The following is a 230,119-nucleotide window of genomic DNA, read 5'->3' as shown; positions in this document are numbered from 1 at the left end:
GTTTGCAAGAATAACGGGGGCGCAATCGGATGATTCTTTATCACGGAACGAATTGCGATTTCACTATAATTGACCTAGAGAAAACCAAACTGTACAAAGATTTCGGCAAAGGTTTTTATGCTACCGACATTCGACAGCAGGCTTGTGAACTCGCCAAAACTCGGAGCCGCATTTGGGGAGGCGCACCCGTTGTCCAAGAATATGAATTCGATGAAACAGTCCTTCAATCAAATGGTTTACGAGTTTTGCGCTTTGATAAGGTTTGTGTAGAATGGGCCGAGTTTATTTATAAAAACCGTAGCAGGTACACAAACTTCACTCATGATTACGATATTGTTATCGGACCAATTGCAGATGACGGCGTGGCCTATTTACTAAACTTGTATGAGGAGGGTTTGAGAACTTTAGAAGAGCTGGCTAAGGAACTTGAGTATAAGAATTTGAATAGCCAGTACTGTTTCTTGACGAAAAGGGCGATTTCCTTTTTGCGGAGAGTAAAGAAATGACGACAGCTCAATCAGAATCGTTGGTCTCTAGAATTGTAGAAAAAAATGTTCAATTGTTAATGAACGATTTTTCCATGGATATGGAATCCGCGTTTGGATTTGTCTATAAATCTAGAGTATTTGAAGCTCTGAACGATCCTGAAACTGGCCTACGGGCGCGAAGCCCCGATTATATTTACGAACTCATTAGAGAAGAATTTTTAAAGAAATAATCATTTGTCCCTACGTTGCCACAGTTGTGCAAAAAGGGCCTCCAAATGGAGACCCTTTGAAATGTTGTATGTCTAGACCTTACTTGCCGATTTTGTCGAATGTCGGGGTGAGAGCTACCCCACAAGTAGGTGTAGTTGCTGTATAATTTACGCTATTTCCATTGGCAGCACCTACAACATCCAACTGCCACTTTGCGCCTATTGCGCAGTCATTCAACGCAACATTTGATGTCGCGTTCCATGCATCTGTTTTTCCGACGGTGACAGCAACAGTTCCGTTCTCAGTATCACCCGCATATGTAAAGTTGGTTGTTGCATTCATGACATATTCAATTTTTTTCCAACCACCAATCATATTGGATTCCGATACATACGCGTCCTGCAACTTCACGTAGGATGTGGCTGTTTTGGGAGTACTTTATGGCAAATTTACAAAAAAGCCTTTTCCATCAATCATTATTTATGTATATTAATACATAGAGTTGGGTAATACTGCCTTTTTGTGGTATGATGGACTTTGTTCCGCCCGACTTTTTTTATGGAGAGAGAATGTATCTGCTATATGTTGATGATTCGGGACTTGCTACTGACAAAAATTGCAAACATTGTGTACTTGCCGGACTCGCCATAAGGGATACCAAGACTTTTTATGTTCAACAGGACATTGAAAGAATTCTCGCCAAACACCCAGATTGTAAGAATCTTGAACTTCATGGAACGCGTATGCGTTCAGGTAAAGGAGAGTGGCGCTCCATTCCGAAAGAAACTCGAGAAGGGTTGTTGAAAGAGATTCTAGGCTATATAGCAGCTCATTATCCAAATTACTTTATTTTATTTGGCGCAGTATTAGACAAGACTTGTCAAATTGATGTTGCTCATGATGAAGAGCTTTTTACGCAAATTACAAGCAGATTTGATATGTTCTTGAAGCGTAGGTTTGCTAAGAAACAGGTCCCCGAGCGGGGGATTGCCATTTTTGACAAGTCAACTTCAGAGCAAAAATTCCAGCAATGGTCCCAAGCATTCCAAATCGAGGGGAATCATTGGGGCAACACTCTTGTAAATTTTGCTGAAGTTCCGTTATTTTTAGATTCCAAAATGTCACGACTTATTCAATTGGCTGATTTGGTGGCCTATGCACTTTTTCGCAAATATGAATTTGGGGACGATTCTTACAGTTCCATTATTCAGGGATGTTTTGATAAGGATAAAGGACAAGAGTATGGTCTTTATATCCGATGATCCTTTTTATTAAAAACAGCCTGATAGGATTAACTTAACAGGACGTTTTTGTATTTTTTTTACAAATCATTTGTTCGTTGTTTTAGTTATACATAAAAGGGCCTCCAAATGGAGACCCTTTGAAATGTTATGCGTACTAGACCTTACTTGCCGATTTTGTCGAATGTCGGGGTGAGAGCTACCCCACAAGTAGGTGTAGTTGCTGTATAATTTACGCTATTTCCATTGGTAGCACCTACAACATCCAACTGCCACTTTGCGCCTATTGCGCAGTCATTCAACGCAACATTTGATGTCGCGTTCCATGCATCTGTTTTTCCGACGGTGACAGCAACAGTTCCGTCCTCAGTATCACCCGCATATGTAAAGTTGGTTGTTGCATTCATGACATATCCAATTTTTTTCCAACCACCAATCATATTGGATTCCGATACATATGCATCCTGCAACTTCACGTAGGATGTGGTAAATTTATGCTGTTTTAGTTCAAAATTGCGAAGGGGACCCATCTTCTATAGAATTTTTCTTGGAATTCTATTGGTGATATAATCGGGTTGTGATCCCCTTGAATGATGAAGCGCGTCCTTGGATATTTTTGCGCTAATCTGGCTATTTGGCGGAGCGATTCGTTAAGGAGTAGCGTATAAACCGAGTCTACATCGGCTGCTTTACTGTGATACATGTCGGAAAATGCGTCTAGAGGAAATTTGGTATCTGAAGTTGTCCATGCTATAAAATTCTTCTGTGTTGAGTCTGCAAGAATACTGTCAATTTTTGAGGCGATGTCGGCATCACTAAATCCTTTTAGGTAAAGAACATTATCAAATCCCATTTTAGAAAGGTACTTGTTGCGCAGGTGTTTTAAGCTGTCGTTTCCAACTAGGAAAGATGTTCTGAAACCACGCCTAGAGAAAAACTGTGGTAGGAATGTTGAGTCTTTTTTTTTCGTTGAATCGCTGTGAATCTCATCGAGCAAATCTTCTCTTTCGGCTGTTCTAGTGCGACTATACATGCGATTATGAATGCCTGCGATATAGTGAACGCCTTCAAAAATTTTCAATTGCTTTTTAAACCGTTTTATATCTAGGGGGGCACCCCAGCTTTCGATAAGAATGATTACGTTATTACGGGTTGTATCAATGTAATCGCGGGTAATGGTCACGGAGTCTGTGATAACATATTTATTGCGGTATTCATTGGATATTTCTTTCCGTTGAATGGATTTGGGGGCTATGCGGTCTAGATAATCAATGGTAGGGAATTGAGCTAGGGGCTGATTAGCGTATTGATTATAACTGGCTAGATGAAGAATCAGCGCTACAAATAATACAAAGCATATACCATTAAAACTAAAAGGTCTTGTCTTCCAGGTCATGGCGATGGCTAGACTGCAAGTGATAAAGGGCAAAACGCCATGCCAACCGGTTTTCCAACCCTTGATAGCGAGAAGATTTTGTACGTCCATCCATGCGATGGAAATGAGGGCGATGAATAATAGAGCGAGGCAAATTGTGCACAGAAATTGTTTCCTCCATGCCACGCTCAAGGCGAACCTCAGTTTACTCTTGACAAAGATAATGAGTAATAATATGGCAAAATATTCGTACCCGAATAGTCCGCGAACGATATCTTGCCCCTTTTCGAAAGTCAAAAGAAAGGGGACGATGGTTATCAGAGCACTTGCCATCAGGGGGTAGAGAATTCTCATTATTCCTTATCCTCCTGCTTTGTGACTAACCTGTATTTAAAAAAAGTCATTTCGCCAATTGATTTTAACGTGTCAACGGCAACGCTGTCGTAATAATGCCTTTGTAAAAAATCCGCTAAATGTGGCTCGTTCAAGACGATGACATTGTCGTGAACCACATCTTTGATAGGATTGGTTATTCCGTAATCCGCCAAGGCTTCTGTGACTTCTGGCAGGTAGGGGGTCCAATATCCGAAGGAAACCGTGTTGCGATAAATACCTATTGGTTCTGCCAAGTAGGGCGGATTGCGGTGATGGCTAAAACGCATAAAGGCGTTCATACTTAGCAAGAACATCTTGTGTGGCTGACTATCGATGTAATCGAAAACTTGCTTATAATTCGTGGAGTCTTCAATAGCAAGGGTTCGTTCTTGCCCGCTGTTTGGATCTCGAACCATTTTCCCTGATGTTGCGTAAGAATATAGATTTATAGCTACAATCGCAAATAGTGTGATATAAACTAATTGATGAGGGATTTCTCGTTTAAATTTCCCAAACAGGGGAACGGCGAGGACAGCTGCGTACAACCAAAATCCGCTTTCTACGCGATAAACGAGACGACCCATGTCAAGCAAATAGGCCATTAACCCTAGAATTAGGACTAAGGATGCCCAAAGGTATAGGAACTTTTTTGGCCGGGTCGCGTAAACAAGTAGGCATAAGATGAACCAAGTCCAAAAAACGGGTGTGTTTAGGGAGTGGCCGAGGGAATTGAGCAGATTTCGTGGAATTTGTTCCGGAATATTCTTGTCGCGATAAGCTGAAACGATGTCGCTATATCGCTTGAGGCTATCTGCGGAGAATATTTTGGTATCATAAAATGTCCACTGAGTGAGTATATGGTAGTCTTTTCCCGATAGTCCCAATTCTTCGGCATCCTCATACACTGCGTTTTGGTTGTAGTTGCCGTTGTCGCCGAATGTGACGCGTGGCCCTTGAAACTTGATAAATTCTGCGAATTCTGGAGCCTTGTATAGATTTCGATCCCAATGGTGCATGGCAAACGCCGCGCTGAATAGAACGGCTAATCCCACGATGACTTGACACTTGCGCCTCCAACATTCTTTAAGGATGAAGAACATGCCGAGACAAAAGAAAGGCATTCCCATCAAGAAGGCTTGCCAGCGCATTACCGAACCCCACAGCATTAGAAAAACGCCAAGAATAAAGGGGAGGTAAGGCCTCATTTTTGACAACGTTAGGAAGAATTGCTTTAATGTGTCATTGCAGGCCCGCCTTTGGCTAGCGCAACAATCTTCTGCTTTGTTTTTCGACACCACTCCGTATGCAAAAAGCAGCATTCCGGCGGCGCTCAAAATAGAAGCGCATTGCGTAAATTGTACAACCAAGTAAAAATCGCTGGCGAACATGGCTGTAAAAAGGGTCGCGAGGATGATTCCCCAACGTTCGCCACACCGCTGCAATAGTACGTAACCGATGACAGTAAAGGAGAGGAATACGGAAAACATCTCGCCAATGTAATACCACCCGATAGTGGGGAAAAGATGATAAAGAGGCAACAGCGCGTAACCGTAAACAGCGTTCACAAAAATCAAGTGCGGGTTGTATTCGGTACCGAATGCGCCTGTAAGCCTGGCTGCCATAAAATAGTCGTCGATGGCTCCGAACTTGAGGTCCCCAAAAATAAGGCAAAGAGCTAGGAAGAAGAGGTTGATGACGGCAGAAAATGCCAAAGCTTTTTTAATAGGCATGGGAGAAATATATATTTTTATCGATATGTCTATCCCTAAGATTATACACTACTGTTGGCTAAGCAATGATCCGTATCCGGAATTGGTTCAGCGTTGTATTCAGAGCTGGAAAGAAAAACTTCCGGATTATGAATTAATGCTGTGGGATATGAATCATTTTGATGTGCATTCTGTGCCTTGGGTGGAGCAGGCTTGTTCTGTAAAGAAATGGGCTTTTGCGGCAGACTACATCCGTCTTTATGCACTTTATAATCATGGCGGAATTTATTTAGACAGCGATGTGGAAGTTTTGAAATCGTTTAATGACTTACTGGATAGAGAATATTTCTTTGGGCGAGAACATACGCCGGATAGGATTGACGCAAGCCATATAATTGAAGCAGCCACATTCGGTGCAGAACGCCATCACCCATTGATTAAGCGATGCCTAGATTATTATGAGAATAGATATTTCATAGCCGATGACGGAACATTTGATACCACGGTATTGCCGCATATCATGTCGGAGGTCTTGAACGAGGCCGGAGTGTTGCAGGAACTTCTGCCAATGGAGTGCTTTAGTCCCAAAAACACCCGTACATTGGCTGTGGAAGCGACCGATAGGACATATTCAATCCATCATTTTAATGGCTCATGGTATTCTAAAGCGCAAAGAAAACATGTGAACGCCAGAATAAAACTATGCAGACTATTTGGTGAACGGATAGGGACATTCATTTCGACAATCTACGCGATTTTTGTTAATTTAAGATATAATAGTTTCAAAGAAACCGTTGCTCGTTGTAAACAAAAGGGAAAATCTTTATTCCAGGCAAAAAAATGGCAATCCCGAAGGTGATACATTATTGCTGGCTAAGTGGTGAGCCGTATTCGGACCTTGTGCAAAAATGCATGAAGTCCTGGCAAAGATATTTACCCGACTACCAGTTCGTTCTTTGGGATAGAGAAAAAATAAAGGAAATTAATTGTTCCTGGGTTAACAGCGCAATCGACGCGAGGAAATGGGCATTTGCAGCAGACTACATTCGCCTTTATGCTTTGTATAATTACGGCGGAATATACTTAGATTGCGATGTCGAAGTAACCAAACCGTTTGATGATTTGCTGGAACGCTCTTATTTTGTGGGAAGGGAAACCCACAAAAACGTGATTGAGGCCGCCGTTATAGGAGCAGAACCAAGCTTAAATTGGTTGAAAGATGCTTTGGATTGGTATGAATTAAAGGAATTCAATGTTACCCAATTAAATAATCCTGCGATTGCGATTCCCGTTATTTTGAAAAATGTTTTATCAAAAAAGTCGAATGTTGCCATTCTTCCTGCTGAATTCTTTTCGCCGAAAGACAACAGGACTGAAAACGTCAAAATAACTCCACATACATATACGATACATCATTTTGATGGAAACTGGTTCAATGATTATCAGCGAGAATATTTTAGGATAAGGGTGAAATATTCAAAAAAATATGGTGCTTTAGTGGGACTTTTTGTGGCATCATTTTTTTCGATAAAAAAGAAAATAAGAAAAAATACTTAATTCCGAGTTTATTCAATGAAAAAGAGATTGAATATTTTATATGATGCAACGATTCTCGTTGATGGCGAGGTTGATTCCGGGTGTCGAGGCGGAATTTATTTTGTTGCATTGAATCTTTTAAAGGAATTGTTGAGCAGGGATGACATTGATATTACGCTTTTTTCTAGTCCGTCCAAAGGAATTGGCTTAGACGATTTGATAAAGTTAAAATATCCATGTGTAAAATCCGTTTATAAGACGGGTTTGGGGGCTAGATTAATTTTTTCAATATTATCCTATGTAAGAAATAAAAGAAAAAAATACTTTCATCTATCTTTAATCCGAAAATTTTTTTCTTGTATAGATTTGATTGTTGTTTCTATTTATGATTTTTGTTTTGGAATAAAAAACGCCCTAATTAAAAAGAATGATTTTAACATTTATTTTTCCCCCTTAACAGCAGCTCCATGGTTTATACGTTTACAGAAAAATGTAACGAAATTTGTTGTTTTGCATGATATAATACCATTGAAAATGGAAGAGTATTCTAGTCAGAAGAAAAATAGCTGGTTTGGACACTTGATTAAACATTTAAATTCTCGAGATAATTACTTTGCGATTTCGTGTGCTACAAAAAAAGATTTTTGTTCTGTTAGTCCTCGTTTGAATCCTGACAAAATTCATGTTGTTTATTGGGCCGCAAACAATAATTTTCGTCCAATGAAGTCTGCAAAAGATGTAGAACATGTGAAACGCAAATACAATTTGCCACAAGACAAACGTTATATTTTTAGCTTATGCACTTTGGAACCTAGAAAAAACTTAATCCGAGCCGTTAGGATGTTTGTATATTTCGTAGAAAAGAATAAAATAGACGACTTAATCTTCGTGCTTGGGGGCGGCGCTTGGAATGCTTTTGCTGAAAAAATAAAAGCAGGATTAGAGAATCCCAGTATTTTTGATAAGTATATAATAAAGGCTGGATATGTCGATGATGATGATTTGCCTGTTTTGTATAGCAACGCGGAATGGTTTGTCTATACCAGTCAATATGAAGGTTTCGGATTGCCTCCACTTGAAGCGATGCAGTGTGGTTGCCCAGTCATTACAAGTAATAATTCCTCATTACCTGAAGTCGTTGGCGATGCTGGAATAATGATCGACTGGGATAGCGACGAACAACATGTTGAAGCTTATGAAAAATATTATTATGACGAAAATTTGCGTAAAGAATATGCTGAGCGTGGGAAAAAGAGGGCAGGTCTATTTTCGTGGAAAAAAGCTTCGGATGAAATTATTCGTGTAATGAGAGAGGATATGTAATATGAAATTTGTTTATGTATTAGTTAGTGATTCCTCTGATGTTTATTACGAGCAATTTCTTGTTTCGCTGATTTCTCTTAGGCACTGGAATCCTGAAGCCAAGATTTCTCTTGTGTGCGATGACATAACCAACGAATCTTTGGTTGGCCTACGCGCTCGCCATACAGAACTGATTGATGAAACAAAGGTCATTCCTTTTGATTCTTCATTCAAAAAGCATTATCGATCTCGTTTTTTAAAGACTACGTTGAGAGAAATTTTTGAGGGAGACTTTCTTTATTTGGATTGCGATACAATTGTCTGCGAAAAAATTGAAGAATCGGATTTCAAAGACGATATAATGGGGGTCGACGATTGTCATCAGAAGCCTCAAGAGAATTCAAATTGGCCGGTCTTTTTAACTCAAATAAATCAATCGGGATTTTTAGAAGCGGGTCTTATTCATTATATAAATGGCGGTGTTTTATGGATGCGAGATAGTGACATCGCTCATAAATTCTCTTCTCTATGGCATACGCTGTGGCTGCAAAGCGTCGAAAAAAACATTCCTGTTGACATGCCAGCTTTAAATGAGACGAATAAACGGATGAATGGAATTGTTGGCATACTCCCTGGTGTTTATAATTGCCAAGTGTCCGCATCATTAAAATATTTACATACCGCAAAAATAATTCATTGTTTTGCTACAGCAGTTTCTAATTCTGAAATGCCGGAATCCGCTTTTTATTTCTTGAACTCGAACTTCTATTATAAAATAAAGACACAACATCTGACTTCTGATGACAAAGAATTGATTTTTGATGCGAAGTCTGCTTTTGATGGACGCGAAACAATTCTGTTAGGAAAGAACGATTCTGATGTTTACAGGAATCTCTCTAGAACGAATCTGTATGGATTTATTCGTTGCCTTTTCCTTTCAAAGCGAGGTCATTGGTTGTTTACCTTGATGGACAGAATCACTAAAGTCACGACTTCTATATTTTGGGGTAAATGAAATCATTTGCTTGAGGAAATAACGTGTACAACAAACTTTTTATTCTGGGTAATGGCTTTGATTTGTGCCATGGGCTACCAACAAGGTACTATGATAAAGATTTAAGAAAATCCGTCTGTTGTAAGCTAAGCCCGTATCCAGATTTTGCAAATTTCTTGGAAGATAAATATCTAGAGGTGTATGAGAACTTTTATCTATTCGCTTGTGACAAGAACGATTCCCCCCTTGAAATGTGGGCGCGTTTTGAAGAAAAACTGGCAAATGTCACTAATAAAGAAATTATAAAACACCATGTTGTTGAGGATAGTGAATTAGATGGTAATGATGAAAATGATGAAATCAGTAATCATTTTGGTTCGATTGAAGCTCGCATCTCCGCACTAAAGCAAAATGTAGATGATTCTTTCACCCGTTTGATGGCAAACGCTTTGTGCGATTGGATTCTGTCGCTTGATTACGATGATGTGAATAAAAAAACGGTAAGAAGGTTTTCTCACCAACTAAATCACGCCGATTGTGTATCCTTTAATTACTCTCATACATTAGAAAATTTTTATGATGATAACTATTTGAAAATTCTTCACATTCACGGCCTTGCTGAACCATATGATGCGCAAAAAGGAGCCGATTTGATTTTTGGACATGGTGATGATGAATTGTCGGAAGAATCAATAGCAGACGGCTCTTTGGGGCTCATGCGTGAGATTGTCGCGCAAAACGTTCTTAACGAAGCAAACACAGACTCGAAAAAATTATTACGTAAAGACATAGAAGAATGTTTAACCTCGCTTACTTCGTTTTTATCAGATGCCGTTAATTACAATAAAGTTTATATAATCGGGCATTCATTTGGAGCCGTTGACATGCCCTATTTTGAGGAGATAGCTCATAGATTGAGTAAAAAAGCCAAGATTATCGTCTCATATTATGGAGAGGACGAATTGGCTTCTGTTAAGAAAAAAGTTCGGCATGTGTTTAATGGTTTTGACGTTGCTTTTGGCGATATTTCAATCGCGAATTTTCACCGTCAATGCGACTGATATAGGTTGAATCGGGAAGAAAAAAAGTTCCCTAGGGCTAGCCCCTGGGGAACCTGGCCGAAACTTTTCTACCTTGCCGATTCTACCAAAAAAGGACATGGCGGTGAGTCTCAACCAAGCACAAAGATACGAAATACGAGCGCTCAATGCGGCAAAGATCCCCCCGAAAAACATAGCCTTGCAGCTGAAGGTCCACAAATCCACAATCTACAGGGAACTAAACAGGGGCGGCGGCCGCCAGCATTACGACCCGGTCAAGTCGCAGGAACGGGCAGACCTCCTTGCCGCGACAAGTCACCTGCATTACGACTACGACGAGGACGACTGGAAAATCGTGGACGGGAAAATCAAGGAAGACTACTCTCCCGAACAGGTGAACGGACGCGCGAAACTCGATGGGATGGGTGTCCCTAGCGTCGCCACGATATACAGGCATGTGAACAAGGACGAGGACCTGAAGAAGCACTTGCGGCACGGCAAGAAACCATACCGTAAGCGCGGGGAGAAGAAGGACAAGAGAGGCCAGATTGTAGGCCGCGTGCCCATCGAGGAACGTCCGGCAATCGTGGACGAGAAATCACGCGTAGGCGACATCGAGATAGACCTGATAAACAGCGCGGACCATGACGCGAACCTGCTCACGATCAACGACAGGATGACGAATTACAGCCTGATAAGGTATCTTCCGACGAAGAACGCGAAAGACCTGAAGAGAACGCTTGTGAGGGCGCTGAAGGACTTTGAGAAAACGTTCGAAGTCAAGATTCTCACAATCACTTCGGACAACGGGAAGGAGTTCGCCTGTCACGCAGAAATAGCGAAAGCTATGAAGGCGGATTACTACTTTGCGAACCCGTACCACTCCTGGGAGCGCGGTGCCAACGAGAACATGAACGGTCTAATACGCCAATATCTTCCCAAGAAGGAGTCGTTCAAGGGAATCTCTCCCCGGAAAGTTCGCTGGATACAGGATAAACTGAACAACAGGCCTCGAAAAAGGCTTGACTTTATGACCCCTTTAGAGTATATTTATACGCAAGTTAAACTACAAACCTAAGTCGCGTTAGCGACGAAAATCCGCCAATAAATGATAAGAATGATAAACAATCTTTTTGGAGCCTATATCTGAAATAAAAGGCCGAGTAAATCAAACTATGTCATAGCTTATTGTTGGTGGTATTTTTCGTTTTTTTTACTTGTGGCAGACGAAAATTTTTTCTTTGCCATTTAATCCATACTTGGAATATCTTGTTGCCAGATCAGAAACAACTTCAATTTCAAAGCCGATTTTTTTCAGCCTATCAAAATAGTCTAGTCCGTAAATTCTCACATGATCGCGTTGCCCGAACACTTTTTCGCGTTCTGCAGGATCAGAGATGCTTGGATCTTCATAAGTTTTATCCGTTACATAAGAAATGGGCACTTGCAGAATCGCGAATCCCCCTTTTCGCAAAACTCGATATATTTCAGACATTCCTTTGAGATCATCTTCGACATGTTCTAACACATGATTGCAAATAACGACATCAAAATATTCATTGCTGTAAGGAATATTTAAAATGTTAATGTTTTGAACATAACTAGGGTAAGCGTTTTCGTAGCCAGGAGCGAAATAGTCTCCGCAAATATATTCCTTGAATTTATGTGCTAGAAATTGTTTGCTTAAATTAGGCTCTGGGGCCATATGTAGAATGGTCTTGTTGGTGTTTGAAAAAAAATCAATGTTGTTTTTCAAATATGTGAATACTAAACGCTCCTTGTCTGTTGAACCACACTTTATACATCCAGCAAAACGGCGCCCGCACCCTATAATTTCTTTTTCATAAATGACCTTAAAATCACATCCAATGGGTTTTAATTTTCGTGCATGATATCTGCAAAAAGGGCATTTATACTTAAAACCAAAATTTTTTATTAGTGTTAATCGTTCATGCCATTTTAGGTATGAATAAATCTTGATGCAGATGGGATTATGTCGAAGTTTTTCTAAAATCATATGTGTATTTCTATTTTTAAATACATTTTTTGGGTTCTGTCAAATAAACTGTGTCATTTAGTTTTTGTTAGCTAAAAAAAGAGCTTTGAAATTTCAAAATTGAAGAAGCGAAAAGCAAAATCAAAGCGATGTTTTTTCAACTCGATTTTGTCTTTGCGACAACTTCAAATTTCTCCTTTTGAAGCAATTCAAATATAACAAGAAATGATAAAATTATCATTCCTTGTTTGAAAAAAAATCATCCAATTAAAGTTTTTGTGTTTCCGTTTGGGGGCGGAGAAAATTCATTTTGGAATTTGATTTAAGTTGAGTGGATTAAATCTTTGACCAAAAAGAATCGATAATTTTTGTACGCAAGTTGTCCAGTTTTGCAATGGCTTTTTCCACTTCTTTTTGATATTTCGATACGCCAAGTACACGAGTTTTACAAGCGAGTCATCATTTGGAAACAGACCTTTTGTTTTTGTCACTTTTCGAATTTGGCGATGATAACCTTCGACAGTATTTGTCGTATAAATAATGCGACGAATTTCACTTGGATAATCAAAATAACACGAAAGTTTATCCCATTTTTCTTTCCAAGATTGAATGACGATTGGATATTTTTTTGCCCAATTTTCTTCTAATTTTTTTAGTGCAATTTCGGCTTCCGTTTTGGTCGATGCCGCATAAACTAACTTCAGTTCTTTCAAAAATTCTTTTTGTGATTTTGCGTTAATGTACTTGAGTGAATTTCGAATTTGATGCACTACACACAACTGAACATTGGTCTTTGGAAACACGGATTCTATTGCGTCCGGAAAGCCTGAAAGTCCGTCTACACAAGCGATGAGAATGTCTTCCACTCCGCGATTTTTCAAATCGGAAAGGACTTGCATCCAGAATTTTGCACCCTCGCTTTGCGACACATACATGCCTAGCAAATCTTTGTAACCATTTGAATCAACACCGATGACATTGTAAATTGCTCGCGTTGTTACGATGCCTGATTCATCTTTTACTTTGTAATGAATTGCGTCCATCCAAACGATGGGATAAACCGTTTCTAAACGTCTCGTTCTCCATTCGTTAATCTCTGGCCACACGCGTTCTGTGATGTTGCTAATGGTATCGGCTGAAATGTATTCGCCAAAATCATCTTCCAAATATTTTTGAATATCGCGCATACTTTGTCCGAGTCCGTAAAGGCCGATAATTCGGTCTGCAAGACCTTCGGCAAGCACGGTTTGACGTTTCTTCACAATCTCAGGATTAAAGCTTCCTTCGCGGTCTCTAGGCGTGTTTATTTGGACTGCTCCGTATGCCGTTTTTATCTCTTTCGGCATTTTCCCATTGCGCCGATTTTCTCGATTTTCGGGCTTTGTTTTTTCCAAATGAACATCCATTTCCGCTTCTAATGCAGCATTCAAAAAATCTTCCAATACTTGGTGAAATGCTCCGTCTTTGCCAAAAATTGGCTTTCCTGTTTTGAACTGAGATGCTGCTTTTTTGATCATCTCTTTATATTCTTCGTGTGTCATCATAGTTCCTCAATTTACATCATTTTTCAAATGATGCTTGGTGGTGAATGACACAGTTTTATGGATAGAGTCTTTTTTTGCTGCAATCAGCATTGTGAATTATAATAAATATTTATATATTACATTATAAGCACAATGCTTATAGCATTGTGTAGGCGCTCTTTTTTTAGAAGATTTATCGAAATAATGCCATTAAAATGTGTTGATTTCCTGAAATTTTTCTTCTGCTTATGCATTGTCGTTATACATTGCGACTCGTTATCGGAAATTAATCCGGATGTAAAGTATTTTATAACACAAGGCCTACTTCGGCTCGCAGTTCCATTCTTTTTTGTTACGTCTGGGTATTTCTTGGGGAAGAAAATCAAAGAACATCCCCCAAAAATAGACGAAGTATTCAAAAAATACGTAAAAAGATTGCTTGTGCCTTTAGTTGTATTTTCTTTGATAAACATCATATTGGAAATAATAAAAATGATTCCATATATGAGTGGACCTGTGATTTTTAGGGAAATTATTAGGCATGTGGTTTTTTATCCGTGGGGGGCTCTTTGGTTTGTGCAGGCTTGTATTGTGGGAGCATTATTGTTGTATCCTTTTGTTAAAAGGAATAATTTTATGGGAGCATTGCTTGTTGCTTCGTTATTGTATTCGTGGGCCTTAGTATGCAACAATTACTTCTTTGTTGTACAAGGAACTTTTTTTGAACCTTATATACGTGTATTTATGAATTTATGTGTTTCTGCAAGAAATGGTTTTTTTGTTGGTTTTGTTTACCTGGCTATTGGATTTTTTGTTGTTCGTAGAAATGCGAATGTTTCTGTTTTTTTTACAATTTTGGCATTTTCTATTTATGTACTTGAAATTGTAATGCTGAAAAATAAGGCTTCTTTGGATGATTCTGCATTGTATATTTCGCAATTACTAGTTGTTCCAATCATTTTTATAAAGGCTTTAAATTTTCCAGTAAATATATCTAATGAGACTAGTTTGATGTTTCGCAATTTTAGTGTTGGAACATACTTACTGCATCGACCTGTAATATCGATTCTTGATATCATTGGTGCTGATCATGTTCCTAAAACTATTGTAGTGTATTTAGTTTGCAGTGGGATATGCTATTTAGTGCATAGAAAAGGTGGACGATTAAAGCGAATTCTATTCTGACTAGTTTATTTTGAACGAACAATCGGATAAGAGATGGTTTCCCCAATTTGGAAGCCATAATGAATAAGCGCTTTTATCCGTTTTTTTCAAATATTCTATTGAGAAAGATAAAACGTTTCTTAAAACATCAAAATTGCGAGCTCCTAAGGAAATATCTTTAATTCCGATATTAAATCGAATTTGATAGTCGCCTTTGACAAGGTTGTGGTTCTTTATCGAACAGAACAAAGAAAAAAAATTTTTTTGCGGAACATCTAGCATATTTGAAACGATTGTTCCGACGCAAATGTCGCTGGAATTTGTAATGTGCAATCCAAAATTGAACGATTTAATTGATGGATTGTTTCTTTTGATTTTTAACTTGAGAAGTAAAGGCTCATCTGTTGCTAAATGCTCAATGTCTGGATTTAGCATTTCTGCTTCAACAAATTCAAGGTCTTTAAGTAGACTTTCTTCGCGGTGATCTCGGTTGTTGATAATGACTTTCCGCTCGTAATTTTTGACATTTGAGTCAGTATAGTAATTAATAGCTTCTTCCACGCTGCCGTCAAATGCCACTTGTCCCTGATTCAGGACAATCCCCCTCCTGCATAGGTTCTTCACCGCGCCCATATTGTGGCTCACGAACAGTACGGTGCGGCCTTCTCCGCGGCTCACGTCCTGCATTTTGCCGATAGCCTTCTTTTGGAATTCGGCATCACCCACGGCGAGCACTTCGTCCACCACGAGGATTTCGGGTTCCAGGTGCGCGGCGATGGCGAACCCGAGGCGGACTGTCATGCCGCTGCTGTAGCGTTTCACGGGGGTGTCCAGGTAACGTTCGCAGCCGCTGAAGTCCACGATTTCGTCGAGCTTGCGGGTGATTTCGGCGCGGGTCATGCCCATGATGGCGCCGTTCATGTAGATGTTCTCGCGGCCGGTCATTTCGGGGTGGAATCCGGTGCCCACTTCGAGGAGGCTCGCGATGCGGCCTCTTGCGCGGATGATTCCTGTGGTGGGGGCGGTTACGCGGCTGAGCAGCTTGAGGAGCGTACTCTTGCCGGCGCCGTTCCTGCCGATGATGCCGACAACATCGCCTTCTTCGACCTTGAAGTTTATGTTCTTGAGTGCCCAAACGTATTCGCTCGAGCCTTTATGTGCGCGGTCGTTTGTTTCGCCGACTTTCAGGTAGGGGTCTTCGCGGCGCAGCACTTTGGTCTGCCAGAATCTGTTCAGGTCGTGGCTCAGCGTCCCGGTGCTCACTAGCCCCAGACGGTATTGCTTGCTGATGTTCTCGAACTCAATGGCGGTCGACATACTACTAGATCTGTTCTAAATGCGTAATCCAATCATTGAAGTGTCTGCATTTGTCTCTGATTTTATTTAACCCAATTCTGCGTAATACTTCAATTCCTGCTACAGTTTTGTCGTAGGCGGGGATGGCTTTTAAAATTCTTTTTGACGGGGCCCGTTTCAAAACTATTGTTTATCAGTTCTGGATTCGGTTGTGCACTGATTGCCTGTCGTAATTCGTCAATTTGGCAGTCGAAGTATTCTGTAGAAAGTTGTTCTATGTCTGCAAATAATAAAGCTTCAAATTCGTGCAACTGTATATACGGCTTAAAATGACGTTCGTGACCCACCTTTTGTAAAATAGAATTCTCTAATTGACGGACTTTATCGTAGGCATCAGAATATTTCATCGCATTGGCGTAACCGGGAGTGTCTGTTGGAAGCGCATAGAAATCAACCATTGTTGAAACATAAGAGTCTTCGCTTTTCGAGGCGCGCTTTAATACAGGTTCTAGAGAGTTCTGCATTTTGCTATACGAACTCATTCCGCCTTTATACATAATTCCATGTCTATTATCCCTTTTGGTCAATATTGTTATTGGAATTATAATTTTTTCATAATCCCAAAAATGAGGCGCAAGTATGGCTTTTGCAAAATGTTCTTCGGACGGACCTTCGGTGACTATAAATATTTTTTTCATTTATGGTTGTCCTCCGATGATATTTTTTTCCCATATTTCGGAAAGACTGTAATTTTCCAACCACTCATCCAAATCTTGTTCATTCAATCTTTTGAAAATCGAGGATCCTGAGGCAGAGTTTGTTTCGGCCACAATTACTTGATCGGGCGTAAAGCTATCCAAAAGCCGGGGAGACTGTGTTGCTATCACAATTTGGGCGTATTGAGAGCACTCTTTTATCATAGAGGCAAGTAAATCAATAACTTGTGGGTGCAAACCTAGCTCGGGTTCGTCAATAAGGATGATGTTAGGCAAGAGTTCCGGCGGTTGCAAAAAAAGTGTTGCGAGGGCTATAAAACGAATGGAGCCGTCCGATAGGTGATCTGGTCCAAACAAATAATCGTTGTCGATTTCAGATTTCCAATTGAGCTTTATGGATGACATATTTAACGGATCTGGAAATAAATCGAATTTTCCAAATTGAGGGACAGCGTATCGGATTCTACTTGTAATACGTTCAAAGTACTTAGGGTATTTTTGTTGGAGTCTGTATAAAAATGCAGGTAGGTTTCCGCCATCAGCAAATAAATATCGATTATTGGCTATGCTTGCCGAATTTCTGATATGAGATTGGTCCGATGTGTCGTGAAATTGATATGCCCGGCATTGTGACAGAATTGCCTTTAGAGCGTTGGCGCCTGCGTATTTTTGGTCGTCTGCATATAGAAGGCTTTCTTTCTGACCTCCATCCAGCTCAAATTCTTTGTCATTGACTTTGATTTTTTCTTCTAAAAAAATCAAAGCATCTTTTACGGATTTTGCTAATTTAAATTGATATACATCTTTAAAATTAGGATTTTCAAATGTCAAGGATGATTGGATAATTGGCGTTTTTTTTGATCCAAAATGAAGAATGTTGTCTGCCCCGCCATTTTTCCCAATATATAATTGCAGTGCTTCGGTTGACATATGGTTCAACATTTCAAAAAAGGATATGAAACTGCTCTTACCAGCTCCATTTGTACCAATAATGATGTTAACATCCTTTAGGTCCAAATTCAACGAAAGCTCATCCGAACCAAACGACTTGAATCCAGAAATTGCTATTTGTGTTAACTTAGATTTATTGTTCATTTTGACCTCAACTACAAAATAGTAGTTTTGCGCTAGGAATATAGCCCATTCAATGCTGTTTTCCCTTCATTTAAGAATTTTCCGATGACGGTATTGTTTTTGAGAACTTCTGCTAAGTTGCTGTAGCGTTTTACGGGAGTGTCCAGGTAGCGTTCGTATCCGTTGAAGTCCACGATCTCGTCGGGTTTGCAGGTAATCTCGGCGCGGGTCATTCCCATGATGGCTCCGTTCATGTAGATGTTCTCGCGACCGGTCATTTCCGGGTGGAAACCTGTTCCGACTTCCAAAAGGCTCGCGATGCGGCCTCGGGCGCGGATGGTGTCCCCTTCGAGGACCATGCGCACTAAGGCAACGAAGTTGCCAAGTGCTGTCCGCCCGGTGGTCGGTGCGGTCACTCGGCTTAAAAGTTTAAGGAGTGTACTTTTCCCTGCACCGTTTCTGCCGATGATGCCGACAACGTCGCCTTCTTCGACCTTGAAGTTGATATCCTTGAGTGCCCAAACATAATCGCTTTTACCCTTGTGCGCGCGGTCGTTCACTTCGCCCACTTTCAAGTACGGGTCTTCCTTGTGCAAAATCTTGGTTTGCCAAAAACGGTTCAGGTCGTGGCTCAGCGTTCCTGTGCTCACGAGCCCCAAACGATATTGCTTGCTAATGTTTTCAAATTCTATGGCGGTCATGTATGGGTAATATAACTAGAAAAATGGGCGTATTTCGCAAATTAACACGCGAATTTTCACCGTCAATGCGACTGATATAGGTTGAATCGGGAAGAAAAAAGTTCCCTAGGGCTAGCCCCTGGGGAACCTGGCCGAAACTTTTCTACCTTGCCGATTCTACCAAAAAAGGACATGGCGGTGAGTCTCAACCAAGCACAAAGATACGAAATACGAGCGCTCAATGCGGCAAAGATCCCCCGAAAAACATAGCCTTGCAGCTGAAGGTCCACAAATCCACAATCTACAGGGAACTAAACAGGGGCGGCGGCCGCCAGCATTACGACCCGGTCAAGTCGCAGGAACGGGCAGACCTCCTTGCCGCGACAAGTCACCTGCATTACGACTACGACGAGGACGACTGGAAAATCGTGGACGGGAAAATCAAGGAAGACTACTCTCCCGAACAGGTGAACGGACGCGCGAAACTCGATGGGATGGGTGTCCCTAGCGTCGCCACGATATACAGGCATGTGAACAAGGACGAGGACCTGAAGAAGCACTTGCGGCACGGCAAGAAACCATACCGTAAGCGCGGGGAGAAGAAGGACAAGAGAGGCCAGATTGTAGGCCGCGTGCCCATCGAGGAACGTCCGGCAATCGTGGACGAGAAATCACGCGTAGGCGACATCGAGATAGACCTGATAAACAGCGCGGACCATGACGCGAACCTGCTCACGATCAACGACAGGATGACGAATTACAGCCTGATAAGGTATCTTCCGACGAAGAACGCGAAAGACCTGAAGAGAACGCTTGTGAGGGCGCTGAAGGACTTTGAGAAAACGTTCGAAGTCAAGATTCTCACAATCACTTCGGACAACGGGAAGGAGTTCGCCTGTCACGCAGAAATAGCGAAAGCTATGAAGGCGGATTACTACTTTGCGAACCCGTACCACTCCTGGGAGCGCGGTGCCAACGAGAACATGAACGGTCTAATACGCCAATATCTTCCCAAGAAGGAGTCGTTCAAGGGAATCTCTCCCCGGAAAGTTCGCTGGATACAGGATAAACTGAACAACAGGCCTCGAAAAAGGCTTGACTTTATGACCCCTTTAGAGTATATTTATACGCAAGTTAAACTACAAACCTAAGTCGCGTTAGCGACGAAAATCCGCCACACAAAAATCCTCATGTTAAAGGCTTTGAAAAATGAGTTGCCTCTCGCTTTGGTTAAAATTTTGCATTAAATTATAGGTGTATTAAAATTCTAGGAATGCCGTGCAGATTTTATTTTCAGATAAAGATTCGGAGATGTGCGCTGGGCAAATGAAAAGGTTGCGAATATCTTAGAAGTGGTGAATTACCACGGGTAGGTTTTTATGGGTGACGGGAAAAAGGTTCTTTGGCAGGTTTCCCCTCCAGGAAGCGACTTGGCGGAAAAGCTGAAAGAAATGGGGTTGGACGCAAATGATCTTGCGGCGCGCATGGGCTATACGCCTAAGGCTGTGAACGACATTTTGCAAGGCAATTGTCGAATTACGCCAGAAGTCGCGATTGCGCTCGAAATGATTACTGAAATTTCGGCGAATTACTGGTTGCGTCGCCAAATTTCTTACGATGAATTTCTTTCTCGCCAAAAGTTGGAGGCTTCGCTGAATGATCAGCGCCTTTGGGAGAAGTCTTTCCCGAGCGAGATGACGGATCGCTGCTGGGTAGGTGGCAATAAAAGATGTATGCTTAAAAGTTGCGTTCCGTATTTCTTTGGCTGAAGTTGAGGATCCTTATGCCGCTTCGGCTTGGATTCGCCGTGGAGAAATTCTTGCGGACCGTGATCCTATGGAAAGACAGGAACAGATTCCTGTGCGCAAAAGACTCAAGGCTGCTTTGCCAGAAATCATCGCTTTTGCGGCGGCGAATAAGGAGCTTCCGAAACGCGCGAAAAAAAATCACTTATACGACTCCCGAAGCGGATGTTGTGGATGATTGCATGATGGATTTGCAGGAACTATGCCGTAAAATTGGCATTCGTGTGTTGTTCGTGCAAAACTTCAAGAGCGCACCGATTCATGGCATGTATCGTTGGTACAAGGATGTTCCTGTCGTTCAACTGCACGATCGTTTTGAAAAACGTTTCGCGATGTGGTTTACATTCTTTCATGAATTGGCATATGTGCTGTATCACGGCAAAAAAGGCATTTGTTTGCAGAACATTGGCGTCACGCACAACTACCCAGAAAAAGAAGACGAAGCAAATTGCTTCGCCCAAAAGTGCATGACAGATGCGGGTTTTTAAAAAGAAAGTCGGGTGAATGATTTGTAATGATCGCTTGTGTAGTAGATGTTGCAGTTGCTGCTATAAACAAGTCTTTTTGTCCCTCGATTTTCTCCAAAATAATCGACATCAGCTTCTTGGTAATAATCTTGGGGGAGTAATCCTTCGCGATTGCTAAAAGAGTCTCCTCCAATCATAACGCCGAGAGTTGTCAATGGATTGAAATTCCATTTCCTAAAGCTTTTACCAGTTTTGGATTCGTAAAGTTGTTTGCCTTCTTCTTTGCTTACGTAGTTGGGGGGCAAGTATCCATGATCGCAGATGAATTTGGCGACTTCATCTTTAGAGGTGTATTGCTGTGCTTTGGATGTGTTTGCCGTATATTTGGAAAACCCGCTGCTAAATGAAACGCCTATGTTGTCGATGATGTTCTTGATCCCGAAGATTACGGCGAGAATCATGCACAGGGTGAACATGAAATTTCGAAACGACTTTTTGGGGCGATAGCTGTGGATATTGACTGACTTCTGTGATTGTAAATTCTTTTTTTGTGGAATCAAAGGGACGCCTTCAAGAAGGCCTTTCTCTACGCGAAAGCCTTTTTCTGTTTTCTTTACTGAATAAATAATAACGGAATCGCCTGTATGAGGTGAACGAGAAATGGGCCCTAATGCAGAAACGTGAAGAAAGTATCTGATACCATCTGCCGAAACAAAGCCATAGGCTTTTTCGGAATTCCATTGGATTACTGAGGCTTTTGTGGTCATTATGGCTTTTACACCGTGTCCATAAAAGTTCTTTGGATTTTGTTGAACACGACAACGCCGAGCGCGAGAAGCAAAGCCGCAAAGCCTGCGCTGTAGCCGAGTGCGGCCCAGCTGAATTCGCCGACGCCAAGCATGCCGAACTTAAATGTTTCCATAATGCTTGTGAGCGGATTCGCCTGCATCAGCAATTTGAGCTTTGGATTTTCGATGGTGCTGAGCGGGTAAATTACCGGCGTTGCGTACATCCAAAGTTGCACAATAAAAGTCAGCAAAAAAGTAAGGTCGCGGTATTTGGTCGTGAGGCTGCTGAACAGCACGCCGAATCCGAGTGCAAGCCCGGCAAGGATCAAAATTAGCACCGGTGTCAAAAGCAAATACAGGTTCGGGTGCACGGGCGCGTCCGTAAAAATCATGTAATACGCGAACACCAAAAAGAAGAGCCCCATCTGAATCGCAAGGCGCACCAGGTTGCTTGTCACGGTCGCCATGGGAACGACCAAACGCGGAAAATAAACCTTTCCAAAAACATTTGCATTGTCGATGAACGTTTTGCTGGTCTGGTTCAGGCTTTCGGCAAAATACTGCCAAAGGCAAATTCCCGCCAAATAGAACAGCGGTTGCGGAAGTCCGTCGGTACTGATCTTTGCAATTCCGCCGAAAACGACCATAAACATGATCGTCGTCATAATCGGCTGGATAAAGAACCAAAGCGGTCCAAGGATTGTCTGCTTGTACCACGTCACAATGTCGCGCTTGACGAACATGCGGTACAAATCGCGGTACTGCCAGAGTTCGTGAAAGTCGACGCTCAGCAGACTTGTCTTCGGCTTGATGACGGTTGTCCAGTTGTTCTGCCCTTCTGTCATGTTAAACCTTTTCCCGGATCACGTACTGCGGAGCCTGATTGATGCAAATATAAACGCGCCCCACGTATTCGCCGATGAGACCGAGCAGGAACATGATCATGCCGCCGACAAACAAAAGCGTCGAGAGAAGGCTTGCGTAACCGATCGGCGCCGATGCAACGGTCAGCTTTTCATAAATCACAAAAAGGCCTGCAGCAAATCCAATGATAGCGCAAAGGATGCCGATGAATGTAGCGGCGCGCAAAGGTTTGACGGAAAAGGCGGTAAAGCCGTTCACCCAAAGCCCAATCAATCCGGCGATTGTGTAACCCGATTCGCCTTGCAAACGGTGGCGATGGCTTACGGCGACGTTTCCCAAATTTTTGGTCGATCTAAAAATCAAGCCGCTGATGTATGGAAACGGATTCGGATATTGCACAATTTCTTTTGCGATGAACTGCTTCATAATAAAGAAGCTCGTCGTCTTTAAAGTCGTCGGTTGCCCGATAATCGCTTCCGCCATTTTTTTGTTGACCCAGCTTCCGAATCGGCGAAAGAGATGTTGTGCGGAATGTTCGTAATAGCCGTAAACAACGTCAAAGCCTTCTTCGAGTTTGTTGACGAGCTTAAAACTTTCGCTTGCCGGGGTCTGTCCGTCATCGTCAAGGCTTATCACGTAATCGCCGGAGGCTTCTGCGTAGCCTGCCATCAGTGCGTTGTGCTGTCCAAAATTTTTTGCAAGGCAAATGCCCTTGATTTTTTTGTCTGCGCATGCGAGCTGCTTGATTTTACCCCAAACGCCGTCCGGGCTGCAGTCGTTTACCAGAACGATTTCGTAGTCGAAAATGCGGCCATCTTTGGATTTTGCGTTTTGATTTTGCACGGTGGCGCAAATTTCATTTACCACGGTTTCGATGGTCTTTTCGCTGCGGTAGCAGGGAATTACGAAAGAAATTTTCATTTAGGATTTCCTTATTGTACCAGTTCCCATTTGCTGCTCTGGGCGGACTTGGCGGCGGCCTGCATCATGGAGAGTCCCTCGAGCGAGGTGCGGATGCCGCAGACATACTGGCTTGTAAAGCTACCGGTGGCGAAATATTGTCCTAGGCAATCGGCGATGTCCTTGTAGTAATTGGCGAATGCCTCGATAAAGCCTGCGGGGTGGCCCGCCTTGAAACGATTGTAACGCTGCTGGTTGGCGATTTTCACGTCGCCTGTGCGGTCCCGCAGACATACGTTGCCCCGGATATCGCAGGTTTTTAGGGTTTCCGGTTCTAGCTGAAACCATTCGGCACTGCCTTCGCTGCCATACACCCGAATGCGAAGGCCGTTGCGGTTGCCGAGAGCCGTTTTGCTGAACCACATCTGAGCCCGAACGCCGTTGGTGTATTGGGCCAGAACTCCTACGTTATCCACAATCTGGCGGAACAAGCCGAAGGTGGTCTGGTCGGCCACGATGCGCTCCGGCTTTTCTCCGGTTAAGAAATAAATCATGTTATGGAGGTGACTCCCCAAATCCAGGGAAATTTTTGGAATCACGGTGTCTTTTAGACGCCAGCTCTGGGGCTTAGGCGGTTCGTTGTTGGATCCTAGCCGCATAAAGCCTTCTTGGGGCATTTCCACCTGCACCTGCTGGATTTTGCCCAATTTGCCGTCGGCTATGAACTGTTTCAGTTCCCGAATCATGGGATAACCGGTGTAGTTGTAGGTAGTGCAGAAGAACCCTTTGGTTTCGGCCACGACTTTTGCGATGGCTTCGCCTTCAGCCACGCTGGTGGCTAGGGACTTTTCGCAAATTACGGGGAACCCGGCACGGAGCGCACCGATGACGATGTCTTTATGCAGGTCGGTAGGGGCTAATACCACGACGGCATCCAACTTACCTTTTTCGGATTGGAACAGATCGCAATAGCTGCCATAAGTGCGTTCCGGAGAAACTCCCCAGACGGTTGCCGTTTCGACATTGGTTTTAAAGTGAGTACTGAAAGCCCCTGCCACCAGTTCAAAATGGCCATCCATCTGGCTTGCTGCCTTGTGAACTTCTCCGATGGCCGAGTTGATACCGCCCCCGATAAACGCAATCTGGTATGGTTCCTTGTTCATCATTTGAAATTATTGGTGTCTGATAAAACTTTTTGAATCAGTTTGAAATCTAACAAAAAAGGAGACCGGCGATTTGGGGAAATATCGCTTTTGACTATCGTTACGTTTGCAATTCAAAATAAGCTCCAAAGTTCCAAGGAAAGTAGAGGTTTTGTCGGATAGCCGCGACTATGTTTCCAAGATGAAGAAAAACTGACTAGCGAAGTGGCGCAGACGGTGTTTATTCCACAATGACCTTGGCGAGTTCTGTCATGCGGGCGGTTTTGTCCTGCATTTCTTCCAAGGTCTCGAACTTGAAGAAGACGATTCCCGCCTTGTAGATGAGTTTGTCTGCAACTATTTCGCCGGGTTTGTACCAAAGGAATTTTTCTACGATGTTTTGTTCAATTTCCGGAGCGAAAAGTACATTTCGAACAATTCCCTTGCATCCGTTTTCGCCGGCCTGCCTGTCTGCCATAAGACAATGACGCAACCAGAATCCATTGCTAGGCACGTCGGCAATGCTGGAAATATCCATGCCGGTTTCGGCCATAATGATAAATTTCGGGTAGTCCACGCCGGTGGCGTATTTGACAAACTTTATGTACAAATCTCCAGGAGGGCGTCGGCAAATTTCAATAATGATGGGAGTGCCGTCGGCTTTCTCGATGTACTGGATGTGCAGAATGCCATCGACTAGATGAAGTTCTTTGGCAATGTGTTCGCTATAGTCCCGAAGTTTCGCGAGGCCCGCGACAGATGTGGAGCTAGGCGAGTTCGCTCCCGAGACCATGTACTTGTTGATATAATATTGTTCGTTGTCGGCGAAGGCAAAGGCTACTTTGCCTTTGACCAGCATGGCTGAAAACCCGTGGTTGGTCCCTTGTACGAATTCTTCTACAACAATGTGGTCTTGCCGGGTGCGGCTGGCGGCATCTTTGTAGGCGGTCCTGGCTTCTTCGATGGTCGCGACTCGATGAATACCTTTGCCGCCCGTAAGGTCTACGGGCTTAACTATCAGAGGGAAGGTAAGAGCCGTTCCGTTTAATGCAGTGTTGCTGCCCGCGACGGCAGCTTCAAAATCGGCAAAGTTATTGTCAGCGTCGGTTGTGGTAACTGTAATGGCCCGAGGCGTAGGAATGTCGAGACGTGTGGCCAAGGCTCGGTACTTATCTTTGTGGTGGAGTTTTAGCGATGTTGCGTAAGAATCGTGGCCGGGAAATCCCAATTTTTCGCAAACGTAAACCGTAGAAAGCAGGGCAAAATCGTTACAGCCGGAGCACACCGCTTGTACGTTTTCTCGGCGGGCCAGTTCCAGCATCTTTTCCTTGTCGCTAAAGTCGGCGAAAACGTTCTTGTCGGCGTAGGGGTGGCCCAGGCCCTCTCTGGCGTTCCCGGTGGTAATCACGTACCATCCCAGAGCCTTTGCAGCCTGAATCAGCGGGATTTCGGCATGCCCGCCACCGAGAAGAAGCATTTTCTTTTGAGTTTTACTGTTCATTTTCAAATGGTGCAATCCCTATTTCCAGAAAAATTCCTTTACCTTGTCGCACACGAATTCCAGGTCGCTTTGCTTGAGCCCGTAGAACATGGGCAATCTGAGCAATCTATCGCTTTCTTGAGTAGTGTAGCGGTCTTCGCCTGAGAATCGTCCGAATCGCTTGCCCGCAGGCGCGGAATGCAACGGCACGTAGTGGAACACCGCCAAGATTCCATTTTTCATCAAATGAGCGATGAGGGCTGTACGGGTCTTTAAATCCGCAACCTTCAGGTAGAACATATGAGCGTTGTGCTGGCATTCCTCAGGAATGTAGGGTAGCTGCAGATCCCCTGCGTTGGCTAGACATTGCAGGCGTTCTCGGTAGCTATTCCAGCTGGCCATGCGGTTGTCGAAAATCCTCTGGGCATTTTCCAGTTCGGCGTAAAGATAGGCTGCGTTCAATTCGCTGGGCAGGTAGCTGGAACCCAGTTCCACCCAAGTATATTTGTCAACTTCGCCTCGGTGGAACTGCACCCGGTTGGTTCCCTTCTCCCGGATGATTTCTGCATGGTCGGCGTATTTTTTGTCGGATATAAGGATCGCGCCGCCTTCTCCCATGCTGTAGTTTTTAGTCTCGTGAAAACTGTAACAGCCGAAATCACCGAGGGTCCCCAGGCTTTTGTTCTTGTAAGAGGCCATCATTCCTTGGGCTGCGTCCTCTATAACAAATAGGTTGTGTTTTTTTGCAATGGCGTTGATTGTATCCATTTCGCAAGCCACACCCGCGTAATGTACTGGAACAATTGCCTTTGTCTTATCAGTGATAGCCTCTTCCAGTAACTTTTCGTCTAGGTTCATGGTGTCGGGGCGTATGTCCACAAATACGCATTTGGCGCCCCGCATGGCGAATGCGTCGGCGGTGCTTACGAAGGTGAAAGATGGCATAACGACTTCGTCGCCGGGCTGTATATTGCACAGCAGGGCGGACATTTCCAATGCGTGTGTGCAACTAGTAGTGAGAAGAACCCTGGCTGCTCCGGTCTTTGCTTCTAGCCAAGCATGGCATTTTTGGTTGAAAAGCCCGTCTCCGCATATACGGCCACTTTCTACAGCTTGTTTTACGTAATCGATCTCGGGTCCCACAAAGGGGGGCTGGTTAAAGGGAACATTCATAGCCACTATATAGGTTTAAAATTTTCAATGTGCAAATTTTCATCTCCTTCCCGACCTTGAATTGCGTATAATCCTTCCTGGTGTTTAGGGGCTGCGCAGTGGCCAATGGATAGGGTGGTTTTAAGGGACGCTTCTTTTGCGGGTGTCGGCATAATAGGTCAATATAGATTAAAGGCAAACTTAAAAAATAGCATAGAACGCCCTCATTTCGGTTTTTCGTACCGTTTTTCCCATCATTTTGCCTGCGCTTCCCCGATAGTCCGTAAGGAAATACCCTCGCTGTCGAACCTGTTCCTGTTTATGATCGCGTTAATTTTGTCTAAAGGGGCTACCTCTTGGAAAACCGGGCATAATTGTTCGAAAGGTCGAGGAACCGGAGCGGATTGTACATATCAGTATACTCTTGATGATTCCTTCAAGACAACATGTTAGTTTATTTGCAGATTGGTATGTTTGAAAAATTTTAGGCTAATCTAGCCTCTAGCACACGTCTTTACATGAAGTTGCAGTAAAACTTTCCAGTGAGAACAAAACTTGCCAAAACTTAAGGAAAAGATAGAAAGTTGAATTTTTAAAATTGCAGAATAAAAATGGAAATCCGCTCTTGCAAATTCCCTAAAGTAAAGAGGATGAACAAAATGATGCCAGGGTTATTAACAGGATGATGCCGGACAGCTTTTGTCCGCCTTGTTCAAAGGCTTTTTTGAAAAATATCCGGTCAAGGCTGTTGGCGAAGACGGGAATCACGAAGAATAGTAAAATTCCCCACCAGTAAATTTGGCGATGCCGAATGAAGCGTTTAGCGTCATGGAGAATGCTGCGTCGAAGAATACTCCCCAGCCCGCTACAAAAATTGCCAAAAGAGATAGGAAAAAATACCTGTTCTAATGAGGTGTTTCCGGATGATGTAAAAAAATCCAAATCCAGCAAAAGTAAATTTTCGCGCCGGCAAACGCTTCTAAAAAATTGGATAGATAGGCGTATAAAAACAGAGGACGAAAAAAAGGATTACCCTCAGAATTTTTTTGTGCGTTCGAATAGAAACGCTAAAATTAAGACATTGCACAAAATGATACCTTATAGAAGAGGGGCGTTAAAAAAATCGAAACGAGAAAAGGAAAAGACGGTGATGAACAAGATTCTTGGCAAAGGGGAAGTCATGGCTGTAAAATAGAAATCTTCGTTTTTAGTATTCAGACGGTTTTGGGGAAGGATGAGAGTCTTTTGAAACGGAATTTCTTTTGCAATAATTTTTGCAAAACCGGATGGAAAATACCTTTTTTTTGCTTTATTTCCGGACTGTTTACTTTTGCATCCAAAAAAGAATCGCTACAGTTGCTAGGGCTTCTTTATTTTTATTTATTTCAGAACAGACGTGTTTCTTTTTTTTCGTTATTTTAAAAAGAGACAAAATCCCACTATCGGAGGCTTTATGCGTTTTCGTCAATTGGCAATCCTTCCTGCGGCGGCAGCTTTGGTCTTTTGGGCCAGTGCCTGTTCTGATGACAGTTCCAGTTCTTCGGAACCGGAAATCGAATCCTCTTCTTCGGAAGAACTTCCCGAGCTCAGCTCTTCGTCGGATTCTACTGGGGAACAGCTCTCTTCCTCTTCGGCGGCTTCTTCTGCTTCGGTTGAAGCTCCTAAAGACGGGCTTCTTCTAGATGACATGGAAGACGGCAACGGAGAAACAGCAATAGGTACGTTCTGGTACACTTACGACGACGCGGGAAATGGCGGTGCTTCGACGATTACGACGGCAGTTGATGCGGATAGCGCCATTGCGGCTTCGCCGACAGACAACGGTTCCAAGTATGCTTTCAAGGCGGAATTTTCGCTCGTCAAAGCGGATTATGAATTCGATCCTTTTGTCGGCTGGGGTTTTAAAATCCCCTCTTCAGTAGATGCCAGCAAATATGCGGGTATCCGCTATTCTTACAAGGGTGCCGCCCACTATCTTCATATGGAAACCACCGATGTTACGGATTATGATGTCCATCTCTCTTCTCAGAAAAAATCGACGACTTGGACGACGGTAACGGTCGCATTTAGCGATTTGATGCAGGGCGGTTGGGGAATTCCCGTGGAGTTTGATCCGAAGCATCTTGATGCGGTCAGTTTTCAGGTAAAAGGTAACGGTAAAACGGACTCGCTGATCGTGGACGATATTTACTTTGTCAAGGAGGGCGATTTGCCGCCGAAAGTGGCTGATATGACTATCCGGGATCCGATAGTGTACAATTTGACCATTGGGGATGTTGCTGTCACGACTCCGCTTCAGGAAAAAGTCATGAAATATTTAAACAAGGGCGTGAATTTTACCAACTGGCTCGAAGAGGCGAAGGGCAAATTCGATGGCACTTTTAAGCATGACGAATCCGATGTGAAACTCCTTTCCGAAAGCGGATTTAAGGCGTTGCGCTTGCCGATAGACTTGGATCTTTATGTGACGAATCGTTCGGAATTTTTGAATGATATCACTGGAACGGTGGGACTTGTCATGAGTGACAGCATCTTTATCGTTCTCGATTCCTTTGTGGAATGGACAAAGCGTTATAATATGTCTTTGGCGATTGATTATCACGAATACGACAACAGCTACAATAAGGAATCTTCTGTAGATGCACAGTATATTAAGATGATGTCCGAAGTTTGGAAAGCTGTTGCCGCGCATTATGCGGACAACGAACGCGAAGACCTGTTCTTTGAATTGCTGAACGAACCGGATATGACGAACGGCAAGGTGACGGCGGCGAATTGGACCATTGCCGCCCAGAGCATGATTGACTCCATCCGTTCCGTGGATGTCAAGCACACGATTATTTTTGGCGACGCCCAATGGTATTCTATTGATCTTCTGGTAAAGCGCGAACCGTTCGCCGATGACAATATTGTTTATGCAATCCACTCCTATGATCCGTTCCTCTTTACCCACCAAGGAGCTTCTTGGACGGATTATTCTTCGATTCGCGGAGTGAAGTTCCCCTACAATCCAGAGGAATGGTCGGAATATACGGCGGATTTTGGTGTTACCGCTTCGACGCCTAGTTCGGCAAAATCGGCTCTGAAAAATTACTATAAGACTGGCAGCAAGGGCTATATTTTGAGCCGTGCGTTGAAGGCAAAAGAATGGGCGGTGAAAAATCAGGTTCCGCTGGTGTGGAATGAGTTTGGCGCTTACAGTCTTAAATCGGATCCGCAAAGTGTGCTGAATTATCTGACTGCCGTTCGTGAAATCTGCGATACGCTTCAGATTGCCTGGCAGCATTGGGGCTATACGGGAGGATTCGCTGTCGTAGAAAATGGCGCTTTGATTGAAGGTATCGACAAGGCGTTGAATCTAAAAAAATAGCAGGCTTGTTTTTGTCGAAGCGCTTTCAAGTTTTTGAAGGCGCTTTTTTTGTAGAATTTCGAGAATGGTGAAACTTGGGAAAGCGAGAAAGGGATTGAATACGCTATTTGGTATGAAACAGAAAATTTAGTTTGAACGATTGTAAAAAAAATATTTTTTTACATTTTGCCGGTTATTAAAAATGAATTATATTGTAAAGTGTTTTGCAAGGAGATGTGCTTTGAAAATCATTTTGGAGAAATGTTTGTCCGAGGACTTTTACAGTTGGAACCGGGCGCGGTAATTGAGTTTTCAAATCCTGGGGTGAAAACGATATTAAATGTCGATGGAAAGTTAAATTGGAAAACCTCTTCAAATAGGCCGCTTGAAGATATGAATTATTGGAATTCCGTGGCTAGCGGCTTCATGCTTGTTCTGCATAAATCGGGGACAATATATATTGAAGGGGATTTGTGTGGAACATTGTATGCGCCTTTAGCCAAAATTATCATCGGGCAGACAAAAAAGATTTATTACGGAAGGATCCTTGCAAAAGATATCGTTGTTCATCAACGCACTAAAATTTTCCGGGTAGATTTTAATCCTAAAGAAAATTTTATTTATGTTTGGAGGAACTAGGGGTATGGTCATCAAAAGTTTATGGGGAGTTTTGATTGCGGCGGTCGCTGTTTTTTCCGCCGATAGAACGTTTTTTTTTCTTTCTCCTTACACCAAAAATTGGTTTGATTCGACGCCGGTCATTGTGGAAAATTCGAATAGGAGTTCGGCATGGTCGATGACCGCAGACACGCTTGGCTGGTATCACTACTCGTGGGATGAAAATTCCTTGCCCGATTCCATTCTCGTTTACAGCGGGCGGGACTCGTTATTTTCGGAGCCAGTAGGCTTTGGCGGATTTCCGGCTTCGTCCTCCATGCAGATTCCGATTAAAATGTTGTTTGAAGTCTCATTCCGTGGACAGGGTTCGATTTTTTACGTTCCAGAAGAAAGTAAGTGGCCCGATGAGAATTCCGAATTCGGATTTTATGTATGGGATGTTCGCTCGGAGACCGGCTATCTTGCGAGTTCAAAAGCTTTTACTCTATATTTTCTGGTGCCCGATTACAAGGACTGGATCGAAGAAATTCCAGTCATCGTTGATGCGAAGGATGCGTCCGCTCGCTGGAAGATGACTGCAGACGGCGAAAACCCCGGATGGTTTCGCTTTCAATGGAATGCCGGAGAATATCAGCCCAAGGGTTTTTACATCTATCGGGAAAGCGATAGCCTGTTGACATCGCCTATTGGAAGGAACGGCTATGCGCTGGGCAGAACTGCGTTGATTGCATTCGAACAGAATGGAGCTGATTCGCTTTTTCTTGTTACGGATTTGAATTATAATTGTAGCGAGCACCATGAAGAGGGAATCGTCTATCAAACGGATATTCGGAAAAATTGTCCGCTGAAAAAACATTGCCTTGAAGAAAATTTTGAACCTCGATGCTATACGTTCAACGCCGAGATTTTTCCGACATACTATTCTTTCTATTCAACGGATTCCGTCCTTGTTCGGGAGGAGCAACTTCTAGAAATAACGGGATTGTGCGTTCTGGGCGAGATAAACTGGGGTTGTAAACCGCAGATTGTTGTGCATGGGAAGTCTTGCGATTTACCGTCGGGCGATTACTTCATCTACTTCCGCGACTCCGTGAGCGATAGCGCATTCTATTTGCCGTATGCGCTGGAAGCTTCAGCGATAGCGAAAAAGATTTTGCAAAATGGTGTTGGCGTCCACGCGGAAAATTCCTTTGTGTGGATTCATTCGGATGTGCGCAAAAATTTCGCCGTAGTCAATTCTCTAGGTCAGATTGTTCAGCGTGGAAGCGTTTGGGGTGACTTAAAAATAAAGCTTCCTTCGTCGGGAAGCTTCTGGGTGAAAGTCGAATCGGAATTGTTCCGCGTGCAAATCAAGTGATCGTATTCAGCGCTTGTTGGTCGGCGCTTGCCGAGCAGCAATTTCGCCGTGCTTGCGGAACAGGTGCTTCACTAGAGTCCCGAATCCGCGAAATACGCGGTAGCGTTCTTTGGGGTTCTTGATGGCCATAATGCCCTGACGGAAAATGTAACTCGGGCGCAGGTAAAATTCCCGGCGCGCCTTGTCACAGAAATCGACCAGATCCTGGCTGGAAAGGTTGCCACGGTGAATGGTAGTGCGGTGAAAACCGTCTTTGTCGAGCCACTGGCTGTAATCTCGGCTTTCGAGTGCTCCGCTTTGCAGTGCTTCTTTGTAGGCTTCCGTTCCCGGATAAGCCATGATAGGATAAAATTGGGCGGTATTCGGGTTCAACTTTTTGGCGTAGTCCAGCGTCATCCGGAGCGTTTCTGGCGTGTCGCCGGGGTTCCCGACCATAAAGCAGCCGTGCACCAGAAATCCGGCTTTGCGGGAATCCTTCATAAATTGAACGGCCTTGTCGGTGTTCTTGATGCCCTTGTGAATATTCTGCAAAACTTCGGGACTTGCGCTTTCAAAGCCCACGCACATTTCGCGTCCGCCTGCTTTGTGCATCAGTTTCAAAAGTTCCAGAGGCACGTCGGCTCGGGCGTTGCAGCTCCAAGTGATTTTCAGTTTCCTTCGCAGAATTTCTTCGCAGATTTCCTTGACGTGGTTATGGTTGGCTGTAAAAGTGTCGTCTTCAAAAAAGACTTCGCCCAAATCTTCAAAATGCGATTTGATGTATTCCAGTTCGTCCACAACGTCTTTTGGCGAGCGCATCCGGAATACGTGACCATTCAGCGTTTGCGGAATCACGCAATAGCTGCAACGGTTTGGGCAGCCGCGCCCCGAAAGAATCACGATTATCGGGTTGAGGTTCGCTCCGTAAAAATAACGCTTGTAGCAGGAAAAAAGATACTTGTAATAAGTCTTGCTCACCCACGGGATTTCGTCGAGGTTGGCGATTTTCGGACCTTCGGGTTGAAAGTCGATGCCGCCGTCCGGCGTGCGATAAGCAAGTCCGGCAATGTCCGAGGGCTTGGCGATTTCACCGCGGAGAAGCCGAACCAGATTCCGTGCGGTATAATCCGCTTCGCCGATAATCACATAGTCGAGATTCGGTTCCATTTGCAGGCTTTCGAGCGGTTCTGCTGTCGCGTGCGTTCCCATAATGGCGGTGGGGACGTTGAACATGACTTTTAACGTTTTGATGACGGACAAATCATTGATGATGCTCGGCGTGCTTGTCGTTGCGATAATCAGTTCCGGTTGAAAATCCCGGATTTTGGCGACCGTTTTTTCCAAATCGAGATCCATCGCTGGACTATCTACGAGCTGAATCTGGTTGCCATCGGCTTCGACGGTTCCTGCGGCGTAGCTCAAAAACATGGGCCAATAGAGAGTGCTGGATTTGGTGACGCACGGGCTGCGCGATTCCCGGCTGAACATAGGGAAATAAGGCGGATTTAAAAAGGTGACTCGCATAAGCCCCCACAAAATACATTCTATTTTATAAAAAAGACGAGGAGATGCTCATGAAATGGCAAAAGTTCTGCGTAATCCTATTGCTTCCGGTGGCTCTGGTTGCCGGAACACCGGCTTTGGATACTGTGCGGATTTTGGGCGCAAGTGGAGCTCCGCAGGAAATCTACACGGTTCAAAAAGGCACGACGGTGAAAGAGGGGCGTTTTATTTCGTATTATCCGGACGGGAAAGTCGGCGTAGAATCGACCTACCGGAATGGAAAACTCGACGGAACGTTCAAAAGCTATTACGCCAGCGGCTCTCTTTGGCAAGAGGTTTCCTATGCGGCGGGAGTGGAACAGGGTGAATCTCGGTTGTATTACGAAAACGGCAACTTGAAAAATCGGGAAGTTTACGAATCCGGAGTGCCGAACGGGCTTTTCAAAGAGTGGGACGAAAACGGAACTTTGCGTTCAGAGTTCCCCTACGTGAATGGGCGAGTCAATGGCATTGCGCGAATGTATGACGCCGACGGTCTGCTTTCCGAAGATTTGGAACTGGTGAACGGCATCCGGGAAGGCGTGTATCACAAATACAAAAAGGGAATAGTCGTGCACACGGCAAAATTTCACCGGAACCGCTGCGTCGAAAACTGCGAGTTCTAGCGGGAGTCCGTTTTCTTTCTGCCCCGGATTCCCTTGTAAAGGACGTAGCATATAAAGAGCCCGGCGACGCCGACGATAATCATGGAAAGCTCGGTATTGTATTTTTGAATAACGTCGCTTTGCCCGTGCGCCAGAACTCCCAACAGGGCGAGCACCACATTCCACAGAAACGCGCCCAGCGCAGTAAATAAAATGAAAGGGCGAAGCTTCATACCGGCAATGCCCGCGGGAATGGAAATCAATTGCCGGATAACAGGAATGAATCGACCGATGAAAGTGGAAATGGCTCCGTGCTTACGAAAATAAGCTTCGGCTTGAACGACCTTTTGCGAATCCAGCAGGCACATGCGCCCCAAGCGGGAATCGGCGAATTTGTAAATAATCGGGCGACCGAGAAACTTGGCCAGGTAAAAATTGATGAGTGCCCCGAGAACGGCACCAAGTGTCGCGAACAGGACGACGAGGATGATGTTCAATCCGGCATCGGCTTGCAAGGCCTTGTAAGCGGCGGGCGGCACAATCACTTCAGAAGGGAAGGGAATGAACGTACTCTCGATGGTCATCAGCAGAGTCACCGTCCCGTAATTCAGATTGTCGCTGTACCAATCCGTAATCCGCGTGTAAATGGAAGCGTCCCCCGCAAAAGCCGAAGAGGAAAGGGCAAAAATAAAAATCAGAATGGAAAATAATTTCATCGTCATCAAAGATACTTAAAGCGGACTTTCTAAAAAGGCGAACAAAAAATCATGCCGTCTTTTTCAAGGGGGAAAGCCTTCCCCTCGGCAAAGCCGCGTCTTTGCCTACCCCTTCGCCTAGGGGACACCCCTAAAACCCCGAACGCCAGCAAGAAAAAAGCACTGCTGTTGTGTCGCATTCGTTCCGCTTCCGTCGTAAACATTTTATATTTGTAAAGTAAATCAGATATTTGGTTTGTAAATGGCGCAAATTTTATTTCAAAATCGGTTAAAATCGGAAAACGGGGAGCGCAATCTTCCGCTTGGTAACGAAATGCTAACGCAAATTTTCAAAGTGAAGTCCGCTTTTTGCTTCCGCAGCCGCTTGGCCGCCCTTGATTTATTTTCACCAAAGCAATTTTGGAACGCGGTTTGATGCAGAAAATATTTTTATTCCTTTTCCTGTTTTTCCTGGGCATGGCCTTTGCCCAGACGGAAATTTCGATAACTTCCATCTCTTCTGAAAATTTGCAACGCCAACTGGCAGAACTCCGCAAATTGAAAAGCGCGCCATCTTTAGACGCCGCCAGCAAAGAACAGCTTCAGTCTTTGTGGGAAGAGGCGAACGCGCTCAACGAACTGAATAATCGCTGCGCAGAAATATCCTTAAATTCTTCGATAGACGAATCCTGCTCGGATCTTTACGAAGTGACCCTTCCAAAATTTGAAGACGACTACCTGCGCTTGACAGGCGAAATCCGCATCAATTCGGTGCGCATCCGCAGCTATTTGCAAGATAAAAGAAAACTTGTCGATGCCTGTGTGGAGGCGTTTCCGTTAAAACACCTTTCCGTCTTCGACATCGTTTCTGTATCCAACTCCAAAAATTACATCGAGCCTTTGCCGGGAGACAACGTGGAACTCTCCTATGATTTTTGGGTGGACGTCTTTGATAAACGTAAAATTTCCATTATCCAGAAGCAATTCGACATTTGGTATTCTTCTTGCCGTAATGCCATTTTCCGTCAGGAGGACTTGGAAAAATCACAATGGTATCATGTTGATTTTGCGCCGCTTTTTGATTCCAAACTCTCGGAGCTGCTCGACGGATCTTCGGTTTTTTCCATCGAAAAAGAGTTTGGAAACTACTACAATTCAGCAAGACTTTTACTCAAGTTCAAAAAATTAAGGAAAGGAACCTATACCATCAATAACCGAAAAATTTTTGACGTACAATTTGCTAAAGGCGAAGAAGTTTTGGAGATCTCTTTTAATCAGGAAAAAATATTCCTTTATGCTAAGAAGCCAAAGCATTTTGAAGGCAAAATAGTCCTCTCCGAAAATTTGGAAAAAGGATTGGTCGGAAATCTCAATTGGTATCAAAATTCTCCTTTTGTAGGCGGCGAATCCGGTTCTTTTAATGCCGTTGAAGCGAAAACCGAAGATGTTTTCCCGTTCAATAGGCTTCAGCTGCAACTGGGTTTTGGAATCGCTCTTGGCGGAGCGGACGACAACCTTCGCGAAGAGTACGCAGACATCTGGGAAAAAAATCCAGAAGTGGCTGACGATTCGGTTTATTCTTTATTCTTTTCAGGAATTCTGCTTTTTAAACATTACGGAAGGCGATTTTCTTTGGGATTTGGCGGCGGCATCGGCGTCCATAGTATCCATACTTCCGTTCAAAAGAATTCATACGAATTCGAAGATGTCGCTATGAGAACGGCGGTGGCTCCCGTTATACAAGGCGAACTGGGGTGCTTGCCTCTTGATACAAGCTCTATTGAAATCGGTTTTCGGGAAAAAATTGTATTTGACTCGAAATGGACCATTTTCCTTTCGACTATTTATCTTCAGGGGTTTGATTTGATCAGTATTGAACTCGGGTGGTTCTATGCAAAAAATTGCCAAAATTCGGTTTATTTGGGATTTACTGTATCTCTGCCGCCTTGGCGCATGATGTTGGGTAAAGATGACTAATTTTTTTTTGACAAAAAACGTCTCAAATTTGAATTTATATTATAGTATATGAGTAGAAAACGACTTTTAAAAATACATCTCTTGCCCAAAACTTCAATTTCGCAGAATCGTCGAGATCGTTTTTGGAAATTCGGTCGTTTTTTTGCTTGTTCAAACGAAATTTCCAACAAAAACTTAACATTTTTCACAAAAAAATCTATCCTTTGTAGGATTTCTTTTAAGGAGGCCTTATGAAAAAAATCTACACTCTTGCTATTTTCACGGCGATTTTGCTCGGCTGTGCGGGAACGTCGCAGGAACAAGCCGCAAACAAAATGCTGGAAATGCAGCAGCAAAAGAACGAATTGATTGAAAAAGGGGTTGTCGCAGGATTGGGTGTCGGCGAATCATCGTCCGAGCAGCTAGCTTATGACGAGGCGGATTTAAATGCCCGCACGGACGTCGCTCGCGAGCTTGAATCGAAAATTAACGGCCTGGTCCGCAATTATGAAGAAGATGTCGGTGCGGAATTGACGAAACACAAAGAGGCCGTTCGCAAAAATGTCGTATCGACTTTGCTGAATGGGGTCACGATTGTCAAAATAGACATGGAAACGACAGCGGACGGCAAGTTCAAGGTTTACGCGATTGCGGCGATGAACGCCAAGCTGATTCGGGACGCTTTTGAACAGCAGATGCAAGCGCAGCAAGCGGATATGAATCGGGTGAAAGCGATGAGCGGCTACAAAAAACTCGATGAAGAGGCGGCAGCTCTTGATGCTTACAAGGCGGCGCAAGGAAAGTAATTCGGAGTTGTTTGTTTTTGCGGATGGTGTGAGCTTTTCCGCTTTTCCAATAGGAATATGAAATGAAAAAAATCGGGGTGACGTTATTTTTGGCATCGCTGTTTGTTTTCGGTTGCGCTTCTTCGGGCCGGATTTCTTCGGACATGGTTTCCCATGAAGCGGAAAGGGAGCGCGCTCGTCAAGGCTATGATGCTTTGGAAGCGGAAACGCATCCGACGCCGAAAGGGGAAGTCCGTGCGCAAGCGGCTTCTTATAATCGACCGATGAACAGCGTGCAAAAAGTGCCTCGCCCTGCTGTTCTTCCCGTTCTCATGGTTCTTCCTGCGGTTTCTAATCTGAACGAAACCCCGCAAAAGGTTATTGCTCAAAATCCTTTCAGCAAAGCGGCGATGGAAGGAATTAACGAATATCTTTCGCAAAACGGCTACGAGGTGAAATCTCTCGAAGGCAACGCGGAATTGGACGAATTGGTTGCGATGCAGTCCGAAATTTCCGGCGAAGAGGATATTTCCTATGCAGCGAGTCTAATACTGGGAGCCGATGTCTATATCAAGTATTCTGGAGCAGTTCGCAACAATATGGTGACGGTGGAACTCAGCGCTTACGAAACTTCTACAGCCAGATTGTTAGGTTCGAAAACCGGCATGGTTCAAAATCACGGATCCAAGACAGAAAATTTGCGCTATTTGGTTCACTCTGCGGTAAAAAAAGCAATGGTCGGACTTGAAAAAACGATTCTTGGTTATTGGCAGGCCGATTTGCAGGATGGCGTGCAATATAAAGTGATTTTGCGAATTAACGGGGAAGCAGGGACGGCTCTTGAAGATTTGCATGAAAGCGTTATTTCCGCTTTGCGTTCCCGTTTTTCAAAAGTGCGCATCAATAAAGCTACGGATAAAACCATTGATTTGATTCTTTACGCCAATGCCCAGGAATTTTCGGACGCATTCAGTGTTTATGGAGCCATTCGGGAACTGCTTTCGCCGCTGGCTTCAGTTCAAAAAAATAATATCGCGCAAAAATTGATAATGATGGAATTGAATTAGGGTCTTATGCGCATCCTTTATTTACTGCTTCTGGTTTCGTTCTCGTTTGCGGAAATTCTTCGCTATACCGGTTATTCCGAAGTTTCGCAAGCAGCCGCCGAACAGGAAGCCGTTGCTGGGGTTGCGCGTCAGATTTCGTCGCGGGTGGAGTCTTCCATTACTATTTCTCGGAGTGAAGTTTCTCAAGGGAATTCTTCGGTATTGGGAAAATCGGCTAAGGCTCAAAACGCTGTTTATTCCAACGTTTTATTGAAATGGGTAAGAATAAATCCCGAAGGGAAAAAAGGGAATCTTTTTGCGGCGACCGCTTCTGTCGATTTAGATGAAATGGTTTCTTTTGCCCGGCTGAAAATGGAACGGATTCAAAGCGATGTACGGGAAAAGGAAACGCTGGCTCAAAAAATGATTGCCGAGCGAAAGTACGCTGCTGCTGTGGAAGCGCTTTCTCGGATTTCCGTTTTGATGGAGCCTTATCCCGATTTGCAAAAAGAATACGCCGTTTATAAACCGCTGGATAACGGCTTGTTCTTTTCCTCTGCCGAAGAAAATATCTCTGCGGAGTTGGTTCAGGCGTTGAAATCCGTACGCATTTCTCTTTCTGAAAAAAATCGGAAACTTGCCTCAGGAGTTCCGTTGGAAATGGAAATTTTCGTTCAGGATAAAAACGGCGCATTGCCGGATTTTCCGATTTATGTGGAACATCGCGGAAAGCGAATTGCAGAAGCGTTTTCGGATTCGACGGGGAAAATACTTTTTCGTCTTTCCGAAAAATCTTTGTTTGAATCTCCTTACACGTTGCGATTTTTGGCGGGGATTCCGTTGAAATATCGGCAAAAAGCGGGAATTTCTGTACAAAATGGGGATTATGAATGGGAACGCCCTTCTTGCCATTTGAAATGGCTTTGCTCATTGGACGGTTCTATTTGCTCGACTATTTTGGATAAGCTGGAAAAATCGTGGGGACGTTTTATGCCGTCTGAAAATTCGGGGATTTTGTCCGTGAAAATGGATTCTCGTTTTCGGAAAAAAACGCAACGTCTTTCTTCTTACCTTGTCTCTGTAACGCTGGAAAAAGAAAATTTTCATTGCCATTTAGAAAAGATTGGCGCGGGAAGAGACGAGTCATCGGCTGTCCATAATGCCATTTTAAAAATGGATTTTTTTTCCTGTGAAAATTTTTCAAAGATTTGTGCCGAATAATGGAAAACGCCTTAAAGGCATCCTCTAAAAGTTCATTTTCAAAAATCGTACATTTGAGTGGCTAGGCATCAGTGATTCGTTGTTAGTGGGTCTGGCGTCCTTCGATTAGTTCGAGAAACGGTTGTAGGCTCAGGGACCGCCGGTTAGTGAGCTTGTCGAACTAGTCGAAGCATTTACCAAAGCCGTTTTGAGAGCAGCCCAAAAGCAAAAAGTATTTTTGAAAAATGTCAATTTGTCATCTTTTGTCAAATAGCAAATCTATTTTATTTCATGAACACTTCAATATTCAAACTATAGAGGCTTTTATGGATAAAATTCTCGTTTGCACAAAAAATAAAGAAACTACCGTTTGCTATGCGTTTACGTATAGTCCTTCAGGCACTTTGGATTACGACCAAAAAGTCGATGTCCCTGAAAATCTTTCGGAATATCAGAAATTTTCGGCCAGTCAGTATTTTAAACCTTCGGATTATGATTATCTTTCTCCGGAGCTTCAGCCTGAAATCCATATTTATCTGAGTAAAAATCGGCGAATTTCTGGCGATGTTTTCGCCTATTTGACGCATATCGGTATGGTGTTAGTGGCTGTAGAAAAGAAAGATTCTTTGTTGGTCGCGGAGCTTTTGAATAAACGGGAAAATATATTTGCCAAATTTAGTCAACTAACTTGTTTCTTGATTCGGTCGATTGCGCCTTTTGCTTTGTTCTCATGGATTTATGGCAGGTTTTCTGATGAAACGGGCTTTTTGACTATTTATGAAGACGCTTCGGATTGTATTGCCAAAAATATGACAGGAATTCTTTTCGCAGCGGCAAAAGATGCTTTGGAACCCGATCCGATCAAGGAAAGTCCCGAAGAAATGTTTATTCGTTACTTTCAGAAGGTCGGTCATGGAGATTTTACGCTGTCGAATGTAGGAGCTTCACATCATATATGGAAAAGCGATGATGGAAAAATCAATTCTTTTTTGAAACGGGTTATTGCTGATGATATTTTGCAAGGAACGTGTTGCGCTCGTCAGAAAAAAATGGAATTTTATGCAAATTTGAAAGTCTCTGTGCAAGCAGAACCTTATAATCCGTATGATTCGAATGCCATTGGCGTGGCGATTGAAAATGTTTTGGGTAAACTTTGTGGCAATGGTGGAATGTCAAAAGCGGGATATATTCGTCGAACAGCGGCAAAAATTTTGCGGCGTGCTTTTCCTGATAAGTATGCGTATGACTCAAAACTGGAAAGAATCTGGTCGGTGGAAAAAGGATATGCCCAAGAATCCGTCGTCCTTCGCGTTTATTTTTAGTGAAATCCTTTCTTTCAAAAGGTTTACCATTTCGCGAACCTTTTGAAGAGGCTTTTGTTCTGTATTTGCACGGAAGACCGATAAATTCTAGTACCGGCCATCGCTAAAAATTCATTTTTAAAAATCAGTTGCATGAGAGTGGTCAGTTCTTAGCGATTAGTGATTGGCGGCGAGAGCCCTTCGACAGGCTCAGGGGCCGGTTATCGAACTATGGTTAGAGAGCTTGTCGAAGCATTCATCAAAGCCATTTTAAGATACGGCCTACTGAAAAATATTCGCAATGCAATTTTGGAGAAAATCCTGAATTTGAAGATGTCACTTTTAACTGCTGATTCGCAAGGGTTCGAATATGTTTATATTTGGAATGGATTTTGAACTTTTGCTAAAGGAATTTGTCGTGAAAAGGTATTTGCGAATTGTCAATTTTTCGGCGGTTGTGGCTTTTGTGTTGATTTTACTTTCGGGATTGCAGATGGAAATTTCGGGCGGAGCCGATTTTTATGGGATTTCTTTTGCCAATTATATGATTTGGCATTGTATCATTGGAATTGTTTTTTGCGGTCTTGTCGGGTTTCATTTGTATTTAAATAGGAAGGCTTTTCAAATTTCTAAAAAGAAAGGAGCCATGAAATGGCTGATGAATATTTTTATCGTGTCGGCATTGACAGGCGTAATCGTCATTTTTGTTGTGCTGCGGCATAATATGCAGCATTCTTCATTGGGCGGTCTCCATGGGAAAATCGGATTTTTGTTTTTGATTTTTACATTTGTGCATATTATTCGGCATAAAAATTTTTCCCTAAAAAACGTGTTCGGGAACGAAAAATATAGAAGTTGAGTTTGCTGTCGAATTTTCTCGGCGGGATTGCTATATTGCCAAAGATGAAAACGTATCATGCCATTTTAATCGGAAATGGAACGATGGGGACGCGACATTGTTCCCGTTTTGAAAGTCGTGGCGTTCATTTTTTACAGATTTTGGATTTGGCGGATTTGCCGTCTTTTGATATTGCAGAAGATGTTTTTCGAAATGTTTTAGATCGAAATTCCATTGATTTTGTGGTTATTGCATCGCCGGCCGTTACGCACTATCGTTATGCGGCATTCTTTTTGAAAAATCGGATTTCTGTTTTTGTGGAAAAACCTTTAGCGTTGAATGCGGATGAAGCAGAAACGCTTTTGGAATTGTCTTGCCGTTACAAGTGCTTGCTTTTTGTAGCGCACTCCGAATGTTATAATCCGATTTTTTTGCGCTTTCGTCATCGATTCCTTCGACATCTTCAAACAAATGATATTCAAAGCGTCCGATTGTCATTTCGTCGGGAACATCCGTATTCAAAGCGTTGTCGGGATGTTGGAGTCGCTCTCGATTTGCTGGTACACGATTTAAGCTTGTTCTTGACTTTATTTTCATTTGGCAACACGCAAATTCAGCATTTTGAATTTTCCGAGGATGCGGCAAAACTTTCGTTGGTATGGAAAAAGGATTCTCTCCCTCGAATTGTTGCGGACTTTTGGGTCGATCGCGATAGTCAAGTTGATGTGCGGGCGATTACTGTGCAAATGGAATCCGGCGAGAAAATAGAAACGCAAGAAGTAAGCCTTGCGCAATACCTATCAAATGGCGAAATTTTGCATATACCCGATTCTTTGGATAATGAACAAAAATTCTTTTTAAAATTGCTTGGCGGTTCTTTTTCGACTTGGGCTTTAAAAGCTGCGCAAATCGCTCGGAATGTTGTTTTTCTTGCGACTCTGCCACGAAAATAAATGCAGACTCCTAAAAATTTATTTTCAAGAAATCGGTTGCTGAGCTTCTCGAAGCACTAATCGCTCTTTTTTACCAAAATAATCTTTAAAAGTCTCGCTCGGCAAAATGCTAAAAAACTCGTTCTTGTGGTTCTTTACTTGGAAAAAATTTTTGATTTTTACAAAGATATTTAGATTTGCTCTATAGAAAAGGACGTTAAATGATTTCTATCCGACAAATGCAAAAAAACGATGAATCTCAGATTGTAGCCTTGATGCAAAAGTTCTACGCATCTTCTGCCGTATGGTCCAATGGATCGGAAGAAATTTTCCGGGCGGATGTGCGGGAGTGCGTTGGCGATTCGTCGTATGCTCGTGGCTATGTTTTTGAATGCGATGGGAAAATGGCTGGATATGGAATGCTCGCTTTTGGGTTCTCGACAGAATTTGGCAAAAAATGCGTTTGGATAGAAGACATCTATGTGAAAGAAGAATTCCGGGGAATGAAGTTGGGGAGCCGCTTTTTGGATCTGGTGCAACGAGAGTTTCCTCAATTCTTGCATCGCCTTGAATTGGAGAAAGAAAATGCGGCGGCTTTGCACGTCTATCATCGCGCGGGATTTCGTGAATTGCCGTATATATCAATGTTTCGAAATGGGGACGTTTAATGCAAAAAAAATGGATTGAAAAACGATTTTTGAATTGTCTCGCGATATTGTCTTTTGTCGTTTGTGCAGCGGTTAGTGCTTTGGCTTCGCAAGGGACTTCTTTTTTTATCGGAGCAAAAATTTCTGGCGGATTTTTTGGTGCTCCTAAATCCAGCGTTTTTGCAACGGACACTGCCGACCGTTATGGTTTGAACTGGCGAGGGCTGCAAATTCCATTGGAACTCGCGCGGGTGTATGAACAGACGATAGATCCTTTTTTTGAAGCATTTGTCGGTGGTTCGTATCGGGATTTTTCCATGTATTTTTATTTGCCGCTTCGCAAAGATTTGGAAGCCTGGTATGAAGACGATCTTTCTTTGAATACGACTTTTTCGCCGAACAATGTGGACATCAATGTGCCGACAAAGGTTTATGCAAAATGGGAATACGGAGCGGGATTTGTACAAATCGGACGTTTTAAGCCGGATTTGGGACCTTCCCCCAACTCGCTGACTTTGGGCGGCGCGCCCTATCACGACGCGATTCTATGGGATTTTAAGGCTGGATTTTTTCGCTATGATTTTTTTCTGAGTTCACTGGACGCTCATTTGCATGGAACGCCGGATGTTCCCGGGGGCGAAGTGGACTCCACGACGGAAGTGTGGAAACAGGCGCATTTGCAAATCGACAACCAGAGGAAGAGGCAGTACACGGATCCGTATAAAACATTGGCGTACCATCGCTTTGGCGTGGACTTCAACTTCTTATGGTTCTTTTTTACGGAACAGTCTGTCATCGGGGGCAAGCAAATCGAATTTCGGACAATCAATCCGTTTATGTTTTGGCATGACAATTATGCGACCGGTTATACGAAGGCGAACGCCATGTTTGAATTCGGATTCCGCCCGATTCGCGGATCGAGTTTCTATTATCAGTTCAATATCGATGATGTGAAAAGTCCGGTTGGAGAGACGGGGAAAAATTCCACGCGAGGGATTCTTAGCCACATGGTCGGGTATAATCAAAAACTGAAAACAAAACGGTTCGGCGACTTCGATTTTCGTTTGGATGCCGTTCTTACGGACCCTGCGGCGGGCAATGAGCGTTTGCCCCTTCTCAAATACACGAGCCGCCACATTTACCATTCCAATTATCGGGATCAGTCCAGCCCGAATTATGCCGATAAATTTATCGTGGATTATCCGTTGGGCTATCGTCGGGGGCCAGATGCAAAAGACCTCTGGTTTACCGTAGATTGGAAGTATAAACGCCACCTGCTTTCGTTGGAATTGGCTTGGCTTCGTCAGGGGGACAAGGAGTTGACCGTGGACTATGACGAAGCTTTGGCGTGTAGGCGAACGCTATCGGGAATTGTGGAACGGCAATATGTTGCCGATTTGTCGTATGGGATTTCGCTGGGCTTGGGCTTTTCGGCAAAATTGGGGGCAGGTGCCCGCAGGTACAAGAATTTGGACCATGTTCGTGGGGAAAACGGCGTGGATTTTTGGGGAGGAGCCAGTTTAAGCTGGGATTTCTCTTATAAAAAGGTGTTTTAAGTTACAGCCGTTGATTTGAAGAATTAAAAAAATTTAACTTTGATGCGTTATGCCTACTCATTTTCAAACCCATGTTTTGTGTATCGGCGCCGGATATGTCGGCGGTCCGACAATGACTGTAATTGCCGATAAATGCCCCGACGTTAAAGTGACGGTTGTGGACATCAATCAAAAGCGAATCGATGCTTGGAATAGTGAAAATCTTCCCATCTTTGAACCCGGCTTGGATGAAGTTGTCAAACGGGCTCGTGGTCGGAATTTATTTTTCAGCACGGATATTCCGAATGCGGTGCGGGAAGCCGACATTATTTTTGTGAGTGTGAATACGCCGACAAAGACTTTTGGTCGGGGTGCAGGAAAAGCGAGTGATTTGCAGTATTGGGAAAAAACTGCACGGGAAATTTTGGAAGTCGCTTCCAACGACAAGATTATCGTTGAAAAATCCACACTGCCGGTACGAACGGCTGCCGCTATGGAACGCATTTTGAATTCCAATGACAAGGGACTTCATTTTGAAGTGCTTTCCAATCCGGAATTTTTGGCGGAAGGAACTGCCATTAAAGATTTGTTTGAACCGGATCGCGTACTCATCGGCAGCCACCAAACCAAGTCAGGCCTTGCAGCTCTTCAGAAAGTTGTCGATATTTATGCGCATTGGGTTCCGCGGGAACGCATTTTGACGACAACTCTTTGGAGTTCGGAACTGACGAAGCTTACGGCAAATGCCTTCCTCGCCCAGCGGATCAGTTCCATCAACTCGATTAGCGCGCTTTGCGAAAAGACCGGAGCCGACGTGGACGAAGTCGCTTATGTGATGGGGAAGGATCACCGCATAGGAAGCAAATTCCTCAAAGCTTCGATCGGTTTTGGCGGAAGCTGTTTTAAGAAAGACATTCTGAATCTTGTCTATCTGTGTTCTTATTACGGGCTTCCGGAAGTTGCCGCCTATTGGGAAAGCGTTGTAAAAATCAACGAATGGCAAACGCATCGGGTTCTCGGCTGTATGCTCGAACGGATGTTCAATACGATTGCTGGCAAAAAAATTGCCGTATTCGGATTTGCGTTCAAGGCGAATACGGGAGACACTCGAGAGAGCCCTGCGAATCTGGTCGTGCGAGATTTGCTCGCCGAACATGCCTTACCGATTGTAACCGATCCTAAGGCAATTCCCGATGCCAAACGGGATTTGGCGGATGTCTTGGACAAAGTGGAATTTGAAGAGGATCCGTATAAAGCGGCTGAGGGCGCACACGCTGTTGTGGTTTGCACCGAATGGAAATGCTTTGCGGAACTTGACTGGAAGCGTATCTATAAAGGTATGGCAAAACCGGCTTTTGTTTATGACGGACGCAATATCTTGGATGCGGCTGCACTTCGCGATATTGGGTTTGATGTTGCCAATGTTGGAAAAGGTCTGGTGGATTAGATGAAGAAGGTTCATTTTCTCAATGTGTCCATAGATAACCTTACTATGGATGAGGCCTTGTTAGCTGCAGATGGGCTGATTCGCCAAGGGAAAATGTCTTTTATAACAACGCCAAATGTGGATCATCTTGTGATTCTTGAAAAAAATCGCGAATTACAAGAAGCCTATGCTCAAGCCGATCTCGTGTTGGCTGATGGGATGCCTCTTGTTTGGTTTTCCAGATTTTATGGCACTCCGATTAAAGAAAAAATTTCAGGTTCGGATTTTTTGCCAAAACTTTGCGAACTAGCGGCTCAAAAAGGATATAGAATATTCTTTTTGGGCGGGGAAGATGGTGTCGCTCGGAAAGCGTCTCAAAATTTGAAAGTGATGTTTCCTGAATTGCAAATTGTTGGACACTATTCCCCGGAGATTGGTTTTGAGAATGATTTGCAGCAGATGGAAAACATTGATCAACGCTTGAAGGATGCTCGCCCAGATATTTTGGCTGTTGCGCTCGGCTGCCCAAAACAAGAAATTTTTATCGTAAAGAATAAAGATCGTTGGAAAATCCCGTTGAGCATAGGGGTTGGTGCCAGTTTGGATTTTTTGGCGGGAAAACAGAAACGAGCTCCACGGTGGATGTCAAATCATGGTTTGGAATGGCTGTTTCGTTTAAAGCAGGAACCGATACGGATGTTTAAAAGATATTTCCTGCGTGATTGGCGATTTTTAAAATTATTGTGGAAATACAGAAATCAACATTGACTTTTAAGGGGTTTGTCTTTTGGGAAAATTTTTAATTGGTGCTATTTCCCATTATTACTGGTTTCTTGTTGTAATAGCAGCGAGTTTGATGTTTGGATTTCGAGATACATCATCAGGGTTGATTGTTATAACTGTTTTAGCTTTTCTTTTTTGTTTTAATAAAATCCAGTTTAATTTTTTGGATGGCATTGTTATTATCTATGTTTTTTATTGCTTGATGACAGGATTACTAAATGCGTATCCGTTTCGATTATTTTATTTGGGTTTTCGAGCTGAAATAATTCCGATCTGTTTTTACTTTTTTGCGCGCAGCGAAGAATTTCAAAATGATGATTTTTTTTTCAATATCAGAAAACCGTTATTATTTGCCATGGCTTGCGGGATTTTGTTTTACTTTACGATGCCGTCCTTTTATCTGTCCTACAAGTCCAGCGTATTGTGGAATTCAATGAATATAGATACGATCAGTGCTTCTGGGCATCTGCTGTATGAAATATCCCGTCTTTCTTCTTTTTGGCCGCATTCTTATTTTATTGGGTATTCTTCCCTTTTTTTGTTAGTTCTTTGCTCTAAAAAAATTATTGTAGACGGAATTTCGTCTCATTTAGATGTAGCATGTCTGTTGGTCAGTTTTTTTTGCTTGTTCTTTGCTCAACAGCGGGTGTCCATTGCTTTTGCGGTTTTGTATTTGATAGTTTTAACGATTTATGCGTCGATAAATAAATTGGAAAATCGGCGGATCTTATACCTTTTGTGGATGACGTCTATTGTTCTAGGAATTGCGATGGGGATTATTGCTGTTATTATCTTGGGCCCGGATTTTGTAGAGTATGTGTTGAATCGTTCTGTAAATTATGATGGCAATATGGTTGGGGATCGTTTTAAACTTTTTGAGGATTTTTTTAATCATCTTTCTTTATTTGGAAAAGGTTTGGGGCGTTATGGGCACGGTGCCTTTGCAGAAGGATTTCCCACTATTCCCGATTGTGATTATGTTCGGGTTCCTGCTGAACTTGGCTTTTTGGGGTTGGCTTTGCTGATGTTTATTTGTCTTAATTCTTTGCAAAAGGGTATTGCTCTGTTTAAGTATTGTCTTTTTGAAGTTGTTTGCATTTTGTTTGCGCTTGTTTCGATGCTTGGAGCGGCAACGTGGGAATTGGGAACTTTGCAGCCGTTTATGTATTGGTTTTGTTTGGGCCATATCCAAAGTAAATTTAATCGTCAAGACGAATTGGAAGAAGAATATGCGGAATATATCCGATTGCAGACGCAAGGCGAATGGGAAGAAGATGATGATGAGGAAAGTCTGCAATGAACCGTATTCCAGTATCTATTATCATAGTCAGTTTTAACACAAAAGCTCTTTTACGGAATTGCCTGCAATCCATTTACGAGCAAACGCAAAATTTAGAATTTGAAGTAATTGTCTCTGATAACGGCTCTAAAGACGGTTCTGTTGAAATGGTGCGGAATGAATTTCCGCAAGTATATCTTGTGGAGAATAAAGAGAACTTGGGCTTTGGAAAAGGCAATAATCGAGGTCTTGACGTGGCAAAGGGGAAGTGCGTTTTTTACTTGAACAGCGATACACTGCTTTTGAATAACGCAGTTAAGATTTTTTTTGACTGTTGGACAAAACTTCCCGAAAATGTTGGTGCCATAGGTTGTAATTTGGTGGATGCTGATGGCAAGCCGACAGAATCTTACGGATCGTTTCCTCAATCAAAAAAAATGGTGAAAGCCATGTTTCGTCATATGATAGCGTTTTATGTAAAAAACGTGATGAAATTTTTTCACAAAGACATTAGCAAGCTACGTCCGGTTCCTGTTTACAAACAACGTTTTGGTGAAGTTGATTATGTGACAGGCGCGGATTTGTTTATGACCAATGATGAAAATGCTCGTTACGATGAAAGTTTTTTTCTGTATTTTGAAGAAACAGATATGCAATGGCGTTTACGTAAGAAAGGAAAAGTGAGTATGATTGTGGAGGGTCCCAAAATTCAACACCTAATTCGTGGTGGAGGCAAGCGGGTCGATGATGTTATTAGATATGGTTCTTTTTCGATTATCCAATCCGAAATATCTCGGGTGCGTTACGCTAAAAAAAATCTTTCCCCCATGGCGGCTTTTTTGTTAAAGATTATGATTAGTGTTCAATGGCTGTCTCCTTATATTTTCAAAAATACCCGAAAGTTCTATAAAGTATTGTGGGGTATTTAGATGTCTATTCCTAAGAAAATTCATTATCTTTGGATATCGGAAACCAAAACTCCTGCGGTGGAACGCTGTCTGGCTTCTTGGAAGAAGCACCTGAACGATTATGAAATTATGGAATGGAATTCGACGAATTTCCCATACAGTGAATTTCTTTTTGCTAAGGAAGCCTTCTCCAAAAAAAAGTGGGCTTTTGTAACAGATTACTTTAGGCTTTGGGTGCTTGAAAAATTTGGCGGCATTTATTTGGACGCCGATGTTACCGTTAATGATAATTTTGATAAGTTCCTCGAAAAAAAACTTTTTATCGGTACGGAGTTCACGGATCAAATTGCTGCTCACGTCATTGGGGCCGAGACTGGCCACCCTTTTTTAAGGCGATGCTTGGAATACTATAAAGATAGGCACTTTATTTTGCCGGATGGATCTTGTGATATGAATGCAATGCCTTGCATTATCACCAAAGTGTTTATGAATAACTACAAGTATGATGGCCCGCTAGTTAACTTTGATGGTAAACCGTTGGAATTTTCAGATATGACGATTTATCCGGACTCCTATTTTACCATCAATGTTTTTGATGGCCATAACGTGTGCGTCCATAATGGCCTTGGCAGTTGGCGTGATACCAGTTCAGAAAATCCGGTACTTGAAAACGTTGTTGGATCTTATTTTTGGAAGAAGTTTTGTCGAAAGGATATTGGAAACATTCGTCTTATAAAAAAGATAGTGTATCTCATGATTCCGATGTGGATGCTCGTCTTGTTTTCTAAACGTAGTGCCCGTATAGGCCATAATAAACGTGTTGCGAAGATTCGTTGGGACCGGTGAACTTTGTTTTTCTTAGATTTGAAATTATGAAGTTTTCTAAAATGCTGGAGTGGCGAAAATTTTCGTTGCCCTTTGTTTGTGTCGTATTTCATCTTTTAAGGCTGCATCCATTCCGCACTAAACGGGTGTGGCTCTTTGCTTGCTGGATTGGAAAAAAGTATGATGATAATTCCAAGTTCCTTTTTGAACATGTCTGTAAAAATCATCCGGAAATTCGTTGCGTCTGGATTACCCGAAATCCAGAGGTGTGTGGCCATGTAAAATCTCTTGGATATGAATGTTATACTTCAACTTCTTTAAAGGGTGTTTTCTGGATGTTACGGGGTGGTGTTGCCATCATGACCAACGGCATTGATGACTTTAGCCCTATTCCACTGATTGGTGGAGCGAAAATCATTGCTCTTTGGCATGGTGTAGGCGGTTTCAAAAAAATTTATAATGAAAATTATTTAGGACGTTCCCTCGTTATTAAGAAGCTTGTGGATTGGTTCTATAGTTGGGTCTATCGAGATTTCTCTTTGGCAACATCCGAATATACGGCTCAAAGGACGATGGAACAGTTTAATGTAAAGCGAAGTTCCATTATGATTACTGGGCAACCTCGAAATGATTTATTTCGTATTGGTATGAACCCAAAAGAGGTTTTTAAAGGGGTGTTGGATAAATCCTTCAAGAAGATAGTTCTTTATATGCCGACCTATCGGGTGAATCCCCAAAACGGTCAGGATGTGGTGAGGAAAATCTTAGAGGATTTAACCGTTAACGAAACTTTTCTGAATTACTTGAAGCAAAATGGGGTTTTGTTTCTTGTGAAGCTTCATCCTTTGACGAAGTTTAAAATGGATACAGCCATTCTAAATTTAAAAATTCTTGGAGATAAGGATGTATTGTCGGTTCAGCATTTGTTGATGGCTGCTGATTGCTTGGTTACGGATTATTCGAGCTGTTGCGTTGATTATGCTTTGTTAAAACGCCCTATTGTATTTTTTGTCCCTGATGAAGAAAAGTATCTTTCCTATTCATCGTTAAATGATGCCTATTCGAAAGTTGTGCAGGAAAAGGCTCAGAATGTGGAGGAACTTGTAGCGTTATTATTGACAGGGAATATTTCTCAGGCAAATTTGTTGAATGAAATTTTTGAAGATCCTTCTATTGCAGGAACTTGCTATAGCGAAAATACTTATCAAAAAATCTGCGAAAAATGCAAGGTGGTTATCGGATGAAAAATGTCGCTCTTATTTTTGCCGGCGGAACCGGCACTAGAATGAATAACTCCGCTCGTCCAAAACAGTTTTTGGAATTGGATGGACGCGCCGTTATTATCCATACATTGGGACATTTTGAAAAACATCCCGGAATTGAATCCATCTGTGTCGTTTGCTTGGAATCCTGGATTTCCTATTTGAAAAGCCTTCTGGCAAGATTTTCTATTTCAAAGGTTCGCTGGGTTGTACCCGGTGGATCTACAGGTCAGGAATCCATATACAACGGCCTGAAGGCTATTCACGATGAAGTTCAGTTTCCAGACGAATATTCAATTTTGATTCACGATGGCGTCCGTCCTCTTATTTCGGAAAAAGTCATTACGGATAATATTGATTGTGTTGAACAATTTGGCTCTGCTATTACGGTTGCTCCCGCTATTGAAACCGTAATAACGTCGAATGAGAATTTTGAGGTTCAGAGCATCTATAACAGAAATTGCTGTCATTTGGCTAGGGCTCCCCAAAGTTTTTGGATGAAGAATATTTGGAACGCCCATGAAAGGGCTCGTGCAGAAGGTGTTGTGAATATGATTGATTCCGCATGTCTTATGAAACATTACGGCTATTCTCTTCACATGGTGGATGGCCCTGCGGAAAATATCAAGATTACTACGCCCATGGACTTTTTCCTGTTCAAGGCGATTTACGAAGTGAAACTCAATTCTCAAGTATTTGGAATTTAGGCTTTTGGTATGCCGGAATCCTTTGATACATTACTTCAGGAAGATTTGGAATTTATAGCCAGTTCCAAAATGGTTCCTTGGGATTTATTTCGGAATAAGTCCATTCTGGTAACGGGCGCTACAGGCCTTATAGGCTCCCAGATTGTAAAATCCTTGGCGTGGCGAAACCGTCTTTATGGAACGAACATAAAAATTTATGCAATGGTCCGTAACTTGCAGAAAGCTCGTACTATTTTTAACGGCTTTGAATCAAGAGAAAATTTTCAATTGATTTGTGGAGATGTTAATAGTAATTACGAATTTCCAGAAAATTTGAATTATATCATCCATGCTGCCAGCGTTACCAGCTCCAAGGACTTTGTTACCAAACCTGTGGAAACAATCCGTACTGCAATTATGGGGACGAATCGAATTTTAGAAAAATCTTCCACAATGAATTTGGATGGATTTCTTTATCTGTCCTCTTTGGAAGTGTATGGCACTCCTGAAAAAGGCATCGTAGATATTTCTGAAACTTATAGCGGCTATATAGATTTCCTTCAGGTTCGAAGCAGCTATTCTGAAGGCAAACGTATGGTAGAATGCCTTTGCTGTTCCTACGCTTCGGAATATAATGTTCCTGTAAAGATCGCTCGCTTAACTCAAACTTTTGGTACCGGCGTTGCGTACGATGATGGACGTGTTTTTGCGCAGTTTGCACGAAGTGCCATTGAAAGCAAAGACATTGTTCTAAAGACGAAGGGAGAAACCTTGCGTAACTATTGCTATGTGGCCGATGCCGTAATTGCCTTGTTGCTGATTCTTGCAAAGGGAGAAATAGGTGAAGCCTACAATGTTGCAAACGAAGATACCGCTATTAGTATTGCTGACATGGCGGAATTTGTCTGTAAAAATTTTTCTGATGGCAAAAGTCATGTAGTTTTTGATATTGCTGATGACGCTACAAAACTTGGCTATAATCCGTGTATGAAAATATGCTTGAATACGACAAAGCTTAAAGCCTTGGGCTGGAGTGCAAATTTTGGTTTGTATGATATGTTTGGCAGAATGATTGAAAGTATGAAAATCAAAAAATAGCTTTTCTTGGTTTAATTAGCCAAAAAGCGAAGTCGTTGATCCAACAACGGAATTTAAATTTTAGGTAACTATAGTGGCTAAAAATGTCTGCTGAATTAGAAAACCAAATGATAGGCTTTTCTATAATCGGTTTATGATACGCCTCAATCCATACATTTAAAAGTCGTTCTGCGAGATAACCGTAAATTCGTTTTTGAACCGGATTATAATGTTCTATGTCTGTTTGGGCTTCTACTTTTTGAAGGATGTCAAAAAGCCAAGTGCTATAGTCGTTAAATTCTTTCCAATTCATTAAAAACATATTGTAATGCCGCAAAGAATGGCTTTGATACATGATTTTAAAATAAGCGTCTTTTATTTCTTGGGGTTGAGAAGTTTTTAAAATGGATTCTAAAACTCGCAAATCATCGCTAACGTGATTAAAGCAGTATTCATCAACAAGAAATCTCCAATGAGGGTATGGCTTTGCCGTAACGACAAAACCTTTTTGTACTTTTTCTATGATGTCTTGAGGGATTGAAAGATTGATTTTGTCAAAATTTTCCGAAGAAACAATGGTTTGAGGAAAACTCTTCCTACATTGATTGTGAAAATCAAAATATCGACGATAGTGACAGAGACCAATAATATCAACGTTTTTGAGATTTTTCCAGGCCCAATACATTCCGGTCAATTCGCAATAACTTGGGTTTTTGTGGCTGATGTTGTCTCCTTCGTTGTCTGCTTGAATGCATAGTTCTTGATTCGAAAGAGCTTTACCTACATGTATGGGCAAATATGGTTCTTGAGAGGCTTTAATGTCTGCTTTATGGCAACAGACTAGGATTTTTATATTTGTACTCGTCATATTGAATAAATTTAAATATTTTGCAAATTCATTACTTGATCAATAATTGGAGCCATATCATAATACTTGTATTCTGCAAGCCTACCTCCAAAAATGACATTTTCTTCTTTTTTCGCTAATGTTCGATATTCTTCCGCCAGTTTATTGTTGTATTCATCATTAACAGGATAATATGGCTCCATTTCTCCATCGTTTTTGTACTCTAAGGAATATTCTTCAGAAATTATAGTTTTGGGGATGTCATAAATGGTTTGCCCAAACATTTCAAAATGCTTGTGCTCAATAATTCGAGTAAACGGTTTGTCATGAGATGTATAATTTACTACGGCATTTCCTTGGAAATTCGGAACATTTTCTATACGACATTTTAATTTAATTGAACGCCAATTAAGTCTTCCTAATTTGTATGCAAAATATTCATCTAGCGGACCTGTATAAACGAGTTTTTCTGCCAAATTTTTCCAATTGTCTTTATAGCTGTCAAAAAAATTCACGCTTGTTTGACATTCTATGCCAGATAACAAACCTGTTATTAATTTGTTGTATCCTCCGATAGGAATCCCTTGGTAGTTATCGTTGAAATAATTATTATCAAATGTAAAACGAAGCGGTAATCGCTTGATAATGAACGCCGGTAAATTTTTGCAATTTCTTCCCCATTGTTTTTCTGTATATTCTTTAATGAGCTTTTCAAAAATATCTTTACCAACGAGTAAGAGTGCTTGTTCTTCTAAATTTTTTGGACTACGATTACCGATAAATTTAAGAGCTTCCGCTTTTTGCGCTTCTATTTTGGCAAAAGCTTCTGCAGGGGTTTGTACTCCCCACATTTGATAAAATGTATTCATATTAAATGGCAAATTATAAAGTTTATTCTTATAATTTGCAATCGGTGAATTTGTGTAGCGGTTAAATTTGACAAAGGAATTGACAAAATCCCAAACTTGCTTGTTGGATGTGTGAAAAATATGGGCACCATATTTGTGCACATTGATTCCTTCCATATTTTCGCAGTAGATATTTCCGCCTAAATGCGGACGTTTATCAATTACTAGGCATTTTTTACCTAATTTCGTAGCTCGGTAAGCGAAAGTTGCACCAAAAAGTCCTGAACCTACAATAAGATAATTCCATTTTTTCATAAAGACAGAGCTGATTCTCCTTTAAGGGATGATTCGTTTTAGCAAGGGAATTTTTTTGCCGAAATAAATAAAGAAAGCACAAGAACCGTAAACAAGAGGTATTCCTAAGATGCGATAAGAAATAGAAGATTTTTCAAAAGGAAGTAAAGTTAAAACAACTCCATGGATTAAATAAATGCCAAAACTAAGCGAAGATAATTGTTTGATCTTTTCTGCTAATTGAGGATGTTTGTCTAAATGAGGATTTAATCTTTTAAATGTTAAAAAGAAAAATATCGCGGGGATCACGGCATAAAATCCGAAGTAGCTGAACCACAATGTATCTCGATGATCAAGGGATAAAATACCTAAATAGCGGATTATAAAAACACATAAAGTAATAATTCCAAGCCAAAGTAGGTTTGTCCATCTTTTTTCAAGATTGGTTTTATTTAGAACAAATCCTAGAATGGCATAAATACAATATCCGCTAATAGGCGTTGCTTTTGTAATATTAAAGTCGCCGAATAAATTGATTAGGGGGACGCATGATTGAAAGAAGAAAACGAAAATGCACAGCCAAGTAAGAGCGTTTAATGATGAATGATTGACGATTTTTTCTAGAAAGGGAAGAAATAAATAGAAAAGAAATAACGGGATGAAAAACCAGTAGTTTGAAAACGGAATTTGCCCTGTTGATATCGTAGAAAAGAAATGATGTAGGTCTAAATAAAACGACCCCGTGTCGTGGAAATTTTTATAAAGAAATAGAATGTAAAGAATGATACTGAAAATAAGATAGGGGAAAAAAGTTCGCCGAATCCTTTTTTTATAGAAATCTTTTGTGGTATATCGTTCTTTAAAAGAAAAGAGCGTTGCTCCAGAAAGCATAAAGAATATGGGGACTGCGGCAAAAAAGACAACTTCAAAAATAATTGCTTGATGCCAAGCACTGTTGTGGGCAAATGAATGTGAATAGGCGTTGCAATGTAATGCGATTACACTGATGCAGGCGAATATGTTTAATAAATTAAAGTAGTGGATGCGTGGCATTATGAATGAACGATTTTTCGTAATTTTTTTAGAAAAGAGAGGCAAAATTCTTTAGGAGAATAGTACAAGGATTGAATTGCGTAAGATATTTTTTGAGGAAAATTCTCATATTTTAGTGCGCATATTAGCGAGCGGCTGATTGCCGCATTGACTATGTTTTTTTCTATTAATGGAAAATTTTCTTTTATTGCTTTGAAATGGGCGGGATATTTGCGCAAACGCTGTATTTTCTGCGAGTCGTCCCATGTGACGCCTTTGGGTTGAATACGATATACGCTCATTTGTTCATTGATGCAGCGGACTTTCCCTAAATGAGCGCACTTTTCAACTAAAAAAATATCTCCATTTAAAATGTTTTTGGAATTTTTGATGGCATACGTTAAAGCCTCTCGTCGGTATAGCATAGAGGCTGTAGGAACTGTCCATTTTTTAAACAATTCGGTTGCAGAATAGTCCTGATTTTTCATAACAGGATAAACCGAATTTATTAAACGAGTTTCTAATTCGTTTTTTATGGCGGCATCATGGAAAATCATAGAGTAATCTGAATTGCTTTCTAAAAAATCTACTTGACGCTGCAATTTATTCGGGTCTGTCCAATAATCATCTCCTTCACACATAGCGATATATTTTCCCGTCAGGTGAGCGTTGATGATCCGCGTAAAGGAGCCGTCCTGTTTGGAGTACTGATTTTCCGTTTCATAGATAGGCTTGATGATTTTTGGATACCGCTTCTCGTATTCCCGAATAATTGATGCTGTCTTGTCCGTCGAAGCGTCTTCGTGTACAATAACTTCAAATGGAAAATTCGTTTCTTGGATCAGGAATCCTTCAAGGCATTCGGCGATGTATTTTTCATGATTGAATGCCGTGCAACGGACAGAGACCAATGGGCAATCAAAATGGTTTGGCCAATTTTTGATAATATCTTCTTCTGTTCTGTCGAGCATAAGGCGTTAACGTTCTCTTTCTAAAAATGGATTCGGTATAGTCCTAAATAATAGTTTTTTTGTACTTACTCTATGTCTTGAGGTTGGAAATCCAAGTAAGATTTGTCTGGGTCAAAAAGATAATGAGGATGTGCTTGCCGCTCTTCTAAAGGCGGAAATTTCATATAGTCGCCGTAGTTCATTGTCAGAATTTCTTTATAGCCTACAGGTGCCGAAAACTTAAAACCGTCGATTTCAAATGGTATCGTTTTTGAAAACCATTCAGCGTTCCATCTTTTGGTTCGTAGTGGCGAAAGAGTACAAACAAGATTGGAAATGTATTCCATAGGTTTGGCGTTTTGCAAAGTCGCCAAGAGGTGAATTTCCTCTAGCGTTTTTTCGGGATCTTTATTTTGTCTTTTGTAGTCTTTTGACAAAAGCAGATCTCTTCCGGAAAGATTGGGGTTGGACATTTTCATGAATGTTCCGTTGTCAATATTGAGAGCGTTTATTTTTTCGTAGCGTTCGGAAGATTCATTTTGAAGTAAATTGTCCAATGGGAAAATATCGAGGAAAATACCGTGATTCATTTTTTGAAATCTTAGCTTTTTAGAAATCGCGGTCGTATTGGAGTTTCTCAAGCGCGAATAGGACATAAAACATTCCGGATCCGTTTTGTGGTTCTGCAAAAAAATCGGAGCAGGAAATTCGTCTTTTAAAAGGAGAAGTTTTTCGTAGTCGTCTCGGAACATTCCGACATCGACATCGTCATCCCAAGGGATAAATCCATGGTGACGCACGGCCCCTAGAAGCGTTCCGAAGAGCAAGAAATATTTCAGATGATGTTTGCGGCAGACTTTGTCCAGGGTAAGGAGCATTTCTAATTCGATTGCCCAGATTTTTTTTGTTTTTGACGAAATTTTAAAATCATTTCGAGTTTCTTCTTTAAAATAATCGTCTGAAAATAATCCATCTTGGATAAGGCGTTCTGCTTCTGTCATGTATTTTTCTCCAGATCTTTTTTGATTTGTGTTGTACTGATCTCTGGAGTGCGTCCCAGATAGACGACCTCGCATTGATCTTTTAAAAAATCAAATTTGCCATTCCAATCATCACCCATTACAAAGGTGTCAATGTGGTATTCTTTGACGTCTGTTTTTTTTTGCTCCCAGTTCTCTTCGGGGATGACTAAATCCACATAGCGAATCGCTTCTAGAAGCTGTTTGCGTTTTTCATAACAGAAATAACATTTTTTCTGCTTTTGGTTCCAATTGAATTCATCTGTAGATAGAGCTACGATTAGATAATCGCCAAGGGCTTTCGCTCTACGGAGAAGATTGATGTGCCCGTAATGAAGTAAATCGAATGTTCCATAAGTGATAATCCGTTTCATTCTTTCTCCTTAAATATTACCTGGCTGTAATGCGGGTGCCGTTCGCTTTCTGGTGGCAGTTTTCTGTAGTCGCCGTATCGCATTGCCAGAATGTTGTCTGCATTTTGGGGTCCGAAAAATGTGGTGTCTTCAAACTTGTATTTTTTGAGCGGAAAAACATCTTCGGGATATTGTTTGCCAATGTCGAAAGGATAGGCGAGAATTTCTTTGGTAGAATTGGTCTTGTCTTTTTCGAAGCACTCTTCAAACTTTTTTTGCCGTGTTATAAATTCTTCGTCTGAAATAAGACCTAACTTTTTTCGACGTTTAATGTAATTCATTGCTTCGTTGAAACGAAAGTCGGCAAAATCCTTTCCATGCATTTTTTTGATTCTGAATAAATCTACGCAGAGCCCGTGATGTAAATACGATTTGTCTTGAGGATAGAGGTCGTATTGGCAATCGCTTTGGGTGTCTTTTATGCGGGCCCATCCATGAAAAAAATGCGCTTCTGTCTTTTCATTTTCTAGGAACATATTTTGCGAGATGTTTTTTTGAAGAACCTCCATAGCTTTTTCATAGGAGTCGTCGAAAAGGAAAAAATCAAAATCGTCGTCCCATGGAATGAATCCTTTGTGACGTACAGCTCCGAGAAGCGTACCGAATGCTATTTGATAAGGAATATCGTGGTCTTCAAGAATACTGGCGATTTCTTTTGCCATTTTAAGAAGTCTTTCTTGAACGCGTTTAATGTCAAAAGAAATCATATTAAACCTCTTCCGTTTTTTTTCTGTCCTAATAATTTATTTTTTAGGCTCTTCATCAACATGTGTGGGTGGCTTCGCCACCCTTTTTTGTTGACTTTCGCCTAAATTAAACAAAAAATGGGCTATTTTCTAAAATTTAATCGCCAAAAAAAACAGAAGAAAAAGCCCATGTCAAAATTATACAAATCCATCTTCAATGTCAACGGCTGTTCAGTCGTCAAGCAGGAGCAAACCGATACCACGGTCACCATCACGGTAAGACTCACCAAGGGCAACGCCAGCAGGTGCGGCTGTTGCGGGCGAAAAGGGAAACTCTACGACAACGGCCGGGAACAGAGGGTATGGCGGACGCTCGATCTCGGCACGAAAATGGGCTTCATCAAGATGGACACCTACAGGGTGAAGTGCAGGAAGTGCGGCGTAAAAACCGTGAAGGTGCCGTGGGCAAGCCACAGGTCAGGCTTCACCGACGCCTTCGAGCAGCAAGTCGCATGGGCCGTATGCAGCATGTCGAAAAAGGCTGTCGCAAAGCAGCTACGCATCGCCTGGAATACCGTGGGAGAAATCGCCGACCGCGTATGGGAACGCCTGGACACAAGGCCTATCAAGGCAGGCTGCATCTTCAGGCGCATAGGCATCGACGAGACCAGCTACAAGAAAGGGCACAAGTACATAACGGTGGTAGTGGATCACGATAGGCGCTGCGTGATCTGGGTGCACGAGGGCTACGGGAAGGAGGTGCTGGACATCTTCATGAGGGAACTCAGCGAAGAGCAGCGCAAGGGCGTGGAGCTTGTGACTTGTGATGGCGCCAAGTGGATAAGGTCAAGCATCGAGGAGTTCCTGCCCAATGCCGAACGGTGCGTGGACAGCTTCCATGTCGTGCAGTGGGCGACGGATGCCCTGGACAAGGTCCGTGTGGAAGCCTGGAGGGAGGCCCGCAAGGAACGCTGCAATCCAAAACGGGGACGAGGCAGGCCCACGAAGGATAGCGTCCCGAAGGACCGCACCGCGGAGGGGATAAAGAACTCCAGGTATGCTCTGGGCAAGGCTCCGGAGAACCTAAACGAAAGCCAGCAGAGAAAAATAGAACTCATAGCCAGCCGCTATCCGCGGCTCTACAGGGCATACCAGCTCAAGGAGGAGCTGCGCATCATCCTGAAGATGGGCTATGCCGATGCCAGGGAAAATCTGGACAGGTGGCTGTGGCGTGCAAGCCACTCACGCATCGGCTCAGTAAAGGATCTGTACGCAAAGATCAAGCGCAACTACGACGGAATCCTCAACACAATCAGGCTGGGCGTGTCAAACGCAAGGATCGAGGCGACGAACAACAAGATAAAGCTACTGATACGGACTGCCTATGGCTTCAGGAACATGAACAACATGCTGTCGCTGATAATGTTGAGCTGTTCCTATGTCGATGTAAAGATAGCCTACGAATGGGAATCGGTATCGAGAGAATCATCTAGCAAGGCTGCCTAAATGCTACCACACATATTGATGATGCCTCATTTTTTATTTGTGTCGTCGAAATGCCTTTTGTGTAAGGGAGATACTCAATGCTCACTCCCAACTTGGCAAATTGTTCTTCTGTTTTTTGATAACGAGGACTTCTCTTCCAATCATCCCCTGAAAACAAACAGTCGAAAGGATGCTTTTTTAATAGAAGTAATTTGTTTTCTATTTCTTCAATGGTTACGGGGACGACTTTGTCGACAACTTTTAACGCCGAAAGAAGACGAATCCGATCCTGTTCATTATAAACGGGCTGCTTGTGCTTTATTTTTGTCACATAATCGTCGCAACAAACGGCAACAATTAAATAATCGCACATGGCTTTGCAGCTTTCTAATAAATTTAAATGACCCACATGAAATAAATCAAAAACGCCAACGGTAATTCCTGTTTTATACATCATCATAGTATCTCCACCATATCCATACTAAATACCGGGATGTGGAATTTTTCTGCAATAGCTTTGCGCTCGGCAAAAGAATCGTCAATAAAAATGGCTTCCATATTGTCTATAAAATCTACTTTTTTTTGATCGGGTCTTATGTGCAGGATTCGGTCAAAGATTGGACGAATCCGAAGGTTATCCAACAAATCGTCTAGAGGACCTAATTTTTCGTCGTCGTGCTTAGAAAGCAGAGTTATCCGAATACCTGCGTTGATGCAGCGAAAAAGGAAAGCCATCAACGTATCGTTTACATAAGCTGTTTCTAGGTAAATGCAGTCGTCGAAATCTACAAAGACTTCGCTGTATTTTAAATCTATTTGATAACTATTGTCCAAAGCTCTATCGAGTTCAACAGCGTAATTGTTGCGAAGAACAGATACCGGGATGTCAAAGGCGTCAAATAATGACATCATGGCAAAATTGACTCCTTGCGCACGGAACAGTGAAGAAGATCCGCCGAAACGGCTGGCAACTTCTAGTAAGGCGAGCTTCCCGTTTGAGTCCCGTTTGACTTGGAAAAACCAGGCTCCGCGGAATTTTATTTGCGCATTAATTTTTTTTGCAAACGCTTGAAATTCCGAATCATCTTTTTCCGCTTTTGTGTTTACGCTGATGCCGTTCATGATACGGCCACGTTTTCTTGGAGCAGCAAAAAGAAGATTTCCGGATTTGTCGGAAAAGCAATCTACGGTAAATTCATCGCCGGGCAAAAATTCCAGCAAAATACAAGAAGGATATTGGGCAAGGTGTGTTTCCATTTCGAGAACGGAACAGATTTTTTTTGCTCCGCGACTGCCGTAACCGATATCAGGTTTTGCAAAAATGGGAAATACGTCGGGCGATTCTCGGAGTTTTTCTGTGGAATAAATTTCTGGAACTCGAACGAAAGATTTTAGAACTCGATAGGTTTTTGTTTTGGAAAGACAAATTTGCGTTGTTTCCGAATTAGAAGAAATCACTTTGCATCCGAGGCTTTCTTCATTTTTTTTCAAGATTTCGATAACGGCGTCCATCGCTGGGTAAATGGCATCGATGTGTTTTTCTTTGACAATCTTTTTGATGGCGTTAATAAAATTCTTGTCTGTGATGAATGGGATATTTCCTATGTAGTTTTCAAATACGAATTTCCCGTGATCATCGACTGAACTGGCTCCGATCAAATTAAAATGCGCTGAATTCTTAACGCTGCGATAGATTTCAAGAGCGATTTCTGAACCGCAAGGAAATACGAGGATGTTTTTTTTGTGTGCCATGGGTTAAGATTTCCTGTTCTGGATGATTTCCCAAAAACCGTTCTTGTCCGATCCGGTTCGCATGATAAGTTTGTGCTCTATGAGTTTTGCGATTGTCCGAGTTATTGTAGAACGTGATTTTTGAATCAGTTTAGCGAAATCTTCTTTGGTTGCTTTGGGATTGTTTCTTATAGCTTTCAATAGTTCTTTTGCTGTATGAGTTAGAGGCTCATTTAGAGGCTCATTTAGAGGCTCATTTAGAGGCTCATCCCATTTGTCGGCAAAATTTTTAGACACTTGATAGTATATAATGGTTGAAAGGACAAAATCACTTTTAAATTTGACTTTTTTGTGGGTCAATTTTTCCCAAGAGAGCATCTTGTCAATTCCGTATCCGGCGTTTTCAGACAGTTTGGCGTAGCGGAATAATTTGATGAGAATTGGATTGCGTGGTATGGAATGGTTTTGCGAGCGCAGATCTTTCAGATTGAATGGAAATCGCCCCGGATTTTGAAATTCTATGCGATCTGTGAATATGCGAATAGTTGAATGCATTGGAGTGAAATAGTCTGCATGGGCGAGCATATTGATGAGGCCTTCTCGTAAAGCGTATAATTGGGAATTGTCGTCAGGAGAAAATCCATTTGGTCCCGTAGAAAAAGGGGCATCTATATGTGTTCTTAGACGTTGGATAAGGACATTATAGTATTCCCAAATATTTTCTTGTTCTGGCATCCGGAAAGTATATCGGGGTTCAGCTTCCCCCATATTTTTCCCTGGAATTTCCAGCATATCTATCCAAAAATTGTTGACATGGTATTGAATGGGGTCTCGCTTGCCGAACATGAGAAGGCCTCCATAAGTCAGTTTTCCTTTTTTGCTTATTCCCGTCTTTTCACAAAATTTTTCGGTAGGCAATCTGCTATATGGAAATTCCGGATTAAAAGCTTTAACATGTTCTAAATAGGATTCCAGAGAATCAAGATTGAGCATTTTTAGTGAAGATTCTTCGATAATCTGTTCGCTTTTTGTTCCAAACGCTTGATCCCGTAACATGGCCGTAATTTCAAAGTCGGAAGCTCGCCGGTCGCCGCTACCTGTTCGAATGAACGTGTTGTACTCCGAAGAAAAATAAATCGGCTTAAATGGAGACGAGGGAATATAGAATGCAAGGATTAGTTTGTTGCCAATTCTGTATTTTTTTAATTTTACGGCAATCAGTTGATTTAATTTCTGTCGGCTACGAATAATGTTCAAAAAATCCGATTCAATTTTTTCGCCATTTTGAACGCCGCTGATGCTAAATTTTTTCCCCATTTGCTTTACGCCTAAGACAATCCATCCGCCGGAAGTATTGGCGAAAGCACTGACGGTTTCCCAAATGTTTTTGGGAAGAGCCGTTGCTGCTTCTTTTACTTCAAAGTCATCCCATTCGATGTCTTTGATTTTTTTGATGAGTTCGTCTTGGGTCATATTGTTATTTTGCGACAATATTTATAATGCGGTCGATGTTTTTGTTATCGAGACCGGCGAACATTGGTAAACAAAGGACCTGATTTGCGAGTTTGTTTGCTATTGGTAGATTTTTGGGGTCTGCAGATGCCAATCCCTTGTATGCGCTGAATGTACTTATCAGTGGATAAAAATAACGTCGTCCAAAAATATGATGCGCCTTGAGCAACTCGTAAAGGGAGTCTCTGCTCATTCCATATTCTTTTTCATCCACGAAAATCGGGAAATAGGAATAGTTGTGCCGAACCCCTTCCAGATCTTTAAGAACTCGGATTCCCGAAACATTTTTGAATCCGTTTCTGTATTTTTGAACGATGGAGGCTCTTTGGGCGATGGCTGAATCGACTTGTTTCAAATTTAAAAGACCATAGGCTGCTCGGATTTCGTCCATTTTACTGTTAATTCCTGGAGCAACGACTGTTACCTCGTTGGCAAATCCAAAATTTTTTAGATAGTCGATTCTCTTTTTTGTCGCTTCGTCGTGGCAGATAAGGGCACCGCCTTCGATTGTATTGTAAACTTTTGTAGCGTGGAAACTCAACGTGGACATATCGCCGGCTTTTAAAATGGAATCCTTGTTTATGGTTACCCCAAAGGCGTGCGCGGCATCGTAAATAACTTTCAAACCGTAAATGTCGGCGATTTCTTGAATGCGTTTTATATTGCAAGGTGTGCCGTAAACGTGTACAGGCATGATTGCCGTTGTGTGCGGGGTGATCGCCGCCTCGATTTTTTCGGGGTCGATATTTCCTGTTTCTTCCTCAACATCAACAAACACGGGCTTAATGCCGTTCCACCAGATGGAATGAGTCGTCGCCACAAAACTATATGGCGTTGTTATCACTTCTCCTGAAATGCGCAAAGCCTGTAATGCGGTTATCAAGGGGAGGGTTCCGTTAGTGAAAAGACTTAGATAGTTTACTCCTAGATATTCCGCTAAAGCATTTTCTAGTTTTTTGTGGTAGTGGCCGTTGTTTGTTAGCCATTTCCGATTCCAAATATCACGGAGCATCGGGATGAATTCGTCCAAATTTGGAAGCAATGGGGAGGTGACTGTTATCGGTTTATCTTCCATATTTAAATCCTTTCACGGTTTCTATCAGATATTCTAAACATTCTAAATGTAATTGTTTTGCGGCACCCATATAAATAGCGAATCCGATTAAGATTTGTAAAACAAGCGTTAAATAAAGATTGAATCCTGCAAATTCGATGAAATGGATAATGATGCCCATTAGAATGGCAAGAATAAAGGATGGAAGGATGTCCCGGATTTGTTCTAAATAGCCATAATTCAGTAACTTTTTGTTGGGGTGAGCGTTGATGAATGCACAGCACAGCGTATTGCACAGGGTTCCGTAGGCGATTCCTATCGGAGATCTAAAAATGTAAAGGGACGCTAAAATCAAAGAAACGCCTAAAATTTTTTTGATGATTTCCAGTTTTAAAAAGATGTCGCTTCGCCCCATTGCGTTGATGGCGGAAAGATTTGAAGTGTGAATCGGATAAAAACAGTAAATGAAACAATAGATCTGCATAAATGGGACACAGGGGAGCCATTTTTCGCCAAGTAGGATTAGTGTGACGGGCTTTGCCGTCGCCGCAAGTCCTGCCATTATCGGCATAATCAAAAAGGAGCTGGTGACGATGGCTCTTCGCATAAGTCTTTTAACTTGTGATTTGTCGTCTTGGATTGCCGAAATAGATGGCAACATGACGGATTGGATTGAATTGTTGATGTTGTTTACCGCTAAAAAGGGAAAACGATCTCCGCGATCGTAGAAAGCGAGGTCGGCGGGCGTAAAAATTTTGCCAATGATTAATCCTCGCATCTTAGAGTAAAGCGTGTCTAACAATGACGATAGAAGAAGTTTCCAGCCGAAAGAAAATAAACCTTTTAATCTTGTAAAAGAAAATTGGAGCTGAGGACGCCAAGGAATGGTGAACCACATGATGATAACGGCGAGAAAGACGTTGCTTAATTGTTGGGCGACGAGCGCCCAGACTCCAAATCCGCAGAAGGCTAGCGCAATTCCTAAAATTCCAGAAGGAATCATGGCTCCGATACTTCTTAAAAACAGCTTTTTAAAAAGCATGTGTTTGGAAATATAGGCTCCCTGAATAGAATTGAATACACCGAGAAATAGTGTCAAGGAAAGAACGCGAATAACGGGAACCAATTCTGTTTTCCCATAGAACTCGGCGATAAAGGGAGAGGTGAAAAAGATTCCTGTATAAATGATTGTTGCTACGCCCATGCTTGCGTAAAATACGGAAGAAAAATCTAATTCGTCGGCATCTTTTTTTTGGATGAGCGCTGTATTAAGTCCGCTATGCACAAAAACATCGGCGATAGCAATGACAATCATTACAAGAGCGATAATACCGAAATCATTAGGAGCTAGCAGACGGGCGAGGACTATGGAAACGACAAATTGCGCTAACTGGGTTCCTATTCGTTCTAGAAATTTCCAAATGAGAGAAGAAATTATAGTTTGCTTTGAAACCATGGGTAAAAGATAGAATTATAAATTTTCATCCATCCATTTGATGCGCTGAGTCATCCAACTTTGCAGAGAATAGACGGCTTCCTCGTGGCTTTCGTATTTATCGACAAATGGCCAGGAGTCGTCGTTCTTTAAAATAGGCCAGCGTTTTTCGTCGTTCAGTACAGCCTTGCGCACTTGCAAAGCCAACGAATCTATGGAGGATGTTATCGCTAGAAAATCGCCGCGATGATTTTTCCAATATTCTTTCGCCAGATTTTCAAAGGATTCGTGGTCGAATAAGAGGCCGTACCAGCCGAAATGCCTAATAAACCAATCCGACGGCGGAGTCGTATCGAAGTTCCAAATTCCATAAGCCAAATCAAAATCCCAGACGGGCCCCATTTTGATGAGACCGCCCTTTTCCCAAGTGATAAATATACTGCGTCCAAAATTACCATCTCGATTTTTGGAAAATTCCTGAATCCAGTAATAGCGTAAAAAACTTTCAATATCTATCCAATGCGTTAAAGGGTTTTCTTTTGTGAAAGAGTTTTCCTTTAAATAGGATTCAAAGTCATTAAAGTGCGATTTCACCAGTTGAATTGTTTCTTGCGAAGGTTTTTTAGGATATTTCAATTCAAATAGATATTTTCGATTTGTGGTGAATAAATTTTCTTTTGCGTTGTTCTCTCTGGTTTTTTCTATCAAAAAGCTCGAATCATTTTTGGGAATGTTTACCCGGTTCTTTCCGACTTTGACGCTTTCCGTAAATAAGTAGAGCCCCAGATATTGTCGGTTGAGATAAATTTCGGTAAAGCATGAACGGGTTGCATAATCGCCAAGAGATTCGGCGAGCAAAAAGGTAATGTAATTCCTTAAATGGGTTTTGTCCCGAAAATTGGAAATCAGGTTCCAGTCTTTGTTGGCTGGCATTCCGAAGAGTTTTTGCTTCTCGAAAAATTCCAATTTCAAACTGTATTTGGTCATCATGAATGACGAGTTGCCTCTTCCACGGATGGTGAGATTCAGCACTTCGCTTTCAGGCGCATTCTTTCCCCAAATTTGCAATTTCGCGGGAATTTCTGTTTCGTTGTCTCGGATTTCTTGGAAGCCCTCGGTTTCAATGACGATTCTTGGTACGCCTGCATACGGGTATTCCGTGTCGTTCAAGGGCAGATATGTCGAGTGGCTCTGCGGATTTTCCCCGATGCAACCGCAGAATGTTGCGCAGACAAAAAGCAATGCGATTTTTTGTGCGAATATCGTGCCCCGTTTAGGGCGATTGGGTGTATGGGAATGGGCCTGCATGAATTTTTCAAATCTAAAAACGTAGGATTTGTCATCTAATTATAGCAAACGGAAATTTTCTTTGATGAATTTGAAGCTATTTTTCTTATCTCCAAATGAATGAATTGATGAAAATCATCGTAAAAGGTTTTGGCTTTGCGATGCTTGTGCAATCCTATTCTTGGGCAATGGAATTTTTGCGTCCGATTTCCGCGCCGTATTCATCGGTTGCAACGGGTACAATACTGGAACTTCGTGACGATGTTTATAGCTTGGATGCTCGGCTTTCTACAGAGCTGGCCGTGTGCCGGCAGTTGAGTTTTTACAGCGATGTTTCTTATCGTTTTTTCAGTTACCAGTGGGAAATATTGTGGAGAAGGCAATTGCATGAAATGTTGGATTTGCAGGTGAATGGCTTTAACGAATCCTATTTGGGAATGAAATGGTTTCCTTTGGAATATGTGGGAGTGGCTGCAAATTTTCGTTTTGTTCCTGGAGAAGGCAGTCAAAAGGAGCGTTTTCCGCGTTGGGGCTTGGAACCGATGGCGTTTTATCCGATTTCGGCGTTTTTGTATTTTGGCGCTGCTTTCGGATTTTATTCCTTTTTGGAAAGGGACAATTTTCAGCCCGGTATGGAAATCGGCGAGAAATTTTCTTTGGTCTGGAAACCTTTTTATAAAATTTCAACGCCGAATGGACTTCGTATTTCTTATGTGTTTTTGCTGCGTCACCGGATTCAAGAATCCAAGAATTTGAATATGTTGCCAGCATATCAAAAAATGGACGATGAGTATTCCGGATTCAGAATGCGAGTGCAGATTGCTTATGGATTGAAATCTCTTCCGTTTGAATACGGCTTTGCATACGAGATGAATCGCGGTTTGTTTTTTGGTTTTGAAACGGGGCATCGGATGGAATTTTTCTTAGGCACTAGCTGGTGATTTATTTCTGATTATTCAAATTTCACCTGCATGGGTCCGTTTTTTCCGAATTGCGTTTTACGCATATATAATTTTCCCGTTGAATCGTAATGCAGCTGTTCGCCTTGAACTTCGTCGTCTTTGTAAAATAGGCTATCCTTTAACTTTCCGTTCAAATACCAGTTTCTCCAAAATCCGTTGCGTTTCCCATTTGAGAAGAAGCCTTCACTGGCAATCTGGTTATTTTGTGTGTATCTTGATGTCAATTTTAGCTTTTCACCTTGATGCCAAATTTCTTTGTAAAGCAGCGAGTGGCCGGGAAGAGTGTAGCGAATCGTATCTTGAACAAGATTGTTCACAAAAGTGGTTTCTGCATCGATTCCTTTTTCTCCGAGTTCTCCGTAGGCAATGCCGTTCCCATTTTTGAAAAGGCTTGTTTTTTCTTCGCTTCCGTCTTGAGAATAATATGTCCAAAGGGAATCTCGAAGGCCAAATTTGTAAAAAGCGGTCCGCCAGATTTTTCCCGTTGCTCGAAACAAAATCGCTTTACCATGAAGAGTACCTTCGCTGTATTGATGCGAGGATTCCAGTGCTCCTCCGGGATAATACGTTTCAACGGAACCGTTCAATATGCCGTACTTGCAGTGTTCTAGCCGTTCCCGTTTCCCGCTTGCTGCAAATACTTCGCGAACACCTGTTTGTGCATTTTTAAAACAGGAATTTCTTTCTTGAATTTTCCCCGAAGGATAGTATTCCGTCCAAATGCCGACGGGTTCTCCGTCTTTGTAGGTCCTTTCCCATGCGATTTTTCCATCGTGATAATAACCAAGCCAGAGTCCTTGCATTTTACCGTGTTCGTATTGTCCGCGCGCTTGTATTTTTCCGTTGGCAAACCATTCTGTCCATTCGCCTTCGCGAAAACCGTTTTTATAAATTCCCGATTCCGCCAAATCTCCGTGGGATGTCCAACGTTTGAACTCTCCATGAGGCTTGTCGTTTTTATAGGCGACTTGTGTTTTGCGGATGCCGTTGTAGTGTTCCGTTTGGCGGATGTCGTCTTCTTCGCAGGCGATAAGTACGGCGCAAAGCCAGGCCAAAAACATCATTTTTTGAAATTCGTGCATATCTATAACATAGAAAAAAGGTAATTTCGAGTTATGCAGGGAAATCGGATTCATTCTCTTGGTGAAATTTTAAAAAGCCGCATCAATGCGCCTCTGGTTTGGGGCATTCTTTTGCTGACACTGGCTTTGACGGTGCTCTTTTATTATTCCCAAAAACAACAGATGGATGTTTATGTTCGCTATTTAGATACGCTGTCCGACTATAAGTTTTTTTCCGGTCGAGTGATGCAAAAAATGGAAAGAGTTCGGGTGGCGTCGGAAGGAAACTCCGAAGAGTTGATGTCTTCACTTCGCGGGTTGCGGGAAATCGCCGTGTCGGTTTATGCGGCTTCGGAAAACGATCGCTCCATTGTCTGGATGCCTCCGGAACGCGAGTTTTCGGAGTTTGAAAATTCGGTGTTGGTATGGATAGCTTCTATAAAGCGCTATGTGCCAGAAAGGGCTTCTTGGTTGGACAGTGCGATGAATCTAGTGGCGACGTTGAATCGCTGGAATCTTGAAATTGCGGAACCTCTGGTGAAAAATTTGGATTCTGCCCGGCTGGGTTTTGCCATTCTGCCGGATTCTGCATGGAAGGGAAAATTGCCGGATTCTTTATGGCTGCGTTATGAATCGATTCTTTTGTGGAATGCAAAAATTGCGGAACTCTGGAATCGGGTCGCTGGCGACAGAGTGCTTGTACAATGCGATAATCTTGCCCAGTCTTTTAAGATACAAAGCCTGAAAAATCGTGAAATTAAATTTTGGACGCAGCAAGTCTTCTATTTGATTTCGATTGTGCTGCTTTTATTCACCTTATTTTTCGCCGTTCGTTCAAGGAAATAGAAATGTCTCGCTCTATCCGAATTCTTTTTTTGTCATTGTCGGTTTTTTGCTGCTTTATTTCATCATATCTTTTCGTGCAGACTCTGCCTTTTTATAAATCTTTGAATGGCGATGAAGATCTGTTCTATGGGAAAATTTCCTCGGTATCGTTGGTTCGCGGTTGGAGCGGTTCGGGAATTCCGCTTTTAGACAAAGCCTTTTTCAGTTTGAATGGCGACCGCAATGCCGTATTCATTCTGGCTTTGCCGCAAAGCGAAGATCTTGTTTTAAAGGAGTGGATTTCTTTTTGGGCAGAAACGGAAATGCCTGCACCGATTGAAGTGCGGGCGATTCGCATTTCGGATTCGGAATGGATCGTGACGGGAATTGCCGGAAATGACGGCGCACTGGCATCGGAGGAAATCCGCGCATTCCAGCTTCGGGCGTTGTTGTGGGAAGCGTGTTTGGAAATCGGGCTTTTATTCCTAGCGTTCTGGGCTTTGCGTCGATCGCTAAGGCGTTCAAAATGAAAATTCTCGTCGCCGTTCTTTTGATGCTTTCTTTCGCTTTTTCTGAAACGACCGTTCCAAAATTTTCTGCCGATTCTCTGGTGATTTCCGCGGGGGATTTTTCGAGTCCTGCCGCTTTTTGGCATCAAGGAAATATCAAACTTCCGCAGATCTATGTCTGGTTTCATGGAGGAATGCAAAGCTCCAAATGCGCTAAAGGTTATGAAGCGGGCAAAGCGCTGGTTCCCTTTTTAGAGAAAGCTTCTGGAGAGTCTGCGGTGGTCAGCGTTTCAGCGTGCAAGGAAAATCACTGGCTGACGCAACAGGCGTTGCTCGCGGTGGATTATGCGCTGGATTCTATGGAAGCCCGATTTCATATTCAAATAGATACCGTTTCTCTCGTCGGTATTTCGGACGGCGGTTTGGGGGTTGTGGGCTATACGCTTTATGGAAAGCGTACGGTAAAATCCAGGCTTCTGATCAGCACGAATCTAGCCGCGGTCGCCGATGCGCAGAACTTGCTTCGAGATCCGAAAATTCGGGAAGGCTCGTGGACTTTTATGCAGGGCGGTTTGGACCGGCTATATCCGCCGGAACGGATTTTGCCTTGGCTGGAACGCTTTTGCTCTGGATTAGGGGCAAAATTTTGTAAAATCCGCTTTGATGAAAGGGGGGGACATGATTGGTCCTGGTGGATTTCTTTCCGTAGAGCTTGGATTCAGAATTTTTTCCCTTGACAAATCGGGGATTTTTTTTAACATTGGTTGCACACACTTGCGGGTGTGGCGGAATTGGTATACGCGCTAGATTCAGGTTCTAGTGTTCGCAAGGACATGAAGGTTCAAGTCCTTTCACCCGCATAAGTCTCGTTCTTTTGGAACGGGACTTTTTTTGTGACGGCGGAAATTTTTCAGATTAAAGCGGTTCTTCTAAAATGCGCCTTTGTGGCGGTTTCCATAAGGGAAAGAATTTTTAAAATTCTCCTTGGCGGATTTGGACGAGGAGATGGTCGCCCGGCGAGTAAAAAGACTATCTATATTAGAGGACATGAAAAAAAGTATTCTTGGGCTTATGGCTCTTTGCTTGTGGAGCTGTGGCGATTCCGATTCTTTCTCAACTTGTCAGGAAACGACAGTCGCTGGTCTTCGGGAGCTTTCGTCTCAGGTGCAGAACTCTTCCTTTTGCCGGACGATTTACGGAGAAGTGTCTTTTCAATATTCGGGACGTTGCGCTCGGAAAGGATGTTTTTTCCTCTACGACGTGGATGCGCAAGGGAATCGCGTCAAAGGCGACAGCATTTATCTTTCGGACGCATCGGCTTTTCCGGCGAAATGGCAAGATGCGTCGGCAGTTCATTTGACCCGCGTTACTGGGGATTACTACCCGTCAAAAGATTATTCCTGCGATGATTTTTCTAATCCGGAATGCCAGCGGGCGTTTTATGTCAAAGATGTCGAGTAGTTTGCGGGATTTGCCTTTGGAATCGCTGGAAGGTTCGCGCCTTTTTTTGTCTTTTTGGGAAGCGGAAGATTCCGAAGAATTGTTGTTTTTGGTGGATTCGTCGAGGGAATCTTTACAGCTTTGGTTGCCGTGGGTAGAAAATTTCCGCTCGATTTCGGATGCCTATGCGATGATTGATTCGTATCGGGTCCAGCGGGAAATGGGACGCGGCGGTGCCTTGGGAATACGGCGTTTTGCAGATGGAGCTTTGATCGGTGGAGTGATTTTGCAATGGATTGACTGGAAAAATTGTTCGTCGGCTTTGGAATATTTTTTAGGGAGCGAATTTGAAGGCGAGGGCTGCGCCACGGAAGCTGTCGGACTTGTGCTGGACTATTTGCAAAATTTGGGAATACATCGGGTGGAAATTTCTGCGGCTGTAGAAAATGTGAAAAGCAACGCGCTCGCTAAACGCCTTGGTTTTGAATGGGAAGGCATGGCGAAGGATGCGGAATTTTTACACGGAAAATATCTGCACCACAATCGCTACGGAAAACTGCTTTCTCGTTCTCAAATGTAAACAGGATTTCACAGTTTGCTTTTTTATTTTTTTGCAAAGCGGTTATTTTTTTAACATGGAAAGTGTAGAAAAAGAAAAACCGTCCCTTCCAGACGTTTTACAGTACACGAATTATCGCGTGTTTCTGCACGACTATTATGCTTTTAAAAAGGCGACATCGCCGGCGTTTAGTTTGCGCTACTTTGCTTCTAAAGCGGGACTTTCCAGTCATGCGCATCTCAAACTCGTCATGGACGGCAAACGGAATATCACCAAGAATACGGTTGTCAAAATCATCCAGGGTCTGGACTTGACCGATGAAAGGGCCGTTTACTTTGAAAACTTGGTTTTTTTCAATCAGGCGACAACCGACAAGGAAAAATCATTTTACTACAGGAAGCTGGTCAAATCGACTCCGGGTTCCCGTTTGCGCAAATTGGAACAAGCGCAATTCCGTATATTTACAGAATGGTATCATTCCGTCATTCGGGAAATGGTAGAACTGCGGGGATTCAATCCGGCCCCGGAATGGATTTCTAGGCGTCTTGGCGGTTTGGTAACGCCTGCACAGGCGGCGGAATCCTTAAAATTGCTAGCATCCCTCGGATTGATTTCTAAAACGGCGAACAGTTACCGCCAGCAGCAGTCTTTGATTACGACGGAGGACGAAGTAAAGGATATGCTGGTGAGGCAGTATCATCGCCAGATGCTGGACCTGGCCAAAGAGTCCATGGAAGGCGTTTCGGCGGATCGGCGGGATATTTCGGCGGTGACTTTCTCCATTCAGCGTAAAGATTTCCCCGCTTTGAAAAAACATTTGCAACTCATGCGAAAAGAACTATTAGATTTCTCCAGTGAAGCCGGAAATGGTGATGATGTTGTTCAAGTGAACATCCAGCTGTTTCCATTAACCCGAGGAATGTAATGTTTCAAAGTCTCGTTTCCTTTGTTGCGGTGATTCTTTCCGTTCTTTTGTTCTCTTGCAGCAAAACTTCGGATCAGGCTGGAATTGAAATCGGCAATCCGGAAATTCAGGCGCATTCTTTTTTAGCTCGATTTGTCGTGGATTATGAATTAGAGGAAACGGACAGTCCTGAACCTGCGGTGGCTGCTCGGATGGCTTTGGATTCGGATTCGGTTCTGATTGATGATTTGAGTCTTTCGTTGTGGCGGCTTTCTGCGTATTCTAGCTACTACATCTATGTGGGTTTTGATTTGGCTGCGGGACTTACTTTGTGGCCCGAGTATTCGTCGGATGCTCCAATGTCCATTGCGTTTGCAGAAGATTCCGCAGAAATTCGGGAAGACTGGAAGGCCGCGTTTGGCGATATTGAAATTGACGAATCCGGTTTGCTGAAAGAAGTTGGGGCGAGATTTGCGCCGGTTGTTGAAAATCCGCAGATGGCAGGAAAAATGAAAATAGCGGGCTCGTATGTGCCGTTTACTTTTTCTTTCGCCGGCTTGGATTCTTTGGAAGTGCGCTATATGAAAAATCAATTGGACTTTGCCGCAGATGGAGCCGTTTCGTTGACGGTGCGTTTTTGCGTGCCCAAATGGGTCGGCGGTTTGCCTATGACGACAGCAGAGGCGGTGGACGACACGGTCCGTTTTGATGCGTTGCACAATAAGGTGCTGTGGGATTCTTTGACGGCGAGATTTAGCCGGGCATTTTCGGCGGCGCATCGTCTGACATATTATTCCAACGGTGTTTTTGAAGATGAATATGACGCGAATGTCCTTGCCCGCTATGATGTCATCGATTCCAATTGGGTTTCTAATGGAAATTTTGCAGACCATCGGGATTGGATTTTGGTGCAGCAGTTGGGAGGATTGGCGGATACGAGTATTTCAAATAATGAAATGACCGTGACCGTTTCGTCCGCGGGAACACAGAATTACAGTGTTCAGCTGATTCATGAAGATATTCCGCTGCTTCAGGGACGTCGATATAAATTGATTTTTACGGCGATTGCGGATTCGGAAGCTCCTATCACTGTTCGTTTGGGCTCGTATAATACATACGATACGGAAGCTTTCCAAAAGCAAGTGGATATGGATACGGTTTGGAAATCGTACGAGTTTGAATATACGGCACTTGTGGACGATCTTTTTGCTCGTTTGGAATTCAATTTGGGAAAAAATTTAAATCGGTATCAATTTAAAGATGTGAAAATTTACCGCATCGATTGATCCGAGGTCATTCCGGTTTAAAAAGTTTTCCGAGCCATTCCAAGGGTTTTAAAAGAATCGGTGCTTTTTTGTAAATCCAGGCGAGGGATTTGGCGAAAGCGTAGCTGCGAATGATGTACGCTCCTGGAGCTCCGACCTTTTTCGTCTGAAATTCAAACGCGTCTTTGGCATGCAGGATTACTTCGTCGTAGTAGGCGTTGATAGAAATTCGCTTGTTCGCGCCGACATGAACGGGAATGTTTTTGAGGTTTGTATAAAAATCCTTGCGCAAAATTTTGGGCAGAAAAATGTCCATGGATTTTGGAACGGGAATGCCGCGGGTGTCGATAATGCGGGAACCAAAAAAATGCAAAATTTTTGCTGTGGGCAAAAAACGGTTGCCGTAAGCCAGCTGACAGTTCCATCCACCGGGCATTTTTTGCATGATATAGCCGAAATGAAAATTCGCTTCTGCCAAAGATGCCATATCGTAAGGAAAATTCTTGCTGACGCAATACAGCCATAATTCGTGCCATTTTTCAAAAAAATGGCGGCATTCGATCGTGTCGGGAGCAAACATGACGCCCCCGTTAAAAATTTCGTCGTTTAGAATCGGAGAAAATCCCAGCATCTTGGCGTTGTTCAGAATTTTTTTCCGATTGATTGCCTTGTGCAAATTGGTGTGAAAATCCAAAACGGCATAAATGCCGCCGTTCCATTCAGAAGGAATTGAAAGGTCGCCGACAACGGCGATGTCGGAATCCATATACAGGAAATCGCCGTCGATCACGTTGCGCATAACGGTCTTCAGGTAGCGGGAACGGAGCATCGGCGAAAGCTTTTCGTCGAGTTCCAAAACCTTGACTTCATCGGCGGCATCTTTGAGTGCTGCGCGATTTCCCGTTAGGGTGGCTGCGGTTTTGTCGTCGGTGAGAACGGTGACAAAGGCGTTTGGATTGTGGTCGCGCAAAGAGGCGATGGCGACAAGGGTCTGTTCACAAAAAAAGTCTTTTGGGGAACTTGTCAATACAAAAAGATATTTTACCATGGACTGCATCGAAAAATTTTTTATGTGTCGTTTTGGGTTTGTTTTTGCGGGAGTTCAGGATTAAAAATAGTTATTTAGCCTGTTGTCGATTTTTTCTGCGTATTTCATTATTGCTTCTCGCATAGTCTTATGCCATCTAAAAAGAAAAACCGGAGCAAGCGCCGCCGGTTAAAAAGAATTTTAAAGAATGAATCAAAGTGAATGCAGGTTGCTGACAAAGTTCCGGCTGACCGGAATGACGGAGTGGTCTTTGTCGTGCAATTTAATCGTGAAGTGCCCGTTGGGCAGGCGCTGATATTCTGTAATCGCGTCGATGGCGATCAAATGGGCGCGATGCACCCGAACAAATTGAGCGGGATCCAGTCGCTTTTCCAACTCGATAAGTGGCGTGCTGATGATGAACTTTCCGTTCGATGCGTAAACCGTCGTGTATTTTTCTTCGCTTTGAAAACGGAAAATGTTTTCAATGGGAATGACGATTGTCCTGTCGCCGATTTTAGCTTGGATTCTTCGCAAATAAGTCTGCTGGTCGCTGGGAGAACGATTGAGCAGGCGTTGCATATCTTCTTCTGTATCGACGGAACCGCCTAAAATTCCTCCGAGGCGGCGAACCTTGTCCATGCAGACCTGTAGGCGCTCTTCTTCAATGGGCTTTAACAGGTAGTCGATCGTATATTCCGCAAAAGCTTTTAAAGCGTATTCGTCGTAAGCCGTCGTAAAAACAATCAGGGGGTCTTCTTCTGCATCGACTTCTTTCAGCACGTCAAAACCGTTTTTGTCCGGCATTTGAATGTCCAGAAAAACGAGGTCGGGATGAATTTGACGAATGAGGTTTACCGCTTCTTCGCCCGTAGCCGCTTCGCCCGCAATCGTCACGAGGTCTGCATACGGCTCTAACAATTTACGCATTCTCATGCGCGCCAAAGGTTCGTCATCGACAATTAATGTTTTGAATTGCATGGCCTTAATATAATTTACAGCTATATCCTTTTTGCTCGGATTAGAGCAATCCATTGACGAAGATAATTAAAATCAGGATGGGAAGCACAAATCGGAAATAGTTTTTGAACCAACGGGGAATTTTTAATCCTTTGCCTTTGTTTGCTTCGGCCAAGTAATTGTCAAAGCCCCAGCCCCATTTGCTGACGCAAAACAGAAGATAAACCAGAGAACCTAAAGGGAGCAAAAAATTGGAAACGATGAAGTCTTCGGAATCCAGGATGTCCTTTTCGCCAATGGGATGTACGTCGCTTAGAAGATTATAGCCCAGAGCGCAGGGAATCGACAACACGAAAACGACGACAAGACAAACGAGTGTCGCTTTTTTGCGTGTCCAGTGGAATTCGTCAAGGCATCCCGAAAGGAGATTTTCGAATACGGCCAAAACCGTGGAAAGGCTGGCGAAAGTCATGAAAAGGAAGAAGGCTGCCCCCCAAAAACGCCCGAACTCCATGTGCAGAAAAACGTGGGGAAGGGTCAGAAAAATCAAGCTGGGACCGGCGTCCGGTTCCACATTGTAGGCGAAACAGGCGGGAATGATGATGAGTCCGGCGGCAATGGCAACCATCGTGTCGAGTATGCCAATTCGCACGGCTTCCCCGCCGAGAGTGTATTTGTCGGAAGTGTAGGAACCAAAAATTTCCATAGCTCCGACCCCCAAAGAAAGCGTAAAAAATGCTTGATTCATTGCGGCGGTGATGACGGATCCCAGTCCTTGCGCTCGGATATTGTCCAGATTTGGCAGCAGATAGAATTTGACGCCTTCGATGGCGTTCGGCAAGCATAAGCTGTGAACGGCAAGGGCGAGAATCAAAATGAAAAGCCCGACCATCATCACTTTAGAAACGAGTTCAAGCCCTTTTTGGATGCCGAAACTGTTGATGAGAAAACCGAACACAACTGAAGCGGTCATTCCCAAAAGCATTTGTGTTGGGCTGCCGAGCATAGAGGTGAAGATATTTCCCACGTCGCCAGTCGAAGTCATTGCGAAATCTCCCAACGAAAATTTGCAAAAATAGTTGAGCATCCAGCCGGAAACAGTCGTGTAGTACATCATTAAAAGCAGACAACCCAAAAAACAGAAATAACCATGCCAATGCCAATTGCTGCCTGCGGGTTCCAGTCGCTTGTAGCCGGAAACCGCTGTTCTGCGAGAGGCTCGCCCTACGGAAAGTTCCATAGTCAAAATGGGAATGCCCATGACGATTAAGAAAATCAGATAGAACAATACGAAAAATCCGCCGCCATTTTGACCGACTAAAAACGGAAATTTCCAGACGTTGCCGATTCCGACGGCACATCCTGCGGAAACGAGGAGAAATCCCAACCGCGATTTAAATCCTTCTCTTTTCATGTTTTCCTCATTTTAGGATTTGAATCATTTGTTCATGTAAAATTCCATTGGAGAATAGGACCTGTTCGCCATCGATAAAGCGCACGGGTTCTCCGGACAATTCGGAAACCTTGCCGCCAGCTTCTTGAACGAGCAGTGCGATGCCCGCAATGTCCCAGGGGTAGCTCATGGTCATGACGAATGCGTCTAGAGAGCCTTGAGCCACCAGAGTTCCTTCGACAACGGCACTGCCGTAGCACTTGACGCGCGAGCAGTTTTCCGCTTCGTTCCGAAAGTTTTTCAGGTTCTGCGCGTTGATTTTCGCCCAGTCGCCGACGTTAAAGTCCCCGTTGGAAACAATCGCCTTCGAAAGTTCCGATGTGGCGCTGACCGAAATTTTTTTGCCGTTCACAAAAGCGCCGCCTCCGCGATACGCCGAATATATTTTTCCGAGCCCGGGCAAGTACACCGCCGCAATCAAAGGCTTTGCTGCCGATTCCGACTTTTCGACAAGTGCGAGCGAAACACCCCAGAGCGGGATGCCGCGGCTAAAGTTCAAGGTTCCATCGACCGGATCGATGATCCATTCGAATTGCGAGCCATCTTTCACGTGACCGGCTTCTTCGGTGCGGATGGAATGTTTGGGGAAACGCTCGCGGATGCGCGACACGAGAATGCGTTCGCTTTCCATGTCGGCGACGGTCACGACATCCTTGGGAGTTTTAAATCGGATGTTTCCCAAGTGATCTTGCATAGAAAGCGCAGCGTTTCCGGCTTCTTGGGCAAACGAACTTGCCAAATTCAAAACAGATGAAAGTTCCATGCGGACAAATGTAAAAAGATTGCCCGCCGGCATCTGCGCCGAGGTCATTTCTTCAGCCGAAGTTTTGCTTTGCCGTTTTCGATAACAACGCCTGTGTGATTGCCCGAACTCGGACTGCCGTTCAGCTGATAGGATTTTGAATCTGATTCTTTTTGCCGATTTTGTTTTTGACTTGTGATGGCCGCATTTTCCTTTGCGACTTTTACGTACTTTTCCACCTCTTCCCATGTAAGACATGTTCCCTCATTTACAGGAACGCCAATTCCTGTGCCAAAATATATCATATCACTTGAATGGAACCAAGAAGGATAAGGGTGTGATTCCAATTCAAAAGCTGGAAAATAAGTCGATCCATCATTTTGAAAGACACACTGTATCTGGAATGAAAAGCAGCCATTTGACTGAAGTAATTGACAGTAGGCAAAATAGGAAGTGTCTTTCCGATAGACAAAATAGATCGAATCGATTATCTGCTTGAAGGTAATCGACAACACTGTGTCAGTAAATTTTGGGATCGCTGAAGCATAAACCAAATCGTTCAGGTAGAACTCCTTATTTATTACGGGCAAAAATGCATTGCTATCTGTTAAATTCAGTGTGTCCCCAAATACAAAACTTGGAGTTTTCTGAATCCAGATCGAATCCATCATCGGCACTGTCGAATCTGCTGCGGACACGGAAACAAGAAAATCGTATTCACAAAAAGCTGGAATTGCACTGCTCCCTAGTGGAGCAGTTCCTACAAAAAAGTTGCAATCACACAATCCGTCCGCTAAAGAAAAGTATATAATGCCAGGATAATCCGCCTCAAAAGGGTCAAAGAACTCTCCAAAAGAAAAACCAGAATCTGTCAAGGCAATTGTCGCGGTCCTCACATCGCTAAAATGACTTACAAAATATTTTTCATACATCACATTCGAACTATCCGAATATGCATCACAGTTTTTTCCATAACAGTCAAATCCCTTTGAGCGTCTGCGTCCACGTTTCGGCAAACAAATTACCTGTAGCCATCAGTAAAATCGCAGCGAACAATTTTCGCATATTCACCTCCTCGATTTTATCGCCGACAAAAATAAGGGTGCTATCGAAAAAGGAACTTTCTCTATCCGGCGGATTTCGAATCCGTAGCCCTGGGAACTGTCGTTATCGCTTTCCAGTTCGACTTTCAGCTTCGAAGATTTCATACGGATGCGCTTTCCCGCCAAGGCATTCCCCGCATATTTCCCGAGGATTTTTCCCGAACCATCGGACAACGTAATCGTGTCGCCCGTTTCGACAAAGGTCTTCTCGTCAAACGTGACGAACGCTTCCAGATTGTCGCCCAACGCGTATTCGCATTCCAGATGGTCCTGGGCTTTGTAAGGATGCATGATTTGGCACGAAGATTCCGTCAGTGCAAAATCGCTGACAATGGAAGCCAATTGCGCATCGCCATTTACATTTCCTTCGCGGACCGCAGTTCCCCGCACGACGACCTGCCAGGTTCCCTGTTCCGGATTCTCGACATCGACGACTTCTACATTGTTCAGATGATCGAAGCATTCGTTTAGCACGGCATCGTTCTTTCCGCAATAACGTTCCGCTTTGGGCATGTCCGACTCCTTTATCCGCTCGATCCCGAACGTATCCGAAGACCAGGGGACTGCATTCCCATCGGTAGACATCACTTCTTCAGCTGGACTTTCACCTTGCCATTTTCAATAATAACGCCTGTGTGATTTCCCGAATTCGGGCAGCCGTTTAGCTGATAGGATTTTTCTTCTCCATTTTTCGGAGTGAACCTCCGGCGAGATGGGATGGGTGTCGTTGTATAAAGAAAATCTCCTATCTTTTCTAGCGTATTGCAATAGGAATAATTTTTATCTCCACCTTCCGTTCTGTACCAAGCTAAAGCATAACAGGGGTATGGGTATTCTTCTAGTTCAAAAGCAGGAAAATACGGCAAACGATCCGTCTGGAAAATACACTGTATCTGAAATGAATTACAGGTTCTTGCTTGCAATAAGCGACAGTAGGCGAAGTATGCGCTGTCTTTTCGATAGACGAAAAAAATAGAATCCAAAGCGGCCGCTACACGATAATAAATAGAATCCCCTGTACTAGAATTTTTGTAAACTCCGAAATTCCAAGAGAAAATTTTTTCTTCAAAAAGATCCGCTAAGAAAATAGGGTTATCCGAAGCTCTTTCCTCTGGCTTTATAAAGTTGAACCGATTGGTATCTACTAAATTCAAAGTATCATCAAATGCAAAACCCGTTTCTTTTTGAATCCAAAGAGAATCACTCAAGGTGTCCGAAGTATCTTTAAATACTACGCTTAATCCGTACTCACATTGATGTTCGTAATAAGATTCTGGAATTCGACAGCCGCTCATCGTCGGCTTATAAGAAAAAATGATCTGCCCAGGCAGAACGTCCGGTTCTCCATAGTCATAAGATTTATTACCAAACACAATTTGCGAGTCATTAAAGAAAAGAGAAGATGTATTCCAAAACCATGCATCATCTGAAGTAATCAGATGCTTTCCATACAAAACATTCGAAGTGTCCGCATAAAGCCGGCAAGATCCTCTACAATCATACCCTTTCAGCGTTTGCGTCCACGTTTCGGCAAAAATGCTAGAAGTAGCCATCAGTAAAATCGCAGCGAACAATTTCCGCATATTCATCTCCTCCTGGATTTTATCGCTGGCAAAAACAAGGGTGCTATTGAAAACGGAACTTTCTCTATCCGGCGGATTTCGAATCCGTAGCCCTGGGAACTGTCGTTATCGCTTTCCAGTTCGACTTTCAGCTTCGAAGATTTCATACGGATGCGCTTTCCCGCCAAGGCATTCCCCGCATATTTCCCGAGGATTTTTCCCGAATCATCGGACAAAGTAATCGTATCGCCGCCCCCGACGAACGTTTTCTCGTCAAACGTGACGAACGCTTCCAAATTGTCGCCCAACGCGTATTCGCACTCCAGATGGTTTTGAGCTTTATAAGGATGCATGATCTGGCACGAAGACTCTGTCAGCGTAAAATCGCTGACAATGGAAGCCAATTGCGCATCGCCATTTACATTTCCTTCGCGGACCGCAGTTCCCCGCACGACGACCTGCCAGGTTCCCTGTTCCGGATTATCGACATCGACGACTTCTACATTGTTCAGATGATCGAAGCATTCATCGCGCACGGCATCGTTCTTTCCGCAATAACGTTTCGCTTTGGGCATGTCCGACTCCTTTATCCGCTCGATCCCGAACGTATCCGAAGACCAGGGGACTGCATTCCCGCTCAAATCTATTTTCTCGATCGGCAACGGATCGATGCGCCACGGAAAATAAAACTTCCCTGACGGAGAAATCAGATACAGGTCCAGATCGTTACAAAGCTTTGATGCCGAAAAATTCGTTGCAGTGTATAGGCCGTCGATTCCGGCGCAATCGTCCCATGCAAGCGTCACGCGCAGATTTTCCTTGCCGACCGGAACCGCCATATTCCAGTGCGCTTCTTTTCCATTCTCAATTCCGAATTCCCTGAAGCGGTTAAATGTACTGCGCTTCCGCCGTACTCGGCTTCCTTTACCTTGTGATAGATGACCGAAATCTGGCTTCTGTTGTTTGATGAGGAAAGCGCAAGTGCTCCGGAAAGTGTCATCGCCAGGGCGTCCGTATGAAATTCCTCGCTCTCGATCAGGAAAAGGTGGAGCGCATTCGTGGTCGTATTGTCGGATTGCTTTTTCGTGATGAACTTTGTCGTCTGTAGCGAGGAGCACAGGGAATCCGCCCCGAGATAAAAGGCGATGACGTTCTGCGAATTATTCGTATCGAAAGCCAAATGGCAAACGTAGCCGGATTGCGTGCAGGAGCCTTCGGGAATCCCCGGGTTTGAATTTTTCACGTTGCAGATTTCTGAGGCTACCCCAAGAGATGCGAACAAAATTATGCAGAGCAATACGTTTCTCACCTGATTCTCTTTGTTCATTCCTAAATTATATAAAATCCGTTTATCCGTCAAATTGGCATTCTTATTTTTCCTTAGTTGTCTCAAAAGATATATAAAGCAACATATCTTTAAACTATATCTTCGCCCACACTTGCCATTTTCTAAATTTCCGGCTATGAAAAAGGCTTTCTGTATTTCGATTTTTTGTTCAGCCATTTCACTCTTTGCCGCCGAATGGGCCAGCGATTATCAGTCGATGAGTGCATTTCAAAAATCCAACGGGCGCACGGGTTACGTCAAGCCGATTGCGACTTATGTGGGAACGGTTTTGAACGGCAACTGGATTTCTTCGGCATCTGTTAGCCGCGGGCTTTCTTTTGAAGGCGGCCTTCCTTTTCAAATCGCTTTGATTGAATCCGGCGATAGAAATTATCATTCGTCGAGTTTGGGAAATATCCCGACGATTTTTGGTGGTAAAGCCGAAGGGGGACTCGGCGGAAACGAAGATTTGCACGGTCTTTCCATTTTCACGTTGCCTTATTTGCAAATCGGTGCGAGTTTCTTTTATACGAGAATCGCTTTGCGAGGAATGTATTTCCCGTCTGTGAGTGAATTGAAGGGCTACAACCTCCTTTCTTTTGGCATCCAGCACAGCTTCGGACATTTCTTTATCGAAAAACTTCCGCCGGCTTTTCAAAATTTTGATGTGAGCCTTTTTTTCGGTTACAATTCCGCTTATATCGGTTATGCTCCAGATAAATGGAAAGGGCAACTGGACTTGGATTTTGGAACAACTTATACCGCAGTCGTTTTTGGCTATAAGCCATTCAAAATGATGGAAGTGATGCTTTCTTTGGGTTATCAAACGGTTTCTATGGAAGCGGGCGGAAGCATGGATGCTTACACCAAGGATGGCATTTATCAAGGAAAAATAAATCCCGATGTGGATTTGGATGGTCGCGGCGGATTCCGAATGGGCATAGAACTTTCGTTTGCTTTTGGGGACGCTTACCATCCTGTCGTGGGTTACAATGTGGGAGCGAATCACTCTTTGAATGCCAACGTCCTGTATTTTAAACAAGATTTGAATATCGGAAATTCTTCTGCGAAAAAAGAATTGAATGCTGAAGAAAAAACGGGAGAGGTTGCAGCGGAGAATAAGCCGTAATCCGTTGGAGTGAATTTTGTTTTCAGAAGCCATTCAAAAACGATTGACGGAACTCCCTTTTCGCCCCGGCGTTTACTTGATGAAGAATGCCGCTAAAAAAGTGATTTACGTTGGCAAGGCCAAAGTCTTGGCGCATCGGGTTCGCAGTTATTTTGATGGAAAAGAAAAGCCGGGACATCGGGCGGCGACGCTGATGCTGCCATACATTCGAGAAATTGAATGGATTGTAACCGATACGGAAGAAGAGGCTTTTATTTTAGAAGCCAATTTGATTCGCAAGCACAAGCCGATTTATAATGTCCGTTTAAAAGACGACAAACATTATCCGTATATTGCGATTGATATGCGGGATCCTTTTCCGAGACTTTTTCTTTCTCGTCATGCGAGCACTCGTTTTCGTTGCTTTGGCCCGTATCCGAGTTCTAAAGCGTTTCGTACGTTGATAGATATTTCTGCTCGGCTTTTTAAAATGCGGGAATGCAAATTGATATTTCCTCTTGCCAAATCGCAGCGTCCTTGTTTGAATTATCATATTGGTCGCTGTCTCGCTCCTTGCGCCAATCTTTGCTCTCAAGAAGAGTATGCGCGAAATGTCGGAGAAATGGTGAAGGTTTTGGAGGGCAAGCGTAACGATTTGCTTTCGGAATGGACACGGGAGATGAAAGAGGCCGTGCAGAAACTCGATTTTGAAACGGCTGCAAAAAAACGAGACGCCATTGAAGCGTTGCAGGCGACGACGACTTTTCAAAAGGCCGATACGACGGATACGACGCTTAAATTGGATGTGATTGCGGTGCGTCGAAATGGAAATTTGGCGACAGCAGTCATTTTTGAATATCGTCAAGGAGTGATTTCGGGAAGAAGGCATTTCCAGTTGGAATGCGATCAGGAACAGGACGAGGCGGAAATTTTTTGCGAAATGCTTTCGACATGGTATGAAGACGGCGAAGGAATCCCGAGTGAAATAGCCATCAGTAATGCGATTGCTGATGAGGATTGTGAGCAGATAGAAGAAGAACTTTCGGAAAGGGCGCATCATAAGGTGAACATCGCAGTTCCTAAACGAGGCGAGCGTGTCCAGTTTATGAAACTCGCATTGGCAAATGCGGAAATGCTTCTGGTTGAAGCACAAGCCAGTGTGAAACATTTTGATGAAGTAGATCAGAGCGTTTTTGATTTGCAGCGGGAACTGGGTTTGTCAAGAACGCCGTTCCGCATTGAATGTGTAGATATTTCCCATTTGGCGGGAACGCATACCGTTGCCAGCTTGGTCTCGTTTAAAAATGGTCGCCCCGACAAAAAAAATTACCGCAAGTTTATCATCAAAACCGTTTCTGGAGTCGATGATTTTGCCAGTATGCGAGAAGTGATGACGCGGCGAATTCGACGGTTGGAAGAAGAGGGAACGCCCATGCCCGATTTGTGGGTTTGCGATGGTGGTAAAGGTCAGGTGGATGCGACGATGCAGATTTTGCGGGAACTCGGGCATGATAAAGATTTGCCGTTGATTGGACTTGCCAAAAGATTGGAAGAAATTGTTTTTCCCGACGATAGAAAATCTATTGTGTTGCATCGTACGAGTGCGGCTTTGAAATTGTTGCAAAATGCTCGAGACGAAGCGCATCGCTTTGCGATTACATATCAGCGTAGCAAACGGAAAGAAGACTTGCGGGTTGCTTGGTTGAATCTTCCGGGAATTGGCGACGAAACGCGGATTAAAATTCTTTCTCGATATAAATGTCGTTCCGATTTTTTAAAAGCTCCACCGGAGGATATTCAGGAAATTTTCGGAAAGAAAAGGGGACTTTTAATTCGCGATAAAATCGCTGAATATAATCCTGATGCGGAGAATCATGGTTCGCAAGATTATTCATATTGATATGGATTGCTTTTATGCTTCCGTTGAAATGCGTCGCCATCCCGAATTGAAAAATGTTCCGATGGCCGTCGGAGGAAGCGCTCAGAATAGGGGAGTTCTTTCCACTTGCAATTATCCCGCGCGGGAATACGGGCTGCATTCGGCAATGCCGACTTTTCAAGCGATGCGACTTTGCCCGCAGCTGGTTTTGCTTCCTGTCGATATGAATTTATACAAAGCGGAATCCGAAGAAATTTTTAAAATTTTTTACCGTTATACCAATCGAATTGAAGGCTTGAGTTTAGATGAAGCTTTTTTAGATGTGACGGGAAGCGATATGCACAACGGTTCGGCATCTTTAATTGCGCAAGAAATTCGGGAAACGATTTTTAAGGAACGCAACGGAATTACCGCTAGTGCGGGAATTGCTCCGAACAAGTTCCTTGCTAAAATTGCCAGCGATTGGAACAAGCCGAATGGACAATGGACTATTCGACCCGAAGAAGTGGAATCCTTCACCGCAAATTTGCCGATGGAAAAAATTCCGGGAGTTGGAAAGGTTTGCAAACAAAAACTTCTGTCCAAAGGTGTGACTTTATGCAAAGACATTCTTCCTTTTTCTCGGGAAGAATTGGTTGCAGATTTTGGCAGTTTCGGGAATGCCCTTTATGATTTTGCCCGAGGGATTGACAATCGGAGAGTCTCATCTTCTCAAATCCGAAAATCGATTTCTACCGAAAATACTTTTCCCAAAGATTTGCGCGGATGGAAAGATTGCGAATCGGAATTGCGCACGATTTATTTTGAATTTTTACGTCGCGCCAATCGCTTTATCGAAAGGGAATCGCAAAAAACTTTCCCGGCTTTTCATTGCTTCGTTAAAATCAAATACGCCGATTTTCAATCCACTACGATTGAACGCACTTTTCCAGATGCTTCGTGGAAACGTTTTTCTTCGTTATTTCGGGAACGCTATGATGAAAATCGAAAGGTGCGGTTGCTCGGTGCCGGAATTCGTTTGGATAAAATTTCGGAGGATGTCGATTCCATGCAAACGGATTTGTTTTGAACTCCCCCTAAATGCCTTTTCAAAAAATCAGTAGCATTTGTGATTAGTTGTCAGTTGCCAGAGATTAGTGGTTTGTCCGAATTGTCTATCTTGCCTTTATCCATTGGCCACGAAACGCTATTTCTTCAACAAAGCCTTTTTTAAATGCGGGCTTGAATTTATATTTTCTATGCGACTTCTTTGACTTGGAGCTTTGCCGATGCGTCTTTTGCCGATTCTTTTGCTTTTTGTCGTTTCTTTGTTCGGATTTGCGCCGGACGGCGATCCTATTGATGACAGGGCTTATTTTCTTTCAGAAAAAGAGCGTTTGACTTATCGACAATTTACCGAGGAACTCCGTAACAAAACGGGATTTTCCCTGTATTTGTACACGGCGGCCTCCCGGATTTCAAATGTGAAATTGCTGGCCGATTCTTTGTGCCGTGATGAAATGGGGAACGATACTTTGCGTGCGGTTATTCTTATCGATAGTTCTGCTCATTCTCGTTATATTTCCATTTCTCCGGCGGCTTCCCGATTTGTTTCGGAAAATGTCGCAGAACGTCTGGCTCAAAAATATCTGCTTCCCGAATTTCGAAAGGATCGCTTTGGACATGGCATTCTTGTTTTTGCAGCCGAGCTATCTAAAAATGTGGCTCGCCTTCACGATGTGAAATTGGCCACTCCATTGCCTCGTCCTTCAAAAGATGGCATTCCCGCGATTGCTTGGCTTTTAATCGCAGCGGTTTTTATTTTAGTCGTTGGTGCCTATATTTATTTTGTTCGACAGGGTAGCAGGGCGCAGAAACGTCAAGCGATTCGTGATTTTGGCAAGTTTCCACATCAAAAATTTGATTCCGGTTTTGAGAGGTGATATGAAAAAAATTTTGACTTTGCAGGATATCAAAAGTTCGTCTTGGGGAGAGCGCATCCATGATCTCCTCGGAAACAATTTACTTTCGGCATTTTTGCACGGAAACTGTTTGCACGAAGGTTTTGACGCGATTCATGAACCGTGGCAAATCAGTTTGATTCTAGAAGATTCTCGTCCTGAAAAATTGCGAGATGTTCATCGTTTGAGTCGGGATATGGCAAAAGACAATCTTAAATTTGGATTTTTTTTGGACCGGGAATTCTTATTGAGTAAGCAGAACGATTATCCTCTGGAATTTTTACATATTTCTCAAAAAAATGTTCTTTTGTATGGAAATCCGCCGTTGTCGGGTTTTGTCCCGGAAGAAATGGGGCTTCGAAATGAATGCCGATGGGAACTGGAATGTCGCCGTTTGCATTTGATTCGGGAATTTACGCGCATTCAGGCGGGAATTACTCCGATGGATTTTTTTATTGCCGTTTACGAAGAAATTCTACCAATCCTTTACGGCATTTTCTTTTTGAAACAAAAAAAGTATCCGCAAAATCGGGAAGAGCTGTTGGAATGTTTTCCGGAGTTCCGCATCAAAGAACCGGCACTCACTTTTGATGAAAATGTAAAACGGGCAGATGCCATTCTTGCGGCTATTCGCCAATTGGAAGAAACCCTTTAAGAAAGGGTCTATTTTAAGTCGCGGATTATCCGAGCGATATAGCTGGGCAAATCCGAGGCTAAAACGCCATATTCCGAAAAATCTTTGGATGCCATTTCTCCGGCGAGTCCATGGATGTGGGCTCCTAAAACAGCGGCATCAAAGGGTTCCATTTTTTGAGCCAAAAGCCCGGCGATGACCCCGGTCAAGCAATCTCCACTTCCTGCTTTGGCCAGCGCGGAATTGCCTGTTTCGTTGATTTCCCCATGTTCTCCAAGAGCGATGACGGTTCGGTGTCCTTTGAGAAGAACAATGGCTTCATATTTTTTTGAGGCTTCCCGCGCGGCGTCCAAACGGTTTTTTTGAATTTGCTCAACGTCGGTGTGGAGCAGGCGGGCGAGTTCCATCGGGTGTGGCGTCATCACGCAGCGATTGCCGAATCGAAATGAAATTGGGGACTTGGCCAATAAATTTAATCCGTCGGCATCCAGTACCAACGGTGTTCTTTTTTGAATGAAAATGTTCAACAATTCATCGGTGGTTTCGGACAAATTCACTGAAGCGTTTTGCAACGCGGAAATCCCACAACCAAAGGAACAGATGGTTCCAGATTTGATTTGGGAACTTAAGGTGAAAACAGCGTCTCGGGAAATGGTTTCTCCATCTTGTGGAAGGGGCAGAAAGATGGCTTCGGAAAGTTTTGCGGCCACCGCATCGATGACGGGAGGAATTGCCGCTAAAGTTGCATAGCCTGCGCCGACTCGCAAAGCGGAAACCGTTGAAAGATAGGCGGCTCCCCGAAAGTGGACGGAACCCGCAATGTTTAGCACGCTGCCAAAAGTGGATTTGTTGGAATCGGCTGGGCGACAAGGCAAGTGCATTTTTATTTTCCTAAGAGTGCTCGAAATTTTTCCAAGTCGGAAAGAGTCGTTAATTTGTCATTCAGAGAATTGCCCGGGACAATGTGGACGGGAATAGAATAGTGCTCTAAAATGGAAGCTTCGTCTGTGGGAACAAAGTGAAGCGGTTCCTTTTCCATTTTTTGATAAAGTTCTCGGAATGTGGAAACAGCGGCTGCTTGCGGGGTTTGCGCTAAAAAGATTTTTTCTCGGGGGATTGTTCGAATTACTTTTCCATTCTCGACGACTTTAACCGTGTCCGTTGAGGGGCGGGCGACAAGGCAAGCTCCCTTATCTTCTAAAGTTTTGAAAACTTGCTCGATCAGCTCTTTGGAAATCAAGGGCCGCGCGACATCGTGAACCAACACAAATTCCACTTCGGGAGAAAGGGCGGCGATACCGTTTTGCACCGACTGCCAGCGTTCTTTGCCGCCGACAACGATTTTGAGTTTTTGAGCAAACGAAAAATCCTGCAAATCTTTTTCAAAATGGGATTGCCAATCTGCGGGAATCGCCAAAACGACTTCTGCAATTTGAGGCAGGGACGCAAAAGTTTCCAAGGAATATCGGTAAACCGGCTTGCCGCCCAAATCCAAAAGCTGCTTAGGAATTGAAGTCCCCATTCGCTTTCCCAGTCCGCCAGCGGGAAGAACAACCGCAAATTTTTTCATATCCACCTCTCGAATGTGTCGCAACCGATTTTTTGAAGATGTATTTTCAGAGGATGCCTTATTTCTTTTCTGATGATTGAACATCTTGAACGCACCGTACCGCATACCCTGCTGTTTTGAAATTATGATAGCGGTAAATATCCGGCGAATCGTAATCCAGGCTGCGATAATAGGCGCTAAGAGAATTTTTTTCCGTGGAACTCCAAAAATAAGCGTGGGCTCCCAGGTACATAAAATTTCCTTCATAGACGATTCCCGAAGGCATCGCTGTAAAGTGAATTTCATCCGTGCCGTTCCCAGAGGATTCTTCATCTCCTTGCCAACCGTTTTTGGATTTCAGTTTGGTTCCTCCACCCGTTCCTAAAAATTGCACCAGGGATTCCCATTCGGCGTCGGATGGGAGCCGCCAGCCTTCGGGGCAAACGGTCTGAGCAGTTTCAAAATCATAGAGTCTGCCGTATTTGTCGCAGTTTTTTTTCTGATTCTTGTAGCAGAAAGAACCCGAAGAGGTTTGTACGTTCAGATTGCGGTTCATCCAGCGCAAATTGCCTACGACAATTCCTTTAGCGTCGCAGGGCTTGAATTTAGCCGTGATGGTCACGTCGGCGTCCGGCATCAAAAACTCGGCGGAATCGGTGGAGAGGAGCTTCAAATTTTTTTTGTAACGCCCGGGCGAAACTTTCCAGAAGGCAAAGCACTGTTGGCTTGGCGGCATCAATTGGATCGGGATTTTCTTTTGGGGAGCGTAGGTTCCAGAACCCGATGCGTTTTGGACAGTCAAAGAGTGTTCTGTAGCTGAAGAAACAGGAGATTGGCTGGAACTGGATTTTATTTGGGGACTGGAACTCGGTGGTGGGGCATTTCGCTCGGAACTTGACGAGGTGAAGGAACTGCTGCTTTCCGCAGAGGAAGAACTTTCTTTTTTCGTTGGTGTCGGTGCGGGAGTTTCCCGTTGGCAGGAAATCAAGACGAATGCAAGGATGATGGCAAAAATTCGCATAAAAAGCTTCCTCGACCGGCGAATCACAGCTGGAAAAGCCCTAAATAGTAGTTCAAGAACAGCTCTCCCCAAAGATAGACGATTGGAGCGGCCACGGCAAGAAACGGCCCGAACGGAATTTCTTGGCTTTTCTCTTTTTTTATCATCCGGTAGGGAACCATCACCAAAATTCCCAAAAGAGAAGCCAGGACCAGCGTTTCAAAAGCGAGTCCGACACCCATCAGTGCGCCGTATCCGGCTACGAGTTTGACATCCCCAAGCCCCATGGCGTCTCGTTTCAAAATTTTTCCGGCGATAAAGCCCAACAAATAGAGCCCTCCCCCCGCAAAGAGTCCGCTGAGAATGCTTTGTGCCGCGGTCAGTCCTTCGGGGAAAAAGGAAAGCAGAATGCCCACGACGATTCCCCCGATGCTGATGGTGTCTGGAATAAGCTTGAACGCGACATCCACGGCGACGACGGGATAGATGGCTAGCAAAAGCCAAAAAAGCGCAAAGGAATCCGCCCAATGAGCTACCGGTTCTGTCCAGGAAAAAGGATAGTTGGCAAGAATCAGGGCTAAAACTCCCAAAATTCCGCAGCAGGCTTCGCCGAGTGGATAGCGGATGCTAATCGGTTGGTGGCAGCAGGCGCTCTTTCCGCGCAGGATGAGCCAGCCGACTATTGGCAGATTATACCAGATAGGGATATGTTTTTGGCAATGTGGGCAAAAGGACGGAGGGGAAATCAAAGAAAGTCCTCGAGGCATCCGATAGACGACGACATTGTAAAAACTGCCCACGCAGGCACCCAGAATGGCAAAGAGAATCGCCATATACCAGATAGGAATTTCTTGCATATCCTAAAGATAGTTTTGCTTTTGGAAAATTTGAATTTAATTTTGGGATATACGTTGTCATTTACTGGAATCTTTATGAAAAAATTGCTTTTTGTCGCACTGTCCCTTTTGCTCTTTGTCGGCTGTTCTCGCGAGTCCGATATTCGTGTGAACGGAACCCTTCGCAATAACCATTCCGTCATTTTCGCTTTTACGGAATCACCGGAAGAACTTCCAACGTTTATCGATTCGATTGCAGCATTGGATTCTGTTTATACCTATGACACTCTCACCGTTACAGTGCATGATACGGTCTATTTTGTCGGATTCCTCAAATACAATACGAAAAAGATTTTGCGCTATGCTTGGAAAATGGGAGACGTCGATTCCCTATTTGATGGGAAAAATGAAGAATTGTTCGCCTACGCCTATGATTCTGCGGGAATTTATTCGCCGCTGTTTATTGCTGTCGATGGGGCCAATGCGCGAGACACCGCCGGTAGAGGTCAATACATCCGAGTGGTGGATACGCCACCCGATATTTCTGTGGACGCAGATACCTTGTGGACGCGGGGGCTTCACGATGCGACGATTCCTTTTATGGCTTCGGATTCTTTTGGCGTAATCGACAGCGCTTTTGTGGTTTTGCTGGATTCCAAGAATAAGCCGGCAGATACGGTTGAGGCAAAAAAAGATTCTTCGGGAACTGTTTATCGGGCTCGGATTCCTTATGAGAAAGCAAAGGACCTTTTGAATGGGCATAATGATGTGCGCTATGTGTATGGGGCGGTGGATGAAGATGGCAATGTTTCTCGGGATTCCGCCTATTTGCATTTTAATCGGATTCCCGAAATTTCCTTGCTGATGCCGGATTCTGCGAGCCGTCAGAGTATCTATGTGCCCCGCTTTGCTTTTTATTATGCGGGTTCCGATGACGATAATCCAGAGGATTTGCGATATTCAATTCGGGTGGGCAAAAGCCCCGACAATGCGGGAACCGCTCCAATTTTAACGGATGCCAATTTGGTCGTTTCGGGGATTCGTGAAAAAAGCTGGGAGGCCATTACCGATTCTGTGTGGAATATGGATGAAAGTTTGCGTGGGCGTCTTTATTGGCAGGTCTATGTTACCGACGGCTATGATACGGCGACTTCGCCAACTTGGAATTTCTTCTTGGGTGACTTGAGTGCTACGACGGGAAGTTTTTATGGCTACGCCAAATTCCAGGGAAGAAAAGCGCACAATGGTATTCAAGTGGTGCTGGAAAACGTGGAAACATCCAATTTTACATTTACCCATACGACTGCTACGGGCTATTTCAAAGCGACTGTTGATCCGGGCACTTATCGAATTTATGCACGGGATACGACGGGTTTTGGCTACAAGCGCATGATTCTCGAAAACCAATATGTGGAAATGGGCGACGAAAAAAATGTAGCGACGATGCTTTTGGAAGACTCTATGGTTCCTAAAATCCGCATCAATAATTATACATCTCTTTTCCCTTCTCGAGACGTCTCGTTCTCGGGAACGCTTTCGGATTCCGGTTCGCAAATCGCCAGCGCTAAAGCCTGGTTGGATGGAAAGGAAATCTCTCTTTCCGTTTTGAAAGTGAATGAATGGATTATGAATTTCAAGGATCTTTCCGACGGCGACCATCGCTTCCGTTTTGTCGTGCTTGACAGCGCACAGAATGTTTCGGATACGGCAAAAATCGATTTCACGGTGAAGGCTTCGTCTTTAAAACTGAGCGTCAACGGCAAGTCCACGTCCATGGTTCTTTCGGATTCGACCCTTCATTTTGTCGCCTATGCGGGCAATGTCATTCCTTTGCCGGATTCGGTAACTTGGACTTATAAAATCAACGGCACTACGACTGTGCGGAAGACGGCGTTCGGTAGCGACAGCTCTTCATCGCTGGATATATTGGGAGCAAGCTCGGTACCGAATATCGAATTGGGAAAAATTTATACGATGTCCGCGTCAGTCGCTGGCGGAACAGTTGTGGATAGTGTCCGTTTTGGATTTATTGGAGATCGACCGATCATTTATTTCTTGCAGCCGAAGGCGGATACTTCCGTGACGATGAATGACACGCTTTCTTTCCAGGTTGAAAAATTCCTGCCTGCCGGTACATCGGCAAGCGTTCAATGGAACTGCGATGGAATATTGACAAAAGGTTATGTCTGCCCGTCGGATGATGCGGACAAGGCGACTTTGGCTTGGAGTTCCGTTGGTAAAAAGAATGTCGTTTTGACTTTGAAACAAGACGGTGGAGCTTCCGTCTCCGACATGATTTCCGTCAATGTGATTGCCGATCCTCCGTTCGTTACGGTGAAAACAACCGAAGATGTTATTCGGCAGAAAATCAATGCGAAGCTTTCTTACGCTGTCACGGCTAACGATAAATATGGAAAGGTTGTCGCTATTGAATGGGGCTGCAATGCCAATGCTTCTAAAATTTCGTGGGACTCTTCGGCGACGGTGACGCCGGGCAAAAATGTTTCTGCAACGATAAATGTTCCCCTTCCCCAAACAGAAACGGACAATTACAAATGCGTCGTCCGGGCGACCGATGATGATGGCGAATACGGCTATGATACGCTGACATTCCGTGTGGTTTTGGACAAGCCCTCCATCACGCTTTTCACCAGTTCCGCCGAAGTGAAAATCAATTCGAACATCCGAGTTTCCGGTGCCGCCGTTGATACACTTGGCCGCATTGAATCGGTGGAACTTTTTTGTGGTTCCAGCTTGAAATCGCCAACCTGGGTTCCGATTTCAAAGCCGGATACAACGGTTGTCGCTCCGAGTAAAGAATGTACTTGGTATTGTATGATGCGTGTTACCGACGACGATAATCTGACAGCAATTGATACGGCGACTTATTCTGTCCTTCAGGATTTGCCGACGGTTACGGCCAGCGAGGACACTTTGACGGTTTCTATTAAGGACACTCTGGAACTGGATGCGATGGCTTATGATAAACTGGGGAAAATCGTTCTATATCAATGGAGCTGTGGCAATTCGGGTGTCGCTGGGAAGTATTTTGTTTCGTCCACTTCGACCCCCCGTTATTCTGCCATTATGCCGACGACGGAAACTTCGGACTATCTTTGCATTATCCGCATTACCGATGACGACGGCAATATCGCCGAAGATACGACCAAAATTACGGTCTTGCAAGATCCGCCGACATTGAAAGTATCGACGGAGTCCTTTACGACTCGAGTCAATTATCCCATAGGAATAAACGCTTCGGCCAGCGACAAATTCGGTTACATTGCTAAACGGGAATGGAGTTGTGGCAGCCCTTCAGAGATTGGTGATAACTGGCGAACGGTTTCTTCTTACGATACGACTTGGATGGGACCGGCGACTCCGCAAGCGACTTATTACTGTATTGCACGGGCAACCGATGACGATGGCAATCAGGTGCAGGATACGATTCATATTTCTTTTACGACGGACATTCCCGTGATTACAGTGGATCAGGGCGTCGCCTACATTCTAGCGGGAACATCGACGGAGTTGACTGCGCGAGCGAACAAGGCCTGGCAAAGCATCAAGCGCTATACATGGACGTGCGGCAATAAGGGGTCTTCGGCACTTCAAGACACCGCTTCCAAGAATCATGTCTGGTGGGCATTCAACGACCCGACGGACTATTTGGCTTCGGACTTTTATTTCTTTGATGACACGACCATTGCCAAACTTTCCCGTGGCAGCAATGAATTCTATTGCATCGTTTGGGCTCAGGAATCGGGAACCAATTTTATCGCAACGGATACGACGATTATTCGAACGATGTCCAAGATGCCGGAAGGAATTATCAGTATGCCGGATACGGTTTACCTCTGGAGTCAGGATTCTTCGGAAATATCGCCTAAAGCCAGATATTGGTATACGTCAGAAGCCAATGCCAGTTCTTCTAAACTCGGAACGTTGGGCGATGAAGACGCTCAGAAGTTCTGGTGGAATTTTAGCAATGTCAGCGATAAGTATTGGTATGAAGGAAATTCCGATGGTACGATAGATACGAGTATCGCCGAGTTCAACGCTGCGTTCTTGCGTAGTTCCGAAGAAGGTTCCATTACCGTTCGTTTGGATTATTTTGATTCTTCAAAAGCGCAGATGGATGTAAACTTTGCGTCTCGGCATCAGGCAGAGATTACCTCCAGAAAGGTTTATTTCCGCAAAGCGTGGAAAAACATTTCCGATGTAACAGATTCTGTTCTGGAATTGACGACGAATGCAAACGCTCCAGCGCTTTCTTATTGCAATGATCGTTTGAATATCGCTTATATCAATGAAAGCGGAAGTCTTGTTACGAAATCCAGAAGTGGAAATAAGTGGTCCGCATTTGGCAGCCCGAATATATCTGGGATTGTTGGGCAAACGTTGAATCTGGCTTGCGATGGAAACGGAAATCTGTATTTGTCTTATATCAGCAATTCCGATCGAAAAGCTTATGTTTACAAATCCGCCTCGGCTTCAAATTCTTGGACGGCATTGGGAAGCGGTTTGGGAACTTCCGTCATTTCTGCAAAACTGAAAATCAATCCCAAGAACAACGCTCCTTCTATCATTCTTCTCGGTTCGGTAAACAATACGGCAAATATCGTTCGGGTTTACGATTATTCCAATGCAAAATGGAATGCCTTGACCAAAGCGACGATGAATGAAAATTCCACCTATCGCGAAGTGGACATGGCGTTCGATCCAAACGGCAACCGTATCGTTGTTGCCAACGGAAATACTTCCAGCGATTACACAATTTATTACTACTACATCGCTAGTGGTGCGACATCGACAGCCAGCACTAAAAACAATAAAATCAACATCAATGCGGAATCCATTCAGGCTTTCTATAGCGGCGAATTTTTCTATGTCGGTTTCCGCAGTCGTGATGATGACGGCTTGCCGCGCCTAGTTCGTGCGCAGGCGACGCAATCTAAATTGACAAACTCCAATGCGTTTACCACGTCTGGGGCCGAGTTCACGGCCTTTGGCCACCGTTGCTTCAATACGTTCTTTGCGGTGGATGAAAACGGGAATCCTCTCCTTGCCATCGATGACGCTTTCTACGCCCGAAATTCGCAAGTGCACGTTTATCGTTTTGCGGATGGAGCGTGGGCAGAACTCGGTGAAAATGAATTGCCCTATTTCAAAAATATTTTCGGAGCCAAACACGGCTATTATATTCGTGGATTCCGTCCTCAGTTGGCGGTGTCTTCATCGGGAGACATTTATCTTTCGATGCGGGCACAGGAAGCGCCTTCGAGTGCGGCCTCCGTGCTGCCGGGAACGAACAACGGTCCTATCGTCATGGAATATCGTGGAGATGACTGGTAATGAAGACGGAAATTGCTGCCATTTGCGATGCTGCAACGGATCAAGGCGGAAAGCTGAATATGCTGGGCGTTTTCGATTATATCGAAGCGAATTTGCCGGTTGTCATTCCACGTTGTTCAATCGTTTTTCGCATTCGATATGCGCGATCCGAAATTGGGAAACACCAGCTTCGTGTCACGCTGGAAAATCCATTTGACGACAAGGAAATTTTTCCACCGATAGAAACTTCGGTCGTTTTTGCACCTTTTCCGCCGGCGATGGACTCGGCTGCAGTGAATCTCATTTTAAATCTGAATCGCTTTCGCGTTGAAAAAAGTGGAAAATATCTTCTTCATCTTCGGATAGATGAAATCGTTGTGGATGTAACCCTTCCGCTTTATGTTCGGGATTTGCTCCCGCATGAACCCGACCCGAAAATCAGCTAAAGGGAGTTAAATCCTCGGTGCGACGGCGAGTGCGGCGGCAAAAGATTTGGGTTGCTGGGGAAGTTGAATGTCTATTAGGCGAGCTCCGTCCACTTCATCTTCCAACACGTTGCGAGAAAGCACTCCGCTCAAAAAGGAGCCACCGATACATTTGAACAGGGCTTCTTTACGGCACCAGATCCGATAGAACTGGCGCAACGCTTTTTCTGGAGAAAGTCCGCTTTTTAAAAGCAGCGTAGTTTCCTCTTTAGCGAAAAAACGCTCGGCAATGCGCAATGCGCGGGGGCGCAATTTTTCAATATCCACGCCGACTTTGGCTGTAAAAGAATAGGCGAGAACACAGGTGTCCTTGCTGTGCGTCCAGTTCGCGTCAAATCCGCAGTCGGGAAATTCAGGGCGTCCGTCCGGAGTTCGTTTGATATCTACGCGGGTCAGCTGCATTCCCGAAACCGATGATAAAACCGACAAAATTTCATCCAGATGATTTTTTACAGGCAAAACGCACCAATTCACCAGTCCAAAAGGAGTATTCACTTCGTATTGCGTTATCATGACTTTAATATAAATTTCATTCATTCAAAGAGACGCTATTTAAATACACATTTTTTATTGGGCGTATTTTTGAAAAAGCCTTTTGGGATTTTGATAGTAGAAATGCGTATTTGCTATTTTATTTCCATGCGCTTTCATTTTCCGATAGTTGTTGTGTGCTTTTGGCTTTTCGCTTGCAGCGATATCAACAGCGGTTGGACGGTCGATGGCGGCGGATACATGAATTTGCAGCTGAACGGCAGTGAAAAATTAAAACTTGACATTTCTCCTGATGATGGGGATGTGGATTTGCGCGTGAACAAACATTTTGTCCTTTTTCTGGGCAAAAACGACCAGGGCGACAGGCTTCAGTTAATGGTTTACAAGCCTGTTCTGGGCCTCAATACGCCGCAAACCAATCCGAATTACACCTATCTCGTCCTTGGCAATAGCGTTCCCGCCCATATCATCGATGCGGATTCCAGCTATGTCAAGTTCGACAGAAAGGACAGTATTTTATGGAGCGCCGACATTCGGCTTATTTTTAATCATTGTTACGGAGACGATTGCGATTCTACTCGGACCGTCGTTTCTGGCCGGATGCAGTATTGGGTTGATCCCGACGACCGCTAAGTCGCAATTTTATGATATTTCCCCTTGACATTTTCTCATAACCTTTCTAATTTGGGGGCATCAAACGGTCGATTAGCTCAGTTGGTTAGAGCGCTACCTTGACATGGTAGAGGTCACAGATTCGAGTTCTGTATCGACCACTGTTGAAATCCAGTCTCAAAAGATTCTGGATTTTTTTTTGCTTTTAAACGAATTTCGGGGTTTTGTTTTCTTTAGGTCATAAATGGACGGTCGAAAGCTATAAACTTAAATCGATTCCTGTTGAAAAAAGCGCAGCATTCTTTCTTTATAATCCGGAATTTCATCGGGAGCAGCGTGGCCACCGTCTTCATAAACATAAAACTCGCACGATTTTTTCAATGATTTTAATTTGTTTGCAATTTTAAGAGAGGCTTCCAAACTCAAAACGCCATCCTGGCCTGCGCCTATGACCAATACGGGACATTGAATTTTTTCCAATTCGTCGTAAGTATTCACCTCGTTGCAAGCTTTGGCGCAAATGAAAAATCGGGCAAGTTCTTCGGTCGAAATTTTCCTATAAAGAGCGAGCAAAGCTCGGCGATATCGCTCTACAAATTTTTTAGAAAATGCATCGTCAATAAATCGGTTCACCAGCCCCGAAGAATCACCGGCTTTCGCTAAACGCATCCATTCGTCAATGACTTTTAACTGTAGCGGCTCTGGGCGGGAAGACGTTGAACCCAAAATCATTTTGTGAACTAAATTCGGATAGCGAATAGCCAAATCCTGCGCAATCATGCCGCCTTGAGAAAAGCCAAATATGTCCGCATTTGAAATGCCTAAATTTTTCATGGCTTCTGCAATATCATCGGCCATTTCCTTTAAGGAATAACCGGGTGAAATCATTTTTCGGCGATCAAAAAGATATACGGTATATTCTTCCGCAAAAATTTTATAAGATTCGGCGACTATCGCCGCCGACTTCAAAATGTTCTTTATAGAAAGTCCTGGAATGATGATGAAAAATTTTTTTCCAACGCCAAAACGCGCGTATTTCATTTCGCCATTATGGAGGCTAGCTGTTTCCATTTTGATTTCCATAAAATTAAAATAGTCTTTTTTTTGATCTTGACCAGAAAATGGGAATGATACGCAAGCCAACTAGGCTTTCTTGCCCTTCAAAAAGCATATTCCCTTTTCATTTAAAATGCGGTTCCAAATAAAAAAGCCTTGCTCAAGGCAAAGCTGTCCGAACATTTCATTCTTGTTCGATTATTTCACATTCCAGTTGCGAATAAGTCCTGTATAGATTTGACGCAGGGTTTCTTTGTTCAAATTGTCCTGAGGATTTTTAGAATTGACGATCACGGCAATGCCGTCCCTGGCGATTGTCAAACTGTTCAAGACATCCTTTTCACTGGATTTGAGATCGCGGCTCGCCATGCCGATATCGCAAGTTCCTTCTTTGGCGGCCAGCATTCCCGACGAGGAATCATTCGTTTGGATTTCAATTTCTACCCCCGGATTTTTTTGGAGATAACCTTCTTTCAGTTTTTCCATTACCGGAGAGACGCTAGAAGAACCGGCTATCACAATTTTTCCTTTCAGATTCTTGCTTTCATAAACTTTTCCTTCCACCACGCTCACATAGCCGTTCGCATCCACAATACTCTGGCCATCTGCGCTCATAATAAAGTCTAGGAAATCCTGGGCTATTTCGCTGATTTGCGATTTGGTTGCTACATTAAACGGTCTAGCGATCGGATAAGTCCCCCGTTTAACGTTTAATTTGTCCGGAGAAACACCGTCGATTTTCAACGCTTTGACGGAGTTGTTCATTGAACCCAGGGAAATATATCCTATCGCGTATTCATTTCCCGCAACTGTAGAAATCACTCCTTGTGTTCCATCAATCGTAAGAGCCTCTACCGTCGTATTGTCTTTCTTTTTTCCATTTTGTTTTACAAGGATGCCGACCAGCTCCGTAAACGCATCGCGTGTTCCCGAGCCGGCTTCTCGCGTGATGACCGTGATTTCCCTGTTCGTGTCAAACGAAAGCTTTTTAGAATTAGAATCGTCGCGGCAGGCTGCTATAATCGCCAAAACGACAATTCCCGCTATTGCTGAAACGAATGTTAGTTTGTTCATATTGAACTCCTTTTGGTTGATTGTTTTTAAGACATTCATAAGTTAGCTGGGCTTCGTAAAAAGCAATAAAAGGTTTGTGTAAAAAGCGGGTAAAATAAAAGTTTTCAAAATAGACTTTTCTCCAATTTTACAATTTGGGCCCAATAGTCTTTACATTCGACATCTACATTCAAAGCGTCATTCAATCGGGCTTGGCCCAAAGGAGAAAAAAATGACATTTCTTAAAAATCACGGTTCTTTCGGTTTCGCTCTTCTTGTTGCTTGCAGCATGACTTATGCCGCAGACGAAGGATTTGACCTGACCGGAAACATTCAAACCCAAGCGACGAAAGCCGTTTACGATAACGACAAGGAAAACAATTTAGACGGATTCTGGTTTCGGGCAAACATTGGCGGTAATTATAAATCCGAAGACTTCGACGCCAAAGTTACCATTCGCATGTATGCGCCCAATTTCAACAACGGTTCCGACAGATACCAAGCGGACACCTACTACGGAAATTACAAGTGGAACGATTGGGGATTGAATTTAAAACTCGGACATTGGAAAACGGATACCGAAAACGGTGGCAATTTCGGTGCTTATTTGGACAAAAGTATTTCCAAGCGGGGATTCCTTTCCCGCGACTATTCGCATGACGCTTTGGAAGTCGGCTTCAAAAAAGGCATTTCGCAGCTCAACGTGATGCTCGCCACCGAAGACGGCTATTTCAACCAAGGTTATTTACGTGTAACCGAAGATGTCAAAATCAATGAGAATTTGAATTTAGGCGTCGGTTATCGCGCCAATGTAATAGACCCCATTCAGTATTCGGCGATTGTTACGCATCGCGCCAATCTCCGGGCCAATGTGAAGATGGCAAAGAACCTGTCCCTTTATGGAGAAGCAGCCCTAATCATCACCGGAGAGGATGAGGACGTAAACAAGGAATCGATTGACGCGGGCTTGGCGGTTTCTCCGGATTACGCGCAGGATACAAAATACTTCCCCGTTTACGCCGGAATAGAAATTCCCACCGCAGGAATTTTAGACAAGGCTTTTGTTGAAGTGGAATATGTCAATAGCCGTGATGAACTGAACGCCGATGCGGATGATTGGGCGTGGGCGGCGGGAATTGTGAAAAAAATCGGTTCGAGAACGAAGGCACAAGTCTCCGTTTATAGCGAAAATGAATTGAGCGATGTTGCTTTCTCTGCGCGAATTACAACAACTATCAAATAGCTTTATGTTTCGATTGAATCTAAATCAGTTCAAAGAAAAAACGATGTCGGGAGTATTCTTGCTTTCGGCATTTGCCAGCATTTTCTTTGTTCTTCTTATTTGCGTTTTTCTTTTTGCAAACGGTATTCCCGCTATGCAGAAAATCGGATTTTTCCAGTTTCTTTTTGGGAAAATCTGGGCTCCGACAGATGAACCCGCTCTATACGGCATTTTTCCGATGATTTTAGGAAGTTTGTATGTAACTTTAGGAGCTTTAGTCATCGGTATTTCCGTCGGGATTCTTTCTGCAGTGTATCTGGCTAGATTCTGCCCTGTCCAATTACACAAAAGATTGAAACCGGCGGTGGATTTGTTGGCGGGAATTCCCTCTGTCGTTTACGGTTTTTTCGGGTTGGTCGTCATTGTTCCATTTGTCCGGACGTATTTTGGCGGTAGCGGAGCGAGTATTCTTGCAGCGTCCTTTTTGTTGGGGATGATGATTCTTCCCACAATCATTTCCGTATCGGAAGCGGCAATTCGAGCTGTTCCAAATAGTTATTATGAAGGAGCTCTTGCTCTAGGGGCAACGCACGAAAGAAGCGTATTCTTCGCTGTCCTTCCCGCCGCAAAATCCGGGATTACCGCCGCTATCGTACTTGGCTTCGGACGAGCCATCGGGGAAACCATGGCCGTAATTCTCGTCGCTGGAAATCAAGCGAGAATGCCGAACGGAATTTTGAACGGAGTGCGAACTCTTACGGCGAACATCGTCCTCGAAATGGGATATGCGACCGATTTGCATCGAGAAGCGCTCATTGCAACGGGAGTCGTCCTATTTGCCTTCATTCTCATCATCAATCTGATCTTTTCCGTTCTCAAAAGACGAGGGCACGTATGACCAGCAAAATTTTACGATATGCAGTAAAAATATCGATGGCAATTACCGTTGTATCTATGGCGTTCCTTGTCATCTATGTTTTGGTAAGCGGCATTCCATACTTGAAACTGTCCCTTTTCGCATTGGAATACAATTCCGAAAACGTCTCCATTCTTCCCTCCATTTTCAATACATTGATCCTTGTATTTGGTGCGATACTGGTCGCGGGACCTTTGGGAATTTTTGCGGCGATATACCTAGTTGAATACGCCCGTCGGGGAAACAAAATCGTTTCACTTGTGCGCTTGACGGCAGAAACGCTTTCCGGGATTCCGTCCATTGTTTACGGACTTTTCGGAATGCTCTTTTTTGTGACGTCTATCCGCTTGGGCTATTCGCTTTTGTCCGGCATATTCACTGTTTCCATCATGATTTTGCCTCTTATTCTGCGAACCACTGAAGAAGCCCTCCTCGCTGTTCCCGACAGCTATCGAGAAGGTGCATTCGGTTTAGGCGCAGGAAAATTGCGTACGGTCAGTACAATCATTCTTCCCGCGGCGATTCCCGGCATTTTATCTGGAATCATTTTGGCTGTAGGTCGCGTAATCGGAGAAACAGCTGCCCTCATTTATACGGCAGGGACAGTTGCCGATTTCCCCAAGGGCATTTTTTCCTCCGGTAGATCGCTCGCTGTTCACATGTATGAACTTTCCCGCGAAGGTTTGCACACAGGAGAAGCTTATGCGACAGCAGTGATTCTCATCCTAGTCGTTCTTATTATCAATTGGATTTCAAACAAATTAGCGAATAAAATCAAGAAGGTTTGATATGGAAACAAACAAAATCACAATTCAAGAAATGGACCTGTTCTATGGGAATTTTCACGCGATTAAAAGCGTCAATTTGAATATTCCCGCCAATAAAATCACCGCTTTTATCGGACCGTCTGGATGCGGGAAAAGCACTCTTCTCAAATCGTTAAACCGCATGAATGATCTTGTGGAAAACTGTAAAATCACAGGTACGATCGAATTGGACGGAAAAAACATCTACAAAGATTTCAACGTCAATCTTTTGCGAAAAAAAGTCGGTATGGTTTTCCAAAAACCAAATCCTTTTCCCATGAGTGTCTATGACAATATTGCTTTCGGTCCGAGAACTCACGGCATCCGGAATCGTATTAAACTAGATGAAATTGTAGAAAAATCCTTACAGGGCGCAGGTGTTTGGGATGAGTTGAAAGACAGACTGACTAAAAGCGCGTTAGGTCTTTCCGGTGGGCAACAGCAACGACTCTGCATCGCAAGAGCGCTTGCTATCTCTCCAGACGTTCTTTTAATGGACGAACCAACCAGTGCTCTAGATCCCATATCCACCGGGAAAATCGAAGATCTGGTTCTAGAACTGAAAAGTAAATACACAATTGTTATGGTAACTCACAATATGCAACAAGCCACTCGCGTTTCGGATTTCACCGCATTTTTCCTTTTGGGAGAAATCATAGAAATCGGAGAAACGGAGCAACTTTTCTCCATGCCCAAGAATAAAAAAACCGAAGATTACATTACCGGGAGGTTCGGATAATGAGAAATCGTTTTACATCTCAACTCGAAGCATTGAACGACGGCATTATAGAGATGGGAGCCCTTGTAGAAGAAGCTTTTGCCGAAGCGACAGAAGCACTTCTTTATTTTAACAAGGAACAAGCGCAACGGAATATCGACAACGACAAAGACATCGATCAAAAGATGAAAGATATCGAAACTCTGTGTCTGCGTCTGCTCTTAAGCCAGCAGCCCGTCGCCCGCGATCTTCGACTGATATCCGCGTCACTTAAAATGGTTAGCGATTTGGAAAGAATTGGCGATCAATGCGCCAATATTTCTGAAATCGTCCTGACTCTCGCCCAAAAAAGTACCAATCCCGCCCCCATTCCTGTAATCCCCATTATGTCGACGAATATCTCGCGTATGATATCTCAAGGAATCGATGCTTTTGTCCGAAAAGATCTCCCTTTGGCCAAGCGTGTCTGTGATATGGACAACATAATCGACAACGCGTTTATCGAAGCCAAAAAGACTCTTGTCGAATCTATCCGATCCAATTCGGCAGAGGCGGATAATGTAATCGATTCTTTCATGATTGCCAAATATCTAGAGCGCATTGGCGACCATGCGGTCAATGTTGCCAAATGGGTGGTTTTTGCTGAAACAGGGTCGCGGGAAGTTTAATGTTTCGAAATCATCGGATCTTCTGATGACGGCGATGATCTATGTAGTGCGTAAGGAAACGGTAAAACGTTTCCGTTTTGCTATTGTCCTGCTTATTCCGCCGCAAAGAAACAACAATATCTCTTTTAAAATCCGCATCCGTAATTTCTAATAAGTGAATTTTTTTGTGGTCCATTTTTCCCCAAGAAATTTCAGGCCAAAAGCCAACGCCGATTCCTGCTGCAATCGCTTCTTTCACCGCCAAAACATTGTCACTTTCAAAAGTAAGGCGTGCCTTAAATCCTATACTTGCACAAAGTTCGTTGCATATTTTCCGATACTGTTTTGAACCGTAAAGTCCAATAAAATTTTCTTTGATGTCAAATAGAGAAATTCGATCTAATTTTTTATAATCCGACATGCTGGGGACTGCTAAAAAAATTTGTTCCGAAGTGACAAAGGTCTCGTCGCTTTCCGTGTTATCCAATTCCGGTTTGTACGTCGCATAAGTTCGGACGCAAATGTCGAACATTTTTGTTTCTTCATTTTGAATCAAGTCTATGTTCAATTCATGGTTATTTTGTTTGTAATCAATGACCGCTTGCGTTATCAATGTTGAAGCCGCCAAAACATTTAATTTTACATTATAATTTTGCTTGTCCGCGCTATCTCGCAGCAATTGTGGCAATGCCATCAACTCTTCATAGATAGGTCGCAATTTTTCATAAAAAAAACGACCATTTTCTGTTAATTTGATGTTGCGTCCCTGATTTTTAAACAAGGGAATTCCTAATTCATCTTCCAATTTGTGGATGGACTGTGTTAAAGCCGGTTGAACAATGAACAGATTTTTTGCGCTTTGAGTTACATGTTCCGTTCTGGCAACTTCCAAAAAATATTTCAACTGCGTCAGTTCCATGTTTATATTATAGCTTTTTTCACACATAAATTCAAATAATTAAATCTTTTAGAGCTTATCATTTTTTTTTATGGATTCGATACTTGAAAACTATTAGTCAAAGAAAAAGATGAAAACTATCTTTTGCACAAAATCCACCCTTTTTTATTGGATTGAAAAAATTATGCAATGGCTGCTCGATCTTTTTACGAAACCTTCTGTCGCCGAACAAATTGTCGCCCTTTCCATTACGGCGGCACTGGGTTTGATGCTCGGCAAAATCAAGATAAAAGGAATTAGCCTAGGAGGTGCTGGCGCATTATTCGTCGGCATTCTGCTGGGGCATTGCGGCCTTCGGATGGATCCGAACGTTCTTCATTTTATTCAGGAATTTGGTTTAATCCTTTTTGTTTATACCATAGGAATGCAGGTAGGGCCGGGATTTGTCGATTCCATTCGCAGACACGGACTCATTTTAAATATTCTTTCTTCGTCAATTGTTTTTCTTGGCGTAGTGGTTACCCTTTGCATTTATTTTTTCACGGATTTGCACAATAACGTTCCTGTACTTATCGGGATGCTTTGTGGTGCCGTTACGAACACGCCGTCTCTTGGAGCGGCCAATTCCGCGCTGACTGCGGCAGGCGTAGATTCTTCTTTAACAGGCGTCGGTTATGCGGTCGCCTATCCATTTGGTGTTATTGGCATTATTTTGGTTATGATTTTAATTCGCGTATTCTTTAAACAAAATCCCGCGCAGTCTGCCGATGAATACGCCAAAGAAATTGCCGCCACTCGTTCGGAAATCGTTTCTACTAGTCTTTTAGTGGAAAATAAAAATCTTTTCAACATTCCCTTGAAAGAAATTCCCGGATTGATTTCCAGCGGTGTTGTCATTACCCGTCTTTTGCGCGGAGAAAGCGTATTTACTCCTAACGGTAAAACCATTATTCAGGATGGCGATAAAGTGCATATTGTCGGTTTGCCAGATGCGGTGCATTCTATGGAAAAAGTTATCGGTTCTAAACTTGCGCATCCGATTACTCAAATGGATTCAAAGCTTGCTACAAAAAGCATTTTGGTAACGAATAAAAAAATGCTCGGAAAAACGATTGGTTCCTTAAATTTTCCAGAACGTTATGGAGTGACTGTCAGCAGAGTTGTTCGCGGGGATTTCAAATTCACGGGACGTTTGGATTTGCGCCTCAAATTTGCTGACAAATTATTGGTTGTCGGCCCTAATGATGGTATAGACGCTGTCGCCAAGGAATTGGGAGATTCCTTGAAAGCTTTAGAGCATCCTGAAATTCTTCCTGCTTTTTTAGGAATTTTTATCGGTGTCATCGTCGGCTCGATTCCCATCGCCATTCCTGGAATGCCGATGCCATTAAAACTCGGCCTAGCTGGAGGCCCTTTAATCGTTGCCATTCTTCTTTCTCGTAAACGCAAAATCGGTCCGCTGAATTTTTTCATGGCCGCGAGCGCCAATCTCATGTTGCGCGAATTGGGCATCACCCTTTTTCTTGCCTGCGTCGGATTGAATGCGGGAATCCGTTTCTTTGATGTGCTTTTACACGGCGATGGCTTTTACTTTATGGGGCTAGCCGCGCTGATTACATTTATTCCGCTGATTATCGTCGGCATTGTCGGGAAATTGGTGTTCAAAGTGAATTACTTAAGTCTTTGCGGAATGATTGCGGGTTCCATGACGGATCCTCCTGCACTCGCTTTTGCTAACGGGCTCTCTAACTCCGAAGCGACCAATGTGGCTTATGCGTCTGTCTATCCACTAACTATGCTTTTGCGCATTGTCAGTGCTCAAATTCTAGCCATTTTGCTGCTGAGTGTTTAATCTTCTTTTTTCAGAAGCCGCTGAATATTTTCTAGCGATTCTTGATCGAACATTCTTTTTTTGAAATAGTATTTTCGGTCTTCGTCGGTGATTTTTCGAATGACTTTGCATGGATTTCCCGCTGCAATGCAATCCTCCGGAATGTCTTTTGTCACAACGCTGCCCGCTCCCACAACGACATTGCTGCCGATAGAAACTCCAGGGCAAACGACAACGTTTCCGCCGAGCCAAACATTATCGCCAATCGTAATCGGCACTCCATATTCGTAGCCGGTATTTCGCATGTCAGGGTGAATCGGATGTCCTGCTGTATAAAGCGAAACGTTCGGACCAAATAAACAATTGTCGCCGATGTGAACTTCAGCTACATCTAAAATGGTGCAATTATAATTGGCGTAAAAATTTTTTCCTACATGAATGTGAAACCCATAATCGCAATGAAACGGCGGATTGATGATGCCGTTTTCACAAGTTCCTAACAATTCCGCGGTTGCCAACTTGAGCGCGTTAAAATCCGACGCATCCATTGTATTCAATTTTTGAACAAGCCGACGTGTTCTTGCCATTTCAGCAAAGCAATCTTTATCGGCAATATATGGAATGCCCAAATCGCGTCTTTCTGTATTTTTCATACAAATGAATCCCTTTTCAAACGTTTCCCGCGGAATTTAAAATTCTAAACCTACAGGGCAATGGTCGCTGCCAAAAACATCATCGTAAATGCAAGAGCTTTTGACCAGCGGGAAAAAATCTTTGGAGACTATGAAATAATCCAATCGCCAACCAGCATTGTTTTCTCGGGAACGCCCAAAATAACTCCACCAGCTATATTGCACTTTATCCGGATTCAACGCCCGGAATGTATCTACAAAACCACTGTTTAAAAGCTCGCTGAATTTGGATCGTTCCTCATCCGTAAAGCCGGCATGGCCTCGATTCGCCCTCGCATTGCAAATGTCTATTTCGTTATGCGCGACATTCAAATCTCCGCATAAAATCACCGGTTTCTTTTTTCCCAGACGATGCAAATAGGCGCGGAAGGAATCCTCAAAATACATCCGCGAAGCCAGACGGCTCAAGTCCCGTTTCGCATTGGGAACGTATGTCGTAACGAGATAAAAATTGTCATATTCCGCCGTAATGCTTCGACCTTCATCATCATATTCGGCTTCACCGTAACCATAATGAATGTCCAGCGGTTCCGTTTTACTGAAAATCATCGTGCCGGAATAGCCCTTGCGCTTTGCCGGATACAGATATTCGTAATAGCCTTCGGGATGGAAATCGATCTGATGCGATTCCGCCTTAACTTCTTGCAGGCAAAACATATCTGCCTGAATTTGGTTGAAAAAATCTGGCAATCCTTTTTTGATGCACGCGCGAATCCCGGCGACGTTCCAAGATACAATTTTCATTTCCCAGCTCCTTGATGTTCAAGCGTTCTTTTTGAATCGAGAATTTCGAATAAATTTGCCATTTCAAAACAGAAAATAGAAAATTTTCGTGCGAAATTTCCGGAAAGCGAAATCGCCGCACACGCAGATTCATATTTCAACAAATTCCTCGTCACTGCGGATAAAATCCACCAATCGTTCTAAAGACCTCTCTTCGTTTCGCTTTAAAGAACATTCCCAGACGACAGCGACCCGACAATCTTGCAGAAAAAGCTTCCGCAAAACTTTTACGTCCCGAGCCACATTGGCATCGAATTTGTTGTTCCAAAAATCGGAATTGGATTTGGGGCGAGAGGTGAAACGACAACCATGCTGATGCCAGAAGCAACCATTCACCAAAACGGCCACGCCAAATTTAAGGATGAACAAATCCGGCGTTCCGGGCAAATTCCGACAATGCAGGCGATACCGCAATCCCGCCGCCCAAAGCGTACGCCGCACAAGCATTTCCGGAGTCGTGTTCTTGCTGTGAACAGCCTGCATCATTTGCTTTCTATTTTTCCGACGGCGCATGGTGAAAAAATCCGCCTCCATTAAACAGAGAAACGCGCTGCATTTAAAAATAGAAATCCTAATAAGGTTCCCTGCCAAATTTTACATAGATGATGAAAATTTGCAAGGGCGTTCCCCGGCTTCCGAAGGCCGCCGGGTCGGGCTCTGCTCGCCTCGCGTGCTCGGCTCATCGAGCCTCTTCGAGTCTCGCCACATTCGTGCGACGATCCCTAACGCAAAATCAGCTTGGCGAGTTCTTCCTGTGCACCGCTAGACGTTTCGTAATTCTGCATCACAGTCTTTACATCCAGCAGAATACAGGCTATTTTGCGGTAAGATTTTGAGCAGTCTTTCCAATCGCCATAAATAAGACCGGCAAAGCGCATTCCAGATGTCGCTAAGCCCGTCGTAGTCTCATCGCTTTCACAATACGGCATAATGAACGCATTGTAGATGTGTCCCGAAGTAAAAGCGAATTCCTTTTCCACAAACTCCGCATAAGCCATCTGTTTGCAAACGGATTCCGCTCCCGGCAAATGCGCCTTATTTTTAGTTATCCCGAATTTGTAATATTTGGAATCAAGAATAAAGCAATCTCCATCACAAATCATTATCGTGTCGGGTCGCAGCGTAGAGCGTTTCGGGTCATTTAAAACTTTTCCTTCTTCGGATTCTTCAATGTTTTCTTCCTTGCCATTGTTATTCCAATGCAAATGCGGATTAAATTTATCCTTCGCAGTACCCTGTGGCAATTTTCCAAAAATCCTATCCACCATCCCTTCCCAAACGGGAGCGAACGTATTCACTCCGAAATAAAATTCGTTTGCAGTCTTTCCGTCTTCAGTTTTATGCCCGGCAAGATACTCCACAATTCGGGCCAAGTCAGCGAGCAAGCGCAAATCGCGGTCGTTAAACGTTTTCGCAAGCTTGGAATGAATTGCGTTGCAGAACAGGTCATAATCAAAATCCAACTGCGGCTCTTCGGACGGATCTATGCCGAATAAAAATCCGAGTTTCACAAGAGCGTCGTGAACGCAGAACTTGTGGACCTGCGTAATGAGCGTATCTTCGTTATAGCTGACTTTACGGGCGACAAAATTCAGATACACAAGATTCTGTGCATCTTCGGTAATGACAGGCTGCACGGCCTTGATTGTCCGGCCCCAACTGATTTTCCCGTTCGCGCCCTTTTTGTACAGAATTTCCTTTTCATCAAGGTAACCGAAATCGAGAAAATTTCGGATAACATTCAAGTACGAAACCATCGGAAATTCAGATTCGCCATGTTCTTCTGCGAATGTGGAAATAGAAGAATCCTGATGGATTGGATCCTGCAGCGAACGGTCGGAAAGTACTGTAAAAAGATTGACGACGCATTCCCGCAATTCTTCTTCGGGGAGTTCGCGCAAGGCCGAGTCGTCTTTGAAATATCCCAAAGGAAAGATGATGCTTGTTTCCAGCGCTCCATCTTCCTTTGATTTTTCACAACGAATGCCGACGAACTCAGTCTCCGAATTCGCCTTGGATTCGCAGGAACATATTTCGTTTAGCTTTTGCATCAAGGATTACAGCGTTGGCGATGCTACAAATGCGACAAGATTCGCCTTGTCCTTGAAAACGTCAAAGCGTTCTTTCCCTTCAGACGGTTTTTCAAAGGAGTTGATCAACTTTTCCAGAGTATCAATTCCTTCGGCAAATACTTGCGGACGCTTGAACTTGAAAACGTCATCCCACAGGAATTTCAGGACCTTTTCGGCAAAGACCTTGTCGTCAATAATGCCGCCCACGTTGCTCACGAACCAGACTCCAAGCCGCTTGTCTTCGGTGCTGGAAAGTCCTTTGAGGGTGGCCGTAATTTTGGCGTTGATCCATCCCCAGAATTGCCCCCATTTAATACCGGTATCGTCAATTTCCGCGTTGTACTGAGCATTGACGGCGGGCTGAGTGAGGTCGAATTCGTTGCGAACCAATTCCATGTCAAAACGGCGCTGGAAAGCGTTATCCAAAGTGAACACATTTTGGTCGCTAGTGTTCATCGTCGCTAAGATGGAAAGGTTGGGCGGCAAGCGGATAGCCGTATTCGCATTGAAGTGAATTTCTTTTATTTTGATTTCTTCAATAGGTTCACCGTCGTTCCGTTCTTGGTAAGAACCGTCATCCAGTTTTGTTGCTTTGCGGATATACGCATTAACATCATCGTTCTGGACAAAATACTGGCTCCAGCCCTCTGTAAACGTGTTTACAGAAGCATTTGCAGGGTCATTGCCGAGAGAGTCTGTTTCGCCAGCCTTGAGCCTATCCAACAACTGGAAGGTATCGCCGAAAATGGCGGCCGCATTACCGCGGTTGATTTCTTCAATAACCAGATAAAATTGTTCATTGGGATTGAGATAAGCCCGCTTGATAATTTGCGTAAACGGCCCGGGGGTAAATTCGTAGGTGACGTGACCGTTGACTTTCGGTAAAATCTGACCGATGAATTCGGCGTTGGTGTATTCCGGGTGGAACACGACACGAACCTTGTTTTTCTCAGGAACGTCCTTCAGTTGCTCCCGGATCTTGTTGCTCTTACCGCACCCCGGAACACCGTAGTAGATGATTTGGGAGGGGGTGAAGGGAAGTATATTGCTCTCGTTAGCATCCTTTTTTACATCACCAAAAAAGTCAATGTCGACCGGAGTCTGTGTCGTCAACTTGTAGAAATCTGTACATGTCGCCAAAACCGCAGCGTTTTTGTCAGAACTAGATATTCCGATCAAATCATATTCTAATACATTCTGTTTCTTTAGTATGACAAAAAAATCGTTTATTCGTAATAATTTTCGAAATTCAATGAAATCTTTGTCGTCAAGACTCTTTATAGATAATTCAACTTGGTCTTCTTGACCTTTTCTTCTACTACGTAAGACGCTTGCTCTTACAATTTTTTTGGGTGAACTAAATTCTATTGAAGCGTGTTCTTGAGATAAAGAATTCACATTTTCTGCATAAATGTTTAACGGAATTCGCAGTGTGAAGTATTTTTTTAAATCATCGTCTTTGCTGTCGTACCCAACGTTAAAATATCCATCCGCTTCCAAAAAAGGAAAGAAATCCTTTTGTTTCCCTGTAAACGCCATATGCGACTGATGGGACGAACCTGTATCAGAAATTGTATTTGTTGCGGCAAGTTTTTTTACGATAATTCCATCGTAGCTGTTTCCGCCTAGGAAAGGGCATGATTCGAGAATCAGATTGTAAACTTCTGAAAAATTCATGCTACACCTCCATATAATTGTTTTTTATAAGGAAATAAAGAACTGCATATATTGTATTGACACTCACTGCATTTCCAGCTTGTTTGTATAGAGCTCCGTCAGCAACACCTTTTTGACGCCCCTTAAGGGCAAAATCGGACGGGAAACCCTGTAACATAAAGGCTTCTTCAGGTGTCAATTTTCGAATTTGCAATTTTGCCAATTCGTCTTTTGACATAGTTTTTACAGGATTGATTTTACCATTAGACTCAATAAAATCTTGGCTATAATAATTATCTTGACAGGCTCGATGCATTTTATGCATCGTCGCTGTTAAAGGGCGTGCAACAATCTGATTAATATCAGACTTGGATTTAAAGCCTGCAGAGCCATTGCTCAACAAGGTCGGCTTGATTCTCTCTGATAAAAAGTATTTGGCATCAACTTTTTTTGAGAGAACTCCGCAAACATTTTTATAGTGTAGAACACTCAATTTTTTATAATCTTGTTCAAAAAGATTTATGACATTTTTGGCACTAAAATCTTTAAGTGGCTTTTTCTTTGATTGAGCCCTAGTTGCAAAAATCACTATTCTATTTCTTTTTTGAGGCAGATGAAAATCTGCTGTATCAAAAACATCGTAATAGACTGAATATCCTAACCCCTCTAACTCTGCAACGATTCGTTTAAATGTATTGCCACCATCATGATTGACTAGATTTTTCACATTTTCCAACAGAGCATACTTAGGCTTCTTTACATTCAGTATATCCATTATCCTGAAGAACATTTGACCTCGTTCTTCACCAAAACCTGCCTGTTTTCCCATCATACTAAAAGTCTGACAGGGAAAACCTCCCGTTAAAATGTCGAAATTGGGCAAACTTCTTATATTACTTTTCTTTGCCGTAAATGCAACGATGTCACCAATCGCCCTTTCATCATCTTTGGGCGAATAACATGCTTGGTAGGTTTGAACAGCCTTTGAGTCTATTTCAGAATAACCAACGCATTCTATAGGAATGCACAGGTCTTTCCCTATAAGGTCTATAGCTCTTCTGAAGCCCCCTATTCCAGCAAATAATTCTAAATGCTTCATAGGAACTTCCTTATGGCGTTGCCAATCACAAAAGCCAACTTTACAGGAACTGCGTTACCAATTTGCGCATACCAAGAATTTTGTGGACCAGTGAAGATGTAATCATCCGGAAAGGTTTGTATTCGTGCCGCTTCTCTAGGGCTTAATCCTCGGGCTTCCCAAGGATGGATATACATGTTGCAATCAAACTTCATGTGAGACGTAATCGTCTTACATATTTGGGTCTCGTCAAGTTTGAAATACTTGTCCTTGAAAATGTCATTACGTTTTTTATATGGCATTATGTCTGCAATTGATTCGTGCAAAGAATTGGCTCCTTGCGGCAGACGTCGATAAATTTCTATATCTCGTTCGTTGTTGTAGCGATTCTTGTGATTGTAAAGTTTGTCAATATTTCTTTTGCCATTGATGAATTGATAAAAATCATTCTTGGGGTATTTGAATTTCCTTACTGTGAATCCAGACTCTTCGTTTTCAACGTCTTGCTGACCTTTCTCTTTTCGAGCCTCCAAATGAGGCAAGCCAATCAACGCATCTTTCAGCGTAAATGCTGGTCGCTTTTGCTTTTCTATTTCAGCAAATATTTGCTTTGGATCAACCCCATCACGATTGCCGATAAAGATTAATCGTTCACGATTTTGGGGAACTCCATAATCTTGCGCTCTTAATAATGCGTAATCAAATTGATACTCATCACCGAGATATTCTTTGAAATTTTCCTTTATCTCAGAAATCTTATTCGCCATTCCCTTGACATTTTCCATAATGAAGAAATGGGGACGAGCATATCGCAAAAATGTTAAATACGCTTTGTATAAGTTATTCCTTGGATCGTCTATGACTCTTTGACGATTTGCCATAGAAAATCCCTGACAGGGAGGGCCTCCGCAAACTAGTGTTGCATTAGAAATATGGCGTTTGTAATTACTTAAATTCTTATTAAGTTCGTTGATGTCGCCAACAAAATATTGTTCATCGGAAAGAACATGATTTTTTTTGTAGGTGTTGCAGTAAGTTTCTACAATTTCGTTGACAAAGCACGGAGTGAATCCTGCTTGTTCTAGACCAGTGCTCAATCCGCCGCAGCCAGCGAACAAATCGACGAATGTATATGGCTTTTTTGATGCCACAATAACTCCTTGAAAGTGAACGAGTTCACTCTCGCGGGAGCGGTTCTGGCCGATTCGTTTGGCCGGGGTGCGGACAAAAAGAAACGGCGGGGAGCCGACTCACTCCTCGCCTAAAAGCGCGACATTTTCAAAAGAATACAATACACCCGCATAATCTTGCAATGGATTGCTTCACCCTTTCAGGGTTCGCAATGACGTTGCAAAACAATCCCGAACGGATACAGTTCGCCCAGGGGACACTACGCCCGTGTAATCCACGGACAATGGCGAGTAATTGTCTTATTCTCGTTGCAGAAATTGTCGAAGTTTCAAGTAGAGGACAAGAGCAAAACTCAACGAGTTCACCCCATCCAGCACAAGCCCATGCTTTTCTGAAAACAAAAAAGGCGTGGAGTTGAATGCATCTACCTACCTGAGGCCTTCGACTGCCCGCAACGAATAAACGCAAACAACTCACGCCCCCAAAGGCCGCTATGCTGATTAGGCAGTTCGATATACAACAACCATATAGCACAAACGTTGCCGCAAAAAAACAGCAGACGTGAGCGTTCGTCTTGTTCTCGCTGCAGAAATTGTCGAAGTTTCAGATAGAGGACAAGAGAAAACCCTAATTTCATTCAAAATATAGATTATTTCGGATTAAAACGCCGTTTTTCACTGTTTTTGAAAGAAAAGACTTGCATCTGCGGCACAAATAAGCTATATTCACTTTGAAGTTAACACTCTATTGCCGCTACCAAAGGCAAAATGAGTCACATTAATCCAGTTTTTTTTCACAAGGTTTACGAATCTTTCGATAGGAATCCTTGCGAGAAAGGCACTTCCGCGTCTTTGGCGCAAGGGAGGACCCCAATGGGTTCTTTTAGGTACTATAATGAAGAGACAGGACAGTTTGATAAACTGTCTTATACCACCGTCGCCCGCGAGGGCAACCTCAAAGTTGTCGTTCTAAACGAGGGCGAAAATCAAATCAAGCCGATAGAATTGGCGAATTCGCCAAATTCGATTTACGCAATCAAAAACAACAAGGGCGAAATCTCTAGCATCAATTTCTTTGGCGAAGACAAACGGAAGACAAAACAAATCGATTTAAAACACAAACATCAAGGAATGATACCCCATGTTCATGAGTTCCATGGAGAAAAGTACCATCCGAGTTCGGCAAGACCTTGCAACAAAGAAGAACTTGAACTCATCTCGAGAGCAAAGGAGTTGGCAAAATGATATCCTTTAAGTCGGTAGAAAATTTCTTTGAGGAATGCACCACGGGTATTGAATTCAAGTATGAAGAGAAATGGTATCTCATCGAGTTTGACGACCCATTTACAGGTATCGGCAGGGTTCGGATACATTTGCAAGACGAAGATTCCGACGGTTATCTTGACGACTCCCGTTGTGAGGAGTTTGAAAACCTCGAAACACTAGTTCACTCCTACAAAATTGGAAACAGGACTCTTGCAGAAATAATCTGCGACGAGAACGGCATTCTCAGAAGCGTATTGCCCGTAAGGCGTCGAATTGAAAAATGGCAATCCGATTTGTTCGATGGGGTAACGGATGAAAAATAAGATTCCCTTTATTGCTAAATGGGGATTACTATTTCATAAACAAAAATATCCCCGAATCTACAAGCAAAAGATAGACCTACGAGGAAAAAAATTCGTTCTGATAAATGAAATATCTAAAATTCCACATGAAGAACGAAAGAATTACATTCTGCTATTCTATGCTGACGAAAAGCATTTCAACGCCTATTATGCAGACTTGAACGAAAAAAGGATTAAGACTCTTCAAGAGTTTTATGCCATCTGCGGATTAGATTTTTCGACTTATCCTGGATTGGACGAAGACGAAAACATCGTCGCCATCAAGCGCATTAGGAAGTTTTGCTCATTTTGTCAGCAGCACGACATTCTTTGCATTTACAATATCGTTTGGACAAGCAAGGAAAGTTACAAGGTCGCTTTTTCCAATGTAGAAAAGGGGAGCGTCGTCATCATTAGCACCTATCGGCTGCAAGATAACGACGATGAAGTTTTCCGCAAAGGATATCCTAAAATGAAACGGTCAATGCGCCCATCTATAATCCTCTGTTATGGGAAACCGCAAAAAATTATGGAGAAGGATGTTTCAAAAGGACTAGTAATAAAAGTGCCGCCCCGTTTTGAATTACTAAAAATGGAATATACAAAAAAATCGGGACAATGTTCTTTTCTTGAGAATCTTTTGACAGCCTAAGGAGTCGCTATGTCAGAACAAACATTTGGGTCATTCATAAGCCAGAAACGCAGAGAAAAGGGCATCTCATTGAGAAAGTTTGCAGAAAGTCTTGGCAAATTTCCTTCCTATATCTGCGATATCGAAAAAGATCGGCGTCATCCGGTTGAAAGAGAGTTCTTGCTTAAAATAGCGGAGTTACTCTCGTTGTCTGATGATGAAAAAAATACACTTTTTGATTTGTCAACTCAAGAAAGAACTGAATACGCTCCTACCGACATCTCTGAGTACATAAATGCGAATCCGATGCTGAGTTTCGCCTTGCGCAGGGCCAGAGACGCCGGAATAACAGATGAAGAATGGAAAGAGATTGACGCTTATATAGAGAGGATGAAAAATGCTAAAGATAGATAGAATCATAGATTATTCAGGATTTAGTAAAGACTCCAATGGTGTATTCTATCTTTCCGAAAGCGATTTGGACAAAGTTGCGGAAAATATCATACTCCAATTAGACGCAACATTCCTATTCGAACCAAGACCGATTCCGGTTCTAGACTGGATAGAAGATGGTGTTTTTGGAAACAAGTATGATTACAAGGACCTTGTCGTTCCAAAAGCATTTGGCTTAACGTCGTTCCATGACGACGCTGTATTTGCAAGAGATTCGGAATCTGGGCTTTTGGTTCCCATCAAGGTCGAAGCAAACACAATTCTTTTGAATGACACATTACCTGAAACTCAATTACGTTTTACCGGTGGACACGAAGTTACTCATTTCGTTATACATCCCTATTATTTTGCAGAGAAACGTATGGCAGTTGCAGCGAATTTCGGATATGGAAAGATAATACCATTTACGCCAGAATCGTATTGGCTGGAATGGCAGGCAAATTATGGATCAGCGTCATTGCTAATGCCTAATAGAGCCTTAAAAATAGTTGCTAGTGATTTTGTTCAAGAAAACGAAATTTTGAACGAGCAGGATTCAAATTTCTGGCCTTTAGTTCATAAAGTTGCAGAAGTTTTCAATGTGTCGAAATTCGCTGCAGGAATTCGTCTTCGACAACAAAAGTATATCACGAATTATCCTGATTATTGATAAAAGAAATCCTGCCAAATGCTACCAACACCTGACAGGACTCTCTCAAGATTTATGAATCTCTCGATAGGGGTCTTGAATATATAAATAGATTTTTCGTTTGTCAAGAGATAACGATATATGGATTTGCTAAAATCTCAAAAATCCAAGCGTTCCGAACCTTTCGGTACGGGGCTATGTAAGCGATAGTATAAATAAAAACACAGGACGGTGATTGCTTCGCTTCGCTCGCAATGACGTAAAAGGGAGATTCCGGGGCAAACTCGGAATGATGTATGAGAAGGAGTTGCCCCGTCAAGCGGAGCATGACAAATTGGTCAAAAATTGGCGGAATAAACGCAATAGCGTGCAAGGTGAGTGTCGCGACAGACCGCTTGCGGGCTGGCATGACCGAACCGCAGCCGCGGACGCCGAAGGCGTCCAACAACTCACGCCCCAAATGGCCGTTTGCCTACAGGCAGATTTACAAAATATGCATGTACCAAAACGATGCGGCAGGCTTGCGCCGGTCGCAGACGTGAGCGTCGCCTTGTTCTCGTTGCAGAAATTGTCGAAGTTTCAAGTAGAGAACAAGAGAAAACCCTATTTGCCTTGAAATATAGATTTTTGGAATGGCAAAAGGTGACGCCACGCCCGGAAGGCGAGAAAAAAGCGTAAAAACGCAGATTTCAACCGCCTGCAGGGGTCGATTTTCCTCAAAATTGCCAAAATTTCCGCAAAATTCGCCAATTGTCATAATATGACATACGAGGAATGTATATTTGCCTCAAGAGCACATTGCCCCGCCTTTTTTTGCTTGTAGGCGGAAGGAGTAGAAGATGAATGAAGTTGAAAGCAAAATTCTTGTGTTGAGAGATCAGCGAGTTATCCTTGATTGCGATGTTGCAGATCTTTATGGAGTAAGTACCAAAGAAATTAATCAGGCGGTAAAGAATAATCCCGAAAAATTCCCTTCAGGGTATATTTTTCAAGTTAATGTTGCCGAGAAAAAGGAGGTGGTCAAAAATTTTGACCACCTTGCCAAGCTAAAATACAGTCCTGTTAATCCGACAGCCTTTACTGAACGCGGTCTCTATATGCTTGCGACAATTTTGAAAGGGCGTGTCGCAACGCAAACAACTATCAACATCATCAATACATTCGTAGAAATTCGCGAGTTGTCTCGTGCCATTGCTCGCGTTCCTGAAGTTGTTGATGAAAATGAAAAGAAGTCTTTGTTGAAAAGAAACGGCGAAATCATTTCTAATGTCCTCGCCTCGGATTCTACAAGTTTGGAAAGCGAAACGGAAATAGAATTGAATTTGGCGATGGTCAAGATAAGGCACAAAATAAAGAAAAAGTCAAATTGAACCTGGTACTTACATTGTCAAAAGCTTTTCCTTTGTAGGGGCATTGAACCTCGCGTTCTCTTGGCGCGGCACATTCAATGCCAATCCACGCTTTTTTTGCGGTTTTTACAAAAATTTTTACAATCGTCATCTTTTGACACTCGAAGAATATATCTTTGTAGGCTGAAACACTCTTTTCAGGAGGCATAATATGAAAAAGATTCTTTTTCTTATGATTATGGCGATATTGCCCGCCCTTGCCATGGCGTCGCCCTTTGGTTTAAAGATGGGTATGTCAATTAAGGAGATTGCCAAGGAATGCGATGGCAAGCCCGAATTCGTAAAGAATGACGCTTACATAATCAAGCCTAAGAAAAGTCACCCGTCATTTGAGTATTATTTTGTTTTTGTTGACAAAAATAAGGGTTTGTACCAGATCAAGGCGCTATCTTCGGCCATCAGTACAAACGACTATGGAACAGAATTGCAGAGCGCTTTCAATACCACCAAAGATCGTGTCGCAAAGAGATACGGGGAACCTACGATTCGCGATGAAATTGACCCGGAATCAGCTTTTCAAGATGGTAATGACTGGATGTACACTTTAAAGGGTGGTGCTCGTACTTTGGCCGCCATCTGGGGTAAGGGAGGAAAACTCGCCGACAATCTTGATATGGTTATCCTTGAATGTTCCGCAAGCGAGATTTCTTCCCGCCAGGGATTCCTGATTCTTTATTATTTCTTCAAAAATGCGGATAAAATTGAAGACGAACAGGACTCCGTATTTTAGGTACAGCGCACTTTACTCATACAACCCTTTGTTAAAGTAACGGTCGCCGCGGTCGGGGGCTACGAACACGATGTTTCCGCGGGCGCCCTTGTTGAAGGGGCTGGTTTCGGTGGATTTCTCCGACTCGGGCTCCTGCAGGTCCAAAATCTTGATTCCGAGGATAGTCTCCAGGAATGGCTTCGCGATGTGCTTGCGGCTGAATACCAGCGCGAACATGAAGCGGTTCGTGATGGGCAAATTTTCGAACGGGATGTGGTTTGGCTCCATGATGTTCCTTTGTGTGGACTGGGGTTGTCCGCACGGTTTGTCGTTTTTTCCTCGCCCGCTTTATTCCCCAATTTAATATCCTGCTCCTTTTTTTTGTATTTTAGGAATATCTTTTTCCTTTGGGAGTTTATGCTTTCTTTTTGGTTTATCTTTCTCGCCTTTGTCGCTCTGCTTTTAGCTCTTGACTTGGGAGTTTTTCATAAAAAAGACCACAAAATTGGGGTTTCCGAAGCTCTTGTCTGGACTTTCGTCTGGATAATTCTTTCTCTCCTGTTCGGCATCGCTATTTACTTTTTGTACGAAAAGGGTCACGTTCAGCATATCGACGGAATGGTAAGCGGTTCGGAAGCTGTTTTGGAATACCTATCCGGATATATCATCGAAAAATCTCTTTCCCTCGACAATATATTCGTCATTGCTGCCATATTCTCTTATTTCAAAATCCCGGACAAATTCCAGCATCGGGTTTTATTTTGGGGAATCATTGGAGCGATCCTTCTTCGCGGGGCGTTTATTCTTGCAGGTTCCGCGCTGATTCAGCATTTCAACTGGATAATGTATCTGTTCGGAGCCCTCCTTCTTTATAGCGCATTCAAAATGCTTTTCGCCAACAATTCCGAAGAACAGGATTTGGGCAGAAATAAAATCGTTGTTTTGGCAAAAAAAATTTTCCCGATGACGACTGATATTCAAGGCCATTCTTTTTTCGTTCGGGAAAATGGGAAACTTTTGGCTACACCCCTTTTTTTGTCGCTTCTGGCTGTTGAAATTTCGGATGTCCTTTTTGCCGTTGATTCTATCCCCGCGATTTTTGGCGTAACCCTAGATCCATTTATCGTATTTTCCTCCAATATTATGGCGATTCTTGGTTTGCGTTCCCTCTATTTCGCTTTGGCGGCCATCTTAGGGAAATTCGAGAAACTGAAATATGCCATCGTTTTTATTTTGGCGTTCGTGGGTGTAAAAATGTTGATTGTACAATTTTGTCATATTCCCTCCGCCATCAGTTTAGCAGTTATTCTGCTTTCGCTAGCTTTCGGCATTGCAGCAAGCCTTTTGTCCAAGAAATCTCCGTAAGATTTTTTATTTTTGTGGCGTTCATATTTTTAGGAGATTGCTATGAGTGCTCAAGAAATTCCATACAAGATTTATCTTTCCGAAAAAGAGATTCCCCAAGCGTGGTACAACGTCCGCGCTGATATGAAAAATAAACCTGCGCCACTTTTGAATCCGGGAACGCATCAGCCGCTTCAATTCGAAGAATTGCGTCCTGTTTTTTGCGATGAATTGATAAAGCAGGAACTGAACGATACCGACCCGTGGATTCCCATTCCAGAAGAAATCCGCAATTTTTATAAAATGTTCCGTCCGTCGCCCTTGATTCGTGCATACTGCCTAGAAAAAAAATTAAAAACGCCGGCTAAAATTTATTACAAGTTCGAAGGCAACAACACCAGCGGAAGCCATAAATTGAATTCCGCCATCGCCCAGGCCTATTATGCCAAAATGCAAGGTTTAAAAGGCGTTACGACGGAAACCGGAGCCGGTCAATGGGGCACGGCTCTTTCTATGGCTTGCGCTTACTTTGGAATCGACTGCCGCGTCTATATGGTGAAATGCTCCTACGAGCAAAAGCCCTTCCGCCGTGAAGTCATGCGTACTTACGGCGCAAATGTGACTCCGTCGCCATCCATGACAACAGAAATCGGAAAAAAGATCAATGCGGAATATCCCGGCACGACGGGAAGCCTTGGCTGCGCCATTTCCGAAGCCGTTGAAGCGGCGACCAAATTAGATGGATATCGCTACGTTCTTGGTTCTGTACTTTCTCAAGTTCTTTTGCACCAGACAGTCATTGGTCTTGAAGCAAAAACTGCCTTGGATAAATACGGAGTTTCGCCCGATATCATTATCGGCTGTGCTGGTGGCGGTTCCAATTTGGGCGGTTTGGTTTCTCCGTTCCTCGGAGAAAAAATTCGCGGCGAAAAGGATTATCGGATTATCGCTGTAGAACCCGCATCTTGTCCGAGTTTGACTCGAGGCGTTTTTGCTTACGACTTCTGCGATACGGGCCATGTTTGCCCACTCGCTAAAATGTACACTCTCGGTTCTGAATTTATGCCGTCGGCGAATCATGCTGGAGGCCTTCGTTATCACGGCATGAGTTCCATTCTTTCGCAGGCTTATCATGATGGTCTGATGGAAGCTTGCGCTGTTGAACAGACGGCCGTTTTCAATGCTGCGGAAGAATTTGCTCGGGTGGAAGGAATTTTGCCCGCGCCGGAATCCAGTCATGCGATTCGTGTCGCTATCGATGAAGCGTTGAAATGTAAAGAAACGGGAGAATCTAAAACCATTCTCTTTGGCTTGACAGGAACAGGCTATTTTGATATGAAAGCCTACGAGGCCTACAATAATGGCACAATGTCCGATTATATTCTGACAGATGCCGATTTGCAAAAGAGCATCGATTTAATTCCTCGCTTTCCTGGAAATCTGATGTAATTTTTAGAGGTGGCCTTTAGAAAAAATGGTTGCTATCCGTCGGGGAACCGACGGATTTTTTTTTGCGGCACTTTGAAATTTTCAGTAAAAATCAAAAAGAAGATTTCTTCTCCAAAAAGAACCATTCCGAAAGACGTGCGCGAAATGCGTTAATTCTCTCCGCTGAATTTTCTCTTTTGGGGTAAGTAAAATTGCTCAATAATACAACAGCGCTTTTTCTTTCCGCATCTGCGACGATGCTTGTTCCTGTAAATCCCGTTTTCCCAAAACGATGTGGCCCATGCGCCATTCCCATAAATTTTTCAGAATCCAATTCCCAACCGAGAGCCGTACATTCGCCTGGCACCCGGCCCGCCAAGGCGTTTGTAGAAACCAATTTCAAAATTCCAGAAGCAATAATTCGTTTTCCATGATATTCTCCATCGTTCAATATCATTTGCACAAATCGGAGCAAATCTGGAACTGTCGAAAACATTCCCGCGCTTCCTACAGGAAAAAGCGACTGTAAAGCAAAGGCACTTTCATCGTGAATTTCACCTTGAAGTTTTCGTTTTCGCCACGGGCATTCTTCTGTAGCCACAATTTCTTCTTTTGAAAATTTTTCCAAAGGATTCCAACCCGATCGACTCATGCCCAGCGGTTTGAAAAATTCGTCTTCCGCCAATTGCGATAATTTTTTTCCAGTTAATCGCATTAAAAGAATTCCCAATAAAATGCTTGCCGGATTGCCGTAATTAAAAATAGTTCCCGGCTTTTTATCAAATGGATAAGAATAAAGAAATTCCAAAATTTGTTTTGGAGGCAAGTCTTTTAAAGAACTCATCCGAACCCGATAATCTAAGCTATGAGTCAGCAAATGCCATAGACGAATTTCATTTCGATAATTTGTTTGTAATTCTGGAATGAAATTGGCAACTTTCATCTCCAAATCTAATTCGCCTTCCAAAATTCGTTTGAGTGCAAGAGTTGATGTGGGACACACTTTTGTCACCGAAGCTAAATCAAAAATGGCATTTTCCGTTGTCCCATAAGCGCGAACCATCTGTGTTCCATCACTAGAAATAAAACCGACAACCGCTTTTGAAAAAATACCACTTTGAATGGCATCTTGAAATAAAGAATCTAAAGAATTATCCAATGCAGAGTTCATAAAAATAAAATAGATTTTCTTCCGGACGATTTTTGCAGAGAGAGAAAATGGAAGAACAAATCGACATTTTGGATAGCGACGGAAAAAAAACAGGAATGGTTTGCGGACGAAGCGAGGTCCATCGAAGAGGACTTTGGCATAGAACTGTACACATCTGGCTTTTTGATGAATGCGGGCGCATTCTTTTTCAACTCCGAGCGCATGACAAACTCAATAATCCCAATTTATATGATACTAGCTGCGCTGGGCATATATCTGCGGGCGACTCCAGTCTAGATTCCGCTATTCGAGAAATTCGCGAAGAACTTGGCATTTCCAAGAATCCCGCGGATCTTATCTACCTTTTTGAATCAAAACACGAAAGCGTGCTGAACGGCGGTACATATCTAGACAATGAATACTACGACGTTTATCGTGGAAACATTTCCGAAGAAGAAAAAAAACAACTGATTCCCCAACCTCACGAAGTCGATGGATTTTGTTTTTTCTCTCCCCAAGAATTGGAACGGATGCTTCGTACAAATCCTCAAAAATTTGTCAGTCATCCTAAAGATTTCTCTTATTTATTACAAACAAAGTAATTTCTGCATAACGGGTTTACAAATATGACCTTGCAACAATTACGTTACGCCATTGGCATTGCCGAAAGTTCGTCTTTTAACAAAGCGGCTAAAAATCTTTATGTTTCACAGCCCTCTTTAACTGCGGCCATTCATGATTTAGAAACCGAAATTGGCATCACTATATTCAATCGGACAAATCGCGGAGTTTCCCTTACCAGCGAAGGGGAATCTTTTATCGCTTACGCCAAAGATTTTTATCGCCATTATGAAGCCCTTTTGGGACTCTATGGGAAAAATGGGAAACGGAGAAAACATTTTTCCGTTTCTACACAGCATTACTCCTTTGCTGTAAAGAGTTTTGTCGAAATGGCCAAAAAAATTAATGCAGAAGAATATGATTTGGGAATCAGCGAAACCCAAACTCGCGAGGTTGTCTCTGACGTTAGCAATTTAAAAAGCGAAATAGGCATTTTGTTCATCAGCGATTTTAATCGCAAAATCATCGGCGACTTGATTGAAGCCAAAGATTGCGAATTTCATGAACTGATTCGCTGCAAAGCATTTGTATATATGTGGAAAAAACATCCTTTAGCCGAAAAGAAATTCATCACTTTTAAAGAACTCGCGCCTTATCCATGCCTTTCTTTTTACCAAGGAGATGACAGTGCGGAATATTACGCCGAAGAGATTTTAAGTACAAAAGAATACTCCCAAACAATCAAAGCGAACGACCGAGCGACAATGCTGAATTTAATGGTTGGCTTGAATGGTTACACGCTTTGCTCGGGAATTATCTGCGAAGAATTAAATGGCAATGATTATGTGGCGATTCCCTTTCGCGATCCGACGGCCAATAAGGAAGTGATGGAAATCGGCTACATTACCAAAAAGAACATGTTGTTAAGTTCTCTTGGTGAAGCCTATATCGGGGAATTAAAAAGCTATTTGGGCGTAAAATCATAGTGGCGTCCATACTGACATCCAGAATAAAGTTGATAAAAAATTAAATCCTTGTTATATTTGTATCCGCTTATTTTGCTTCATTGTAATTCGCAAGTCTAATTGCAATGTCAATCATGATAAGCATCAACCAAGCTTGATGATGCAAAAAACATCAACGAGCCATTGGCTCGAGTAGCACAGTTGGATAGTGCATCTGCCTTCTAAGCAGAGGGTCGTGGGTTCGAATCCCGCCTCGAGTATGAAAACTGATCATCGATAAGTGGTCAGTTTTTTTATAGGATGGGTTTCGTAAAGTTTGCGACGGAACTTTCAAAACGCCAAACGCTTCACATCTTTCCTTTGATTTCTATAAACTCTTGGACGTTTATATGCGTTGTCGGAATGTTCCATGTTGGTAGAATGTTCGATGTCTTTTCGATTGCTTTTAAAGAAATCTTGCATTACTTTTATGAATGTGGGGTGCGCCCCAGTCGCCTTGGTTTAGCGAAGGGATGCTGGAGCAAACCGCAGGGTAAGGCAACCGGAGCGCAACCCCATATTGATTTTCATTGATCATCCTCCTTTGGGCGCAGGGCTAAGCTCTGCGCCTATTTTCTTTTTTAAATTCTTTAAACGCAAAAAAGCGAACTCTTTCGAGTTCGCTTTTTCTCTTTTACGAGAAATTAACGTTGGGCGTTCTTCGCTTTATCGCCGAACTTCTTAATCAGCTCGTCCTGGATGTTGCGAGGAACAGGAGCGTATTTCTTGAATTCCATCGTGAATTCCGCTTTGCCCTGAGTCATGGAACGAAGATCCGTCATGTAGCCGAACATTTCGGAAAGCGGAACTTCCGCTTCGATGATCGTGTCATCACGTTCTTCCGTCGTGCCCATGATGTTGCCACGACGCTGAGAAATGTTACCGACAACACTGCCTTGGAATTCGGTCGGCGTTGTGATTTCCACTTTCATGATCGGTTCAAGAATTTGCGCTCCGGCCTTTTCAAAAGCCTGACGGAAAGCCATACGTGCGCAAATCTGGAACGCCATATCCGAAGAGTCCACTTCGTGATAAGCACCATCTTGAAGATCCATTTCAATGCCGACTACCGGGAAGCCGATGAGAGAACCCGCTTCCATGCAGCTCTGGAAACCCTTGTCGCAAGACGGGATGAATTCTTTCGGAATGCGACCGCCCACGACGCTGTTGATAAAGTTATAGGTCTTTTCAGCATCGCCTTCGACTTGCATCGGACGCATTTCACCGACAACTTTAGCGAACTGACCCGAACCACCGGTCTGCTTCTTGTGAGTGTAATCGAACTTGGCCGGGCGTGTAATGGTTTCGCGATAAGCGACTTGCGGTTTTCCTCTTTCCACAGAAACCTTGTATTCGCGCTTCATACGTTCGATATAGACGTCGAGGTGAAGTTCGCCCATGCCCTTAATGATGGTCTGTCCACTTTCCTTATCGACATAGACTTGGAAAGTCGGGTCTTCCTTGGTGAAACGGTTAAGAGCTTTGGACATCGCTTCAAGATCGTCGCGGTTTTGCGCTTCAATAGCCAGTTCGATAACCGGATTCGGCACGTGCATCGAAGTCATGTTGTAATGCAAAGTGCCGTCGGTAAAGGTCGTACCCGAAGCGCAATCAATGCCGAAAAGCGCTACGATGTCGCCCGAACCCGCATATTCAATGTCGATCGGCTGGTTGGAGTGCATACGGCGGAGACGTCCCACAGAGACCTTCTTGCCGGTTGCCATGTTGTAAATGGAGTCGCCCTTGTGAATCGCACCCTGATAGATTCGGATGTACGTAAGCTGACCGTATTGTCCGTTTTCAAGTTTGAATGCGTAGCAGACGAGCGGCTTCGAATCGTCAGACTGGAGAACGACTTCCTTTTCTTCGTGATCGACATCGAGAGCGAGGTTTTCCACTTCGGTCGGGTCTGGGAGGAATGCGGAAACGCCATCGAGAAGCGGCTGGATGCCGATATTCTTGTGGGCGGAGCCCATAAAGACCGGAGTCATCTTGAGTTCAATTGTCGCCTTACGGATCGTCGCTTTGAGAAGTTCTTCCGGAATGTCGTTGTAGTTGCCTTCCATGGCTTTTTCCATGACTTCATCGTTGAAGTCTGCACAGCAGTCAACGAGCTTTTCACGGTATTCTTGAGCCTGAGCTTGCAAATCTTCCGGGATTTCCTTTTCAATCAGATCTTCGCCATTCGGACCTTCGAAATAGAGGGCCTTCATCTTGATCAAATCGACAACGCCGCGGAGCTTGTCTTCCAATCCGATAGGAATCTGCATGACGCAAGGATTGTGGTTGAGCTTTTCCTTGAGCATGACGGCAACACGGAGAGGGTTTGCCCCGGAACGGTCGCATTTGTTCACAAAAGCAACTCGCGGGACATGGTAGCGCTTCATCTGGCGGTCAACGGTGATTGACTGGGATTGCACACCTTCAACGCCTGTTAAAACGAGAATAGCACCGTCGAGGACTCGAAGAGCGCGTTCAACTTCAATGGTAAAGTCCACGTGCCCCGGTGTATCGATGATGTTGATGGTGGTATCTTTCCAGTTCACAAAAGTCGCTGCAGACTGAATCGTGATGCCACGTTCCTTTTCCAATTCCATGGAGTCCATGGTTGCACCCACGCCGTCTTTTCCGCGAACTTCGTGGATGGCATGAATCTTTTTCGTGAAAAACAGAATACGTTCTGTGAGGGTGGTCTTGCCCGAGTCGATGTGGGCAGAGATACCAATGTTACGATGTTTGTGAATTTCGTTCATATTCTTTCCGTGGAAATGATTGATAAGTTGGCGCCAAAATAGCAAAAAATGAACCGGCACTCAAGGGTTGATTTAAAAGAGGGGCGGTTTTCGCTTTATTTTGGAACGGCTTTTAGAAAATCGGAAATTTTAAAATGCTCTTTGGTTCTTAAGATTTCTTGGAAATTTCGGCTTCTGGAAGAGGTTCGTCGATGCTTGAAATAGATTCCGATGCTTCGAAATACGCTTTGGCAATTCTGGCGACGGCATAAGTATCGTAGGCTGCATAGGCTCCTCCGCCGATGGCTCCGAGAACAGGGACGGCTTTGGACAGCACTTTCAAACGGCTTTTTTTGATTAAAAGATGCGTTCCCGCGCGGACGGCGATATCCCGAAAAATTTGCGATCCAGATTGTTTGCACAGGCACCAGAGTAAAGATTGCTGGGTCAAATAACCGAGTTTTCCATAAACAGCCGCAATATCGGCGACGAGTTGCGCCTGTATTTTCCAAATGGCGGCAAGATCGGGAAGCGATGCGAAAAGCCCGATAATCCCACCCGGTGCGGAAAGAGACGCACTGACCGCGGCGGATTTCAACGCAGCGGCCTGAGTCAATTTTTTAATCGCCTCTTCGGGATTTTTTGAAGGGCTCAATTTTGATGAAGGAAGTTCCAACAGGAATTTCTGGATGCTATACATAGTTTTAATGTAGTTTTTTAGCCAGTAAAATCGATTCTGCTCTTACAAAATAACGGGAAGAATTTTGGCGACGATTCCTTTTGTAGGAAACCGCAGAATTCCGCCTTTGGATTCAAAGAAGATTTTCAGAATTTCTTCAATCCACATTTTTTCGCAAGTCGGTTCAAAGACGCAAAAATCCGCGCCAGAATCCGTTTTCTCAATTTTATATTTTGCTGAAAACCGAATAAGAGCCGGTTCCCCCACCAAGCCGATTTCCAAATTACATTTCTGTTCGGCTGTATTCAACACAAAGGAATGAATGGTTCCTAGACGTTGAACGAGCGGATGCGACTGGATTGCTTTTTTTATCAGGGGATCGGCAAACATGATTATCTCGGAAGGGTCAGAATGTCGATGCCGTTGGGAGTCAGGGCAAGGGTGTGCTCCCATTGCGCCGAAAGACTTCCATCGACGGTCACCGCGGTCCATCCGTCTTTGAGGGTTTTGGTTTCGGGCTTGCCCGCGTTGATCATCGGCTCGATTGTAAAGACGTTTCCGATTTCAATCATCGGTGTTCGGAAGGAATTGGCAAAATGCAAAATGGTGGGCTCTTCATGGAAGCCGCGGCCGATGCCGTGTCCGCAATAATCTTCTACGACGCTAAATCCATGCTCGTCGGCGATAGGCTGAATGGCGCAACCGATGTCCGAAAAACGAGCTTTTGGCATTTCCGCCGCCTGAATTCCCTCTTCCAGACAAAGTTTGGCGACATCTACAAGTTCCTTCGCCAACGGACTGACGTTTCCGACGCAGAACATGGCTGAACAATCTCCGTGGTAGCCGGAAAGAATCGTCGTGATGTCGATGTTCAAAATATCGCCATCCTTGAGAACGGTTTCCTTTTTGGGAATGCCGTGACAAATGACGTTGTTCAAACTGATGCAGGCGTAGCGCGGATATCCATTGTAGCCGAGGCAAGCAGAAATGCCGCCGTGTTTTTTGGTGAAGTCGCCGATAAATTCGTCGATTTCCAGAGTATTCACTCCGGGTTTGCACATTTCACCTGCCCGAACCAAAGTTTCTGCAGCGAGCGCGCCCGCGGAACGGATGAGTTCTATTTCTTTTTTGGTTTTGATTTTAATTTTGGACATTATCCATTCCCTTGTTTTCGCCTGTTGTCGTATTCTTTCCAGTAGAATTTATCCAAAAGATAGGCGAGGACTTCTTTGTCTTCGGAATTGCTAACCAGCTCGTCCACGAGGGGCAAGAAGCGGCGCAAACGTTCTTTTTTCATTTGTCCGAGAATCCGTTTTTCGCGGTCCAATTCTGCAACGGCTCTCTGACGAATGCGATTGGCCAACTCTTCTTCGCTGATGGCGGGCATTTTAATGAACTGGATGCCAAAATCGACTGCGGTTTTTTGCAGTTCGATTTCTTCTACCGGCGTAATGAGGGAAATGGCAACTCCACTTCTGCCCGCTCTAGCGGTGCGCCCGCTTCGATGGACGTAAATTTCATGATCGTCCGGATGGTCGTAAATGATGACGTGAGTCACGTGGGTGACGTCGATTCCTCGGGCGGCAACATCCGTGCAGATGAGAATGTTCAATCGTTTATAACGGAAAGCTTCGAGAGTTTCTTCTCGCAGCTTTTGGGAAATATCCCCCGAAAGAGCGCCGACGCGGAAACCGTAATTGGAAAGCACCTGTTCCAAGTAACTGACGTCCCGTTTCATATTGCAGAAGATCATGCAGCTGTCCGGATTTTCCCATTCCAAAATTTTTATCGTCAATTTGTCTTTGTCCATCACGTCGCACATATAGTAGCGATGTTCCAAATTGTTGGCGATGACTTTGTCATAACTGAGCGAAAGGAATCCGGCATTTTTGCGCTGAAATTCCCGAGCAAGGCTTTTTACCGTTTGCGGGATGGTTGCGCTGAACATGGTGCAGGCGATGTCTTTGGGTAGGTAACGGCGAATGCGTTGCATATCGGGATAAAATCCCATCGAAAGCATTTCGTCGGCTTCGTCCATGATCAAATCGCGAACAGAAAGAAAATCGACGTGACCGCGCTGCGCATGATCCAGTAGCCGTCCCGGCGTCGCCACAATGATATGCACACCTTCTCGGAGGGCGCGAAGCTGAGTTTCGTAACCGACGCCTCCAAAAATCGCCACGGATTTGATTCCCGTTCCTTGAGAGAGGCTTTCGATTTCGGATTCCACCTGTTGTGCCAATTCCCGGGTCGGCACCAAAATGAGCGCTTGGGGAAATTTGTGTTCGCGGACAATCACCTGCAAAAGCGGTAAAACAAATGCTCCGGTTTTTCCTGATCCTGTTTTGGATTGCACCAGCATATCGCGCGCATTGAGCATATAAGGAATTGTCTTGCGCTGCACGGGCATCAAATCGGTCCAACCGTGTTTTTCAAGAGTTGCCTTGAGATCGGCTGGTAAATCGGTGAAATTATAATCGGGGAGTTTGTTTTCGGGCTCTACAATGTGAAGAGGAGTCAAAAAAGGATTGGCCGGTTTAGAAGACGGTTCTGAAATTTCTGTATTTTTTTTTAGTTCTTCATTCATACAGCATAAAGTTAGAAATAGGCAAAACGATAAACATGAACGATGGAAAAAAAGAACGGATTTCTCCGTCAAAAAAGAAAATCAGTTTGTATTCGCTTCGTATTCCCGCAGAGCTTTTTCAATGGGCGGAATTACCTGGTCGGCGATTTTTTCAAAGAATAGGCATTGATTTTTAATCGCAACATCTCGATGACGGGCGGCGTGCTGCTTAATCCATTCCGATACAGCGGTCTGCCTTTCTTTAGAAGAATTGGCGATCACTTTTTTGATGGACTGGCTTTGCTCTTCCATATAACGGTGCATATCGATAGGCATCTGCTTGTAATAGAGGTAAAGTTTTAAAAGCTGGTGCATATCTAGAGCTTCGGCAAATTGCTTGAGTTTTTCCTTTTTAAACTGGTAAAAATCGGCAATGTTGTTCAAAATATACGGAAGGAACAATTGTTTTAAATAATCCAACTTGCCTTCGGAGTACGCCTTGTCGAAGTCGCGAAAAATTTTACTCTGCTTTAATTCGTAATCGCCGAATACTTCCATAATCTTAATTTAACTTCTCCAAAACGAAAGTCAGCCTTTTTTTAAAACCAAAAAAGCAAAGTTTTCAGATTTTGTGTGTTTTGTCACGTCAGAACGGAGCGTGACCCAGCCATCCGTACCGGGATGTAACGTATGGACAGAAACCCCTTTTGCGTCTTTCAGCTCTTGCAGTGCCACTGCTTCACGGATTTCGGGATCTAGCCAAAATAGCCGCGCGTCCAATTCCATTTTATTTTTGACATGAATAAAAATGGAACCGTCTTTTTCTACATGATCTATCTGGGCGGCAACCGCGCCTGTTTGTGAAGGTTCCTGAGTCGATTCATAATTTTGGGGAAGCGGACCTTTGAAAAATCCAGGCATCCGTCCTCGGCTATCCGTGTCCGAAATCAAATCCTTTGAAATTTGCGGGATTTCTTTTCCCGATAAAGCCGCGTCGATGGCTTTGCGATAAGCGAGAACAACGGAAGAAAGGTAATAAACGCTTCGTGTGCGCCCTTCGATTTTAAAACTGGCGATGCGATTTTGCACCAAATCCGGAATCACGTCTAGTGCGCATAAATCCCGGCTACTCATAAAATAAGTGCCCCAGCGATCTTCGTCGAGCCCGATCAGCTCCGGATTTCCTTCGGTATTGGTTCGTTCCAAAAAGAATGATCCTTCGTGTTCCCGATAATCGTCAGATTGGACTTCGGCATTTGCATAAAGGCGATACGGCATTCGGCAAGAGTTGTTGCACATTCCCTGATTCGCGTCCCGCCGAGTTGTCCAATTGCTGAGCATGCAGCGTCCGGACATCGCCATGCACACATTGCCGTGCACAAAGACTTCCAATTCCAGTTCGGGGCATTTTTCTTGGATTTCAAGGACTTCGGAAAGTTTCAGTTCCCGAGAAAGGATGACACGGCTGACGCCGATGGACTGCCAAAATTGTGCCGTCAGATAATTGGTCGTATTCGCCTGAACGGAAAGGTGAATGGGAATTTCGGGTGCTTCTTTTCGCATGAATGCGATAATGCCAGGGTCGGCGACAATCAGAGCGTCGGGCTTTAATTTGACGGCATCCAACAGGGATTTTTCAAAAGGCGCAACTTTGGCGTTTCGTGCGATGACGTTGCTTGTCAAGTAGAATTTTTTCCCTTTGGCGTGAGCAAGGGCGATTCCTTTTTCAAGATCTTCCAAAGAGCGAAATCCGTTTTCCCTGGCGCGCAAGGAAAAAGCGGGCTGTCCAGCGTAAACGGCATCGGCTCCATACGCCAGTGCGTATTCCAGACGTTTCAAGTCGCCTGCGGGGGCTAGCAATTCGGGAATATAATTTACCATTTAACGCCTAGCCTTGTATAAATTTTTTCATCGTTGAAAAGAGTGAATTCCAGCTGGTAAAAAACAAAATCTCCATCATAACTTATAGCCGGCGAAAGCGAGTATTTCATTTTTGCCCCGTCGAGGAATTTTTTAGGCAATTTGAAATGATTGGATGTCGGCGTTGTGTCGTTAATGGCACTGCCATAGTCCGTGCCTTTCCAAAGCCAAGTGTTTCGCAAGTTCACGTTTATTCGACGAGCAAATCTTCCATAAACGGCAAAGTCTATCGTCTGGCTGTTGGGCCCGTTCGGCGCGCCCAAAGGTACTCCTAAATGCGCTGCCTGAGCGGTGTTCGGGTGAAAATGGCTATAGACGTAAGGCTCGACTCGGGCGTATTCCGCGATGGCTCCGGCTTCCAGCTTATGGCCTTTCACGGAAAAATCCTTGCCGATTTGAGTGCCTGCCATCCACGCCCACTTGGCTTCAATGTTGTCGTTTTTTATCAAACTGATGGGGCTTTCAAAATCGTCGATGTAAAATTCGGTGTAAATGCGCGCCAGGTTGAAAAGACGATAGTTTGCGTCGAAAGCTAAGGCTCCGTTGTTATTGTCTTCCGAAAAATTTCCCTTTTCCATAAAGAGAGGAACAATCGGGACAAAAAGCCAAACCTTATTTTCGTTGTAAAGAATTTGCGTTTCGCTCATGCCGAGAATCAAGTTTCCCAAATTCAATTCGTAGCGGTGGGCGTAGAGGTTGCGGTCGTTCGTATTTTTCCGATTCATGCTGTTCGCGTAAATGCGCAAATCTCCATATAGACTTATAACCGAAAGCGGCCCCACGTGAAATTCAAAGGAAAGCGTGTTGTAAGGAAGCGCATATTGATTCAAAGTCAAATTATTGTAATAGCCCGGACCAAAATGAAAAACATCCCGAGCGAGCATCAACCTTCCAAAGCCCATATTGATGGCGAGCATTCCGCGGTATCGGGCATAGCTTGCGTATTCGACGCCGCTGTTATTTTCTTCTTTTTGGAACTCCACAAATTCCCGGTCAAAGGATTTGGGGTAGCTGGCACTGTGGTTTTCCACATAGATGCGAGCATCGAGCATGAATTCCACCGAATCCCTGTAGCCCCGCAGATAAAGTCCACCATCGAGTCCCGGCCAAATGGTGTCGCCTAAAGTTTCTCCGCCGCGGTAATCAATTCCCCCGACAAGGCTTGCTGCAATCGCCTGTTTAGCGTCCCGATACTGAATCAAAGCCCGTTTTTCGTTTTCTGCAAAATTTTCACGCCAGCTGGAATCCCGACGAGGAAAGTAGAACATCTGCTGTGTCCCTGTCGTCATGCGATGGTATTCAAATAAAAGCGGAGTAGTTTCAAGTTGCTTCAGATTGCGCATCCGTTCGCTGGAATAAATAGGGGATGCGGCAAACGACGAAGAGAATGCAATCCCTGAAAAGAAAAGGAATACATTCAGGAAATGCAACGACCGTATCGGAAAATTTGCAGCAAATGGCATACGGGTAAAGTTAGAAAAACTGGTTGAATTTTTTTTGATAACGCGCAAAACCGAGCAAGGCTTGGAAAGAAAAAAGGAAAATTACTCCAGCAAAAGAGTAAAAGGACCATCATTCAGCAGGGAAACCGCCATATCGGCCCCGAAGCGTCCCGTTTCGACAGGGACATTTTCTTTTTTGCACAATTCGATGGTGTATTCGTAGAGAGATTTCGCTAGTTCCGCGTTGCCGGCGTTATTAAATGTGGGACGATTGCCTTTATGGCAATCCGCATAAAGGGTGAATTGAGAAACGAGAAGCAGACTTCCGCCGACATCCCGTAGCGAAAGATTCGTTTTGCCGTCGGCATCTGCAAAAATTCGCAGGGAAAGCGTCTTTTTCACCAAGCGTTCTGCCGTTTCCCGCGAGTCGTCCTTGCCGATTCCTATCAGCACCAGAAGACCTTGCCCGATTTTTCCTACCGTTTCTTTAGCGATATCCACTTGGGCTTGCTTTACCCGCTGAATCAGAAATTTCATGTTTTCGTCCGAGTTTAGATTTCTAGCGACATTTTAAAAATAAAGCAGCGCACTTTGGGGGCCGCTGCTTCAAAGAACGACAAAGAAAGATTTAGATATTCCGAAGAATCTCCTGCGAAGTTTGCGCGGGCAAATCCGTGTCCATCACAAAGTGGCGGACTTCATTCGGGTTGATTTTCGCGTATTCCGAAAGCGCTTGCCCGATTCCGGTCCGGATGTAATAATTCTCGTCTTTGGCGCAATACAGACAGCAGGACTTGAGCAAATCCCAATTTGTATGATTCTTGTATTGAAACTGAAAAAGAATCACGCTGCGGCGAACCCAAATGTTTGGATCATGAATCCAAGTGGCGATTTTCTGGCGAATCGGCGGGATTCTCCAAGCCAGACTTCCGAGAATACTCGTGGAAATCGTATCGACGGTGTCTTTCCAGGGGCGGGTTTTAATCAGCATTTTCAAAAAATTCAAGTGCTGTCCACCCAGCAGGTTCTTATGCCTAAAAAGATAGTCACAGGCTGCATATTGCACTTCGCGATAAGGTTGCGCCCACATATCCGTAATTTTTGCAGCCAATTCGTCACCGTTTTGAGGCGGATTCTTGTCAAAAATGGGATAGGTCGCTTCCCGACGTTTATAAACATTTACTCCGAGAAAATCGAACGAGTCCCTCATGCTTTTTGACATCGCATGAGCTTCTTCTTCATTCGCTCTCGCCCGGAGCGCCAAAATAATATCTTGTGTAAATCGAAGCATTTGCCTAAAAAATACAACACTCTTTCCAGAATTTCTAGGTCTTGACAAATAGATTTTTTTAAATTAAATAAGGGTAAAATGTTCTGCCTTTTGCTTTTATAGCGTTTTTATTTAAAATGACACAACAAACAAACATTGAAAATCTCCCGATTATAGAGGTTCCTCCTGAATTACGCGGTCTTTCTAATGAAGAAATTTTAGCGTTGCACCCCGTTGACGAGAAAAAAAGCGACCGTTTTCGCCCTTCTAAAAAGGAACGCGAGGCGCGGAAAATCGCCAAAGAACAGGAACGCATTCGCCAAATTGCGGCCCAATATAAAAACAGGGACGAAATCTCGCATTATTCAAGGCCTATGCCCAAGATGTCGGATTTTGAAGGAAACCGACAAACTCGAAATACAGAACGTCCGCTGCCTTCTCACAAAAAAACGCTTTTTGTTCCGGGGCAGATGAAAAAACTCTCGACGCCAGAACCTGTTCTGACTCCTAAGCCTTCCGTTGCGCCGCTTCCAGCGCAACCTAGTTCGGGACGGGTTCTTGTGGGGTCCTTTAGCGGTGCAAAATTTGGAGCCGCTAAAACGGAAATCATTTCAACGGAAGAACTTGCCAAAAAGCGTGCCGAAGAAGAAGCGAAGCGTCAGCGGGAAATCGTCCGAAAGCATTTGGCGGAAGCTGCTCTTGCAGCACAGAAAGCCGCTCTTGCCGCTGTCGCCGCTGGAGCGCAAGCCGAAAATGGAGAGCCTAAAACCGCACCGGATTTGGCCTCCCTTTTTAAGCCGGGTTCCGCTCTGGCTGTAGCAGGTGCCGCAGCTGCAGCGGCGGGAGTCTCCCTCCCTCCCATGCAAATCGGTCCTGATGGGAAACCGGTTCTTGCTAAACGGAAGCGAGGACGCCCTCGTAAATACCCTCGTCCCGAAGATTTGATTGTTTAAATATTTTGAAACAACTGTTCGGAAAAGCACTGCACGGAAATGGCGTAACATTTAAATGCGGCACGAATTTTACTTTTTAATATATCTTTGAATTATGCGATACGGTGAATTTTCTTGTTTTCAAAGCGGCGTGGCCGTTCCTGTATTTTCCCTGAAGACTCAAGACTGTGTAGGCATCGGCGAATTTTTGGATTTAGTTCCGTTTGGAACCTGGGCAAAAACTTGCGGATTGAACGTCATCCAAATTTTACCTGTAAACGATACCGGCTACGAATCTTCGCCTTATAGCGCAAGAAGTGCCTTTGCTCTCAATCCGGTTTTTATCCGTTTGCAAATTGTTCACGGAGCCGACGCATTCAAGAAGGACATTCAAACTTTGCAAAAGCGATTCGCCGCCGAAACAAAGGTGCATTATGCGGAAATCGCCCGAGCGAAACGGCAAATTCTGCGGAAAATTTTTGATGCCAATTATGCGATGCTCGACAAGAACGTCGCCCTCGCTAAATGGATTGAAGCCAACTCGTGGATAAAACCATACGCCGTCTATGCGATGCTCAAAGAGAAAAACGGAGAATCGAGTTGGCGTTCTTGGAAAGAAGACCAAGACCCGACTGATTTGCGGGTCAATTCGCTATATCGCAAGCACCGCAAGGATGTTTTGTTCCAATGCTGGATGCAATTTGAAGCGGAAGCGCAATTCAAAGTCGCTTCCAATAAATTGACGGAAATGGGAGTCCGTCTAAAAGGCGATATCCCTATCCTTATCAACGAAGATAGTGCGGACGTCTGGTTTAACCGCCGGTATTTTTCTTTGGACGACCGCGCCGGTGCTCCGCCAGATATGTTCAGCTACAGCGGCCAAAACTGGGGATTTCCAACGTATCGTTGGGACGTTATAGAACAGGAAAATTTTACATGGTGGCGTGAACGTCTGGCGCAAGCGAGTAAATTTTATCACGCATATCGTATCGATCATGTTTTGGGATTTTTCCGAATTTGGGCGATTCCGCAGAACGAACGCACCGGAATTTTCGGGCATTTTTCGCCCGCAGTACCGGTTACGCAGACCGAATTGTCGGCGGCGGGATTCAAAAAAGAGACCGTCGAATATCTACAGCGTCCCAATTATTCCAAAGAGCAACTTCGGGAATTTCTTGGTGAAGCGACCGAAAGTTGCCTTGAAAAATATTTTGAATTCTTGCCATTTACCAGCGACCGCTATGTTTTCAAAAAGGAATTTGACTGCGAAAGCGCCATTATTGATTCCGCAGAAGAGCAATCTGTAAAAGACGCCTTGTTGAAAGTCCAGTGGAACCGCATTTTTGTTCCCGGATCGCCTGCGGATACTTACTATCCTTTCTGGTATTGGTACAATGCTCCGGTTCTGAAAACCCTTCCGCAAAATGAGCAAGAAATACTGGGACGTTTGCTGCATGCCAATGAAGCCTCTCAAGAATCCATCTGGTATGCCAATGGGAAAAAATTGCTCACCGTGCTCGCTCAAGAAACCGACATGGTCGTCTGCGCTGAAGATTTGGGTGCTGTTCCGCATTGTGTTCCTAGCGTTCTGGGAGAACTGCAAATCAATTCGCTTCGCGTAGAACGTTGGGCAAGAAACTGGGACGCTCCGGGACAACCTTATTACGACGTTTCCGAATATCCTAGACTTTCTGTTTCTACAACGAGCGTTCATGATACTTCTACCCTTTTGGGACTCTGGAACGAATCGGATTTTGATAAAAATTTGTTCTGGAAAAATCATTTGCATTTGGAAGGAGATGCTCCGCAAAGCCTTTCCCCGGATGTCGTCAAATTGTTAATCGGCAATATTTTCCAGTCGAACAGTTTGTTCTGCATTCTTCCGGTGCAAGATTTTCTTGCACTCAGTTCCCGCTGGACGCCGCAAAATCCCGAAGATGAACGGGTAAATACGCCGGGAACGGTCGGACCGCAAAACTGGGCTTACAAAATGCCTTGCACGGTGGAAGAACTTTCAGACAACTCGACGTTGAAAAACGAAATTGCGAAACTCGTGAACGCGCGAGCAAACCGGTCTTTGCGCTGATGAATGTAAGCTAGGAAATCACGTTCCCATCGGAACAAACGCCATCATGATGCCCAGAGTCATTTTATGGGTTCTGGCATTGTCGGTGGTGAAACCGTTGAAATGGACGCCGAAGACAAGAAAATGAACTCATTCAAAAATGCCGAAAAGGAAAAATGAGATGTATTGTTTTGCAGCAGAAACAGGTTCTTTTTTATGAGTGCGCCTCAAGATTTTCATTGTCCCGATTGGGTTCGTTCCGCCGTATTTTATCAGATTTTCCCCGATAGATTCGCCCGATCGCCAAAGTACGAATGTGCCGGCAGTTTTCACAATTGGGGAGCCAAGCCCGAAGTGCACGGATTTTGCGGAGGAAATCTTCGCGGGATCATTGAAAAACTGGATTACATCCAAGACTTGGGAGCCAATGCGCTGTACCTATGCCCGATTTTTAAAAGCGCCGCAAATCATCGCTACCATACCGTGGACTATTTGCAAATCGATCCGGTGCTAGGAACCATTGAAGATTTTGACGAGCTTGTGCGGGAAGTGCACAAACGAGAAATGCGAATCATTTTGGACGGCGTCTTTAATCATTGTTCGCGGGGATTTTTTCCATTTGTTTCTGCGATGGAAGAAGGCGAAGCGTCGCCCTATAAAAATTGGTTCCACTTTCATTCTTTTCCGGTGAACGCCTACTCCGAAAAACCGAATTACGATTGCTGGTGGGGAATGCCTGCTTTGCCAAAGTTCAACACCGATAATCTAGAAACCCGGGAATACCTGTTACGGGTCGCGGAATTTTGGATTCGCCGAGGCATTGACGGCTGGCGTCTGGACGTGCCCAATGAAATTGATGACGACGATTTTTGGCGGGAGTTTCGGCGACGAGTCAAAAAGTGGAATCCCGAAGCGTATATCGTGGGTGAAATTTGGGAAGATCCGTCGCGCTGGCTGGCTGGCGACCAATTTGACGGAGTGATGAACTATCCTGTGCGAAAACTTGCTCTGCGTTTTTTGTTCCCCGAGGGGATGTCTTCTTCAAATGCCGTTTCAACGGGCGATCCGACGGCCGTTTCGGTTTCTGGAATGGACGCTGCTGAATTTTGCAATGCCTTCCAGAATCTATTGGAGCGAAAGCTGTTCGGCGTGCAAATGAATTTGTTTGGAAGCCATGATACCGCTCGCTTGCTTACCCTTGCCGGGGGAAATTCCTGTCGGGCAGCCGTCGCTTGGGCTTTGCTTTTGACTTTGCCCGGAGCTATCTCTCTTTATTATGGCGATGAAATCGGAATGGAAGGCGGAAAAGATCCGGACAATCGCCGCTGTTTCCCTTGGCAAGAACTGCCCGACGCACAAAATTCCGAGATTTTTCGCCTAGTGCAAACTTTTCTCGCTTTTCGGAAACGGGAACCGGCGATGTCCATGGGAACTTTTTCCATTCGCCCCGAAGGACAAGGACTGCTGATTTGCCGCCAATACAATAAAACGCTGGTGGAATTGCGCCTCGGATTTCCAGGCCCCGTTCCGTTGCCGGGAATTTCCGCACGAACAGAAGTGATTTATGAAAGCGGAAAGTCTCCGATTGCGGGCGTTGCAGGCTACTTTGTTGCCAAGGATGGCATTGTTCTCACCAAACGTCCAGCCATCTTATAAAAATTTCTAAATTTAAGCCCAAATTTTAGGTTTCTCAAGCCTTTAAGGAAAATGATCAGATGAAAAAAAAATTATTTGGAATGCGCGAGTTTATCATACTCGGAGTCATCCTTCTTGCCGCATGGTCGATAATTCCCTCCATTCAAGTACACTCCAAATCGGGTGAAGCAAAGAAGGAATTTATCAAGCAAAATCCAAAAGTAGCCGCCAAGGCGATGAATTTTGGCCTAGATCTTGCCGGAGGAACTAGCATTACCCTCCAAATAGACAGCAAAGGTCTTAAAACAGAAGATATTAAAGACATCCAGCAACAATCGCTGGAAATTGTCCGTAACCGCGTGGACCAGTTTGGTCTTTCGGAACCGCAGATTTCCCCTTCGGGCAACGACCGGATTAATGTTGAACTGGCGGGCGTGGATGATTCTACGGCAAAGGCGCTTGTCGGCAGCACCGCCAAGCTGGAATTCAAAATCCTGGCGGAACAGGAGAAGTTCTCGCAAATTGTCATGCTGATTGACAATTATCTGCTGGGTCGGAGCGACGTGAAAGACAGCGTACAAGCGGATTCGGCGGCGGCTGAACCCGTCACAACGGCGAAAAAAGACACCCTTTCCGATGCGGAACTTTTCGCAGGCAACGCAAAGTCTGATGATCTTGCTAAAACGGATTCGACTGCAACAGCCGGTTCGGATTCCGTCAAATCCTCGGCAACGGGAACGGCTCTTTCCGCTCTTTACCTTTCTTTCGGCAACGGCGGGTTTGTCGCCCAGGAACAAATCGAAACGATTAAACGCATTTTGAGCGATCGCACCGTCCAGAGCTTGATCCCGCACGATGTCGTTTTCGCCTGGGGTTCCGGTTTTGAAAAGTTGAAAGATTCTCCGATTAAAGCAAAACGCTTGTATTTGCTCAAGCGTCGTGCGGAAATGAGCGGTGAATACGTTTCCGATGCTCGCCCCTATCGTGTTTCTGACGGAACAAATTCGGGCGAAGTTGCCGTTAGCCTCAAGTTTTCGGGCATTGGCCCCAAGCGTTTTGGCGCAGTGACTGCGGCAAATATCGGCAAGCAAATGGCGATTGTTTTGGACGACCAGGTTATCAGTGCTCCTGTTATCCGCGACCGCATTCCGAATGGAGAAGCGCAAATCACAGGTCTTGACGATATGGCGGAAGCGAATCGCTTGGCGGTGGTTCTTCGTTCCGGCGCACTGAAAGCCCCGATGAACATCATCGAAAGCCGCACGATTGGCGCCACCCTCGGAGAAGACAACATCCGCAGCGGTTTTGGCTCTGCTTTAATCGGTATTATCATTACCATTCTCTTTATGATTATGTATTACCGGTTTGGCGGTCTTGTCGCCAGCGTCGGTCTGGTCTGTAACGCTTTGATTACCGCAGCGGTTCTTTCGGCTTTCGGCGCCACTCTGACTTTGCCCGGTATTGCTGGTATGGTGCTCACTGTAGGTATGTCCATTGACGCCAACGTGATTATTTTCGAACGTATCCGGGAAGAACTTCGGGCGGGCAACAAAGCTCGAGCGGCAATTGCGAAAGGTTACGAACGCGCTTTCAGTGCCATCTTCGACTCTAACTTGACCACTTTCCTCACCGCTTTGATTCTTTACAAGATTGGAACGGGTTCGGTAAAAGGTTTCGGCCTCACTCTGATGATTGGCATTGCCGGTTCGATGTTTACGGCTCTTACCGTTACCCGCGCTATTTTCGACTTGAAGCTTGCCAAGCAGGATACGAACGCGATTTCGATTGGAGCGGGCTTTGCCGCTTTGAACCGGGCGCATTTGCCGATTATGAGCAAGGCAAAAGTTTTTGTGTCGATTTCTGCGATTTGTGTGATTATCGCTCTCGCCCTTTCCGTATTCAAAGGATTTAATTTCAGCATCGACTTTACTGGTGGAACCGTCTTCCGTGTGCAATACAACGACTCCGAAGATCATCTGAAAGATTTGAACGCTGTACTCGCCAAATTCAATGTGACCGATGGAACGGTTCGCACCATGGGCGCAACATCTTTGCAAAACACCTATGAAGTTTCTGTAAAGAGCGAACAAGGCGCAGATGTGATTAAGGCCATTGATTCCGACGAACGCGTGCAGATTCTTTCTCAAGATGAAGTCGGAGCAACCATCGGTGAAGAATTGCGATTCAATGCGATTCTTTCCGTTTTCCTTGCTTGGCTTGCCATTTGTCTGTATGTCTGGTTCCGCTTTGGCAAACTCGGCCTTGGCTTTGGCTTGGGAGCGGTGCTAGGACTTGTGCACGATACGATTCTCACCGTCGGCTTTGTATCGCTTTTGGGACTTTCCGTAGATGGTGCGATGGTCGCAGCTTTCTTGACGATGATCGGTTACTCGGTAAACGACACGATTGTTAACTATGACCGCATTCGCGAAAATGTGAAACTCCACGGAGGATCGGATTTTGCGAAAACCGTCGATGCTTCCGTCTCTCAAAGTTTCAGCCGTACAGTGATTACTTCGCTCTCGACGTTGTTTGTCTGTGTGATTCTAGCCGTTATGGGCGGCTCTTCCATTCGTGACTTCGGCCTTGTGATGACGTTCGGCACTATTGTCGGCACCTATTCCTCGGTGTTTATCTGTGCGCCATTCGTCGTCTGGTTCAACAAGCACGTTCGTCGTCTTGTGTAATTTTTACAAATAATTCACCCAAAGGCCTAGGCATTGTCCTAGGTCTTTTTTATTTTTGGTTCGTAAAATTGTAGGCGTTCATAATACAAGAGAGGCTTTTATGCTCAAGTATTATAAAATTGAGAATGGCCGCATCACGAAAGCTTCGGATGAAGATTCCGCGGACATCGTGCTGATGGGTAGCCCTAGCCAGGAGCAACGGGGTGCCCTTGTAAAAAAATATGAAATCGCCGAACATACAATAGCTTCTGCATTCGATAACGATGAACTTTCCCGTATCGAATACGACGACGATTTTACGACTATCGTTTTTAAAAAACCCCGCAATTATACATCCGAAGATTATTTTGAATTCCGCGTAGAATCTTTTGGTATCTTCTTGTTTGAAGATTGGGTTTTGCTCCTTTCCGATGCCGAAATTCCCTTGATGGATTCCCGGCGTTTTTCAAAGATAGACTCGCTGAATACCTTTGTCATTAAGCTTCTCAACTATTCCGTCTATCACTTTAACGAACATTTGAAGATTATGAACCGGATAAACGAGGAACTCGAAGACAAATTGCAAAATTCGCTGGACAATCGATATTTGCAATACATGTTCACGTTGAACAAGGGCCTTATTTATTACGTCAGTGCACTCAATTCTAACGAAGCGTTGCTCAAAAAATTGCAGATGGGGCGTGGAATGCAATTCAGCGAAAATGAACGGGAACTTTTAGACGACGTGGTCATTGAAAACCGCCAGAGTTTGCAGCAGGCAGAAATCTACGCCAACATTCTTGCTTCCTTGATGGATGCGCGGGCAAGTGTCGTCAATAACAGTATGAATGTGCTGATGAGAACGCTGAATATTGTCACCATTGCCATTACGCTCCCGACTTTTGTGGCAAGTATTTTTGGTATGAATGTAAAATTTCCTTTTGGGCTTGGTGAAAACAATCCGTATTCGTTCTGGATTATCATAGCGATATTTGTCCTTTCTGTCGCCGGGGTGCTTTTCGTTTGGCGAAAACGCAAATAAATGAAAAAAATTTCGCGCCTATTCATTATCAATTCTTACATTCCCAAGATGCTTCTTGCAGCGTTTATCGGTTTGGTTACCGGATGCGTCGCTGTCATTTTCCGCTGGAGTCTAGAAACGACAACTCGATTTGTTCGCGATACGTTTTCGGGCTATGCTTTATTCCTGGCTCCAGCCATCGGCGGTCTGCTGGTCGGCATTTTGCTCTTTGTGATAACCAAAACGCCGGAAGCGGCAGGGCAGGGGACTGATCGGTCCATTTACGCATTCCATCACTGCGGTCGGGCGTTGCGAAAAAGGGTCGCGCCTGTAAAATTATTAGCGAGTACAATTACTCTTGGCAGCGGAGGCAGTGCGGGGTTTGAAGGTCCCGTTTCCCAAATCGGCTCTGGCATCGCTTCGACGATTTGCCGTTTTTTCAAAATGACCCGCGCTGTGCGTCGGCAATTCGGGCTTGCGGGAATGGCGGCGGGCTTGGGTTCCATTTTCAAGGCACCTTTGGCAGGAGCGTTGACTTCCGTAGAAATTCTTTATCGCGAAGATTTTGAAAGCAGTGCTTTTTGGACATCCATTATCGCTTCCGTAGTCGGGTTCTCGGTTTATTCCAGCGTTTTCGGAACCGCTCCAACTTTTAGCGTCCCCGAATTTTCCTTTATAAACGTTCCAACCCTTTTTTGTTGTGCGCTGCTGGGGCTTCTTTGCGTGCCGGCATCGTATCTATATGCAAAAATCTATTATAAAGTCGAAGATTTTTTTTCATCATGGCAAATTCCCAACTGGGCAAAGCCCGCTGTGGGCGGAATCCTTTGCGGACTCGTCGCTTTGCTTTTTCCGCAGGCGATGGGAGGCACTTGGGACTATGTGGAAAACATGACTCGTCTGGTGGATTCGGAACATTCGCCTTCGGTTTTCTTTTTGCTGGGGCTTGTTGTCGCTAAAATTTTGGCGACTTCTTTTACCGTCGGCAGCGGTGGAGCGGGCGGCGTTTTTGGTCCCTCTCTTTTTCTGGGTGGAGTATTGGGAGCTGCTTTCGCTGTGTCCGTAGAAACTTTAGCACCTGGGCTTTTGCAAAAACCGGGCGCCATGGCGTTGGTTGGTATGGGAGCTTTTTTTGCCGGAGCGACAAAGGCACCGTTGGCTGGTGTGGTCATGGTTTGCGAAATGACGGGCAGTTATCAACTATTGCCCGGGATAATGCTGGCCGCTGTTGTGCATGTCGCATTCAGCCGAAAATGGGGGATTTACCGGAGCCAAGTTTTGAACAAATTTACGTCTCCAGCGCATCGGTTGGAAATGGATCCGGATTTGCTGCGAACCATCTCTGTAGAGTCGGTGATGCAGGCTTCCCGTGTGTTATGCCTGAATGCCAAAAAAACAATTCACGAGGCGGAGCATGATATCAACACGTTCAATGTCCTATTTCCAGATTCTGCGGTGACGCATACTTATCCGGTTTACGATGGCGATGAATACTTGGGCATTCTGGATTGGAGTCTCGTCTTGCGCAATATCGTTTCCATTGAAGGCAGTGCCGACGTCTTGTTGGTTTCTGATTGTATTACACATTCTCCGCTTCTGCCCATCAGCGCGGATTTGCACAGTGCTATGAAATTTATGCTTAAGCATTCCATGAATGAAGTTTATGTCAAAAATTCCAAAGGCGAAATTGTCGGAACGATTTCTGCGGCAACAATCCTAAGCGCATACGATCGAGTTGTGCGGGAATAAAGTAGTGTTGCATTAAATCAGGAAATTTTATCCAGATTTCTTGCAGACAAAAGAATTATCGTACTAAAAATTTTTGGGGCTAGCGTTGCCATTACTCGTGCTTTTTCCCACTCATAAATTCTATGTCCATGCGAAAAACGCCTGTTTTGCTAATGGCGCGTTCTATATAGGCTTCACCTTCTTTTTGGTATTCGGGAGAGTATTTTTTGAGAAGCAGACGCAATCCGGTTTCAGGATTTTCCGCTGGGCGAATACGACCAAAAACGATGCAACTTTCAAAAGCGGTGCTAAATTTTTCAGGATGTATTTGCGTATTCCGCACAACGGTAAAGCATGTTTTGGAATGATTGCAAATGCTTTTCGCTTTTTCTCCGGCATTCTTTGCGCCGTGAAACCAGATATGTTCTCCGTCAAAAACGTAATTGAGGGGAACTCCGTAGGGATAGCCCAAAGAGTTTTCTATCGCCAAGACTCCGTATTCGTTTGTGCGTAAAATTTCTAACGTTTCTTGATGGGAAAGTGCCCTTTCTTGGCGGCGCATCGGTGGAAAATCCGGCAAAGACCCGTAAGAAAAATCGTCTGCTTTTACAGGGATTCCATTTAATAAAGCTTCAATCAGTTCATTTCCTTTATACGTCAATTTGAGTGAAAAGAATGGCGACTCCCTGTCTAAAAGCGTTAAAAAAATACGGTCACCATCCCAATGAGGAAGACTCGCGAATTTCTCTTTGGGAACCCATTCAAGAACGCCTTCGTCACAAGTTTTCAATTTTCCTGTAAATTGCGTCGCGCGGAACAAATGCATAAATTCGGTTTCATCCATGCCGTCGCTCAAGAACGTGACAATCCCGCAATATTTCAAATCGGTGAGTTCCAAACCCGTTTCTTCTCGAGCTTCTCGCCGGACGCAATCTTCAGGGCTTTCGCCCTCTTCAAATTTTCCCCCGATGCCAATCCACTTATCGTGATTGATATCGTTTTGCTTTTTTACTCGATGGAGCAACAAATAAGCTCCGTTCTGTTCGATATAGCAAAGGGTCGTGTTCAGCATAAAAATGCTTACCTCACTTTTTCGACGAATTTTTTGCAAGTCGTTTCTGGAGAATCCGTTTTAAAAATGGCACTGCCGACAACAAAAATATTTGCTCCAGCTTTTTTGGCATCCAAGATATTGTCGAGCTTGATTCCTCCGTCAATTTCAATATCCAAATTCGGTTTCATTTCTCTCAACTTCCGAATTTTGTCCAGACAATAGGGAATTAAACTTTGACCGCCAAAACCCGGATTCACCGACATGACAAGAACCATATCGACTAAATCCAGAATCCATTGGATGTTTTCAATGGGAGTCGCTGGATTGATGCTCACCGCGGGCTTTGCGCCAAGTTCGCGAATCCGGTTTAAAATCCTATCCAAATGCCAAGTGGATTCAGCTTGAACGGTGATATAGTGAGATCCAATTCGAGCGAACTCTTCGACGAATAATTCAGGATTGCTTATCATCAAATGGCAATCCAGCGGGAGAGTTGTCGCTTTACCGATAAGGGCGGAAATTCCCGGACCAAAACTGATGTTCGGAACAAAATGTCCATCCATAATGTCAAGATGAACAAGTCCTGCTCCTCCTTTTTCAATGGCGGTTATTTCATCTTTCAAATTCAGAAAGTTGGCGTTGAGGACACTCGGGGCAATAATCGAATTATTCATTTGAATTTAATACTCATTAAAAATGAAACGGTATTTCAAAAATAGACAAAATTGCGTCTGAAGAAAGCGTTTTTCGCGAACGATACCAACTTAAAAAGCGTCAAAAGGCACTCGCCTTGCCGCTGGGGTCTTGGGAAAAGACATTTTATTTGTTATTATTTGTTAACAACGAAAAAGGAGGTTGATCGATGTCAACTACGAAGAAAACCACAAAAGCGCAAACGGCGAAAAAATCCGTTCCGGCAAAAAGCGCAGAAAAGAAATCTGCTCCGGTAAAGAGCGCGGTGAAGAAAGTTTCCACAACAAAGAAAGCCGTTGCCGAAAAGAAAACGCCTGTAAAAAAATCGGCACCGAAAGCCACAAAGTCGGTTTTGCAAGAAGTTGTATTCAATGTGTATTCTCCCGATTCCAAATCTGTTGAAGTCGCCGGCGAATTCAACAATTGGGCTCCTGCTAAAATGAAAAAAGACGAACAAGGCGTGTGGTCCCTCAAGAAGAAACTCGCTTCGGGAACCTATCAATATAAATTCGTTTTTGACGGCAGCTGGGAAATCGACCAAGCCAATCCGGATCGCGTTCCTGACGGTCAGGGTGGCGAAAACAGCGTGAAGAATGTCTGATTGTCTTTTTTCAGATAAAATTATCCGAGAGGGTGTCGCAAATTACGGCACCCCTTTTTGGCTTTATGACCAGGCGACAATCGAAAAGCGCGTTCAGGAACTCAAGTGCTTTGATGTCGTTCGCTTTGCTCAAAAAGCGTGCCCCAACCTTTCCATTCTTTCGCTAATTCGAAAATGCGGAGCTGTTGTCGATGCGGTAAGTGCCGGAGAAATCGTGCGCGCTCTGCGAGCCGGATTCAAAGGCGGTGAGAGTGACAAGCAAGTGCCTCAAATTGTTTATACCGCCGATATTTTTGATCGGGATGCTATTGAACTTGTCAAAAAACACAAGATTCATGTGAATGTTGGATCCGCGGACATGATTCAGCAACTGGCCGATGCGGGAGTTCGTTCAAACATCACTCTTCGTCTCAATCCCGGCTTTGGCCATGGGCATTCTCAAAAAACAAATACCGGAGGCCCGCTTTCCAAACACGGCGTCTGGTATTCGCAAATTAAAGATTGCCTAAAGCTCGCTCAATCCAATGGGATGTGGATTACGGGACTGCATATGCATATCGGCAGCGGATCGGACTTTGAACATCTTTCCAAAGTTTGCGATGCGATGCGAGATGCGTCAAGACATCTGGGTTCACATTTGCGAGTCATTTCTGCAGGCGGAGGACTTCCCATTCCGTACAAAGAAACGGAAAAGAATAACCGCATTGATGTAAAAGCCTATTATGATTTGTGGAACAAAACCCGCAAAGATATTGCGCAATCCATAGGACATGATCTGGCTCTTGAAGTGGAACCTGGGCGTTATCTGGTTGCAGAAAGTGCTGTTCTGGTTGCCGAAATTCGCGCCGTCAAAAAGCAGGCCGACAATCTGTTTTATTTGGTAGATGCCGGATTTAACGATCTTGTGCGTCCTTCTTTTTATGGTTCTTACCATGCTATTTCCATTGTCTCTTCGGACGGCAGGAATTTGGGAGAGGCTCAAGATGCCATCGTTGCTGGACCTCTATGCGAATCGGGAGATGTGTTCACTCAAGAAGAGGGAGGATTTGTCGTATCCCGAAAATTGCCCGAAGCCAAAGTCGGAGATTTTCTGGTTTTGCATGATACGGGTGCTTACGGAAGTGCGATGTCGAGCAATTATAACAGCCGCCGTTACGCTCCGGAAATTCTATTTTCCAACGGTGAATTGAAATTGATTCGGGAACGTCAAACTTTTGACCAGTTGATGGAAAACGAAAAAATCGTAACCCTGTAGCGGATAAGTCCTGTTATTTTCTTTCGTTCAGAATTTATATTCTGAACGTTTTTTTGTTGATGTCGATGATAACTCGATCAGCCGCCTCTAAAAATTCATTTTCAAAATTTTTGGGAAATAGAAAGCTCCGTATGCTAACGATTTTTCACTTGAACTGCTATTTCCCGTATGAAAAAATCGTACCTAAAAGTTTTATTGCGCAATTTGCCTGAAAAATTTATCAAAATAGCGAATTCGCGTCTTTACATCTGTTATAAATATTTTCCAGAATAGGGATGTTTATGAATTTTGCTATCTTTTAAATTACTTTTGGAGATTTTATGTCTGAATTAAATATGCAGATAAAAGAAGTGCTCATCAAGTCGTTGGAGTTAGAAGATATTACTCCTCAAGACATTGATGACGACGCTCCGCTCTTTGGATTGAATAAAGAGGGAAAGGGGCTTGGACTCGACAGCATTGACGCGCTGGAACTGGGCATCGCCATTAAAGATAATTTCGGTGTTACCTTTTCTACGGTGAATGAAGAAACCCGTCGGCATTTTGCGTCGATCAATGCGCTTGCTTCCTACATTTCGGCAAATAAAAAGGATTGATATTATGGACAAACAGCAGATTTATGAAAAAATTCGCAACGCTTTAGTAAATGATTTTGAAATGGACGCTGCGAAAGTCGTTCCGGAAGCTCGCCTTTATGAAGACCTGAATCTCGACAGCATCGATGCCGTGGATTTGATTGTTAAACTGAAACAATATATTCCCAGAAATGTAGATCCCGAAGTGTTCAAGCAAATGCGCACTCTACAAGATGTTGTCGATGGCGTTTACGAATTGACGCAAGAAACAAAAGACAAGTAATGAACTTCTTTGTCGGCAGGATATTTTTCGCCATCGTATTGGTTCTTTATCCTGTGCTCATTTTTTGCGCTCTCCGTTTTGGGGAATTTTCCCCGCGTAAACTGGCATTGCTTTTGCTGCTTTTAGTGGCTCTTCGTATTTTTTTATTTGCTCAGCACAAACATCCAAGCATTCCTGTAAAAGAAATCGGTTTCACCACCATTCTGTTGTTATGTGGGATATTGACGTTTTCTTTAGACAATGCAAAATTTCTTCTATTCTATCCCGTCTTGGTAAATAGCGGGATGCTTTGTCTTTTTGGAGCAACTCTTTTTTCTAAAACGAATCTCGTATTTCGACTGGCGACTTTTGCGGACAAGCGAATTCTCCGTATTGCTGACCGAATTCCCATAGAGCGTTATTGTCAAAAAGTCACCATCGTCTGGTGTATTTTTTTTTGCATAAACGGAGCCATCGCCCTTTGGACCGTTCTTGCCTCCGATGAAAAATGGTGGGCTCTTTATAACGGTTTTATTTCCTATATTTTGATGGGAATCCTTTTTGCCGTAGAATATGGAGTGCGAAAAATGAAACAAGGCTCATTGCAATCTTACATCTCGTTCTCCCAAATACAGGCGAATTCTCGACCGGACGATTCTGTCGTGTGCTTTCGCGGTTCCGGCCTGTCATCCGTATGCAAAACATGGAAGATGTTCAAAGAAGACGTTTCCAAATTGCGAGGTGCCATTTCACAGGAATCTTACGATTCTTGGATTTTAAATGTTGAAGATACCTACCACCTACTCGTTGCTATCTTTGCGCTTTTTCAAAGTCAAAAGAAAATTTTGTTTACGGCTAATCGGCAGAAGGAATTTATTCGAGAAATTCGGAAGCCGAATGTCGGATTTTTAAACGATACCGGCGAAGAAAATTCTTTGCAAATCCCGCAAGTGCTGGAACGGTTTTCCGCTCAAATTCCTTGGCAAACCTTTAATGCGCAAAAAGCGCAGGCGGCACTCTATACTTCTGGCACGACGGGTGTTCCTAAAGAAATTCCAAAAACCGCAGCTCAATTTGAAAATGAAGCCGATGCTCTTGCTGGCAGATTTGCGTCCTCTTTTTCTCATTGTAACTTTTATTCGACGGTAAATCACCATCATATTTACGGACTCGCTTTCTCGGTTTTTGTTCCGTTTTCCGCAGGACTTCCTATTCGTCAAACGCGATTTGAATTTCCCGAAGAGCTGGAACAAATTTTAGCAGAGCCCGCAGTAATTGTGGCAAGTCCCGCATTTTTAAAACGTTTGGTTGCCAACCGAACCAAGCTGGCCTTTAAGAAAAAACCGTTTTGGCTGTCGGCGGGCGGAGTGCTTCCCGATGAAGTTGCCCATCAAGTCGAAGAGCTTTCGGGAAATGGAGTGCAAGAAATTTATGGTTGCACAGAAGCCGGTGCCATAGCGACTCGCCGCATTCAAATTACTCCTTTATGGACACCGATTCCGACAAATCAAATCACGCTGGAAGAGGATGGACGTTTGAAAATACTCTCTTCCTATACGGAGCCAGAAGGGTTTGTTACAGGCGATTTGGGAAAAATAGAATCGGACGGAACTTTCTCGCTGCTCGGCAGAGCGGATTCCATTGTGAAAATTGAAGAAAAGCGCATATCGCTTTTGGAGGTGGAAAACCGTTTGCGCGAAACCAAGTTGGTCCGAGATGTGCGAGTTGTTCCGATGGCGGGAAAGCGTCAATTTCTGGCAGCTGCTCTGGTTTTAAACGAAACGGGAACGTTAAAGTTTGCGGAAACGCCCAAAAAAGAAATCAATGCCTATTTTCGCAATTACCTGTCCAATTTCCTAGAGAATACGGTGACTCCCAAAAAGTGGCGTTACTTGGAAGAATTGCCGCAAGATGTGATGGGAAAAGTGAAAACGCGCGACATTCAAAAGCTGTTCGCTTTGCCAGAAGACCCGAATTTCAAAATACTCCGTTTCTTTCAAAACGGTAATCGGCTGGCGGTTAAAATTGTCGTGCCAAATACAAGCGATTATTATGATGGGCATTTTCCTCATTTCAAATTATTGCCCGCAGTCGTTCAAATCGATTTGGCGTTGCGATTTTTTCGCGCGTTTTTCCAACTGCCCAGCGAAATAGATCGCATTTCTAGAACGAAATTTACAAGTCCTATTCTCCCAGATACACCTATTACTTTTGAAGAATCGTATTCTCCGGAATTGGGAAAGATGTCATTTCGGATCGTCAATGGAGAAACGGTTCACGCTTCGGGATCGATTCTTTTGAAAAAGGCTCCATAATGGAATTCAAACCTTGCGCTGTGATACCCATCTTTCGCCACGCCGATGCGGTGCGTCCGGTGATACAAAAATTATTGGCGCAGAATCTTCCCATTATTTTGGTGGATGACGGAAATTCCGCTGAAGAATTGCAGATACTACAAAAAATCGCCCATAGCGATTCTCGAATTTCCTTGATATCGCTTGCGAAAAACGGAGGCAAAGGAGCCGCTGTTTGTGCCGGGCTTCGAGAAGCTTATCGTACCGGATATTCTCACGCATTGCAAATCGACGCCGATGGGCAACATAATCCCGAAGCCATTCCGTTCTTTTTAAAAGCTTCTCAAAAGCATTTGGATTGTCTTGTCGGCGGTTTCCCTCAATATGACGATTCTGCTCCCAAAGGGCGAAAAATCGGTCGTAAAATCACGAATTTTTGGGTGTCGATAGAGACGCTTTCTTTTGCTGTTCCCGACGCCATGTGCGGCTTTCGCGTGTACCCGCTTTGGCTCACCGAACCGATTTTGAAGCGGATTCAAACATTCCGAATGGGTTTTGATATTGAAATTCTGGTGCGGCTTTCTTGGGCGGGAGTCCGTATGTATTTTTATCCCATCCAAGTAATTTATCCCAAAGATGGCGTATCCAATTTCCGAATGTGGCGAGACAACGTAGAAATTTCCCGCTTACATACACGACTTTGTTTTGGAATGCTTCTCCGATTGCCTAAATTACTAAAGCGCAAAAGTGCAAGAGGCAAAAAGTAAATAATGGCAAACGAACATTGGTTTCAAATAAAGGAAACGGAAAATGCCGAATGGAAGTTTCAGTTTATGCTTTGGGCTGCCATTCACTTGCCTCTGAAATGGATAGAGTGTTTTGCCGCAGTCATCGTCTTCTTTTTTTATTTGGGAGCATCTCCCGTCCGAAAACGTTCTCGCCTTTACTTGGAACACGTATTTGCCATGCGAAATCAAAAAGTTCCGCATTTTGCTGTGTATCGTCACATATTGGCGTTTGCTTTGTCGATGGTGGAAAAAATTCGAGGTTGGGCGGGTAAAATAAATTTGTCGGAATTGGAAACCCAAAATGATGATATTGATAAACTTATCGAATCTTTGGATTCTGGAGAAGGCGCATTTGTTTTGTGTTCGCATTTGGGAAACATTGAGGCTATACGTTCCTTGACGGGATTTCGCAAAGAACATACCCATCGCATTTTTCAGGTTTTCCCTGTTGTTGATTTTTCGGGAACCCGAAAGTTCAATACGATTCTGCACAAATTAAATCCATCGTTGATGAAGAACGTTTTTGATGCCAATACAATCGGCCCCGATTCCGTAATCGCTATGCATGAAAAAATCGTTTCAGGAAATCTGATAGCTATTGCCGGGGACAGAACGTCGTCTCATTTTGAAAAACGCCAAATTTCCTTGCCGTTTTTAGGAGAAAACGCAGCATTTCCCGAAGGCGCATTCACTCTTGCCTGTGTTTTAAAAGCTCCCGTGTACTTTATTTTTGCTTTTCGTAAAAAAGATTTAGATATCACGTCGCCCTATGAATTTCACGTTATTCATTCGTCCGTAACTTGGACGGGAAAGCGTTCGGAACAAAAAAAGAAAATCGCGGAATTGGCCGCCGAATTTACTTCGCATCTAGAACGCTTCTGTTTGCAGCATCCATATCAGTGGTATAATTTTTACAATTTTTGGTCAAAAGGAGAATTGTCGTGAACTCCAGAACAATCACAGCAAGTGCCGAAATACAGATTCAATTTTACGATTTGGATCCGATGAATGTCGCTTGGCACGGCAATTATGTAAAATATATGGAAACAGCGCGTTGCGCTCTTTTGGATAAAATCCATTATGATTATTTTGAAATGGAAAAAGCGGGTTATGTTTGGCCCGTTGTGCAGCTGCATATCAAATACATTCGACCGCTTCGTTTTATGCAAAAGGTCCGCATAGAAGCGACCCTTGTCGAATACGACGTTTGCTTAAAAATCCGCTATCGTTTCATGGATGTAGAAACTGGCAAAGTCATCACCAAAGCGGAAAGTACTCAAATGGCGGTAAATCTTAAAACGCATGAATCCATGATTGGTTCTCCGCGCGATTTTGTAGAGCGAATTGAAAAATATCTCGCCGAGAATGAAAATGGTTAAAATATATTTCACGATTTTTCTTTTTTGGAGTGGAATTCTTTTTGCAAAAGATTCTTTATGGGATTCTCCTGCCGATTTTAACTCGCCCGCATTTGCGGAAATTGTACAAACTCTTTCTTCTGTAAAAAAACAAGAAGGTTCCTTTATTCAAAAACGGATTGTACAAAAAATTCAACGCGTCTTTGAATCTTCGGGCACTTTTTTAATTTCTGGCAAAGACGGCATTATTTTGAATGTCGAAAAACCCTTTGCGTCACGTTCTGAAATCTCCAAAGAAAAAATGATCCAGGTTTTTCCGGACGGCACCTCTGTGGAAATGAATGCGGCGAATAATGCAGTTTTTCGCGAAATCGCAGCATCCGTTCAAGCGATTTTTAATGGCAATTTAGAATCGCTTCAGCAAAAATTCGATATTTATTTTGTCACTCAAAAGAAAAAATGGACAATCGGCTTGCGCCCCAAAGAAAAAATGATTCAAAAAGCGCTGGCTTCCATTTTGTTGGAAGGTCAAAAGAATCTTGAAAAAGTAGAAATGCTTGATGGAGAAGGAAATATTTTAAGCTATGAATTCAGAAATTCCGCAAAGTAAGAAACAAATTTTTCATATCGGCCTGTGGGCGATTTTACACATCGCTTTGATTGTCGCTGTTGTCTTGGCATATCCTTGGAAAATTGATAAGAGCTTGTATTCCGTATTGCCAAAATCCGATATAAGCCAAGAGTTTCAAAACGCAGAATCGGAATTTTCTTCGCGTTCAGCGACGCAGCTGCTCCTGTTTGTCGGCGATTCTGATTTTTCCGTAGCCAAGGCTGCAGCAAATGAAATCGGGAAAATGCTTTCGGAAAGCCAACAGATCGAATCGGCTACGTGGCTCATCGACAGCAATTCTCTAGGAGAACTCTCGGAATTCTTTTATAAAAATCGTTTTGCCTTGCAAGACCCGTCTTTGCTGCAAATGAGCGATTCCGCTCGAGCAAATTATCTGTATCATCGGGCGCTTTCCCGAACCTTCGGAGCTCTTCCTACAAGTTCACTGAGCCACCTGCAAGAAGATCCCTATTTATTGTCTCAAAATGCGCAGGAACGGCTTCTTTTTAAAAATCCTTTACTTTCCGGAAATCTCTCGTTGCGTGAAGGAATGCTGACTGTCGAAGATTCAGGAAAAACTTATGTACTTGTAAACGCAAAAATGCTTCAGAATGCTTCGGATATGGCGTCCGACGGACACATTATTTCTCTGCTAGAAGATAAAATGGCTCTGTTGCAAAAGGCTCACCCGAACCTATCATTTGAATGTTCAGGGGTTCCATTTCATAGCTACTCCAGTTCCCAAAAAGCCCAAAGAGAAGTCGCTTGGATTTCTGGTATTTCTGGGGTTGCGGTGCTGCTGTTGCTTCTTTTAGCCTTCCGCTCTCCTCTTCCGATTCTTTCCATTTTAGTTTCAATTGTCGTAGCCATTCTTGCGGCAATTGGTGCGACTTTGGCGACATTCCATGAAATTCATATTTTCACTTTTGTCTTTGGCACAAGCGTTATCGGAGTGAGCATCGATTACGCGCTGCATCATTTTGCCGATAGGAACTTTCAAATCAAAAGTATTCTACTCGGATTTATGACAACGGAACTGAGTTACATCGCTTTGATGATCGTGAACTTTCCCGTACTTCGGCAGATGGCATTTTTTTCAATGGTCGGCTTGGCAAGTGCCTTGCTTTCCGTTCTTCTAATATTCCCCATTATTTCTCGGAAACTAGAAAAGCGAAATCAAAATCCTCCTGTAATAATTCAACTCGCTTTAAAGGGATATTCCAAAGCGGAATCCATTCCTCGAAAGGTACGTTATATTGTTTTCGCAGTTCTTTTAGGACTCCTGCTTCCTGGATTTTTTAAACTAAATCTGCAAACAGATCTTCGCACGTTATACAAAATTGCTCCGGATTTAGAAAAAAGTGAAATCAAAATAGCGAAGTGGATGAACTCGGGAATTTCTCCGCATTATTTTATCGTGCGAGGCAATTCTATTGAAGACGTTTTACAGAAAGAAGAGAATCTAAAAGAACGCCTTTGGACCGCGCAAAAAGATTCTCTTATCGAATCGGTTTTGGCATTTTCCGATTTCGCTCCGTCAGCTCATCGCCAACGGCAACTGGATTCCGCTTTGCGGCGTTCCCTTCCCATTCGTTATGCCGCTTTGAAAAAAGCAATGAAAATTCCCAAAAGGCAACAGCTGGAATATCCTACTATTCAAACCGATTTAGAAAAACAACTGCCGCAACAATTTGAAAATTTCCGAAATATGTTGTGGATTGGCCAATTGGATAGTTCTTATTACAGTGCGGTTTTGCCTTTGCATGCAACAAAAGAATTTTGTGCAGACTCATTTGCCAGTCCTGACGAGGGAATTTATGCGGTCAATAAAATGGAAACGGTGAATCACGCTTTAACAGAACTTTCCATGACGGCTTTAGCTCTAGTCGCTTTTGCCTATTTTTCTGTATTTTTTATTCTGTCATTCGTCTATAACTGGCAAGATTCTCTACGAATTGTACGGGCACCGATACTAGCTTGCCTATTTACCATGTCGATGTTTGGCTATATGGAAATTCCCGTTAATTTCTTTGCTATCACAGGACTGATTCTCGTTTTAGGCATTGGCATTGACTATTCGCTTTTTTTCAAAGAAGCTGGCGATGATTTAAATTCAACGGCATTTGCTGTGATTTTATCGACGCTGACGACATTGATTTCTTTTGGAACCCTTGCCTTAAGCAGCTTTGCGCCCGTGTCTATTTTGGGGCTTACCGTATTACTCGGCATTTCCGCAAGCTTGTGCCTTTCTCCTTTTGCGAGGAAATAGCAATTGCCATCGGCCAACAATTTTTTAAGTTTTTATCTGATGCGTTTATGGCGAACTATTTTCTGCTGTGCTCTTCTTTTTGTGGTATGCGGACTCATTTCCTGCACGACTCGTTCTGCGCATTTGGCAACAAAAATTTATTATTCCGATTCGCACTTTGCCCATTTGATTCTTCCAAAATTTTCAAATATATCCATAGAAGAAAATCAGCAGATGACCGGTTCTTATGGCGATAAGAAATTTTCGGGAAATTCTTGGATGCTATTGAATGATTCCCTCATTCATGTAATGCTTTTCAGTTCCATGGGAAATGTTATTGCAGAATTAATTTATACACAAGATTCCGTCTTTTTTAACAGCCGCTGGATAGATTCCGATAAAGTCAAAGCCGAATATGTAATAGCCGACGTTCAATTTTGCTACTATCCCGCCAAAATTCTTTCTGAAAATTTTCAAAAAGCAGGTCTGCATTTTAGAGAATCGCAAGAAGGCTCTAGTTTGCGGCGATCGCTATCTGACGGAAAATCGGAAATTCTTGTTATGGAAAAATCCAAAGGGAGAATCCGATTTGAAAATAATATTCGAAATTATCGTTATCAAATCGAATCCGAAAATCAGGAGGAAAGAAATCCATGAATCCTCTTTACATCAAAGATTTTGCCGCCGTTTGTGCTTTGGGAGCGGACAAAAAGTCTATTTGGGACGCTTTGAAAAACGGAATACCCCCGCAATTTATCCAAAAAGAATACTGCGGAAAAAAACGCTATGTCGCAGAAATCCCGCAAAGCAAACTTCCTCATACGGCGGATTCTTTCTACGATAATCACGTCAATCGACTTTCTGAAAAAGCATTGGTTTCTTTGGAAAGTTCCGTTGCCGAATGGATTCAGAAATGGGGAGCGCATCGAATTGGCGTATTCCTCGGTTCCAGCGATAACGGCTCCGAATCGTCCCTTTCCGCTTTAGCATTTTTTCAAAGTAATGGAAAATACCCAGACGGTTATTTATTGAAAAAACAACAGGCTGATTTTGCCGCAGAATATGTGGCCAAACGGTTTGGGATTACAGGCCCGATATTTACCCATTCGTCCGCTTGCGCTTCCAGTGCAAGTGCATTTGTTTCCGCCAGAAATTGGATTGAAGCGGGCTTTTGTGATGCAGCAATTGTCGGCGGGGTGGATATCCAAACGCAAACCGTTGTTCTTGGATTTGATTCTTTAGAAGCGGTTTCCGCAACGCCATCTATTCCGTTCAGCAGGAATCGCTCTGGACTTACCATTGGTGACGCCGCTGCTTTTTTCTTGGTCTCTCGGGAAGCGAATTCGTCTCCATTTCAAATTCTCGGCATGGGCGAAAGTTCCGACGCGGATCATGTTACTGCCCCAAGAGCCGATGGCGAAGGCGCCGTGCAAGCTATTCTAAAAGCGTTGAAAGACGCTCAAATTTCAGCAAAAGATGTGGATTATATCAATTTGCATGGGACGGGAACAAAACTAAACGATGCTATGGAAAGCGTTGCAGTTCATCGTGTTTTCGGTGATAATACGAAATCGAGTTCTACCAAGGGATTGACCGGTCACACTTTAGGCGCATCGGGAGCGCTGGAAGCGGCATTTTGCTGCCTTGCTCTTTCAGACGAAAATCCGAATCGGGAATTGCCTGTACATTATTTTGACGGTGAACGAGATTTGTCCATACCCCAGATTCATCTGGTTTCTTTAGGGGAACGTGCCGAAAAACTCAATATTTGCATGAGCAACTCTTTTGGTTTTGGCGGTTGCAATGTATCTTTGGTTTTGGCGAGGAACGCATGACCGAATTTGATTCTCGAGAAAAAATAGCGCAATTAGTGCCGCATAAAGGAAAAATGAATTTGCTCGATCGAGTCGTTTTTTACGATTTGTCGCAAGCGGTTGCTGAGACGGAAGTGGATATTTCCGAAAAGACAATGTTTTACGACGAAAATTTTGGCGGCGTTCCTGTATGGATTGCTTTTGAATATATGGCGCAAAGTATAGCCGCATTGAATGGTATTGCCAATAGAGAAAAAAATTCGTCTCAAGTTGGCTTCATTTTAAGCGTGACAAATTTTAAAGCGGAAGAAAACGTATTTCTTGCCAAATCCGTCGTACGTATTTGGATAAAGCAAATTGCGCAAATGGACAAAGCGATTACATTTGAAGGAAAAGCGTCTGTCGGTGATAAATTATTTGCAACGGCTACAATCAATACGATGCCGTGGACAATCCGCAAAAAATGGGAGGAATATAAATGGAAAACGGAAAACGCGTTCTTGTGACGGGAGCCAGTGGCGGCATTGGTTTTGCCATTGTACAGGCTGCGTTGTCAGCAGGCTATCAGGTTACGGCGCATTACAACAGCCATGCGGATTCTTTAAAAAATCTCGCCGAACAAAATAAAGAAAATTTGCATCTTCTGCAATTTAATGTAACGGATCGAGAAAATTGTAAATCCGTACTGGAAAAAGATGTTGCCGAAAAAGGAACGTATTACGGAGTTGTTCTTTCTTCGGGTATTTGCCGAGATGCCGCATTCCCCGCCATGACCGACGATTATTGGGACAGCGTCCTCAACGTGAATTTGAACGGCTTTTACAATGTCTTGCATCCGCTGGTCATGCCGATGTGTCGGAAAAGACAAGGACGAATTATTTCCATTGCTTCGGTTTCTGGAGTTATTGGAAATCGAGGACAAGTCAATTACAGTGCAAGCAAAGGCGGAATTATCGCTGCCAGCAAAGCTTTAGCCGTTGAATTGGCTAGTCGAAATATCACCGTAAATAGCATTGCTCCTGGAGTTATTGAAACCGAAATGATTAAAGATGCCCCGATTGATATGATTTTGCCAGCCATTCCCATGCACCGTGTTGGCAAACCGGAAGAAGTTGCTGCAACAGTTCTCTTTTTGCTTTCGGAAGGAGCTTCCTATATTACACGGCAAGTCATTTCTGTAAATGGAGGTTTGGCATGAAACGTCGAGTTGTGGTTACAGGTGGGGCAAGCATTTCTCCGCTCGGAATGGATGACGATGAAATTTTTGAACGGCTCCATTTGCTGAAAAATTGCACGATTCGAATGCCTGGCTGGGATGTTTACAAACAAATCAATACACGATTGGCCGCTCCCATTCCATTTTCTCTTCCGGAATTTCCTCGAAAGAAAATGCGGGGGATGGGGCGCGTTGCTCACATGGCAGTAGCCACTGCGGAAAAAGCTTTGCTCCTTGCGGGTTACGATCTGAATGATCCGGAACTTAAAGCTGGACGTATCGGCGTTTCATTCGGATCTTCCATGGGAAATTTTGACGCTATCAAAGAATTTATGTCCATGCTTATCCATAACGATTCGTCGAACATTACGGCAACCAGTTACATTCGCTGTATGCCGCAAACTTGCGCGGTCAATATCAGCGTTCTTTTGGGACTTACCGGACGTCTTGTTACGACAAATACCGCTTGCACGGCGGGAAGCCTTTCTATCGGATACGCCTATGAAATGATTATGCACGGTGAACAGGATGTTATGATTGCTGGCGGAGCCGAAGAATTAAATCCGACGGGTTCTGCTGTTTTTGATATTCTATTTGCGACAAGTGTTAAAAATGACTCTCCAGAAATCACGCCGGCTTCTTATGACAGAGATAGGGACGGTCTTGTCATCGGCGAGGGCGCAGGCTCTTTAATTCTTGAAGAATACGAGCACGCTAAAGCTCGCGGCGCGCATATCTATGCGGAAGTTGTCGGTTTCGGAACCAACACGGACGGCAATCATCTAACGCAGCCCAAAAAAGAAACGATGCAAATCGCATTGGAAATGGCGATGAAAAATGCGGGCGTTTATCCGCAGCAAATCGGCTACGTTAGCGGACATGGCACGGCGACCAAATTCGGCGACACCGCAGAAACTCAAGCGACTTTTGGGGCCTTGCAAGGAAGGGCCGCTCCTATCAGCAGTTTAAAAAGTTACATCGGCCATTCTTTAGGGGCCTGTGGTGCTATTGAAGCTTGGCTCGGCATTCAAATGATGAATCGAAAATGGTTCCATCCAAATTTGAATCTGAAAAATATCGATCCAGCGTGTGCACCTTTAGATTATATCATGGGCGACGGGAGAGAAATGGATATTGAATATTTTATGTCGAACAACTTCGCTTTCGGAGGAATCAACACCTCTTTGATTTTCAAAAGAATGTAGTGCGCGCACGAAAGAGACAGCCTTTCTTTTTATTCTTCACGTTTCTTTTTCGGGATCTCGATTTCTACAAAGTTCCAAAACGTTTTGCATTTCTTTTGTCAGCAATTCCACCGCAGCTGGTTTCGAATGCTCTTCAAATTTTCCGGGAAAAATAGGAAGAAGCAAATCCAGATTATAATGGTATCGTTCTGAAGGGTGAAAACGGAAAAACGCATCGTTCTTCCGAATGCCGATTTTTTCATTTCCGCCGATGTAAATAGGCAGGGCGCATCTTCCGGAATGAATCGCAAAACGTGCTGCTCCCTTTTTAAAATGCAAAGGTTCTCCCGATTTTGTACGCGTCCCCTCCGGAAAAATAATCAGAGATTCCCCTTCGTTCATGCCAATTCTTGCCCGTTCCAACTGTTCTTCAAAAGGGAGCGTATTGGGAATAAAAAGTGCGCTGACAACGGTGTTCACAAAAGGCGTTTTTGCAAGAGAACCTTTGACAATGCAATTGGCGTTGGGAATAATGGAAAATAGGATGACGACATCCAAAAAAGAAGGATGGTTGGCCACAATAACGCAAGGGCGAAAATTTTGAAAACGTTCCTTGTGCTCAACATGAACGGTTAAAATTCCCAGCAGTTTCATTTCTAAAACGAAGAGTTGAAAAAATCGGAAATTCACCGCCCTCGCCAACATTCGAAAACGTTTTTTGGAAAAACCGGAAAAAATAAAAATGAAGGGAAAAGTCAAAGTGAAAATAGTGCTGCAAATTCCGAACGAAGCGTATGCAATAACCTTAGCAATTAAACGCCAGACATACAAAATTTTTTGCAGGAACTTCATTGTGGAAGTCTATTGTTCAAAAAATAAAGAGCTTGTTCTGCTGCGGTTTCCGTTGCGGGTAGCGAGGAATAATCCAGTTCACAAATGGCGTTCGTTTTTTTACTCGACAGGCGTAAAGCCAGAGCGCAAACAGGATTCGGATATTTTGCAATGGTAGCGTACTCCGCAGGGATTCGTTCATCGGCAAATACAAAAATCCGTTCTTTTTCCCGACCGGAAAGAATTGGCACCACCGCTTCTTTCAACCCATTTTCAAAAGATTTATTCCCAGAAAAAACGGCACTGTAACCGACCATGTTTTGCTCTACAATAGAAGAGGCCGATGCAGGGATGTTGAAAACCGAAAGGCTGAATTGCGCCGGGGAAACTTCTCCGGAAGATAAAATGCCTTCCGAAATTTTATACTGCCGCTGGATTTCTCCAAATTCCGAAGCGAAAGTTACATGCGTATGCGAAAGCCCCTCGGAAACGTCATGAACCGTTTGTACAACCATTTTAGTAATGTCGCTAAGTCTCCGCCGAAATAGCATCGGAACGAAATTTAATTTTGGCGGGTGCTCATCCGTCCATGCAGAAAACCGGGTTACATATACATTCATTTTTTTTTGAAAACGGAAAAGAGTGTAACTGTTGATTCCCAAATTATGATGCGCTTCCCGAAGAACAAACCCGCCATTTTCAACGGCTTGCTTCAATTCGTCAAAGCGATACATTTTGCTGTTTCCGTTGGCAATGCAAGTAAAATAAAGAGATGTCGCTTGTAAAGAATAAGAAGCGGCTTCAAATCGCTGCTTGTCCCAAATCGGTTCCAAAATATAAACGTTTGTATCCGAAGTTATCGCCGGGTAGATTTTTTTCAGAATTTTTGTAATCTGGTGCAGGGAAAAACAATCCAAAAATTGGCTCATCCAAATGGCGTCGGCACCATACGGAAATTTGGTGGATTCGTCAAGGACGTTGCAAGGAATCGTTGTAATGCGATTTTCAAATCCAGCAGCTTTCGCATTTTTCTCGGCAACAGCGGTTTGACCAGGCAAATCAATAATGGAAACATTCACATCCGGATTGTATTTGCAGCATTGGATTGCCCATTTTGCCGTATTGCCGCCTATATCAAAAAGATGTTTTACCTTTTGTTCAAAAACTATCGGCAAAGCTTCGGGAAATGCCAAGTCCGAATAAAAATGATCAAAACCGAACCAACTTTTTTGAAAAACTTCGCTGGTTTGTGAAAGGCCTTCATATACAGTTGTCCAAGGACCAAAACGTTTTAATCCTTCGGGTTTCCCCGTCATAACGGATTTCATCAAATCATCGGCGCCTTGATAGCAAACGTCTTCCGAAAAATCCATGTTCACTTTGGTCATGTCGTCATTCAAAAGGAAAAATCCGATTTTCCCAAGAGTAAAAATCAGCTCTGAGGATTCCGATCTTTTCAATTTGAAAATTCCCATACCAAGTCCCATTTCCATTAAGACGCCAATACCATATTCGGAAAGTTTCAGCTGTTCTGCAATTTGACGAATAGCGATTCCTTTTTTACGAGAGCTGCTGACAAGTTCTAAAATTCCCAAATCTCGCAGAGCGCGAGCGGCTTGAAAAGAAAGGGGGGCGAATGCGATTTTTTGGGCTTCAAATTTGGCATTTACCGCGTCAATGTCGTCTTGATAAAAAGAATCAAACATGGGATTTAACAAAAGCTCCATAAATTGCTTGAATGGCATTTTCCATATTGGAATCATCGACGCCAACCAAGATATTTATCTGCGAGGAACCTTGATCAATAATGCGGATGTTGATTTTCTTTTCGGCAAGAGCAGAGAAAAGTTTGGCGGCAATTCCTATCTGGTTTGTCATGCCGTGTCCGACAGTCGCCACAAGGCTGATCCCGTGGAAAACTTTGACCCTATCCGGGTGCATTTGCAGCATGATGTCTTCTAGAACGGCGTCCTGTACCGCTTCCAAAGCTTTGGAATCCACGACGATGGACATGGAGTCGATGCCGCTGGGACTGAGTTCGTAAGAAAGACCTTCGCCTTCAAGAATGGCAAGAACGCGCCGTCCAAAACCGACTTCCTTGTTCATCATGCTCTTTTCGATATAAATCATCGAAAAGCCTTTACGCCCTGCGATTCCCGTAATCGGAAAATCCGTTTTTTCCGGAGTCGGCCCGATAATCGTTCCGGCGTCTTCCGGGCGATTGGTGTTGCGGATATTAATCGGAATGTTTTTGGCGCGGCACGGTGCTATGGATTCGTCGTGCAGAACGCTTGCTCCCGAATAGGAAAGTTCTCGAATTTCACGATAGCTGACATAGCTAATGGGTTGCGGATTTTTAACGATTCGCGGGTCCGTCATCAGCATTCCCGAAACATCCGTCCAATTTTCATACGCAACGGCATGGATTCCATTTGCAAGAATCGCTCCCGAAATATCGGAGCCACCGCGAGAAAAGGTCTTGACCTGTTTTCTGGGGCCTTCGCCGTAAAAGCCGGGAACCACATAGAGCTGATTTTCATCGGACAATTTTTGCGCAATCGTTTCATAACTATTCGATGTAATGCGGTAGCGTTCATCAAACGCGATCAATTCAAAAGAATCCACAAATTGCGCGTTCAGATATTCCGCCATTAAACGGGCGCAAAGATATTCCCCGCGGGAAACCAAAAAATCCGTCGTTACGGTTTCAAATTCATTTTTTAATTGATTTTCCAAAGCCGACAAATCTTCTCCGATTTTTGTTGCCAGATGAAGATCTTTCGCTATATCAATATAACGGTCGCAAATCATTTTCCACGGAACGGAAAAATCCAGATTTTTGGAAGCGAGGTCGTAAGTCGTGTACAAAAGATCGGTAAGCTTCGTTTCCTGAGGATTCCGTTTTCCGGGAGCTGAAACGACAACGACTTTACGCCGTTTATCCGCCTCTACAATCGCTTTGACTTTTTGAAACTGCTTGGCTTCTGCAACAGAGCTGCCGCCGAATTTGCAAACGATACGATCTGCCATGGATTATCCTTTTGTAAAAAAAGATTCTTTTTGTAAAAAATAGAAAATCATGGTGGATTTTTTGGAGCGAAAAACGTCTTCATCTGTAGATTCCGCCATTCTCTATTTTTGGAGGAAAAATGGAAGTTCATAAACTTTTGGATATCGCGTCTCGCTCGTCTGTTCCTGTTCTTATTTGTGGAGAATCTGGAACTGGTAAAGAGGTGATGGCTCGTCGATTACATCAAATGAGCGATAGGGCAAACGCCGCATTCATTGCTGTGAATTGCGGAGCGATCAGTCCTGGCCTTGTTGAAAGCCTGTTTGAAGGTTCCTGCCGCGGAGCTTATACGGGAGCCGTAGCAAATCAGTTGGGGTTTGTACGGGCGGCGGATCATGGCACGCTTTTTTTGGATGAAATCGGCGAATTGCCGCTTGAAAGCCAAACCCGGCTTCTGCGTATTTTGCAAGAGCGGGCGGTGACGCCCATCGGAGAGCAGCGCAGCATTCCCGTTGATTTTCGTTTGATTTGCGCAACGCATCGAAACTTGCGGGCGGCAGTGAATGCGGGGCGTTTCCGGGAGGATTTATTTTTCCGATTGAATGTTTTCCCGATACATCTACTGCCACTGCGGGAACGCTTGGACGAGTTGAAATCCATCGCTTTCGATTTATGGAAAAATTTATCCTCTCGCCTTTTGAACGATGACGAAATCAAAAGCCTTTGCCGCTTTCCATGGCCAGGAAATGTCCGCCAACTAAAAAATGTATTGGAACGCTATCAATTGCTGCAAGATTTAGGCGTTTCGTTAGAAAGCGTACTTTCGGAAGAGCCTTGGGATTTGCATCCTTTTTCAGGCTGTATTCAAGAACCGCGCCGAACTTATCGTTACGGCAAAACGCCTTCATGGAAAAGCATTCAAAACGCTTTAATGGAATGCGCGGGCAACAAAAGCCAAGCGGCAAGGTTCTTGGGCATCAGTCGAGGCTCTCTGTGCTATCAATTAAAACTCCGAGCGAATAACGTCAAAGAATCGTAAAGATGACAGCAACTTTGCTATTCACAAAGAAAATTTTTTCATTCGGATTTTATTATTTTACTTCTTGAAAAAAGGAATGATTATGGAAAAAGTTTTTCGCACAGGCATCGGATTTGATGTTCATCGATTGGTAGAAGGTCGTAAATGTATTCTCGGAGGCGTGGATATTCCTTACGAAAAGGGGCTTCTCGGGCACAGCGATGCAGATGTTTTGTTGCATGCGATCAGTGACGCGCTTCTCGGAGCCGCGGGGCTTGGTGATATCGGCACCTATTTTCCCGATACGGATCCCGCTTTTAAAAATGCGGACAGCCTGATGCTTCTTGCTAGGGTGCGAGAAGAAGTGGAAAAATCGGGATGCAAAATTGAAAGCCTGGATAGCGTCGTCATTTGCGAACGTCCTAAAGTCAATCCTCATCGCGAAGAAATGAAACAAAATGTTGCACGGGTCTTGAACATTGACGTAAGCCGCATTGGAATCAAAGCCAGCACTTCAGAAAAGCTCGGCTTTACGGGACGCGGCGAAGGAATCGCTGCTCAAGCTGTTGCAACAGTCAGTCGAATCTATCAATGATTAGAATGTTCGAGGGGCTAGTTGATAACGAAGCTCTCTATAATCTTGTGAAACGCATTTGCTTCATGAACCTTCGGTATGACGGTGCAAAACGTGCGCAACAACGATGGCGAAGTTGAAATTTAACCCTTTTATAAGTAAAATTCTCTCAAGTATCCATCATCGGCGGTAAACCTCCCCAATTCATCTGTATTTCAAAATAGCCGTAGAACGTCATATTCCCTGACAAAAAGCGAAAAAGATTCGCTTTTTAAGACATCACGAATCTATATTATGGATAGAAACATTTCTAAAGGAAGACCATGACTTTAAATGAAGCACTCGCCATTGCCGAAAAGGCTCACGCAGGACAGAAAAACAAAGCCGGCGGCCCGTATATCGACTTTCTCAAAAGCGTTGCGGATTTTTTGAAAAACAAAGGGGAACCTGAAGAAGTTCAAGTTCTTGCTGTTTTGCAAGACATTCTCACCCCTTCTACCAAACTCTCTAAAGAAGATGTCATCAATATGGGAGTTTCCGAAGAAACGGTCGATCGTATTTTAAAAATGACTTATCACAAAAATCAAGGTTGGATTGACGAATATAGTTGCAAACTGATGGCGGAAGGCATTCCCGCCGAAGAAGCGACTTACGAAGCCAGAGAAAAAGAATTCGTCAATTTTGTAAAAACCTTAAAGGACGATCCGCTAGCTTCCAAAGCCAAAGCCGCCATTTTAAGCGTTCTCCAAGAAGACAAATATATTCACAGGCAGGAACGCCGAGAACTCAAAACCCAATTCCGCTTGAAAAAATATAAATCGGCGATTGCGGCACTGGAAAGCTAAAAACAAAGGCAGGTCATACTCACCTGCTTTTTTTCATTGTCACCAATCCTTCCTTTTGTTACATTTTATCGCAAGATTGCCCTATGGGCAAACACTCAAATAAGGACACATACCATGGCAAATAAAGTCTATAACTTCAGTGCAGGACCTTCTGTTCTGCCGGAACAAGCCCTTAAAGAAGCTTCCGCAGCTTGCATGGATTTTGCAAATAGCGGAATCAGCATTCTTTCTATGAGCCATCGTTCAAAGCCCATTGGAGATATGTTCGCTGAAACGGAACAATTTCTCCGCGATCTGATGGGCATTCCCGAAAATTATGACATCGTTTTCTTGGGTGGCGGTTGTTCCTTATTATTCTGCATGGTTCCGATGAATCTTCTCGGCCAAAACGCTACCGCCGATTACGCTGATACTGGCGTTTGGGCAAGCAAGGCTTTGAAAGAAGCTAAGCAATTCGGTAATGTGAATGTCGCCTGTTCCACTAAAGCCGACGTGTACAATCACATCGACAAAAATTTGAAAATGAGCGATAATGCCACATATCTGCACATCACCGGAAATAATACCATTTATGGAACGGAATGGCATAGCTTCCCGAAGCCCAAATCCGGTTATCTCGTTTGTGATATGAGCTCCGATTTTCTGGCTCGCAAAGTCAATGTTTCGGATTTCGGAATGATTTACGGCGGTGCGCAAAAGAATATCAGTTGCGCTGGCGTGACCGTTTCCATTATCCGCAAAGACCTTCTTGGCAAAGTGGACCGCAACATCCCGACAATGCTCAATTTCCAGACGCATATCGATGCCCAGAATATGTTCAACACGCCTCCGGTATTCGCCGTTTATGTGATGAACAGAACTTTGAAATGGCTTAAAGATATTGGCGGCGTCGATGTTATCGAAAAAATCAACCGTGAAAAGGCGGCTCTCCTTTACGGTGCTCTGGACGCTTCCAAGATTTTTGTCGGTACGGCAGCCAAAGAGGACCGTTCGATTATGAATGTTCCGTTCGTATTCAACAAGGAAATCGTTTCTGCGGAAAAGAACGATGAACTTGCCAAAGAATTCTTGGATTTTGCAAAGGCTCGTGGACTTCAGCAGCTTAAAGGACATCGCTCTGTCGGCGGTTTCCGCGCTTCGATTTACAACGCCATGCCTAAAGAAGGCGTACAAGCTCTCGTTGATTGTCTTGGCGACTTTGAAAAGAAAGTTCTGGGATAATCTTTGTAAAAAATGCACTGCGGATTTTCCTTTGGGAAGGTCCGCTTTTTTATTATCAGAACTTATAAAATCTCATAAAAAACACGATGCTGCTAATCCGAGATTTCTACAATTTCAGACAAATTTGTATCTACATTGTTTTTGGGGCTTATATATAAAATTCCTTCTGCAAGTTAGTGTTTAGGGGTTAGTGATTAGCGACTAGTGATTAGTTGAAAGTAGGAAGTAGGGAGTTATGAGTTAGAACTGAAAACGGATAACCGAGTTCCCCCTTGCGAAAAGGAATTTCTCGCTTTGAAAAAATGAATAGCAAGTATTTGGTGAAGGATTGTGTGGAATTTTCTTATTTTTTCTCTGTGATTTTACATCCTGATTATCTAAATTGTGCCTCATGAAAAAAGCAATTTGTTTGAAAAAATTATTTTTAGCTGTATTCTTTTTGTGCGCATCCGTTTTTGCCGATTCCACAACGGTCAAAAATCTTTATCCTAAACAGCATCGCGGCTTTTACAGCAGCCAAAATTTCGGCGTTTCCTTTATCGATTTTGAAAAGCACTCCGACGATGACTACGCCAAATTCAGCGGCGTCAGCCCAAACCTCATGGAATTTCGTTTTGGTATCGGCATCGGAAACGTGATCGCATTTTATACGCAATTCAATTTAGCGGTTTATATCGGCTCTTTGGATTGGGGAGATATAGATTGTGACGACGAATACAAGAATTGTTTGGTGGAAGATGAAGAAAGCGAAGACAACGTCGCATTCGCCCGAAGCTACATCGCCTTCGGAACTTCCATCTATCCTTTTCGCGATACCAGTTCGGCTTTGAACGGATTTTTTGTGGGCACTTCTTTCGGCTACGGAATCAGCTCTCCCATAAAAGATATAGAGGCACAAAGCGTCGAGATTCAGTTCACTGTCGAAATCGGCAAGGATTGGTGGGTTTCCGACCAGCTTTCTTTGGGCGTGGGAATCGCCTATTTTCGCGCGTTTCCGCAATTCGAAGCCCTTTCGGACTTGACGAACGCCGTCCAAGGATTTCATCTTCTGTTCCGTATGACACGAGGATAAGATGAAATTTTTCTTCAAAATCTGCCTGTTGGAACTATTGGTGACATCTATTGCTTTGGCGGATTATCCCAAAGAACATCGCGGATTTTATTTCAGCTTCGGATCGGGATTTTCTTATTATAACGCGAAGTATTCCGAAACAACCTCTTACCAAAAAGAGGAGCATTCTTTCTCCGGTTTTTCTTTTGTCAGTATGGATTTTCGCTTTGGACGCGCCATCGCCAACGCCGTAGCCCTTTATGCGGATTTCAATTTGGCTTTGCCGCAAGGGTATCTAGAGGCGACAACATACGAAAGGAACGAAAAATATGCCGACTGGAGCCTATACGAGGATATCTCCACCTGGAAAGACGTTTTCAGTTTTTCCGGCGGAGGCGGTTTGGGAATCGAAGTTTATCCTTGCCGATACCCTCGAACATTTTGGCGAGGAATCCATTTTGGAAACGCCATCCTATTGGACTATTCTATTTCCAACATATTGAATAAGGATGCTTCTTTTGAATTGATTGGACTTGCTTGGCGCACAAGCTCGGGTTTGGACTGGTGGGTAAACGATACTTGGTCAATCGGCATTGAAGTGGCGCAAATTTCGCAAATTTGGGCACAAGATGTAAATGACTTCACAAACCAAAAGTTCCAGATTCTTTTCCGTATCACGCACCGCTAACTTCCTAGGATCAACACGATTATGACAAACTCATTGCTAAATACTATATTTCGCCCGCACGTTTTTCTATTTCGGAGGTTTTATGCGTAAGACGTGGATTCTTCTTCCCATTCTATTATCGATTTGCCTTTGGGGATGCTCTTCAAGACCGGTTTCATTTGGAACTTATGATTCCATCCAAGGGCGCGATTTTGTCCGGCTTCCCGTATGCGAGTCGCAAGCATCTTCTTTCGCCCTGTTTGACATCATTCCAATCGGAGCCACCAGCCGTGAACGGAAAATCAAGCAGCGCCTGTTGGAAAGCTGCGGCGGAGACGCTCTCATAGACATCAGAATTTCCAGTAAGCATACTTGGGTAGTTGTCGGTGTCGTTAATACGATGTTTATTTCGGCGACTCCGATCAAATTTCAAGATGCCAAAAGAACGCGGCCCGCAGCATCGGAATCCTCTATAAACGAATACCCCGAATTTTAATCGTTTCCGACAATAAAATTCCAAATCTGCTTTGGAATTTTAGAATTAGATTCGCCAACTTCACATCATTTTCGCCAGTTTTTTTGCAAACAAAAAATCCCGAGTCGCAAGACCCGGGATTTTCAAATCGAAAAGGAAGCGGAATTACTTGGCTTCTTCTTCAGACTTTTTGGACTTCTTCGCCGAAGAAGCTTCACCGATCGTGGTGCCGCTTTCGCCGGCCTTGTGCGAATCCATCCAAGCCATCAGCTCGGCAGATTCACGGTTTTTGAAATAGTCCACGACCGAAAGGCAAATCTTGCGGTTGGTCTGGTCAATTTCTGTAACCGTCGCCGGGAGTTCGTCGCCGACCTTGAAAGCGTCCGCCGGAACCTTGATGTATTCGGCAGTCAGCTTCGATACAGGCACGAATCCTTCCAGACCGTTCGGCAGTTCCACGACAACACCGCGATCCAGCAAGCGGACAATCTTGCCCTTGACTTCGGAATCGATCGGGTAGGTCGTTTCAACAACATCCCACGGATCTTCGGTGAGGTGCTTCATCGAAAGGGAAATACGACGCTTTTCCTTATCGACGGCGAGAACGACGCATTCGACTTTGTCGCCCTTCTTCACCATTTCGGACGGGTGATTGATTTTCTTCGTCCAGGACATATCGGAAACGTGAATCAAGCCATCCACGCCGTCCTTGATTTCCACGAATGCGCCGAAAGAGGCGAGGTTGCGGATTTCACCGACAACGCGAGCGCCCGGAGGCAGTTCCTGGTCAATCTTTTCCCACGGATCTTCTTCAAGCTGCTTCAAGCCCAGAGAAATGCGTTCCTGTTCTTCTTCCACCTTGAGCACGACCGCTTCCACTTCCTGACCGATGACCAGAATTTTGGACGGGTGCTTGATGTGCTGTGTCCAGGACATTTCGGAAACGTGGATAAGGCCTTCGATGCCGTCTTCCAATTCCACGAACGCGCCGTAATCCGTAATGGAAACGACTTTGCCCTTAACGACCATGCCTTCCGGATAGCGAGCGGCAATGTCCTTCCAAGGATGCGGACGGAGCTGCTTCATGCCCAGAGAGATGCGTTCCTTCTTGTCATTGAAATCGAGAACCATGACTTCGACTTCATCGCCAAGCTTGACCACTTCGGACGGATGATTGATGCGCTTGTAGCTCATGTCGGTGATATGGAGCAAGCCATCTACGCCGCCGAGGTCGATAAATGCGCCAAAGTCGGTGATGTTTTTAACAATGCCCTTGCGCACTTGACCCTTTTCAAGATTTTCAAGAACCTTGTCGCGCTGGCTGTTGCGCTGTTCTTCAAGAACGACGCGGCGGGATACGACGATGTTGCGACGAGCTTTATTGACCTTGATGACCTTGAGTTCAAATTCCTGACCGAGGAGGGCGTTGATATCCGGAATCTGACGGAGATCAATCTGGGAACCCGGCAAGAAAGCGTCAATGCCGAACAAATCTACAACCACGCCGCCCTTAATACGCTTTGTGAGCGTTCCGCGGACAATTTCGTTATTTTCAAAAGCCTGATGAATGCGTTCCCAAACGCGGACAAAATCCGCCTTCTGCTTGGAAAGGACGAGACGGCCATCATCGTCTTCGAGCTTTTCAATGTAAACTTCGATTTCCGATCCGACTTCGGGAACATCGTCGTCTTTGAATTCATTGCGAGAAATGACGCCTTCGGATTTGAAGTTCACATCGACGAGAACTTCCTGTTCGTTTACCTGGCTGATTTTTCCAGTAACGACTTTGCCGGCTTCAAGACCTTCCATGCCAGCGTAAGCGGCAGCTGCCTGATCCGAATTGATGGAAGCGAGTTCCTGTTCCGCGTCAAGAATTTCTTTAAGATCTTCTTCGGAACCGAATTTGAGTTGTTGAGACATATATAATATAGGGTTGCGGAAAAGATATCGAAGTTACGCCACTACACCTACGCGGTCTTCGATAATCTTTACCTGTTGTTGGATTGAGAGTTGTGTAGTGTCAATTTCAATAGCGTCTTCCGCTTTTTTCAGCGGAGCCGTCGCGCGGGAAGAATCTATTCTATCCCGTTCGGCCAGATTCTTTTCGATTTCTTCCAGAGTCATTGGAATGCCTTTTTGCTGGCATTCGAGATAGCGCCGTTCGGCGCGAACCTTGAGGTCTGTCACCAAGAAGAACTTGAAATTTGCATGGGGAAATACGACCGTCCCAATATCCCGGCCATCGAGAATGCAGTTGCATTCTTTGGCGATTTCGCGTTGCCATTGTGTAAGGGTTGCCCGGACTTCGGGAATGGCGCTGTAAGGACTGACCGCTTCCGTCACTCGCTTGCCGCGGATTTCCTGCTCGCAGTCCTTGCCATTTATCAGAATGTGGTTTTGTTCGTCAAAGCGAATTTGGGTGGACTTCAAAAGCCGGTCTATCCCCGCCTTGTCGTCTGCGGCAATTCCATTTTCCAAAGCGGCAAAGGTAATCGCCCGATACATGGCCCCTGTATCAAGGTAAGTAAAGCCGAGATCTTTGGCGACGAGTTTCGCCGTAGTACTTTTGCCCGTTCCGCTAGGACCGTCAATCGCGATGATGATATGGGATTTGTTCGTATTCAATGTATGCCAAATTTAGCTTATCTCGATGAAATCTGAAATGACCGCCTTAAAAAATGGCTTCGGTAAAGAGGATGAAAACGAAAAGCGGGCAATAAATAGAGTGTCCGCTTTCATGACGCTACAGCGCAAGGTTTCGCTGTCGATGTTTAACAATGGATTTTAGGAGCGACCCCAACTAGAAGTCGGAAGTGGCACCGCTGGCGTCGTCTTCGGGACCGTAGTAGCCATCTTCTTCGACGTTGGAAGTTTCCGGTTCAAAAACCTGTGAAGGCTCGTCCGAACTTTCCGAAGAGAAGTCTTCGGTCGAAGAGGTTTCTGTCGTCGAGGATTCGCCGTCGTATTCCTCTTCTGGCGGGCGAAGTTCTGCCGTGCTGCCATATTTGCGTTTTTCTTCTTCGGTCAGCTTGTTCGTATAGACTTCGACTTCCGGTTCTTTTTGCTCGTCTTCGCCGGCCATGATGCGCTTGCCTTTCTCGAGGGTGCGGTTAATGCGTTCCTGACGCATTTTCTCCAGATTGGTCCCGACCTTCTTTTCGTCTTCGGAAACGATGTACTTTTTATTGAAGTCGTCGAGGACATCTTTAATGCCGATTAAACGGCCTCGTCCATCTACACGCCACGGCATCTGCTTCAATGCGGAAATACGGAGACGGCTTGCTGCCAAGCGGTATTCCTCTTTCATCAGGCCGTTCTCGTCTGTGATTTCCTCCGCTTCATCCGGAGTCACAAAGCTCAACGCTTCCGGCCAATGTTTACCCTGGGAGTTTACCGTGAAACCGACCAAGGCATCATTGATTGCCACAGGATCGTTCGGCTGAACGCTGGCGCATCCGACCAGCAATGCCAAAATGGAACCCAAGACCACCTTTTTCATATCAACATCCTCCAAGATATCAATTATGAGAAAAAATATAATCAAATTTTTAAAGGGAATAACGGATTTTATCTATCATTGCAGTCATGTCCAGCTCTGCAAATTCCCTTTTGAATCCTTGGGAACGGCGTTTTTTTGCCATTTTCCCCTATGAAAGTTTCAAATTATCAAAGCGCAGACTTTTGGGCTTAAGCAAAACTACTTTCCGAGGCTCCCTATGACCGAAAATGCGGATATTTGCCGGATAAAAATCGCCGATGACAAAGAATTTGTTTTGGTGGGTACAGCACACATTTCCCAAGAATCGAAAGATTTAGTCACCCAAGCGATTCAAGAGGAGTCACCGGACACCGTTTGCGTTGAATTGGATGAAGGTCGGCTCAAATCGCTGGAAGATCCCGACCGCTGGAAAAAAACCGACTTGAAAAAAATTATCCGAGAGCACCAGTTGGGAACGCTCATCGCCAATTTGGTTCTGGGTTCTTACCAAAAAAGAATGGGTCTTTCGACCGGAGTGCGCCCTGGCGCGGAACTTTACGGGGCAGTCCTTTCCGCCCGTTCCGCAGGCATTCCGATTGTTCTGGCCGACCGGGACATTAAAGTCACATTGCGCCGTACGTGGAGCTGCACGCCGTGGTATCGCAAGTTCTCGCTCATCGCCTCTCTGTTTGCTAGCCTTTTTGACAAAACGGAAATCAGCGAAGAAGAACTGAAACGCATTCGGGAGCGGGATTCGCTGTCCGCGATGATGGAAGAATTCGGAAAGACTTTCCCCGAAGTGAAGTCCGTTTTGATTGACGAGCGCGACCAGTATCTGGCAAGTCGAATCCGGCATGCGTCCGGGAAAAAAGTGCTGGCTGTCGTCGGAGCGGGGCACATCCAGGGAATTCGGAAAATTCTCGAAGAAAATAAGCCACTCCCCGAAGAATCCACCCTCTGCCAGATCATGCCCTCGTCCCCGGTGTTTAAAATTCTCGGCTGGACGATAACGGTCGCCATCATTGCGTCGATTGTCGGCGTCGGCATTCATTCGGGACTGGAAAAAGCGGGAGAAGTGACTTTGAACTGGTTCCTCTATACCGGAGGCGGAGCCATGCTGGGTTCCATCATCGCCGGGGCCCACCCGCTAGCCGTGCTGACCGCATTGATTGTTGCTCCTTTTACGGGACTCACCCCTCTAATCGGTGTCGGTTTTTTTGTCGCTCTCGTACAAGCTTACCTGCGCCCTCCGCGCGTGGCGGAGTTTGAAACCGTTTCCGAAGATATCTGGAAAATCTCTCGCTGGTGGAAAAACCGCGTCACGCGAGTAATCCTCTGCTTTTTGCTTCCCGGGTTCCCTGCCATCATCGGAAAAATTATTGCCCTGATTGGCATTTATCGGGCGTATTAAAAAGGGTCTTATATACAAACTCCACCCGATTTGCTTCGATAGGCTCGGCAACCGGTTAGGAGTTGGGAGTTAGGAGTCGGAACTAAGAACTAAGTTCCCCTTGGTGGAAGATTGTCCATAATTCCCATAAAAAAGGCGAACACAAAGTCCGCCTTTTGCCGTTTTCGCTTTATTCCGCCGTCTTTTCGGTGGGATTTTTCGGGGTCGCGGTCTTTTTTCGCTTGTTCACAATTTCGTTCACGCGGGCAATTTCGCACTCCACCTTGGAAGCCATTTGGCCGTAAGCCTTTGCATTGGCGAGCTGCATGGCCGAGAGATAGGGCAGAAGCTTGTCGTTGATGGCGAAAAAAAGCATCTTTTTGAAGGAACTCGCGCTTGCGCTTTTGTTTACCGAATTTGCCGTATAAGCGTCGTTCACTTGGACGAAATTGTCCTGAGAAGTGCGGATCTCGGCAATCATTTCGGGGATGCCGCAGAGCTCCTGAATGCACTCCGTCACGCCCTCTTTGCCGAAGTCCTCCAGCATGCTTTCGATGAGGGAAGATTCACTGGCGTAATTTGCCTTGGCTATCTGTTTGCCGTATTTGTTGAAAATCGCCAGGAGCTTTTCGGCGGCCCCCTTTTTCGCTTCGATAGGGAGTACCGCATAGCCTGCAAGGGCCGTCCCGAGTTTTTTCACGGCCAAATCCCGGGCCGTATCGGCATCTTCGAGTCCGCTTAAAATCCGGTCCTGGCCGATGGCGCTTGTCAAGTTCGCCGAAATCCCTACGATTTCGTCCATGACGCTTTTTAAAAAGGCGTCGTGAGCGACCTCCTTGTTCGCCTGGTAAATGCGGATAACGGCGTTGCTCAACGCGTCCAGTTCGGTGATACGCGCATTGCTTGAAAATTTTTTCATCAGTTCCTCCATTTGTTGAATATAAGGGTATGGGGAAAATCTATACAATTTAATCGAACGAATTGCGAATATTGTTTTTTGTTTGCAACCATCTCTGTAAAATATTCGCAACGTGTTCCTTTGATCTTTTTTCAGACATCTTTCTGCATTTTTTGATGGCCAGGAAAAAACGGTGCTTATGGCTGTTTTGAATCGGATGGAAAAAACAAACAGGAGCTTTCTCATTGAGTAGGAAAGGTGTTTTTCGCCGGAGTCGGCTTTCTAATTCAGTAGGAAGGGTGCTTTTCGCCGAGGTCGGGTTTCTAATTCAGTAGGAAAGGCGTTTTCCGCTGAAGTCGGGATTCTAATTTTGTAGGAAAGGCGTTTTTCGCCGGAGTCGGCTTTCTAATTCAGTAGGAAGGGCGTTTTTCGCTGAAATCGGGATTCTAATTCAGTAGGAAAATTGTTTTTTCAAGGCGGCTTATTGAAAGTTTTTCCATTGCGCTTCCTTTCGTGATTTTTGCAGCCTGTTTATGGTTTTTGCGCAAAAGAAATGGGTGATGATAACCGCTATTATCATAACGAATTATGCCTAGATATAACCCACGGAGAAACTATTGCATCTAGGGAACTAAAACGTTTAACACTTAATGATTCCGAAGCAAAGATTTAAACCTGTATGCTTTTTAATGGGGCCGGAAAAGAAGCAAAAGAGTGTAATCGCGATTTGACCTACGAAATTCATCAAATCACTGAAGAAATTGAAAGATACTAACTCACATTCCGGGGTGTAGTCCGTTTATACCCCGCCCACGCTTGCGGTGAAACTTTCTATATAATACCCGTTTATTTAATATGCTCATGTCGTGATTATTCCTGAACTCTAAAGAGAAATTTTGCATATATAATTAAAAATCACACCTGTCCGCTAAAACGTTTTAATAAGAATTCATTTCGGGGAGATGGTTGCGCTGAATTTTTTTCTAGTCTTGCCGTCGCTCGATTATTCTTTTCCAAAATAATTTTTAGAAAATGGCCATATATAATTCCCTAAAAAATTTCGCAAATCGATTCAAAGGATATTATTTTAAATTTGAATAAGAAATAAAAAGGAGTTTTTATATGGCAAATGAACTGGATGAAATGAGCGGTCCCGTAAATGCGGCAGGCCGAGACATTAACGTCATCGAAAAGCAACTGCCCGTCCGTGTCGGATTCGGCTCTACCCTTTTTGAAATTCTGCTTTGGCTTTGCGGCATTCTGCCTGGAATCATTTTTCTGTTTATGAAAATCGGAGCCAAGAATTATTTTATGCAGTTGCAGCAAAAAATTCAGGCAGACGCTTCGACTATCGATAATTATCTAGAACAACGCGTGCAGATTTTGCAAAACGTAGCGCCGCTCGTCAATAAGGCCATCGATTTGGACAAAGACGTGATGAAATCCGTCGCCGCATTTCGAGGCGGGCACCTCTCTGAAGAAGCCCGCAATACGGTGTCCCGCGATTTGGATCGCAGCTTTGGACGCCTTTTCCCGCAAGTGGAAGCGTACCCCGAACTGAAAGCGCACAAAGCGATTGCTGACGCCATGCAGCAGAATGATTATTTGCAGCGTGAAATCACCGCAGCACGCAGCCTTTACAACGACACGGTAAACCAATGGAACGCAGACGTGTTTTCTTGGCCGACCAAGCAGATTGTCGCCGCTCGCGCAGGATACACGACTCGTATTCCGTTTACGGCATCCGCAGAAACGAAAGCCCGCGCTAGGGAAACATTCTTTTAACAAGCTTTCTGATTTGAACAAATCCTGACCGCCGTTTCTCTTTATTTGGGGCGGTCTATTTTTACGAATATGATGCAAACGACTGTTTACGACCCGCTGGAACGTTACAAGAACGAGTATTGCGACTTGTTCTTGAAAAATGCGCAAGAAGCGTTTGACGAATTGTTCAAGCAGGCAAAAATTGACAAAGAAAAAAATCAGTCGTTGTGTCTAGAAATTTTCAACCAATCCAATGAGCGGGATTCTTTGGCGACTTCCCGCTCGCATTGGGGGATTTTACGAATTATCTGCGGGATTTTTGCCGTTGGCTCTGCTTTGATTTGGCCCATTACGGAGCAGACTACGCCGGGAATTATCGGACTTGTTGCCGCTGGAGCTCTCCTCTTTTATATTTTGGCATTCCTCAATAAGACCATTCATCAGCTTGACGGGAAAATTCAATCTTTAGAAGCGGACATTCAAAAGAAAAAAGAAGAAGCTCTGCAGATTATGCAACCTCTGAATGATTTATTTGGTTGGGATATTCCTGCAAAGCTGATTCAAAAAACCGTACCGAATTTGGAATTTGACCCCTTCTTTACGCAAACAAGGCTTGCCGAACTGGAAAATGAATTTGGTTACGACGGTTCCCTTAACGAAAATTCTTCTATCTTATTTGCGCAGAGCGGGGAAATCAACGGCAACCCGTTTGTTGTCGCCGATTCCAAGACGTTCAAAATGGGCTGTAAAACCTATACGGGTAGAAGGACCATTTCCTGGTACGCATCTTCCATAGGTCCCAACGGCAAGCGGCAAATGGTGCGTCGTTCCCAGGTTTTAACGGCGAGCATCACAAAGCCCTATCCGGAATACAGCAATGTCGGATTTGTCCTTTACGGAAATGATGCGGCACCGCATTTGGAATTTACTCGCAATCGTTCGCAGTTGACGGACGACGGCTTTTTGCAGAATTTCCGCCGGAAAAAGAAATTGAAGGAGTTGAAAAAATTTTCGCAGAATCTCAAAGACGAATCGCAATACACTTTGATGAACAATCACGAATTTGAAACGCTTTTTGAAACCAAGGATCGCACCGACGAAGTGGAATACCGTCTGCTCTTTACAGCCCTTGCTCAAAAGCAGATGCTTTCGCTGATCAAAGATAAAACGCTGTCCTATGGCGACGATTTCATTTTCTTCAAACAGAAAAAAATCAATGCGATTTTCCCTAGGCATTTGACCGGCTCTACTTTGGACACGAACCCAGTTCAATTCGCCGACTATGATTTCAATCGCTGCAAAAAAAATTTTGTGCGCCTGAATCAAGAATATTTTCGCTCTGTCTATTTTGCTATGGCCCCTCTTCTCGCCATTCCGCTCTATCAACAAATGCGAACCCGAAAAAATATCTATGCGGATTCCCAAAAGAAATCTTCTTCATGGGAATGGGAATCTCTTGCCAACTATTTAGGCGAAGCGCAATTTCAGCATGCCCAATGCGTTACGGACAACATTTTAAAAACAACTTTGAAAAAAGAAATGCCTTCTGGAAAATCCGCTATCGATGTGACCGCTTTTGGTTTCCGGGGCGAACCGCGTACAGAGCGGGTGCAGGTTTTTGGTGGCGACGGACGTTACCATTCTGTTCCTGTCCAATGGATTGAATATTTGCCGGTAAGTAAAACGACCACCATGATTATCGAAGAGAAAGAAGAAATGAATCAAGGACTTGTGTGCAAATATCTTCCAGAATCCGCCAATACGATTTGTCGCCGTGGAATCTTTGCTCGAATTTGAATTTTTCTATGGATTTTCGGTTACGTCATTTCGCCGCGTCCTATGCGAACAGAAATTCTCCTTTAAGTGCAGATGTATATGCTTTTTTGGGAAATTCCGCATGGTGGATTTTTGACGTAGGCGCAAGTGATGGGGCAAAAAATTTTATTGAAAATTTGGATGAAAATTTTTGCGGGATAAAGTTGCAAAAGAACATCATCATTTCGCATTTTCATCAGGATCATTGCGCCAATTTGCCAAGGCTGCACTATGACAATCTTTTTGTCAGCAAAGAAACTTGGAAGCATTTCCATTTAGGAACTTCAATTGAAGCCTCCGTTGAATTTGACGATGGAGAAAAAATTCGAATTTTGCCTATTCCCAGCAGCCATGCCAAAGGATCTTTACTGCTCTGCATTGGAAGAAACGCTTTTTTAGGCGATGCCACTTACCCCGCTGTCGGCCATGGAACTCCCGATAGATACAACGTGCAGCTGCTCGAAGCGCAAATCCGATTTTTAAACGCGCTGGATGTCGATTTTTTCTGGATGAGTCACAAAAGATTCGTTCCTCGCGAAAAAAATTCCGTCCTGCAATTTTTGGAATCCGTCTATGCAACAAGGCAACCCAACGAGAATTGGATTGCCGTAAATTCGGATAGATAAAATTTGGTTCGCGAAAATTAAAAATGGATATTGCAATCGATTTTTTTAAGTCACCGCTATTTGCGCATGCAGAATTCTGCCGTAGAAATGGATTCTATGGTTTTGCCGTTTTGAGCGGAAACTTTGCGAAGCTCCGCGATGTCGTAAAAAGCAACCCAAAGAGAACCCTCGTCCGCTGCGACTAAATCATAAGGATTGCCGTTTCCTAACGAAGTCTGCCAAACCGGTTTACCGTTTGTCAAGTCCATTTCGGCAAGGGAAGATGGCGAGTTGCGCTCCATAAGATAGAGCTTCCCGTTGGCTGTTACCAATTTGGAATCTTGCCAAAAGGAAACGCCGTCGGATTCAGAGTCCTGATAATTCGCATAAAATTTCCCGCTCTGGAAATCGGTGACGAAAACATAAGGCTTGCCTTGAACGGATTTGATGCTATAGGGCATACGAACTTCTTCTTCTGGATCTGCATCTGAAATGGCAAGAAGATTTTTTCCGTCATAAGAGAATACGCCGATGTGCATAACGAATGTCGTCCAGTCCATGAAGCGGTCGCCAACATAGATGAGATTTTCATTTTCATCATATTCCAAAGAACCCGATGCGTCTTGAATCCCATCGATGATTTTTGTCGCTTTTGTCGAAAGATCCACTTCAACGAGAGGCGTGTTTCCATAGGATTTATAAACGGCAACATAACCTTTCCCCGTCTTTTTATTGATGATAAAATCAGAGGCTCCGCCACCGAGTTTTGTGCCACTCACCCAAAGTGCAGATGTTTTTTCTTTCAAATTGATTTTTTCGATTCCTCGATTTTCGTCCGCGGGCAAATTATAATTTTGATCGTATTCGCCATTGGTTGAAACATAAACTTCGCCATTGGAAACTTTGACCGCAGAAGGATTTTTTGTTTGCAGACAAATGGTGTCCAAAAGTGTTCCCGATTTCAAGTTGTACAAGGCGAGAAGCCCTTTGTCCATCGCCGAAAAATCGTCGCTTTGACGCTGGAAAATGGCAAACAATGTATCACCAGAAGTTTCTAAATCCGCCAGATTCGGGGTCGTGTTCAAATAAACGACCGAACTGGATGAGGATTCTTCTTCTGAAGAGCTGCTTTCTTCTCCAGAAGAAGACATTTCTTCCATGCAATCTTCTTCGCAATCGGGAGAGCTGCTGCTTTCGCTACACGCTCCTAAAAACAGAGCAAAAGAAGATGCTAAAATCAAGGTGTATATTTTGTGATTCATGTCGTATCCTTTTGTTAAGTGACATTCCCGGTTTGAACGGGAAATGGGTTAGAGTTTGGGTTAGAATTTTTGAATCCAAGAAATTTTATACTCCCTGCCGGGTACGGGATAAGGGGAATAAAAATGGGTAAAAGTTTCGTCGGAGATATTGGTGATGCCGAAAATGAAGCGCATTTTTTCCCACGGTGAAAAACCTAGCGCGGCGTTATAACGCGCTGTTGCGGGCTGGCGAGTTTGATTGATTCGATCGCTAAAAATCCGGGATCGATAATTTACGTCAAATGTTAAATCCAATCCGAACGGCAGGAAAAATTTTCCTTCGACAAAATAACTGTGAACGGGTTCGCCGGGCAAAAGGTTCCCACTGTACATTTTAATATGGCCTCTATCTCGCGGATTCTGAATCGTTCCCCGCAAAACCGTTTCAAAAAATGATACAGGTCTGCTTTTCATTTCTAATTCGATTCCGTAAATGCGGGCAGTGCTCGCATTGTAGGCTTTCATGGCATTGACCGTAGATGCCCAATAAATTCCGTTTTCTAAAAATGTACTGAACCAAACTGCCCGAAAAATCGTTTTCCGAGAAGGCGTCTGCAAAAATCCGCCCGATTCAAAACGGATAGCCGTTTCATTTTTTAAATCTGGATTGGAAAGGACTCCGCGATAAACGCCATAGAGTTCCATCAACTGTGGCTCTCGAAAAAAACGTCCCACGGAAATGTGCCCACCCCAAAGGGATTCTTTTTTTCCAAATCGCAGTTGCGCAAATGCCGATGCGTTCATTTCTCGGTCTTTTGACTCTTCAATGGAAATTGTTCCTGTGGGAGACAAAAGTTTGCCTCCATCAATCTCGTCGATATTTTTTACAAAGCTTCCTTCGGCAAGAGCTGACAGCCATTGAAAAATGGCAATGTCCAATCCTGCTGAAAAGGAACCGCTGTATCGAGTGATGCCAAAATCTTGAACGCTTCCGCGAGCGCCCCAACTTTCCGCACTTCCCGCCAAGCGAAAGGAGCTTTCGATTTTGCCCAAAATTACAGAACCTTGTATTTCGGGATGCAAGCGGTACCCGGCCAGTCCATATTCCACATAGTCCGAATTGCTGTAACCGATATTATCCAAAGGGTAATAAGAAGATGAAATATTTTTTTCAAAATCCGCCACGACGCCCGTTTCTAAAAGAAAGCAATTCCACAAGATGGGAAATTCCAGACGATAGCCCAATTGGGAATACTGCCCGACAAAATCTGCAACTTTGGTTTGCGAACTCTCGTGCCCAGGATTCCCTGCTTCCGTATAAATCAAATGGGCGGAAACGGTGGAAAATAAATTATTGCTATGCAAAATCCGATATTGAAAATTACCGGAATATTCAGAGAACTCGGCGTTTTTTCGCGTGTCTGTAAAATCGTCGTCACTATTATAGGCAGTTCCATTGCGATTGGTAAATTCATAATCATTGTCGCTGTGCCGTGCGGAAATCGCTGCCGAAAAATGGATGCTGTCTTTAGGAGAAATGGCGACTTGTGCTGCGCCCTCCCAAGTATTATGGCTGCCATAACTTGCCAGAATACGACCTTTCAGAGCGGGTAACGCTTTTTTGGTCACAAAGTTGACGACGCCGCCAAGACCGGAACCTCCAAATTTAATAGGCACCCGATCCTTGTAAATTTCAATTTTTTCCACGCTGTTTAAATCAATGCTTCCAAGATCCACAGCACCGCCACTGGCGTCATTCAACGGAATACCGTCCAAGCAAATCAAAATATTTTTTGCCGCGATTCCCCGGATGCTGACCGTTTGAAAACTGCCCAATCCCCCTTGTTTGTAACTTTGGATTCCCGGTAACGCCGACAGAATTTCGGCAGCGGAAAGCCCACGCCCTTCCCACGCTTCCGCTGTGATTTCTTCGTAGCTCGGAGAAACGTCGGCAGGAGTCGGCGGGGGAAGCGTTACTTCGGATACGCCTAAATCTTGAATGGTAGCCGCCATAGCACAAATCGACAATGCCGCCATTAAAATGACAGCAAGACGAGTTGCGTCGGCAACATCCAGGTGAAATGTCTTTCGCATTTATCCTCGGATCTCCGTTTGGAGCGGAGCTGTTGTTTTTGCAGTTCTTCTGACTCGGGGTTCGTCCTACTTTCGGTTCCTTCGCATGGACTTTCGTTCACACTGGTTTTGAAATTTACCGATTTCGTCTTCCCTTACAGCGGCGGGACCGTTCCGGATTTTCACCGGATTCTCTCTCTTGCAAAACAAGCCGCATTCAGCCGACTTGGATTTGCAAAAGGCTTTTCAGGGCACAAAAACATTTTGGCGCAAATATAGTTATTAAACGATATGAAAAACGATGGGGAAAGCGCAAATTCACTTTAGAGCATCTCTAAAAATAGCTTTGGTTCGGTTATCGGTCCCTGCCCTTCGGCAGGCTCAGGGACCGATTGTCAAAGCTCGCCAACCACCAACAACTAACCACTGACAACTTTTATAGAAGGTCAAAAGCAAAAAGCTTTTTCGTTCCCCTACTGCAAAACTTTATATATTTTAAATAGACCACAAGGAGTTTTTAAAATATGAATCTGGAAAATTTGGATACCCTTTCTCAGAAAATTCAATCCATGCTCGAGGCGATGCGCCGTTTGAAAAACGAAAAGGCAAACGCCGATAAAATGATCGAGGAATCCACCAACAGCAATCAAGCATTGCAAGCGGACGTTAATGAAAAAGCGCGCCGAATAGAAGAACTTCAAGAAGAACTTTCCAACAAGAACGGAGAATTGGAAAGTCAAGCCGCAGAGCTTGAATCGAAAAAGACCGCAGCCGAGTCTCTCCAAAGCACCCTTGCGGAACGGGACGCCGAGTTGGAATCCCTGAAAGCCGCCCTTGCCGAAAAAGAAGAAAAATTGGCTGAAATGGAAAAAATTATCGGCGAACAGGGCGAAGAAATCCAGAACGCCCAAGAAAAATTCCAGAATTTGCTGTCCACTATCGAAAACGAACTTGGAACGGAAATCCCCGTACAAGTTCAGGACGAAGAAAATCAGAGCGTCGAACCTGAAAACGGCGAGCAGGAAGAGCCTGCCAAGGAGTCTGCGCAGACGGATTTTTTCGCTTAAGGTGGTTCGCAGCCACCGACTCGTTTGGCATCGGAATGAGAGATTAAAATGACAACGGATTCTCAAGGCGCACCCCTGCATGTAACTCACATTGAAATCGGGAAAGACCGGTTTCAAATTCAGACCGACCTTACCGATGCGGAACTCTCTGCGATTGTCGATTATGTGACAAATAAAATGCAGGCATTTGCGGGGGCAGATTCCTGCACAAATTTTCGAAAACCGCTCCTTTTGATGGCGCTGGAAATCACGTCCGAACTCTTTGATATGCGGCAGCGACACGCCAAATACAAAAATCTATATATAGAATCTCAAAAAATCGCTGGCGTCTTGGCTTCTATGTTGGACGATAAATTGGCGGAATTTAACAATATGACAAACCCATGACAAATCTTTTGAAATAAAAAGACATAGGGATATTGCGGCAAATTATTTTCCAGAGTATATTAAAAGAGGCATCCTTCGGTTGTTATGCCCGATCTAACATGATTCAAACAGCTCCGAACTCTTTCTTGGATGTTTATGCCCGGTCTATGACCCTGAAAAACTGAAAAGGAAGGAGGGCTATTTTTGCAAAGAAGTAGCTTCGAGCGTATAGATACCGAGGGGATGCCTTTTTGTTTTTTTAGTCGTGGTGCTAGCCTTCTTTTTCTATTTTGGGACTCATGGCTCGATCGCGTAAATCCATTCGTCCTGATCCTTATCAAAAACCGTTTTTAAAAAAGCTTTCTCCCGAACAAAGCATTCCAGGGAAACTCCCTCAATTTTTAGAACCGACCCGAGCGGTTTTCGATTTGCACAGCGCATACGGTGCCGCAGGCGACCAGCCCGCAGCCATCCAGGAACTGACCGAAAATTTTGACCGAGGAGAACGATTCCAATGCCTTTTGGGAGTAACCGGATCCGGGAAAACATTCACAATGGCGAATGTCATCAAGAATGTCGGAAAACCGACTCTGGTTCTCACGCACAACAAAACTTTGGCCGCTCAGCTCTATCAAGAATTCAAAGCGTTCTTTCCGAACAATGCGGTGGAATATTTTGTTAGCTACTATGATTACTATCAGCCAGAAGCCTATATTGTCCACACGGACACCTATATCGAAAAAGACGCTTCGATCAACGATGAAATCGATAAACTGCGATTGCGTGCCACTTCCAATCTTTTGACTCGCCGCGATACGATTATCGTCGCTTCGGTCAGTTGCATTTATGGTTTGGGTAGTCCACGGGAATATTTCGATTTAATGGTTCGCCTCCAAGTTGGGCAGACGATGGAGCGCGATTTGATTTTGATGAGACTCGTTCGCATTCAATACCAACGGAATGATTTTGCTCTAGATCGGGGGACTTTTCGAGTTCGAGGCGATGTCATTGAAATTTATCCGAGCTACGACGATGTGGGAATCCGCATTGAACTTTTTGGCGACGAAATCGACAGGATTTGCCGCTTTGATTTGGTGACGGGCGAATCCAAAGGCGAACTGCAAGACATTCGGATTGCGCCTGCAAAGCATTTTGTGACGCGGGAAGATTCCAGAGAGCGAATTGCTCAAGATATTCAACTGGAATTGAATGAACGGCTCGACGAATTGACAAAAGAAGAGGCCGCATTCCGCAAATCAGGAAATACGTCCGAAGCCGATTCCCGGGTCTTGGCAAGAGCTCGCCTGGAAAGCCGCACGCATTATGACATGGAAATGATTCGGGCGACTGGAATTTGCTCGGGCATTGAAAATTATTCTCGAATTGTGGAAGAACGAATGCCAGGAACTCGACCTTTCACGCTGCTGGATTATTTTGGCGACGATTGGCTTTTGATGATTGATGAAAGCCATGTCAGCGTTCCGCAAATCGGTGGAATGTCCGAAGGCGACAAGGCGCGAAAAACGAACCTGGTACAATATGGTTTCCGTTTGCCGTGCGCTTTGGATAATCGACCGATGAATTTTATGGAATTTGAAGCGGCGTATCCAAACAAAGTCCTCTTTGTAAGTGCGACTCCTGGAGAATATGAATTGCAAAAAACGGGCGGGGCTATTGTCGAACAAATTAACCGACCGACAGGACTGCTGGATCCTAAAACAGAACTTTACCCTGTTCAAGGGCAAATGGATGTTCTTTTAAAACGCATTTCGGAAGTTACCGCTCGCAATGAACGCACGCTGGTGACTACGCTGACTAAAAAAATGGCGCAAGATTTGACGGACTTTCTCACTTCGGTGAATGTCAAAGCCCGCTATTTGCACAGCGACATTAAAACTTTGGAAAGGCATAAATTGCTGCAAGGTTTGCGAAAAGGGGATTTTGACGTCCTTGTCGGAATCAATCTTCTTCGCGAAGGACTGGACTTGCCCGAGGTTTCGCTGGTCGCTATTCTGGACGCGGACAAAGAAGGATTTTTGCGAAATTACCGCAGCTTGATTCAAACGATGGGGCGAGCAAGCCGCAACGTGAACGGCACGGTGATTCTCTTTGCCGATATGATGACGGAGAGTTTGGAAAAGGCTCTTGCCGAAACGCAACGTCGTCGTACGTTGCAGGAAGAGTTTAACCGGGAGCATGGAATCACTCCAAAATCGGTCAGCCGCAAATTGGACGATGATTTGGAAATGCCCAATCCTCTTGGCGACATTATGAACAAGGGAAAGAAAAATAAACGCGGAAAGATTTCCCCAGCTGCCCCCGAAGCCGCCGACCCCGATTTAGATGCGACCATTGAAGAACTGGAAGCCAAAATGAAAGCGGCTGCCGCTCGACTCGACTTTGAAGAGGCCGCCCGTTTGCGCGATATCATCCGCGAAAGAGGTTAAAATTTTTAGATTTTATTTGAATCAAATGAGGAGATAAAAATGCTCAAAAAACTTTCTGGTTTTAATGGAATCCAAGGCCCCATTGTCACCATCGTGATGGACGGTGTGGGATATAGCCCCAAGGAAGAAGGAAACGCTGTAGCCCAAGCTCGCAAACCATTTCTGGACGCGTTGATGCAAAAATACAGCCATGTCCTTTTGAAAGCGCACGGTACCGCTGTTGGAATGCCCAGTGACGCGGACATGGGAAATTCCGAAGTTGGACACAATGCCATTGGTGCCGGCCAAGTTTACGAACAGGGTGCCGCGCTCGTCGCCAAATCCATCCAGACGGGTGAAATGTTCAAGCGCGACGCTTGGAAAGAAATCACAGAAAACGTCCGTGCGAAAAACAGCACGCTTCATTTTATTGGACTTTTCAGCGACGGCAATGTGCATAGCAATATCGAACATTTGCAAGCGATGATCGCCGAAGCCAAAAAAGAAAGCGTAAAGAAGGTTCGCGTCCATGTTCTGCTTGACGGCAGAGACGTGCCCGAAACATCGGCTTTGGATTATGTGGAACCATTCGAAAAATTCTTAAGCGAATTGCGCTCTTCGGAATTTGATGTCTGCATCGCTTCGGGTGGTGGACGTATGAAAATCACGATGGATCGCTACAACGCGAACTGGAAAATGGTGGAACTTGGCTGGAAAACTCACGTTCTAGGTGAAGGGCGTTACTTTGCCAGCACGACCGAAGCTATCAATACGCTCCGTGCTGAAACGAAAGCTATCGACCAGGATCTTCCGCCTTTCGTCATTGCCAAAGATGGATCGCCGGTGGGAACCATTCAAGATGGCGATTCCGTTGTCTTCTTCAACTTCCGCGGCGATCGCGCTATTGAAATCACTCGCGCTTTTGAAGAAGAACACTTTGTGGAATTTGACAGAGTTCGTTTTCCGAAAGTCACCTATGCCGGAATGTTGCAATATGACGGCGATTTAAAGCTGCCGAACCGTTTTTTGGTTCCGCCTCCAGCCATTGAAAATACGAGTGGCGAATGGTTTAGCAAAGCGGGGCTCAAGCAATTTGCTTGTTCCGAAACGCAAAAATATGGGCACGTCACTTATTTCTGGAACGGCAACCGCTCCAATAAATTTGACGGTGAATCCTATTTGGAAATTCCTTCCGACGTTGTTCCGTTTGAGCAGCGCCCCTGGATGAAGTCCGCAGAAATTACCGATGCGATGATCGAAGCGGTAAAGAGCGGAAAATATAATACTCTCCGCTGCAATTTCCCGAACGGAGATATGGTTGGTCACACAGGAAGTCTGCGAGCGGCAACGATGGCTGTCGAAGCCGTTGATTTGGGACTTGCCCGTCTGCTTCCCGTTATTGATGCTATGGGCGGCGTCGCTATTATCACGGCGGATCACGGCAATGCCGACGAAATGTACGATGTGGACAAGAAAACCGGGCTTCCAAAAACGAACAAGGACGGTTCCATTAAGGCGAAAACCTCTCACACATTGAATCCGGTTCCCTGCATTTTGTACGACAACGTGACCGGCGGGCGTCTTTCCTTGAAAGATGGTTCCTGGGGACTTTCCAACTTGGCGGCAACGACTGCAAATCTTCTTGGGTTCGAAAAACACGAATCTTGGGACGATTCCATGCTCCTGATCAAATAACCGTTAAAAACAAAAATTCTCGAAAGAAAAGTCGGCTTTTGTGCCGGCTTTTTTCGCAGAATAGGAAAAATCGTACGGACAAATGGTGCGTTTGGCATAAAAATTGTGTATTTTCTCTAAAAACATTTCAAAGAGGATTTGATATGAATTTGAAAAAAACTTTGACGGCGTTCGCCTGTGTCGCATCTTTGGGCTTCGTTGCCTGTAGCAGCGATTCTTCGTCCGGTTCGGATCCGGCAGAAAATTCAAGCAGCAGCGCCGCGGCTGTCGAACTTCCTGAAACAAGCGGAGATTCTTTAGTAAAATTTCAAGCTATGGCCGCTTCGCCAAGTGGGGCGACATCCATTATCTTTACAGGGGTCATTTCGACAGCTATCGAAATCGACACCGCGGCTTTCATCGATTCTATTGAATTCCAATTGGCCAATTCCGAAAACATCCAGATTTCTTCTTCATTCTCTTTCTCTCAATTGACCGCTCCGGTTCAGCAAATTTCTCTTAATTCATTAAAGCCTGCTCTCGATCTAACTTCTTTCTCGGATTGTGGGAGTCTGTTTGCCTATGTAATTGCTTATGGCCATAATGATTCGCAGGATTTTGTCGCCATTGACACGATTCCTTTCAGTAAACAATGCGTTGTGGAAGAAAGCAGCTCCAGTGCCGCAGAAATTTTCGATCCGGAATTATCTGTCTGGGAGATTACGCTTTCCACCTCTGCCACTATACATAATGCCGTGGATCTGGATTCCAAGACCCTGATTTTCCAGCAGCAACGAGACGAGAACGCCGCCACCTTAGATTTGTATTTGGGCAAGTCTGGTAGTGATCCCGTACTCTACACAAATGGCAACTTGATCAATGCGGGCTATTCGCAAATCGTTCCAGAAACCAAGAGCGGAGCCGACTACGTGGATTATCCGAAGAAAATGAGCGACTTCGGTTACAAAGGAACTCCTGGTGTCGTGGCGGACGATTTTGAATTGACTTCTTCCTACATCGTCTTGACGCCGGAATACGATGAAACCACTGGAAAGGGATTCTATGTGATTTTGCCGCACTCTCCGAAGAATGCAGGTTCTTCCATTACTATGGATATTACTGTTCTCGGCGTGTGGTGATTTTTTCACCTTCTAACAAAAAATTCCCGTTCATTCGGGAATTTTTTTATGCTCTCCACGACAAATGCAAGGATTTGAATGCTGCGAATCACCCTTTTGACAAATCCCGACGTGTGCAACCTGCAATGTACTCTCTGTTTTTTGCGCCAACAGGGAACACCTTACGGTAAAGGGGAAATGCCTTGGGAAATCGCTGAACGCGCCATTCGCCAATATGTCGCACAAGGAATTCGAGAAGTCATTCCCAGTACGATGGGGGAGCCTCTGCTTTATTCCTCTTTTGAAAAACTGGAAAGGTTGATTCAAAAATTGCATTTGAAACTCAACTTGACAACAAACGGAACCTTTCCCCGGAAGGGCGTCCGTCTATGGGCGCAGGAACTTTTGCCGATTTCCAGCGACATTAAAATCAGTTGCTGGGGAACGGAACAACAAACACTAGACAGTCTTTGTCCAGGCATCAATGTGGATTCTTATCGAAGTAATTTAGAAAAACTTTTGGAAATTCGACAAAAAATGTCTCAATCTGTTGAAAGGCTTTCTAGGATTTCTCTGCAAATGGCGGTTTGCAAAACAAATCGTCAAGAAGTGATGAACGTATTGGAAATGGCCGAAGAACTGGGCGTGGATCGGGTTAAACTGAATCGAGCGGTTTTCCTTTCTACAGCAAACGATTTGCAAAAAAAGGAAGCGGTTTCCCCTGAAGATTTTTTGAACCGCAAAGAATTTCAAAATTCTTCATTAGTGGTAGAGGGGACTTTTTTATATCCCAAATCGGCGATGTCCAGAGCAAAATGCCCATTTCCCGGCAAAGAACTTTGGATCCTTCCTGATGGTTCTACGGAGCCTTGCCCGGATCCGGAAAACCGATTTGTTCATCCAATGTCGTCTAAAAATCGATGCGAAAATTGCCATTTATTTTCCCCGGACCGCCACTGAACGTTTTAAAATTGTGCTACTATTTAAAATAGGCTTACTTAACAGCCTGGATACATTATGAAAAACATTTATGTTGGAAATCTTCCCTTTGCGTTCCGCAACGCCGACCTTCAAAAACTCTTCGAAGAATTTGGTGAAGTTAAAAGCGCAAAGATTGTTATGGATCGCGATACAGGTCGCAGCAAAGGATTCGGTTTTGTAGAAATCGAAGATGATGCCGTTGCCGAAAAAGCTATCGAACAGCTGAACGGCAAAGAAGCGAACGGTCGCGCGCTTCGAGTCAATGAAGCTCGCCCGAAAGAACCGCGTCCTCCTCGCCAGTTCTAATTCAACGAGAATAATTCCTCTTCATCTTTACCGTAACGTTTTGAAAGGCTGCATTTATTTGCAGTCTTTTTTTTGGTTTCTTCTAAAAATTCATTTTTAAAAAATCGGTAAAAGTGCTTTGTGCTCGATGGCCAGTGGTTAGGGGGTGAGAAGTATTGGGAGGATAGCTCTTCCTTTTCTGCGCCAAAGCAATTTTTAGAGATGTCATTTTTTATTTTATAAGCAATGGCAAAAAATCTGCAATACTATCTTCCACAAAAAGATGAACACCTTTCTTCCGAGGATTTGCTCGGACGATTTCTCACTTGGACTGAAGAAGCGGGCATTCATTTGTACGAAGCTCAAGAGAATGCCATTTTAGAATTGTTCGACGGCAAAAACGTCATTTTGAATACGCCGACAGGAAGCGGCAAGTCTCTCGTTGCAGAAGCTCTGCATTTTATAAGCCTAGCCTGCGGACGGCGATCCGCTTATACCTGCCCTATTAAAGCCCTGGTCAATGAAAAATGGATGGCTCTTTGCAAAGAATTCGGACCGGAAAATGTAGGACTTTCCACCGGAGACGCTACCGTCAACATGGGGGCCCCCATTCTTTGCTGCACTGCGGAAATCCTGGAGAATCGGGCACTTGGTGAGGGAGAATTGTTAGACATTCAAGATGTCGTGATGGACGAATTTCACTATTATTCGGACAGGGAACGCGGAGTCGCTTGGCAAGTTCCTCTTTTGACTCTTCCCCAAACGCGATTTTTGTTGATGTCCGCGACAATTGGCAAAACCGATTTTTTTGAACAGGCTATTTCTCGTTTGAACGGAAAGCCCTGCGTAACGGTAACGGGAAAAACGCGCCCGGTTCCTTTGGACTTTTCCTATTCAATGAATGAAATTTCTACGACGGTTCAAGGACTTGTAAATTCCGGCAAGGCGCCTGTTTATATTGTGCATTTTACGCAGGCGTCTGCGGCAGAAAATGCGCAAAACCTGACGAGCCTTAATTTGTGTTCCAAAGAAGAGAAAGCGGCAATCGCCAAGGAAATCGACCATTTCCGTTTTTCAAGTCCCTACGGGCCAGAGTTCAAACGCTTTTTAAAAGTGGGAATTGGTTTGCACCACGCAGGGCTCTTGCCTAAATACCGGATTCTTGTCGAAAAGCTGTCTCAAAAGGGATTGCTCAAAGTCATCTGCGGCACGGATACGCTGGGCGTCGGCGTCAATGTTCCGATTCGAACCGTTCTTTTTACTCAGCTTTGCAAATATTCGGGCGACAAAACGGCGATTCTCGCCGCTAGAGATTTTCATCAGATTGCTGGTCGAGCGGGCCGCAAAGGATTTGATGATATTGGCTTTGTTGTCGCACAGGCTCCCGCACACGTGATTGAAAATGCCAAATTGGCAGCAAAGTCTTCTCAAACCGGAAAGAAATTTGTCAAACGGAAACCTCCCGAACGGGGATTTGTTCCTTGGGACGAAAGTATTTATCGGCGTTTGATTGAATCCCCTCCCGAACCGCTGACCTCTCGATTCGAAGTTTCGCACGGAATGCTCATCAACGTACTTTCCCGTAAAACGGACGGTTGCTCTGCCATGCGCAAATTGATTCGAGACTGCCATGAAACAGCCAAGCGCAAAAAAGAATTGATGCATCGGGCGTTTCAATTGTTCCGATCGCTCGTTGAAAAAAATATCGTCGAATTTCTTCCCAACCCGCAACAGGGAATGGCTCACGTCCAAGTGAATTTGGATTTGCAAAACGATTTTGCGATGAACGAGCCGCTGTCGTTGTATTTGCTGGACACGCTGCCCCAACTGTCTCCCGAAAGTCCGGACTTCGCTCTTGACGTTGTTTCTTTGGTCGAATCCATCGTCGAAAATCCAGAATCTATTTTACGGGTGCAGCTGAAAAAAGCGAGGGACGCTCGTTACGCAGAACTCAAAGCGGAACACGCCGAATACAATAAAATTCAAGAAGAACTGGACAAAGTCGAATACCCGAAACCGCTGCGAGATTTTATCTATACGACTTTTAACGCATTTGCCGAAGAACATCCTTGGGTTGGCGATTTAAATGTGGAACCCAAATCCATTGTACGTGAAATGATTGAAAATTTTGATACGTTCAGCGGCTATGTGAAAAAATACGGATTGGCTCGAATGGAAGCTCTGCTGCTCCGGCACATCAATTACGTTTACAAAGTTTTGGCGCAAACCGTTCCCGATTCGTTTAAAACCGAAGAAATTTTGGAAATCCAGAATTACTTGGATGAATTGATTCGCCGCACGGATTCCAGCCTTTTAGAAGAATGGGAACGATTGAAAAATCCGGAATTTATCGCCGAAGAAATGAAAGAGGAAAAGGCTTTCCGTGCCGATGAAGCGTCCAAGGATGTTACGCTGGACAAGAAAAAGTTTGTGGCAAATGCTCGCGCTCGAATTTTTGCATTCCTTTCGCAATTGCGAAACCGCAACATAGATGGGGCTTTAGAACTTCTTTCCGAAGATTTATCTGAAGGGCAGGTTGTTGCCGACGGCGAAAACATTCCTTGGACAGAGAATCGACTTGAAGAGCTGTTGTTAGAATTTCATTCGGAACATGGCAATTTCCGCTTGGACGCCGAAGGGCGTTCCGTTAAGCACTCCATTGTAGTTTGGACGCCAAGTGCATTGAAAATCCAACAGATTTTGCAAGACGAAGAGGACGTAAATGATTGGGAAGCCGATTTTTCCATTCCTTTGGAGGAATCCCGGGAAGCGGGGATGCCTCTTATCCGCCTAGATCGTATCGGTTCCATCGCCTAATTTTTCATTCCGCTGTGCGGGAATATGGACAGTCCATTTTAAAATAGCTAGATTTGGCTCCGACATTTAATAGAGTCGAGTGACCCTATTCCAACCATGGACAAATGCATGACTAAGGCAAAATTCATCAAATTCATCATTGCAACAATCCTTGCGGTTGCTGCCCTCTTTATTCCTTACGAATCTTTGGGAATTGACGGCCCCAACACCCTCAACCCCATTGAAATTCGCGTGATTGCCATTTTTGTGATGGCCGCTCTCTACTGGATTCTGCAACCGTTCCCCATTTGGACGACATCGACTTTGGTCATCGTGCTGATGATTCTGACGGTTTCCAATTCGGCTTTCTTGCCTTTCCGTGTCGAAGGCGTCGAACCGATGAAATACAAGGATATCATGAACACCTGGTCGGACCAGACAATCATGCTGTTCCTTGGCGGCTTCTTCCTTGCCGCAGCCGCTACAAAATACAAGATGGACTTGAATTTGGCGCGCGTTCTTTTAAAACCATTCGGGCACAATCCGAAATTTGTCCTCATCGGTTTGATGATGATTACGGCGTTTTTCTCGATGTTCATGAGCAACACGGCGACCGCTGCGATGATGCTTGCTATTTTGGCTCCGGTGCTCAAACTCTTTGACGACAAGGACAAAGGTAAAGCGGCATTCGCACTGGCGATTCCGGTTGGTGCAAACATCGGCGGTATGGGCACTCCGATTGGAACTCCTCCGAATACGATTGCACTCGGTGCTTTGAACGAAGCGGGGTACAGCGTCTCCTTTGGACAGTGGATGGCTTTCGGCGTTCCTTACGTCATTATTATGATGCTTATCGCATGGGTGATTATCCTGAAAATCTACCCGATTTCTGCCAAAAGAATGGACTTGAATATCGAAGGTGCTGACGGCTTTGACAAGAGCCCGAAAGCTTTGATCGTCTATGCGACTTTTGCTCTTTGCGTTGTCCTTTGGCTGCTAGGTAAAGGCATTCACGGGATTAACGACTATTCCATCGCGATGATTCCGATTGCTGTATTTGCTTTGACGGGCGTCATCACCAAGAAAGATTTGAACGCCATGAGTTGGGATGTTCTTTGGCTTGTTGCCGGTGGCTTTGCTCTGGGAGTCGGGCTTCAAAAAACGGGACTTGCTGCCCACTTGATTGGTGCGATTCCGTTTGATACTTGGCCGGCGTTCCCGCTTTTGGTCGGTTGCGGCATTATCTGCCTCTTTATGGCGAACTTTATGAGCCATTCGGCGACTGCGGCACTGCTCGTTCCGATTCTGATTGTGGTCGGAGTGAACTGTGCGGATAATTTGGCGCCTCTCGGCGGCGTGACGGCTCTGCTCGTAGCTGTCGCTTTTGCAAGCTCGCTGGGCATGAGCATGCCGATTTCCACGCCGCCTAACGCTCTTGCTCATGCTACGGGATTTGTGGATACGAATGGCATGGCGAAATCGGGCATCTTGCTCGGCATTATCGGTTTGATTCTGGTCTATGTGATGATGTTTGCGCTGGCAAAGTTGAACTTCTTTGGGACGCCGACACCGAAATCGGAACTGGCAAAGGCTGCCGTGGTAGAAGCTCCGGCTGCGACATTGGATACAACAGTCGCTCTCGGCGCGGATTCTTCTGCGACCCTGCAAGTGATTGATTCATCTGCCACGGCAATAGCGGATTCCACTGCGAAGTAATTTCTTCTTTTGACTTTGAAGCCCGGCGACGCCGGGCTATTTTTGTATAAACCGAAAACCATCAGCTAGGCAGGTGGTTCCAAGAAGCCTTTTGGCGGTGATGAAAAATCCTCCAGCTAATTTTACGATGCGGCCTGTACTCTGCATCACGACACAACTAGAGGATTTATGGAAAATATAAAAACAATGGCTCATACGAGCTGGAACTGCAAATACCACATAGTGTTCGCCCCAAAATTCAGGCGGAAGGTGTTTTACGGAGAGAGACGGCTGGAAATCCCGCCCAAGTATGCCGTGTCCAGCGTGGTGGGCTTCTTGAAGGGAAAAAGCAGCCTGCAGTTGTACGAACGCTTTCCCGAGTTGAAGTTCAAATACAGGAACAGGGAATTTTGGTGTCGCGGCTACTATGTCGACACGGCAGGCAAAAATGCGGCTAAGATAGCGAACTATATCAAGCATCAGCTGGATGAAGATTATTTGGGGAACAGTTGACCGTGATGGGTAAACTATAGCCCGTTTACGGGCAGCCAGTAGGGATCGAACGCCAGTGTCAGAACCGTCAACGCGTGCTACGCGTTGCTGGTATCCTAGGGCTATGCCGGCGGGAATCTTTTGCGGTAGGTGTGAAAAATGCGTTAGCGACCGACGCCCGGAAGGGTTCGGACAAATTTTAATTTGGCTGAACGGACGCTGGGCGAATGAAATTTCATTTGGCGAGATTCGCCCGGCGATAATGCTAGGGAGCGACGGCAAAGCATTTGCCGAAACGCCCAAGTTTATTCAAAACGTCAATCCGTCCAATTTTGAACAGAGTCAATAACGGAGTCGTGTCAGAGACAACAATCACTTAGACTCTCCGCAAGCAGCTAAAGCGTTTGCAATGTCACGTTCAAGTTCCGCTTCGTCCATGTCAATATACGGAATGCCCATAGAACCATACAACTGGATAAGAGACCACTTATCCAGTTCAAGAATCTCGGCGGCACGGCCATGCGAAATAGTCCCATTTTGAATATAGAGGTACAGGAGCATCGCACGTTGTTTCAGCCACATATCACGCTTATTTACATAAGGCTCCATTGCAGCTGTTATTTCAATTGTAGCGGTTTGCATATTCATACCTCACCCATAAATATACACTTTTTAAAACAAAAGACCAAATAAAGAAAGCGCCCTTTAACAAGGAAAGAGCGTTTTTAGAATCTTTTTGAGAGTATTTAGGCTTTTACCGTCGTAAACGCAAACGCCTCTCCATCGGCGTCGTTGGCTTCGAGGCCATCGGCAGAAGCGGCCCACTTAATCGCAACAGCCTGAGTTTCACCGGCGATGTAAGCTTCATTTTCAGCCACGGCCTGCTTGAATACGTCGCTTGCGGAGAACAGCGTCACTTCGATCTTGTCGGTGATGGCGTAGTTCTGGTCCTTACGGCGGTTCTGGATGCGGTTCACGAGTTCGCGGGCCACGCAGGCGCGGCGGAGTTCGTCCGTGATCTTGAGGTCCAGAGCCACGGTGAAGTGCTGGTTGGCTTCCACGGCCATGCCGTCGGCCACGATGCGGTTGAGCATCAAGCAGTCAGCGCCGACTTCACCGAAGTCGAACTTGATGGTTTGCGCTTCGCGCCCAACCTCTTCGGCTCGGTCATGAGAAGACAAGTCTTCTCGCGACTCTCGCCTTGCGTGGTTGTCGCCATTCTGCAGCAGGGCCTTGATTTCATCGACGGTCAGCGAATTCAGCTTGGCAGAAATCACCTTCATGTTCTTCGCGTAATCCGGGCCCTTCGCCTTGATGGCGAGGAAGTTCGGTTTAGCGGAGAGCTGCACGAGCTTGGTTTGCACTTCGTGCCAACTTCATTTCGCGAACGTTGAGTTCTTCTTTTTTAGGGCGTTCCCCACTTCGTGGGTCGGGCTATATTTTAGGGGTAGTCGACTTCGCTACGCTCGTCGCCCACCTCCTAAAACGGCGCCACAGCGCCGCCCCAAGGGGTCACTATCCCTAACGCAGAAAAACTACAAATCTAGAACAGCAGCCGTTCCTCGTGAGCCTCTTTTTTGAACTAAAGATTTCCGTTCGATGTCCTCAGGGCTCATCATTTTCGAAACTTTTTTTAGTGCTTTCTCTAATCGCAGATTTATTGAGATATTCCGCTCTTTTTTTCTTCGCAAAATACCATGACAGCCAACCGGAGACAAATAAATATCTTGAGATACTTCAGATGTCACAATATCCTGCATTGTTTTAAACACACAGTGACTTGGTACAACAGACGCGTTGACTTTCTTATTATCCGCTAATTCAACTTTTCCATCACCGAAATGATACAAATACGCTTTTTTTGACAGCGTTTCATATTTTAGAAATTTTCTATTCCTTCCCGCAACAAATTCTATTTTTTTGTCGTTAATAAGTCTGTCGCCAATCCACTTTACAACAGGAACAGCCCATGAATTTCCAACAGCCTGATATCGATTCGTTTTCCTCGCACCCTGTATATTCGTGTAATCATCGGGAAAACCCATTAAACGTTCACATTCCAATGGAGAAAGTCTTCTCACTCGTTCATCTTGCACCACAAATAATGACCCGTTGTATGCAGCAGCATTTCCATTCCATTTTGTTCCATATGCAGCATAAAGACAATCGGAATACGATCTAAATACTTCAAAATGGTGTCCGTCCTTTGAAAAGGATAGCGGAGCTACCGGATATTCATATTTTTTATTAGAACTTTCTTCAAAAAGGATTTGTTCGGGATGATAATTTTTTCCGGTTGCTAAAACATACAAACGCCTTCTTTGCTGGGGCAATCCAAAATACTTCGCATCAAGAACTCTCCAAGCAACATTTCTATCGGGTCCTTCCAATAATCCAGAAGAAGGCCATCTTTTTACATTCTGAATTTTTTTTAATCCTGCTAAAGAAGCTATAAGGCAACCGAAAGCATTCGTTTTATCCGTCAAAACGCCTTCCACATTTTCCCAAAAAACACAGCACCTACTTTTTCTTTTTTTTCGTCTAGCAACATCATTTGCATTGATAATATCAACGAACTTTAACGTCAAATTACCCCTATCATCATTCAGCCCTCTCTGATTTCCCGCTAAAGAAAATGCCTGGCAAGGAGTTCCTCCGCAAATAAGATCAGGTGCTTCAATTTCACCATTTAACAACAAAGAGGGAATATTATTCATATCTCCTAAATTTTTTACAGCCGGATACTTCTCTTTTAGCACCTTTGACTGAAAATTTGCTATTTCAGAAAACCATGAAAAAACTGAGGCATCATCAATATGTGTGGTAGCATTTAGGCAGCCTTGCTAGATGATTCTCTCGATTCCGATTCCCATTCGTAGGCTATCTTTACATCGACATAGGAACAGCTCAACATTATCAGCGACAGCATGTTGTTCATGTTCCTGAAGCCATAGGCAGTCCGTATCAGTAGCTTTATCTTGTTGTTCGTCGCCTCGATCCTTGCGTTTGACACGCCCAGCCTGATTGTGTTGAGGATTCCGTCGTAGTTACGCTTGATCTTTGCGTACAGATCCTTTACTGAGCCGATGCGTGAGTGGCTTGCACGCCACAGCCACCTGTCCAGATTTTCCCTGGCATCGTCATAGCCCATCTTCAGGATGATGCGCAGTTCCTCCTTGAGCTGGTATGCCCTGTAGAGACGCGGATAGCGGCTTGCTATGAGTTCTATTTTTCTCTGCTGGCTTTCGTTAAGGTTCTCTGGAGCCTTGCCCAGAGCGTACCTGGAGTTCTTTATCCCCTCCGCGGTGCGGTCCTTCGGGACGCTATCCTTCGTGGGCCTGCCTCGGCCCCGTTTCTGATTGCGGTTTTCCTTGCGGGCCTCCTTCCAGGCTTCCACACGGACCTTGTCCAGGGCTTCTGTCGCCCACTGTACGACATGGAAGCTGTCCACGCACCGTTCGGCATTGGGCAGGAACTCCTCGATGCTTGACCTTATCCACTTGGCTCCGTCACAAGTCACAAGCTCCACGCCCTTGCGCTGCTCTTCGCTGAGTTCCCTCATGAAGAGGTCCAGCACCTCCTTCCCGTAGCCCTCGTGGACCCAGATCACGCAGCGCCTGTCGTGATCCACTACCACCGTTATGTACTTGTGCCCTTTCTTGTAGCTGGTCTCGTCGATGCCTATGCGCCTGAAGATGCAGCCTGCCTTGATCGGCCTTGTGTCCAGGCGATCCCATACGCGGTCGGCAATTTCCCCCACGGTATTCCAGGCGATGCGTAGCTGCTTTGCGACAGCCTTTTTCGACATGCTGCATACGGCCCATGCGACCTGCTGCTCGAAGGCGTCGGTGAAGCCTGACCTGTGGCTTGCCCACGGCACCTTCACCGTTTTTACGCCGCATTTCTTGCACTTCACCCTGTAGGTGTCCATCCTGATGAAGCCCATCTTCGTGCCGAGATCGAGCGTCCGCCATACCCTCTGTTCCCGGCCGTTGTCGTAGAGCTTCCCTTTTCGCCCACAACAGCCGCACCTGCTGGCGTTGCCCTTGGTGAGTCTTACCGTGATGGTGACCGTGGTGTCGGTTTGCTCCTGCTTGACGACTGAACAGCCGTTGACATTGAAGATGGATTTGTATGGCGGATTTTCGTCGCTAACGCGACTTAGGTTTGTAGTTTAACTTGCGTATAAATATACTCTAAAGGGGTCATAAAGTCAAGCCTTTTTCGAGGCCTGTTGTTCAGTTTATCCTGTATCCAGCGAACTTTCCGGGGAGAGATTCCCTTGAACGACTCCTTCTTGGGAAGATATTGGCGTATTAGACCGTTCATGTTCTCGTTGGCACCGCGCTCCCAGGAGTGGTACGGGTTCGCAAAGTAGTAATCCGCCTTCATAGCTTTCGCTATTTCTGCGTGACAGGCGAACTCCTTCCCGTTGTCCGAAGTGATTGTGAGAATCTTGACTTCGAACGTTTTCTCAAAGTCCTTCAGCGCCCTCACAAGCGTTCTCTTCAGGTCTTTCGCGTTCTTCGTCGGAAGATACCTTATCAGGCTGTAATTCGTCATCCTGTCGTTGATCGTGAGCAGGTTCGCGTCATGGTCCGCGCTGTTTATCAGGTCTATCTCGATGTCGCCTACGCGTGATTTCTCGTCCACGATTGCCGGACGTTCCTCGATGGGCACGCGGCCTACAATCTGGCCTCTCTTGTCCTTCTTCTCCCCGCGCTTACGGTATGGTTTCTTGCCGTGCCGCAAGTGCTTCTTCAGGTCCTCGTCCTTGTTCACATGCCTGTATATCGTGGCGACGCTAGGGACACCCATCCCATCGAGTTTCGCGCGTCCGTTCACCTGTTCGGGAGAGTAGTCTTCCTTGATTTTCCCGTCCACGATTTTCCAGTCGTCCTCGTCGTAGTCGTAATGCAGGTGACTTGTCGCGGCAAGGAGGTCTGCCCGTTCCTGCGACTTGACCGGGTCGTAATGCTGGCGGCCGCCGCCCCTGTTTAGTTCCCTGTAGATTGTGGATTTGTGGACCTTCAGCTGCAAGGCTATGTTTTTCGGGGGATCTTTGCCGCATTGAGCGCTCGTATTTCGTATCTTTGTGCTTGGTTGAGACTCACCGCCATGTCCTTTTTTGGTAGAATCGGCAAGGTAGAAAAGTTTCGGCCAGGTTCCCCAGGGGCTAGCCCTAGGGAACTTTTTTTCTTCCCGATTCAACCTATATCAGTCGCATTGACGGTGAAAATTCGCGTATAATTTTGACATGGGCTTTTTCTTCTGTTTTTTTTTGGCGATTAAATTTTAGAAAATAGCCCATTTTTTTTGTTTGATTTAGGCGAAAGTCAACAAAAAAAGGGTGGCGAAGCCACCCACACATGTTGATGAAGAGCCAAAAAACTACACCAAAAGGCTTCCAAGCAACAGAAGCCGCTTCAATACCAGAACATATGCTTCCTACAGTTTGTATCATGAGATTCCCTGCAAAAACAGATTCTTTCGTAAAATCAATATCCTATTTCTTTTAACATCTTATTGAATTTTTCTTTCCAATCCGCCAAGTCATACCATGGACATCCAACGCATCCCTTTTCATCAGATTTGTTGTCGCCTTTCCAACTACAATCTCCTTCCGAATACCAATCTATACCAAAGAAGTCACCTCTTTTACCAGTTTGCAAACATTTTGCACAATATCTTTCTTTTTGAAGATTTGTTTGCTGTGTCAACAACTGAAATTTACTTTTTATTTCGTCATCAGTCATTGAAACAAAATTTGGATTTTCCCCAACAACCCATCTTGTTGATGGAAACTTATGATCAACCACTAAATTCTTTGAGCCAGCACCATACTTTTCATTAAAACAGGCATCCGTATACTCAAAAAGTTCTTTTATTCGACGCATTAGCGATGTTGGTATAGAAAAACGTTTATTGCTATTCCCAACAAGTTTTGGAATCCTAATCAACAAATCATGCGTTGTATATTTTCCACAAACTCACACTTAAAATCTTTTGTTGCAATGTGATATCCATGAGTTTGTTTAAGAGCCCGTATTCTACTAGCCGCCTGCGAATTTACGCTACTTGTATCAGTACATTGCCGACACATCCAATTCGTTTGATGATATTGTGTTTCTCCATTTAAAACATCAAACAAAAGTTTTGCCATATCAGCCTTGGAACGACCACTCCAATACAAATCCTCATCAGCATTCCATGTTTTTGAATTTCGAGGATCCAAGTCGTTATAACAATTTTTTACATATTCAACAACATCTTCTTTTGGCAATTGTGTTTTATCAAGACCTTGATACTTTTCTAATATGGGTATACAGCCCTTCCATGCAGGAGTTTTAGGATACTTAAATTCAACTTCAAGAAATAAATCCGGCATTTTGGAAACCTGAAACACTTTAAATGTTTTAATTTCAGGGCAGATTTCCAAATCTTCAAAATCAAACTTTTTCATATTAAAGAGCCTTTTTTTAAGCATTCTCATACAACGAAATATACAAATCATCAAAGACAATTTTTGACAAAAAGCCCCTGAAATAAAATTTTTCAGGGGCTTTTGTTTCTTTTTTATGCTCTCACAGCTTCGACAGCAACCTTTTCGCCGTCGGCATCAGATTCCTGCAAACCAGCAGTAGAATCCTTCCACACGATAGCGTCAGCCTGCGTCTCGCCCTTGATGTAGGATTCGTTTTCGGTCACAGACTGCTTGAGCACTTCGCTTTCAGAATAAAGTTCAATGTTGATACGGTCTGTAATGGCGAAATCTTGATCCTTACGGCGGTTTTGAATACGATTGACCAATTCACGGGCAATGCACTTGCGACGAAGTCTGTCAGACACCGTCAAATCAAGAGCAATCGTGAAGTGCTGGTTCGCTTCGACGGCCATACCTTCAGGAACTTTTCGTTGAATAAGCACATGCTTGGAAGTGTATTTCACATCAGAGCAGAAAGCACTTGTAACAGAGCCTCCGTTCTGAAGATTGATAATATCACTTGAACTGAAGCCGGAAATTTCCTGCTGGAATTCACGCATCGGATGTTGTCCGAAAAGCGATGCAAAATCAGACTTGATGTTCAAGAAGTTAGGTTTAGCAGTACATTCAACCAAACTTGATTCGTCTTCTATGAACTTCATTTCTTCGACATTAAGTTCTTCGAGGATCAAGTCCTTCATGGCCTCAGCCACGTTCTTTTCGACCTTACCGTGAGCAACCACCGTCATGCTGGCAATCGGCATACGGTTCTTTACGTTGTTCGTAGCGCGAATCACGCGGCCCATTTCGACCATGCCACGCACCATGGCGATGCGTTCCACGAGCTTTTCGTCCATCAGGGACTTGTCGGCGCTGGGGAATTCGCAGAGGTGCACGCTCACCGGGGCGCTAGCATCCACTTCGCGGACGAGAATCTGGTAGATTTCTTCGGCGAGGAGCGGGAGGAACGGGGCGAGAATCTTGGAGAAGTCTACGAGCACCTTGTACATGGTTGCGTAGGCGGCGTTCTTGTCGCCATCGTTTTCGCTCTTCCAGAAACGGCGACGACTGCGGCGCACGTACCAGTTCGTGAGGTCATCCACCGCGGCAATCACGGCGGGCACCACGTTGTACAGGCGGTAAGCCTTCATTTCCACTTCAACCTTGGCGGCCAAATCCTGCAAGGTTGCAAGCATCCAGCGGTCAAGTTCATTGTCGCTCTTGACTTCTTGACCCGGCTTCCACGTGAGCTGGCCCTTGGCGGCGTCGGCGTTGTGGTTCGAGACAAAGAATGCCACAGCGTTCCAGAGCGGCAGCATCACCTGTTTCACGATGCCCTTCACGCCTTCTTCGCTGAAGCGCAGGTCTTCGGCCTTCAAGGCGGCGGAGTTAATCATGAACAAGCGAATAGCGTCGGCACCCGTGCGTTCGATGAGGTCGTTCGGGTCCGGATAGTTGCGCTTGGACTTACTCATCTTGGAACCGTCTTCGGCCAAGATAATACCGTTCACAATCACGTTCTTGAACGCCGGCTTCTGGAACAAAGCGTTAGAAAGCACGGTCAGCGTGTAGAACCAACCGCGGGTCTGGTCGAGGCCTTCGGCAATGAAGTCCGCCGGGAAGCTGCGTTCCACGAGTTCCTTGTTTTCGAACGGGTAATGGCGGCTGGCATACGGCATGGAGCCGGATTCAAACCAGCAGTCGAAAACTTCCGGCGTGCGGCGGTAAACCTTGCCGTCCTTTTCGATGGTGAGCTTGTCCACAAAGTGCTTGTGCAAGTCATCGAGCTTCACGCCAGTGAGCTGCTGCAGTTCTTCGATGGACCCCACGGCAATCATGTCGCCGTCGTCGCTGAGCCACACCGGAATCGGGGTTCCCCAGAAGCGGTTACGGGAAAGGTTCCAGTCGCGGGCGCCTTCGAGCCACTTGCCGAAGCGTCCGTTCTTGATGTGGTCCGGCACCCAGTTCACCGTCTGGTTGTTTTCGACCATCCATTCCTTCAGAGTCTTGGTCACGCCGTCCTTGCTCGTCACAGGCGCATCGATCTTCAGGAACCACGTCTTGAGGGCGCGGTAAATCAGAGGAACGCCGGTACGCCAGCAGTGCGGGTAGCTGTGGACAATCACGTCCTGCTTGAACACGCGGCCCTGTTCCTTGAAGTAGCGGATAATTTCCTTGTCGGCTTCCTTTGCGCCCAGGCCCTTCCACATCGGGACCTTGTCGGTGAACTTGCCTTCGGTATCCAGCGGGTCGAAAAGGCCGAGGTCGAGTTCAGCACCCTTCTGGAAGTCTTCTTCACCGAAGGAAGGAGCGGTATGCACGGCGCCGGTACCGTCTTCGGTACTCACGTAGTCGGCGGGGTAAATCTTGTAGTGGCGGGTCAGCTGGTCCGGCGTCACGAACGCGTCGGAAATGCGGGAGAGCGGCTCGTAGTCCTTGCCCACGAGTTCGGAACCCTTGCAGGTATCGACAATATTCGGGTTCTTGAAGTAGGCGGCGGTGCGGCTTGCGGCAATCCAGTACTTCTTGCCGTCCTGTTCCACCAGGTTGTAGTCCATGTCCGGGCCCACAACGATGCAGAAGTTGGAGTACAGAGTCCACGGGGTCGTCGTCCACACGAGAATGCTCGTGTCCTTGAACTTGGCCTCGTCCGAGTTGATCGGGAAAATGAGGGTCAGAGACGGATCTTGACGGTCCTTGTAACCCTGGTTCGTTTCAAAGTTGGAAAGGGGAGTTGCCAGTGCCGGGCTATACGGCTGGATGCGGTAGCCCTGATAAATCAAACCTTTGTCGAAGCACTGCCTGAACACCCACCACACGGATTCCATGAAGTTCTTGTCCATGGTCTTGTAGCCCGTGTCGAAGTCCACCCAGCGACCCATGCGGCGAACCGTCTTCTTCCATTCGCTGGTGTACTTGAGCACCTTGCCGCGGCAGGTTTCGTTGAACTTGTCCACACCCAGATTCTGGATTTCGGCAACGCCCGCAAGACCCAGCTCGTTCTGCACCAAGGATTCAATGGGAAGACCGTGGCAGTCCCAACCGAAACCGCGGGGAACCTTCTTGCCCTTCATAGTCCAATAACGGGGAACGATATCCTTGATGGTTCCCGCCAGCAGGTGGCCATAATGAGGAAGGCCCGTGGCAAAGGGAGGGCCGTCGTAGAAAGTATACGGTTCGGTTTCCGGACGGGAGTCCAGCGACTTCTTGAACGATTCATCCTTATCCCACAAGGCGAGCACACGCTCTTCGATCTGCGGAAATGATTCTTCTTTCTTTACTTCTCGAAACATGATATAATAACCTCAAACGGTAATTTTTTGGGCGTAAATTTAGAAATCAATAAAAACGGACAACCCATGGCAAAGTTGATTTTGATGTGTTACTAGCAACATCCAAAACTTGACCATCAACCCATGCGTTTATTCGATAAGGACGACCGCCCAAATTATGCAATTTGAACAGATAACGGCGATTTCGTTCAAAGGTATATCCTCTTTGGAAATACCAATCCGACAAAGGCACAACAGAATCATCCAAAGACAAGAACCCAGTCAATTCGGCCCCATCTTCCGCAGAAATACCCAAATGCAGGCTTGCAGGAGTCCAGTCATTCGGGAATCCGACAACTTCAAACCACAAATCGCCTTCGGGAACTATACGAATCGTATTGTTGACTAGCAATTGCAACGGATTCGTAGAAGAGCAACCTTCATCGCCAGGACAATGCGGTTCGAACTTATTTACAGTATTTTCCTGTAAATTTCCCACAAAACGCATATTGTCAATCCAAAGAGAATCGGAACTATTTAACACAATTTGAAAGTGAATATCGGAATGTTCTTCTTTTAACAAAAGCTTTATTTCATCTGGAACTACAAAAGAATAAGTTTTCCATCGGTCTAAAAAGGCTTCTAATGTTAATTCGTTACCAAGTTGAATTCTTCTGTTTGACGAAGGTACGTTCAACCATACAGCAATATTGCCAATCCACCATGGATTTGAAGTATTGCTAGGAACAAAAACGTCTATATAGATGCTATCTCCAATTAAACTTATTTCTTCCGTAGATACATTACGACTTTCTATAAGTTTCCATCCAGAAGAAGATACCAGACTTCTTTGTCCTTCACTACTTTTATCCAAAGATAATGTAGCACATTCATTACCTATATTCCAATCAGTATTTTTTTCAAAACGCCCCACAGAGATATTATCAATTCCAGTTTCAAAAAGAAGTAGTGAGTAATAAACTTCACCACCTCCAGTTATTTTCAAAGTATTTCCTGCTCTCGCATAATCGCTTCCCAAAAAAATACTTTTTTTTCCATTTTCTGAATTGTTTAAGTATTCAACAAAAATTGGGGTTAAATCGTCTTTTGGGGAAAAGACTTCAATTTTGTTTACAGCCCCCTCATTCTGCACATTCAAAAGAATAGCATAACTATCGGTCGTTTTTGTCCCTGCAAAAACATATGTATTGGTCAGACTTTCTGACAAATAACTTTTTTGGAGTTTATTCGGAAAAAGAGATAAAATCCGATTAGCAATATTATCTTCACAACACCCATCAACAACAAATTGACCATTCCGAACAAGAGAAAAATTTGTAGAATCAAATTTAGAATCAAAAGGAGCTTCTGCAGGAAGACTTGTTCCTATTCGCGTAGTTCTTGCCCCTAGCCCCAAATTACTCGCAACAACTTCCCATTCATATGTTCCATTTCCTTTTAATTCAGGAAAAAAAGCTGTATAGACACCATCTTCAGCACTAGCATCACCATTTACACCTTCATCATTTAACGGAGGCGGATTTTCGTCGCTAACGCGACTTAGGTTTGTAGTTTAACTTGCGTATAAATATACTCTAAAGGGGTCATAAAGTCAAGCCTTTTTCGAGGCCTGTTGTTCAGTTTATCCTGTATCCAGCGAACTTTCCGGGGAGAGATTCCCTTGAACGACTCCTTCTTGGGAAGATATTGGCGTATTAGACCGTTCATGTTCTCGTTGGCACCGCGCTCCCAGGAGTGGTACGGGTTCGCAAAGTAGTAATCCGCCTTCATAGCTTTCGCTATTTCTGCGTGACAGGCGAACTCCTTCCCGTTGTCCGAAGTGATTGTGAGAATCTTGACTTCGAACGTTTTCTCAAAGTCCTTCAGCGCCCTCACAAGCGTTCTCTTCAGGTCTTTCGCGTTCTTCGTCGGAAGATACCTTATCAGGCTGTAATTCGTCATCCTGTCGTTGATCGTGAGCAGGTTCGCGTCATGGTCCGCGCTGTTTATCAGGTCTATCTCGATGTCGCCTACGCGTGATTTCTCGTCCACGATTGCCGGACGTTCCTCGATGGGCACGCGGCCTACAATCTGGCCTCTCTTGTCCTTCTTCTCCCCGCGCTTACGGTATGGTTTCTTGCCGTGCCGCAAGTGCTTCTTCAGGTCCTCGTCCTTGTTCACATGCCTGTATATCGTGGCGACGCTAGGGACACCCATCCCATCGAGTTTCGCGCGTCCGTTCACCTGTTCGGGAGAGTAGTCTTCCTTGATTTTCCCGTCCACGATTTTCCAGTCGTCCTCGTCGTAGTCGTAATGCAGGTGACTTGTCGCGGCAAGGAGGTCTGCCCGTTCCTGCGACTTGACCGGGTCGTAATGCTGGCGGCCGCCGCCCCTGTTTAGTTCCCTGTAGATTGTGGATTTGTGGACCTTCAGCTGCAAGGCTATGTTTTTCGGGGGGATCTTTGCCGCATTGAGCGCTCGTATTTCGTATCTTTGTGCTTGGTTGAGACTCACCGCCATGTCCTTTTTTGGTAGAATCGGCAAGGTAGAAAAGTTTCGGCCAGGTTCCCCAGGGGCTAGCCCTAGGGAACTTTTTTTCTTCCCGATTCAACCTATATCAGTCGCATTGACGGTGAAAATTCGCGTTCTAATGTGTCCTAAAAAATTCGCACCATTAGTCATCTCATAAATGCCATCAGCCCATTTCATTATGATATTCTCATATGTGGCCTTTGAGTTTACATCAGAAAGATTTCCATCGCTAGGTATTCTTTCCAAACATATGGTCAAGTCAATAATTTCCTCAATAGGATTTCCTTTATCATCTTTTCCAACAGAACGGACTTGACTAAAAGGAGAAATTCCTGCCACAGCAGCATTAATGAAGCAAAAACAAATTATAAGTAGTAAATTCTTCATCCATCTCAGAACATTGCTTTAAATGTGTTTATTTCTTTATACTCTTTCCCCAGAGCATCCCTATTTCGCAAAAAAGAGTGAACCTTTTCTTGGGGCTTTATTCTTCTATTCAGACTCATAATTTCACCTTTTCGATAAAGTTCAATTTTACCATAAATTTGACTAACCGAATTACCCCATGTTCGGCAGTCCATATTTATCCCCGCAATATAATCATTCAAAACAATACTATCGTTTTTTTGTACATCCAACTCAATGGGGACATAGACAGCACTTGAATCAAAAAAAGAAGGGACTTGTTCATTATAAACAGATGTTGCTTCTACACTTTTTAAAGAAATTTTTCGAACTTTGGAACCCGGATAACAGTCTGAACAATTAAAAAAATACGGATATATCGCTATTGAACTTGAAAATTCTATTCGGACAGTGTCAAAAGAAACCTCTTGAACAATTCCCTTTAAATTAAGTTCATGCATTCGCCCCACTCCTCCAACACTTCTTTCTCCAACCAGCATTCCAGGAATGTTGTCGATATTGGGACACAACGGAGCCTCAAACGAAGAGCTAGATAAACTAGCCCCAGAATATATTTGAGCCAGAGCAAGGGAACTAAACAACAAAAAAAATGAGCAAATTCTTTTCATATTAAAAATATAACAAACAATCCTGCATAGAAAAACCTCGATTTTTTATAGATTGGGTAGATAAATACTTTACAAAACAAGCAAAGTTTACTATATTTGCATCATGGAAAAAGATGATGCAAGAAAGAATGTCCAGAGCCTTCTCGAAAAACGGAAGACAATCGTAAAAATGAAGAAGGCGGGATTCAAGAAAAGCAAGATCGCAGAGACCTGCGGCGTGAGCCGCCCCATGGTGGATGCAGTTCTATCGCTTTACGAGAAAGGCGGGATGAATGCGCTCAAGCCGAAGACAAGGGGCCGCAAGGAAAGGGAAAAAAGGCTCCTTTCCGCCAATCAAGAATCCGAGATACAGAAACTAATCCGGGACAAGCGTCCCGAACAGCTCAAGTTCAAGTTCGCCCTCTGGACCCGCGAAGCGGTTGCGGAGCTTGTCCGCAGCGAATTTGGAGTGAAGCTGGCCAAGAGAACGGTCGGCGACTACCTCAAAAGATGGAACTTCACCCCGCAAAAACCGATTGTCCGCGCGTACGAGCAAAACCCCGAAGCGGTGAAGAAGTGGCTCGAAGAGGAATACCCGAAAATAAAGGCCGATGCGGTATGCGAGAATGCGGAAATCCACTGGGCGGACGAGACCGCCATCGTGAACACGGATGTCCGTGGCCGCAGCTACGCCCCCTGCGGGCAGACCCCGGTCGTGAAGGCTCCCGGATGCAGGGAGCGCTTTTCCATGATATCGGCGGTGAACAATCGCGGGAAGTGCCACTGGATGATGATTGACGGGGCGTTCGACGCGACGAAGCTCATCGACTTCATGACGGCTCTGGTGAAGGATGTGTATGCAGACGGGAAAGGGAAGAAAGTGTTTCTCGTGATGGACAACCTGAGGGTTCACCACAGCAAGCCGGTAAAGGAATGGCTTGAAGCGAACACGGACAAGATAAGCGTATTCTACCTGCCCAGCTACAGTTCCGAGCTGAATCCTGACGAACGTCTTAATGCCGACCTGAAACACGAAATATCTTCCAACGCACCGGCTCGGACTCGCGAAAAGCTACGCTCCCATGCGGAATCCCACATGAAAATGGTGAGCAACAGCCCTGAACGAGTAATCAAGTATTTTGGCGACAAGCATGTCTCTTATGCAGCATGACTATGTAAAAAATATATCCGCCGGAGCAATAAATCATACACTCAAATGAGGGCGTTTTCGCCCACATTTTCTCTGAAATCCAACCATCTATTTTTCAAGGCTCTTTCTTCGCGTTGTTCATACCAACAATCCGGGCGATTGCCCTGGGCATCATCCCTTCTTTGTGAAGGTCCAGGGCTCTTTGCCATTCTTCTGTGTGTATTATGGTCATGATAACCTCAAAAGTTGCGTCCAACTTTTGGGGTTCACTTCACGTCCAGGCTGGTATCCTTTTTGGGAATCCCGCAAAGTACATGGAACAACTGGATTTCGCGGAGGAAGGCGGAAACGCGGCATAACCACGATACGCCAAAGTCCAACTGGATGACCCCGGAAGAGACTCGCGCCATCGTCGACTTCTGCAAACAGTACAAGGACCATCTGCATGGATACCGCTACCTGGCCTGGCTTATGGTAGACAGGGATATCGCATACGCCCGTCCATCGACGGTTTACAACATACTGAAGAGGAACAACCTTTTTGGCAAATGGGCTGTTCCTGCGGAAGCGAGGAAAAAGGGGTTCGACCAGCCTGCACGTCCGAATGAATAGTGGCATACGGATTATTCCTACGTCAGAGTTTGCGGAGTGTTCTTCTACTTCGCCTGCGTCCTGGACGGGTTCAGCCGCAAGGTTCTCGTCTGGGACCTTTTCTCCACGATGGAAGGCTTGAACGTTGAAATTCTCGTGACCAGGGCGAAGGAACTCCATCCCGATGCGCATGCCCGCATAATCCACGATAACGGGAAGCAGTTCTCCTCGAAGGATTTTCTTGATCTGGTTTCGAAACTTGAACTCAGGGAGACCTCTACATCTCCCTTCCATCCGCAAAGCAACGGGAAAGTGGAACGTTTTCACAAGACCCTCAAGGCGGAGGAAGTCCGTCGTGACGCTTACCAGGACTATTCCGATGCAAAGAGGAAAATGTCGGACTGGATCAATTACTACAACTCGGAACGGCTACATTCCGCAATCGGATTCCTGACTCCTGACGAGGTTTTCGCAGGAAAGATGGAGGAACGACTTGCAGAACGAAGAACAAAATTGTATAATGCGACAAGAGAACGTGAGGACTATTGGGCTAACCAACCGACCTGACGGAATCCCTTATTAGCTTTGTTAAAATTTTCCAAGTTCAACTTGGGCGGGATAATAGAGAATAAGACTTTCAAACAGGGAAGCTACCTTGTTCTTAGAAAGGAAACAGAGATACTTTCTTGGAAACTATTCAAATAGGACGGAAAAATGAGAAAGAACAAGTCACGTTTTTTACTTATGACTGTTGCGGCAATTTACTTTGCTGCTTGCACAGATGATAGCAACAGTTGGAGCGCGAAGGATGTTTGCCCCGAAGATGGTGTGAATGCCTACGGCATGACGAATCGCGGAACGTTCGTAGATGAACGTGATGGACAAGAATATAGATAGTCGTCCCTTAAAAAGGTCACTTTGCGAACGCAAGATAAGGACGTTCGCATTTTTTGTTCATTCCGTTCCACAGAAGGCAAAAACAGTATAGCCATTCCAACAGGACAAAAAAGCGCCTCATGGCCCTCTTGAAGTTGAACGCCGCTGCTGCAAGCTTTGCATTGAGCATGTCGCCAAAGATTCCCTTGTAGAAGTTGCGACCCATGCGGTGGTCGCTCTTCAAGTGACCATTGATTGGTTCGATGCCAGCCCTCTTGCAAAAAAGCTTGTGAGCCTTTTTCTTCTGGTAGTAAGTCGCGTTTTTCTTCGGAACGTCCGGTATCACGATCTTTGTCGTTCCGGATTCCTTTTGTCCGCGGTAGCCTCGGTCGCATGCGGCCCGGCTCGGCCTGAATCCAAGCATTTGTTCAACATGGTCAAGCGTATCGTCTATCGTATGTCCGTCATACTCGTCCCGGAACGAGACCGCGCCGACAATGATACCGTTGTAGCTCCGGGCGATTGACACCTTGTTGCCGAACTCGTATTTCTTGTGTTCCTTGCCCTTGCCGATGCATTTTACTTCGGGTTCGTGAAGCGAATAGACCTTGTCCTTGTCGCATTTCTTCTGTGCCAGAACTTTTTTGAAAAGCTCGATTTTTCCTTTGTACGTGTTCAACAAGTTCTTGCTGGCGAGATTTCGCTCTAATTCACGGACGAGCCGTCCCGCGATTGTCTTCAGCCTGCGATCCGCCTTGTGAGCCTTTTTGGCGTTTTTCGGGTGATTGCGGAAACGCTGGTCACGATGAATCTTCTTCAAGGTTCTCTTGTAGGACTGTCTCTGCGGAAGGCCGCGTTCTTCCACAATTTTCTGCACCTGATCTATTATCTTGTTCGCAAGTTTGGCGTCTGTAGGGAACGTGATGTTCTTTTCCTGCACGGTCGTGTCAAGAAAGACCGTGCCGCATCCTGTCGGTCCTTGTTTATCGTGGTCATCGTTGACGAGGATACTTTCCTTGAGGATCATGTCCAAGCCTTCCTCGCCGATCTTATGCCGGAAGTGGACAAGTTCGCTCGGGTCGCAGGGTTGCTCCGTCGAGAAGAACCGTTCTCCGCAAAAGTACTGGTAATAGGCGTTTTCCTGGAACTGCTCCACGACGGACTCGTCCGATACGTTGCGGATGTGCTTCAGGATGATGAGCCCGGTCATGAGACGGATCGGCTTGTTCGGCGCACCCATTTTGTCGTCAAACAGTTTCGAAAACTCGGTCTCGAACTTGTTCCAGTCAATCTTGTTCGCAAGAACGTAAAGGGGATGCTTGTGGTTCAACTGCTCCTCAAGGGAACAGAAAAGGCTTGTCTGTGCGTGGGATTTCGGAGGTCTATACATGGGAAAAATTGCAAGGTTTTTAATCCCATTTTAGAAATCCTTGCAATAATTTCACAGGGTAGAAATCAATTTTTCCCAACAGTTATGCGGGCTGGGCGGGATTTTAAGGGATGACTAGATACACGACCATTGGTGATCAGGTGTGGATGGCTCAGAACTTGAACTATGCTGCAGAATATAGTGTTTGCTATGACAACAATGAACTAAATTGTGACCTTTGGGGCCGTCTTTATTCGTTGTTAGAAAACGGAGAGAATGAAGCACCAATGAATTATGCAATGGTTGATTCTATTTGTCCGACTGGATGGCATGTGCCGAGCGAACAAGAATGGACAAAAATGATTACTTCTATTGGACAATATGGGGACAAAGAGACTGTCAAAATACTAAAAAGTACAGAATTTTGGAATCACGAAAATAGTGGTGGAAATGGAACTGACGAATGCGGTTTTGGGGCTTTACCTGGGGGTAGCTTTTTCACGCCATCAAAAAGCGAGTATATGTATCAGAATGCCATGTTTTGGACATCTACAATGCGATCTTCAAGGAAGGCCTATTCTATTTTTTTAGGATTAGACGTTTCCAAAGGTATTTCTCCGTATAGAAATTCAATCCGCTGTATAAAGGACTAAAAAGGAGCAGAGATACTTTCTTGGAAACTATTCAAATAGGACGGAAAAATGAAAAAGAACAAGTCACGTTTTTTACTTATGACTGTCGCGGTAATTTACTTTGCTGCTTGCTCAGATGATAGCAATAGTTGGAGCGCGAAGGATGTTTGTCCCGAAGATGGCGTGAATGCCTACGGCATGGCGAATCGCGGAACGTTCATAGATGAACGTGATGGACAAGAATATAGATACACGACCATAGGTGATCAGGTGTGGATGGCTCAGAACTTGAACTATGTTGCAGAATATAGTGCTTGCTATGACAACAATGAATTAAATTGTGACCTTTGGGGCCGTCTTTATTCGTTGTTGGAAGATGGCCGGACATCCGGTCCGATGAATTATGCAATGGTTGATTCTATTTGCCCGACTGGATGGCATGTTCCGAGTGAACAAGAATGGACTAGAATGATTGCCACTATAGGGAAATATAATGACAAAGAAACTGCCAAAAGATTAAAAAGTACGGAACTTTGGACTCACGAATATAGTGGCGGTAACGGAATTGATGAATGTGGTTTTCGGACTTTGCCTGGGGGTGTACAGCAACCCAGTGGAAGTGTACATATGTACCAAAACGCCCTATTTTTGACATCAACAATGCGAACATCTGGATTGGCGTATGCGATATTTATTGGAATGGATGTTGACGAGGTTTCCTCAACGTATAAAAATTCTGTTCGCTGTATTAAGAATTAAAAAATTGAGTTGAAAATGTATAAAACAGCCATATTTACACTTATTCTTGCAATTTCGTCGTTTACGCTTACCCTTGATCAAGTAAGAAACGACCTAAAAAAAGTTCCTTTGCGAAGGATTCCATTGAAATGGACATACGTACGACCATAAATGCAATAGGGGCCTCTCAAAGCATCTCTATCTACATTGTACAATATTGAATTTATGAAGCGTTTTTTTCTTACATTACTCTTTATATCTTCAGTTTGTTTTGCCCAAGATGCGGCAAGTTCCAGTTCTGCGCGCAAAAGTTCTTCATCGGCGGCAGATTCGCAAATTCGCTGTCCTGAAATTGAATACCACGGGATGCAAACGACCAAGTATATTCCCAACAAGCCTTATATCATAAATTGGGATCGAAACACCATAGATTTAGATGGCATTGTTGATTCTGTTGGTCTAGATACTTTTTTTGTAGATGGAAAAATTCCGATTCTTCTTGCAGATTCCTCTAAAATTGCCGCAAAAATTGTAAAGCTTAAACAGGTGAGCATTAGTTCTACTGATAACGCCATGAAAAACGTTTTTGATTCTAACTATGTATACATTCCTCTGACTTTTAGTACAAATAAAGGCGACACAATCTCAGTACATAATTATTCTGCATCTGTTTTTTTAGATTGTTCATCACAATACACTGTTCCATATGTTTTTTTTATGGGAAATTTTTCCAATAATCCGACATCGGACGTCACTTCAATTAAACGTTTTAATTATAATCGCAAAAATATTTCGATGAAAAAGCACAATAGAGACGCATCAGGAAAATTTCTAAACAGGAAAACATCCAAAACAATTCGATACTAAAAACGTGTTTTGCCCGGGTCGAGTTGTGGCGTTATCGGTTTGCGTTGCTTGCCATCCCTAACGCAAAATGAAAAGATTTGCCTGTTGCGGGCAAATCTTAAAATGCTGAATTTATTTTTTGCTTTTTACACAAGAGCCGGAGCCAAGTATTTTGCCAGCGCATAGCCGCCGCCAACGAGCCAAACGCACAAAATGGCTGCCAGCAAAAATGGCTTGGGACCTGCTTGCTTGAATTTGTCCATGCTGGTTTCTGTGCCGAGAGCCGTCATTGCCATTGAAAGCAGAAAGGTGTCCAAAACTTCGATTCCATGAATAAGGTTTTGGGGCAGTAAATTCAAGGAGTTGAACATCACGACCAGCAAAAATCCAAAGGCGAACCAGGGAACGGCAATTTTTTTCTTTCCGCTTTTGCTTTCGGAGTCTCCTAATTTTCCTACGACAAAAAATGCCAAAACCAGCAGCACAGGAACCAGATACATCACTCGAATCATTTTGACGATAATGGCGACAGTTGCTGTGTCCGTAGCGTTTCCTGCGCCTACTGCATGAGCGACTTCGTGAATGGTCGATCCGATGTAGAGACCGGTTTGTTCGGGAGAAAGGGCGATTATTCCATTGCGATACAAAATCGGATACAGGAACATTAAAAGAGTTCCGAACAGCACGACGGTGGAAACGGCGACGGCTGTTTTATAAGGTTTTGCTTTGAGGGCGGCTTCTGCGCCAAGGACGGCTGCTGCTCCGCAAATCGCACTTCCGACAGACGTGAGCATAGCGGTTTCTTTGTCCATTTTCAAAAGGCGGGAACCCAAAAAATAACCGCCGACAAGAGTTACGGTTACGATGATGGCGTCGATAATCAGCGCGGGCGCGCCCACTTCGGCAATTTGGGAAAATGTCAGGCGGAATCCGTATAAAATAATGCCCAATCGCAAAATTTTTTTGGAGCAGAATGCGACTCCCGGAGACCATGTTCCCGGCATTCCTTTTCGGAGGGTGTTGGCGTAGATGATTCCAAACAAGAGGCCGACAATCAGCGGGCTGAGCGACAATGCTTTGACGGCGGAAAAATCGGCGACAGAGAAGGCAACGCTGGTAATAAGCGTGATGAGCAAAATCCCATGAAGAAAATCTGTTTTCTTTTCTGTCAGCATAAAGACTCCTTTGAAGGAATTGTTGAAAAGAAGTGCGCCAAATATAAAAAATCTTCTTTTTAAAGTGTAGAGGAATTTGGAAGGATGAAGTCGGAGTTCATTTTGAAAATTTTTAAATTCAATCCAAACAGAACGAGAAGAATATGACGTCGGAAGAATTGCGGAACAGGCTGTTTGCCAATCAGGATTTCGGATATAAGAAATTTCATCAGGCTTTGATTCCGGGAGTTTCCGAAGAAAAAATCATCGGTGTGCGGGTTCCTTGTTTGCGAAAATTGGCGAAGGAATTCGCTTCGGGAAATCGGGAGGGAGTTTGCTTGTTTATGGGAAATCTCCCTCATGATTATTTTGAAGAAAATCAGATTCACTTCATGATGATTCAGCAGATTTCCGATTTTGATGAATGCCTTGCCGCTCTGGAAAATTTTTTGCCTTATGTGGATAATTGGGCGGTCTGTGATGGGAAAAATCCCAAGGTACTGCTGAAAAATGAAACATTGTTCTTGCGTAAGATTCGGGAATGGTTGGCGACGGCTCACCCTTATCAAGTCCGTTTTGGAATCAACATGCTGATGAATTTGTTTTTGGAGGAGCGTTTTGATTCAAAATATCTGGAGTGGGTGGCTGCGGTTAATGGAGAAAAATTTGCAGTTCAGAAAAACGGATTGCTGCCGCAGAAAGTGAGAAATGCGTTGCCTGCGGGCGTGTGTCCGGCAGCTCCCGAATATTATGTGAAAATGGGCGTGGCCTGGTATTTTGCGACGGCCCTTTCCAAACAATGGGATGCTGCAATTCCGTTTTTAACGGAGCGCAGACTGGACGCTTGGACCCACAATAAGACGATTCAAAAAGCGCGGGAAAGTTTTCGCATTACGGGCGAACGGAAAGAATTTCTGCAAACCCTGCGAATCTCGCCATTGGTGTAAAACCAGAGGCGTTGCAGGGGAGGATTCCCCCACATCGGCGAGAAGTGTTATTCTTTGTTCGGATTTATTTTGATTTAAGATAAATTTCCATTGCGTCTGCGGTGCACGACGCTTCAAAGCAACCAAAGTGCATCAATACGATTGCATTGCCTTTGGTCTTGCACGGACCTCCCGAACAGACGAAATGTTCTGAACCGGATTTATTCAGGGGAACGACATAAATACATTCGCTCTCCCCAAGCATCGTTAAATACCCATTTTCAGGTTGCTCTTCTCCCCGATTTTCCCAAAGATATTTTTCCCCGTCGTAACATCTCCGTTTTTTGGAATGGACGCCGCATGTATCTTTCCCTATTCCTCCTGTGATGACAATGCATTCCGGCGGATTTTCACAGTGTTCGCCTTCTTCTGATTTTTTGCAATGCTTATCTTTTTTTGTCGAGCATACGCCCGGGCCGCCATAGCGACACAATCCTTTACACCCAGCTTTTCCTCGACTTCGATTTCGGATGGTTGCATTATTTGATTTTCGTCTTCACAATCTGCTTCCGGAGGGCAAGCATTTTTTATCGCCGCCTGATATTTTTCAATTCCTTCAATGTAATTGCCGATGAATAAGCGGCAAAGAACATTAAAATCAAAATGACTGTGAATGGGATTCTTTTCATTTTTTATTCCTGTTTTTAAGGCAACGAAGATTTGCGTTTTCTAGCATTTCTTTAAAATCCAAAAGTTTGAAATTTCGCCATTGGCCGTTTATTGAAAATCCATAGCCTTTAATGTTATAAGTACATTGATGGCGACCATTTTTAAAGACATCGTGACATGGAGAAACTTCGGCATCCGCAGTCCAATAAGAAATGTTGTCTCCAGTTTGCTGTGTGCAATGCGGGGGGCGGATTTGCTTATGTGGGAGCCATGCACGACAGTTTTCCCCATGCGTTGACTCTTTCAAAAAAAGGATGGAATGCCTTTGCTTTAATATATCGTCCTGGAGCGCAGACCGCTTGCGAAGATTTGGCGCGTGCACTCACATTCATCTTTGAACATGCAAAAGAATTGGGCGTTTCAACGATTGATTATTCGCTGTGGGGCGGAAGTGCCGGCGGACGGATGGCGGCTTACCTCGGCACTTATGGTGCGGCGGCGTTCGGCGGAGAAAATATCCCAAAGCCGGCGGCGGTCATTATGCAGTATACGGGGCATTCTGAATATTCGAAAATGGATCCGCCTACATACGCTTGTGTTGGAGAGATGGATGGGATTGTAAATTGGAAAATCATGCAATCTCGATTAGAAGGGATGAGCCGTCTTGGTATTGCGACGGAGTTTCACCATTATCCCGGTCTTCCTCACGGATTCGGGCTTGGGCGCGGAACAGTTGCAGAAGGCTGGATTGACGAAGCGATAGCGTTTTGGGAAAAGCAAATGAAATAGATGGAATTTGTCAGCAAGCTCTAATGAAAAAAATGCAATAGTATAGGAACCAATATCGTTGTAAAAACGCCGGTAACGCCGATGGCTAGTGAACTCATGGCTCCTTGGACTTCTCCCATTTCAATGGCTTTGGCAGTTCCAATCGCATGAGCAGCAGTTCCTATGGCGATTCCTTGCGCCACGGGATTTTTGATTTTCAAAATTCGACATACGACAGGAGCTACAACCCCTCCGGTAATTCCGGTGATTACAATGGATGCGATGGTGATTGCAGGAACGGCACCGATTTGTTTAGAAAGTTCGATGCCCATAGGAATGGTGATGGATTTTGGCAGCAGAGAAAGTCGCAATAAGTGTTCTAAGCAAAAAAGTTTTGCACATAAAACGACGATGATAAAAGAGGTCAGCGAACCCGCGATAATGCCGATTAAAATAGGGAGTAAATTTTTCTTGAGATTGTTGATCTGTTTATAAAGAGGTATAGCGAGTACGGCTGTCGCCGGAGCTAAAAAAATAGAGATGTAATCGCCTCCAATGTTATATGTTTCTAGGCTGATTCCTGAAATCAAAAGAAACCCGATGATTAAAATGCTGGCGATGAGCATAGGATTGCAAATGGCTAATTTAAATCGGCGGCTGAAATAGACGCCGGTTTCATAAGCAATCATAGTGAGAACGGCTCCAAAGAAAGGCGTTTCTAAAACTTCATTCATGGTGTTTTCTCTTTTCTGAAAAAGTGACAAGTATATCGGTGACTTTTCCGGATACGGCAAGTGTGATAATTGTAGCGAGAATGCACAAAAAAACGAGAATCAATATCTGGCCTTTTAAAATGTCGTACACGGCTAGAATGCCAACGGCGGGTGGCAAAAAGAAAAAGGGAAGTCGCTTCAAAAAGAAATCCGAAATTTCTGCGATTTGCTCCACTTTGACTATTTTTGTACAAAGTAACAAAAAGAGGATGAGCATCGCTAGAATGTTGCCGGGGAGAGGGACGCCGCAGACTCGATGTAGAAAATCGCCGATAAAGCACACGGCAAAAATTAACGCTAACTGAAGTAAAAGTCGCATGGTGAGCGCAAAATTAGAAATTATAATGAAATAGGGATTTCCAAAAGAAAATGATACGGCATTTTGCAAATGCTTTTCACAATGAAATTTCAATTTTTTAATTTTGCAAACATGAATATATTTGAAAAACTCGGTCAAGTTTTACCTTCTGTAGAGAGCCCGGCTCGTTATATGGGTGGAGAAGCAAATAGTGTTGTAAAGGATCCGTCTTCGCTTTTGGCGAGAATGGCTTTTGTTTTCCCGGACTTGTATGAAATAGGTCTTTCTAATAATGGCTTGCGCGTTTTGTATCATGTAGTCAATCGAGAACCCGATTTGTTGATGGAAGTGGCTTTCGCCCCTTGGGATGATATGGCGGAGCAGATGCGCAAACAGGGTATTCCTTTATACACCCATGCAACGTGGACTCCTGTACGTGATTTTGATATGGTTGGGATTACGTTGCAGACGGAATTGAATTTTACAAATGTACCTTATGTGTTGGAATTGGCGGGCATTCCTGCGTTTGCTAAAGATAGGAACGAAGAAGATCCTATTGTCATTGGCGGCGGCCCGGCAATGGCTAATCCGGAACCCGTTGCCGATTTTTTTGATGCTTTCAATATCGGGGATGGAGAAGAACTGTTGCCTCATGTTTTGCGAACAGTCGGGGAATGCGAAAAAAAAGGAATGTCTCGCGTGGAAATTCTGGAAGAGATTTCCAAAATAGACGGCGTGTATGTTCCGGCTTTTCGTCCAGTGGTTTCTGGTGAATTTGGAATGCTTGTTCCTGCAGAGCCGGCGACAGGTTCGTATGAACACACAAAAGGCGTTCGTCGGATTTTCATTCCCGAATTGAAAAAGGAAGATTATCCCGTTCGGAATTTGATTGCGAATATGCGGTTGATTCACAATCGATTCAGCGTCGAAGTGATGCGGGGTTGTACTCAGGGCTGTCGCTTTTGCCAAGCGGGAATTTGGTATAGGCCTTGTCGGGAATTACCGCCTGATGACGTGATGGATCTGGCAAAGGAAGGCTTGAAGGCAACGGGAGAAAATGAACTCGGTCTGCTCAGCCTTTCGACGGCGGATTATAAACCTATCGAAGCTTTGACGGATTCCATTATTGATGACGCTTTTTTTGATAATGTGGACGTCTCGCTTCCCAGTATCCGAGTGAGCAGTTTTGGACAAACTTTAGCAGAAAAAGTGGCCGCGCTGAAGGGAGGACGTAGCGGAACTTTTGCTCCAGAAACCGGTTCGGAACGATTGCGCAAAATGATAAATAAAACAATTTCTGATGAGGATATGTATAACGCCGCCGAACACGCATTTTCTTCGGGGTTCAATAAAATTAAGTTGTACACAATGGTAGGGTTCCCAACGGAAAATGATGAAGATATGGAAGCGTTTTGCCAGTTGATTGAAAATCTGGTTAAAATAGGACGAAAATATCTGAAAGGGGCGCAGATTTCTGTCAGTATGGGAATTTTGATTCCTAAAGCGTTTACGGCGCTTCAATGGGCGGGGTTTATGGACAAGGATTTGGCGTTGTCGCATATCCAGTTTGTTCGCCGCCGTTTTTACAAAAATCCGAATGTAAAAGTGACTTGGGCGGATTGGGATACTTCTCGATTGGAAGCCTTTTACAGCCGCGGCGATCGCACTTTGGGGAAAATGATTTACGAAGCATACAAGCGGGGAATGATTTTTGAAAGCGATAATCGTCGAATTCATCCCAAAGATTGGGAAAAAATCTGGAATGATTTTGGCTATGATGAAAAATGGATTTATGAAACTCGTCAAAAAGAGAGCGTGTTTCCTTGGGATTTTATGCACGTTGGCGTCACCAAATCCTACCTTTGGAATGAATATCAGAAAGGCTTCAATCCAGAGGTCTTTCAGAATGCGAAACCCGTTCCGAATTGTAAATGGGGAGAATGCCAGCATTGCGGCATTCCAGGCAATGGAAAAGAGGTTCGTCTTGCTGAGAATCCCGAAAAATACAAGGCGCCAAGCCGGACACCGGAAGAAATCCGAAAACTGGTTGCGGAAAGACGCCCTGTTTATAACGAACGATATACGTATAAATTAACATTCCAAAAAACAGGATTAAGCCGATTTTTACCTCACCAAAACATGTTGAGTGCTTTTGTTCGCTCGTTTGGAATAGCCGGGATTCCTTTGCGTTATAGCGAAGGTTTCAGCCCTAAACCACGTCTGGTCAATATGGGCGCTCTTCCGCTAGGATTGGAAACCGTTTGTGAAATTTTAGGTGTAGAAACTCTTGTCCCCTTAAATCTTTCGAGCGAAAAGGACAAGTTGATAGAAAAGCTTAACGCTCCGTTCCCAAGAGGAATGAAAATTTTAAATATAGAACCTCTTTCGTATAAATTATCTTCGCGTTTTCCGAGTTCAATTGCGTATTCGTATATGCCAGAACATATTCCCGAAGGTTTATTGGAAAAATTTAAAGAAAAACAATTGCCGGTTGTGCGGAATCATCGGGGGCAAGAAATCAATTTGAATGAACATATTTTGGATCTCAAAACGGATTGTGGAAAAATATGGATTCGGGTTCGTTGTAATGATCAAGGTGGAACGGCAAGTCCGTATCCGTTGTTCGGAGGATTGATGGGGGTTGTAAATGCGGATTCTGCCGCCTCTTTGGACGACCTTTCTCGACGTTTTTTGATTCGAAAAGAATCTATGTATTGGAATAACAATTAAAAAGGATTTACAATGAAAATATCCAAATCGATTCATTATGTCGGCGTGAATGATCATCAAATTGATTTATTTGAAGGTCTTTTTAATGTTCCCAACGGAATGTCTTACAATTCCTATGTGATATTCGATGAAAAAATTGCTGTGATGGACAGTGTCGGAGAAAATTTTGGAGAGGAATGGTTGGACAATATTGAATCCGCCGTTGGGAATCGAACTCCGGATTATTTAATTGTACAGCACATGGAAATGGACCATTCGGCGAATATTCAAAAGTTTATTTCTAAATATCCGAATGCAAAAATCGTAGCGTCAAAGATGGCTTTTGGAATGCTGAACTCTTTATTTGGCGACTCTCTTGGAAAAATTTCAGAAAAGCAAATCGTCGTTTCCGATGGAGAATCTTTGGAATTGGGCGAACATATCCTGCATTTTGTTTCAGCGCCTAATGTGCATTGGCCCGAAGTGATTTTTACTTACGAGAGCTCTGAAAAGATTTTATTTAGCGCGGATGCTTTCGGCAAATTCGGTGCTTTGGATTATGAAGATCCTGAAGGCTGGGCTTGTGAAGCGCGCCGTTACTATTTTGGAATTGTTGGTAAATTCGGAACCAGTGTGCAGGCCGTTTTGAAAAAATTGGAAGGCTTGCAAATTGAAAAAATTTGCTCGTTGCATGGCCCCGTTTTAGATTCAGATATTGAAAGTTATTTGCAAAAATACCAGATTTGGTCGAGCTATGCTGTAGAATCAGAAGGTGTTTTTATCGCTTATACTTCGGTTTATGGCAATACGAAAAAAGCCGTAGAAAAGTTGGCGGAGATATTGAAGGAGAAGGGTTGTGCCAAAGTTGTTGTGGCGGATCTTGCTCGTGAAGATATATATGAATGCGTCGAGGATGCGTTTCGTTATGGCAAATTGGTTTTGGCGACGACGACGTACAATGCGGGAGTGTTTCCGACGATGCGAGAATTTATAGAGCATCTGGTCGCTAGAAATTATCAAAAACGAAAAATCGCTTTTGTGGAAAATGGAACTTGGGCACCGACTGCGAATAAAGCGATGGAAAGGCTTTTTGAAAATTCGCAGGAGATTACATTTGTTAAAAGTAAAGTGAGCATTAAAGTCGCTATGACTGCGGCAAATGTCGAACAGATGCATGCTCTTGCGGATGAATTGTTGGCTTGATTTGCTTTTTATAAGGGCAAATGGGATCAATACATCCAAGTGTTGTCGAAATCAAAGCCAATTGAAAATTCGATTTTTGTCGGGCGAATGGATTTGGGGAGGAATGATATGCCGATGGGCGTCATTTTTCGCCCGCCTTCTCCAAATTCGTTTTCGCCAATGCGATCCAATCCTCGGACAAGATTCAGGGAGATGTTGAGTGGCAGAGAATTGAATAGTCGATTTGCCATGCGGAATTCCAATCCGACGCTTCGATCCCAAAAATCCCGTTTTTTGAATTTAGAAAAGGCAAAACCGTGCGCATTCCATGCGGCTCCCACTTGGGCGTACAAATTCACAAACAAGTCCCGCGTTGAAAAAATCCAAAATGAATTTCGGAAGTCTTCAAAAATCGGAAAGAGATAATGGAGTTCTGCTTTAGCGGTTTTGAGTCCGCTGCGGTTGTAATCTTCGGTGCTTATCAAGTAGGGATAGCCTTCCAACAAAAGCGGTGTGTAATAATAGCTGTCTAAAGTGTCTTTGGCGTCTTTTGCGCTCCAAGCTCCGAGTCCGGCAACAGTTGCTCCAAAGGCAAATCGAGAACCTTGGAAAAGCGGCGAAGCGATGCTGCCGTGCATATTGAAATAGAAAGAATGGAGTGTGTAATTGCGATAAATCGGTTCGATTTTTCCTGAAGGGCTTATGGTAAAACTTTCTGAAAAGGAGCCTGGCCGATAAAGATCGGAATTGGCGAATTGATACACCGCAGAAATACCATTTCCAATGCCTGCGGTATTGGTGCTTGTTGTGTTGTCGTCGCCTCCGTCTAATGAAACGCCAATCGATGCGGCGATGCGTTTTTGATAAGTCCATTCCAAATTGTCTTCGTATAAGTTGAAATTCGCCCAATCGTATCCGACAGAAGCGAACAAGCTGTCTCCTGCTTTAAAAACGCTGTATTTAGCCGAAGCCTCAAATGCGTTTAGAGGAACGGAATAATAAGAAGTGCCAATGGAATCTTCGTAGCTGCGGGGGTCTTCATAGCGCACGGTATCTTTAGATCGATAATTCATATTGGTATAGGAAAGTCCCAGAGTAATCGGTGTGGAATGATTTTCCAGTTCAATGCTGAACTCTCTTTCCATTTTGGGATTGATTCCGTCGCCGTTGATATAATCGAAACCATTCCCCACTTCTAAAAGAAGCCCGGCAGAAAGAATGTTTTTCTTTAGCGGATCTGAAAGGCTCATGGCGATTCCGATTTTCGCTGCGGCTTGACCATCGCCTTTAACGGTGAAATCCGGAGAACGTTCTTGGATGATGAAGAGCGGCGCTAGTAGTAAAACAGTAGGAATGGGTTTGTAATTCTTCTCGGAGCCGGCGTATTCAATGTCGGCAAATTCCAAATGAACATTGTTTTTGGAAGGAAGTTCTCCGGCGAGTACAAGGGGAGGATTTTTCATTTTTTGGATGATAGAATCCCGTTTTGTAATGATGGTATCTATTTTGCAAGGAAGCGGTTTTAAGGTAGAATCGGAAAGGGCGAAATTCAAACTGTCTTTAGAAACATTTAGAGAATCCGGCGTCGGCTGAAAATCGATGCCTTTGGAAGAATCCGCCTCGGTTAAGGAATCGGGAATAAGCGATGTCGTAGGAATTACCGTATCGGGGCACGATGTATAGGTGGTGTCGTAAAGGACGATGATGGAATCTTGGGTGGCATCATAGTCGGTAAGAGGAATGGAATACAGGGAAAAACCGTCTTGATCATAATTGATATAGTAAACGATGCTGGAATCGACGGACGGACTAAATGCTCCGCCTAAAACATTTGTGATGGCGTGTTCTGTTCCGCCAGAAATTTTCTTTGTGTAGAGATTGAAAATTCCGGTTTGGTTGCTGGAATAGATGAGGGTTTCATTATCTATCCAATTCGGATCTCGTAAATCGACTCCGGGAATTTTTAAGTCGATTCGGTTGGAACCGTCGGCGTGAATAATCGCAATGCCTCGTTCTGCATCGTCAAAATAGCTGAAGGCGATTTTTTTCCCGTCGGGGCTGAATTTGGGCGTGTAGATGTTG

At 44.2% G+C, this 230,119-nt stretch carries 221 protein-coding genes, 3 tRNA genes, 5 pseudogenes and 1 riboswitch (2 of these 230 only partly in view); of the genes and pseudogenes, 130 read left to right on the top strand and 99 right to left on the bottom strand.

Annotation, left to right across the window (positions count from 1 at the left end):
- The 3 genes in view from BGX14_RS07125 to BGX14_RS07115 are tightly spaced (each overlapping or abutting the next) and all read left to right on the top strand, a layout consistent with a single transcriptional unit that may run on beyond the window.
- Window positions 1–33 carry the final stretch of a DUF3791 domain-containing protein gene (locus tag BGX14_RS07125; RefSeq protein ID WP_073301621.1) on the top strand. 186 nt of this gene lie to the left of the window's left edge, so only the last 33 of its 219 coding nucleotides appear in the window; its start codon lies off the left edge, out of view; its stop codon occupies window positions 31–33.
- Window positions 30–506 carry a DUF3990 domain-containing protein gene (locus tag BGX14_RS07120; protein ID WP_073301623.1) on the top strand — a complete coding sequence of 159 codons (477 nt, stop codon included), beginning with the start codon at window positions 30–32 and terminating at the stop codon, window positions 504–506. The genes BGX14_RS07125 and BGX14_RS07120 overlap by 4 nt, the downstream gene beginning before the upstream one ends.
- A complete protein-coding gene (locus BGX14_RS07115) occupies window positions 503–718 on the top strand; it encodes a hypothetical protein (RefSeq protein ID WP_073301625.1) in 216 nt (71 codons plus the stop codon). Before BGX14_RS07120 ends, BGX14_RS07115 begins: the two co-directional genes overlap by 4 nt.
- Window positions 719–797: 79 nt before the next feature.
- Here the strand turns inward: BGX14_RS07115 and BGX14_RS07110 are convergent, their stop codons facing one another.
- Window positions 798–1,073 (bottom strand): hypothetical protein, encoded by a 276-nt coding sequence (locus tag BGX14_RS07110; RefSeq protein WP_143394178.1) that lies wholly within the window; start codon window positions 1,071–1,073, stop codon window positions 798–800.
- Between the two features lie 152 nt (window positions 1,074–1,225).
- Between BGX14_RS07110 and BGX14_RS07105 the strand changes: the two genes are divergently transcribed.
- Window positions 1,226–1,960 carry a DUF3800 domain-containing protein gene (locus BGX14_RS07105; protein WP_095879476.1) on the top strand — a complete coding sequence of 245 codons (735 nt, stop codon included), beginning with the start codon at window positions 1,226–1,228 and terminating at the stop codon, window positions 1,958–1,960.
- Window positions 1,961–2,103: 143 nt separating this feature from the next.
- On the opposite strand, the gene BGX14_RS07100 is transcribed toward BGX14_RS07105, so the two are convergent.
- Genes BGX14_RS07100 through BGX14_RS07090 form a run of 3 tightly spaced genes read right to left on the bottom strand, consistent with a single transcriptional unit; the run spans window position 2,104 to window position 5,419 of the window.
- Entirely contained in the window at window positions 2,104–2,415 is a 312-nt protein-coding gene (locus tag BGX14_RS07100) for a hypothetical protein (RefSeq protein ID WP_095879475.1), read from the bottom strand.
- A gap of 26 nt (window positions 2,416–2,441) precedes the next feature.
- Window positions 2,442–3,668: a hypothetical protein gene (locus tag BGX14_RS07095; RefSeq protein ID WP_233126440.1), complete on the bottom strand. Its 1,227-nt coding sequence runs from the start codon at window positions 3,666–3,668 to the stop codon at window positions 2,442–2,444.
- Window positions 3,668–5,419 carry a hypothetical protein gene (locus BGX14_RS07090; protein WP_095879474.1) on the bottom strand — a complete coding sequence of 584 codons (1,752 nt, stop codon included), beginning with the start codon at window positions 5,417–5,419 and terminating at the stop codon, window positions 3,668–3,670. The genes BGX14_RS07095 and BGX14_RS07090 overlap by 1 nt, the downstream gene beginning before the upstream one ends.
- On the opposite strand from BGX14_RS07090, the gene BGX14_RS07085 reads away from it, so the two are divergent.
- The 6 genes from BGX14_RS07085 (at window position 5,382) to BGX14_RS07060 (ending at window position 11,348) form a co-directional block, all read left to right on the top strand.
- On the top strand, window positions 5,382–6,257 hold the full coding sequence (locus BGX14_RS07085) for a glycosyltransferase family 32 protein (protein WP_233126495.1): 876 nt from the start codon (window positions 5,382–5,384) through the stop codon (window positions 6,255–6,257). The genes BGX14_RS07090 and BGX14_RS07085 overlap by 38 nt on opposite strands.
- The gene (locus BGX14_RS07080) at window positions 6,239–6,955 is read left to right on the top strand and encodes a glycosyltransferase family 32 protein (RefSeq protein WP_095879473.1); all 717 of its coding nucleotides are present in this window, start codon (window positions 6,239–6,241) and stop codon (window positions 6,953–6,955) included. Before BGX14_RS07085 ends, BGX14_RS07080 begins: the two co-directional genes overlap by 19 nt.
- Before the next feature lie 15 nt (window positions 6,956–6,970).
- Window positions 6,971–8,257 (top strand): glycosyltransferase family 1 protein, encoded by a 1,287-nt coding sequence (locus tag BGX14_RS07075; RefSeq protein ID WP_095879472.1) that lies wholly within the window; start codon window positions 6,971–6,973, stop codon window positions 8,255–8,257.
- A 1-nt stretch (window position 8,258) separates the two neighbouring features.
- On the top strand, window positions 8,259–9,251 hold the full coding sequence (locus tag BGX14_RS07070) for a hypothetical protein (RefSeq protein ID WP_095879471.1): 993 nt from the start codon (window positions 8,259–8,261) through the stop codon (window positions 9,249–9,251).
- Between the two features lie 23 nt (window positions 9,252–9,274).
- Window positions 9,275–10,291 carry an AbiH family protein gene (locus BGX14_RS07065; protein ID WP_095879470.1) on the top strand — a complete coding sequence of 339 codons (1,017 nt, stop codon included), beginning with the start codon at window positions 9,275–9,277 and terminating at the stop codon, window positions 10,289–10,291.
- Between the two features lie 97 nt (window positions 10,292–10,388).
- On the top strand, window positions 10,389–11,348 hold the full coding sequence (locus tag BGX14_RS07060; protein ID WP_095878741.1) for an IS30 family transposase: 960 nt from the start codon (window positions 10,389–10,391) through the stop codon (window positions 11,346–11,348).
- Window positions 11,349–11,483: 135 nt separating this feature from the next.
- Here BGX14_RS07060 and BGX14_RS07055 read toward each other — a convergent pair whose 3' ends face one another.
- Window positions 11,484–12,287 (bottom strand): class I SAM-dependent methyltransferase, encoded by an 804-nt coding sequence (locus BGX14_RS07055; RefSeq protein ID WP_095879469.1) that lies wholly within the window; start codon window positions 12,285–12,287, stop codon window positions 11,484–11,486.
- A 284-nt stretch (window positions 12,288–12,571) separates the two neighbouring features.
- On the bottom strand, window positions 12,572–13,807 hold the full coding sequence (locus BGX14_RS07050) for an IS256 family transposase (RefSeq protein WP_095879753.1): 1,236 nt from the start codon (window positions 13,805–13,807) through the stop codon (window positions 12,572–12,574).
- A 135-nt stretch (window positions 13,808–13,942) separates the two neighbouring features.
- Between BGX14_RS07050 and BGX14_RS07045 the strand changes: the two genes are divergently transcribed.
- Complete coding sequence (locus BGX14_RS07045; RefSeq protein ID WP_095879468.1) at window positions 13,943–14,974, top strand: acyltransferase; 1,032 nt, start codon at window positions 13,943–13,945, stop codon at window positions 14,972–14,974.
- On the opposite strand, the gene BGX14_RS07040 is transcribed toward BGX14_RS07045, so the two are convergent.
- From BGX14_RS07040 to BGX14_RS07020, 5 genes are read right to left on the bottom strand one after another with little or no spacing between them, the layout of a single operon-like run.
- The gene (locus BGX14_RS07040) at window positions 14,975–16,270 is read right to left on the bottom strand and encodes a polysaccharide ABC transporter ATP-binding protein (protein ID WP_095879467.1); all 1,296 of its coding nucleotides are present in this window, start codon (window positions 16,268–16,270) and stop codon (window positions 14,975–14,977) included.
- A gap of 4 nt (window positions 16,271–16,274) precedes the next feature.
- Complete coding sequence (locus BGX14_RS16490) at window positions 16,275–16,430, bottom strand: DUF4276 family protein (RefSeq protein WP_158223255.1); 156 nt, start codon at window positions 16,428–16,430, stop codon at window positions 16,275–16,277.
- Entirely contained in the window at window positions 16,360–16,947 is a 588-nt protein-coding gene (locus BGX14_RS07030; protein WP_095879465.1) for a DUF4276 family protein, read from the bottom strand. The genes BGX14_RS16490 and BGX14_RS07030 overlap by 71 nt, the downstream gene beginning before the upstream one ends.
- On the bottom strand, window positions 16,948–18,060 hold the full coding sequence (locus BGX14_RS07025; RefSeq protein WP_095879464.1) for an AAA family ATPase: 1,113 nt from the start codon (window positions 18,058–18,060) through the stop codon (window positions 16,948–16,950).
- A gap of 32 nt (window positions 18,061–18,092) precedes the next feature.
- Window positions 18,093–18,740: an ABC transporter ATP-binding protein gene (locus BGX14_RS07020; RefSeq protein WP_198951172.1), complete on the bottom strand. Its 648-nt coding sequence runs from the start codon at window positions 18,738–18,740 to the stop codon at window positions 18,093–18,095.
- A 251-nt stretch (window positions 18,741–18,991) separates the two neighbouring features.
- On the opposite strand from BGX14_RS07020, the gene BGX14_RS07015 reads away from it, so the two are divergent.
- The 4 genes from BGX14_RS07015 (at window position 18,992) to BGX14_RS16055 (ending at window position 21,012) form a co-directional block, all read left to right on the top strand.
- On the top strand, window positions 18,992–19,870 hold the full coding sequence (locus BGX14_RS07015; RefSeq protein WP_095879463.1) for an IS30 family transposase: 879 nt from the start codon (window positions 18,992–18,994) through the stop codon (window positions 19,868–19,870).
- A gap of 228 nt (window positions 19,871–20,098) precedes the next feature.
- A complete protein-coding gene (locus BGX14_RS16065) occupies window positions 20,099–20,488 on the top strand; it encodes a HigA family addiction module antitoxin (RefSeq protein WP_233126439.1) in 390 nt (129 codons plus the stop codon).
- Entirely contained in the window at window positions 20,481–20,702 is a 222-nt protein-coding gene (locus tag BGX14_RS16060; protein ID WP_233126438.1) for a hypothetical protein, read from the top strand. Before BGX14_RS16065 ends, BGX14_RS16060 begins: the two co-directional genes overlap by 8 nt.
- A gap of 4 nt (window positions 20,703–20,706) precedes the next feature.
- Complete coding sequence (locus BGX14_RS16055; RefSeq protein WP_233126437.1) at window positions 20,707–21,012, top strand: ImmA/IrrE family metallo-endopeptidase; 306 nt, start codon at window positions 20,707–20,709, stop codon at window positions 21,010–21,012.
- Here the strand turns inward: BGX14_RS16055 and BGX14_RS07005 are convergent.
- The 6 genes from BGX14_RS07005 to rffA all read right to left on the bottom strand — a co-directional run bounded on the left by BGX14_RS07005 (window position 21,009) and on the right by rffA (window position 27,338).
- Complete coding sequence (locus tag BGX14_RS07005; RefSeq protein ID WP_073301663.1) at window positions 21,009–21,758, bottom strand: ribonuclease domain-containing protein; 750 nt, start codon at window positions 21,756–21,758, stop codon at window positions 21,009–21,011. The genes BGX14_RS16055 and BGX14_RS07005 overlap by 4 nt on opposite strands.
- A gap of 8 nt (window positions 21,759–21,766) precedes the next feature.
- On the bottom strand, window positions 21,767–22,624 hold the full coding sequence (locus tag BGX14_RS07000) for an ABC transporter permease (protein ID WP_073301665.1): 858 nt from the start codon (window positions 22,622–22,624) through the stop codon (window positions 21,767–21,769).
- Between the two features lies 1 nt (window position 22,625).
- Window positions 22,626–23,564 carry a glycosyltransferase family 2 protein gene (locus tag BGX14_RS06995; protein WP_073301667.1) on the bottom strand — a complete coding sequence of 313 codons (939 nt, stop codon included), beginning with the start codon at window positions 23,562–23,564 and terminating at the stop codon, window positions 22,626–22,628.
- An 11-nt stretch (window positions 23,565–23,575) separates the two neighbouring features.
- Window positions 23,576–24,709 carry a Gfo/Idh/MocA family protein gene (locus BGX14_RS06990; RefSeq protein WP_073301669.1) on the bottom strand — a complete coding sequence of 378 codons (1,134 nt, stop codon included), beginning with the start codon at window positions 24,707–24,709 and terminating at the stop codon, window positions 23,576–23,578.
- A 217-nt stretch (window positions 24,710–24,926) separates the two neighbouring features.
- Window positions 24,927–26,186 carry an acetyl-CoA carboxylase biotin carboxylase subunit family protein gene (locus tag BGX14_RS06985; RefSeq protein WP_095879462.1) on the bottom strand — a complete coding sequence of 420 codons (1,260 nt, stop codon included), beginning with the start codon at window positions 26,184–26,186 and terminating at the stop codon, window positions 24,927–24,929.
- Window positions 26,187–26,204: 18 nt separating this feature from the next.
- Entirely contained in the window at window positions 26,205–27,338 is a 1,134-nt protein-coding gene (rffA, locus tag BGX14_RS06980) for a dTDP-4-amino-4,6-dideoxygalactose transaminase (RefSeq protein WP_073301674.1), read from the bottom strand.
- A 790-nt stretch (window positions 27,339–28,128) separates the two neighbouring features.
- Here rffA and BGX14_RS06975 point away from each other — a divergent pair.
- The 4 genes from BGX14_RS06975 (at window position 28,129) to BGX14_RS06955 (ending at window position 32,641) form a co-directional block, all read left to right on the top strand.
- Window positions 28,129–28,512 carry a hypothetical protein gene (locus tag BGX14_RS06975; RefSeq protein ID WP_095879461.1) on the top strand — a complete coding sequence of 128 codons (384 nt, stop codon included), beginning with the start codon at window positions 28,129–28,131 and terminating at the stop codon, window positions 28,510–28,512.
- A 258-nt stretch (window positions 28,513–28,770) separates the two neighbouring features.
- The gene (locus BGX14_RS06965) at window positions 28,771–30,687 is read left to right on the top strand and encodes a cellulase family glycosylhydrolase (protein ID WP_143394176.1); all 1,917 of its coding nucleotides are present in this window, start codon (window positions 28,771–28,773) and stop codon (window positions 30,685–30,687) included.
- 165 nt (window positions 30,688–30,852) lie between these two features.
- On the top strand, window positions 30,853–31,305 hold the full coding sequence (locus tag BGX14_RS06960) for a hypothetical protein (protein WP_143394175.1): 453 nt from the start codon (window positions 30,853–30,855) through the stop codon (window positions 31,303–31,305).
- Between the two features lie 4 nt (window positions 31,306–31,309).
- Entirely contained in the window at window positions 31,310–32,641 is a 1,332-nt protein-coding gene (locus BGX14_RS06955; protein WP_095879458.1) for a hypothetical protein, read from the top strand.
- Between the two features lie 6 nt (window positions 32,642–32,647).
- Here BGX14_RS06955 and BGX14_RS06950 read toward each other — a convergent pair whose 3' ends face one another.
- Window positions 32,648–34,108 carry a radical SAM protein gene (locus BGX14_RS06950; RefSeq protein ID WP_233126436.1) on the bottom strand — a complete coding sequence of 487 codons (1,461 nt, stop codon included), beginning with the start codon at window positions 34,106–34,108 and terminating at the stop codon, window positions 32,648–32,650.
- Between the two features lie 86 nt (window positions 34,109–34,194).
- Between BGX14_RS06950 and BGX14_RS06945 the strand changes: the two genes are divergently transcribed.
- Window positions 34,195–34,788 carry a toxin-antitoxin system YwqK family antitoxin gene (locus BGX14_RS06945; protein ID WP_158223254.1) on the top strand — a complete coding sequence of 198 codons (594 nt, stop codon included), beginning with the start codon at window positions 34,195–34,197 and terminating at the stop codon, window positions 34,786–34,788.
- On the opposite strand, the gene BGX14_RS06940 is transcribed toward BGX14_RS06945, so the two are convergent.
- A complete protein-coding gene (locus BGX14_RS06940) occupies window positions 34,785–35,483 on the bottom strand; it encodes a DedA family protein (RefSeq protein ID WP_198951171.1) in 699 nt (232 codons plus the stop codon). The two genes, BGX14_RS06945 and BGX14_RS06940, sit on opposite strands and share 4 nt — an antisense overlap.
- A 456-nt stretch (window positions 35,484–35,939) precedes the next feature.
- Between BGX14_RS06940 and BGX14_RS06935 the strand changes: the two genes are divergently transcribed.
- The 17 genes from BGX14_RS06935 (at window position 35,940) to BGX14_RS06855 (ending at window position 53,969) form a co-directional block, all read left to right on the top strand.
- Complete coding sequence (locus BGX14_RS06935; protein WP_143394174.1) at window positions 35,940–37,439, top strand: hypothetical protein; 1,500 nt, start codon at window positions 35,940–35,942, stop codon at window positions 37,437–37,439.
- 230 nt (window positions 37,440–37,669) lie between these two features.
- Window positions 37,670–38,224 carry a hypothetical protein gene (locus BGX14_RS06930; protein WP_078775324.1) on the top strand — a complete coding sequence of 185 codons (555 nt, stop codon included), beginning with the start codon at window positions 37,670–37,672 and terminating at the stop codon, window positions 38,222–38,224.
- Between the two features lie 62 nt (window positions 38,225–38,286).
- Complete coding sequence (locus tag BGX14_RS06925; RefSeq protein ID WP_073301690.1) at window positions 38,287–39,270, top strand: DUF6175 family protein; 984 nt, start codon at window positions 38,287–38,289, stop codon at window positions 39,268–39,270.
- 6 nt (window positions 39,271–39,276) lie between these two features.
- Window positions 39,277–40,470 (top strand): hypothetical protein, encoded by a 1,194-nt coding sequence (locus BGX14_RS06920; RefSeq protein WP_073301691.1) that lies wholly within the window; start codon window positions 39,277–39,279, stop codon window positions 40,468–40,470.
- 305 nt (window positions 40,471–40,775) lie between these two features.
- Entirely contained in the window at window positions 40,776–41,771 is a 996-nt protein-coding gene (locus tag BGX14_RS06915) for a hypothetical protein (protein ID WP_073301692.1), read from the top strand.
- Window positions 41,772–42,120: 349 nt separating this feature from the next.
- Window positions 42,121–42,609: a DUF4405 domain-containing protein gene (locus BGX14_RS06910; RefSeq protein WP_143394173.1), complete on the top strand. Its 489-nt coding sequence runs from the start codon at window positions 42,121–42,123 to the stop codon at window positions 42,607–42,609.
- Window positions 42,610–42,653: 44 nt separating this feature from the next.
- Complete coding sequence (locus tag BGX14_RS06905; protein ID WP_073301695.1) at window positions 42,654–43,541, top strand: Gfo/Idh/MocA family protein; 888 nt, start codon at window positions 42,654–42,656, stop codon at window positions 43,539–43,541.
- Between the two features lie 200 nt (window positions 43,542–43,741).
- Entirely contained in the window at window positions 43,742–44,188 is a 447-nt protein-coding gene (locus BGX14_RS06900; RefSeq protein ID WP_095879454.1) for a GNAT family N-acetyltransferase, read from the top strand.
- Window positions 44,188–45,723: a hypothetical protein gene (locus BGX14_RS06895; RefSeq protein ID WP_095849569.1), complete on the top strand. Its 1,536-nt coding sequence runs from the start codon at window positions 44,188–44,190 to the stop codon at window positions 45,721–45,723. The genes BGX14_RS06900 and BGX14_RS06895 overlap by 1 nt, the downstream gene beginning before the upstream one ends.
- Before the next feature lie 49 nt (window positions 45,724–45,772).
- Entirely contained in the window at window positions 45,773–47,149 is a 1,377-nt protein-coding gene (locus tag BGX14_RS06890; protein WP_095879453.1) for a nucleotide sugar dehydrogenase, read from the top strand.
- The gene (locus BGX14_RS06885; RefSeq protein WP_073301701.1) at window positions 47,150–47,896 is read left to right on the top strand and encodes a WecB/TagA/CpsF family glycosyltransferase; all 747 of its coding nucleotides are present in this window, start codon (window positions 47,150–47,152) and stop codon (window positions 47,894–47,896) included. It begins immediately after the preceding gene.
- 19 nt (window positions 47,897–47,915) lie between these two features.
- On the top strand, window positions 47,916–49,211 hold the full coding sequence (locus tag BGX14_RS06880) for a hypothetical protein (protein ID WP_143159266.1): 1,296 nt from the start codon (window positions 47,916–47,918) through the stop codon (window positions 49,209–49,211).
- Complete coding sequence (locus tag BGX14_RS06875; RefSeq protein ID WP_233126434.1) at window positions 49,208–50,119, top strand: glycosyltransferase family 2 protein; 912 nt, start codon at window positions 49,208–49,210, stop codon at window positions 50,117–50,119. Before BGX14_RS06880 ends, BGX14_RS06875 begins: the two co-directional genes overlap by 4 nt.
- Window positions 50,120–50,944 carry a glycosyltransferase family 32 protein gene (locus BGX14_RS06870; RefSeq protein ID WP_073301705.1) on the top strand — a complete coding sequence of 275 codons (825 nt, stop codon included), beginning with the start codon at window positions 50,120–50,122 and terminating at the stop codon, window positions 50,942–50,944.
- Window positions 50,945–50,970: 26 nt separating this feature from the next.
- Window positions 50,971–52,167 (top strand): CDP-glycerol glycerophosphotransferase family protein, encoded by a 1,197-nt coding sequence (locus BGX14_RS06865; protein ID WP_073301707.1) that lies wholly within the window; start codon window positions 50,971–50,973, stop codon window positions 52,165–52,167.
- On the top strand, window positions 52,164–52,892 hold the full coding sequence (locus BGX14_RS06860) for a 2-C-methyl-D-erythritol 4-phosphate cytidylyltransferase (RefSeq protein ID WP_073301708.1): 729 nt from the start codon (window positions 52,164–52,166) through the stop codon (window positions 52,890–52,892). Before BGX14_RS06865 ends, BGX14_RS06860 begins: the two co-directional genes overlap by 4 nt.
- Before the next feature lie 9 nt (window positions 52,893–52,901).
- Window positions 52,902–53,969 carry an NAD-dependent epimerase/dehydratase family protein gene (locus BGX14_RS06855; protein ID WP_073301710.1) on the top strand — a complete coding sequence of 356 codons (1,068 nt, stop codon included), beginning with the start codon at window positions 52,902–52,904 and terminating at the stop codon, window positions 53,967–53,969.
- Here BGX14_RS06855 and BGX14_RS06850 read toward each other — a convergent pair.
- The 7 genes from BGX14_RS06850 to BGX14_RS06820 all read right to left on the bottom strand — a co-directional run bounded on the left by BGX14_RS06850 (window position 53,959) and on the right by BGX14_RS06820 (window position 60,058).
- Window positions 53,959–54,816 (bottom strand): DUF4422 domain-containing protein, encoded by an 858-nt coding sequence (locus BGX14_RS06850; protein WP_073301712.1) that lies wholly within the window; start codon window positions 54,814–54,816, stop codon window positions 53,959–53,961. The genes BGX14_RS06855 and BGX14_RS06850 overlap by 11 nt on opposite strands.
- Before the next feature lie 11 nt (window positions 54,817–54,827).
- The gene (gene glf / locus BGX14_RS06845) at window positions 54,828–55,958 is read right to left on the bottom strand and encodes a UDP-galactopyranose mutase (RefSeq protein WP_073301714.1); all 1,131 of its coding nucleotides are present in this window, start codon (window positions 55,956–55,958) and stop codon (window positions 54,828–54,830) included.
- A 21-nt stretch (window positions 55,959–55,979) separates the two neighbouring features.
- Window positions 55,980–56,990, bottom strand: a complete 1,011-nt coding sequence (locus BGX14_RS06840) for an acyltransferase (protein WP_095879452.1) — start codon at window positions 56,988–56,990, stop codon at window positions 55,980–55,982.
- Window positions 56,990–57,940 carry a glycosyltransferase gene (locus BGX14_RS06835; protein WP_073301717.1) on the bottom strand — a complete coding sequence of 317 codons (951 nt, stop codon included), beginning with the start codon at window positions 57,938–57,940 and terminating at the stop codon, window positions 56,990–56,992. The genes BGX14_RS06840 and BGX14_RS06835 overlap by 1 nt, the downstream gene beginning before the upstream one ends.
- A gap of 65 nt (window positions 57,941–58,005) precedes the next feature.
- A complete protein-coding gene (locus tag BGX14_RS06830; protein ID WP_073301719.1) occupies window positions 58,006–58,920 on the bottom strand; it encodes a phosphorylcholine transferase LicD in 915 nt (304 codons plus the stop codon).
- Window positions 58,917–59,312: a glycerol-3-phosphate cytidylyltransferase gene (gene tagD / locus BGX14_RS06825; protein WP_073301721.1), complete on the bottom strand. Its 396-nt coding sequence runs from the start codon at window positions 59,310–59,312 to the stop codon at window positions 58,917–58,919. The genes BGX14_RS06830 and tagD overlap by 4 nt, the downstream gene beginning before the upstream one ends.
- Window positions 59,309–60,058, bottom strand: coding sequence for a phosphorylcholine transferase LicD (locus BGX14_RS06820; protein WP_095879451.1), 750 nt, complete (start codon window positions 60,056–60,058; stop codon window positions 59,309–59,311). The genes tagD and BGX14_RS06820 overlap by 4 nt, the downstream gene beginning before the upstream one ends.
- 168 nt (window positions 60,059–60,226) lie before the next feature.
- On the opposite strand from BGX14_RS06820, the gene BGX14_RS06815 reads away from it, so the two are divergent.
- A complete protein-coding gene (locus BGX14_RS06815; RefSeq protein ID WP_158223253.1) occupies window positions 60,227–61,543 on the top strand; it encodes an ISL3 family transposase in 1,317 nt (438 codons plus the stop codon).
- Here BGX14_RS06815 and BGX14_RS06810 read toward each other — a convergent pair.
- Genes BGX14_RS06810 through BGX14_RS06785 form a run of 6 tightly spaced genes read right to left on the bottom strand, consistent with a single transcriptional unit; the run spans window position 61,527 to window position 68,562 of the window.
- Entirely contained in the window at window positions 61,527–61,982 is a 456-nt protein-coding gene (locus BGX14_RS06810; RefSeq protein WP_095879449.1) for an adenylyltransferase/cytidyltransferase family protein, read from the bottom strand. The two genes, BGX14_RS06815 and BGX14_RS06810, sit on opposite strands and share 17 nt — an antisense overlap.
- Complete coding sequence (locus BGX14_RS06805; RefSeq protein WP_073301726.1) at window positions 61,979–63,274, bottom strand: ATP-grasp domain-containing protein; 1,296 nt, start codon at window positions 63,272–63,274, stop codon at window positions 61,979–61,981. Before BGX14_RS06805 ends, BGX14_RS06810 begins: the two co-directional genes overlap by 4 nt.
- 3 nt (window positions 63,275–63,277) lie before the next feature.
- Window positions 63,278–64,726 (bottom strand): RNA-binding domain-containing protein, encoded by a 1,449-nt coding sequence (locus BGX14_RS06800; RefSeq protein ID WP_073301728.1) that lies wholly within the window; start codon window positions 64,724–64,726, stop codon window positions 63,278–63,280.
- Window positions 64,727–64,730: 4 nt separating this feature from the next.
- Window positions 64,731–65,840, bottom strand: coding sequence for a DegT/DnrJ/EryC1/StrS aminotransferase family protein (locus BGX14_RS06795; RefSeq protein WP_073301730.1), 1,110 nt, complete (start codon window positions 65,838–65,840; stop codon window positions 64,731–64,733).
- On the bottom strand, window positions 65,830–67,275 hold the full coding sequence (locus BGX14_RS06790) for a lipopolysaccharide biosynthesis protein (protein ID WP_073301732.1): 1,446 nt from the start codon (window positions 67,273–67,275) through the stop codon (window positions 65,830–65,832). The genes BGX14_RS06795 and BGX14_RS06790 overlap by 11 nt, the downstream gene beginning before the upstream one ends.
- 15 nt (window positions 67,276–67,290) lie before the next feature.
- On the bottom strand, window positions 67,291–68,562 hold the full coding sequence (locus BGX14_RS06785; RefSeq protein WP_095879448.1) for a CotH kinase family protein: 1,272 nt from the start codon (window positions 68,560–68,562) through the stop codon (window positions 67,291–67,293).
- A gap of 95 nt (window positions 68,563–68,657) precedes the next feature.
- On the opposite strand from BGX14_RS06785, the gene BGX14_RS06780 reads away from it, so the two are divergent.
- A complete protein-coding gene (locus BGX14_RS06780) occupies window positions 68,658–69,482 on the top strand; it encodes a hypothetical protein (protein ID WP_095879447.1) in 825 nt (274 codons plus the stop codon).
- A gap of 11 nt (window positions 69,483–69,493) precedes the next feature.
- Here the strand turns inward: BGX14_RS06780 and BGX14_RS06775 are convergent, their stop codons facing one another.
- Window positions 69,494–70,585, bottom strand: coding sequence for a toxin-antitoxin system YwqK family antitoxin (locus BGX14_RS06775; RefSeq protein WP_158223252.1), 1,092 nt, complete (start codon window positions 70,583–70,585; stop codon window positions 69,494–69,496).
- Window positions 70,586–70,618: 33 nt separating this feature from the next.
- Between BGX14_RS06775 and BGX14_RS06770 the strand changes: the two genes are divergently transcribed.
- The 8 genes from BGX14_RS06770 to BGX14_RS06735 all read left to right on the top strand — a co-directional run bounded on the left by BGX14_RS06770 (window position 70,619) and on the right by BGX14_RS06735 (window position 76,087).
- A complete protein-coding gene (locus BGX14_RS06770) occupies window positions 70,619–71,410 on the top strand; it encodes a hypothetical protein (RefSeq protein ID WP_073301739.1) in 792 nt (263 codons plus the stop codon).
- Window positions 71,411–71,484: 74 nt separating this feature from the next.
- Window positions 71,485–71,919 carry a hypothetical protein gene (locus BGX14_RS06765; RefSeq protein WP_158223251.1) on the top strand — a complete coding sequence of 145 codons (435 nt, stop codon included), beginning with the start codon at window positions 71,485–71,487 and terminating at the stop codon, window positions 71,917–71,919.
- Entirely contained in the window at window positions 71,916–72,635 is a 720-nt protein-coding gene (locus BGX14_RS06760; protein WP_073301744.1) for a hypothetical protein, read from the top strand. Before BGX14_RS06765 ends, BGX14_RS06760 begins: the two co-directional genes overlap by 4 nt.
- Window positions 72,636–72,674: 39 nt before the next feature.
- A tRNA-Leu gene (locus BGX14_RS06755) sits at window positions 72,675–72,758 on the top strand.
- 187 nt (window positions 72,759–72,945) lie between these two features.
- On the top strand, window positions 72,946–73,359 hold the full coding sequence (locus BGX14_RS06750; protein WP_095879445.1) for a hypothetical protein: 414 nt from the start codon (window positions 72,946–72,948) through the stop codon (window positions 73,357–73,359).
- Window positions 73,304–73,918, top strand: a complete 615-nt coding sequence (locus BGX14_RS06745; protein ID WP_083545563.1) for a GNAT family N-acetyltransferase — start codon at window positions 73,304–73,306, stop codon at window positions 73,916–73,918. The genes BGX14_RS06750 and BGX14_RS06745 overlap by 56 nt, the downstream gene beginning before the upstream one ends.
- A 55-nt stretch (window positions 73,919–73,973) precedes the next feature.
- The gene (locus BGX14_RS06740) at window positions 73,974–74,822 is read left to right on the top strand and encodes a TIGR02147 family protein (protein WP_073301926.1); all 849 of its coding nucleotides are present in this window, start codon (window positions 73,974–73,976) and stop codon (window positions 74,820–74,822) included.
- Window positions 74,822–76,087 carry a carbohydrate binding domain-containing protein gene (locus BGX14_RS06735; protein ID WP_095879444.1) on the top strand — a complete coding sequence of 422 codons (1,266 nt, stop codon included), beginning with the start codon at window positions 74,822–74,824 and terminating at the stop codon, window positions 76,085–76,087. The genes BGX14_RS06740 and BGX14_RS06735 overlap by 1 nt, the downstream gene beginning before the upstream one ends.
- 7 nt (window positions 76,088–76,094) lie before the next feature.
- Here the strand turns inward: BGX14_RS06735 and BGX14_RS06730 are convergent, their stop codons facing one another.
- The 9 genes from BGX14_RS06730 to BGX14_RS06690 all read right to left on the bottom strand — a co-directional run bounded on the left by BGX14_RS06730 (window position 76,095) and on the right by BGX14_RS06690 (window position 84,156).
- On the bottom strand, window positions 76,095–77,123 hold the full coding sequence (locus BGX14_RS06730) for a hypothetical protein (protein WP_095879443.1): 1,029 nt from the start codon (window positions 77,121–77,123) through the stop codon (window positions 76,095–76,097).
- A gap of 183 nt (window positions 77,124–77,306) precedes the next feature.
- Window positions 77,307–78,074 (bottom strand): LytTR family DNA-binding domain-containing protein, encoded by a 768-nt coding sequence (locus tag BGX14_RS06725; RefSeq protein ID WP_095879794.1) that lies wholly within the window; start codon window positions 78,072–78,074, stop codon window positions 77,307–77,309.
- A 40-nt stretch (window positions 78,075–78,114) separates the two neighbouring features.
- Window positions 78,115–79,467 (bottom strand): sodium-dependent transporter, encoded by a 1,353-nt coding sequence (locus BGX14_RS06720; protein ID WP_073301751.1) that lies wholly within the window; start codon window positions 79,465–79,467, stop codon window positions 78,115–78,117.
- 7 nt (window positions 79,468–79,474) lie between these two features.
- Window positions 79,475–80,317 carry an inositol monophosphatase gene (locus BGX14_RS06715; RefSeq protein WP_233126433.1) on the bottom strand — a complete coding sequence of 281 codons (843 nt, stop codon included), beginning with the start codon at window positions 80,315–80,317 and terminating at the stop codon, window positions 79,475–79,477.
- Entirely contained in the window at window positions 80,314–81,180 is an 867-nt protein-coding gene (locus tag BGX14_RS06710) for a hypothetical protein (protein WP_095879442.1), read from the bottom strand. Before BGX14_RS06710 ends, BGX14_RS06715 begins: the two co-directional genes overlap by 4 nt.
- Before the next feature lie 135 nt (window positions 81,181–81,315).
- On the bottom strand, window positions 81,316–81,936 hold the full coding sequence (locus tag BGX14_RS06705; RefSeq protein ID WP_095879441.1) for a hypothetical protein: 621 nt from the start codon (window positions 81,934–81,936) through the stop codon (window positions 81,316–81,318).
- Window positions 81,936–82,934 carry a hypothetical protein gene (locus tag BGX14_RS06700; protein ID WP_095879440.1) on the bottom strand — a complete coding sequence of 333 codons (999 nt, stop codon included), beginning with the start codon at window positions 82,932–82,934 and terminating at the stop codon, window positions 81,936–81,938. Before BGX14_RS06700 ends, BGX14_RS06705 begins: the two co-directional genes overlap by 1 nt.
- Before the next feature lie 2 nt (window positions 82,935–82,936).
- Window positions 82,937–83,752, bottom strand: coding sequence for a hypothetical protein (locus BGX14_RS06695; protein WP_095879439.1), 816 nt, complete (start codon window positions 83,750–83,752; stop codon window positions 82,937–82,939).
- Window positions 83,716–84,156, bottom strand: a complete 441-nt coding sequence (locus tag BGX14_RS06690) for a hypothetical protein (protein ID WP_143394172.1) — start codon at window positions 84,154–84,156, stop codon at window positions 83,716–83,718. The genes BGX14_RS06695 and BGX14_RS06690 overlap by 37 nt, the downstream gene beginning before the upstream one ends.
- 220 nt (window positions 84,157–84,376) lie before the next feature.
- On the opposite strand from BGX14_RS06690, the gene BGX14_RS06685 reads away from it, so the two are divergent.
- The 5 genes from BGX14_RS06685 (at window position 84,377) to BGX14_RS06665 (ending at window position 89,822) form a co-directional block, all read left to right on the top strand.
- Window positions 84,377–85,369 carry a DUF6588 family protein gene (locus BGX14_RS06685; RefSeq protein ID WP_073301762.1) on the top strand — a complete coding sequence of 331 codons (993 nt, stop codon included), beginning with the start codon at window positions 84,377–84,379 and terminating at the stop codon, window positions 85,367–85,369.
- A gap of 16 nt (window positions 85,370–85,385) precedes the next feature.
- Window positions 85,386–87,248 carry an excinuclease ABC subunit UvrC gene (uvrC, locus tag BGX14_RS06680; protein WP_073301764.1) on the top strand — a complete coding sequence of 621 codons (1,863 nt, stop codon included), beginning with the start codon at window positions 85,386–85,388 and terminating at the stop codon, window positions 87,246–87,248.
- Window positions 87,223–88,296 carry a DNA polymerase IV gene (gene dinB, locus BGX14_RS06675; RefSeq protein ID WP_198951170.1) on the top strand — a complete coding sequence of 358 codons (1,074 nt, stop codon included), beginning with the start codon at window positions 87,223–87,225 and terminating at the stop codon, window positions 88,294–88,296. Before uvrC ends, dinB begins: the two co-directional genes overlap by 26 nt.
- A gap of 199 nt (window positions 88,297–88,495) precedes the next feature.
- Complete coding sequence (locus BGX14_RS06670) at window positions 88,496–89,149, top strand: TPM domain-containing protein (RefSeq protein ID WP_095879436.1); 654 nt, start codon at window positions 88,496–88,498, stop codon at window positions 89,147–89,149.
- Between the two features lies 1 nt (window position 89,150).
- A complete protein-coding gene (locus BGX14_RS06665) occupies window positions 89,151–89,822 on the top strand; it encodes a hypothetical protein (protein ID WP_095879435.1) in 672 nt (223 codons plus the stop codon).
- Window positions 89,823–89,830: 8 nt separating this feature from the next.
- On the opposite strand, the gene BGX14_RS06660 is transcribed toward BGX14_RS06665, so the two are convergent.
- Genes BGX14_RS06660 through BGX14_RS06645 form a run of 4 tightly spaced genes read right to left on the bottom strand, consistent with a single transcriptional unit; the run spans window position 89,831 to window position 93,207 of the window.
- The gene (locus BGX14_RS06660; RefSeq protein ID WP_095879434.1) at window positions 89,831–90,682 is read right to left on the bottom strand and encodes an NAD(P)H-hydrate dehydratase; all 852 of its coding nucleotides are present in this window, start codon (window positions 90,680–90,682) and stop codon (window positions 89,831–89,833) included.
- Window positions 90,683–90,684: 2 nt separating this feature from the next.
- Window positions 90,685–91,371 (bottom strand): 2-C-methyl-D-erythritol 4-phosphate cytidylyltransferase, encoded by a 687-nt coding sequence (gene ispD, locus BGX14_RS06655; RefSeq protein ID WP_095879433.1) that lies wholly within the window; start codon window positions 91,369–91,371, stop codon window positions 90,685–90,687.
- Between the two features lie 58 nt (window positions 91,372–91,429).
- Entirely contained in the window at window positions 91,430–92,371 is a 942-nt protein-coding gene (locus BGX14_RS06650; protein WP_095879432.1) for an FISUMP domain-containing protein, read from the bottom strand.
- A gap of 23 nt (window positions 92,372–92,394) precedes the next feature.
- The gene (locus BGX14_RS06645; RefSeq protein ID WP_095879431.1) at window positions 92,395–93,207 is read right to left on the bottom strand and encodes an A24 family peptidase; all 813 of its coding nucleotides are present in this window, start codon (window positions 93,205–93,207) and stop codon (window positions 92,395–92,397) included.
- 75 nt (window positions 93,208–93,282) lie between these two features.
- Between BGX14_RS06645 and BGX14_RS06640 the strand changes: the two genes are divergently transcribed.
- Window positions 93,283–98,541: a hypothetical protein gene (locus BGX14_RS06640; RefSeq protein ID WP_095879430.1), complete on the top strand. Its 5,259-nt coding sequence runs from the start codon at window positions 93,283–93,285 to the stop codon at window positions 98,539–98,541.
- Complete coding sequence (locus tag BGX14_RS06635; protein WP_073301780.1) at window positions 98,541–98,966, top strand: hypothetical protein; 426 nt, start codon at window positions 98,541–98,543, stop codon at window positions 98,964–98,966. The genes BGX14_RS06640 and BGX14_RS06635 overlap by 1 nt, the downstream gene beginning before the upstream one ends.
- 6 nt (window positions 98,967–98,972) lie before the next feature.
- On the opposite strand, the gene BGX14_RS06630 is transcribed toward BGX14_RS06635, so the two are convergent.
- Entirely contained in the window at window positions 98,973–99,542 is a 570-nt protein-coding gene (locus tag BGX14_RS06630) for a 4'-phosphopantetheinyl transferase superfamily protein (protein WP_095879429.1), read from the bottom strand.
- Between the two features lie 102 nt (window positions 99,543–99,644).
- On the opposite strand from BGX14_RS06630, the gene BGX14_RS06625 reads away from it, so the two are divergent.
- Together BGX14_RS06625 and BGX14_RS06620 are read left to right on the top strand one after the other, a co-directional pair.
- Window positions 99,645–100,130, top strand: a complete 486-nt coding sequence (locus tag BGX14_RS06625; protein ID WP_143394171.1) for a hypothetical protein — start codon at window positions 99,645–99,647, stop codon at window positions 100,128–100,130.
- A gap of 66 nt (window positions 100,131–100,196) precedes the next feature.
- Window positions 100,197–100,270, top strand: a tRNA-Val gene (locus tag BGX14_RS06620).
- Between the two features lie 106 nt (window positions 100,271–100,376).
- On the opposite strand, the gene BGX14_RS06615 is transcribed toward BGX14_RS06620, so the two are convergent.
- Complete coding sequence (locus BGX14_RS06615; protein ID WP_158223250.1) at window positions 100,377–101,150, bottom strand: alpha/beta fold hydrolase; 774 nt, start codon at window positions 101,148–101,150, stop codon at window positions 100,377–100,379.
- A 213-nt stretch (window positions 101,151–101,363) separates the two neighbouring features.
- A complete protein-coding gene (locus BGX14_RS06610; RefSeq protein WP_073301932.1) occupies window positions 101,364–102,239 on the bottom strand; it encodes a substrate-binding domain-containing protein in 876 nt (291 codons plus the stop codon).
- Between the two features lie 211 nt (window positions 102,240–102,450).
- On the opposite strand from BGX14_RS06610, the gene BGX14_RS06605 reads away from it, so the two are divergent.
- The 5 genes from BGX14_RS06605 to phoU are packed head-to-tail and all read left to right on the top strand — an operon-like array spanning window position 102,451 to window position 106,548.
- A complete protein-coding gene (locus BGX14_RS06605) occupies window positions 102,451–103,461 on the top strand; it encodes a hypothetical protein (RefSeq protein ID WP_233126432.1) in 1,011 nt (336 codons plus the stop codon).
- 4 nt (window positions 103,462–103,465) lie between these two features.
- Window positions 103,466–104,338, top strand: coding sequence for a phosphate ABC transporter permease subunit PstC (gene pstC / locus BGX14_RS06600; RefSeq protein WP_073301789.1), 873 nt, complete (start codon window positions 103,466–103,468; stop codon window positions 104,336–104,338).
- Window positions 104,335–105,144 (top strand): phosphate ABC transporter permease PstA, encoded by an 810-nt coding sequence (gene pstA / locus BGX14_RS06595; RefSeq protein ID WP_095879426.1) that lies wholly within the window; start codon window positions 104,335–104,337, stop codon window positions 105,142–105,144. The genes pstC and pstA overlap by 4 nt, the downstream gene beginning before the upstream one ends.
- Window position 105,145: 1 nt before the next feature.
- Complete coding sequence (pstB, locus tag BGX14_RS06590; RefSeq protein ID WP_095879425.1) at window positions 105,146–105,901, top strand: phosphate ABC transporter ATP-binding protein PstB; 756 nt, start codon at window positions 105,146–105,148, stop codon at window positions 105,899–105,901.
- Complete coding sequence (phoU, locus tag BGX14_RS06585) at window positions 105,901–106,548, top strand: phosphate signaling complex protein PhoU (RefSeq protein WP_073301794.1); 648 nt, start codon at window positions 105,901–105,903, stop codon at window positions 106,546–106,548. Before pstB ends, phoU begins: the two co-directional genes overlap by 1 nt.
- Before the next feature lie 10 nt (window positions 106,549–106,558).
- Here the strand turns inward: phoU and BGX14_RS06580 are convergent, their stop codons facing one another.
- On the bottom strand, window positions 106,559–107,431 hold the full coding sequence (locus tag BGX14_RS06580; protein ID WP_233126431.1) for a LysR family transcriptional regulator: 873 nt from the start codon (window positions 107,429–107,431) through the stop codon (window positions 106,559–106,561).
- 178 nt (window positions 107,432–107,609) lie between these two features.
- On the opposite strand from BGX14_RS06580, the gene BGX14_RS06575 reads away from it, so the two are divergent.
- Window positions 107,610–109,277: a putative transporter gene (locus tag BGX14_RS06575; RefSeq protein WP_095879791.1), complete on the top strand. Its 1,668-nt coding sequence runs from the start codon at window positions 107,610–107,612 to the stop codon at window positions 109,275–109,277.
- On the opposite strand, the gene BGX14_RS06570 is transcribed toward BGX14_RS06575, so the two are convergent.
- From BGX14_RS06570 to BGX14_RS06540, 7 genes are all read right to left on the bottom strand, one after another.
- Window positions 109,274–109,909, bottom strand: coding sequence for a sugar O-acetyltransferase (locus BGX14_RS06570; protein ID WP_095879423.1), 636 nt, complete (start codon window positions 109,907–109,909; stop codon window positions 109,274–109,276). The genes BGX14_RS06575 and BGX14_RS06570 overlap by 4 nt on opposite strands.
- Window positions 109,910–109,945: 36 nt before the next feature.
- Entirely contained in the window at window positions 109,946–110,692 is a 747-nt protein-coding gene (locus BGX14_RS06565) for an exodeoxyribonuclease III (RefSeq protein ID WP_095879422.1), read from the bottom strand.
- A gap of 129 nt (window positions 110,693–110,821) precedes the next feature.
- Window positions 110,822–111,244: a very short patch repair endonuclease gene (locus BGX14_RS06560; protein ID WP_233126430.1), complete on the bottom strand. Its 423-nt coding sequence runs from the start codon at window positions 111,242–111,244 to the stop codon at window positions 110,822–110,824.
- Window positions 111,245–111,453: 209 nt separating this feature from the next.
- On the bottom strand, window positions 111,454–112,782 hold the full coding sequence (locus tag BGX14_RS06555) for an LlaJI family restriction endonuclease (protein ID WP_095879420.1): 1,329 nt from the start codon (window positions 112,780–112,782) through the stop codon (window positions 111,454–111,456).
- Between the two features lie 6 nt (window positions 112,783–112,788).
- Window positions 112,789–113,916, bottom strand: coding sequence for an AAA family ATPase (locus BGX14_RS06550; protein ID WP_158223249.1), 1,128 nt, complete (start codon window positions 113,914–113,916; stop codon window positions 112,789–112,791).
- A gap of 565 nt (window positions 113,917–114,481) precedes the next feature.
- On the bottom strand, window positions 114,482–115,558 hold the full coding sequence (locus BGX14_RS06545; RefSeq protein WP_095879418.1) for a DNA cytosine methyltransferase: 1,077 nt from the start codon (window positions 115,556–115,558) through the stop codon (window positions 114,482–114,484).
- Window positions 115,555–116,688, bottom strand: coding sequence for a DNA cytosine methyltransferase (locus tag BGX14_RS06540; protein ID WP_198951169.1), 1,134 nt, complete (start codon window positions 116,686–116,688; stop codon window positions 115,555–115,557). Before BGX14_RS06540 ends, BGX14_RS06545 begins: the two co-directional genes overlap by 4 nt.
- Before the next feature lie 852 nt (window positions 116,689–117,540).
- Here BGX14_RS06540 and BGX14_RS06530 point away from each other — a divergent pair.
- The 8 genes from BGX14_RS06530 to BGX14_RS06490 all read left to right on the top strand — a co-directional run bounded on the left by BGX14_RS06530 (window position 117,541) and on the right by BGX14_RS06490 (window position 122,125).
- Window positions 117,541–117,912: a hypothetical protein gene (locus tag BGX14_RS06530; RefSeq protein WP_143159270.1), complete on the top strand. Its 372-nt coding sequence runs from the start codon at window positions 117,541–117,543 to the stop codon at window positions 117,910–117,912.
- On the top strand, window positions 117,909–118,256 hold the full coding sequence (locus tag BGX14_RS06525) for a hypothetical protein (protein WP_073301811.1): 348 nt from the start codon (window positions 117,909–117,911) through the stop codon (window positions 118,254–118,256). The genes BGX14_RS06530 and BGX14_RS06525 overlap by 4 nt, the downstream gene beginning before the upstream one ends.
- Window positions 118,246–118,926: a DUF4417 domain-containing protein gene (locus tag BGX14_RS06520; RefSeq protein ID WP_073301813.1), complete on the top strand. Its 681-nt coding sequence runs from the start codon at window positions 118,246–118,248 to the stop codon at window positions 118,924–118,926. Before BGX14_RS06525 ends, BGX14_RS06520 begins: the two co-directional genes overlap by 11 nt.
- Before the next feature lie 9 nt (window positions 118,927–118,935).
- On the top strand, window positions 118,936–119,319 hold the full coding sequence (locus BGX14_RS06515) for a helix-turn-helix domain-containing protein (protein ID WP_073301815.1): 384 nt from the start codon (window positions 118,936–118,938) through the stop codon (window positions 119,317–119,319).
- The gene (locus tag BGX14_RS06510; RefSeq protein ID WP_073301817.1) at window positions 119,303–120,007 is read left to right on the top strand and encodes an ImmA/IrrE family metallo-endopeptidase; all 705 of its coding nucleotides are present in this window, start codon (window positions 119,303–119,305) and stop codon (window positions 120,005–120,007) included. Before BGX14_RS06515 ends, BGX14_RS06510 begins: the two co-directional genes overlap by 17 nt.
- A gap of 275 nt (window positions 120,008–120,282) precedes the next feature.
- Complete coding sequence (locus tag BGX14_RS15265) at window positions 120,283–120,528, top strand: hypothetical protein (RefSeq protein ID WP_143394170.1); 246 nt, start codon at window positions 120,283–120,285, stop codon at window positions 120,526–120,528.
- A 297-nt stretch (window positions 120,529–120,825) separates the two neighbouring features.
- Window positions 120,826–121,356, top strand: a complete 531-nt coding sequence (locus BGX14_RS06495) for an ORF6N domain-containing protein (RefSeq protein ID WP_073301823.1) — start codon at window positions 120,826–120,828, stop codon at window positions 121,354–121,356.
- Between the two features lie 190 nt (window positions 121,357–121,546).
- Window positions 121,547–122,125 carry a hypothetical protein gene (locus BGX14_RS06490; protein WP_073301825.1) on the top strand — a complete coding sequence of 193 codons (579 nt, stop codon included), beginning with the start codon at window positions 121,547–121,549 and terminating at the stop codon, window positions 122,123–122,125.
- A gap of 12 nt (window positions 122,126–122,137) precedes the next feature.
- On the opposite strand, the gene BGX14_RS06485 is transcribed toward BGX14_RS06490, so the two are convergent.
- Window positions 122,138–122,392, bottom strand: a complete 255-nt coding sequence (locus tag BGX14_RS06485) for a hypothetical protein (protein ID WP_143159271.1) — start codon at window positions 122,390–122,392, stop codon at window positions 122,138–122,140.
- A gap of 129 nt (window positions 122,393–122,521) precedes the next feature.
- Here BGX14_RS06485 and BGX14_RS06480 point away from each other — a divergent pair, with 129 nt between their 5' ends.
- Together BGX14_RS06480 and BGX14_RS06475 are read left to right on the top strand one after the other, a co-directional pair.
- Window positions 122,522–123,469 carry a TerC family protein gene (locus BGX14_RS06480; protein WP_073301829.1) on the top strand — a complete coding sequence of 316 codons (948 nt, stop codon included), beginning with the start codon at window positions 122,522–122,524 and terminating at the stop codon, window positions 123,467–123,469.
- A 42-nt stretch (window positions 123,470–123,511) separates the two neighbouring features.
- On the top strand, window positions 123,512–124,897 hold the full coding sequence (locus tag BGX14_RS06475; protein ID WP_095879415.1) for a TrpB-like pyridoxal phosphate-dependent enzyme: 1,386 nt from the start codon (window positions 123,512–123,514) through the stop codon (window positions 124,895–124,897).
- 91 nt (window positions 124,898–124,988) lie between these two features.
- On the opposite strand, the gene BGX14_RS06470 is transcribed toward BGX14_RS06475, so the two are convergent.
- A complete protein-coding gene (locus tag BGX14_RS06470; RefSeq protein ID WP_073301832.1) occupies window positions 124,989–126,047 on the bottom strand; it encodes a serine hydrolase in 1,059 nt (352 codons plus the stop codon).
- Between the two features lie 47 nt (window positions 126,048–126,094).
- On the opposite strand from BGX14_RS06470, the gene BGX14_RS06465 reads away from it, so the two are divergent.
- The 3 genes from BGX14_RS06465 (at window position 126,095) to BGX14_RS06455 (ending at window position 127,812) form a co-directional block, all read left to right on the top strand.
- Window positions 126,095–126,628, top strand: a complete 534-nt coding sequence (locus tag BGX14_RS06465) for an NUDIX domain-containing protein (RefSeq protein ID WP_073301834.1) — start codon at window positions 126,095–126,097, stop codon at window positions 126,626–126,628.
- A gap of 24 nt (window positions 126,629–126,652) precedes the next feature.
- Window positions 126,653–127,573 carry a LysR family transcriptional regulator gene (locus tag BGX14_RS06460; RefSeq protein WP_095879414.1) on the top strand — a complete coding sequence of 307 codons (921 nt, stop codon included), beginning with the start codon at window positions 126,653–126,655 and terminating at the stop codon, window positions 127,571–127,573.
- 165 nt (window positions 127,574–127,738) lie between these two features.
- Window positions 127,739–127,812: transfer RNA gene (locus BGX14_RS06455), tRNA-Arg, on the top strand.
- 423 nt (window positions 127,813–128,235) lie between these two features.
- Here BGX14_RS06455 and fusA read toward each other — a convergent pair.
- The 10 genes from fusA to BGX14_RS06400 all read right to left on the bottom strand — a co-directional run bounded on the left by fusA (window position 128,236) and on the right by BGX14_RS06400 (window position 138,221).
- A complete protein-coding gene (gene fusA, locus BGX14_RS06445) occupies window positions 128,236–130,344 on the bottom strand; it encodes an elongation factor G (RefSeq protein WP_073301938.1) in 2,109 nt (702 codons plus the stop codon).
- A 148-nt stretch (window positions 130,345–130,492) separates the two neighbouring features.
- Window positions 130,493–131,023 (bottom strand): DUF697 domain-containing protein, encoded by a 531-nt coding sequence (locus BGX14_RS06440; protein WP_095879413.1) that lies wholly within the window; start codon window positions 131,021–131,023, stop codon window positions 130,493–130,495.
- A 42-nt stretch (window positions 131,024–131,065) separates the two neighbouring features.
- On the bottom strand, window positions 131,066–131,392 hold the full coding sequence (locus BGX14_RS06435; protein ID WP_095879412.1) for a hypothetical protein: 327 nt from the start codon (window positions 131,390–131,392) through the stop codon (window positions 131,066–131,068).
- A gap of 2 nt (window positions 131,393–131,394) precedes the next feature.
- Window positions 131,395–132,156, bottom strand: a complete 762-nt coding sequence (map, locus tag BGX14_RS06430; RefSeq protein WP_073301843.1) for a type I methionyl aminopeptidase — start codon at window positions 132,154–132,156, stop codon at window positions 131,395–131,397.
- Entirely contained in the window at window positions 132,156–133,589 is a 1,434-nt protein-coding gene (locus tag BGX14_RS06425) for a DEAD/DEAH box helicase (RefSeq protein WP_073301844.1), read from the bottom strand. The genes map and BGX14_RS06425 overlap by 1 nt, the downstream gene beginning before the upstream one ends.
- An 81-nt stretch (window positions 133,590–133,670) precedes the next feature.
- Window positions 133,671–134,126, bottom strand: a complete 456-nt coding sequence (locus tag BGX14_RS06420) for a hypothetical protein (protein WP_078775261.1) — start codon at window positions 134,124–134,126, stop codon at window positions 133,671–133,673.
- A gap of 30 nt (window positions 134,127–134,156) precedes the next feature.
- On the bottom strand, window positions 134,157–135,449 hold the full coding sequence (locus BGX14_RS06415) for a U32 family peptidase (RefSeq protein WP_095879411.1): 1,293 nt from the start codon (window positions 135,447–135,449) through the stop codon (window positions 134,157–134,159).
- On the bottom strand, window positions 135,443–136,777 hold the full coding sequence (locus tag BGX14_RS06410; RefSeq protein ID WP_233126429.1) for a hypothetical protein: 1,335 nt from the start codon (window positions 136,775–136,777) through the stop codon (window positions 135,443–135,445). Before BGX14_RS06410 ends, BGX14_RS06415 begins: the two co-directional genes overlap by 7 nt.
- Window positions 136,778–137,032: 255 nt before the next feature.
- Window positions 137,033–137,467 (bottom strand): D-aminoacyl-tRNA deacylase, encoded by a 435-nt coding sequence (gene dtd, locus BGX14_RS06405; RefSeq protein ID WP_073301850.1) that lies wholly within the window; start codon window positions 137,465–137,467, stop codon window positions 137,033–137,035.
- A gap of 91 nt (window positions 137,468–137,558) precedes the next feature.
- Window positions 137,559–138,221, bottom strand: a complete 663-nt coding sequence (locus BGX14_RS06400) for a DNA alkylation repair protein (RefSeq protein WP_073301852.1) — start codon at window positions 138,219–138,221, stop codon at window positions 137,559–137,561.
- A gap of 116 nt (window positions 138,222–138,337) precedes the next feature.
- Between BGX14_RS06400 and BGX14_RS06395 the strand changes: the two genes are divergently transcribed.
- The 7 genes and pseudogenes from BGX14_RS06395 to BGX14_RS06370 all read left to right on the top strand — a co-directional run bounded on the left by BGX14_RS06395 (window position 138,338) and on the right by BGX14_RS06370 (window position 148,268).
- Window positions 138,338–139,153 (top strand): hypothetical protein, encoded by an 816-nt coding sequence (locus BGX14_RS06395; protein ID WP_073301854.1) that lies wholly within the window; start codon window positions 138,338–138,340, stop codon window positions 139,151–139,153.
- Between the two features lie 94 nt (window positions 139,154–139,247).
- A complete protein-coding gene (locus tag BGX14_RS06390; protein WP_095879410.1) occupies window positions 139,248–141,218 on the top strand; it encodes a 4-alpha-glucanotransferase in 1,971 nt (656 codons plus the stop codon).
- A 195-nt stretch (window positions 141,219–141,413) separates the two neighbouring features.
- Window positions 141,414–142,853, top strand: a complete 1,440-nt coding sequence (locus BGX14_RS06385; RefSeq protein WP_095879409.1) for a glycoside hydrolase family 13 protein — start codon at window positions 141,414–141,416, stop codon at window positions 142,851–142,853.
- A gap of 59 nt (window positions 142,854–142,912) precedes the next feature.
- Window positions 142,913–144,517 (top strand): annotated as a pseudogene (secD, locus tag BGX14_RS16485) (protein translocase subunit SecD); the annotation flags it as partial.
- Between the two features lie 24 nt (window positions 144,518–144,541).
- Entirely contained in the window at window positions 144,542–145,519 is a 978-nt protein-coding gene (gene secF, locus BGX14_RS16480; RefSeq protein ID WP_369833019.1) for a protein translocase subunit SecF, read from the top strand.
- Between the two features lie 100 nt (window positions 145,520–145,619).
- A complete protein-coding gene (locus BGX14_RS06375; RefSeq protein WP_073301861.1) occupies window positions 145,620–146,540 on the top strand; it encodes a magnesium transporter CorA family protein in 921 nt (306 codons plus the stop codon).
- The gene (locus tag BGX14_RS06370) at window positions 146,541–148,268 is read left to right on the top strand and encodes a chloride channel protein (protein WP_095879407.1); all 1,728 of its coding nucleotides are present in this window, start codon (window positions 146,541–146,543) and stop codon (window positions 148,266–148,268) included.
- Between the two features lie 91 nt (window positions 148,269–148,359).
- Here the strand turns inward: BGX14_RS06370 and BGX14_RS06365 are convergent, their stop codons facing one another.
- Together BGX14_RS06365 and rpe are read right to left on the bottom strand one after the other, a co-directional pair.
- Window positions 148,360–149,319 (bottom strand): NUDIX domain-containing protein, encoded by a 960-nt coding sequence (locus BGX14_RS06365; RefSeq protein WP_095879406.1) that lies wholly within the window; start codon window positions 149,317–149,319, stop codon window positions 148,360–148,362.
- An 8-nt stretch (window positions 149,320–149,327) separates the two neighbouring features.
- Window positions 149,328–149,975 (bottom strand): ribulose-phosphate 3-epimerase, encoded by a 648-nt coding sequence (rpe, locus tag BGX14_RS06360; RefSeq protein WP_073301865.1) that lies wholly within the window; start codon window positions 149,973–149,975, stop codon window positions 149,328–149,330.
- 188 nt (window positions 149,976–150,163) lie between these two features.
- On the opposite strand from rpe, the gene BGX14_RS06355 reads away from it, so the two are divergent.
- The 15 genes from BGX14_RS06355 (at window position 150,164) to BGX14_RS06285 (ending at window position 164,220) form a co-directional block, all read left to right on the top strand.
- Window positions 150,164–150,595, top strand: coding sequence for a glycogen-binding domain-containing protein (locus BGX14_RS06355; protein WP_083545570.1), 432 nt, complete (start codon window positions 150,164–150,166; stop codon window positions 150,593–150,595).
- Window positions 150,588–151,850 carry a diaminopimelate decarboxylase gene (lysA, locus tag BGX14_RS06350; protein WP_073301867.1) on the top strand — a complete coding sequence of 421 codons (1,263 nt, stop codon included), beginning with the start codon at window positions 150,588–150,590 and terminating at the stop codon, window positions 151,848–151,850. Before BGX14_RS06355 ends, lysA begins: the two co-directional genes overlap by 8 nt.
- Window positions 151,851–152,170: 320 nt before the next feature.
- Window positions 152,171–152,446: a phosphopantetheine-binding protein gene (locus BGX14_RS06345; RefSeq protein WP_073301869.1), complete on the top strand. Its 276-nt coding sequence runs from the start codon at window positions 152,171–152,173 to the stop codon at window positions 152,444–152,446.
- Window positions 152,447–152,450: 4 nt separating this feature from the next.
- Entirely contained in the window at window positions 152,451–152,708 is a 258-nt protein-coding gene (locus tag BGX14_RS06340) for an acyl carrier protein (protein WP_078775251.1), read from the top strand.
- Window positions 152,709–152,992: 284 nt separating this feature from the next.
- On the top strand, window positions 152,993–155,002 hold the full coding sequence (locus tag BGX14_RS06335; RefSeq protein ID WP_158223248.1) for an AMP-binding protein: 2,010 nt from the start codon (window positions 152,993–152,995) through the stop codon (window positions 155,000–155,002).
- A complete protein-coding gene (locus tag BGX14_RS06330; protein ID WP_095879404.1) occupies window positions 155,002–155,748 on the top strand; it encodes a glycosyltransferase family 2 protein in 747 nt (248 codons plus the stop codon). Before BGX14_RS06335 ends, BGX14_RS06330 begins: the two co-directional genes overlap by 1 nt.
- A 3-nt stretch (window positions 155,749–155,751) precedes the next feature.
- Window positions 155,752–156,714: a lipid A biosynthesis acyltransferase gene (locus BGX14_RS06325; protein ID WP_095879403.1), complete on the top strand. Its 963-nt coding sequence runs from the start codon at window positions 155,752–155,754 to the stop codon at window positions 156,712–156,714.
- The gene (locus tag BGX14_RS06320) at window positions 156,711–157,148 is read left to right on the top strand and encodes a thioesterase family protein (protein ID WP_073301877.1); all 438 of its coding nucleotides are present in this window, start codon (window positions 156,711–156,713) and stop codon (window positions 157,146–157,148) included. Before BGX14_RS06325 ends, BGX14_RS06320 begins: the two co-directional genes overlap by 4 nt.
- The gene (locus BGX14_RS06315) at window positions 157,141–157,737 is read left to right on the top strand and encodes an outer membrane lipoprotein carrier protein LolA (protein ID WP_158223247.1); all 597 of its coding nucleotides are present in this window, start codon (window positions 157,141–157,143) and stop codon (window positions 157,735–157,737) included. Before BGX14_RS06320 ends, BGX14_RS06315 begins: the two co-directional genes overlap by 8 nt.
- Window positions 157,712–160,006: an MMPL family transporter gene (locus tag BGX14_RS06310; RefSeq protein ID WP_095879401.1), complete on the top strand. Its 2,295-nt coding sequence runs from the start codon at window positions 157,712–157,714 to the stop codon at window positions 160,004–160,006. Before BGX14_RS06315 ends, BGX14_RS06310 begins: the two co-directional genes overlap by 26 nt.
- 39 nt (window positions 160,007–160,045) lie before the next feature.
- The gene (locus tag BGX14_RS06305) at window positions 160,046–160,642 is read left to right on the top strand and encodes a DUF3261 domain-containing protein (RefSeq protein WP_095879400.1); all 597 of its coding nucleotides are present in this window, start codon (window positions 160,046–160,048) and stop codon (window positions 160,640–160,642) included.
- Window positions 160,639–161,820: a beta-ketoacyl synthase N-terminal-like domain-containing protein gene (locus BGX14_RS06300; RefSeq protein ID WP_073301884.1), complete on the top strand. Its 1,182-nt coding sequence runs from the start codon at window positions 160,639–160,641 to the stop codon at window positions 161,818–161,820. Before BGX14_RS06305 ends, BGX14_RS06300 begins: the two co-directional genes overlap by 4 nt.
- 53 nt (window positions 161,821–161,873) lie before the next feature.
- A complete protein-coding gene (locus BGX14_RS06295; RefSeq protein ID WP_198951168.1) occupies window positions 161,874–162,305 on the top strand; it encodes a thioester dehydrase in 432 nt (143 codons plus the stop codon).
- Window positions 162,278–162,997 (top strand): 3-oxoacyl-ACP reductase FabG, encoded by a 720-nt coding sequence (fabG, locus tag BGX14_RS06290; protein WP_073301888.1) that lies wholly within the window; start codon window positions 162,278–162,280, stop codon window positions 162,995–162,997. Before BGX14_RS06295 ends, fabG begins: the two co-directional genes overlap by 28 nt.
- Complete coding sequence (locus BGX14_RS06285) at window positions 162,994–164,220, top strand: beta-ketoacyl-ACP synthase (protein WP_078775243.1); 1,227 nt, start codon at window positions 162,994–162,996, stop codon at window positions 164,218–164,220. Before fabG ends, BGX14_RS06285 begins: the two co-directional genes overlap by 4 nt.
- Before the next feature lie 36 nt (window positions 164,221–164,256).
- Here the strand turns inward: BGX14_RS06285 and BGX14_RS06280 are convergent, their stop codons facing one another.
- From BGX14_RS06280 to BGX14_RS06270, 3 genes are all read right to left on the bottom strand, one after another.
- Window positions 164,257–164,853, bottom strand: coding sequence for a 1-acyl-sn-glycerol-3-phosphate acyltransferase (locus BGX14_RS06280; RefSeq protein ID WP_158222145.1), 597 nt, complete (start codon window positions 164,851–164,853; stop codon window positions 164,257–164,259).
- 194 nt (window positions 164,854–165,047) lie between these two features.
- Window positions 165,048–166,736 carry a beta-ketoacyl synthase chain length factor gene (locus tag BGX14_RS15515; RefSeq protein ID WP_158223246.1) on the bottom strand — a complete coding sequence of 563 codons (1,689 nt, stop codon included), beginning with the start codon at window positions 166,734–166,736 and terminating at the stop codon, window positions 165,048–165,050.
- Window positions 166,729–168,060, bottom strand: coding sequence for an aspartate kinase (locus tag BGX14_RS06270; protein ID WP_073301896.1), 1,332 nt, complete (start codon window positions 168,058–168,060; stop codon window positions 166,729–166,731). The genes BGX14_RS15515 and BGX14_RS06270 overlap by 8 nt, the downstream gene beginning before the upstream one ends.
- Before the next feature lie 119 nt (window positions 168,061–168,179).
- Here BGX14_RS06270 and BGX14_RS06265 point away from each other — a divergent pair, with 119 nt between their 5' ends.
- From BGX14_RS06265 to BGX14_RS06235, 7 genes are all read left to right on the top strand, one after another.
- Window positions 168,180–169,079, top strand: coding sequence for a sigma 54-interacting transcriptional regulator (locus BGX14_RS06265; RefSeq protein WP_073301898.1), 900 nt, complete (start codon window positions 168,180–168,182; stop codon window positions 169,077–169,079).
- An 82-nt stretch (window positions 169,080–169,161) separates the two neighbouring features.
- Window positions 169,162–169,653, top strand: a complete 492-nt coding sequence (ispF, locus tag BGX14_RS06260; protein ID WP_073301945.1) for a 2-C-methyl-D-erythritol 2,4-cyclodiphosphate synthase — start codon at window positions 169,162–169,164, stop codon at window positions 169,651–169,653.
- A gap of 302 nt (window positions 169,654–169,955) precedes the next feature.
- A complete protein-coding gene (locus tag BGX14_RS06255; protein ID WP_073301899.1) occupies window positions 169,956–170,477 on the top strand; it encodes a hypothetical protein in 522 nt (173 codons plus the stop codon).
- Window positions 170,478–170,591: 114 nt separating this feature from the next.
- Window positions 170,592–171,698, top strand: a complete 1,107-nt coding sequence (gene serC, locus BGX14_RS06250) for a 3-phosphoserine/phosphohydroxythreonine transaminase (RefSeq protein ID WP_073301901.1) — start codon at window positions 170,592–170,594, stop codon at window positions 171,696–171,698.
- Window positions 171,699–172,107: 409 nt separating this feature from the next.
- Entirely contained in the window at window positions 172,108–172,770 is a 663-nt protein-coding gene (locus tag BGX14_RS06245; protein WP_158223245.1) for a hypothetical protein, read from the top strand.
- A 1-nt stretch (window position 172,771) separates the two neighbouring features.
- Entirely contained in the window at window positions 172,772–173,437 is a 666-nt protein-coding gene (locus BGX14_RS06240) for a hypothetical protein (protein WP_073301905.1), read from the top strand.
- Window positions 173,438–173,519: 82 nt separating this feature from the next.
- The gene (locus tag BGX14_RS06235) at window positions 173,520–173,912 is read left to right on the top strand and encodes a hypothetical protein (RefSeq protein WP_095879399.1); all 393 of its coding nucleotides are present in this window, start codon (window positions 173,520–173,522) and stop codon (window positions 173,910–173,912) included.
- Window positions 173,913–174,056: 144 nt separating this feature from the next.
- On the opposite strand, the gene BGX14_RS06230 is transcribed toward BGX14_RS06235, so the two are convergent.
- Entirely contained in the window at window positions 174,057–175,811 is a 1,755-nt protein-coding gene (locus tag BGX14_RS06230) for a 30S ribosomal protein S1 (protein WP_073305998.1), read from the bottom strand.
- Between the two features lie 33 nt (window positions 175,812–175,844).
- Window positions 175,845–176,516, bottom strand: coding sequence for a (d)CMP kinase (cmk, locus tag BGX14_RS06225; RefSeq protein ID WP_198951167.1), 672 nt, complete (start codon window positions 176,514–176,516; stop codon window positions 175,845–175,847).
- Between the two features lie 25 nt (window positions 176,517–176,541).
- Here cmk and BGX14_RS15510 point away from each other — a divergent pair, with 25 nt between their 5' ends.
- Window positions 176,542–176,679: a hypothetical protein gene (locus BGX14_RS15510; protein ID WP_158223244.1), complete on the top strand. Its 138-nt coding sequence runs from the start codon at window positions 176,542–176,544 to the stop codon at window positions 176,677–176,679.
- Between the two features lie 12 nt (window positions 176,680–176,691).
- On the opposite strand, the gene BGX14_RS06220 is transcribed toward BGX14_RS15510, so the two are convergent.
- Window positions 176,692–177,390 (bottom strand): hypothetical protein, encoded by a 699-nt coding sequence (locus BGX14_RS06220; RefSeq protein WP_198951166.1) that lies wholly within the window; start codon window positions 177,388–177,390, stop codon window positions 176,692–176,694.
- A 217-nt stretch (window positions 177,391–177,607) separates the two neighbouring features.
- On the opposite strand from BGX14_RS06220, the gene BGX14_RS06215 reads away from it, so the two are divergent.
- A complete protein-coding gene (locus BGX14_RS06215; protein WP_095879398.1) occupies window positions 177,608–178,780 on the top strand; it encodes a TraB/GumN family protein in 1,173 nt (390 codons plus the stop codon).
- A gap of 169 nt (window positions 178,781–178,949) precedes the next feature.
- Here BGX14_RS06215 and BGX14_RS06210 read toward each other — a convergent pair whose 3' ends face one another.
- On the bottom strand, window positions 178,950–179,678 hold the full coding sequence (locus tag BGX14_RS06210; protein ID WP_095879789.1) for a DUF6261 family protein: 729 nt from the start codon (window positions 179,676–179,678) through the stop codon (window positions 178,950–178,952).
- Between the two features lie 1,101 nt (window positions 179,679–180,779).
- Here BGX14_RS06210 and BGX14_RS06205 point away from each other — a divergent pair.
- From BGX14_RS06205 to BGX14_RS06195, 3 genes are all read left to right on the top strand, one after another.
- Window positions 180,780–181,442: a LemA family protein gene (locus BGX14_RS06205; protein ID WP_073305994.1), complete on the top strand. Its 663-nt coding sequence runs from the start codon at window positions 180,780–180,782 to the stop codon at window positions 181,440–181,442.
- 69 nt (window positions 181,443–181,511) lie between these two features.
- Entirely contained in the window at window positions 181,512–183,218 is a 1,707-nt protein-coding gene (locus tag BGX14_RS06200; protein WP_095879397.1) for an MAG1210 family protein, read from the top strand.
- A gap of 8 nt (window positions 183,219–183,226) precedes the next feature.
- On the top strand, window positions 183,227–183,862 hold the full coding sequence (locus BGX14_RS06195; protein WP_073305992.1) for an MBL fold metallo-hydrolase: 636 nt from the start codon (window positions 183,227–183,229) through the stop codon (window positions 183,860–183,862).
- A gap of 56 nt (window positions 183,863–183,918) precedes the next feature.
- Here the strand turns inward: BGX14_RS06195 and BGX14_RS06190 are convergent, their stop codons facing one another.
- Window positions 183,919–185,103, bottom strand: coding sequence for a hypothetical protein (locus BGX14_RS06190; protein WP_143394169.1), 1,185 nt, complete (start codon window positions 185,101–185,103; stop codon window positions 183,919–183,921).
- Window positions 185,104–185,163: 60 nt separating this feature from the next.
- The gene (locus BGX14_RS06185; RefSeq protein ID WP_095879395.1) at window positions 185,164–187,176 is read right to left on the bottom strand and encodes a TonB-dependent receptor; all 2,013 of its coding nucleotides are present in this window, start codon (window positions 187,174–187,176) and stop codon (window positions 185,164–185,166) included.
- 21 nt (window positions 187,177–187,197) lie between these two features.
- A riboswitch (cobalamin riboswitch) is annotated at window positions 187,198–187,382 on the bottom strand.
- Window positions 187,383–187,679: 297 nt separating this feature from the next.
- Here BGX14_RS06185 and BGX14_RS06180 point away from each other — a divergent pair.
- From BGX14_RS06180 to tnpA, 10 genes and pseudogenes are all read left to right on the top strand, one after another.
- Window positions 187,680–188,222 (top strand): hypothetical protein, encoded by a 543-nt coding sequence (locus tag BGX14_RS06180; RefSeq protein WP_095879394.1) that lies wholly within the window; start codon window positions 187,680–187,682, stop codon window positions 188,220–188,222.
- A 48-nt stretch (window positions 188,223–188,270) separates the two neighbouring features.
- Entirely contained in the window at window positions 188,271–188,609 is a 339-nt protein-coding gene (locus tag BGX14_RS06175) for a cell division protein ZapA (RefSeq protein WP_073305988.1), read from the top strand.
- A gap of 278 nt (window positions 188,610–188,887) precedes the next feature.
- Complete coding sequence (uvrB, locus tag BGX14_RS06170) at window positions 188,888–191,035, top strand: excinuclease ABC subunit UvrB (RefSeq protein WP_095879393.1); 2,148 nt, start codon at window positions 188,888–188,890, stop codon at window positions 191,033–191,035.
- Between the two features lie 39 nt (window positions 191,036–191,074).
- The gene (gpmI, locus tag BGX14_RS06165; protein WP_095879392.1) at window positions 191,075–192,709 is read left to right on the top strand and encodes a 2,3-bisphosphoglycerate-independent phosphoglycerate mutase; all 1,635 of its coding nucleotides are present in this window, start codon (window positions 191,075–191,077) and stop codon (window positions 192,707–192,709) included.
- A gap of 143 nt (window positions 192,710–192,852) precedes the next feature.
- Complete coding sequence (locus tag BGX14_RS06160; protein WP_095879391.1) at window positions 192,853–193,827, top strand: hypothetical protein; 975 nt, start codon at window positions 192,853–192,855, stop codon at window positions 193,825–193,827.
- A gap of 78 nt (window positions 193,828–193,905) precedes the next feature.
- Window positions 193,906–194,766 (top strand): radical SAM protein, encoded by an 861-nt coding sequence (locus tag BGX14_RS06155; protein ID WP_095879390.1) that lies wholly within the window; start codon window positions 193,906–193,908, stop codon window positions 194,764–194,766.
- 54 nt (window positions 194,767–194,820) lie between these two features.
- Window positions 194,821–195,084 (top strand): annotated as a pseudogene (locus BGX14_RS06150) (RNA recognition motif domain-containing protein); the annotation flags it as partial.
- Window positions 195,085–195,318: 234 nt separating this feature from the next.
- The gene (locus BGX14_RS06145) at window positions 195,319–197,889 is read left to right on the top strand and encodes an RNA helicase (RefSeq protein ID WP_095879389.1); all 2,571 of its coding nucleotides are present in this window, start codon (window positions 195,319–195,321) and stop codon (window positions 197,887–197,889) included.
- 108 nt (window positions 197,890–197,997) lie between these two features.
- Window positions 197,998–199,584 carry a DASS family sodium-coupled anion symporter gene (locus tag BGX14_RS06140; RefSeq protein WP_095879788.1) on the top strand — a complete coding sequence of 529 codons (1,587 nt, stop codon included), beginning with the start codon at window positions 197,998–198,000 and terminating at the stop codon, window positions 199,582–199,584.
- A gap of 168 nt (window positions 199,585–199,752) precedes the next feature.
- Entirely contained in the window at window positions 199,753–200,076 is a 324-nt protein-coding gene (gene tnpA / locus BGX14_RS06135) for an IS200/IS605 family transposase (RefSeq protein ID WP_095879388.1), read from the top strand.
- Between the two features lie 351 nt (window positions 200,077–200,427).
- Here the strand turns inward: tnpA and BGX14_RS06125 are convergent, their stop codons facing one another.
- From BGX14_RS06125 to BGX14_RS06065, 14 genes and pseudogenes are all read right to left on the bottom strand, one after another.
- Window positions 200,428–200,703: a UPF0175 family protein gene (locus tag BGX14_RS06125; RefSeq protein ID WP_198951165.1), complete on the bottom strand. Its 276-nt coding sequence runs from the start codon at window positions 200,701–200,703 to the stop codon at window positions 200,428–200,430.
- A gap of 98 nt (window positions 200,704–200,801) precedes the next feature.
- Window positions 200,802–201,419 carry a DUF5915 domain-containing protein gene (locus BGX14_RS06120; protein ID WP_095879385.1) on the bottom strand — a complete coding sequence of 206 codons (618 nt, stop codon included), beginning with the start codon at window positions 201,417–201,419 and terminating at the stop codon, window positions 200,802–200,804.
- Window positions 201,420–201,590: 171 nt separating this feature from the next.
- Window positions 201,591–202,871 (bottom strand): DNA cytosine methyltransferase, encoded by a 1,281-nt coding sequence (locus tag BGX14_RS06115; RefSeq protein WP_255404511.1) that lies wholly within the window; start codon window positions 202,869–202,871, stop codon window positions 201,591–201,593.
- Window positions 202,872–202,885: 14 nt separating this feature from the next.
- Entirely contained in the window at window positions 202,886–204,121 is a 1,236-nt protein-coding gene (locus tag BGX14_RS06110) for an ISL3 family transposase (protein ID WP_233126494.1), read from the bottom strand.
- A 95-nt stretch (window positions 204,122–204,216) separates the two neighbouring features.
- A complete protein-coding gene (locus BGX14_RS06105; protein WP_095879463.1) occupies window positions 204,217–205,095 on the bottom strand; it encodes an IS30 family transposase in 879 nt (292 codons plus the stop codon).
- A gap of 172 nt (window positions 205,096–205,267) precedes the next feature.
- Window positions 205,268–205,519, bottom strand: a complete 252-nt coding sequence (locus BGX14_RS06100; RefSeq protein WP_095879383.1) for a hypothetical protein — start codon at window positions 205,517–205,519, stop codon at window positions 205,268–205,270.
- A gap of 34 nt (window positions 205,520–205,553) precedes the next feature.
- A complete protein-coding gene (locus BGX14_RS06095) occupies window positions 205,554–205,952 on the bottom strand; it encodes a hypothetical protein (protein ID WP_095879382.1) in 399 nt (132 codons plus the stop codon).
- A gap of 59 nt (window positions 205,953–206,011) precedes the next feature.
- Entirely contained in the window at window positions 206,012–206,548 is a 537-nt protein-coding gene (locus BGX14_RS06090; RefSeq protein WP_095879381.1) for a hypothetical protein, read from the bottom strand.
- Window positions 206,549–206,631: 83 nt separating this feature from the next.
- Window positions 206,632–209,832: an isoleucine--tRNA ligase gene (gene ileS / locus BGX14_RS06085; protein ID WP_095879380.1), complete on the bottom strand. Its 3,201-nt coding sequence runs from the start codon at window positions 209,830–209,832 to the stop codon at window positions 206,632–206,634.
- Window positions 209,833–209,878: 46 nt separating this feature from the next.
- A complete protein-coding gene (locus tag BGX14_RS06080) occupies window positions 209,879–211,228 on the bottom strand; it encodes a hypothetical protein (protein WP_143394166.1) in 1,350 nt (449 codons plus the stop codon).
- A gap of 18 nt (window positions 211,229–211,246) precedes the next feature.
- A pseudogene (locus tag BGX14_RS16475) lies at window positions 211,247–211,333 on the bottom strand (choice-of-anchor X domain-containing protein); the annotation flags it as partial.
- Window positions 211,334–211,371: 38 nt separating this feature from the next.
- Window positions 211,372–212,331, bottom strand: a complete 960-nt coding sequence (locus BGX14_RS06075; protein ID WP_095878741.1) for an IS30 family transposase — start codon at window positions 212,329–212,331, stop codon at window positions 211,372–211,374.
- 87 nt (window positions 212,332–212,418) lie between these two features.
- Window positions 212,419–212,730: a hypothetical protein gene (locus BGX14_RS06070; protein WP_095879378.1), complete on the bottom strand. Its 312-nt coding sequence runs from the start codon at window positions 212,728–212,730 to the stop codon at window positions 212,419–212,421.
- Window positions 212,731–212,735: 5 nt separating this feature from the next.
- Window positions 212,736–213,377: a hypothetical protein gene (locus tag BGX14_RS06065; protein ID WP_095879377.1), complete on the bottom strand. Its 642-nt coding sequence runs from the start codon at window positions 213,375–213,377 to the stop codon at window positions 212,736–212,738.
- A 103-nt stretch (window positions 213,378–213,480) separates the two neighbouring features.
- Between BGX14_RS06065 and BGX14_RS06060 the strand changes: the two genes are divergently transcribed.
- From BGX14_RS06060 to BGX14_RS15505, 4 genes and pseudogenes are all read left to right on the top strand, one after another.
- On the top strand, window positions 213,481–214,527 hold the full coding sequence (locus BGX14_RS06060) for an IS630 family transposase (RefSeq protein WP_095879376.1): 1,047 nt from the start codon (window positions 213,481–213,483) through the stop codon (window positions 214,525–214,527).
- A gap of 273 nt (window positions 214,528–214,800) precedes the next feature.
- Window positions 214,801–215,118, top strand: coding sequence for a hypothetical protein (locus BGX14_RS06055; RefSeq protein WP_095879375.1), 318 nt, complete (start codon window positions 214,801–214,803; stop codon window positions 215,116–215,118).
- A 12-nt stretch (window positions 215,119–215,130) separates the two neighbouring features.
- Window positions 215,131–215,664, top strand: a pseudogene (locus BGX14_RS06050) (transposase); the annotation flags it as partial.
- Window positions 215,665–215,841: 177 nt separating this feature from the next.
- A complete protein-coding gene (locus BGX14_RS15505; RefSeq protein WP_158223243.1) occupies window positions 215,842–215,994 on the top strand; it encodes a hypothetical protein in 153 nt (50 codons plus the stop codon).
- 16 nt (window positions 215,995–216,010) lie between these two features.
- Here the strand turns inward: BGX14_RS15505 and BGX14_RS06045 are convergent, their stop codons facing one another.
- The gene (locus BGX14_RS06045) at window positions 216,011–217,363 is read right to left on the bottom strand and encodes an IS5 family transposase (RefSeq protein WP_198951163.1); all 1,353 of its coding nucleotides are present in this window, start codon (window positions 217,361–217,363) and stop codon (window positions 216,011–216,013) included.
- 110 nt (window positions 217,364–217,473) lie between these two features.
- Between BGX14_RS06045 and BGX14_RS06040 the strand changes: the two genes are divergently transcribed.
- From BGX14_RS06040 to BGX14_RS06030, 3 genes are all read left to right on the top strand, one after another.
- On the top strand, window positions 217,474–217,995 hold the full coding sequence (locus BGX14_RS06040) for an FISUMP domain-containing protein (RefSeq protein WP_095879373.1): 522 nt from the start codon (window positions 217,474–217,476) through the stop codon (window positions 217,993–217,995).
- Between the two features lie 48 nt (window positions 217,996–218,043).
- Window positions 218,044–218,733, top strand: coding sequence for an FISUMP domain-containing protein (locus BGX14_RS06035; RefSeq protein ID WP_095879372.1), 690 nt, complete (start codon window positions 218,044–218,046; stop codon window positions 218,731–218,733).
- Between the two features lie 204 nt (window positions 218,734–218,937).
- Window positions 218,938–219,579, top strand: a complete 642-nt coding sequence (locus BGX14_RS06030; protein WP_095879371.1) for a hypothetical protein — start codon at window positions 218,938–218,940, stop codon at window positions 219,577–219,579.
- A 125-nt stretch (window positions 219,580–219,704) separates the two neighbouring features.
- Here BGX14_RS06030 and BGX14_RS06025 read toward each other — a convergent pair whose 3' ends face one another.
- The gene (locus BGX14_RS06025; protein WP_073305429.1) at window positions 219,705–220,733 is read right to left on the bottom strand and encodes a YeiH family protein; all 1,029 of its coding nucleotides are present in this window, start codon (window positions 220,731–220,733) and stop codon (window positions 219,705–219,707) included.
- Between the two features lie 143 nt (window positions 220,734–220,876).
- Between BGX14_RS06025 and BGX14_RS06020 the strand changes: the two genes are divergently transcribed.
- On the top strand, window positions 220,877–221,659 hold the full coding sequence (locus tag BGX14_RS06020) for a DNA alkylation repair protein (RefSeq protein WP_095879370.1): 783 nt from the start codon (window positions 220,877–220,879) through the stop codon (window positions 221,657–221,659).
- 870 nt (window positions 221,660–222,529) lie between these two features.
- A pseudogene (locus BGX14_RS06010) lies at window positions 222,530–223,096 on the top strand (alpha/beta hydrolase); the annotation flags it as partial.
- A gap of 20 nt (window positions 223,097–223,116) precedes the next feature.
- Here the strand turns inward: BGX14_RS06010 and BGX14_RS06005 are convergent.
- Complete coding sequence (locus BGX14_RS06005) at window positions 223,117–223,809, bottom strand: LrgB family protein (RefSeq protein ID WP_073305421.1); 693 nt, start codon at window positions 223,807–223,809, stop codon at window positions 223,117–223,119.
- A complete protein-coding gene (locus tag BGX14_RS06000) occupies window positions 223,802–224,167 on the bottom strand; it encodes a CidA/LrgA family protein (RefSeq protein ID WP_073305442.1) in 366 nt (121 codons plus the stop codon). Before BGX14_RS06000 ends, BGX14_RS06005 begins: the two co-directional genes overlap by 8 nt.
- 111 nt (window positions 224,168–224,278) lie before the next feature.
- On the opposite strand from BGX14_RS06000, the gene BGX14_RS05995 reads away from it, so the two are divergent.
- Window positions 224,279–226,876 (top strand): TIGR03960 family B12-binding radical SAM protein, encoded by a 2,598-nt coding sequence (locus tag BGX14_RS05995; RefSeq protein WP_095879787.1) that lies wholly within the window; start codon window positions 224,279–224,281, stop codon window positions 226,874–226,876.
- Window positions 226,877–226,888: 12 nt separating this feature from the next.
- The gene (locus BGX14_RS05990) at window positions 226,889–228,058 is read left to right on the top strand and encodes an FprA family A-type flavoprotein (RefSeq protein ID WP_095879368.1); all 1,170 of its coding nucleotides are present in this window, start codon (window positions 226,889–226,891) and stop codon (window positions 228,056–228,058) included.
- 26 nt (window positions 228,059–228,084) lie between these two features.
- Here the strand turns inward: BGX14_RS05990 and BGX14_RS05985 are convergent, their stop codons facing one another.
- Window positions 228,085–230,119, bottom strand: partial view of a PD40 domain-containing protein gene (locus BGX14_RS05985; RefSeq protein WP_095879367.1) — the 3' portion only. The gene runs 1,472 nt beyond the window's last position; 2,035 of the gene's 3,507 nt are visible here — the last part of the coding sequence; its start codon lies off the right edge, out of view; its stop codon occupies window positions 228,085–228,087.

This window comes from Fibrobacter sp. UWS1 (genome assembly GCF_002300445.1).
In the GTDB taxonomy this organism is placed as follows: Bacteria; Fibrobacterota; Fibrobacteria; order Fibrobacterales; family Fibrobacteraceae; genus Hallerella; species Hallerella intestinalis.
This window is presented reverse-complemented; position numbering and strand designations above follow the sequence as displayed.

Bases quoted from the DNA above. Each gene is read 5' to 3' on its own strand.
- BGX14_RS07120 (WP_073301623.1), top strand. From the start codon at position 30: ATGATTCTTTATCACGGAACGAATTGCGATTTCACTATAATTGACCTA.
- BGX14_RS07115 (WP_073301625.1), top strand. From the start codon at position 503: ATGACGACAGCTCAATCAGAATCGTTGGTCTCTAGAATTGTAGAAAAA.
- BGX14_RS07110 (WP_143394178.1), bottom strand. From the start codon at position 1,073: ATGATTGGTGGTTGGAAAAAAATTGAATATGTCATGAATGCAACAACC.
- BGX14_RS07105 (WP_095879476.1), top strand. From the start codon at position 1,226: ATGATGGACTTTGTTCCGCCCGACTTTTTTTATGGAGAGAGAATGTAT.
- BGX14_RS07095 (WP_233126440.1), bottom strand. From the start codon at position 3,668: ATGAGAATTCTCTACCCCCTGATGGCAAGTGCTCTGATAACCATCGTC.
- BGX14_RS07085 (WP_233126495.1), top strand. From the start codon at position 5,382: ATGACGGCAGAAAATGCCAAAGCTTTTTTAATAGGCATGGGAGAAATA.
- BGX14_RS07090 (WP_095879474.1), bottom strand. From the start codon at position 5,419: ATGCCTATTAAAAAAGCTTTGGCATTTTCTGCCGTCATCAACCTCTTC.
- BGX14_RS07080 (WP_095879473.1), top strand. From the start codon at position 6,239: ATGGCAATCCCGAAGGTGATACATTATTGCTGGCTAAGTGGTGAGCCG.
- BGX14_RS07075 (WP_095879472.1), top strand. From the start codon at position 6,971: ATGAAAAAGAGATTGAATATTTTATATGATGCAACGATTCTCGTTGAT.
- BGX14_RS07070 (WP_095879471.1), top strand. From the start codon at position 8,259: ATGAAATTTGTTTATGTATTAGTTAGTGATTCCTCTGATGTTTATTAC.
- BGX14_RS07060 (WP_095878741.1), top strand. From the start codon at position 10,389: ATGGCGGTGAGTCTCAACCAAGCACAAAGATACGAAATACGAGCGCTC.
- BGX14_RS07055 (WP_095879469.1), bottom strand. From the start codon at position 12,287: ATGATTTTAGAAAAACTTCGACATAATCCCATCTGCATCAAGATTTAT.
- BGX14_RS07050 (WP_095879753.1), bottom strand. From the start codon at position 13,807: ATGACACACGAAGAATATAAAGAGATGATCAAAAAAGCAGCATCTCAG.
- BGX14_RS07045 (WP_095879468.1), top strand. From the start codon at position 13,943: ATGCTTATAGCATTGTGTAGGCGCTCTTTTTTTAGAAGATTTATCGAA.
- BGX14_RS07040 (WP_095879467.1), bottom strand. From the start codon at position 16,270: ATGTCGACCGCCATTGAGTTCGAGAACATCAGCAAGCAATACCGTCTG.
- BGX14_RS07030 (WP_095879465.1), bottom strand. From the start codon at position 16,947: ATGAAAAAAATATTTATAGTCACCGAAGGTCCGTCCGAAGAACATTTT.
- BGX14_RS07025 (WP_095879464.1), bottom strand. From the start codon at position 18,060: ATGAACAATAAATCTAAGTTAACACAAATAGCAATTTCTGGATTCAAG.
- BGX14_RS07020 (WP_198951172.1), bottom strand. From the start codon at position 18,740: ATGACCGCCATAGAATTTGAAAACATTAGCAAGCAATATCGTTTGGGG.
- BGX14_RS16065 (WP_233126439.1), top strand. From the start codon at position 20,099: ATGGGTGACGGGAAAAAGGTTCTTTGGCAGGTTTCCCCTCCAGGAAGC.
- BGX14_RS16055 (WP_233126437.1), top strand. From the start codon at position 20,707: ATGATGGATTTGCAGGAACTATGCCGTAAAATTGGCATTCGTGTGTTG.
- BGX14_RS07005 (WP_073301663.1), bottom strand. From the start codon at position 21,758: ATGACCACAAAAGCCTCAGTAATCCAATGGAATTCCGAAAAAGCCTAT.
- BGX14_RS07000 (WP_073301665.1), bottom strand. From the start codon at position 22,624: ATGACAGAAGGGCAGAACAACTGGACAACCGTCATCAAGCCGAAGACA.
- BGX14_RS06995 (WP_073301667.1), bottom strand. From the start codon at position 23,564: ATGAAAATTTCTTTCGTAATTCCCTGCTACCGCAGCGAAAAGACCATC.
- BGX14_RS06990 (WP_073301669.1), bottom strand. From the start codon at position 24,709: ATGATGAACAAGGAACCATACCAGATTGCGTTTATCGGGGGCGGTATC.
- BGX14_RS06985 (WP_095879462.1), bottom strand. From the start codon at position 26,186: ATGAACAGTAAAACTCAAAAGAAAATGCTTCTTCTCGGTGGCGGGCAT.
- rffA (WP_073301674.1), bottom strand. From the start codon at position 27,338: ATGAATGTTCCCTTTAACCAGCCCCCCTTTGTGGGACCCGAGATCGAT.
- BGX14_RS06975 (WP_095879461.1), top strand. From the start codon at position 28,129: ATGAAGCGTTTAGCGTCATGGAGAATGCTGCGTCGAAGAATACTCCCC.
- BGX14_RS06965 (WP_143394176.1), top strand. From the start codon at position 28,771: ATGCGTTTTCGTCAATTGGCAATCCTTCCTGCGGCGGCAGCTTTGGTC.
- BGX14_RS06955 (WP_095879458.1), top strand. From the start codon at position 31,310: ATGGTCATCAAAAGTTTATGGGGAGTTTTGATTGCGGCGGTCGCTGTT.
- BGX14_RS06950 (WP_233126436.1), bottom strand. From the start codon at position 34,108: ATGTTCAGCCGGGAATCGCGCAGCCCGTGCGTCACCAAATCCAGCACT.
- BGX14_RS06945 (WP_158223254.1), top strand. From the start codon at position 34,195: ATGAAATGGCAAAAGTTCTGCGTAATCCTATTGCTTCCGGTGGCTCTG.
- BGX14_RS06940 (WP_198951171.1), bottom strand. From the start codon at position 35,483: ATGAAATTATTTTCCATTCTGATTTTTATTTTTGCCCTTTCCTCTTCG.
- BGX14_RS06935 (WP_143394174.1), top strand. From the start codon at position 35,940: ATGGCCTTTGCCCAGACGGAAATTTCGATAACTTCCATCTCTTCTGAA.
- BGX14_RS06930 (WP_078775324.1), top strand. From the start codon at position 37,670: ATGAAAAAAATCTACACTCTTGCTATTTTCACGGCGATTTTGCTCGGC.
- BGX14_RS06925 (WP_073301690.1), top strand. From the start codon at position 38,287: ATGAAAAAAATCGGGGTGACGTTATTTTTGGCATCGCTGTTTGTTTTC.
- BGX14_RS06920 (WP_073301691.1), top strand. From the start codon at position 39,277: ATGCGCATCCTTTATTTACTGCTTCTGGTTTCGTTCTCGTTTGCGGAA.
- BGX14_RS06915 (WP_073301692.1), top strand. From the start codon at position 40,776: ATGGATAAAATTCTCGTTTGCACAAAAAATAAAGAAACTACCGTTTGC.
- BGX14_RS06910 (WP_143394173.1), top strand. From the start codon at position 42,121: ATGTTTATATTTGGAATGGATTTTGAACTTTTGCTAAAGGAATTTGTC.
- BGX14_RS06905 (WP_073301695.1), top strand. From the start codon at position 42,654: ATGAAAACGTATCATGCCATTTTAATCGGAAATGGAACGATGGGGACG.
- BGX14_RS06900 (WP_095879454.1), top strand. From the start codon at position 43,742: ATGATTTCTATCCGACAAATGCAAAAAAACGATGAATCTCAGATTGTA.
- BGX14_RS06895 (WP_095849569.1), top strand. From the start codon at position 44,188: ATGCAAAAAAAATGGATTGAAAAACGATTTTTGAATTGTCTCGCGATA.
- BGX14_RS06890 (WP_095879453.1), top strand. From the start codon at position 45,773: ATGCCTACTCATTTTCAAACCCATGTTTTGTGTATCGGCGCCGGATAT.
- BGX14_RS06885 (WP_073301701.1), top strand. From the start codon at position 47,150: ATGAAGAAGGTTCATTTTCTCAATGTGTCCATAGATAACCTTACTATG.
- BGX14_RS06875 (WP_233126434.1), top strand. From the start codon at position 49,208: ATGAACCGTATTCCAGTATCTATTATCATAGTCAGTTTTAACACAAAA.
- BGX14_RS06870 (WP_073301705.1), top strand. From the start codon at position 50,120: ATGTCTATTCCTAAGAAAATTCATTATCTTTGGATATCGGAAACCAAA.
- BGX14_RS06865 (WP_073301707.1), top strand. From the start codon at position 50,971: ATGAAGTTTTCTAAAATGCTGGAGTGGCGAAAATTTTCGTTGCCCTTT.
- BGX14_RS06860 (WP_073301708.1), top strand. From the start codon at position 52,164: ATGAAAAATGTCGCTCTTATTTTTGCCGGCGGAACCGGCACTAGAATG.
- BGX14_RS06855 (WP_073301710.1), top strand. From the start codon at position 52,902: ATGCCGGAATCCTTTGATACATTACTTCAGGAAGATTTGGAATTTATA.
- BGX14_RS06850 (WP_073301712.1), bottom strand. From the start codon at position 54,816: ATGACGAGTACAAATATAAAAATCCTAGTCTGTTGCCATAAAGCAGAC.
- glf (WP_073301714.1), bottom strand. From the start codon at position 55,958: ATGAAAAAATGGAATTATCTTATTGTAGGTTCAGGACTTTTTGGTGCA.
- BGX14_RS06840 (WP_095879452.1), bottom strand. From the start codon at position 56,990: ATGCCACGCATCCACTACTTTAATTTATTAAACATATTCGCCTGCATC.
- BGX14_RS06835 (WP_073301717.1), bottom strand. From the start codon at position 57,940: ATGCTCGACAGAACAGAAGAAGATATTATCAAAAATTGGCCAAACCAT.
- BGX14_RS06830 (WP_073301719.1), bottom strand. From the start codon at position 58,920: ATGACAGAAGCAGAACGCCTTATCCAAGATGGATTATTTTCAGACGAT.
- tagD (WP_073301721.1), bottom strand. From the start codon at position 59,312: ATGAAACGGATTATCACTTATGGAACATTCGATTTACTTCATTACGGG.
- BGX14_RS06820 (WP_095879451.1), bottom strand. From the start codon at position 60,058: ATGATTTCTTTTGACATTAAACGCGTTCAAGAAAGACTTCTTAAAATG.
- BGX14_RS06815 (WP_158223253.1), top strand. From the start codon at position 60,227: ATGTCAAAATTATACAAATCCATCTTCAATGTCAACGGCTGTTCAGTC.
- BGX14_RS06810 (WP_095879449.1), bottom strand. From the start codon at position 61,982: ATGATGATGTATAAAACAGGAATTACCGTTGGCGTTTTTGATTTATTT.
- BGX14_RS06805 (WP_073301726.1), bottom strand. From the start codon at position 63,274: ATGGCACACAAAAAAAACATCCTCGTATTTCCTTGCGGTTCAGAAATC.
- BGX14_RS06800 (WP_073301728.1), bottom strand. From the start codon at position 64,726: ATGACCCAAGACGAACTCATCAAAAAAATCAAAGACATCGAATGGGAT.
- BGX14_RS06795 (WP_073301730.1), bottom strand. From the start codon at position 65,840: ATGGAAGATAAACCGATAACAGTCACCTCCCCATTGCTTCCAAATTTG.
- BGX14_RS06790 (WP_073301732.1), bottom strand. From the start codon at position 67,275: ATGGTTTCAAAGCAAACTATAATTTCTTCTCTCATTTGGAAATTTCTA.
- BGX14_RS06785 (WP_095879448.1), bottom strand. From the start codon at position 68,562: ATGCAGGCCCATTCCCATACACCCAATCGCCCTAAACGGGGCACGATA.
- BGX14_RS06780 (WP_095879447.1), top strand. From the start codon at position 68,658: ATGAATGAATTGATGAAAATCATCGTAAAAGGTTTTGGCTTTGCGATG.
- BGX14_RS06775 (WP_158223252.1), bottom strand. From the start codon at position 70,585: ATGCACGAATTTCAAAAAATGATGTTTTTGGCCTGGCTTTGCGCCGTA.
- BGX14_RS06770 (WP_073301739.1), top strand. From the start codon at position 70,619: ATGCAGGGAAATCGGATTCATTCTCTTGGTGAAATTTTAAAAAGCCGC.
- BGX14_RS06760 (WP_073301744.1), top strand. From the start codon at position 71,916: ATGAAAATTCTCGTCGCCGTTCTTTTGATGCTTTCTTTCGCTTTTTCT.
- BGX14_RS06750 (WP_095879445.1), top strand. From the start codon at position 72,946: ATGAAAAAAAGTATTCTTGGGCTTATGGCTCTTTGCTTGTGGAGCTGT.
- BGX14_RS06745 (WP_083545563.1), top strand. From the start codon at position 73,304: ATGATTTTTCTAATCCGGAATGCCAGCGGGCGTTTTATGTCAAAGATG.
- BGX14_RS06740 (WP_073301926.1), top strand. From the start codon at position 73,974: ATGGAAAGTGTAGAAAAAGAAAAACCGTCCCTTCCAGACGTTTTACAG.
- BGX14_RS06735 (WP_095879444.1), top strand. From the start codon at position 74,822: ATGTTTCAAAGTCTCGTTTCCTTTGTTGCGGTGATTCTTTCCGTTCTT.
- BGX14_RS06730 (WP_095879443.1), bottom strand. From the start codon at position 77,123: ATGCAGTCCATGGTAAAATATCTTTTTGTATTGACAAGTTCCCCAAAA.
- BGX14_RS06725 (WP_095879794.1), bottom strand. From the start codon at position 78,074: ATGCAATTCAAAACATTAATTGTCGATGACGAACCTTTGGCGCGCATG.
- BGX14_RS06720 (WP_073301751.1), bottom strand. From the start codon at position 79,467: ATGAAAAGAGAAGGATTTAAATCGCGGTTGGGATTTCTCCTCGTTTCC.
- BGX14_RS06715 (WP_233126433.1), bottom strand. From the start codon at position 80,317: ATGACCTCGGCGCAGATGCCGGCGGGCAATCTTTTTACATTTGTCCGC.
- BGX14_RS06710 (WP_095879442.1), bottom strand. From the start codon at position 81,180: ATGTATGAAAAATATTTTGTAAGTCATTTTAGCGATGTGAGGACCGCG.
- BGX14_RS06705 (WP_095879441.1), bottom strand. From the start codon at position 81,936: ATGTCTACCGATGGGAATGCAGTCCCCTGGTCTTCGGATACGTTCGGG.
- BGX14_RS06700 (WP_095879440.1), bottom strand. From the start codon at position 82,934: ATGCGGAAATTGTTCGCTGCGATTTTACTGATGGCTACTTCTAGCATT.
- BGX14_RS06695 (WP_095879439.1), bottom strand. From the start codon at position 83,752: ATGGCGGTTCCGGTCGGCAAGGAAAATCTGCGCGTGACGCTTGCATGG.
- BGX14_RS06685 (WP_073301762.1), top strand. From the start codon at position 84,377: ATGAAAAAGGCTTTCTGTATTTCGATTTTTTGTTCAGCCATTTCACTC.
- dinB (WP_198951170.1), top strand. From the start codon at position 87,223: ATGGTTCGCAAGATTATTCATATTGATATGGATTGCTTTTATGCTTCC.
- BGX14_RS06670 (WP_095879436.1), top strand. From the start codon at position 88,496: ATGCGTCTTTTGCCGATTCTTTTGCTTTTTGTCGTTTCTTTGTTCGGA.
- BGX14_RS06665 (WP_095879435.1), top strand. From the start codon at position 89,151: ATGAAAAAAATTTTGACTTTGCAGGATATCAAAAGTTCGTCTTGGGGA.
- BGX14_RS06660 (WP_095879434.1), bottom strand. From the start codon at position 90,682: ATGCACTTGCCTTGTCGCCCAGCCGATTCCAACAAATCCACTTTTGGC.
- ispD (WP_095879433.1), bottom strand. From the start codon at position 91,371: ATGAAAAAATTTGCGGTTGTTCTTCCCGCTGGCGGACTGGGAAAGCGA.
- BGX14_RS06650 (WP_095879432.1), bottom strand. From the start codon at position 92,371: ATGCGAATTTTTGCCATCATCCTTGCATTCGTCTTGATTTCCTGCCAA.
- BGX14_RS06645 (WP_095879431.1), bottom strand. From the start codon at position 93,207: ATGCAAGAAATTCCTATCTGGTATATGGCGATTCTCTTTGCCATTCTG.
- BGX14_RS06640 (WP_095879430.1), top strand. From the start codon at position 93,283: ATGAAAAAATTGCTTTTTGTCGCACTGTCCCTTTTGCTCTTTGTCGGC.
- BGX14_RS06635 (WP_073301780.1), top strand. From the start codon at position 98,541: ATGAAGACGGAAATTGCTGCCATTTGCGATGCTGCAACGGATCAAGGC.
- BGX14_RS06630 (WP_095879429.1), bottom strand. From the start codon at position 99,542: ATGAATGAAATTTATATTAAAGTCATGATAACGCAATACGAAGTGAAT.
- BGX14_RS06625 (WP_143394171.1), top strand. From the start codon at position 99,645: ATGCGCTTTCATTTTCCGATAGTTGTTGTGTGCTTTTGGCTTTTCGCT.
- BGX14_RS06615 (WP_158223250.1), bottom strand. From the start codon at position 101,150: ATGAAATACGCGCGTTTTGGCGTTGGAAAAAAATTTTTCATCATCATT.
- BGX14_RS06610 (WP_073301932.1), bottom strand. From the start codon at position 102,239: ATGAACAAACTAACATTCGTTTCAGCAATAGCGGGAATTGTCGTTTTG.
- BGX14_RS06605 (WP_233126432.1), top strand. From the start codon at position 102,451: ATGACATTTCTTAAAAATCACGGTTCTTTCGGTTTCGCTCTTCTTGTT.
- pstC (WP_073301789.1), top strand. From the start codon at position 103,466: ATGTTTCGATTGAATCTAAATCAGTTCAAAGAAAAAACGATGTCGGGA.
- pstA (WP_095879426.1), top strand. From the start codon at position 104,335: ATGACCAGCAAAATTTTACGATATGCAGTAAAAATATCGATGGCAATT.
- pstB (WP_095879425.1), top strand. From the start codon at position 105,146: ATGGAAACAAACAAAATCACAATTCAAGAAATGGACCTGTTCTATGGG.
- phoU (WP_073301794.1), top strand. From the start codon at position 105,901: ATGAGAAATCGTTTTACATCTCAACTCGAAGCATTGAACGACGGCATT.
- BGX14_RS06575 (WP_095879791.1), top strand. From the start codon at position 107,610: ATGCAATGGCTGCTCGATCTTTTTACGAAACCTTCTGTCGCCGAACAA.
- BGX14_RS06570 (WP_095879423.1), bottom strand. From the start codon at position 109,909: ATGAAAAATACAGAAAGACGCGATTTGGGCATTCCATATATTGCCGAT.
- BGX14_RS06565 (WP_095879422.1), bottom strand. From the start codon at position 110,692: ATGAAAATTGTATCTTGGAACGTCGCCGGGATTCGCGCGTGCATCAAA.
- BGX14_RS06560 (WP_233126430.1), bottom strand. From the start codon at position 111,244: ATGCGCCGTCGGAAAAATAGAAAGCAAATGATGCAGGCTGTTCACAGC.
- BGX14_RS06555 (WP_095879420.1), bottom strand. From the start codon at position 112,782: ATGCAAAAGCTAAACGAAATATGTTCCTGCGAATCCAAGGCGAATTCG.
- BGX14_RS06545 (WP_095879418.1), bottom strand. From the start codon at position 115,558: ATGAAGCATTTAGAATTATTTGCTGGAATAGGGGGCTTCAGAAGAGCT.
- BGX14_RS06530 (WP_143159270.1), top strand. From the start codon at position 117,541: ATGGGTTCTTTTAGGTACTATAATGAAGAGACAGGACAGTTTGATAAA.
- BGX14_RS06525 (WP_073301811.1), top strand. From the start codon at position 117,909: ATGATATCCTTTAAGTCGGTAGAAAATTTCTTTGAGGAATGCACCACG.
- BGX14_RS06520 (WP_073301813.1), top strand. From the start codon at position 118,246: ATGAAAAATAAGATTCCCTTTATTGCTAAATGGGGATTACTATTTCAT.
- BGX14_RS06515 (WP_073301815.1), top strand. From the start codon at position 118,936: ATGTCAGAACAAACATTTGGGTCATTCATAAGCCAGAAACGCAGAGAA.
- BGX14_RS06510 (WP_073301817.1), top strand. From the start codon at position 119,303: ATGCTAAAGATAGATAGAATCATAGATTATTCAGGATTTAGTAAAGAC.
- BGX14_RS15265 (WP_143394170.1), top strand. From the start codon at position 120,283: ATGAGAAGGAGTTGCCCCGTCAAGCGGAGCATGACAAATTGGTCAAAA.
- BGX14_RS06495 (WP_073301823.1), top strand. From the start codon at position 120,826: ATGAATGAAGTTGAAAGCAAAATTCTTGTGTTGAGAGATCAGCGAGTT.
- BGX14_RS06490 (WP_073301825.1), top strand. From the start codon at position 121,547: ATGAAAAAGATTCTTTTTCTTATGATTATGGCGATATTGCCCGCCCTT.
- BGX14_RS06485 (WP_143159271.1), bottom strand. From the start codon at position 122,392: ATGGAGCCAAACCACATCCCGTTCGAAAATTTGCCCATCACGAACCGC.
- BGX14_RS06480 (WP_073301829.1), top strand. From the start codon at position 122,522: ATGCTTTCTTTTTGGTTTATCTTTCTCGCCTTTGTCGCTCTGCTTTTA.
- BGX14_RS06475 (WP_095879415.1), top strand. From the start codon at position 123,512: ATGAGTGCTCAAGAAATTCCATACAAGATTTATCTTTCCGAAAAAGAG.
- BGX14_RS06470 (WP_073301832.1), bottom strand. From the start codon at position 126,047: ATGAACTCTGCATTGGATAATTCTTTAGATTCTTTATTTCAAGATGCC.
- BGX14_RS06465 (WP_073301834.1), top strand. From the start codon at position 126,095: ATGGAAGAACAAATCGACATTTTGGATAGCGACGGAAAAAAAACAGGA.
- BGX14_RS06460 (WP_095879414.1), top strand. From the start codon at position 126,653: ATGACCTTGCAACAATTACGTTACGCCATTGGCATTGCCGAAAGTTCG.
- fusA (WP_073301938.1), bottom strand. From the start codon at position 130,344: ATGAACGAAATTCACAAACATCGTAACATTGGTATCTCTGCCCACATC.
- BGX14_RS06440 (WP_095879413.1), bottom strand. From the start codon at position 131,023: ATGTATAGCATCCAGAAATTCCTGTTGGAACTTCCTTCATCAAAATTG.
- BGX14_RS06435 (WP_095879412.1), bottom strand. From the start codon at position 131,392: ATGTTTGCCGATCCCCTGATAAAAAAAGCAATCCAGTCGCATCCGCTC.
- map (WP_073301843.1), bottom strand. From the start codon at position 132,156: ATGTCCAAAATTAAAATCAAAACCAAAAAAGAAATAGAACTCATCCGT.
- BGX14_RS06425 (WP_073301844.1), bottom strand. From the start codon at position 133,589: ATGAATGAAGAACTAAAAAAAAATACAGAAATTTCAGAACCGTCTTCT.
- BGX14_RS06420 (WP_078775261.1), bottom strand. From the start codon at position 134,126: ATGGAAGTATTCGGCGATTACGAATTAAAGCAGAGTAAAATTTTTCGC.
- BGX14_RS06415 (WP_095879411.1), bottom strand. From the start codon at position 135,449: ATGGTAAATTATATTCCCGAATTGCTAGCCCCCGCAGGCGACTTGAAA.
- BGX14_RS06410 (WP_233126429.1), bottom strand. From the start codon at position 136,777: ATGACGACAGGGACACAGCAGATGTTCTACTTTCCTCGTCGGGATTCC.
- dtd (WP_073301850.1), bottom strand. From the start codon at position 137,467: ATGAAATTTCTGATTCAGCGGGTAAAGCAAGCCCAAGTGGATATCGCT.
- BGX14_RS06400 (WP_073301852.1), bottom strand. From the start codon at position 138,221: ATGCTTCGATTTACACAAGATATTATTTTGGCGCTCCGGGCGAGAGCG.
- BGX14_RS06395 (WP_073301854.1), top strand. From the start codon at position 138,338: ATGACACAACAAACAAACATTGAAAATCTCCCGATTATAGAGGTTCCT.
- BGX14_RS06390 (WP_095879410.1), top strand. From the start codon at position 139,248: ATGCGATACGGTGAATTTTCTTGTTTTCAAAGCGGCGTGGCCGTTCCT.
- BGX14_RS06385 (WP_095879409.1), top strand. From the start codon at position 141,414: ATGAGTGCGCCTCAAGATTTTCATTGTCCCGATTGGGTTCGTTCCGCC.
- secF (WP_369833019.1), top strand. From the start codon at position 144,542: ATGTTTACGGCTCTTACCGTTACCCGCGCTATTTTCGACTTGAAGCTT.
- BGX14_RS06375 (WP_073301861.1), top strand. From the start codon at position 145,620: ATGCTCAAGTATTATAAAATTGAGAATGGCCGCATCACGAAAGCTTCG.
- BGX14_RS06370 (WP_095879407.1), top strand. From the start codon at position 146,541: ATGAAAAAAATTTCGCGCCTATTCATTATCAATTCTTACATTCCCAAG.
- BGX14_RS06365 (WP_095879406.1), bottom strand. From the start codon at position 149,319: ATGCTGAACACGACCCTTTGCTATATCGAACAGAACGGAGCTTATTTG.
- rpe (WP_073301865.1), bottom strand. From the start codon at position 149,975: ATGAATAATTCGATTATTGCCCCGAGTGTCCTCAACGCCAACTTTCTG.
- BGX14_RS06355 (WP_083545570.1), top strand. From the start codon at position 150,164: ATGTCAACTACGAAGAAAACCACAAAAGCGCAAACGGCGAAAAAATCC.
- lysA (WP_073301867.1), top strand. From the start codon at position 150,588: ATGTCTGATTGTCTTTTTTCAGATAAAATTATCCGAGAGGGTGTCGCA.
- BGX14_RS06345 (WP_073301869.1), top strand. From the start codon at position 152,171: ATGTCTGAATTAAATATGCAGATAAAAGAAGTGCTCATCAAGTCGTTG.
- BGX14_RS06340 (WP_078775251.1), top strand. From the start codon at position 152,451: ATGGACAAACAGCAGATTTATGAAAAAATTCGCAACGCTTTAGTAAAT.
- BGX14_RS06335 (WP_158223248.1), top strand. From the start codon at position 152,993: ATGCTTTGTCTTTTTGGAGCAACTCTTTTTTCTAAAACGAATCTCGTA.
- BGX14_RS06330 (WP_095879404.1), top strand. From the start codon at position 155,002: ATGGAATTCAAACCTTGCGCTGTGATACCCATCTTTCGCCACGCCGAT.
- BGX14_RS06325 (WP_095879403.1), top strand. From the start codon at position 155,752: ATGGCAAACGAACATTGGTTTCAAATAAAGGAAACGGAAAATGCCGAA.
- BGX14_RS06315 (WP_158223247.1), top strand. From the start codon at position 157,141: ATGGTTAAAATATATTTCACGATTTTTCTTTTTTGGAGTGGAATTCTT.
- BGX14_RS06310 (WP_095879401.1), top strand. From the start codon at position 157,712: ATGAATTCAGAAATTCCGCAAAGTAAGAAACAAATTTTTCATATCGGC.
- BGX14_RS06305 (WP_095879400.1), top strand. From the start codon at position 160,046: ATGCGTTTATGGCGAACTATTTTCTGCTGTGCTCTTCTTTTTGTGGTA.
- BGX14_RS06300 (WP_073301884.1), top strand. From the start codon at position 160,639: ATGAATCCTCTTTACATCAAAGATTTTGCCGCCGTTTGTGCTTTGGGA.
- BGX14_RS06295 (WP_198951168.1), top strand. From the start codon at position 161,874: ATGAATTTGCTCGATCGAGTCGTTTTTTACGATTTGTCGCAAGCGGTT.
- fabG (WP_073301888.1), top strand. From the start codon at position 162,278: ATGGAAAACGGAAAACGCGTTCTTGTGACGGGAGCCAGTGGCGGCATT.
- BGX14_RS06285 (WP_078775243.1), top strand. From the start codon at position 162,994: ATGAAACGTCGAGTTGTGGTTACAGGTGGGGCAAGCATTTCTCCGCTC.
- BGX14_RS06280 (WP_158222145.1), bottom strand. From the start codon at position 164,853: ATGAAACTGCTGGGAATTTTAACCGTTCATGTTGAGCACAAGGAACGT.
- BGX14_RS15515 (WP_158223246.1), bottom strand. From the start codon at position 166,736: ATGTTTGATTCTTTTTATCAAGACGACATTGACGCGGTAAATGCCAAA.
- BGX14_RS06270 (WP_073301896.1), bottom strand. From the start codon at position 168,060: ATGGCAGATCGTATCGTTTGCAAATTCGGCGGCAGCTCTGTTGCAGAA.
- BGX14_RS06265 (WP_073301898.1), top strand. From the start codon at position 168,180: ATGGAAGTTCATAAACTTTTGGATATCGCGTCTCGCTCGTCTGTTCCT.
- ispF (WP_073301945.1), top strand. From the start codon at position 169,162: ATGGAAAAAGTTTTTCGCACAGGCATCGGATTTGATGTTCATCGATTG.
- BGX14_RS06255 (WP_073301899.1), top strand. From the start codon at position 169,956: ATGACTTTAAATGAAGCACTCGCCATTGCCGAAAAGGCTCACGCAGGA.
- serC (WP_073301901.1), top strand. From the start codon at position 170,592: ATGGCAAATAAAGTCTATAACTTCAGTGCAGGACCTTCTGTTCTGCCG.
- BGX14_RS06240 (WP_073301905.1), top strand. From the start codon at position 172,772: ATGAAATTTTTCTTCAAAATCTGCCTGTTGGAACTATTGGTGACATCT.
- BGX14_RS06235 (WP_095879399.1), top strand. From the start codon at position 173,520: ATGCGTAAGACGTGGATTCTTCTTCCCATTCTATTATCGATTTGCCTT.
- BGX14_RS06230 (WP_073305998.1), bottom strand. From the start codon at position 175,811: ATGTCTCAACAACTCAAATTCGGTTCCGAAGAAGATCTTAAAGAAATT.
- BGX14_RS15510 (WP_158223244.1), top strand. From the start codon at position 176,542: ATGAAATCTGAAATGACCGCCTTAAAAAATGGCTTCGGTAAAGAGGAT.
- BGX14_RS06220 (WP_198951166.1), bottom strand. From the start codon at position 177,390: ATGAAAAAGGTGGTCTTGGGTTCCATTTTGGCATTGCTGGTCGGATGC.
- BGX14_RS06215 (WP_095879398.1), top strand. From the start codon at position 177,608: ATGACCGAAAATGCGGATATTTGCCGGATAAAAATCGCCGATGACAAA.
- BGX14_RS06210 (WP_095879789.1), bottom strand. From the start codon at position 179,678: ATGAAAAAATTTTCAAGCAATGCGCGTATCACCGAACTGGACGCGTTG.
- BGX14_RS06205 (WP_073305994.1), top strand. From the start codon at position 180,780: ATGGCAAATGAACTGGATGAAATGAGCGGTCCCGTAAATGCGGCAGGC.
- BGX14_RS06200 (WP_095879397.1), top strand. From the start codon at position 181,512: ATGATGCAAACGACTGTTTACGACCCGCTGGAACGTTACAAGAACGAG.
- BGX14_RS06195 (WP_073305992.1), top strand. From the start codon at position 183,227: ATGGATTTTCGGTTACGTCATTTCGCCGCGTCCTATGCGAACAGAAAT.
- BGX14_RS06190 (WP_143394169.1), bottom strand. From the start codon at position 185,103: ATGAATCACAAAATATACACCTTGATTTTAGCATCTTCTTTTGCTCTG.
- BGX14_RS06185 (WP_095879395.1), bottom strand. From the start codon at position 187,176: ATGCGAAAGACATTTCACCTGGATGTTGCCGACGCAACTCGTCTTGCT.
- BGX14_RS06180 (WP_095879394.1), top strand. From the start codon at position 187,680: ATGAATCTGGAAAATTTGGATACCCTTTCTCAGAAAATTCAATCCATG.
- BGX14_RS06175 (WP_073305988.1), top strand. From the start codon at position 188,271: ATGACAACGGATTCTCAAGGCGCACCCCTGCATGTAACTCACATTGAA.
- uvrB (WP_095879393.1), top strand. From the start codon at position 188,888: ATGGCTCGATCGCGTAAATCCATTCGTCCTGATCCTTATCAAAAACCG.
- gpmI (WP_095879392.1), top strand. From the start codon at position 191,075: ATGCTCAAAAAACTTTCTGGTTTTAATGGAATCCAAGGCCCCATTGTC.
- BGX14_RS06160 (WP_095879391.1), top strand. From the start codon at position 192,853: ATGAATTTGAAAAAAACTTTGACGGCGTTCGCCTGTGTCGCATCTTTG.
- BGX14_RS06155 (WP_095879390.1), top strand. From the start codon at position 193,906: ATGCTGCGAATCACCCTTTTGACAAATCCCGACGTGTGCAACCTGCAA.
- BGX14_RS06145 (WP_095879389.1), top strand. From the start codon at position 195,319: ATGGCAAAAAATCTGCAATACTATCTTCCACAAAAAGATGAACACCTT.
- BGX14_RS06140 (WP_095879788.1), top strand. From the start codon at position 197,998: ATGACTAAGGCAAAATTCATCAAATTCATCATTGCAACAATCCTTGCG.
- tnpA (WP_095879388.1), top strand. From the start codon at position 199,753: ATGGAAAATATAAAAACAATGGCTCATACGAGCTGGAACTGCAAATAC.
- BGX14_RS06125 (WP_198951165.1), bottom strand. From the start codon at position 200,703: ATGAATATGCAAACCGCTACAATTGAAATAACAGCTGCAATGGAGCCT.
- BGX14_RS06100 (WP_095879383.1), bottom strand. From the start codon at position 205,519: ATGATACAAACTGTAGGAAGCATATGTTCTGGTATTGAAGCGGCTTCT.
- BGX14_RS06095 (WP_095879382.1), bottom strand. From the start codon at position 205,952: ATGCGTCGAATAAAAGAACTTTTTGAGTATACGGATGCCTGTTTTAAT.
- BGX14_RS06090 (WP_095879381.1), bottom strand. From the start codon at position 206,548: ATGAGAATGCTTAAAAAAAGGCTCTTTAATATGAAAAAGTTTGATTTT.
- ileS (WP_095879380.1), bottom strand. From the start codon at position 209,832: ATGTTTCGAGAAGTAAAGAAAGAAGAATCATTTCCGCAGATCGAAGAG.
- BGX14_RS06075 (WP_095878741.1), bottom strand. From the start codon at position 212,331: ATGGCGGTGAGTCTCAACCAAGCACAAAGATACGAAATACGAGCGCTC.
- BGX14_RS06070 (WP_095879378.1), bottom strand. From the start codon at position 212,730: ATGAAGAATTTACTACTTATAATTTGTTTTTGCTTCATTAATGCTGCT.
- BGX14_RS06065 (WP_095879377.1), bottom strand. From the start codon at position 213,377: ATGAAAAGAATTTGCTCATTTTTTTTGTTGTTTAGTTCCCTTGCTCTG.
- BGX14_RS06060 (WP_095879376.1), top strand. From the start codon at position 213,481: ATGGAAAAAGATGATGCAAGAAAGAATGTCCAGAGCCTTCTCGAAAAA.
- BGX14_RS15505 (WP_158223243.1), top strand. From the start codon at position 215,842: ATGACTGTTGCGGCAATTTACTTTGCTGCTTGCACAGATGATAGCAAC.
- BGX14_RS06045 (WP_198951163.1), bottom strand. From the start codon at position 217,363: ATGTATAGACCTCCGAAATCCCACGCACAGACAAGCCTTTTCTGTTCC.
- BGX14_RS06040 (WP_095879373.1), top strand. From the start codon at position 217,474: ATGACTAGATACACGACCATTGGTGATCAGGTGTGGATGGCTCAGAAC.
- BGX14_RS06035 (WP_095879372.1), top strand. From the start codon at position 218,044: ATGAAAAAGAACAAGTCACGTTTTTTACTTATGACTGTCGCGGTAATT.
- BGX14_RS06030 (WP_095879371.1), top strand. From the start codon at position 218,938: ATGAAGCGTTTTTTTCTTACATTACTCTTTATATCTTCAGTTTGTTTT.
- BGX14_RS06025 (WP_073305429.1), bottom strand. From the start codon at position 220,733: ATGCTGACAGAAAAGAAAACAGATTTTCTTCATGGGATTTTGCTCATC.
- BGX14_RS06020 (WP_095879370.1), top strand. From the start codon at position 220,877: ATGACGTCGGAAGAATTGCGGAACAGGCTGTTTGCCAATCAGGATTTC.
- BGX14_RS06005 (WP_073305421.1), bottom strand. From the start codon at position 223,809: ATGAATGAAGTTTTAGAAACGCCTTTCTTTGGAGCCGTTCTCACTATG.
- BGX14_RS06000 (WP_073305442.1), bottom strand. From the start codon at position 224,167: ATGCGACTTTTACTTCAGTTAGCGTTAATTTTTGCCGTGTGCTTTATC.
- BGX14_RS05995 (WP_095879787.1), top strand. From the start codon at position 224,279: ATGAATATATTTGAAAAACTCGGTCAAGTTTTACCTTCTGTAGAGAGC.
- BGX14_RS05990 (WP_095879368.1), top strand. From the start codon at position 226,889: ATGAAAATATCCAAATCGATTCATTATGTCGGCGTGAATGATCATCAA.